Genomic DNA, 200,440 nt, shown 5'->3' with positions numbered 1-200,440 from the left:
GCATCCACCTCCCATCAACCGGATCGTACGCGCGGTTGGACGTGTGGTACAGGCCCGTTTCCGCATCGAACCGCATCCCGGCATAGCGGAAAGACGGCCCTGCCGCCCCGGCCTGCGCGCTGTTGCCATAGGCATCGTAGGTATAGGCCCCGCCCAGCTTGCCGTCGGGGCGCAGCCAGCCGATGACACTGCCTTGCCGGTTGGGCAGCAGGCGGATCAGGCCGCCGCTGGGGCTGTGGATGGCCACGACGGCACCGCCATTGCCCGAGGCGCGGATGGTGCGTTCTTTAGGGGTGTCAGTTCAGGCATCCCCAAACAACCAAAGGAAACACCCAACCCGAAACTCAAAACAGCCGCCTGAAAACCACACCAGAGGAAGCCACTGTCAGGGGATTACCGTATCTGTACAGGCATTGTCATGGCGCCAGAAGTCCGAAAGCCCAGCTAACTTCTAGAAGCTCGTCATTTTGGAATATGACGGAAAGAGAACACGAGATAATCAAAAAATGATAAATATAATTTTCTATTAGATATGTTTCGTCAAAAAATCTTCTATCCGGAATCTTATCGGGATAATATATTAGAACATATCCACCCATTCTGACATCTTCTCTCTTGAATCCAATATTTTCTAGTCTCCGACTCACCGTTTCTCTATTCATTGTTCTATATAATCCAAATTCCTCTCCCTCAGAGTTGCCCGAGTCGTGAAAAAAATACTGATATATAATGGTATCGTTATACAGTTTAAATGAAAATGCTGAAATACCTGTGAGACATAATATTAAGATAATTTTCAGTCTATTTTTCAACTCACCCCCCTGTCAAGCATACTTAACATGATTCACGTGCTATTTTGCTCCCGGTACACATAATTTTCTCCTTGGATGGAACACGATAAGCTTGCTCAGCTCCAGGCGTCGGCGCGCCCGGCGGCAACACCAAAGGCGGCTTTCCTGGAAGCGATTTCGTTGACTTATCATTTCCAATAGAATCTGAAGCAACTTTTACTGCTTCTGAATTGCTATTCGCCGCGCCAGGGGTAAGTTCAGGAAGATAGGAATAGGGTATGTTTCCGGGCCTGTCAGGGCTCCCCAAAGCCTTGCTAACAGATAACCCTGCCTCAATTGTTGCCTCATCGGAAGCATTGATCCGACAAATAGTAATACCATTTTTAGCTGCATCAAGGGGATCATTTAGTGCTCGCCACGCCGTGGCGTCAGCGATATCAGTTTCATTTCTGGTTCCCGTGAGGTCTACAAGCATACCTGAGCCTTTCCCAGGTCCAAAAGAGAAACGAGCAATTGGTTCAGCCCCGACTTCTGGAGCTACAACCACGAACATGTGACGCGCGTAGTCGGTAAACCCTAGGGGCCGAGCGACTATATATGCCTCAAGCCCCGTCGGATCGACCCCCATCACCGGCGAGTTCTTCACATAGGCGTACCGGTTGAGCCCATCCTTGATCCCAATCGGATCAAGCTGCATCCACCTCCCATCAACCGGATCGTAAGCCCGATTGGGCGTGTGGTACAGACCCGTTTCCACATCGAACCGCATCCCGGCATAGCGGAAAGCCGGTCCCGCCGCCCCGGCCTGGGGGGAGTTGCCATAGGCGTCATAGGTATAGGCCCCGCCCAGCTTGCCATCGGGGCGCAGCCAGCCGATGACGCTGCCCTGGCGGTTGGGCAGCAGGCGGATCAGCCCGGCGGTGGGGCTGTGGATGGCCACGACGGCACCGCCATTGCCCGAGGCGCGGATGGTGCGTTCTTTCGGGGTGTCAGTTCAGGCATCCCCAAACAACCAAAGGAAACACCCAACCCCAAACTCAAAACAGCCGCCTGAAAACCACACCAGAGGAGGCCACTGTCAGGGGATTACCGTATCTGTACAATTTATTTACTTGAATCACCTTTGCATTTTATATTGTTTTTTAAATCATTTTTTCTTCGAATAATTTCAGAATCTACGTGATATTTTACTCTTTCTTCTGGTGTTATTTTAGAATAATAAACCTCCAACCAATATAATGACCTCAAGCAATGGAACCTACCACCTCTCCTAAAATACAATCCAGACAATGCTCCCATTGCACTTATATTTCCATTCTCAGCCGCTATCTGCATCCAGTGTAGACGGATATCTGCACTTTTCATTGTTACAAGGGCATCCTCTGCTAGTGCCAGAGCTGCGTCTCCGTCGCCCAATGCAGCCTTTTCCGCCAACCCAGCAGCCATTTCTTGTGACAACGCAATACTGGCTGCTGGGGTCGTATAAATTACCCGCTGTTCTTGATTGCTGTTCGATAAAGAAACAACTGAGAAAGAAGTCATTATTATAAACAATGCTATTATTGGCACCCACCTTCTCTTGTACATACCTTCTCCTTTCTCGGAAGTCTGCTTCCTGTTTTGAAGTGGTCAAATTTGACGTTACCTGTCTTTGGATCAAAAGTTACATTTTTAATCTGTGGATCATTGGAATTAATGTTTCCATCTGACCCAAACTTCAGAATTGGCTCACTACTGCCAGTCGCAGGCTCGTTGCTATTGGAATGAAAATTAATCTTGTTACCACCTTTGTAGGGCAATGCATTATCATTTGGATTGTCGTCTACTGAAGACGGCAATACACCGTATCCTTGCGGGGAAATGACACTGACTTGCAGAGCAATGGCCAGATTTTTGGCAAACTCCTCCCGACCAGAAAGGCACGACAATAATATTACGGGTGTGCCTTTCTTGTAATTATTTTCATTCATTAGCTGCGCTAGTTTAACAGCCTCTTGAATCCAGACTTTGTTTGGAAGATTTCTATTATCAGCGACACCACCCTCATATCCATGGCCTGCAATCACGTAATACCCTTTGGCATTTGAATTCTCGCCCGCGAGGAACAAGGGATCTTGGGGGCTTAACAGATTGAGATCGGCCAACCCCGTCGCGTCCACGCCCATAACGGGCGAGTTCTTCACATGGGCATACCGGTTGAGCCCATCCTTGATCCCAATCGGATCGAGCTGCATCCACCTCCCGTCCTGGGGATCGTACGCGCGGTTGGGCGTGTGGTACAGACCCGTTTCCACATCAAACCGCATCCCGGCATACCGGAAAGCCGGTCCCGCCACCCCCGCCTGGCGGGAGTTGCCATAGGCGTCGTAGGTATTGGCCCCGCCCAGCTTGCCATCGGGGCGCAACCAGCCGATGACGCTGCCCTGCCGGTTGGGCAGCAGGCGGATCAGGCCGGCGGTGGGGCTGTGGATGGCTACGACGGCACCGCCAGCGCCGCTGGCGCGGATGGTGCGTTCCTTGAGCGTACCGTTGGGCTCATACGTGCCCCACTCGATCCCGTCCAGTTCCAGATAAAGCGTCGTGACGCCGTTCACCTGTTTCCAGGCGCGCCCACCCTCCGGGTAGTAACCATAGGTGGCCGCCGTGCCCGGTGCGTTGGCGCCGACCAGCATGTTGCGGGTGTCATAGCGCCAGGTGCGGCCCGCCGCCCCGGTGCGATTGCCGCGCGCGTCGTGGGTCTGGGTGACCCCGTCCACCTTGGTCAGGGCGTTGATGGGCGAGGCGCGGTCGTAGGCAATGGTCTTGGCCAGGGTGGCGGGCGGTTGCCAGAGGAAGGCGGCATTGTCCAACGCCTCATTGATCAGGCCGCCGGCATCGTCATAGGCGTAGCTGGCGGCCAGCGGCCCGCCGGACCAAGCGTGGTTCAGGCTCTTCGACTGCCCGGCAATGTCATAGCCATAGGCGCTGCTGGCGGCCCCGCGCGTGGTGGCCGTGCGGCGGCCCAGCAGGTCGTAGCTGTGGCGCGTCACGGCGTCGATGCCCAGATCCACCCCCGTCACCCGGTTCAACCCGTCATAGCGCCAGCCCACCGTGCCACCCGACCAGGTGGCCCCGGTGCGGTTGCCATCGGCGCCCCCGGATCAAGTCCGGGGCAGGCTCCCGTGAAACTCATCGCCACGGTCGGGGCGACGCCGGTCACGCCCGTGGTGGGACGCGGCAGGGTGATGCTGGCCGATTGCTTGCGACCGGCTGTGTCATAGACATGGGTGCGCACGGTGACGCTGCCCGCCCGCTCCGCCACCACCCGGCCCAGAATGTCCAGGCCATAGGCGGTGACCGGCAGACCGGGGCGGGTGATGCTGGTCGGGCGGTTCAGCGCGTCATAGGTTGTGGTGCTGACGGTGCCGTCACGCTGCGTAAAGCCCGTGCGGTTGTCGGACACGTCATAGCCATAGCTCTCAGACGCGCCATCGGCATAGGACAGGATCGACAGCCGCCCGACATCGTCATAGACCCAGTCGGTGCGGGACAGCAGCGTGTTAGCCGCTTATGGTGCTACATTGAACAGGGGTTGGGTGTATTTTGATGGAATCTGGACAAGGGTATACCAATAATGGTGAAAAATCTACTTTCCAGAAATCAACCTCATATATTTTTCCAGAGTTGTCAACATTAACGGATATATTTACTAATACGCCATCCGAATCAAAATAATCAGCATCTACAATACTCCCTCCTATTATTCTATTTTCGTCCCCTGAAAATAGAATACTTCCCATTCCTCCATCATTCATATCTCTCACCAATATATCATCTAGACCACCATCAATTAGATGAAGGCTTGAGCATTTTGAGAGCAACTCCTTCAGGAGTGCAATTTCAGAGCTGCGTAGACGTCTCAGCCCGTCATGGTCGTGGTGGGGTGATTCGACCGACATTGATTGTCCCATCCGGAAGTTTGAAGGCTCTGTAATCAAGCTTTGTTCCATCTAAATGGACGCTGCCTTTGTAAGGACCATCGGGTAATGACGCACCTGTCTTCGATAGCTGCTGGTTGATTGCTTCCTGCACCGTCTGCCGGTCGAAACCAGCCTTCTCAATATGTCGAAATGCATGAGAAGTTTGGTTCTCCACGGCGCCGAAGCGTACAGTGACACTTTCAGCAGCTTGAGTTATATCATCCGCAGCGCCTGCCAGCTTTCCAACCGTTGCCGTGCCAACTGCCCCCGCCGCAGCAAGCGTACCGGAGCCCGCGCCAGGGGCGACTCCTTCAGCAAGCTCAGCCAATGCCCGAGTAGTCGCAACAGGATTTGCCAGAGCTGCTGCGCCGACCTCGATCGCCACCGGAGCTGCAATAGCAGCAAAGGCACCAATCAGGATTGCATCATCGACCTTGGTCTCAGATTGCGCGACACCAACGCCAACCTGTCGCCCCGCCTCGGCAAGTTTGTCGTCCCGTGGTGTACCGCAGTAACAGGCCAACCCCGTCGGGTCTACCCCCATCACCGGCGAGTTCTACACATAGGCGTACCGGTTGAGCCCATCCTTGATGCCAATGGGATCAAGCTGCATCCACCTCCCATCAACCGGATCGTACGCGCGGTTGGGCGTGTGGTACAGACCCGTTTCCGCATCAAGCCGCATCCCGGCATAGCGGAAAGCAGGTCCCGCCGCCCCGGCCTGCGGGCTGTTTCCATAGGCATCAAAGGTATACGCCCCGCCCAGCTTGCCGTCGGGGCGCAGCCAGCCGATGACGCTGCCTTGCCGGTTGGGCAGCAGGCGGATCAGGCCGCCGGTGGGGCTGTGGATGGCCACCACCGCACCGCCCGTGCCCGAGGCGCGGATAGTGCGTTCCTTGAGCGTGCCGTTGGGCTCGTAGGTTCCCCACTCGATGCCGTCCAGTTCCAGATACAGCGTCGTGACGCCGTTCACCTGTTTCCAGGCGCGCCCACCCTCCGGGTAGTAGCCATAGGTCGCCGCCATGCCGGGGGCGTTGGCACCGACCAGCATATTGCGGCTGTCATAGCGCCAGGTGCGGCCCGCCGCCCCTGTGCGGTTGCCGCGCGCGTCGTGGGTCTGGGGGACCCCTTCCACCTTGGTCAGGGCGTTGATGGGGGAGGCGGGGTCGTAGGCAATGGTCTTGGCCAGGGTGGCGGGCGGTTGCCAGAGGAAGGCGGCATTGTCCAACGCCTCATTGATCAGGCCGCCGGCATCGTCCGCTGTCAGGTGATTGCCAGACGCGCCAGAACATCCACAAAGGCGCGCAAACCCACCAGCTAACTGCTGACTTTCCCCCCACCCTATGCTAATATGTTGGCCATCCCCTCCGCGTCCGCACGCCGCCTTTCGCAGCCGCGCGCTCCGAGATCAGGGGTGTTTTCTGTTGCGCCGTGTTTCACTTAACGGCCCGGGTTCAGCGGTCACCCCGCTGTCCATGAAACACCCCTGCGATTTCTGGTGCATGATGTTTCATCTCTGCCAGCCGTTCGGAGCCGCCGGGATCCGGGCTCCGAAATGCCCGGCCCCGAACAGGGTTGACGCCGGCTGAACCAATCCGTCCAATGGCCGCATCCCGCAGCCAGGATTGCCATCATGTTCACCCGCCCCACCGACCCGACCCAACATGCCCGCGCTGGTGCCGAGGCGTTGAAGCGGGGGGATTTTGCCGGGGCCAAGGCGGGGTTCGGGCAGGCGGTGGCCATGGGGGCGAACGACCTGGGCATTTGGCTGGGTCTGGCCTATGGCTGCCGCGGCGTGGGCGACGCGGCGGGCATGCTGGCGGCGTTGGACAAGGTGCTGGCGCTCGACCCGCGCAATCTGCGCGCCCTGATCCTGAAGGGGGACCATTTCGGCGGCCAGGGGGACCATAAGGCCGCCACCTCCTTCTATAACAATGCCCTGCGCGCGGCCCCGCCAGCGGCACAACTGCCGCCCGATCTGGTGGCGGACCTGCGGCGGGTGCAGGCAGCCACACAGGATTACGCCAAACGTTTTGAAGCCCATCTGCTGTCCAGCCTGGAACAGGCCGGGTTCGGGGCGGAAATGGGCGCGGGCCGGTTCGGTCGTTCCCTGGATATCCTGTTCGGCCGCCGCCAAGTCTATTACCAGCAACCGCAGGCCTATCTGTTTCCGGAGCTACCGCAGATACAGTTCTATGACCGCGCCGCCTTCCCCTGGCTGGAACGGTTGGAAGCACAGACCGACGCCATCCGCCAGGAACTGCTGGCCGTGATGCAAGGCCCGGACGCCTTTCAACCCTACCTGGAGGAAAGCCCCAACCGGGCGCAGGTCGACCGGTCGGGCCTGCGCGGCAACCGGAACTGGAGCGCCTTTTACCTGTGGAAAAACGGGGCGGCGCAGGAGGAGAATATCGCCCGCTGCCCCACCACGGTCGCCGCACTGGCCGGCATTCCCCTGACCGGTATCCGGGGCCGGGCACCGTCGGTCCTGTTCTCGTTGCTGAAACCGGGCACCCATATCCCGGCCCATACCGGCTTTGTGAATACCCGCCTGATCTGTCACCTGCCCCTGATTGTGCCTGGCCAATGCCGGTTCCGGGTGGGCAATGACAGGCGCGAATGGCGGGAGGGGCAGGCCTGGGTCTTCGATGATACGATCGAGCATGAAGCCTGGAATGACAGCGACCAGACCCGTGTGGTTCTGCTGTTCGATGTCTGGCGCCCCGAACTGACGCCGGCCGAGCGGGAGATGGTGGCGGCCATGCTGACCGCCATTGATGATTACGGGGCCGGGGCGGGGGATTGGGGCGCCTGAGGCCGGATGGCGGTGCTGGCGACACAAGCCGGTGATCTGTGCCGATCACCGGGATCAACCAAAGGAAGGTTCACCCATGTTGTTATATGATGACGCCATCGCCCCTACCCCGCGCCGGGTGCGGATGTTCCTGGCGGAAAAGGGGGTGGAGATCCCGCGGCAGATGGTGACCATCGGCAAGGGCGAACATCTGTTGCCGGACTACCGCGCCCGTGTACCCAGCGGCCGGGTACCGGCCCTGGCCTTGGAGGATGGTACGGTGATCTGCGAAAGTGTGGCCATCTGCCGCTATCTTGAGGAGCTTTACCCCGCCCCCAATCTGATGGGCAGTGATGCCAGGGAACGCGCGGTGATCGAGATGTGGCAGCGGCGCATCGAATTTGAGCTGCTGTTGCCATTTGCCGCCGTGTTCCGTCACACCCATCCCAAGATGGCAGCCCTGGAACAACAGGTCCCTGCCTATGCCGCGGTGCAGAAGCCGCAGGCGGAACAGCGTCTGGCCCTGCTGGACCGCGACCTGGGGATGACGCGGTTTGTCGCCGGTGACCGCTTTACCATCGCCGATATCACGGCCTTCACAACCCTGGCCTTTTTCCCCCGCCTGTGCGGTGTCGCCCTGGGCGATCATCTGCCCCATCTCAGCCGGTGGATGGCAGAAATTGCGTCTCGGCCCAGTGCCGGGGCCTGACCAACCCTATTCGGGTATGTCTATGGGACAGGTGCTTGAAATACGGCGATAATTCGCCATCACTAAAGGCATTTTCTTAACGACTTCCTGCTAGACATTGATAATCATCGCCTTTAGCTTGTCCCGATAGCAGGACATCGGGTGATCTTGAAGGGGGTTCGGGCATGGCATTCACGACGATCTGGCGGCGTTCGACGGCCCAATCGCGTATGCTGGTGACGGCCGTCGCCATGGCTGTCCTGGTCGCTGTCGCCACGCCGGCAACTGCCTTTGCCAAATATGCTTCCATCGTCATTGATGCCAAGACCGGGGAAGTCCTGCATGAGGCCAGCGCCGACACGCGCAATTTCCCGGCCAGCATGACCAAGATGATGACCCTGCATCTGGTTTTTGATGCACTGAATGCCGGCAAGATCCGCCTGAACCAGACATTGCCCGTGTCGCGCCATGCCTCCAACATGGAACCCAGCAAGCTGGGTTTGCGGCCCGGCGACAGCATCACCACTGAACAATGTATCCAGGCACTGGTGACCAAGTCGGCCAATGACTGCGCCGTGGTCCTAGCAGAGGCGCTGGGCGGGACGGAGCAGAATTTCGCCCGCATGATGACCGACCGTGCCCGCCAGTTGGGCATGAGCCGCACCACCTTCCGCAATGCATCCGGCTTGCCGAATGCCGGTCAATTATCGACCGCCCGCGATTTTGCGCGTCTGTCGCAAAGCCTGATTTATGATCACGCCAAGTATTACCACTATTTTGCCATTTCCTCCTTCACCTACAAAGGTGTGGTTCATCGCAGCCATAACCGCCTGATGGCCCGGTATGAGGGCATGGACGGGATGAAGACCGGGTATATCCGTGCCTCTGGTTTCAACCTCGCCTCCTCCGCTGTGCGGGATGGGCGCCGCCTGATCGGGATCGTCTTTGGCGGTCAAACGGGTACCTGGCGGGACAACCACATGGCCGATCTGTTGGACGACGCCTTCAACGGCCGGCGCGAGGCGCCGATGCTGGTGGCCAGTAACCAGTCGAAGCCCGCCAAGACTAAGCCGCGGGCCAAGCAGACGGCGCCGGAAACCATGGTTGCCGCCGTGTCGGACAGCATCATCGGCACCGCCAATGCCGCCCCCGCCGTGGCCAGTGTGCCGGCGTCGCGGGCCGGTGGCAAATGGGCCATTCAGGTCGGCGCCTTCAATGACAAGGCGCAAAGCCAGCGCGCCGTCAATCAGGCGACACAAAAGGCGGGCACCTTGTTGGACAGCGCCACGCCGCACCTGATGGAAGTTTCGACGGCTAAAGGCACGCTCTACCGCGCGCGTCTTACGGGGCTGGATGAGAAGACTGCCCGCCGTGCCTGCGCGCACCTGTCAAAATCGGGGCAGAATTGCCTCACCCTGCCTCCCGCCGGCCTCTGATCCGGCAGGCCCTTCCCGGACACATCACGGCCCGCCGCTGCCGGCGGGCCGCTTTCGTTTTCAAGGGGGCTGTGTCCACCTTGACGGCGGTGGGGGACTGTCATAGAGCAGGTTCATTAACCAATCTGCTAACCGGAACAGGCATGGGAACGCAGACAATTGCCATTGTCGAGGATGATCGTGACCTGCGGGAGATGCTGTCGGATTTCCTGGGCGGACAGGGGTTCATCATCCAGACGGCCCCGGATGGCGCCAGTTTCCGCACCCTGCTCACCGACGCCCGGCCTGATCTGGTGATCCTGGATATCGGCCTGCCGGATGATCATGGTTATCGTATCCTGGAATGGATGCGGCAGGGCGAAGGCGACATTCTCCCCACCATCATCATCACCGGCGCCAGCACCCCGCGTGACCGCAGCGCCGGCCTCGACCTGGGGGCCGACGATTATCTGTGCAAGCCGTTCGATCTGGGCGAATTGCTGTCGCGGGTGCGGGCTGTGCTGCGCCGGGCTGCCCCCCGCCCCCTGCCGCCATCATCTCCGGCTCCGGACGAGCTGCATATCCGTTTTGGCCCCTGGCTGCTGAAGCGGGATGACCGGGTTCTGCTGCATGAACCGGATGGCCGGCAGGTCGAGCTGACCGCGATGGAATTCGATCTTCTGTCGGTGATGGTGCAGCGGCCGCATCAGGTATTGAGCCGGGATGAGCTGCTGATGCTGGCCCATACCCGCAAGGCTGAACCATTTGATCGCGCCATTGATGTCCGGATCACACGCCTGCGCAAAAAGATCGAGATCAACCCCAATCATCCCGGCTATATCCGCACCATCCGGGGTACCGGTTACCTGTTCCACCCGGAAGGCGCGGTCTAGGGCCTGTCGCGGAAGGCTGTGCGTAATACTTGTTTTAACGGCTCCCACCCGACCAGTTGCTCGCACTCCGACAACGGAGCCCAACGGGCGTCCAGGGCATCGTCGCCGGGCACCGGATCGCCGGACACCCAGTCCGCCGTGACATCCACGATGGTGTAATGGAAACGCAGGGTGCCGTCGGCATCACGCACGATATTGTCTACGGCGGTCAATATGGACCGGGCGCGGGCGATGATGCCCGTCTCCTCCCGGACCTCCCGCTCTGCCGCCTCGAACAAGGTCTCCCCCAGTTCCTGCGACCCGCCAGGCAACGACCATTCGCCATATCCGGGCGGTTTGCCCCGGCGGATCAACAGCACCTGCCCGTCTTTCCAGACCAGACAACCGACACCGACACGGGGATGGGTGGGAGGATGATCGACCATGGTTAAATTTCTGTCTCTGAATTGACGAACGTCAAGGTCTCCGCTGGCGACATGATCCTATCCTGCGGTTCAGAACGGGCGAGAAGGCATGTGCGACATGGCAACCATCACCCTGATCCAGGGCCATCCTGATGCCGGTAACGGCCATCTGCTGGACCTGCTGGCCGATACATACCTCGATGGTGCCCTCTCCGGTGGGCATAGTGTGGAGATGCTGCGCCTCAACAGCCTGAACTTTCCCCTGATCCGTTCCAAGAAGGAATGGGAGGAAGGGCCGGTGCCACCCGATATCCAGGCAGCCCAGAGCGCCATGCTGACGGCCGACCATCTGGTCTTTCTGTTTCCGCTGTGGCTGGGTGACGTCCCGGCCCTGATGAAGGCCTTTCTGGAACAGGTGGCGCGGCCATCCTTTCTGCTGACCGACCCGGAAAAGGGCTTTGCCAGCGCCCGCCGTTTGGCGGGGTGCAGCACACGCAGCATTGTCACCATGGGCATGCCGGCCTTGATCTACCGGCTCTATTTCCTGTCGCACGGGGTGCGCAGCTTCAAACGCAATGTCCTGGGCTTTGCCGGCCTGGGGCCCAATGCCGACACGCTGATCGGTATGGTCGAGAACATGCCCACAAAGCGCCGCGACCGGCTGGTCAAGCGCATGGAATCGCTGGGAAAGGCCGGGGCGTAACGATAGAGCCAAAGACAGGGGCGGACGCCGTTGCCAGCGCCCGCCCGCACACGCCTTAATACATATGCTGGCCGCCATTGATGGACAGGGTCGAGCCAGTGATGAACCCGCCTTCGTCCGCCACCAGGAACAGCACGCCACGGGCGATTTCCGAGGCCTGGCCCAGGCGACCCACCGGCACCTTGGCGACGATCTTCTTCAGAACGTCGGCGGGCACGGCGCGGACCATGTCAGTGTCGATATAGCCGGGCGCGATGGCGTTGACCGTAATGCCCTTGGCGGCCCCTTCCTGCGCCAGGGCCTTGGTGAAGCCATGGATGCCCGACTTGGCGGCGGCATAGTTCACCTGACCATACTGACCAGCCTGCCCATTGATCGAACCGATATTGACGATACGACCAAAGTTGCGTTCACGCATGCCGTCGATCACGGCGCGGCAGGTGTTGAAGCAGCTTGTCAGATTGGTCTGAATGACGGCGTTCCACTGCTCAAAGCTCATGCGGTGCATGGTGCCGTCACGGGTGATACCGGCATTATTGACCAGCACATCGACGGGGCCAAGATCAGCCTCGATTTGTGCGACAGATGCCTTCACGGCCTCAAAGTCCGACACGTCGAACTTATAGGCCTTGATGCCGGTGCGTTCGGTGAATTCGGCGGCGGCCGCGTCATTGCCGGCGTAATTCGCGGCGACGATGTAGCCGGCATCCTTCAGCGCGACGGAAATCGCCTCACCAATGCCGCGCGTACCACCCGTCACCAATGCCACTCGTGCCATTTGTTTCCCCCGTTGTTGTGGCCTTCAGGCCTGCTGTAAATCACTGAACTTTAATACCAGCGGCGGGTTGCCGCCTTGATGTGCCTCAGAGGTCCGAACCCTGAAAGCCAACGGGGGTGCTTTTGGCACCCCCGCTTGAACCTCATCTCAGTCGCGTTCGACGCACAGTGCCACGCCCATGCCGCCGCCGATGCAGAGGGTCGCCAGACCCTTCTTGGCATCCCGTCGGACCATCTCATGCAGCAGCGTCACCAGCACGCGGGCACCCGACGCGCCGATCGGATGGCCCAGGGCGATGGCGCCGCCATTGACATTGACCTTGGCCGTGTCGAAGCCCAGGTCGCGGTTGACAGCAATGGCCTGTGCCGCGAAAGCCTCGTTCGCTTCGATCAGGTCCAACTGGTCGATGGACCAGCCAGCCTTGCGCAGCGCCTCACGGCTGGCCGGGATGGGGCCGGTGCCCATGATGGTGGGATCGACGCCGGCGGTCGCCCATGACGCGATGCGGGCCAGCGGGGCGACACCACGCTTGGCAGCATTGTCGGCGCGCATCAGCACCAGGGCGGCGGCCCCGTCATTAATGCCCGACGCATTACCGGCGGTCACGCTGCCGGTCTTGGAGAAAGCGGGACGCAGCTTGGCCAGCGTGTCGATGGTGGTGCCATGCTTGGGATATTCGTCAGTATCGACGATCACGTCACCCTTGCGGCCCGCCACCGTCACGGCAGCGATTTCATCCTTGAACCGGCCTTCCTTCTGGGCGGCCTCGGCCTTGTTCTGGGAGGCGGCAGCGAAAGCGTCCTGCTCCTCGCGCGTGATGCCGTACTTGGCGGCGACATTCTCTGCCGTCTGACCCATATGGTAATTGTTGAAGGCGTCCCAGAGGCCGTCCTTGATCATGGTATCGACCATGGACGTATCGCCCATCTTGGTGCCGCCACGCATATACAGGGCGTGGGGCGACAGGCTCATGCTTTCCTGACCGCCGGCCACCACGATGTCGGTGTCGCCCAGCAACAGCGACTGATAACCCAGCGCCACCGCGCGCAGGCCGGAACCGCAGATCTGGTTGATGGCATAGGCCGTACGACCTGCCGGGATGCCAGCGGCAATGGCGGCCTGACGGACCGGGTTCTGGCCCAGGCCAGCCGTCAGCACATGGCCCAGCACGACCTCGTTCACTTCCGCCGCGTCGGTCTTGGCGCGTTCCAGGGCGGCACGGATGGCCACTTCGCCCAGCTTGTGTGCGGGCACCGACCCGAGCGCGCCATTAAAGGCGCCGATCGGGGTGCGGGCTGCACCGGCAATTACCACTTCGACCATGGTTCCTCTCCTCACACGTGCGGGGTCCGGATCCGGCCCCAGCTTGTCGCCATCACCGGGCAAGATTAGGCGTAAGGCACCTGCCGGCGCAAGCGACGGGTCCGCGACAGCCCTGCCACAACCGCATTATTGCACTGCAACATGATCGGTGGACAGTCGGCTATCCCTGGGTTCGGGCAGCCGTCCGGGGCTGATACAGGGAAAGGTCAGGGTGAACATAGCCCCGCCCTGGGGTGCGGCCCCGACCCGCACGGTGCCGCCCATCCGCACCGTGACAATATTGTACAGAAGATGCAGCCCCAGGCCGGACCCGCCCAGCCCACGACGGGTGGTGAAGAAGGGTTCAAAAATACGGGACCACAGTTCTCGCGGGATACCGCGTCCATCGTCGCTGTAGGTGAGTTCGATGATCTCGTCGTCCAGCCGGCTGGCAACCAGCCGCAACCTGCCGCCGCGTTTCCCATCCGGGTAGGCATGGACCACGGAATTGATCACAAGATTGGTCACCACCTGCGCCATTGCCCCAGGATATCCGTCAATCCTGATCCCATCGGGGATGAAGATTTCCGTCATATGTCCGGCATGGCGGATGCGCGGTGCCAGACTGACCAGCACTTCGTTCACATAAGATCGAAGGTCAAAGGGGCGGCGCGCATCCGAAGACTGATCCACAGCCACTTCCTTGAAGGACTCGATCAAATCTGCGGCCCGGGTCGCATTTTTCTCGATCAGGTTCGCCAGTTCGTCGACCACCTTCAGATATTCATCAAAGGACGAACGCCGCATTTTTCCTTGTTCTGCCAAGGCCATGATGGTGGCGGTTTCGGCACGCAATTGAGAGGCCCCCGTCACCGCCAGGCCAACCGGTGTGTTCACCTCATGCGCGACCCCCGCAACCATGGAGCCCAGACTGGCCATTTTCTCCTGCAAGACCATCTGGGCCTGCGCTTGCTGGAGTTCGACCAGTGCTTTCTCTGCGGCGGCCTGTGCCTCTTCGGCACGCCGGCGGCCCTCGATCGCCGCATCATGGGCCTCGGCAAGCATGCGTCGCGTCCTGGTGCGCGCCGATTGCGCGGACAGGTTCGCCAGCACCAGCATCAGCAGCGCTGTCAGCAAAATGGCGAATCGGCTATGGATGTCATGCGGGGCCGTGCCGGCGTAAATCTGCCAACCATAGGTGCCGCAGATCACCGCAAGGAAGCCGGCAGAGAAATAAAGAATAGACCGGTTGCCCCCGAAATTCCCCGTGGTCGAAAGTGTTATGAGAAACAACGGCAACAGGGGGGAAGCAATCCCATCCGTCTGATGCAGCAGAAAGGCAACCAGACTGAGGCCGGCTAGATTGTTGGCAACGGTGGTCTGGTGGAAACAGCCGAACAGGCGCACCAGAACCAGGTTACCGCCCACCAGGACCCCATATGCGGCCCAGGCCAGACTGCCCGGCGCTAACGGGCCGTATTTAATGGCCCAGACACTGTAAAGGACCAGAATACCGGCCAGGATCAGCAGCGTGACACGGATGAAGGCGCGGCCACGCAGCAGGGCCTTTTCATCAAATCCACGCTGGCGCATGGGTGCGGGAAGGAACAGGTCCGTCACCTTCCGCAAGGCCCTTGCCGGCCATAACCGCCAGCTATCCGCGCCCATGCGCACACCCTCCAACCGTCGGTTCTCTCCAGGGAAGGCTGGCGGAATTCAAACAAAACCTCAATGGCTTAAGTGGTGTGCGACCAGAATTTCATGCAACCAAGATTATTGCGGTGCAAGATGACGTACCGGGTGGCTGTCGCGCAAATTGTCGACCCAACCGCCCACCCGCGGCGATACAAGATGGCGGCTGGTGGCGAAGGTGACCGGCATGAGCGCCGCATCAGCCAGCACAATATCCTCGGCCCGTTGCAGCGCCTGGGCGAAATCATCGCGGCTGACGGCCCTGTCCGCCGTCTCCATCGCGGCATCAAAGGCGGGGTTCTGGTAGCCGTTGCCATTGCGCTGTTCTCGACTACGCATGATTTCCAGATATTTCTCAGGAAAAACCCAGAACCATTCACGCAACAGCAGGTCCGGGTAGGAACCGTCGCGCATACGGCTCAACACAACTTTGGATTCCTGATTTTCCAGAACCGTCCGCACCCCCAGGACTGACTGCCACCGCGCCGCGATGGCCACAGCGATCTGCTTATTTGCCTCCCGCGTGGCATAGAGCAGGTTGACAGTCAGGGGTCGCTCCGGGCCATACCCAGCCTCTTTGAACAAGGTGCGGGCCAGGGCATCACGTGCTTCCTGGCTCCAGCCTGCTTGCGGCGGGATCGCCGGAACATAGTCGGGCAGGCCCAGCGGCACAAAGGTAAAGGCTGGTTCCCCATCACGCAGGACACGCCGGGCGATCCCCTCCCGGTCGATGGCCAGCGACAAGGCCAGCCGCAATGCCCTGTTGGATTTCCAGGGTTCGTTGCGCATGTTGGGCGCGATGAAGTTGATCCCGGCGCGGGGCGCCAGATGCAGGTCATCGGGCAGGTTCTCCCGTACCCACTCGATCTGACCGGAAGGCACGGTTTCCGTGATGTCCAGTTCGCCGGCCCGGAACCGGCGCAGTTCTGCCTGACTATCCTCCGTCGTATAAAACCGCACGGTCTCATAGGCAACGCTGGCGGCACTATGGAAATGCGGATTGCGGGCCACCGTCACATGGGACTGCGGCACCTGTTCGATCAGCATGTAGGCGCCGTTGGACACCAGATTGCCAGCGCGGGCAAAGCCAACGCCGTGCTTTTCCAGGCTGGGCCGGTGAACAGGGTATGTCGCGCGGTGATAAAGATAATCGGTAAAGTTGGGCTTTGGCGCCTTCAGGCGGACCTGGAAAACATGGTCATCAAGGGCCGTTACACCGAGCCGATCCGGCGGCAGCTTGCCCGCTGCGATTTCTTCGGCATTCAGGACAGGATAGAGAAAATCGGCAAATAGCGGCCGGGTGGCCGGGTCTACTGCCCGGCGCCAGGACCATACAAAATCCGCCGCTGTCACTGGCGTGCCATCCGACCAGCGCCCATCGGCGCGCAGGGTGAAGGTATAGGTCAGGCCATCATCGCTGACACTCCACCGCTCGGCCGCCCCTGGCACCATGCGGCCTGCGGCATCGGGGGTCAGCAACCCCTCGAACAGGGCGGTCAGGATACGGCTGTCGCCGGCCCCTACCGCCCGATGCGGGTCAAGGCTTTCACTGTCTGGTCCGTTGCCCACGCGCAGGACCGTCCCCGCCGCTGCCGGCAAGACACAGAACAGGCAGATCAGCAAAGTCAGAAGGCGGCGCAACATCGTCAGCCCCTGGTCCATACGGCAAATCCGGCGGGCAGAGTGGACGTTATGGGACACGATGTCGAGTGTGCGGCAGCAGGTGCCTGCGTTCCCTGACGTTGCCGGCAGTTCCACATGCTTTCATGGCATGGAATGGCCGGGGCCGCGCGTCCATGCCGGCCCTATCCTGTGATCTGATCGGGATGGACGCGGCGCCGCCTCACACCAGCGGCGGTATCTCCAACCGCCAGACATCGACCAGCGACACCCGGCCGCGCAGGGAAAAGGCACCAATCGGCGTCAATGGCATATCCACGGTGCACGTCCCGGCAGACCGGACCGTGTCATCACTGACCAGCACCACATAACACTCGTCACCCATCATCTCTCCGCCCAAGGCCTCCAGTCGGGCGGCGGTGTTCACGGTGTCACCGACGATGGTGTAATTGATACGGGTGGCAGCGCCGATATTGCCAACAATGACCGGACCGGAATGCACCCCGACCCGGAGGCAGACCGGTGGAAGGCCCCGGCCACGGGCCTCCTCCGCCTCTTCCGCCACCACCTGGGCGATGGCATGGGCGGCGCGCAGGGCGCGGGCAGCATGGTCAGGTTGGTCATCAGGAGCGCCCCAGAACGCCATCACCGCATCGCCGATAAACTTGTCCACCGTCCCGCCTTCGGCCTCAATACAGGCAGCGATACGGGTAAAGTGCCGGTTCAGCCAGTCCGCTGTATCCTGCGGCGACATTTTCTCAGCCATGGCGGAGAAGCCTTTGATGTCGGTGAACAGCACCGTCACCTCCCGCTCCTCTGACGGGATTTCAGCCTGAACCCCGTCGCGGCGGATCAGCCGCAGCACAAGGGATTTCGGCACATAGGTTTCAAACCAACGCAAGCCGCTGACCATGGCATTGAATGCGGCGGCGGCATCGGCCACTTCCCGGAACCGGCTGTCGGGCAGACGTGGCACATTCTGGAAATCCAGGTCCCGCAGGGCGACGGCAGCACCCGACAACAGCCGGATACGGCTACTGATCATCTTGCCCAACGCCATAGCAACCAGGACCGATACGACCAGAATGCAGAACCCCACCACCAGCAGATGCTGGAACCGCTCGATCTCGCGGTCCATATCCTCCTCGCGCATCACCGCGACCAGGGTGAACGGATGTTCGCCATAATCGGAGATGGAGCGCAGCAGATAGAAGTAGGAGACCCCCCCGACCTCTGCCTGGCGAAACTGCACATCACTGCGCCGTTCATGGACGCGGGTATCGACCTTTTTGCCCTCGTTCCATTTGGCCAGTTTTGTGCCAACCCCATCCGGCCCGACGACCGACCAGATGGCCGCCGCAACCGGGTCCCCCACCTCCGCCAGGGTCGGCAACGGGGGGCGGCCCGTGACCTTGGAAAAATCGAACTTGCGTTCAGCCAGGGCGGGATGGGCCAGGACGTAATGGTCATCAAACAGGATAAAGGCAGAAATATCGGCGCCATCACCCTTGCCAGCATCCCGCAGAAAGCGTGACAGGCCGTTGAAACCCACGACCGAGGCAACAGCGCCCAGAAACTTCCCATCCTTACGCAAGGGGCCCTGCACCGGCATCACGGTCGTATCGATCTCGTCCGCCCAGATGGGATCGAGCCAGTGCGGCGACCCGGTGCGCAACACATCGTCCAGGATTTTCCCGGTATCGGCCGGCTTATCCATGGAGAGGGCTGATTCCGAACTGCCGATACGGGCTGCTCCCAGCAGGCGGCCATCCTCGGCCCTGATAATGCCGACACCCGCGACCTGTGGCGTTGACGCCAGCGCCCCGCGCGTCAACGTCTCGATCCGGTCGACATCTTCAATGGATACCTCACCCATGGCCAGCAGGTTGGTCAGGTAATCGACCTGGTTGCGCGCTGGGTCCAGTTGTGCCCGTACCCGCGCCTCCACCATGTTCATGGCCAGTTCGGCCTTGTCCGCCAGCAGGTTGTAGGTATTCCGACCCGAGGTCTGAACACCCAGCCAGAAAACGCTGGCCACCGCCACCAGCATCAGGCCACCAAAACCCAGGGTCAGGACAAGCATGATGGGCAAACGCCAGCGGCCTTTGCTGGCCGTGGTTTGTTCGCAAGCGGGCAGTGTGAGAAGGGTCTTCATGGACGGCGACCCTACAGGACAGCGGGGGTGGCCGGCAAGAACCGGCCCCCCGCTACCCCTCGATAATGGTCTTCACCCAGATGCCGGGGCGCGGCTCCGTGCCGGGCGGGATGTTGTTCAGAACGCGGAACCGTTCCTCCGCGTAATCCTTCAGCGGGAAGGCAGCAACGAAGTCTGACACCGTCTGTCCTGGCTTCACCTGCACCACTTTGATGCGATAGGGCTTCAGCCCGGCTCTCTCCGCAGCGGTCAAGCGGCGGAACCCCTGCTGTGTCGATGACAGGAAGACGGCATCCAGCCGCCCTGCCTGTTCCAGTGGCGCCGTCAGCAGGAAGCGATAATAACGACCGGCATTGCCGGCAATGGCAACCAGCCGCGCATGGACGGGACCCTGGGGGCCTGCCAGACGGGTCACGGCCGTAGCCGCCGGTATGCCATCGATGCTCAGGCTGCGCAGATCGGCCAAGGCTGTACCCTTGGCCCAGACATTGCCGATATAGTCCGCCGCACTGAAGGCGCCCTGCGCTTGAGCGTCACTAAACACGATCTGCGACCCGGACGGCCCGAGACCGAGAACCGCTTCGTTGCTGTTCAACAGACGGAACCCGTCCGGCACCTCGAAGCGGATGCCCAGCCCGGTATGGGCAAAGACCCGGCCCCGCACAAACCCATGGTCCGGGCTGTCGCCATAGATCATGCCGTTGATGGCCTGCATATACTCGTCCTGCCGGATCAGATAGGGCGCACCCGGTGTCATGGATGCTGCTGCCGCCGCCCGTTCGGCCCGGTCGCCCGTCGGCGGATGGGTCTGGAGATAGCTGAACTGGTCCGCTTTGCCGGGCTGCCCGGCCAGCAGCGCTTCCAACTGCGCGTGCCGCCCCATGGAAGCCAGGAAGCCTGCCATCTCCCGTGGGTCATATCCGGCCGCCGTCATGTAGCGGATGCCCAGATTGTCAGCTTGCAGTTCCTGCCCGCGGGAGAAGCTGGCCAACGCCGCCTGCGCACCCTGCTGCGCCAATTGTCCTGCCCCCTGGCCCAGAAGAATGCCGGCAAGCACCGCCCCACCCTGCGCCAATACGCCACGCCCGTAACGATCAGCGGCATGCCGGGCGGTGACATGGCCGATTTCATGCCCCACCACACCGGCTAGTTCCGCCTCGCTGTTGGCCAACGCCATCAGGCCCCGGCTGACATAGACATAGCCCCCCGGCAAGGCGAAGGCGTTGACAATGGGACTGTCCAGAACCGTGAAGGTGTATCGTGTACCAGGGATTTCCGTCTTGGCGGCAAGCTGCTGGCCCAACCGGTCGACATAGGCCTGCAGGTTCACATTTTCATACCGCCCGCCAAATTCTTTCAGCATCGCCGGATGCTGCTGGGCGCCAATGGCCGCTTCCTGTTCCGGTGGCATCAGGGCCGTCATCTGACGGTCGCCGGTGACCGGGTTGGTCGAACAGGCCGCCAGAAACAGCGGCAGCACCAGAGGCAGCAGCATCTTGTGGGCGTGACGGGCCATGGGGGTCCCCCTCCCTTGCAACAATGGTAGCTGCTTTATGCCAAAGCCGGCCCAGGCAGCGGAAGTCATCCGGTCGGGATAGGCAGTGTGGACCGGGTTGTTTAGGCGCGGGCGCGGCTCAGCTCGACCGTCATGAACTCCAGACGTCGGGCCACATCGCGCAGCATGGGCAGCGCGATCCGGGGAAATTCCTCGATCAACCGGAAGAATGCATCCCGGCCAATGCGCAAGGTCGCGACATCCCCCACCGCAAAGGCCGTGGCCATGCGCGGTCGGTCACACAGGATGGACACTTCCCCGATGATACCACTGCCGGCGAACGTACCCAGGTCGATCAGTCCGGTCGGGGTGTCGATGATCATATCGACTCGGCCCTCCAGGATCACATAGGCGGCGTCGGACGGTTCATCCTGGCGGAACAGCGCCTCGCCATCCTTGAAGCAGGCCGTTTCGCTGGTGAAGGCCAGTAATTTTAATTGCGCCGTCTCAACATCCTTGAAAAGAGGCAGACGCCGCAGCGCCTCGACCTGCGCGGTCAGGTTGGCGACCATGATACCCTCCCTGCGGCGCCGATTTTGTGTCGGTGGCACCTTGTTGTCATAGTGGTGACGCAAGCGCCCCTCGCTGTCCAGCCCTCCACCGGTCCTGATGCCGCCTCCCCAATATCCGCACAGCATTCTATTCCGCGCACAACCCCTGCAGGCCGAACAGCAGGCGGCGCGCCTGCACGCGGCTGGTCGCTTGGCAGCAGAGGGGGAAAGGGTGTTGCTGGCCTGGGGCGGGCTGGCGCCGGCAACCATTCCGGACGGGGTGACCCTGTGGCTATTGCCTGTGGCGTGGGCGCGGGCGGAAAGCCCCGGCCTGATCTTGAACGCACAAGGGCAGCCGGTGGATCATGCCTGGAAGAAGCGGCGCGCCGCGGCCTTACTGGGCTTGTTTGCCAAGATGGCGCCGCACTTGATTGTGCTCGACATGGCGGCGCCCGGCTTTCGGTTTGAGCTGGAGCCCCTCACGGCAATCGCTCGGCGCCGGTCGCCGGCGCCGACCATAGAAACCATGACCTGACCAAAGGGCGTCCGCGCGGATCGGCAAACAGGGTTAGTGGCTCAAGACCTGACCCAGGAAGGCGCGGGTGCGGTCATTCTGCGGGGCGTCGAAAAACTGGTCCGGCGGGGCCACTTCCACGATCTCGCCCTTGTCCATGAAGACCACACGGTCGGCCATGCGGCGGGCAAAACCCATTTCGTGGGTGACAACCAGCATGGTCATGCCGGAGGCGGCCAGATCGCTCATCACATCCAGCACTTCCTTGACCATTTCCGGGTCGAGGGCGCTGGTCGGCTCATCGAACAGCATGATGGACGGGTCCATGCACAGCGCGCGGGCAATGGCCACACGCTGCTGCTGTCCGCCCGACAACTGGCCCGGATATTTCAGCGCCTGTTCTGGAATGCGCACCCGCTCCAGCAGCAGGCGGGCCTTCGCCTCCGCCTCGGCGCGCGGCTGCTTTTTTACCCACATGGGGGCCAGGATGCAGTTCTCCAGCACCGTCAGGTGCGGGAACAGGTTAAACTGCTGAAACACCATGCCGACATCGCGGCGGATGCTCTCCACATGGCGCACGTCATCATCCAGCGGCACGCCCTTCACGATAATGTCGCCGGCCTGATGTTCTTCCAGCCGGTTGATGCAGCGGATGGTGGTGGATTTGCCGGACCCGGACGGCCCGCAGATCACAATCCGCTCCCCCTTGGCAACCGACAGGTTGACGTCACGCAGCACATGGAAAGCGCCGTACCACTTATTGACGCCGCGCAGTTCGATGATGGCTTCGGTGGTCATTCAGAAAACTCCGTGTCGATATCGCGCGCGGCGTGGAGAATACGGTCGATGATGATCCCGGTAGGGACAGCGTGATAAATCAGTAGATAGGAATCGACAGGCAAGACACGGGCGTCATCGCTTAGTTCCAGCCGCCTGCGCCCCAATCCAGGAAAGGCGGCACAACGGGTTGCCGCCTGATGGATACGGGACAGCATCCGGTCGGCAGCAAGAGGACGGTCAGCCGCAATATGACACCAGATGTCCAGTGCATCCTCCTCTGCGAGGGCACTAAACTCATAACTCGCCATTAAGCCGCCTTCTTGCCTTGGCCAGCATCTCGTCAAGCGGAATGTGACCGACGGAGCCACTATCGCGCCCTGCCTGGATGTCACTGCGCAAGGCTTCCAGCTTTTCCTGCCTGCGACGGGCCGCCTCGTCACGCTCCATGTCTTTCAGCTTTTCAGCAGGCTGGGTCATTACGGCTCTCCCTGGCCAAAGGCAAACATCGGCATACAGCCTATCACCGCCGCCTCCCCTGCCCAAGGATGGTCTCCAGATACCGGCTGTAGCGGGACAGGGCGTAGCAGAACAGGACATAGATGACGCCCACGAACAGGTAGGCTTCCTTGTAGAAGCCGCGCCAGGCCGGATCGGTCAGGGCGGACTTGGCGGTGGACAGCAGGTCCAGAAGGCCGATGACAATCACCAGACTGGTATCCTTGAAGCTGGCGATGAAGGAATTAACCAGCGGCGGGATTACCAGGGACAGGGCCTGAGGCAGGATAATCAGACGCTGGCGCTGCCAATAGCCCAAGCCCAAGGCCTTGGCTGCCTCCACCTGTCCCTTGGGGATCGCCTGCAGGCCGGCGCGCACCACCTCCGCCACATAGGCGGCAGAGAACAGGCAGATCCCGATCAGGGCGCGCAGCACCTTGTCGATGGACACGCCCGCCGGCAGGAACAGCGGCAGCATGACCGACGCCATGAACAGGATGGAGATCAGCGGTACACCGCGCACCAGTTCAATATAGACCACCGACAGCCCACGCATGACGGGCAGGTCAGAGGTCCGGCCCAGCGCCAGCAGCACGCCCAGGGGGAAACTGGCCATCAACCCGACGATGGACAGGGCCAGTGTCAGCGGCAAACCGCCCCACAATTCTGTTGGCACATAATCCAGGCCCAGCACACCGCCGAACATCATCAGCGCCGAAAAGCCAATGCCCAAGGTCCAGATATAAAGCAGCGGCCTGCCCCAAAGGCGGCGATCCGCCGACAGGACCAGCGTACCGATCATCGACAGGATGGCCAGCGTCGGGCGCCAATGCTGATCATCGGGGAAGGTCCCGAACAGGATGAAACGCCACTTCTCCGCCAGGAACGCCCAGCAGGCGCCGCCGGCCTCCCGGCAGTCCGCCGCATCGCCGGTCCAACTGGCCTTGATCAGGGCCCACTCCACGATACCGGGAACGGCGCGGATCAGCAGCCAGACAATCAGCAGCGTCAGCAGCGTATTGTACCAGGTGGAAAACAGGTTGGCCCGCGCCCAGGCCAGTGGCCCCCGGTGGGGGCGGATGGGGGCGACGCGATCCTGGGTGGTTTCGGTCACGCTCATCTTACCGCTCCACCAGCGCCACACGGCTATTGTACCAGTTCATCAGGAAGGACAGGCTGAGGCTGATGACCAGATAGGCCGCCATGATCGCCAGCACCCCTTCCACCGCCTGCCCCGTCTGGTTGATGGTGGTGTTGGCGATGGACACAAAGTCGGGATAGCCGATCGCCACGGCCAGTGAACTGTTCTTGGTCAGATTCAGATATTGACTGGTGGTGGGCGGGATGATGACACGCAGCGCCTGCGGCAGGACCACCAGCCGCAGCAACTGCCCCCGTGTGAGCCCCAGCGCCGTCGCCGCCTCTGTCTGGCCCTTGGGTACAGCCAGGATACCCGACCGCACAATCTCGCCAATGAAGGCGGCAGTGTAGATGACCAAGCCGAACAGCAGGGCCGCGAATTCCGGCGACAGGGTCATGCCACCGCGGAAGTTGAAGCCCTGCAACACCGGCATGTCGATGGCCCCGCCCCCACTGGCCAGGAGGACCAGCAGCGGCAGGCCGATGATGAGACCCAACCCGATGGGCAGCATGGACAAGCGCTGGCCTGTCGCGGCCTGCCGCTTGGCGTTCCAGGCGGCGACGATCAGTGTCAAGATGACACCCAGCCCGAAAAAGGCCGCCACCCAGGCCCAGATCGGGTCATCGGCAGGGGCGGGCAGTTTCAGCCCGCGATTGGACAAGAACACGCCCGGCAACGGCGACAACGCCTGTCGCGGACCCGGCAGCCCTTCCGTCAGCAGCCCATACCACAGGAAAAGCTGCAAGAGCAGGGGGATGTTGCGGACCGTCTCCACGTAGAAGGCGGCGATCCGGGCGACCAGCCAGTTGGACGACAAGCGCGCCACGCCGAGGATCACCCCCAGAACGGTGGCCAGCAGGATACCCACCCCTGACACTTTCAACGTGTTCAGGATACCGACCAGAAAGGCCGTGGCATAATTGTCCTGAGGCCCGAACTCGACCAGGGTCTCTCCGATCTGGAACCCTGCCTCCCGGTCCAGAAAGCCGAAGCCCGACGCGATGGACAGCCGCGCTAGATTGTCCATCGTGTTGCCGACCAGATACCAGGCGACCAGCGCGACAACCAGGGCCACACCAAGCTGTGCCAGGACGGCCCGCACAACGGGATTATTGATGGACAGATGAAAGGCCGCTGCCCCCGGTGGGGGGGCGGCCTTGGTCACGGTTGCGTTGCTGTCGCGCATCGGAGTCAGGTTCCGGGCGTCAGGTCAGCGGATCGGCGGCGCATACATCAGCCCGCCATTGGTCCACAGCGCGTTCAGGCCGCGATCCAGTTTCAACGGGGTCTTCTTGCCGATATTTCGCTCGAAAATCTCGCCATAATTGCCCACGGCCTTGATGGCGCGATAGGCCCAGGCCTTGTCCAGACCCAGCCCCACACCGAGGTCGCCCTGCACACCCAGCAGGCGCTGCACCGATGGGTCTGTATCCTTCAGCTTGGCATCGACATTGGCCTGGGTGATCCCCTTCTCCTCCGCCTCAATCAGGGCGTAGATCGTCCAACTCACGATGTCGCGCCATTGATTGTCACCATGGCGGACCACGGGGGCCAGCGGCTCCTTCGACATCACTTCCGGCAGGATGATGAAATCATCGGGTTTGGTCGCAACCGAGGCGCGAACACCAGCCAAACCGGAAATGTCCGTGGTCAGCACATCGCAGCGACCAGCGAAGAAAGCGGCATTGACCTCGTCCAGCGCTTCGATCACCACCGGCTTGAAGGTCAGGTTGTGGGCGCGGAACCAGTCAGCGAGGTTCAGTTCCGTGGTGGTGCCCGGCTGTACGCAGATCGTGGCGCCATCCAGTTGTTTGGCGGACGTCACACCCAGGCTTTTCGGGACCATCAGCCCCTGGCCGTCATAGTAGACGACGGGTGCGAAATCCAACCCCTGCGCATCGCGGGTCAGCGACCAGGTGGTGTTGCGGACCAGCAGATCGATCTCACCCGATTGCAGTGCCGTCAGACGCTGCTGCGCCGACAGCGGGGTGTACCGGATCTTGCTAGTGTCGTTCAGGATGACGGCCGCAACAGCCTTGCAGATATCCACATCCAGGCCCGTCCATTTGCCCTGGCTGTCGGGGCTGGAAAAACCCGGAAGACCGGTATTCACGCCGCAGGTCAACTGTCCCTTGCTTTTGACCGCATCCAGGGTCGGGCCGGCCAGGGCCGGTGCGGCGGTGAAGGCAAGATACGCGGCGGCCAGGGCGACCGCACCCCCAAGGCGAAGGCTCATCGTCTTTCGTTCCCCTGTCTTACGGGAGCGGGATGTCCGTCCGCCGCCCCCTTTCATGTCAGGCAGTTAAGCATTCAATGCTGCACTGAAACAACCCCGTAGCGGGGACAATCGCGACAATTCTCGCTATTGCCGCAAGGATAGGCAGCTTGACTATAAAACGTCGCGCGCCAACTGCTCCAACTGGCCTTCCAGCTTTGCCGACAGGGCCTTGAACTGGGCCAGCTCGACCTCGTCCAGGCAGTTCAGCCAGCGCTCCTGCCACTCCAATGCGAGCGGGGCGATTCTCTCGTACAGCGCCCGGCCCTTGGGCGTGAAGGACAGGCGCAGCAGGCGCTGATCCGATGGGTGGGTATCACGCGACAGCAGCCCCGCTTCCACCAACGCGGTGACGGCCCGGCTGACCTTGGCCTTATCCATGGCCGAGCGGTCCACAATGTCGTTGGATGACAGCGGCTGCTCGCGACCCAGAATCGCCATCACGCGCCATTCCGGGATGGAAATGCCAAACTGCGCCTCATACCGGCGCGCCAGCTCGCGGCTCACGCGCTTGGCCAGGACGTTCAGGCGATAAGGCAGGAAATCATCAAGGTCGAGCATGTCGCAAGGGTGGCCTGCCGAAAGCGGACTTGCAAGCCCCTCATTGATCCCGCATATTCGTTTCATGTGAAACGATACGATTTGTAGCGGGAGATCAGCATGCGCCGATACATTTCCTTCCCCCGGATTGAGGGCACATCCTCGCGCCAGGCCCATGCCGACCTGCCGTCGGGCACCTATGAACGCGAACTGGGCCGTGAAGGTTTCTTCGGGCCCGCCACGCACATGTATCACCGCAACGCCCCTACCGGCTGGACCAGTTGGGAAGGTCCCTTGCGCCCGCGCGCCTTCGACCTGAACCAGTTGGTGGAAGGCATGTCGGCGGGTCCTTGGGGGGCGAAGGAGGTGCTGTTCAATGCCCATTGCCGCATGCGCATGTGGCGCTGTGACACGCCGATGGACCATCTGGCCCGCAATGGCGATGGCGACGATCTGATCTTCGTGCATGAGGGCGCGGGGGAGCTTTTCTGCGACTATGGTCACCTGACCATCACGGCGGGCGACTATGTCGTCCTGCCGCGCGGCACCATGTGGCGCCTGTCCCCCACCAAGCCGGTGACGGCCTTGCTGATCGAAGCGACGGGATCGATCTACCAGCTACCGGACCGCGGCCTGGTCGGTCCGCATGCCGTATTCGACCCCGCCATCCTGGACACACCCAGGATCAACGCGGCATTTCTGGACCAACAGGCGGATCACGGCCCCGGCGGGTTCTGGCGCGTGTTGGTGAAGCGGCGCGGCGCCATCAGCACCGTCACCTATCCGTTCAACCCGCTGGATGCCGTGGGCTGGAAGGGTGATCTGGCCCCGGTGCGCCTGAATGTGAAGGATGTGCGGCCGCTGATGAGCCACCGCTACCATCTGCCGCCCAGCGCCCACACCACCTTCGTCGCCAACCGCTTTGTGATCTGCACCTTTGCCCCCCGCCCGTTTGAAACGGATGAGGGTGCCATCAAAATCCCGTTCTTCCATAATAACGATGATTATGACGAGGTGCTGTTCTATCACGCTGGCGACTTCTTCAGCCGCGATAACATCAAGGCCGGCATGATGACCTTCCACCCGTCGGGCTTCACCCATGGGCCGCATCCCAAGGCGCTGGGCAAGATGCTGGTGCAGACCAAGCCGGCCACGGATGAATATGCCGTCATGGTCGATACCCGTGACGCGCTGGAGGTGGCGGACCTGCCCAACGGCGTGGAAAACCCCGTCTATGCCGATAGCTGGCGCGTGAAGCCGTAACCGCCTGCCAACACACGGATTTCCGTCCTGGAGTGTTCCCCCATGAAACTCGCTTCCCTGCAACAAGGCCGTGATGGCCGGTTGGTTGTCGTGTCGGATGACCTGTCGCGCTGTGTGCCTGTGCCGGATATCGCGCTGACCTTACAACAGGCGCTGGACCATTGGGACAGCGTGGCCCCCGCCCTGACCGCGGTTGCGGCCAAGCTGAACGCCAGTGAGATCGAGGGCCAGCCGTTTGACGAGGCCGACTGTGCCAGCCCCCTGCCACGCGCCTATCAATGGGCGGATGGGTCGGCCTATGTGAACCATGTCGAGCTGGTGCGGAAGGCCCGCAATGCCGAGATGCCGCCCAGCTTCTGGACCGATCCCCTGATGTACCAGGGCGGGTCCGACAGTTTTCTGTCGCCCCATGACCCGATCCTCATGGCGGACGAAGCCTATGGCATTGATCTGGAGGGCGAGGTTGCCGTCATCACCGGCGATGTGCCCATGGGGGTGACCCCGGACCAGGCCAGGGCCCATATCCGCTTGGTCATGCTGGTCAATGACGTATCGTTGCGCGGCCTGATCCCGAACGAGCTGGCCAAGGGTTTCGGCTTCTTCCAGTCCAAGCCCAGCAGCGCCTTCAGCCCCCTGGCCGTGACGCCCGACAGTCTGGGCGATGCCTGGGATGGCGGCAAGCTGCACTTGGCCCTGCTGTCCGCCATCAATGGGCAGCCTTTCGGCAAACCCAATGCCGGCATCGACATGACCTTCGACTTCCCCACCCTGATTGCGCATGCGGCCAAGACGCGGCCTCTCTCGGCGGGCACCATCATCGGCTCGGGCACCGTGTCCAACAAGGACCCTGATGGCGGTCCGGGCCGGCCTGTCGCGGAAGGTGGGTTGGGCTATAGCTGCATCGCCGAAATCCGCACCATCGAGACCATCCGCGACGGCAAGCCCAGCACCCCCTTCCTGCGCTTCGGCGACCGCGTACGGATCGAGATGAAGGACAAGGATGGGCGGTCCGTGTTCGGTGCCATCGATCAGCAGGTGGTAAAGTACGAGGCCTAAAGTCCCCGCAAGCCCCCGCTGGCCCGGATCACTTCACCGGTGATCCAGGCCGCGTCGGGACCGGCCAGCCAGGCGACAATTGCGGCAATGTCCTCGGGCTCGCCAATGCGGCCCAGCGCGGTGCGTTTGGTGATCTCCCCTTCCCGCGACCGGTCACCGGCCTTGAACCGGTCGGTGGCCGTCACGCCGGGGGCGACCGTGTTGATAGTGATGCCCAGCGGCCCCAACTCCTGCGCCAGGACACCGGTCATGGCATGCACGGCACCTTTGGAGGCGGCATAAACGGAACGGAGGCCCACGGGCATGTCGGTGATGACGCTGCCGATATTGATGATCCGCCCACCGGGCCGCATGGCCCGTGCCGCCTCGCGTGCCATCAGCAAGGGCGTGGCGGCGTTGACGGCCAGCACCTGGGCCAGTTCCAAGGCATTGATCTCCGCGATCGGCCCAAACCGGCCTGTGCCTGCATTGTTGACCAGGATGTGCGGCACGCCCAGCGATGCCGACACGGCAGCGAACAGGGCCACGGCCCCACCCCGGTCCGACAGGTCGGCCAGGTCCGCCTGGAAGGCCTGCGCCCGCACCCCATATTCGCGGCCACAGCGTTCGGCCAGATCTTCGGCCGATTGCCGGTGGGACCCGTAATGGACCGCCACATCTGCCCCGTGACGGGCCAGCCGTTCGGCAATGGCCGCACCGATGCCGCGGGAGGCGCCGGTGACCAATGCTATCCTGCCTTCCAACGGACGGGCCATCGCCCCCTCCATGCCTTCACAATCCCTGGCCGGTGATACCACGAAGATGCAGCTTCACACCTATTTCCGATCCTCCGCCGCTTATCGCGTCCGCATCGCCCTGGCGCTGAAAGGCATCGCCTGGGACCCGGCCTATGTTCATCTGCTGAAGGATGGCGGGCAGCAGAAGGCGGCCGCCTACCGCGCCGTCAACCCGCAGGGTTTGGTGCCAACATTGGTGGATGGCGACGCGGTGATCCCGCAATCGCTGGCCATCCTGGAATATCTGGAAGAACGGTACCCGATGCCTGCCCTGCTGCCCGCCGATCCGGCGGCGCGCGCCAGGGCGCGGTCCATGGCGCTGGCGATTGTCGCGGACCTGCATCCTCTGAACAATCTGCGTGTCCTGACTTATCTGCGCGGCCCTCTGGGTCAGGGGGAGGAGGCCGTGAAGGCCTGGATCGCGCATTGGACGACGGAGGGGTTCGCGGCCCTGGAACAGATGGTGGAAGGGCCGGATTTCTGCATCGGCGGTGCCGTCAGCGTCGCCGATCTGTGCCTGGTGCCGCAGATGTTTAACGCACGGCGATTCGGGGTTGACCTGACCCCCTATCCGAAGCTGGTGGCCATCGACGCCCATTGCCAGACGCTGGCCGCGTTTCAAAGCGCGGCACCGGGACAGCAGGGGGATGCGGAAGGATAAAGGCCCCCCACCGATGGATCGGAAGGGGGCTGTTGTTTCGGCCCAGCCGGTGCCTTACCGCACCGGCTCGTCCGACACTTTCACGGCCAACTTGCCGGTATTGCCACCTGTAAACAGCTTGTCGAAGCTGGTCAGGGTGTTCTCCAGACCCTGGTCCAGTTCCACCTTCCACTTGATCTGGCCGGCGGCCAGCCAGGGACCCATCTCAGCATACATTTCCGCCATGCGGGGGGCGTAGTCCAGCACGAGGAACCCCTCCATCCGCGCCCGGCGGCTGACCAGGACGGACAGGTTGCGGGGGCCCGGCCCCGGCTCGGTTGAGTTATACTGGCTAATGGCGCCGCAGAAGGGAATGCGGCCCCTGGTGTTCAGCAGGCTCAGCGCCACCTCGGTGATCTCGCCGCCGACATTCTCGAAATAGATGTCGATGCCGTCCGGTACGGCGTTCTTCAACGCCTTCTGCCAGCCCTTTTCCTTATAGTTGACGGCGGCGTCATAACCCAGTTCACCCGTCAGCCAATTGCACTTATCGGCGGACCCGGCAATACCGACAGCCCGGCAACCTTTCAGTTTGGCGATCTGCCCGACCAGCGAGCCGACGGCCCCGGCGGCAGCAGACACAACAACCGTCTCTCCGGCCTTGGGCTTGCCAATATCCAGCAGGCCGAAATAGGCGGTGGCCCCCGTCATGCCCAGCGGGCCCATATAGGCCAGCAACGGCAGGCCCGGAATGTTTGGTACGCGGCTGAAGGACGCGCCATCGGCCACAGTGTAGTCAGCCCAGCCGCCCATGCCCGTCACGATGTCACCAACCTTGAACTTGGCATGGTTGGACTGATCCACCACACCCAGTACCAGACCGCGCATCGTGGTGTTCAGCGGGACCGCCGGCAGGTAGCTGTCATATTGCATCCAGACGGCGTTGGTCGGGTCCAGCGACAGATAGACGGTCCGCACCCGGATCTGGCCCTCACCCGCATCGGGCGCCGGCGCCTCACGCAGGGACAGGACCTCGCTGAAATTCCCGCCCTTGGGACGGTCCAGCAGCAGCCAGTGACGGTTGATCGCGGTGGACATGAATGTTTCCCCTGAAATTTTATCGGATGGTTGGCCGACAGCATCGTTCAAACGCTTGTTCGACTCAAGTGCGTTTTCGTCCGACCGTTCGATAATTCTCCCCCGATGGTGGGTTGTTATCCCCCGCTCCTTGGCGCAACATTCTGCGACCCTGGAAACAATGATCAGCCCGCGCAGACGGGCCGGGCGGGCGGATGGCTTTTCTTTTACCGACCTTTGATGCCGCCGCAGAACAGCGTTTCGATGTCTGGCGCGCCGCCCGCCTTAATGACGCCTTGGCCGCGCCGGTGGCTACCGGCGCTGTGTCCCTCTTCAGCTTCCTGTTATGGGACTGGCTGCTCGATCCTTCACAGTTCCTGGCCTGTCTGATGATCCGCACCATCGGAACCTTCATCATGCTGGGCTGCGCCTGGACATTTCGGTACCGGCGTCTGACGCCCCGGGGTCTCCAGGCGGTGGGGATGATGGCCGTTTCGGCGGGAACCGTCACCATCGCCCTTACGCAGTTTCTTTTGCAGGATGGTTTCCTTTACGGTCCGGCCGGGCTGGCGCTGTTTCCCACTGTGTCAGCGGTGGTGGTGACACGCGCCCGGCAGGCACCGTTGGTCAACCTGCCGGGCCTCATCCTGGTTCTGGTCCTGTTGTGGGTGCAGGGTATTGATGGTTTCACCCGCTTTAATGTCATCATGTTTGTCGGAACCGGCATTTTTGCTTCCTTCATCCTGGCGTTGGCCCTGGAACATGCCGCCCGGTACAGTTTCCAGCTTGAACTGCAGCTGGAGGAACAAGCCCATATCGACCCGCTGACCGGCATTGCCAACCGACGCCGACTGGAACAGGAAGCCCTGGCCGAGGTGGAACGTGCCCGGCGTTTCAACCGGCCATTGTCGCTGGCAGTTCTCGATCTGGATCATTTCAAAAGCATCAATGACCGGCACGGCCACCCGTTCGGCGATAAGGTGCTGCGTGCGCTGGCCGATATCGGGCGGACCAGCCTGCGTCAGACAGACCTGTTCGCGCGGTTCGGCGGCGAAGAATTTGTTGTGCTGATGCCTGAAACAACAGCCGAGACGGCGGCACAGATTGCCGACAGGCTCCGCACCAAATTATCGTCCACGATGGTAACGGAGGGGGATGTATCGGTCGCCGTGACGGTCAGCGTGGGCGTCGCGACCTTCGGGTCAGGGACGGCAACCATGGAAGCCCTGATGGCCGAGGCCGACCGCGCGCTCTATGCCGCCAAGGATCAGGGGCGTGACCGTGTGGTGATCGGTCGCGGGGGCCTGGGTTAAGGACCTGTCTGGCTGTAGGCTGAATATTCACTGACCCAACCGGAGGATCGAACGATGGATTTCGCTACCGCCGATCTGGTCGATGCCCATGAAACCGTCATCGCCAGTTGCTCGACACAGTTCCGCAATCTGGGGGGGCAATCCCGCTTTGCCGGCCCCATCCGCACCGTCCGCTGTCACCGCGACAACGCGCTGTTGAAATCAATCCTGTCGACGCCGGGGGAAGGCGCCGTGCTGGTGGTGGATGGCGGCGGGTCGCTGGCATCGGCCCTGGTCGGCGATGTCATCGCCGGGCTGGCAGTCAAGAATGGCTGGGCCGGGATCATCGTGCATGGCGTGATCCGCGACAGCGTCGCCATATCCGCCCTGCCCCTTGGCCTGAAGGCTCTGGGCACCAATCCCCTGAAAAGTGCCAAGACCGGGGCGGGCGAGGCCGATATCACCGTTCATTTTGGTGACTGTACCTTCACCCCGGGCCAGTGGGTCTATAGTGACGAGGATGGCGTGGTGGTACTGCCCCACCGGATGTGATCGGGACAAGGATGGGCCACAGGGTGATGGCCAAATGATCAGACGGAGAGAATGATGAAGGCGGTGCTTCTGACGGGTTTTGGCGGTGTGGAGAAACTGGAACTGGCCACGGTGCCGACGCCTGTCGCCGGTCCCGGCCAGGTGCTGGTAAAAATCCACGCCGCCAGCGTCAACCCCGTGGATACCAAGATCCGCCGCAATGGCCCGGCAATCGCCCCTGACCTTCCAGCCATCCTGGGATGTGATATGGCCGGTACCGTGGAAGCCCTGGGGGATGGGGTAACAGGCTTCAGCCTGGGGCAGGCCGTTTATGGCTGCGTCGGCGGGGTCAAAGGCTTGCCCGGCACCTATGCCGACTATGTTGCGGCCGATGCGCGGCTGCTGGCGCCGGCGCCGGCGGGCTTGTCCCTGCACGATGCTGCTGCCCTGCCCCTGGTCACCCTTACCGCCTGGGAGGCACTGGTGGACCGGGCACGGGTACGGCCGGGGGAAAAGGTGCTGATCCATGGCGGCGCTGGCGGTGTCGGACATATCGCCATTCAGATCGCCAAGATGCAGGGCGCCCACGTCACCACCACCGTCTCTTCCGATGAAAAGGCCGATCTGGCCCGTTCCTTTGGCGCCGATGAGGTGGTGAACTACAAAACCGAGTCGGTTGAGGCTTATGTGGCACGTCTGACGGCGGGCCGCGGTTTCGATATTGTCCTGGACACGACCGGCGGCAGCGACATTGCCACCAGTTTTGCTGCCGCCCGTCTGAACGGGCAGGTGGTCACCATTGTAGCGGGCTATACCGCCGACCTGTCACCTATGCATGGCAAAGGGCTGAGCCTGCATGTGGTCTTCATGCTGCTTCCGATGCTCTACGATCATGGTTTTGCCATCGACCGTGCGCACCAGGGCCGGGTGCTGGCCGACCTGTCTGGCCGGCTCCGCCCCCTGGTCGATCCGACCCACTATACCCTGGCGGATGTTGCCGTCGCTCACACGCGGCTGGAAACCGGCAAGGCTGCGGGCAAGTTGGTGATTGATGTGGTGTGAGGCATTGTGTCCGACACAAACCCCTTACGGGTGCATTGAAACATTGCCTACGATCCGCCATTTTTGTGCGTGAACATTGTTTCGGCGGCGAAGGCTTCGGCTTTCGTTGGCGTGTAAGAATGCAGGGGCGGTGCGGCCGGCGGCACGCGATGGATGCCGGTGCAGAAAAGTGTCAAGGAGCGTCGGTCATGAAATTCACGTCCAAAACGACCATCCGGGGCCTGATCGCTGCCGGTGCGCTGTTGGGGCTTTCCGCCTGCGCCAATCCGCAGGCCGATCAGGCAGCCTATGCGCAGACGGCCTTTATCGGCATGCCAAAGCAGTTCCTGTTGACCTGCGCCGGTGTGCCGACGCGCAGCGCCACCGTCGATAATGTCGATTACTACACCTACACGTCTGAACGCTTGGTCACGACACCGGGAATCGGGCCGCGCTTTGGCGTCGGCTTTGGTCATTACCGTCCGTGGTCGCCCTGGTATGGATGGGGTGTTGGGTTCGATGATTTTCCTGAAACGGAAACCCGCGACTGTCAGGCCACTTTCACGCTGAAGGACGGTGTGGTCCAGCGCATTGTCTATAACAGCGCCACCGACGGACAGGCGGCCCGCCTGGGGCAGTGCTATCGCATCGTCGAAAACTGTCTGGCCATGGTGCCGCAGCAGCCGGGACAGCCGAAGTAAGCGTTCAACAAAAGGGCGGGGATCAACCCCGCCCTTTTTTGTGCATCACACCAGCTTCTTCTCCGGCGGCCCCCAATGGTGGCAGGCGACGCGGTGACCCGGTGCCTTCTCCTCCAGGACGGGCACATCGCTGGCGCAGATGTCCGTGGCCTTGGGGCAGCGGGTGCGGAAGACACAGCCCGATGGCGGCTTCATCGGGCTGGGCAGATCGCCGCCCAGAACGATGCGTTCCTTGTTCTTCTCGATATCCGGGTCCGGCACCGGCACGGCGGAGATCAGCGCCTGGGTATAGGGGTGCAGCGGCGCGGCATAGATGGCGTCGCGGGTTGCGATCTCCATCACTTTGCCCAGATACAGCACCATGACCCGGTGGCTGACATGGCGGACCACCGACAGGTCATGACTGATGAACAGCAGCGACAGGCCCATTTCCTGTTGCAGGTCCATCAGCAGATTGACGATCTGCGCCTGGATCGACACATCCAGCGCCGAAACAGGTTCGTCACAGACCACCATCTTGGGCTTCAAGATCATGGCGCGGGCGATGCCGATGCGCTGACACTGCCCACCGGAGAATTCGTGCGGGTAGCGATTGATCATCTGCGGCAGCAGCCCGACCTTGGCCATCATGTCGCGGACCAGCGCTTTGCGCTCGTCCTTCGACAATTTGGGACGGTAGACGGTCAGCGGCTCGGCAATAATGTCACCCACCGTCATGCGGGGGTTCAAGGATGCCAGCGGGTCCTGGAAGACGATCTGCATCTCCTCCCGCTTCTGGCGCACCACCTCGGCGCCGACACCCGTCAGTTCCGAACCCATGAACAGAACCTGGCCGTCCGTGGGCTTGATCAGTTGCAGGATGGCCCGGCCCAGGGTGGATTTGCCGCAGCCGCTTTCCCCGACGATCCCCAGCGTCTCGCCTTCGTTCAGGGTGAAGGAGACACCGTCCACGGCCTTCAGCGGCGTATACTTGCCGATCAGCAGACCACCGGTGCGGATGGGAAAATGGACCTTCAGGTCCGACACACGGAGCAGTTCCTTGGACATGGCATCAACTCCGCATGATCAGGCGACAACCAGCGACGGAGCCGCCGGGTCGGTAACAGGGTTCTGAAGGCTGACCAGATGGCAGGCCTTGGTGTGGCCGGGACCGACCTCGCGCAGCAGCGGCAGTTCCGTGGCGCAGCGGTCATGCACGAAGTCACAACGTTCCTGGAAAGGACAGGCTTTGGGCAGGCGCTGCAGGTTCGGCGGCTGGCCGGGAATGGCGTAGAGCTTTTCCGACCGCTCCTCCGTCAGGCGCGGCATGGAGGAAAGCAGGCCAGCGGCGTACGGGTGCGCCGGCTCATAGAAAATATCCCGAACCGTGCCGGTCTCCATGAACCGGCCGCCATACATGACCTGCACCTTGTCGCACAGCCCGGCCACGGTCCCCAGATCATGGGTGATCAGGACGATGGCGGCCTTGGTCACGCGCTTCAGATCGGCCATCAGGTCCAGGATCTGCGCCTGTACGGTCACGTCCAGCGCCGTTGTCGGCTCATCCGCGATCAGCAGTTCCGGCTCACACAGCAGCGCCATGGCGATCATGATGCGCTGGCGCATGCCGCCCGACAGTTCGTGCGGGTACTGGGCCAGACGGCGGGCCGCCTCCGGAATACGCACCAGGTTCAGCATGTCCAGCGCGCGCTTGACAGCTTGGGCCTCCGACATGCCCTTGTGCTGCACCAGCACCTCGGTCATCTGGCGACCGATGCGCAGATGCGGGGTCAGGCCGGTCATGCTGTCCTGAAAGATCATGGCGATCTTGTCGCCCCGGATCTTGTTCAGTTCCTTGACCGGCATGCCGACCAGTTCGGTGCCCCGGTACTTGGCCGATCCTAGGGTGCGGCCATTCCGGGCCAGCAGGCCCATAACCGACATGAAAAGCTGGCTCTTGCCCGATCCGCTTTCCCCGACGATGCCGACGCATTCGCCCTCATTCACGTCGAAACTGACGCCGTTGACGGCACTGACCTCGCCATCGGGTGTGGCGAAACGGACCGACAGGTCGCGGACTTCCAATACTGCGGTCATCTTGTCCGTTCCCTTAGCGGTCCTTCGGGTCCAGCGCGTCGCGCAGACCGTCACCGATGAAATTGAAGCAGAACAGGGTCACGGCCAGGAACACGGCCGGGAAAATCAGCATGTGCGGGGCATTTTCCATCTGGGCGGCCCCTTCGGAGATCAGCACGCCCCAGCTCGTCATCGGCTCCTGCACGCCCAATCCCAGGAAGGACAGGAAGCTTTCCACCAGGATCACCACCGGCACCAGCAAGGTCACGAACACGATGACGGGGCCGATAACGTTGGGGATGATATGGCGCAGGATGATGTTGGGCGTGGACACGCCCGCGGCGCGGGCCGCCTCGATATATTCCTTGCGCTTCACCGACAGGGTCTGGCCGCGCACGATACGCGCCATGGTCAGCCATTCGACACAGCCGATGGCGGCAAACACCAGAATGATGTGCCGGCCGAACACCACCACCAGGATGATGACGAAGAACATCAGCGGCATGGAGTACAGCACGTCGACAATGCGCATCATGATGCTGTCGATGCGCCCACCGAAATAGCCGGCGATGGCGCCATAGATCACCCCGATCACCAGGGCGACCAGCGTGGTGACAACACCGACAGCCAGCGACACCTTGGCGCCATAGAGTGTGCGGATGAACAGGTCACGGCCGTTGGCATCGGTGCCGAACCAGTGGCTGCCCTCCAGTTGCGGGCCAACGCCGATATAGTCCCAATAGACCTCGTCATAGGCATGGGGGCTGAGGAAATCCGCAAAGATCGCCATAAAGGTGATGATACCCAGCACGATCATGCTGGCTACCGCCATCTTGTTGGCAAACAGGCGACGGCGGGCATCCTGCCACAGGGACCGACCCTGCACATCCTCGCCCGCCTTTTCGATCAGCGCCGCACGCTTGGCGCTACCGGTGATGTCTTGAACCATGGGGGCTTCCAATCTCTCAGTCATACCGGACGCGCGGGTCCATGAGGCCATAGACCAGATCGACAACCAAGTTCATCAGCACGATCAGGCTGCCATAGGTGATGACGGTGCCCATCACCAGCGTGTAGTCGCGGTTGATCGCACCCTGCACAAAGTAACGCCCGATGCCGGGCAGGCCGAAAATCTGCTCAATCACCACCGACCCCGTCACCAGACCGGCGATGGCCGGTCCCAGATAGGAGACGACTGGCAGCAGGGCGGCCCGCAGCGTGTGGCGCGTGATGATCAGATGTTCGGGCAGGCCCTTGGCATGGGCAGTGCGCACAAAGTTGGAGCGCAGCACCTCCACCATGCCACCGCGCGTCAGCCGGCTGATAATGGCGATCTGCGGCAGGGCCAGCGCAATCACCGGCAGCACCAGATTGCGGAACGACCCATCCCCCAGACCCGCGACCGGCAATAAGCCCAGATAGATGCCGAACACCAGGGTCAGCAGCGGCGCCATCACGAAATTGGGGATGGTGATCCCCACCATGGCCACCCCCATGATCGAATAATCGGTCTTGGTGTTCTGGCGCATGGCGGCCAGGATGCCCAGCGTGCAGCCGATGATCACCGCCAGCGTGATGGCCGACAGGCCCAGCTTCAGCGACACGGGGAACCCCGTCCCGATCAGCTCGGAAACCGAGAAATCCTTATAGGTGAAAGAGGGGCCGAAATCGCCCTGCACCGCATTGGCAAGATAGATCAGGAACTGCTGCCACACGGGCTTGTCCAGATTATAGGCCGCCTTCAGGTTCGCCTCGATCTCCGGCGGCAGGACACGCTCGCTGTCGAACGGGCCTCCCGGTGCCGAATGCATCAGGAAGAATGACAAGGCGACGATCACCAGCAATGTCGGGATCGCTTCCAGCAGGCGCCGGACAGTGTAAGACAGCATCGACAGGGTCCCTCCATCGCGCCTCGGTTCCCGCATGGTATCTGCCATGCAACGAACGCATCCCGCGCGGACGGCATGACATCTCTGTGAAAAAAGCCTCCCTGTCAACCACGCCACATCAAAAGAGTGATTATTTCAAAACTGGCGGTACGGGCGGGAGATTTACCAATCTCCATGACCGGGTTGAGAAATTTTTGGGCGGTTTCGCCGCGTGCGATGCGGTGCGGTACATATCTCAGAGCATGCTGCATGTCAGGAACGCTGCGCTGTTTGACGACGGCGATGACCGCCATCACGGGGTTGCGCTTGAAGTCTGTCAGCCAGCCCGGCGGCGTCACCCGGCACGCGGTCATCGCACCTTTGAACCTGTCGATCACGGCGGCGGCCACCATCCTGGGCCTGACGCGCGCAGCCATATCAAAGGCTGCTGAACGAGCGCATGCCGAACAGTTACGACATCGCCCAGGCCCGATGTCGGGAAGCCGAGATCACAGTGGAACGCTATGCACCGATGGCCAGGGTTACGGGTGCGCCGGACGTCTAATTAAGATCGTTTCGCAACAAGCCGCAAATACAGCCTGATCTGTACAAAAATCGGGGGCTGATCCCTCCATCCTGCCCTTTCCCCGCACCGCAAAAAGCGCTAAACCACGCTCCGAAAAGCCATCCTGGCAGATCAACGGTCCCGGACGCTGGAGCCGGGGCGAGTAGGGTCTGCCATTTACCCCCGCGACCCCGTTGGAGGAGTCACCCCCCGATGTCCACGTTCACCGGCCAAGACAGCCTGAAGACCCGCCGCACGCTTTCCGTCGGCGGCAAGTCCGTTGATTATTTCAGCATTCCCGAAGCGGAGAAGGCCGGTCTGGGCGACGTATCGCGCCTGCCCTTCTCGATGAAGGTGCTGCTGGAAAACCTGCTGCGCTTTGAAGATGGGCGCACGGTGAGCGTGGACGACGTGAAGGCCGTCGCCCAGTGGCTGGTCGACAAACGTTCCGACCGCGAGATCGCCTATCGCCCGGCCCGCGTGCTGATGCAGGATTTCACCGGCGTTCCCGCCGTCTGCGATCTGGCCGCGATGCGCGAGGCGATGGTGGCGCTGGGTGGCGACCCGACCAAGATCAACCCGCTGACCCCCGTTGATCTGGTCATCGACCATTCGGTGATGGTGGACAGCTTTGGCACGCCCAAGGCCTTTGACGAGAATGTCGAGCTGGAATTCCAGCGCAACGGCGAGCGGTACGAGTTCCTGCGCTGGGGCCAGAAGGCGTTCAACAATTTCCGCGTGGTCCCGCCGGGCACCGGCATCTGCCATCAGGTGAACCTGGAATATCTGGCCCAGACCGTGTGGACGGATGTGGACCAGACCGGCGCCACCGTCGCCTATCCCGACACGCTGGTCGGCACCGACAGCCACACCACCATGGTCAACGGCATGGCCGTCCTGGGCTGGGGCGTGGGTGGGATCGAGGCGGAAGCCGCGATGCTGGGCCAGCCGATCTCGATGCTGATCCCGGAAGTGGTCGGCTTCAAGCTGACCGGCAAGCTGCGCGAGGGGGCGACCGCCACCGATCTGGTGCTGACCGTCACCCAGATGCTGCGCAAGAAGAAGGTGGTGGGCAAGTTTGTCGAGTTCTATGGCCCCGGCCTGGACGCGCTGACGCTCGCCGACCGTGCGACGATCGCCAACATGGCCCCGGAATATGGCGCCACCTGCGGCATTTTCCCGATCGACGCCGAGACCATCCGCTTCCTGCACTTCACGGGCCGCGACGCCGACCGCGTGGCGCTGGTGGAAGCATACGCCAAGGCCCAGGGCATGTGGCGCGATGCCTCCACGCCCGATCCGGTCTTCACCGATACGCTGGACCTGGATCTGGGTTCGGTGGAGCCGTCCCTGGCCGGGCCGAAGCGTCCGCAGGACCGGGTTTTGTTGTCCAACGTCACCAAGGAATTCGGCGAATTCCTGGCCACCGACGTGGGTGACCGCCCCGTCAGCCAGCCGACCGACGTGGCCGGTGCCGATTACAAGCTGGATCACGGCCATGTCGTGATCGCCGCCATCACGTCCTGCACCAACACCTCCAACCCGTCGGTGCTGTTTGCCGCCGGTCTGGTGGCCAAGAAGGCGGTGGAGCTGGGCCTGAAGACCAAGCCCTGGGTGAAGCCGTCGCTGGCCCCTGGGTCCCAGGTCGTGACCGACTATCTGAACGCCGCTGGCCTGACCCCGTATCTGGACCAGTTGGGCTTTAACCTGGTTGGCTATGGCTGCACCACCTGCATCGGCAATTCCGGCCCGCTGCCGGACCCGATTGCCGCCGCCGTGGATGCGGGCAAGCTGACGGTCGCGTCGGTCCTGTCCGGTAACCGCAATTTCGAAGGCCGCGTGTCGCCGCAGGTCCGCGCCAACTATCTGGCCTCCCCGCCGCTGGTCGTGGCCTATGCCCTGGCCGGTACGCTGCACCTGGATATCTCCAAGGACCCGATCGGCACCGGCAAGGATGGACAGCCCGTCTATCTGAAGGACATCTGGCCCACGAACAAGGAGATCGAGGACACGATCGCCCAGTTCCTGACCCGCGAAATGTTCGTCAGCCGCTATGCCAACGTGTTCTTAGGCCCGGAGCAGTGGCAGAAGATCAAGACCGTCGAAGGCATGACGTACAAGTGGGACGACAAGTCGACCTACGCCAAGCGTCCGCCGCTGTTTGACGGCATCACCATGACGCCGGGTTCTGTGTCCGATGTGAAGGGCGCCCGCGCGCTCGCCATCCTGGGTGACAGCATCACCACCGACCATATCTCGCCCGCTGGTAACATCAAGAAGACCAGCCCCGCCGGTGAATATCTGCTGGAAAACGGCGTGATCGTCGCTGACTTCAACAGCTACGGCGCCCGTCGTGGCAACCATGAAGTCATGATGCGCGGCACCTTCGCCAATATCCGCATCAAGAACGAGATGCTGGACGGTGTCGAAGGCGGCCTGACCAAGTATGTGCCGACCGGCGAAGTGATGCCGATCTATAACGCGTCGATGAAGTATCAGGCCGAGGGCACGCCGCTGGTGGTGTTCGCCGGTCAGGAATATGGCACCGGCTCCTCGCGTGACTGGGCCGCCAAGGGCACCCGCCTGCTGGGCGTCTCCGCCGTCATCGCCGAAAGCTTTGAGCGTATCCACCGCTCCAATCTGGTCGGCATGGGCATCCTGCCGCTTCAGTACCCGGCCGGTGTGAACCGCAAGACGCTGAAGCTGGACGGCACCGAGACCTTCGACATCGAAGGTGTGGAAGCCGGCCTGAAGCCGCGCATGGACCTGAAGCTGACCATCACCCGCGGCGACGGGTCGAAGGAAGTCGTCAACCTGCTCTGCCGTATCGATACGCTGGACGAGGTCGACTACTTCAAGAATGGCGGCATCCTGCAATACGTGCTGCGCAACCTCGCGGCCCCGGCGGCGGCGGAGTAAGGCTTGTTGCTACGCCCATCGCCGGGATGACCCGGCAGTGGGGTGGAATAAAGAAAAGGCCCGGTGGAGCGATCCGCCGGGCTTTTTTATTGGGCGATGGGGGCTGGTGTGCGCTCCGTTTCGGACATACGGCCGGAAATAGATATTCCCGATCACTGTCATTCAATAGCCGATCATGTGGTGCGACAGCCGCTCCGTGGAGCAAATTGCAATGAGCAGATCAATCATATTTTCAAAAAAGAGAACATACTTAATGTCTTACTAATTAAATGATTGTTGTAGGGGCGCATCGGGATGCTGATTATTTTGTACTTGTGTTGAAATTCATGGCACGGAAGAATTCAAAATCCTTCATCCATGCGGCGCCAACCGAGTTACAAACATCTGGGACCTTCCGGTTTGCACGCTGTTTACTAGGTTTCGACACTTCCTTGGTGACAACCACCCGGTCGGCTGTCACTAACGCATACGAGATAAGAAATGGATCCCGACCGACCATTTCCAATTCGCTATCGGTCAAATCCGGGGCATAGCCAATGGACAAGACTTTGTGGAGCAAGTCCTTGGATACTTGCTCATCCAATATCAATTTTTTCTTCGCCTCGGCTTCACATATCCAGTCTTTCAAAGGGCCGTTCGAAATCGCGATTTCATCGTGTATCTCAAACGGCATTTTTACATGTCCAGCATCGGCAACCTTTAAAAGCCAATCCCAGAACTGCGGCACGCGGTCGATGGGATAGTAATCTTCGTGGGCACGGATAAGCACGTTTGCGTCGAGAAGGTAGAGCAAGACTATCTCCTCGTCTCAATGAAGATAGCACCACGACCGGCCTCGAAGCGGCGCAGGAGAGGCTCGACCGCAGTGGGTTTGACACCGAGAACCTTTGCAGCCTTGGTGTGCGTGAGGAGGTTATCCCTTAGTGTCCTCTGGACGATACCTATCAGGGCATTACCAAGTTTGTGCTGTTTAATCACGTAGTAGGATGGGCCGCCTTCATTTTCCTTGGTCTTGGCCTTTTCTTGGGCCTTGTTTGCTCGCCATCTGGCCGCGTAATCCGCGCTTAGTTGGCGGTATGTTACGCTGCTGATCCATCCCATCCGATGAAAGCGGTACGCAACCATGGGTTCGCTGACGCTCCATGTGTCGGCGATTCGGCCGATCACACGGTGCGCACCTTCTTTCCCGCCGACGGCCAGTCCGCTCGGGCGTTCCGCCAACGCTGCGGATGGGAGAAGCACCTCGCTGGCGACATCATTGCAAAATTGCTCTATCCGCCCCTTAGGCGTTGGATCGGCATCATCTTCTGCGCTTCCACTGACGCCGCTCTGACCAATCCAGATGTGTGTCAGCTCGTGGATAAGTGTAAAGGCTCGTGCAGCCCTGGCGTCCTGGTCATTGATGACGATAAAGGGAGCGACTTCGTCGGCTAAGGCAAATCCACGGAAAACGGAATCAGTTAGAGCTGAATGGTGAGATCCCAGGTTACCGACAAGGAGGACGAAAACTCCGAGATGCTCACAGCGTGAGCGCAGGTCCTTGAACAGACTATCAGGTCCACCGGGGCGACCCTGTCCAGTCTCTGGCAGCCCCAGCGCATCATTGATTCTACGTGCGACCGAATGGACACCATCCGAGATACTCGCCGCCCCTACAAACTGTAGCCTGACCGCTTCATCCTCATCTTCTAGAAGGCTACGGACCATCTCCTGCCGGCCGCGAATATCACGCAGCAGAGCATCAAGGAGTGCATTCTCCCGATTGGAAATGCCAACCGAATGCGCGCGGAAATCCTCGCCACGCTCTCCTTTTGGGGGTGGAACGGCCATGTAAAACGTAATCAGCGGCCGACGGTACACAGCCGCGATTTTTACAAGCTGATTGCGAGTTGGACTTTTTACGCCAGTTTCGAATTCGATCAGCTTATCGCTGGCAGAGGCGGTCTCGGAAGGCAACAGACCGATCTTGTCGGCGGCATCGGCAATGCTTAGACCCGCGGACTCTCGTGCCCAGATGAGTATTTCAGGATTAATCCCTTCGCCGCGAGCCATTTTCCGTTCCCATTATCGCTATGCAGCACGACACTAATTTTCAACCGCCTTGTAAGACGCCTCCTGTCAGTCTACTTCCCATTATATCAAACGGGGAAGCATGCGGACAGAAGGCAATTGGATGGGGCGTGTCACAGATAAGATGGCTGGCGCGAGGCCCGTCATTTCAGATGGCTGTGTTTTCAGCCTTTACACCCCCGCGCCATAAACCCACCCGTCCGCTTCCGGCCCGAAATTGCCGTCGCCGGCGGCCGCGCGATTGCCCCTTAAAATCCGCTATTCCCACGCTTGTGACGGCTATGGCCCGCCTCTCTGCCCGCTTGTCGCCAGGTTAATCCGTGCGCCTTGCTCTACAAAGGCCGGAGGGCCCGACCAAACATGGCTGGCTTTGCCAGACCGGCGGATATATTCTTACCACGGTGCCATCGATATTCCGGAGGTATGAAATGGCGGCAACCGCCACCCTTTCGGCGAAGTTTCAGATATCCATCCCCAAGGCCGTTCGTGAGGAACAGCATTGGGAGGCCGGGCAGGAGTTCGTGTTCATTCCCAAGGGCAAGGGCGTTCTGGTGATGCCGGTGCCCGAGTTGGAGCAGCTTGCCGGCATCGCCAGAGGGGCCAGCAAGGAAGGCTATCGCGACCGGTCGGATCGTTATTGATGGCCGCGCCGATGCGGTTGGTCGATAGTTCGGCCTGGATCGAATGGCTGGTGGATAGTGACCTGGGCCGAAAGCTGGGGACGGCATTCCCGGACAAGGCCCACTGCATCGTCCCGACCATTGTGCAGCTTGAGCTGTCGAAGTGGCTGGTACGCGAACTGGGGGAAGATCAGGCCGATCAGGTGATTGCCTACACGCAGAAATGCGTGGTCGTGCCGCTGGATACCAGGATCGTGTTGCTGGCAGCGGAGATGCACCGACAGCACAGGCTGGCCACCGCCGACGCCGTGGTCTATGCCACTGCCCGCCAGCAAGGTGCGGAGTTGCTGACCTGTGATACGCATTTCAAAGGTCTGCCGGGCGTGGTCCTGTTTGCAAAGACAGCCTGAAGCCCGGCTGCGTCCGCCCCCTTCGGCAGACCGCCATCATTCCGCAGCCTTTACCTGCTATACTTCCCCCCTGCCCACCAAACTCCCCCTCTCCGTCTTCATCATCGCGCTGAACGCGGCCGACCGCATCGGCCCTGTGATCCTGGCCGTGCGCGACTGGGCGGACAAAGTGCTGGTGGTGGATAGCGGGCAGCAGCGACGGGACCCAGACGCGGGCCCGGTCGCTGGGTGCCACGATAATCCATAATGACTGGCCCGGCTATGGCCCACAGAAGCGCTTTGCCCCCCGGCACAATTACATCCGGCTTTATGATCGCCGCCATGGCCGTTTCGCCGACAGCGCCACGCATGACTGCGCCCGAACTGCTGACTTTACGGACGGGTTCTGCTACACTTTTCAGATCAATACCCGGCAGCCTTTTACCATTCGGAGTTGGCGGCTTTCGGAGTCCGAAAGGCGTGGGGGATGAAACACACCTCCATTATGTGTTGCATCCTGTTGCACGGATCGCGGGGCGATGCAGGCAGCCACGATCTGAACTCTCTGTCGGCGGGCGATACGCAGCCATATTTTTAAAAAAATGATGCTTTTTGTGTGCTGACTGCGCCCGATTATCGTCGCGCACCAAGGTCCCAGAGTTTTTTCAAAATAAATTTCGACGATTCCGTGTAACGGGCACTTCCACTTTCACGATGACGACTTACATAGCCTTATAACGGCTCCCCCACCCAACGGTTCATGATGTTAACGATTCTGCAAGCCTCGATTAAGGCCCGACTGGTCGGCGGGTTGATTGTCACCATCGTCCTGCTGGTTGGTATTGCCGGCATTGCCTTGTTGACCAAGCAACAATTGCGTCAACAGACATCCGACTATGTCGGCCTGGTCGCCGGCACCGACGATATCCAGGATATCGACTCCCGGATGTGGGCCATGCGCAACACGATCAATATCTGGCTGCGCACATTTGACCCGGCCATTCTGCCGCAGGTTGAACAACGTATCGCGGCGGTGGGGGCCGCAATTGATCAGATGGGGCGCAGCACCGACCCCGCCGTGGTGGCGGATCATGCCCGCATCGTTCAACTGTTCGCCGCGTACCGGCAGAACTGGACCAACGTGCAGGAATTTGTGGCCGAACGGACCAGCATTGTCGCCACATTGGACCGTACCGGTCCAGCGCTGCTGGCGGAAACCCAGGCCCTGGCGCGGGCCATGATGGCGGGCGGTAATGGCCGCGCGGCGACCGTGCTCAACCAGGCGGCCGACGATCTGCAACTGGGGCGGTTGACCGGGATGCGGTATCGCTCCACCAGTGCGGAAGCGGATATTCGCGCTGCGATGGAGGGGGTTGCGGCGGCGGTTGCCAAAATCACCGACATCCGGTCAGCCCTGCCTGAACCGTTCGGCCGTCGTTCTGCCGATCTGGTCGCGGGCATGAACACCTACCGCGATGGCTATCGCCGACTGGGGGAGATTCAGAGTTCGCGCAACACCGAGATGGTGGATTTTACCCGCAATGGTAACGCCATCACCGCGATCACAGAGGCCCAACGCGCCCGGTTCAGCACACAATCGGAAGAGGCTGAACGCTCCATTGCCAGCAGCATCAACCTGCTGTCCTGGATATTGATCGCGGTGGCGGCCGGCGGGGCCTTCCTGGTGACGCTGTTCAGTCTGCTGGTCGTGCGGTCGGTTTCGCGGACGGTGGGCGATGTCACCGGCAAGCTGGAAAGCCTGTCGGCCGGTGACACGGACATGACATTCCAGGAACTCCCGGGCAATGGCGATGTGGCCCGGCTCAACCGGTCCATGATCGGACTGCGCGCGTCCGTGGCCGAAGCCTACCGGCTGAAGCAGATGGCCGACGACATGCCGATCAATGTTATGCTTGCCGACCCGGCCACCGGCATCATCACCTATGCCAACAAAACCGCGCTGGAGACCTTGGACCGGATGCAAGCACACCTGCCGGTCAAGGCCGGTAGCGTGGTCGGTTCCGCGATTGACCTTTTCTACAAGGACCCGGCAACCCAGCGGTCGGTGATCGCGGATACGGCCCGCTTGCCGTGGACCACACGCCTGACGATCGGCCCGGACACCGTGTCCTTGCGGATCAACGCGGTCAATGATCGCAATGGCCGGTATGTGGCGGCGATGTTGAGCTGGTCGGTGATCACCCAGCAGGTCAGACTGGCCGATGATTTCGAGCGGAATGTGAAGCGTGTCGTGCAGGTTGTGGCCTCCTCTGCCACCAAGATGCAGACCGCGGCCGAAACAGTGTCGACGGCCGCCGATGACAGCGCACAGCAGACGGCGACCGTCGCGGCATCGGCGATGCAGGCATCGGCCAATGTGCAAACCGTGGCCAGCGCGGCGGAGGAGTTGGCGGCCTCCATCGCCGAAATCGGCCGCCAGGTGGAAACCAGTGCCCAGAAAGCATCGGCTGCCGTGGAACGGGCGCGGGCGACGGACGAGACGGTGAACGGTCTGGTCCTCGCCTCCCAGAAGATCGGCGCGGTGGTGGAGTTGATCACCAACATCGCCAACCAGACCAATCTGCTTGCCCTCAATGCCACGATCGAGGCGGCGCGGGCGGGTGAGGCCGGCAAGGGTTTTGCCGTTGTCGCCAACGAGGTCAAAAGCCTTGCCAACCAGACGGCCAAGGCAACCGGTGACATCGCGGCACAGGTCGACGCCATCCAGGCGATCAGCAACGATGCAGTCGAGGCCATCCGCGCCATCGGTCGCACCGTGGAAGATGTGAGTTCGATCTCTGCCCAGATTGCAGCGGCCGTTGAAGAGCAGAACGCCGCCACGGCAGAGATTGCCCGCAATGTTCAACAGGCGTCGGCTGGGACCAGTGACGTGACCATGGCCATTGACGGGGTGCAGAAAGCAACCTTCAGGACGGGGACAGCGTCCTCCCAGATGCTGGGGTCGGCGTCTGATCTCTCCGCCCAGGCTGAACGGCTGGGGAACGAGGTCGACCGGTTCCTGGCGACTGTTCGCGCGGCCTGACCCGCACGGGGCGGTCCGCCGGCGAAGGGGCGGGCCGCGTCACCCTGCGCATAATCCGGTTACCGACCACATCATTTACAGAACAACCCGTTGCCCGGCCAACAATTCCACACTTGATTCATGTCAATTACGATTGACGCTATGAGTGTCAGTCTCGATTGACAATCATTCGGGTGGGGGTTACGGCCATGCGTGTCCTGCTGTTGCATCCCAACTACCATTCGGGCGGGGCAGAAATTGCGGGCAACTGGCCGCCGGCCTGGGCGGCCTATCTGGCCGGTGCGTTGAAGCAGGCGGGCTTCACCGACGTCACCTTCATCGACGCCATGACCAACAATCTGAGCGATGATCAGGTGCGTGCCGTCCTGGCTGCCGAAAAGCCGGACCTGATCGGCGCCACCGCCATCACTCCGTCCATTTACAAGGCCGAACGGCTTCTGGAGATCGCCAAGGAGGTGCATCCCGGTGCGGTCACCGTTCTGGGCGGTATCCATGCCACCTTCATGTATCAGCAGGTCCTGACCGAGGCCCCCTGGATTGATGTGATCGTACGCGGTGAAGGAGAGGCCATCCTGGTCAATCTGTGCCGGACGATTGCGGAAGGCCGCTGGCCGACGGACCGCGCCACCATCAACGGTATCGCCTTCACCGATCGGGAAGCCGGCAAAATCGTCGCCACCCCATCAGAAGCGCCCATCGCTGATCTGGACACCATCAATCCGGACTGGGCGATTCTGGAATGGCCGAAATATCAGTACATTCCCATGGGTGTCCGGGTGGCCATTCCCAATATGGCACGCGGTTGCCCCTTCACGTGCAGCTTCTGCTCACAATGGAAATTCTGGCGCAATTACCGGGTCCGCGATCCGATCAAGGTGGTGGACGAAATCGAAACGCTGGTGCGTGACCATCAAGTCGGCTTCTTTATCCTGGCCGATGAGGAACCGACCATCCACCGCAAGAAATTCGTGGAATTCTGCGAAGAATTGGAACGACGCAAACTGCCGGTCCTGTGGGGCATCAATACCCGCGTCACCGACATTCTACGCGATGAGGCTCTGTTGCCGCTCTATCGCCGGGCCGGGCTGATCCATGTCTCCTTGGGCACGGAAGCCGCTGCGCAGTTGAAGCTGGAACGTTTCAACAAAGAAACCACCATCGCCCAGAACAAGAAAGCCATTGATCTGCTGCGCCGCAACGGCATCGTTGCCGAGGCACAGTTCATTGTCGGACTGGAGAACGAGACGGCAGAGACGCTGGAAGAAACCTATCGGATGGCGCTGGATTGGAATCCGGACATGGCCAACTGGGCCATGTATACGCCCTGGCCCTTTTCCGACCTGTTCAAGGAACTGGGCGACAAGGTCGAAATCTATGATTTCGAGAAATACAATTTCGTTACGCCGATCATCAAGCCGGAGGCGATGGAGCGGTCCGAACTGCTGGACCGGGTCATGAACAATTACCGGCGCTTCTATCTGCGCAAGACCTTCCTGCATTATCCGTGGATCAGGGACAAGACCAAGCGCCGCTACATGCTGGGATGCCTGAAGGCCTTCATGAAGAGCGGGTTTGAGCGGAAATTCTATGACCTTGGCCGTGTCGATTATTGGGGACCGCAATCAAAGGGCAAGGTCGATTTCAAGTTTGACCGTAACCGGGTGACGGTCGCCCTGCCGGAAGATGATGATTGGGAGGCGGCGGCCGACAAAGCGCGCAAGGCGCGCAAACGCAAAGCAGCGCGGGATGAGACCAGCGTTGCAATGGCCTGCGGCGGCGGCAAAGAACAACTGGCGGAGGACCATGTCGCACACGGCCATGATTGAGCGGAGGGTGCCGCTGTCAGCAACGGCGAAGATCGGCCCCAATGCCATCCTTCAACTTGTCGAAGCCGTCCGTACGGCGCATGGCGAGGGGGGGGTCACAGACCTGCTGAATGAGGCGGGGCTGGCGCCCTATCTGGACGCCTTGCGCGGTGTGATGGTGCCGGAACAGGAGGTCATCCGCCTGCACCATGCCGCCGTCCGGCGGTTTGGTCCGGCCGACGCGGCCCGACTGGCCCGTACTGCCGGCCGCCTGACGGGTGATTATCTTCTGGAGCGGCGTATCCCCGTTGCGGCGCAATGGCTGCTGAAGCGACTGCCGGCCAGGGTGGCCAGCCGGCTTCTGCTGTGGGCCGTGGCCAAACATGCCTGGACCTTTGCCGGGTCGGGGATTTTCGCCGTGGAGCAGGCTGCTCCCGCGATCATCACCATCCAGAACAGCCCTATGGGGCGTCACCGCTATGATGGGGTACCGGTTTGCGACTTCTATGTCGGTGCGTTTGAGCGATTGTACGAGGTGCTGATCCATCCGCAGGCACAAGCCCAAGAGACAGACTGCATTGCCGCCGGCGCACCCTTATGCCGGTTCCAGATCTACTGGTAATGGGTGCGCCTGTACAAACGCATCATCCGGACCTTGGCGGGGTGTCACATAGACGTGCTAACCTCTCTTCATGCCCGACAAACTTCCCCTTTCCGTCTTTATCATCGCCCTGAACGAGGCCGACCGGATCGGACCTGTCATCACGGCCGTCCGCGACTGGGTGGACGAGATAGTGGTGGTGGACAGCGGCAGCACCGATGGCACACAGGACGTGGCCCGTTCCCTGGGTGCCCACGTCATCCATCATGACTGGCCCGGCTATGGCCCGCAGAAGCGCTTTGCCGAGGAACAATGCCGACATGATTGGTTGCTGAATCTGGATGCGGATGAGGTACCGGCACCGGAACTGGAGGCAGCGATCCGTGCTCTGTTTGCAGACGGCCGAATGCCAGCCCATCAAGCCTATCGCATCCGCACGGTGATGGTTCTGCCGCATCAGCGGCGGCCCCACCGTTTTGCGCCGCGGCATAATTATATCCGCCTCTATGATCGCCGCCATGGCCGCTTCGCCAACAGCACCACCCATGACGCGGTGGAGATGCACAGTGGCTCTGTCAGGGCGCTGGCACCGATCATCATGCACTATTCCATCCGCAGCCATAGCGACCTGATCAACAAGCTGAACCGGTATTCCACCGCCCAGGCTGACGAGATTGTGTCGCGCGGCAAGGGGCGACGCTACGGCGCCCTGCGATCGGTGACCGAGTTCCCCATCAATCTGTTCCGTTACTTTTTCTTGAAAGGCTACTGGGTATTCGGTCTTTATGGCCTGGAACTGGCTGCCATCATTGCGTTTTTCCGATTTGCGCGCATCGCGAAGGTCAGAGAAATATTGCAGCGCACCTCTTGAAAGTCCGCACCAACGTGGTATATCAGCGCCATCCGGGCCCCTCTGGCAGCCAAGGCGTTGGCTGCGATGTCGGATAGAACCCTCGTCGCTGACGCAAGCACTCGGCTGATCTTTATGGAGGCACTCCGATGGAGTTTCTCGCTACGGTCATGCTTGAGCCGGTTCTGGGCAAGGCCCTCTGGCTCTGGCTGGTCTTTATCACAATTGTCATCGCCCTCCTGGTTTTTGACCTGGGCGTTCTGAACAAAGACGATCACGAAATCGGCGTGCGGGAGAGCCTTGTTCTCTCCGCCCTTTATATCGCCATTGCGGTGGCGTTTGGTGCCTGGGTCTGGTGGTATCTGGGCCCGACGCCGGGCATGCAGTATTTCACCGGCTTTGCGCTGGAAAAAGCGCTGGCCATGGATAACGTGTTCGTTATCTCGTTGATCTTCGGTTACTTCGCCATCCCCCGCTTGTACCAGCATCGGGTGCTGTTCTGGGGTATCCTGGGCGTGATTGTGCTGCGCGGCATCATGATCGGCCTCGGTGCCGCTTTGGTGACTGAGTTCGATTGGGTGCTGTACATCTTCGGCGGCTTCCTGATCCTGACTGGCGTGAAGATGCTGTTCATCGCGGACAAGGACGACAAGAAGCTGGACGACAATGCCATGGTCCGCTTCCTGCGCCGTCACATGCGCGTCACCAACGAACTGCATGGCAATGCGTTCTTTGTGAAGCAGCCCGATCCGAAGACCGGCAAGGTCGTGCGCTGGGCCACGCCACTGTTCCTGGCCTTGCTGATGGTTGAGTTTGCGGACGTCGTCTTCGCGGTAGACAGCGTGCCCGCCATCTTCGCCATCACGACGGACCCGTTCATTGTCTACACCAGCAACATCTTTGCTATCCTGGGTCTGCGCGCGCTGTACTTCGCGCTGGCCGCCATGGTCCACCGCTTCCACTATCTGAAATATGCGCTGGCTGTGGTGCTGGTGTTTATCGGCGGCAAGATCTTCTGGAACCAGATTTATGGCAAGCTGGACCCCGCCATCTCGCTGTCGGTGACCTTCGGTCTGCTGGCGGCAGGTGTGATCTACTCGCTGTACAAGACCCGCGGTCAATCGACCGAAAAGCAGGCCTGAACCTTTGGCTTGATCTGAAAGTAGATCGGGGCGGGTGTCAAAACCCGCCCCGTTTCTGTTTTACACCATCTCCGTCACCAGCTTCCCAAGCAGGACCGCAGCAAAGCTGCTCAGGTTGTCCGCAGTACGGACAAATGACCCCCGTCCAGCGATAACATTCTCGGCAAAGTATCCGTCCAACCAGTCATATTCGTTCAGAATGGCGAGGGCATTGACGGTCACATTGGCTCCGGCGGCATAGCCACGGGCCGAACGCGGATCAATGCCGGCATTGCTGAACCCGTTCGACACAATATCCAGGGTCCGTCTGTCGGTGCGGAAGGGCGCGGAGTCAAAAAGGGCAACGGCCTGAACGACCGCACTGCCCAGGGCCGTCGATCCGCCCATGAACACACCAGGGGCGGCATCAATGGTGGCCGCAAAATCCTCACAATCCTGGTCGGATTTCAGCACGCGCCACGGCACCAGTGTGGTCAACGTCTCCGGACCCGCAAATTGAACCAACATGACGGCGATGCCCTTGCTACCCGGACGGGAGACGGCTTGCGCGACGGCTCTGTGTCGGAAGGCGGCGGCATGGCCGCGGAGTTGAAAATCCAGCAGACCCCGGTCGATGCTGGCGGACGCATCAACGGCCATGACCAGGGCTGCCTCCACGGTCGGTTGGGCCGTGGAGGCCATGGCGGGGATGGCCGGCAGGGCTGCAAGACCCGCCATCAGGGAACGGCGTGTAACAGGTCTCATCTATGGGCTCAGGGCCTCCGCCCCCATCAACCATCTGCCCTTTGGTACAGGGCGTGACGCAATATCTTGATCATGACGGTGGGCAGTGCTTGCGCCTCCAACGCGTCCGGCGCCACCCACAGGAGATCTGCCCCGCCGCCAGCCCCGGCTGCCCGTCCGACCACCACCCTAATCTCGAACTCGAAATGGGTGAAAGTATGACGGACACTACCCGGCAGCAGTGTCCAATCGACGCCAGGCAACGGCGCATGTGAGCGTGCGGTGGCCAAGCTCGGCACCGGGCCCGCCTCCCACGGGGTCGTCGGAACCTCCATCATGCCACCCAGCAGCCCCTTTTCCGGCCGGCGGCGCAGGGCCACAAGCCCGCGAACATCGCTCAGGACAAAGGCCAGCGCCCGGCGCGTTGGCTTCGGGGCCTTGGCCGTCTTGGCGGGCAGATCTTCGGCGATCCCCTGCTTGCGGGCCTCACAGGCTGCTGTCCAAGGGCACAGAATGCAGCGCGGCTTGCGCGGAGCGCAAATGGTGGCCCCCAGGTCGAACAGAGCCTGGGTGTAATCGCCCGGCCGCCGGGCCGGCACCAACGCAGCGGCATGGGCGCGCAGAATGGGCTTTGATGCCGGCAACGGGTCAGTCACAGCACGCAGACGGGACATCACCCGCTCGACATTGCCATCCATGGCGGTGGCGGGCTTGTCAAAGGCGATGGCCAGGATGGCGGCTGCCGTATAGGCGCCAATGCCGGGCAGGGACAGCAGCCCTTCTTCGGTGTCCGGGAACCGCCCGCCATGCTGACTGGCCACGACGATGGCGCATTTATGTAGGTTGCGGGCCCGAGCATAGTAGCCAAGCCCCGCCCAGGCGCGCAGCACATCATCCAGATCGGCGGCGGCCAGATCCTTGACGGTTGGCCAGCGCCCCAGGAAGTTCTGGAAGTAAGGACCGACGGTGGCCACCGTCGTCTGCTGCAACATGATTTCCGACAACCAGACCCGGTAAGGGTCGGCCACTTCTCCCGGCGCAAAGCGCCACGGCAACACGCGCCGGTGTTGGTCGTACCAGCCCAGCAGCAGCCCGGGCAGGCCATCGGGCTGGTCAGCGGCTGCCTGATCTGCTTTGATACCGGCCTTCGGTGACAAACGGACAGCCATGAACAACCCCGGTGGTTTCGGCCCGCAACGCATTGGACGTACATTGAATGCCGTCGCCGGCAAGGCCCTTGGCAAGGACGGTATGGCCTTTGGCGCGCTTTTAACCGACTGGGCCGCCATCGTCGGCGGTCGTCTGGCTGAACAGACATCGCCCCAGAAACTGGCCTTCCCTGCCGGGCGGCGGGAGAATGCCGTGCTGCATGTGCGGGTGTCCAGCGCCGCGGCCCTGCTGGTCCAGCATGAAGAACCGCAGATCCTGGAACGGATCAATTCCTTCATGGGCTGGCGTGCCGTGGCGCGGCTGAAACTGGTGCATGCGGGGCCGGTTCTGCCGCAGAAGAACTACGCCATGAAACCCTTGAAGCGACTGGACCCTGTCAAGGAACGCGAACTGACAACTGCGGTCGCACCGATTGAAAATGACGAACTGCGCGCCGTTCTGGAACGGCTGGGCCGGGCGGTGGTGGGGTAACAAAATGCCCCGGCGACCTTGCGGCACCGGGGCATTTTCGCAGCCAAACCAACCTGTCGGACCGTTAAGCGGCCAGCGCGTCCTCTGCGTCCAGGACAGTGGCGACAGCGTGGATGACGGCAGCGATGCGAACCACATCCTGCACATTCTCCTTGGTGGCGCCCTTCTGGATCACTTCATGTTCGTGCGCGTCGATGCACATGCCGCAGCCATTCACGGCGCTGGCGGCCAGGGACCAAAGCTCAAAATCGACCTTGGAAGCGCCCGGATTGGCGATGATGTTCATGCGCAGGCGCGCCGGCATCTTGGAATATTCTTTATTATCGGCCAGATGCACGAAGCGGTAATAGATGTTGTTCATGCCCATGATGGCGCCGGCGGCCTTCGCGGCCGTCAGGTTCTGGGCATCCAGGTGGGCGCTGGCATCCGCCACGATGGCCTTTGTCACCTCGGCATTGCGGCTGGCATAGGCGGCGGCGATGGCAGTGCCCCAGGCCTGGAGCGGCGACAAGGAAGAGGTGGTCAGCACCGAGCCTAGGTTCAGCTTCAAATCCTTGGCATAATCGGGCAGGCGCGACTTCAGCGCGTCGATGGACATGGTTTCATCTCCGGTCGAGAGTGGACATGGCGTCGGGCGCGGCGCGGAAGGGCCGATGCGCGGGACGGTTGGTTATGTATTACTAACGATCAAAATTCTTGACCGTTAGTATCCGCGCCGACTGGCGCGGCGGCGGCCCATGCTGCCGAAACGTGAAATGCCGATGCGTCGGTATTTCAAGCCACTGGTGTAAGGTGCCGGCGCCCGTCAGCAGCGTGGGGGCCAGGACCAAGTCGGTCTTACGCCGAAATGGGGCCCCTTCGCCCGGGATTTGGGGGGAGGGCGAAGGGGAAAATGGGCGCCCCACAGGATCGGGGGGATCGGGACGCCCATCCGTCGGAGGTCAGCGATCGGGAGATCAGCCGACCTTCAGGACGTCCTCGCCCTTCTGCCAGTTGCAGGGGCACAGTTCGTCGGTCTGCAGAGCGTCCAGCGTACGCAGCACTTCCTGAACATTGCGACCGACCGACAGGTCATGAACGGAGGCGAAACGGATGATGCCTTCCGGATCGACAATGAAGGTGGCGCGCAGGGCCACGCCCTCGTTCTTGTCCAGAACACCAAGACCCGCGGACAGCTCACGCTTCACGTCGGCCAGCATCGGGAAGGGCAGATCCTTCAGATCGGCATGGTTCTGGCGCCAGGCCAGATGCACGAACTCGGTGTCGATCGACGCACCCAGAACCTGGGCGTCGCGGTCAGCGAAGTCACCGTTCAGCTTGCCGAAGGCAGCGATCTCGGTCGGGCACACAAAGGTGAAGTCCTTCGGCCAGAAGAAAACGACCAGCCACTTGCCCTTATAGGTGTCGTTATTGATCGTCGTGAAGGCGGACTTGATGTCCGTGGAGACGGTAGCCTTCAGGTCGAATGCGGGGAACTTATCGCCAACGGTCAGCATAGTGAGTAACTCCACTTTTTAGGTTGATTAATGGTGCGGTGCCATAAACAGACCCCTGCCGATACAGCTATCGGCCTGAGGCGTCACAGATATGTGGGTATCGCACCGCAAAATCCAATCGCATCTTCCGACTGCCGTCATAGGATGAACCAATGAACTCGGCGAACATCACTCTTCGGCAGTTGCGGTATCTGGTGGCCCTGGCTGACACGCTCCATTTCGGGCGTGCCGCGTCGGCATGCCATGTGTCGCAGCCTTCCTTGTCTGCGCAGATACAACAACTGGAAGAAATGCTAGGCGCAGCCCTGGTGGAGCGCACCAAACACCGCGTGCTGCTGACGCCTGCGGGCGAGGATGCGGTGGAACGGGCGCGGGTCATTCTGGGACAGGTGGACGATCTGTCGCAGGCCGTACGCGCCTCCGGCCTGCCCTTGTCGGGTACCCTGCGTCTGGGCGTCATCCCGACCAGCGGGCCTTATCTGCTGCCACGCGTGCTGCCGTCGCTGCGGGCCGCCTATCCAGAACTCAAGCTTTATCTGCGCGAAGACCTTACCGAACGGCTTTTGGAGCGACTGCGGGCCGGCGACCTGGATGCAGGGCTGCTGGCCTTGCCTGTCACAGAACCAGGGGTGGAGACGCTGCCGGTCTATAAAGAACCGTTCCTGGTCGCCATGCCACGCGGCCATCGACTGGATAACGCTGAGTCGGTGGAAGAGGGGGAGTTGAAGGAAGAAACCCTGCTTCTGCTTGAAGATGGGCATTGTTTCCGTGATCAGGCCCTGGATGTTTGTACGCTGTCTGGCGCAGCGGCAGGAGATGGCTTCGCAGCCACATCCTTGGCAACACTGGTAGAAATGGTGGCCGGCGGCTTGGGCCTGACCCTTCTGCCGGCGCTAGCAGCCCCATCACTGGCTGCCAATGATCAAATTGGGCTGCGACGTTTCGTAGAACCAGCACCGGCGCGCACCATGGCGCTGGTCTGGCGCCGGGGCAGCCCGCGCAGCGGCGATATCCGCCGACTGGCCGATATCATCACAAGGCACCTCCCCGATGGCGCGTCTCCTGTGCAGTAACCGCCTCTTGCCGTAGCGCCAGAGTACGCCCATTCTATGAACGAAACGTCCCCGGCGGTCGGGGCGGTCATCCGGGAAAAGACCTGTGACCTTTGATCGGTTGCTTGTCCTTTTGCTGAGCCTATCGTTCCTGCTGCTGGCACCGCCGGCGGCGGCGTTTGACCGTGTCCACGCACCGGTATCATCAGCCCTATCAGGACAGGCCGACCCCTGCCCATCACCGGCGCCCCTACCGCCTGCTGATGATACCGGGCTCTTCCTGCTGACAACCGTGCCGGAAGCACCGGCCCCCACCGGGACCGAAGACAGTAACGGCCAGGATGGCCTTTCCCTGCCGAAGTCCGCCACCCTGCCCGCCCTGCTGCTGGCTGGGATGGGCCCGTCATCGTTGGAAATGGTGGCCACCTGCCGGGGCCGCGCGTCCCCTTGGTCCACGGGCCCGCCCAGCGTCTGAGAGCACCGGAACCGGAACCGGGCTCAATCCAGTTGATTTTTGTTATCCGCCGAGAATCCATTCTATTCAAGAATGGAAACGATGAACTTTGCCTTCTCTCAAAGTAATCACTTTGCTCTTTATTTGACGAACTAAAAATAAAATTTGACATTTGCTTTTGCTTTACTCATGCTAATTGCGTCCTGTCATCATTCATGCAGGATCCAACTGCCAAGACTTCAAAACCCGCTCCTGCTCATCCAGGGGCGGGCTTTTTTCGTTATCCGTCGCCCGCAGTACATCTGCATGTTAAGAACGCCGCCGAATAAGGGGTGTGGGGGTAATCGCAAATGGAAATGTTTTTTGAAGTGTCGTTCTGGAACGCCTTATGGCAGGTGATCCTGATCGACATCGTACTGGCCGGCGACAATGCGATTGTTGTGGGGCTGGCAGCCGCGGGTGTCGCGGCGCACCACCGCGCAAAGGTTATCTTCTGGGGCATCGCTGCCGCGGTCGTGCTGCGCATCATTTTTGCGCTGCTGACAACACAACTCTTGGCTGTCGTCGGCCTGACGCTGGCAGGCGGTGTACTGCTGCTCTGGGTTTGCTGGAAAATGTGGCGGGAGATCCGCTCACACAATCAGGAAAATCTGGGCGCTGAAGTCGCGGACGAAGCAGTCAATCCCGGTGAAAGCAATCCCGGTGCTGAGGCTCTGCCGCCCGAAGGCACCAAAACTGTGCGCCAGGCAATTGTGCAGATCGTCATCGCCGACGTGTCGATGTCGCTGGACAATGTGCTGGCTGTGGCGGGCGCTGCGCACGAGCATCCGGAAGTGCTGATCCTGGGGCTGGCCCTGTCGGTAGCCTTCATGGGCGCCGCCGCGACGGCTATCGCCAAGCTGTTGGCGCGTTTCCACTGGATCGCTTATGTCGGCCTGGCCGTGATCTTCTATGTCGCGATCAAGATGATCATTGATGGCAGCGCGCAGGTGTTGCCCTACATGGCCCATCTGGCTGGTTGATCAAGCAGCACCGGCTTGGAAGAAGGCGCCACGGTCCAGCCGTCGGCGCCTTCTTTTTTTGACCAACCGCTGTTGGTCGTGGCCAATCCGGGGGAATTTTGTGTTCCAGCACCGGTCGGGCCACTGTCCGCCGGTCCTCCGCCGGCCAATGTCAGCGTGCAGTAGGTTGGTGTTATTCAGCCGCCAGCACACGCGGCAGTTTGAAGATCACATTTTCTGTGGCGGTGACGACTTCTTCCACTGTCACGGCGAACCGTTCGCGCAGCGCAATCAGCACCTCATCCACCAGCACCTCCGGTGCAGATGCCCCCGCCGTGATGCCAAGGGTACGGACTTTGGCCAAGCGATCCCAGTCGATCTGGGCGGCCCGCTGCACCAGCATGGCGCGGGTGCAGCCATGGGCACGTGCCACCTCCACCAATCGGACAGAGTTGGACGAATTTGGCGCCCCCAGCACCAGCAGCGCATCCGCGCGCGGGGCGATGGCCTTCACCGCCCCCTGGCGATTGGTGGTGGCATAGCAGATATCCTCCCGCTTCGGCCCCGCAATCGTGGGAAAACGGTCGCGTAGGGCATCGACGATGGTGCTGGTATCGTCCACCGACAAGGTGGTCTGGGTGGCGAAGGCCAGGTTGTCGGGATCATCGACCGTCAGGGTCGCTACATCCTCTACCGTCTCCACCAGTTTCACTGCGCCAGGCGGTAACTGGCCGATCGTGCCCACCACCTCTGGATGGCCGGCATGGCCGATCAGCAGGACCGTGCGCCCGGCCTCGTGATGATGCTCCGCCTCGCGATGCACCTTGGAGACGAGCGGACAGGTAGCATCCACATAGATCATGTTGCGGCGCTGCGCCTCGGCGGGGATCGCCTTGGGCACGCCATGGGCGGAGAAGACGACGGGCCGGTCATCCGGAACCTCGTCCAGTTCCTTGACGAACACCGCCCCCTTGGCCTCCAGGCTTTCCACCACAAAGCGGTTATGCACGATCTCATGCCGGACATAGACGGGGGCGCCGAATTTCTTCAGCGCCGTCTCTACGATCTGAATGGCACGGTCCACCCCGGCACAGAAGCCGCGGGGAGCGGCCAGCAGCACATGCAGCGGGGGAAGCGAGGAAACGGCATTATTCTCGGACATGATGATGGGAGTGTCCCTGTCGATACGTGTCAGCGTCGGGGCCCACGCTTGCGCGGCCGGATGCCCACCTATATTGTCGCAACCCGGCGTGTGGGAAGGTGCCATTCTTATGACATGGTCGCCGCCCATTCATGTCCCGGTAATGGAAGTGAACGGACATTTGATGACCAGCCCCATGATGACCACTCAGCCTGACCATAGCCCGGTTCCGGCCGCCAGGAAAGCCGCCCGCCGCATGACCCTGGCCGCGCTTGCCGGCATGGGTATGCTGACACTGGCCGGTTGCGCGGAAAATGACGCCATGGTGGCCGGTTGCCCCAACGTCGGCATTCTGCGCGATGCGGGCACCCTGCGCAGCGACCAGGGTGTCGCCATCCTGTCAGGTATCCTGGCCAATTGCGGCTATGATGACACGTCCGTCACCATCGCCGCTAATGTGGTGATTACGGGCCGCGCTAATGAGGGCGCCGCAGGTGGAACCATCCCCGTCACCTATTTCGTGGCCGTCACCGATCCGAACCGCAACATCATCTCCAAAAAGAGCTTCACCACCAGCGTGACGGTCGGTTCGCAAACGCAGGAGACCCTGACCCAGGTGATCCCTGTGCCAAAAACCATGGATGCCCGCTGGTTTGAGGTGCTGGTCGGGTTCCAGTTGACGCCCGAACAGGTGGCCGCCAACCGTAACGCCAACGAAGGCCGCTAGGCGCGGCGTTGGGTCACGTCGGCGCGGCATTGCCCTGCGTGACTTTGCATTGACAGCGACGCCGCAAAGCGTAGTTTGACGCCGATCAGCCGACGACCCCATGCGGGAGAGACTGGTTCCTGGTGACAGGGGCCAGCGCCGAAGGAGCAACCGCCCCCGGAAACTCTCAGGCAAAAGGACCGCGCAGGGTAGGCACATCTGGAAAGCAGGCGGGCTCAGGGACACCTGGGCCGACAGCCCACCGACGGAGTAAGTGGACGCCGAATGGCGCCGCGAATCTCTCAGGGGCCAGGACAGAGGGGGGCAACCGCCGCGGGGACGATCCCCGTGACGGGTGAAACCTGTCCTGATGGGAGTGCCCCGCCTTGGGTGACACCAGCCTGCTGCGTACGCCGCTTTATGATCTGCATGTGGCACGGGGCGCCAAGATGGTGCCGTTTGCCGGCTATGACATGCCGGTTCAGTATCCGCTGGGCGTGCTGAAGGAACATCTGCATACCCGTACCTGCGCCGGCCTGTTCGATGTGTCGCATATGGGGCAGGTCCGCCTGCGCGGTCCCAGCATTGATGCCACCATCCAGGCGCTGGAAGCGCTGGTGCCGGGCGATATCGCCGCCCTGGCGCCGGGCCGCATCCGCTACACCATGTTCACCAACGATACCGGCGGCATCCTGGATGATCTGATGGTCACGCGGTTTGAGGATCACCTCTATGTGGTGATCAATGCCGGCTGCAAGGCGGACGACCTGGCCCATCTGAAGGCCAAGCTGCCGGCCGATATCACCATCGACTATTTGGGCGATGATGCCGGCCTGCTGGCGCTGCAAGGCCCGGAAACGGCTGACATCCTGTCCCGCCTGCTGCCGGAAGCGGCGACGATGGGCTTCATGAGTGCGCGCACCGCAACCATCGACGGTATCCCGGTGCAGATCAGCCGGTCCGGCTATACTGGTGAGGATGGATACGAAATCAGCGTGGGTGCGGCGGATGCCGACAGGCTGGCCCGCCTGATCCTGGCCCAGGAGGGTGTGGAGGCGATTGGGCTGGGGGCGCGCGATTCGCTGCGTCTGGAAGCCGGCCTGTGCCTGTACGGCCACGATATCGACACCACCACCAACCCGGTAGAAGCGGCCCTGACCTGGACCATCTCCAAGCGCCGCAAGGCCGAGGGCGGGTTCCCCGGTGCGTCTGTGGTTCAGGCGCAACTGGCCAGCGGCCCTGCCCGCCGCCGCGTGGGCATCCTGCCCGAAGGCAAGGCCCCTGCCCGCGAACATACCGAAATCCAGGACCTATCCGGCAACCGCATCGGGGAGATCACCAGCGGCGGCTTTGGCCCCACCGCCGGCGGCCCCGTCGCCATGGGCTATGTCGATGCCGGTTCCGCCGCCGTCGGCACCCCGGTCCAACTGATTGTGCGCGGCAAGGCGCTGCCGGCCAAGGTGGCCGCGATGCCGTTTGCACCGCACCGTTATTTCAAGGGGTAAGGTTACACCCCCTTCGTCATCCCCGCGAAAGCGGGGACCCAGTGTAAGCGGCGTCTGCCGCGACATGACTCATATCGGCGCTAACCGCGCCTCTCGCTGGGTCCCCGCTTTCGCGGGGATGACAGTTGGAGGCGGTACAGAACACATCAAACCTTCAGGAACCCGACCCATGACCATCCGTTTCACCAAGGACCATGAGTGGATCAAGCTGGACGGCGGTGTCGCCACCGTCGGCATCACCGACTATGCCCAGAATGCCCTGGGTGACGTGGTGTTTGTCGAGGTGCCCGACGCTGGCAAGGTGCTGGAACAGGGCAAGGATGCCGCCGTGGTCGAATCGGTGAAGGCCGCTTCGGAGATTTATGCGCCCGTCGATGGCACTGTGCTGGAAGGCAATGCCGCCCTGGGTGATGACCCGTCGCTGGTCAACACCGCGCCGGAAGGCGACGGCTGGTTCTTCAAGATGTCGATCAAGGACATGGCGCAGTTCGAGGCGCTGATGGATGCCGACGCGTACAAGTCGTTTACCGAGGGGCTGTGATGCGTTACCTGCCGCTGACCGATGCCGACCGCTCGTCCATGCTGGCCACCATCGGGGTGGACAGCGTGGACGCCCTGTTCCGTGACGTGCCCGACCATGCCAAGCTGCCGGGCAAGATCGCCGGCCTGCCCGACCATATGGGCGAGCTGGCGGTAGAACGCCACCTGTCGCGTCTGGCCGCGAAGAATGTCACGGCCTCGTCCGTGCCGTTCTTTGTGGGGGCCGGCGCCTATAAGCACCATGTCCCCGCCTCGGTCGATCAGATGCTGTTGCGCGGTGAATTCCTGACCAGCTATACGCCGTATCAGCCGGAAGTGACGCAGGGCACGCTGCAGTACCTGTTTGAATTCCAGACACAGGTGGCGCTGCTGACCGGCATGGATGTGGCCAACGCCTCCATGTATGACGGCGCGACGGGCACGGCCGAGGCCGTGCTGATGGCGGCGCGCGTCAATAAGCGCAACAAGGTCATCCTGTCCGGCGGCCTGCACCCGCATTACCGCGAAGTGGTGGAAACCACCTGCGGCATCATGGGCATGGATATCCGCGCCCAGGCCCCGGATTGGAAGAACGCCGAGGATCTGTCGGCCCTGCTGGACGCTGAGACGTCCAGCGTCGTCGTTCAGACCCCGTCCCTGTTCGGCCATCTGCGTGACTTCACGGCCCTGTGCGATGCCGCCCACGCCAAGGGCGTGATGGTTATCGTGGTGGTAACGGAGGTTGTGTCGCTGGGCCTGCTCCCCTCCCCCGGCTCCATGGGTGCCGATATCGTCGTCTGCGAGGGACAGAGCATCGGCAACGGCCTGAATTTCGGCGGGCCCTATGTCGGCCTGTTCGCCACCCGCGACAAGTTTGTGCGCCAGATGCCGGGCCGCCTGTGCGGTCAGACCGTGGATGCCGATGGCAAGCGCGGTTTCGTGCTGACCCTGTCGACCCGCGAACAGCATATCCGCCGCGAAAAGGCGACGTCGAACATCTGCACCAATTCCGGCCTCTGCGCGCTGGCCTTCACCATCCACCTGTCGCTGCTGGGCGAACAGGGTCTGGTTGGCCTTGCCCGCATCAACCATGCCAATGCCGTGACCCTGGCTGACAAACTGTCGTCCATCAAGGGCGTCAGCGTCGTCAATGACGGGTTCTTCAACGAGTTCACGGTAAAGCTGCCCAAGAAGGCGGCCAAGGTTGTCTCCAAGCTGGCGGCCAACGACATCCTGGCCGGTGTGCCGGTCAGCCGCCTCTACCCGGATGTCGAAGGGCTGGAGGATCTGTTGCTGGTCGCCACGACGGAGATCAACAGCGTGGAAGATATGGACGCGCTGGTGCGCGGCCTGGAGGAGGTTCTCTGATGGCCATGAATAATCAGGGTCGCGACAGCACCCCCCATTCCGTTTCGGTCACCGGCGATCTCGTGACCTTTACTGGCAACAAGGCGTTGCAGCAGGAAGAGGCGCTGATCTTCGAACTGGATAATCCCGGTGCGGTCGGTGTGGACCTGCCCAAACCGGTGACCACTACGACCCGCCTGAGCGGCCTGTCACCGCGCGCTGGCGTCGGCCTGCCGCAACTGGCCGAGCCCGACGTGGTGCGCCACTACACGCGCCTGTCCCAGAAGAACTTTGCCATCGACACGACCATGTATCCGCTGGGCTCGTGCACGATGAAGCATAACCCGCGCCTGAACGAGAAGATGGCCCGTCTGCCGGGCTTTGGCGATATCCATCCAATGCAGCCGGTGGAAACCGTGCAGGGTGCGTTGGAACTGATTGATCAGTTGGCCTATTGGCTGAAGACGCTGACGGGCATGCCTGCCGTCGCCATGTCGCCCGGTGCTGGTGCCCATGGCGAACTATGCGGCCTGATGGCCATTCATGCCGCCTTGGACGCGCGGGGCGAAAGCAACCGCCGTCGTGTGCTGGTGCCCGAGTCGGCCCATGGAACCAACCCGGCCACCGCCGCCTTCTGTGGCTTCACCGTGGACACGATCCCGGCGGAAGAGAATGGCCGCGTCAGCGTGGAGGCCGTGAAGGCCAAGCTGGGTGATGATGTCGCCTGCATCATGCTGACCAATCCCAACACCTGTGGCCTGTTCGAACCGCAGATCAAGGAAATCGCCGACGCAGTCCATGCTGCCGGCGGCTATTTCTACTGTGACGGCGCCAACTACAACGCCATTGTTGGCCGGGTACGTCCTGCCGACCTGGGCGTGGACGCCATGCATATCAACCTGCACAAGACCTTCTCCACCCCGCATGGCGGTGGCGGTCCGGGTTCCGGCCCGGTGGTCCTGTCGGATGCCCTGGCCCCGTTCGCCCCCCTGCCCTTCGTGGTGCATGGCAAGGACGGGTTCGCCCTGGTCGAACATGCCAAGGATGCCGGCGACGCTCAGCCGTTCGGCCGCCTGAAGGGTTTCCATGGTCAGATGGGCATGTTCGTCCGCGCCCTGTCCTACATGCTCTCGCACGGGGCTGACGGGCTGCGCCAGGTGGCGTCTGACGCTGTCCTGAACGCGAACTACGTCCTGGCCAGCCTGAAGGATGTCATGTCAGCGTCGTTCGAGGGCCCGTGCATGCACGAAGCCCTGTTCGATGACCGCTTCTTGAAGGGGACGGGCGTTACGCCGCTGGACTTCGCCAAGGCGATGATCGACGAGGGTTACCACCCGATGACTATGTATTTCCCGCTGGTCGTCCATGGGGCCCTTCTGATTGAGCCGACAGAGACCGAGAGCAAGCGTACCCTGGATCAGTTCATTGGGACCATGCGTCATCTGGCGGAAAAGGCTAAAGCCGGTGATCTGGCCCATTTCCAGGCCGCGCCCCGCCTGACCCCGCGCAAACGCCTGGATGAGACCCAGGCCGCCCGCAAGCCGGTGCTGCGTTGGGTCAAGCCCGCTGGTTCAAACCCAGCGGAACTGGCGCAGGCAGCGGAGTAATCCTGTTACGCAAAGCGGCCGGCGGCGTTCCGCAAGGCAACCCGCCGGCCGCCTTTGCATCATCTTTATTTCACGCCGATGAAGTCATCGCGTGATTTGTGGCACTGGGCAGCGTATATTCCAACCCTATGCGCTTTACCTTGCCGCGCCTTATGCGCCCCTTGCCGGTTGTTATCGCGTGCCTGAGCCTTGTCGCTGGGACGTTTGAGACGCGCGCCCGTGAACTAACGGCAGCGGAACGGGAACGACCTATCATCATCGCCTCCGATCCCTGGTGCCCCTATGCCTGCGATCCCGACGCGGATGGGCGTGAGGGGTACATGGTCGACATGACTCGTGAGATATTTGAAGGGCTTGGGTTTAAGGTCGAGTATCGGGTTGTCAATTTCGCCACGATGAAACGCATGGCCAAGGATGGTAGCGCCACGGCCCTGCCTGGCGTTGCCTCGACCATGGATGGTGCGGCCCTGCTACCGGCCATTGCTCAAGGCAACTCTGCGAATGCGGTCGTCATGGCCCGTCCCCAGACCTTCACCTTTGCCAAGCCAGAGGATTTTGAGCGGTTCCGCGTAGGCGTAATCAAGGATTATGACTATGGCGGTACTCTACAGGAGTATGTTGACAAGAATATCAATAATCCGGACCGAATTGTTGTCCTGAGCGGGTTTGGTTATTCGCATCTGGTGCAGGGACTGCGTATGCTGTCGGCCGGCCGTATCGACATGCTGTTGGATGACCATAATGTCCTGCGCTGGCAGGTTCGACGAATGGGCATGCAACAGCAGATGGTGACCCACTCCTTGAAGGATGATGCCGACCTGTTTGTCGGCTTCTCCCAGAACGATCCACGTGCGCCAGAACTGGCCCGCATCATGGCGGAGGGAACCCGGCGCCTGCGGGAGAATGGCCGGCTTTCCGCCATCATGCGGCATTATGGGTTGGAGGAACAGGCGGCCCTGCTCAACAACTGAGCGGGACCGATTCTCATCGCCCGCAAGGCTGGTGAATGGCCTTCCCCTTGGGACACTGGCACACGCCATGGCTTTCGGGCAGAACAGCGTCTGGTCAGTATCCGGGATACTGACACGGTCGATACACCGGCCACTTTGACGGGAACCTGGCAGGTCAGGCACAAGGGCGATGCCCTCCTGATATGGACAAGATGATGAAAGCGGGCAACAGCACCTTTTCCGCCCTGGGCACCACGATCTTTGAGGTGATGTCGCGGCTGGCCGATCAGCATAAGGCCATCAATCTGGGCCAAGGCTTCCCCGATGGCAACGGCCCGCCCGACATTGTAGATGCCGCCGCCCGCTATCTGACTGACGGCTGGAACCAATATCCGCCCATGCCGGGCCTGCCCGCCCTGCGCCAGGCAGTGGCCGCCCACAATGCCCGTTTCTATGGGCTGGAGGTTGATTGGGCGACCGAGACGCTGGTGACCAGCGGGGCTACGGAGGCGCTGGCTGCCTGCCTGTTTGGCCTGCTGGAGCCCGGGGACGAGGTGGTTCTGTTCCAGCCGCTTTACGACAGTTACGCTCCCATTATCCGCCGGGCCGGGGCCATCCCCCGTTTCGTCAGCCTAAAGACCCCTGACTGGACCTTTACGGAGGCGGACCTGGAGACAGCGTTCAGTGACAGAACCAAGCTGGTCCTGATCAACAACCCCCAAAACCCGGCGGGGAAGGTGTGGACCCTGGACGAACTGACAATCTTGTCTCGCTTTGTCATCCGCCATGACATCACGGCCCTGTGCGATGAGGTCTATGAGCATCTGGTCTTTGACGGGCGCCGGCATATCCCGCTGATGACCTTGCCCGGCATGCGGGACCGCACATTGCGCATCGGGTCCGCAGGCAAGACCTTTTCGCTGACAGGCTGGAAGGTGGGCTACATTACCGGCTCCGCCCGCTTGCTATCCCCCATCATCAAGGCTCACCAGTTTCTGACCTTCACCACCCCGCCCAACCTGCAACAGGCGGTGGCCTTGGGCCTGGGCAAAGACGATGCTTATTTCAGGGATCTTTCCCGTGACATGGAGCGTCGACGTGATCTTCTGTCGGCGGGTTTACGCGCGGCCGGGCTGGTCGTCCTGCACTGTGCGGGGACGTACTTTCTGACCGTCGATCTGGCCGCCAGCGAGATCGCTACAGATGACCGCCGCTTCTGTCTGCAACTGACGGAACAGGTCGGCGTGGCCGCCATCCCGATCAGCGCTTTCTTTGAAACCGACGCCCCGACACACCTTGTCCGTTTCTGCTTCTGCAAGCGGGACGAAGTGCTGATGGAAGCGGTGCACCGTCTTAGTCGCGGGATGGCCGTCGGTTAAAGGCCCAGTACATCATCCATGGAATAGAGGCCCGGCGCCTTGCCCGCAGCCCAGACGGCCGCGCGAACAGCGCCGCGCGCGAAAATCGCGCGGCTGCCGGCCTTGTGCGAGAGTTCCAGGCGTTCCGCCTCTGTCGCGAAGATGACAGTATGGTCGCCTACCACATCGCCGCCGCGCAGGGTGGCGAAACCGATATCGCCAGGGGTTCGCGCGCCTGTATGCCCGTCGCGTACGGCATCCTTCACATCGGGGAGATGGACGCCACGGCCAGTGGCGGCGGCATGACCCAAGGCCAGCGCTGTGCCACTGGGCGCATCCACCTTATGCCGGTGATGCATCTCCACAATCTCGATATCCCAGTCCGGGCCCAGGGTCGCAGCCACCTTGCGCACCAACCCGGCCAGCAGGGTAACGCCCAGGCTAAAATTGGCAGCCACTACCAAGGGAGCCTTGGCCGCAGCCTCCGCCAGCCTGACATGGTCATCGGGGGACAGGCCGGTCGTGCCCACAATCAGGGCAGTCCCATGCTGAGCAGCCAGGGCGGCATGGGCAACCGTCGCTGCAGGGGCCGTGAAGTCGATCACTGCGTCGCTTCCCGCAAACAGGGCGACGGGATCATCGGTGACAACGACACCGATCGGATCGCCGCCGATCAGCGCGCCCAGGTCACGACCGATAGCTGCGGAACCGGGGCGTTCCGTCGCACCCGACAGCGTGGCTTCCTTGGTGCCCAGAACCTCACGGATCAGCATCTGACCCATGCGGCCGCTGCCGCCCACGATCCCGATACGCATCACTATCCCCTGCTGCTCAAATCGATTGGGCAGAACCGATAACATGCCGGGCGTCCGGGATCAGCCCCCGGAAAGACAATCCACCAGTGAGCGCAGGTTGAAGCGCATCAACTCACCATAAAGATCAGGCCCATCGGGGATGTTGGCCCCCTCGGGGTCCAGAATGCCGGTACGGGCCTTGGTCCCCTGGGCCAAGGTGCGGACCAGAGCCGGCTCAAACTGCGGCTCCGCGAAGATGCAGACGGCGCCAGCCTGATTAATGCGTGCGCGCAGGGCCTTCAGGCGGGCAGCACCCGGCGGCTGGTCAGGCGACACGGTGATCGCCCCGGCGGCGTTCAAGCCGTAATGGTCTTCGAGATAATGGTAAGCATCATGGAATACGATGAAGGGCCGATCCTTTACAGGTGCGAGAGCATCCCGCATTTCCGCATCCAGCCGGTCGATAGCCTGCTTCTGACGATCGGCGTTGGCCTGATAGAGGGCGGTTCGGGTAGGGTCCAGCGCCGACAACCGGGCGGCGATCAGATCAGTGATAGCCTTGGCGTTCAGCGGGTCCAGCCAGACATGGCCATCGGTGTCCAGTTCGGCGTCGGGCCTGCCTTCATGCGCATGGTCATGATCATGCGCCTCCCAAGCCCCACCCTTGCGCACCGGCAGCACCCGGACCGATGGTTCTCTCACCAAGGTCAGGACCTGGGCATCACGGCCAAGGGTCGACAGAGGCTTTCGCAGGAAATTCTCCACTCCCGGACCGGCCCAGACCACCAGTTCCGCCTCTGATAGAGCCTTGGCATCGGAGGGGCGCAGGGAAAACGCGTGCGGACTGGCAGCCCCACGCACCAACAGGTACGGTTCGCCCACGCCCAGCATCACGCCGGATGCCAGCGAATGCAGCGGCTTCACCGACACCACCACATCGGGGGGCGGTGCCGCAGCCAGGGCAGGCAGTACCAGAAAACCGGCCAGAAAGGTGGCAAGGGACAGAGAGCGGAACATGGACAGAAACCTGATACCGGGGAAGTGATCTGCAGATGTGTTATAATGTAACGTTTGTCAAGGCGACGGGCATGGCGTAAACCCTGCGGCAGGCGCAAGGCAGCCCAGCCAGCATGCGCCAGAGGAGCCGCCCTTTGACAGCCCCCCCTTTACTGGAAGCCCGGAATATCAGCCTGACGCGCGATGGTCGCACGATTCTTGACACCGTTTCCCTGTCGATCGGTCGTGGAGAGATCGTTACACTGATCGGGCCGAACGGGGCCGGAAAGACAAGCCTGGTCAAACTTTGTCTCGGGCTGGTGAAACCGACTGATGGCACAGTCACGCGCGCTCCCGGCTTGAAAATCGGCTACATGCCGCAGCGTCTTGCCGTGGATGTTACGCTGCCGATGCCGGTTTCACGTTTCCTGTCGTTGTGGTCGCGCGCCAGGCGGGCGGACATGCAGGTGGTCCTAGCGGAAGTGGGGGCAGCCCACGCCATCGACCGCGCCATCCAGACCCTGTCAGGCGGGGAACTACAACGGGTGCTTCTGGCGCGCGCCTTGTTGCGCCAACCGGATCTGCTGGTTCTGGATGAACCAGTCCAGGCGGTGGATGTGCATGGGCAGATCGAATTGTTTGAATTGATTGGTTCCATCCGCAATCGGCGCGGCTGTGGCGTTCTGCTGGTCAGCCATGATTTGCATCTGGTGATGGCGCGCACCGATACGGTGATCTGCCTCAACCGGCATGTCTGCTGCCATGGCAAGCCCGAAGATGTGTCACGCCATCCCGAATATGTCGCTCTGTTTGGCCGACATGCCGATGCTCTGGCCATTTATCACCATAGCCACGACCATTCCCATGCCGATGATGGCTGTGTGGTGCCGGCGGGCCACGAGCATACAGCCCATAGCGAGCATCAAGGCTGCGGCCATGATCACCACCATCTTCACGGCCATGACCAAGCGCATGGAGGGCACCGTCATGGATGATTTCCTGTTACGCGGCCTGCTGGCCGGGGTCGGGCTCGCGTTGGTCACGGGGCCGCTGGGATGCGTGATCGTCTGGCGGCGCATGGCCTATTTCGGCGATACATTGTCGCATTCGGCCTTGCTGGGCGTGGCTTTGGGTTTCCTGACGGGGATCGGTACCCAGACCGGCATCGTGCTGGTCTGCCTGACCATTGCCCTGGCCTTGACCCTGTTGCAGGAACAGCGGCGCCTGGGCAGCGATACGCTGCTGGGCATCATTTCGCATTCTACCCTCAGCCTGGGCATGATCGCTCTGGCGGTGCTGGGGTCGGTGCGGGTTGACCTGTTGTCCTATCTGTTCGGCGATATTCTGGCTGTGGGCGATGCCGATCTTTATGCCATCTGGGGCGGGGGGGCGCTGGTCCTGGCACTCCTGGGCTGGATCTGGCGACCGCTGCTGGCCCTGACAGTGGATGAGGATCTGGCGCGGGTCGAAGGGGTGCCGGTACGGCGCGTGCGGCTGGGCTTCACCTTGATGATCGCCATCATCATCGCACTGGCCATGAAGATCGTGGGCATCCTTCTGGTGACCGCTCTGCTGATCATTCCAGCCGCCGCCGCCCGCCGTTTTGCGAGGGCACCGGAGGCAATGGCGGTCATGGCCGCCTTGATCGGCGTAGGGGCGGTCGTGGCTGGACTTGGTGCGTCGTTACAAGTCGACATCCCAACCGGTCCGGCCATTGTCGCTGCCGCCGCCACCCTGTTCCTGATCAGCCAGACCGTGCCGGCGCGGGGTTAGGGGCCATCAGAAACCCCCGTCGCCCAGGCAGGGGCGACGGGGGCAGGCACTCTGGAGTGAGGAACTACACAAGGTTCGGGCTGCCGCCCCCGGTTCCGGGGCCGCCATTGAAGGGGCGGGCAGGCGGAACCGGACGACCGGGGGCGGACTTCCCTTGTATCGCTGGGCCGATGGTGGATGGGGCGTCCGGAGCCATCGGCGGTAACTGGTGCTTTGGGTGGGATGGGGCACCAGCCTGCGATATTGCTTTTACGCAACACGCAAACAATTCCTGTCGCGGAGTGCGGAAAAAATTTCTTCCTTATCAGCCACGGCGCATTCCAGCCCGCGACAGGCACTGGCCCCCCAGACCGTGGAAGGATCATGCTGGCGACGAAGCGGCTCCCGTCACCGCTGGACCTGCCAGGGCGTGATGCCCGAAGGTCTGGCACGGCCGGACGGGATCGACATAAGGATACGCAGGTGACCGTGACCGGTATGGTTCTTGCGGACCCCATGGTGGATGACGACACCCTATTGGCGCGGATTGCCAACGGGGACCGGGGTGCATTTACGCTGCTGGCAACCCGCCACAGCGCCCGTGCGCTATCCGTGGCCCAACGCGTTCTGAACAACGCAGCGGAAGCGGACGAAGTGGTGCAGGAGGCCTGGGTCAAGGTTTGGACCAAGGCCGGACAGTGGGAAGCGGGCGGTTCCGCGCGTTTTTCCACCTGGCTGCATCGTGTTGTCGTCAATCTGTGCATCGACCGTCGCCGCAAACAGGGGTTCGAGGCGTTAGAAGACGCCCCGGACGTGCCTGACCCGTCACCCGCTGCCGGCACACTGATTGCCCGGCGGCAGATGTCGGATACCATTGCGGCGGCTCTGGCCGAGTTGCCGGAGCGGCAAAGGGTGGCCATCGCCCTGTGCTATTATGAAGAAATGAGTGCCGCCGAGGCCGGGCGGTCACTGGACCTGTCAGTGCCGGCAGTGGAATCACTGTTGGCCCGTGCCCGCCGTGCCCTTCGGGGCCGGCTCACCGCCCTGGGGATTACGGGCGTTGGGGAGGATGAAGAATGAGGGAACCGACCAATGAGGCAGGCGGGAAGACGGCCATGGGGATGGCCGCCTTCCAGGCGCTGCTGGAACAATATGGGGCCGAACCCCGGCGATGGCCGGAGGATGTTCGGGCCGACGCCCAGTTGCTGCTCGCCAACTCGCCACAGGCACGGATGCAGCAGCAGCAGGCCGCGATGCTGGATGCCATGCTGGATCGGCTGGATCCGCCGCTGATCATGGATGAGCGCGTGGCCCGTGTCGTGGCCGGCGCCTTGCAGGACTTGCCGGTGCCGGGCTTGGCGCGGAGGCGTGACCCTTTCTTGCAGCGTGCGCTGGCAATGCTGCGAGGCTGGGGGCAGATCGTGCCGCGTGCAGCGGGATTGGCGGCCTGCACTGCCGCTGGCATTCTGGTCGGGGCCTTTACCCCCGTCACCGCCACAGGTGCCGGCAAGGGCGGCGAGGTTGCGGCAACCGCCGTGACTGCCGCCAGTGACCTGCCCAGCGCGCTGCTCACCCCGTCCGCCCTGGAAAGTCTGTTCCAATGAACCGCGACCGTTTGTTACAGACCGCGCTTCTGGCGTCGGTCGGCCTGAACCTGTTCCTTTTGGGCACCATGGTTCCGCGTTGGCTTGGCCCCAAATCGACGCATGGGGACAAGATGGTGATGATGGCACCGGACGGACCGGGCAGCCCCGGCGGACCGCTATTTGCCATGCATCGGATGATGGACGACCTGCCCGAGGCCGACGCAAAGATACTGAAGGAACATTTCGGCTCCGACATGGAAAAATTCATGGTCAAGGCCAGATCGTTCCGAGATCGAATTGATCGTCTGCGTGATCTGGTGCGTGCCGAGCCGTTTGATCCGGTCGCCTTGCGAGCCGAACTGGAAAGTGCTGCTGCCGAGCGCCAGTCGCTGGAGAAGGCACAGACCGACCGGATCATCGACGTGCTGGGCAAACTGTCGCCTGAGGCACGCCGCCGTCTGGCCGAGATGCGGCCACCGCGTCTGTTGATCAATGAGCGCCGGATGCATAGCGATCCGGACCTGCCGCCCCCACCACCGGGGGGCATTGCGCTCGACCCTGACCGAGCACCGATGGCAGCGCCGCCGCCGCCCTCGGGCGATGGCCGGTAAGCCGACGCCAGCGAAGGTTTGGCTGGATATCAGCCGACCTTCTTTTCGCTCAGATCATCGCCACTATTGGCGGCCTCTGGCGGCTCGTTGGTGACGACCGGTGCCACCACATCTTCTGCAAGGCTTTCGTCGGTTTGCGTGGCCAGCAGCAGTGGTTCAGGTTCGCCATCCGTTTCCAGCTCGACAGGGGGGGCAACGGGCGCGGCCAGCATGGCTGCGGGTACGTCTCCCTGCCGACGGCGAATGCCGCCTTCAAAACTGGCCCCGGGTGCAATTTCCAGCACGGTCTGCACGACATCGCCCTGAACGGTGGAGCCGTTAAGGATGAATACCTCTTCGGCGTTGATTTCGCCGCGAACCTGACCATGTACGCGAACGGTGGTGGCCAAGATATGGCCATTGACCGTGCCAGTAGCGCCGATGATCAGCTTCGTGCAGCGTATGTCGCCATCCACGATGCCTTCAACATGCACCTCCCCCGGCGTGTCAAGATTGCCCATCACCCGCATATCGCGGCTGACAATGGACGGCATCGGGCGATCGGCCCCGCCGTTGCCGGTGCCGCTGGCCGGGCGACCGGCGGGTTTGGTGCTGCTGTCGATCCGTTCCTTAACCTTCGCAAACATGCCGCCCCCTCTCCATGAAACGCAGCGGGTTCACCGGCTTGCCTTCCACCAACACCTCATAATGCAGGTGCGGGCCAGAACTGCGGCCACTATCGCCCAGCGTGCCAACCTGCCGGCCAGGGTCCAGCATTTCGCCTTCCTTAACCATGATTTTCTTCATGTGGGCGTATCGGGTGCGTACGCCGAGCCCGTGATCGATCTCCACCATATGACCGTATCCCTCGTCATAGGTGACTGCCGCCACACGACCGGCAGCGGGCAAAGTGACCGGTGACCCTTCCTTGGCCACCAGATCCAGGCCAGTATGGGCCGCCCATTGTTTGGTGAAAGGATCACGACGGCTGCCAAAGCCACTGGAGACATAGAAATTATCGACCGGCGGGGTCAGGGGCAGATAATTGGCCAGCGCGCGCAGCCTTGCCTGCCGATCCAGGCGCGACTCGAGCTGGTTCAAAGCGGCCTGCGCGGCGGCTGGCAAGCCGTGAGCCGGCAGTTCCGTCAGGCTGATCAGCGGACCGCCGACGCCCCGGGGGGGCTGGTCCATCGCACGCAACACCTTATCCAGATTAAGACCGGTATTCTTCAGTTCCCCTTCAATGGCTTCGATACGCAGTTCGGCATGTTCGGTTAGGCGTGTCAGCAGCGCGACCTGCCCCGCTGCAACCTCCTCCAGACGCCGATCGCTTTCTGCCTTGGCGGCAGCCATGTCATTGCGTTCGGCCCAAGCCATCTCCGCCTCCGCCCGCGCCCGCTGCGCCTGGGCCTGGGCTTCGGCCAGGGCCTTACCAAGCCCCTCCGTCGCGAGCGTCAGGGTGGGTTGCGGCGATGGGGCGGTTTCCGCCTCCTCCAGGGCCAGAGAAAGCGCAGTAATCGCGGATTGGGCGCGGCGGGAGGCCGCTTCCTGCCCGATATCGGTGATCAGTTGCAGCGATTCCTGGGCGGCACGCAGATGGCCTGCGCCCTCTTCCGGATTAACGCGCAGCGGTGCCAACTGGTTACGAATGGCCGCCAGAACCTGGCGTGGGGTTTTTGAGCCGTCTTTGTCAGCGTCGGACAAAACAGCCAGAGCCGCATCAATACGGGCGCGAGACTCCGCCTCCTCTGCGAGGGCGGAATCCAGGGCCTCACGGACCCGTTCCAGATCACCTGCTACGCGGGACAATTGTTCACGACTGTCGGCAAGCTGGGTGGCGAGATTGGCAGCCCCCTGATCCATGTGGGAAACACTGTCACGGCTGTCGCGCAGGGCGAAGGCGGTTACCATCCAGCCCGCCCCGGCGACAAGCATGCCGGACAAGGCCGCCACCGCTAAAAGCGCGGGGCGCAACCTTTGCCGCGGACCGATGGTCACCGACCGGATATTGTCATCATCATCAACGATGATGACCCGTTCGCTGCGCATGAAGAAGCCGAACACGCCGTTCCCCCGTCACAGTGCCCTTTTCGGCCGCCGGAACCGTGCCCCGGAGAACCGGGTATCGAGAGGCGGCTTGACTTGGCGGACATTACAGTCCGCAGGTCCGGCACTGGACGCCGGCCTTGAGAATTTAAGGGAAGCCCCCCTTTCGGGCAAGCCGGGAATCGCTAACGATGTACTTCCAACGGGTATGCAACCATTCAGGCGCAATGCGGCGCAGCCCTTGTGTTCCAGACGGTCTATTCCAGAGCTGCGCGCAGGGCGGCGGCGGCCCCCCAGGGCGAAAGCGGCAGGGCGGCCGCGAGAAGACCGGACAGTAACAGCAGATGTGGCCGGGCTGCCTGCCCCGTCAAAACCGAATCGACGGCGGCGGCGGCAAAGATCAACGCGGGAATATAGAGTGGCAGCACAAGTAAAGGCAGAAGAACACCGCCGCGCCTTGCGCCCAGTGTCAGGGCCGCACCGATCCCACCGATCAGGCTCAGCAGCGGCGTGGCCAGCAGCAATGTCGCCAGCAGGATCAGAAAGCCATCGGCCGGCAGGTTCAAAAACAGGGCCAACAGAGGGGCCGCAAGGATCAGCGGCACCCCTGTGACCAGCCAGTGGGCCAGAATTTTCGCCGCCGCAACCGCTTCCATCGGCAGGGCCGACAAGGACAGCAGTTCCAGCGACCCATCCTCATGATCGGCCTGAAAGAGCCGATCCAGCGAGAGCAGCGAAGCCAGCAGGGCCGCCACCAGAATGACACCGGGTGCGATCCGGGCCAGCACGCCCGGTTCCGGCCCGATGCCGAAGGGGAACATGATCACGCACAGGACAAAAAACAGCACCGCCATGGCAGCATCAGCGCCCTGACGCAGGGCCAGCCGCAAGTCACGGCGCAGCAGTCGCAGGAAACCGCTCATCCCTGGGCTCCCACCGCCTCATGCTCTCGTTCCTCCTGATCCGCGGTAGCCCCGAAATCGGCCAGGTTCAGGCTGACAGCCTCGGGAACGTTAAGGTCAGAATGGGTAGACAGGACGACCAGCCCACCGGCCCGGCGGTGAGCGGCGATCAGGACCGCCAGGCGATCAATCGAGTCGCGGTCCAGCGCCGTGGCCGGTTCATCCAGCAGCCAGAGCGGAGCCACAGCGGCTGGCGCCAGGGCCAATCGGGCCAGATTGACCCGTTTCTTCTGCCCCGCTGACAGGTACCGGCCGGGCATATCAGCCACATGGTCCATGGCCAAGGCGACCAGCGCCTGTTCGGCGCGCTCCTCGGGATCAGGCAGCCCATCCAGACCCGCCCAGACCGACAGATTCTCCAGCGCCGTCAGGGTAGGTTTCACTGCATCCTGATGGCCGGCATACCGCAGACGGGCACGGTGGGCATCCGGGTCCTGGGCAATGTCCTGCCCGTTCCATGTCAGCACCCCGGAAAAAGGCCGCGAAAGGCCAGCCAGCAGGCGCAGCAGACTGGACTTGCCGCTGCCATTGGGTCCGAGCAAGATCAAGGCACTACCGGGCGTTGCGCTAAAGTCCAGATCCGCAAACACCACCCGCTCTCCCCTCAGACAGGTCAGGCGGCGGGCGGCAAGGCCCTGTTCGGCTCGGCTGTTCTGGCCCTGGGTCACGGGAACGGCTCCTGGCTGGCTTGGGCGCGGGTGCCGGCCAAAATGCCAGAAAGCACAGGCGGAAAGATAGATATTCCAGACAAAGAAACGGCCACCGCGGGGGCTGGTGCGGTGGCCGTGAAATGGTGCCGATCCGGGGCAGGACCAGCATGTGCGGGCGGACAATCCATAATGGGGCCTGGAAATGTCCGCCGAGACGGGGTGTCTCAAGTCGTCTCGGCGTTCCCAGATGCACGATGGAAGTCCCGCATGACCAAAGTCCGACCTGAAAGTGGCGAAAATGTGATTTGTGCTGGGGGTATCGGACCTATGCGCATTTTCACGAACCGGAAACAAAAAACCACTTTCGCCGTCGAGGCTTCGGCCCTATACAGCCGCACATCGCAGCGCACGTGCCTATGGCCCCCACACCCGCCCGATGGTCCTTTTCAAGACTGGGCGGAGCCGTCGACCCGGTGGGGTTATGCAACGACGTAACGCGTATCCTCGTCCGTCCCTTAAACAAGGCGGCGAATTGGAGGCTACGATGGTTGTTGTTGTGTTCGGGGTGCCGGTTGCGCTCCCCGTGTCTTTTGATGGTTCCGGTCGGGTGTCGGATATCGGCGCGTCGATTCTTCCTGGCGTCATGACCAGTATCTGACCCGCCTGGGCCGGCTGCGTTTCGCGGCACGCTTGGGCGGAACCGGGTCTTTCTGAGACCCGGCACATGCCATTTCACCCCCTGATATCCCCCGCTTCATGCCGCCTCGGAGTCCATGATGACCGAGAAGATTGCCCGATTCTTCGCTGAACAGACCCCCGCCACGCCCTGCCTGGTCGTGGACCTGGATGTGGTTGCCGACAATTACAACAAACTGGCCACCGCCATGCCTGACAGCCGAATCTTCTATGCTGTAAAGGCAAACCCGGCCCCCGCCATCTTGCGCCTGTTGGTGGAAAACGGCTCCTGCTTTGATACGGCTTCTGTCCCGGAGATCCAGTATTGCCTGGATGCTGGCGCCACGCCTGACCGTATCTCCTTTGGCAATACAATCAAGAAGGCCGGCGACATCCGCACGGCTCACCAATTGGGTATCGATCTTTTCGCTTTCGACAGCATCGAAGAGTTGGAGAAGATCGCCGAGCATGCGCCAGGGGCCCGCGTCTTCTGCCGCATTCTGACATCGGGCGAAGGCGCTGACTGGCCGTTGTCGCGCAAGTTCGGGTGCGAGCCAGACATGGCCCGTGATCTGCTGATCCAGGCGTCGAAGATGGATGTCCGCCCCTATGGCGTGTCTTTTCACGTCGGCAGCCAACAGCGCGACCTGAAGCAGTGGGACATCGCACTGGCCACCGCTGCCGGCATCTTCAAGGCCTGTGAGGAACAGGGCGTCATGCTGTCCATGGTGAACATGGGCGGCGGGTTCCCGACCCGCTACCTGAAGGATGTGCCGACCAGCCAAGCCTATGGCGAAGCCATTAATGACAGTCTGCGCCGCCATTTCGGCAATCGCCTGCCGGAAACGATCATCGAACCGGGCCGCGGCATGGTCGGCAATGCCGGCATCATCCAATCCGAAGTGGTGCTGATCTCGCGCAAGTCGGCCAATGACGACAAGCGCTGGGTCTATCTGGATATCGGCAAGTTCGGTGGCCTGGCGGAAACCATGGACGAAGCCATCCAGTACCCGATCCAGACCGAGCGTGACGGGCCTGCGGAAGCAGTTATACTGGCCGGACCCACCTGTGACAGTGCCGATGTGCTGTATGAAAAGGCGGAATACCGCCTGCCAACCTCGCTGAAGATTGGTGATAAGGTCACGATCATGGCGACCGGCGCCTATACCACCACCTATTCCGCGGTGAATTTTAACGGCTTCTCGCCGTTGCAAGCCTATTACATCTGATCCTGACCTGGCGCTGACCGCTTGGGGAATGCACAAGCCGCCCTGCAAAGGCGCGGCTTGTGTCATTTTCAGGGCGAACTGGCCACTTTTTGTGCACCATTAAGGTCACTGCGTATTTTTTTTGCAACAGTGTCCGGGAATGTTGCACAGCAGCATGTGCGGCTTCTAGGCGATCCGGTTGGAAACTCCCATAATAGGCGGGAAAGCCCGAGTAACACACCTTTGGCACCAGAATTGCTGAAGGGTGCGGGGACCCAACCATAAATGCCTCATAAGGAGTGGTTCATGCGTTTCTCCAAGTTCGTCGCCTCCACCGCGATTGCTCTCGCCATGCTGGGTGGTGCTGCCGCCGCGCAGGCTGAAGACGCCTCGTTCAGCTTCTCTGGTACGGCTGCCATCACCAGCGACTATGTGTTCCGCGGCTATAGCCAGACCGACAGCGACCCTGCCTTCCAGGCCGGCCTGACCGCCAGCCATGAGAGCGGTTTCTTCGTGTCCGCCTGGGGCTCGAACGTCGATCTGGGCTCTGACGCCGATATCGAGGTCGACCTGATCGCCGGCTACACCAACAGCGTCGATAACCTGACCTACACGGTTGGCGCTTACTACTACACCTATCCGGGTGCCGATGGCTCCGCCGAGTTCGATTATTTCGAGGCTGGCCTGGATCTCGCCTATGCCATCGACAAGGTCACGCTGACCGGTAAGCTCTACTACTCGCCGGAATTCTTCGGCGCTGCTGGTGGTGACGCCTGGTACTTCGCGGGCGGCACCTCGGTTGCTGTCACCGAGACCGTGTCCGTCTATGGCGCCATCGGCTTCAACGAGCTGGATAACGGCACCGATTACCAGGACTACCAGGGCGGTATCGCCGTGAAGTTCGATCCGTTTGTCCTGGATCTGAAGTACACCGACACCGACGTGAAGGGCGCTGGCCCGCTGGGTGACAGCCGCTTCGTGGCGACCCTGACCTACGCGTTCTGATAAGGTGGGGTGGGTTCGTCCCGCCCCTTCCGATCCAAGTGGTCCAGGCACGACCGGCCCCCTCAGCAGGGCCGGTCGTTGCTTTTCTGAGCTTTTTTGTCCCCCCCTTGCCTGGAACGCCCGTTGGTACCAAAATAAGGGGTAGGGAGATCAGTCACCATGTCCATCGGCAGCATCAGTACGGCCCTGTCCGGCGCCTTGGCACAGACACAGCGTCTGGCCGGTAGCGCCAACAATGTGGCGAACCAGCGCAGCACCGGTGCAATCCCGGCAGCCGATGGAACGGTGCAGCCCGACCAGACCCAGGCCTATCAGCCACAGAGTTTTTCCCAGACGGCCGTGGGTGGCCCGAATGGTCAGGGACAGGGCACCCGCGTGGTGGCGCGGCCGGTCACCCCTGCCTACATTCCTGAATACCAGCCTGACAGCACTGATGCGAATACCGATGGGTTGATCGCAGCGCCGAACGTTGATCCGGCGGCAGAACGTCTGGATCAGATTTCGTCACTCCGGGCCTTCCAGGCCAACCTGGCCCTGATCCGCACCCAGGATGAAATCGAACGCAGCGCCATCAATAGTCTGGCCTGATCTCCCGGCGGCGCGGCACACTTGCCGACTGCCCATCGGGAAGGCAAGATGCGTGCCATGAAAGTGCCATGGCTCCGGCCGATGCTGGCGTTCTGTGCCCATGCAACAACAACAGGACCCTATCATGCTGCGCCGTTCGCTGCTGTCCCTTGCCCTGGCCATACCGCTGCTGGCCTCCCTGCCGAGCGCGGCACAGTCGATTGTGGATTTTTCCAGTCGGGAACCCATCATACTGGATGTGGCCAGTATTGAGGTCGAAAGCACCTATGCAGCCCCGATGGCTCCACCCAATATTGACCATGAACTGCCATTGACGCCGTCTGACGCCGTGCGTATCTGGGCCACCTCGCGCCTGAAGGCTGGCGGTCCCCAGGGTCGGGCCCGTGTGATCATTAAGGATGCCTCGGTCAAGGAGATCGAACTGGACCGCACGACAGGCATCAAAGGCTGGTTCACCAAAGACCAGTCACAGAAATATGAGGGGAAGTTCCAGGTCGAGATCGTGGTTGATGGCACCTCCCGCGGGTTTACCGGCAGTGTGTCGGCCGCTGTCGCTCGCTCCACCACCGTCGCAGAGGATGTCACTTTGGCGCAGCGGGAAAAGACCATGACCGACTTGGTCCGCGATCTGGCCACCGATCTGGACGTGGAACTGGACAAGTCAATCCGGACCAACATGTTCCCGGTGATCGTGATTCAGTGAGGGGGATCAGGGCGTGGCCGTTTCCCGCCACGCCTCCACGCGGTTGCGTCCGCCATGTTTGGCGGCATACAGCGCCTGATCGGCACGGTCGACCAGGGCGTCGACGCTGATCTCCCCCATCACCTCCGCCGCGCCAAAGCTGGCCGTGACATGTAGCACCTGCCCATCGGCCAGTTGCACTGGGGTCGCCGCCAGATCGGCGCGCAGCCGGTCCAGCACCACCAGTGCCTCGGCCAGGTGGGTTTCCTTCAGCAGGATCAGGATTTCCTCGCCCCCCATGCGGAAGGCCTCATCAATCGCCCGGATACCGCGCGTCAGACATCCGGCCGCTGCCACCAGGACCCGATCACCCGCCTCATGCCCATAGGTGTCGTTCACCGACTTGAACTTATCCAGGTCACAGAGCGCCACGCAGAAGGGCTGCCCCGTGCGGGCAAACCGCGCCAGTTCGCGTGACACCTCGTCCGCCAGACCGGTACGGTTGCGCAGGCCCGTTAACGGGTCAATGCCGCTGCCTGCCACCGACAGGGCGCGTTCGATGCGCCGACATTGCTGAATGAACTCATCAAACTTATCCAGCACAGCCTGGTAGGTGGCGTAATCCGGCGCATCGCCCTCTGCCGCGCGCATCAGGGTCAGACGGCCCATCCGGTGCAACTGATCGTGCAGTTGCACCAGCCGGTCAAAGGCCGGTTGGTGGGCCATGCTGCCATGTTTCACCCGCCCGGCCCACGCTGCGAAACCCTTCGGCTCCGGGGCGGCATCTGGCCCTGACAGGCCGCTGTCGCGCGTGAACAGGGCCGCCTTGTGCCATTGCGTCAACCAGCGCAGATGTTCATCCACCACGCCGGACAGGCCGGCCACGATGGCGGATACGCCGCTGCCACTGGCGGGCATGCTCATTCACTGTCCCCCGGCTGCCACACCCATTTGCGCCGCGCCTCGGCCAGGGTGCCGGTGATGATGGCCGCACGGATATCGCGCATCAGGCGGTTCATGGTGTGGACATTGTGCAGGGTCAGCAACTGCATGCCCAGCATCTCCTCCGCCTTCAGCAGATGGTGGATATAGCCACGGCTGGCGGTACGGCAAGCGTAACAGTCGCAGTCGGGATCGATGGGGGTGTCATCATCCTTGAACCGCGCATTGCGCATGTTCAACCGCTCGCCCTTGGCACCGGGGGCAAGAGCCCAGCCATGGCGGGCGATTCGCGTCGGGCTGACACAGTCGAACGTGTCGATGCCCAGCGCCACGCCCTCGAAAATATCGACAATGCCGCCAATGCCCAGAAGATGCACAGGCCGGGTGGGATGCACATGCGCCATGGCCATGCCCACAACCTCATGCATCTGCTCGCGCGTGGCCCCCAGGCAACCGCCGACGGCGGTGGCGAAGAAATCTTGGGACCCCACAATCTCCGCACTCTCCTTGCGCAGGTCTGGATAGACCCCGCCCTGGACAATGCCATACATGGCCTGGGGAAGGCCGTTGGCCGAGATGCCGCCAAATTCCTTGAACGCGGTCAGCGACCGGTCGCCCCAGCGGTGGGACATTTTCATCGACCGGGCGGTATATTTCCGGTCCACATGGAACGGCGTGCATTCATCCAACTGCACCACGAAATCCGGGCCCAGCTTGCGCTGAATATCGATGGACTTTTCCGGCGTCAGGAACAGCTTTTCCCCGTTGGTGTAGGACCGGAAGGTCGCCCCCTCTTCGGTGATCTTCAACAGGGTCTTTTCCCGCGTTGTCGTGCGCCGCCCCTTCACCTCATCGGCCACCGACCCATGGCCCATGGCAAAGATCTGATACCCGCCGCTATCGGTCAGCATCGGCCCGTGCCAGTTCATCATCTTATGCAGGCCCCCCAGCTTGGCCACCAGATCGGCCCCCGGCTGGATCATCAGATGATAGGTATTGGCCAGGATGATGTCGGTCTTCTCCTCCCGCATCTGCTCCGTCGTCAGCCCCTTAATGGCCGCCTTGGTGCCGCAGAAAATGAAGTTCGGCGTCTGGATGGAACCATGCGGCGTGGACAGCGTGCCAATGCGCGCCTTGCTGCCCGCCGGATCGCGATGCGTGATGTCGAAGGAAAAACCGGGGTAGGAGATGGCCATGGTGTGAAGACAGACTTTCAGGGAAGGGGGTGCTCAGGCGCACAGCGCCGCTCGCCTACCGGTATTGGCGAAAACGGCGCTTTTGTACAGAAGTGGTGAGGAATGGCAGGGCGGATTAGGGTGGGGTGGGGGTGCTGGGGGATGAGGTGGCGCGGAAGCGGGCGAGTTCGGCTTGCATCCAGGAAAGCCAACGCCCAGCCTTGCTGCTTGGGTAGGCCTTGGCCTGGGGGGTGGTCAAACTGATCGCCCGCTCGGTTAGGCCGATGGCCCCGGCCCCGTCACCATGTTCAAAGGTCTGCCGTGCAAGAAGCGTCAGACTAACGGCCAGGTTTGGATTGAAGAGACCGGGATTCTCGGCCGCCAACATCTCTCTGATCTCGACAGCTCTGCTGATGGCGTTCAGCGCCCCGTTCTCGTCGCCCATATCGGCTAGACGAAGGGACAGGTTGCTTAGGCTCATGGCCAAGGCGTCATTGAAACGGCTTGGATTCTCTGCGGTTAGCGCTTCATAAATAGCGACGGCCCGGCGGACTGCGTCCACTGCCCCCTTCGCGTCTTCCGCATCGGATAGGTCAATGGCTAAGTTATTCAAGCCCCTTGCCAAGTCTGGATTGAAGCGACTGGGGTTTTCGGCGGCAAGTGTCTCATAAATCGCGACGGCCCGGCGGCAGGCCTCCAACGCCCCCTTAGCGTTATCCGCACTGGTCAAGTGGACGGAAAGGTTGTTCAGGCACAGTGCCAAGTCTGGATTGAAACGACTGGGGTTATCGGCGACCAGCGTGTCATAAATCGCGATGGCCCGGTGGATGGCATCCAGCGCCCCCTCTGTCTCGCCCGCATCGGACAGGTGAACGGACAGGATGTTTAAGCTCTTTGCCAAGTCTGGATTGAAGCGACTGGGGTTCTCGGCGGCCAGCGTCTCATAAATCGCGACTGCTCGGCGGATGGCATCCAGCCCTGCATTGATGTCTCCGATGTCAGCGAACCGGTTCGATAATTGGTGCCAGCCATCCGCTACGGCTGCGTTGAAACGTGCCGGCGACTGTGCGGCAAGGTGGAGCCGACGTTTAACACCTTCTTTCGCTGTTTCGACGGCATGTGCTCGTATTTGCTCCGGGTAGCCCCCCAGGCTGCATGAAAGAAAAATGTCGTAAATTTCCTTTAGAGCGTCGTCGACGCCGCCCCAATCTGTTCCTTGCTTATCAATCCGCTGATGGATTTGATCAATGCACCAAAGCACTTTCTCCATCAGGTCATGATCGCCCGATGACTTGGCATTCTCCGCGGTGAAATGCAAAAGCTCAACCAGGACATCCTGATATGCATCTGGTGACCTTGCGGCCTCAGTCTCTTGCCAAGCCCCATTGATATTGCCGGCTGCAATATGTTGGCGGATTCTCTCAGCAGTCTCAGTGGGGGCATCTACCGCCTTATGAGTCTGGCAATCCTTTAGCTGTTGCAACCGCCGTGAGTAATCATCAATTAGCGATGTGATGGTGTTCTCATAGGTGCCGACGACGTTGGATGGTTTGACGATCTCTTGGGCGCGTTCCATCCAGAACTGGACCGGATCAAGCATCCAGTTGGGCAGACTGATGGTCAGTTGTTGCATAAGGGCACGGAAGAAATCATCCGCGTCCCACCCTCCCATGAAGTAACGGGGCTTTCGGGTCTTGTCATGGCCACTCAACAGGGTTTGGGTCGCCTTTGACTGGCTTTCCAGGCTGGTGCTTTTGGTCACCCAGAAAATGGGTTTGTCCGGATACCGTTTCACGGCCTCGCCCAGATGGCGCATCACCGCCTCTTCCCCACCGGCATAGCCCACAACGACAAGGGCGGTGGAATCGCGCAGTAACTCCGCGATCATCTGTTTCAGATCGTCGCGATCAGTGGTGCCGGTGAGGTCAGCAGCCTTGTTGAATTGTGAATAGGCATGGCGCGAACCGTGGAGATGCACCAGTTGCGGATGCGGTGACTTGCCGCGAATCCGATTGATGGTGTCCAGACTGTCGGAGACGGCTGGGATCGTACCGCAGCGGACAATGCCGTCCAGAATCAGCGTATCGAAATTCGTTGTCAGGACCGTATGAACGTACCGTTCATGCACCAACTGGCCCAGGCAGATATGCGCCCAATTGATCTGGTTTCGCCCGAACTCCAATGCCTTGCTGATAACTTCGTTCTGCTGGCTCTGGTCACTGAACAATTGCTCAAAGATATGGCTGTAACCGCTTGCCAGACTGGTGGCGCGGTCCAGGAGCGCTTTATTCTTCAGGAATTTAAGTGCTTCCTCGAAGATAGCCTCGTTCTTCGACAGGTCTGGCGACAGTTCAAATCGCGTCCGCATGTCTGCAGGGGCCAGTTTCTCGGCCATCATGGCGCAGGCGATGCCGGCAACTTCCCAACCAAGGGGAACGCCGGCGGACCGTGAACAGCCGGCACCGATCAGGAACAGGGCACCCCCGCGATGGGTCGGGTCGCGTGGCATGAAACCGCTGGCCATGGCCATGGCGACTCGACGCAGCATGTCACCACGGCTTGTATCTATACTGCCGCTCTCAATGCTGCTGCGGCTTTCACTGCCAGCACTGATCGACCGGAATTCGCCACCGCCGCCGACATCATCCACCGCTTATCCCCCCCAACCTGACAACAAATCCTATGTCAGGTCAGGGGGCTGCTTCAATCTTCTGGGTGAAATTCTGGTTCTTCCATCAACCTTTCACCACCGCCCCATCCACCCGCCGCACCATGCGCCGGGACAGGTACATGAAGGGCGTGTCCAGGATGGACAGCGCCACCCGCATGCCATAGGTGCCCAGGATATAGGTGTAGAGCAGCGCCTCCCAACCGACCGGATCGGGGGCGAAGACGACCCAGGCCAGGACGGAGAAGATGACGTTATCGACCAGGGACGACAGCATGGTGCTGCCATTATTACGCAGCCAGAGATGGCGGTCGCCGGTGGCACCGCGGATGCGCTGATAGACCCAGACATCGAACAACTGGCTGGTCAGGTAGGCCGTCATGCCGGCCGCGAACAGGGCGGGGGCGGGGGTAAAGATGGCGGCGATATGGTCCTGCATCGGCAGGGCCCACGCCATGTCGGCACCCGCCTGTTCTGCCGTCATCGGGCGATAGCCGAGCGTGATGATCATGAACAGGGTGAACAGAAGATAGGCCGCAAAGGACAGGAACACCGCCTTGCGGGCCGCATCGCGCCCGTAATGTTCGGTCAATATATCGGTGGCCAGATATGTTGATCCGAACAGGACCGTGCCCATGGCCACCGGATGGTCATAAAAACTGAACTGCACTGCCTTCAAGACTTCCACATTCGCCGCGATCACGGCGGTGGCGATGTAGAGATAAAGGCCCGGCGCCCCGAACAGCCGCACCAGGAGCAAGATCGTGCCAAAGCAGAACAGCGCCTGACACAGCAGCAGCGCCTCTGGCGGCACCGCATTCAGAAAGGCGATCAGGTCGGCGGGGGACAGCGACATGGGCGGAGCAGCCTGAACATGAGCGGGTTGGTGCCGTCAGCCAAACCGCCGGATGGCGGCGCCCGGCCCCTGAAAGAACCAGAAAACCCCTAAAACGGCAGCAGCCCCGCGAAACGACCCGACCGGGTGTCTCGCGGGGCCGACGATACCGTCAGCAGCGAACCTGGAACCGACAGACGCCGATCAGGCGGCGGTCTTAGCGGCCAGGACCTTCTGGATCTGCTTCTTCACCTTGCGGGCATCGGTGTCCAGCTTGGCATCAGCGATATCCAGCAGAGCGGCGTCCAGGCCACCCTTGTGTTCGATGGTGCGGATGCCGTTGGTCGACAGGCGCAGACGGACCATGCGGCCCAGCGCGTCGGACATCAGCGAGGTTTCCTGCAGGTTCGGCAGGAAGCGCCGGCGGGACTTGTTGTTGGCGTGGGAGACGTTGTTACCGGTCTGCACACCCTTGCCGGTCACGGCGCACTTGCGGGACATGGAAGCACCTATTCTCTTGCTGCTGGCGGCCACGGAACCAGAACCGGGGCGCACCTAAGACGAAAAAAACCTTGCCGGTCAGGGTCTCCCCCAACCAACGAAGCCGCGTTGATAAACGAGGGGGAAAGCAGAGTCAAGCCCATGGGCGGGGGCGGCGGCTGGCATTTCCGCCATGCAGCAGCAGGGGACACCCCTTTCACCGAGCCTGCTTTCCCTATAGAATAAATCAAACTCTTTCAGTCTGGATGGCATCGTCATGGTCGATACCCGCATGAACCCCTCTTCCGCCGGTCCCACCGGTCTGGGTGGCAGCGTGATTGAGGGTGGTGGCCGGCGTGGCGTGATGGCGGTAACCGGCCCCGGCGGTCGCCCCATCCCCATGGGACGACCCGGCAATCGCTGGCCCAATGCCAAGGAACTGGCGGCTTTGATTGTGGATGGCATGCTGCGCCTGCCGGCCCGTTACCGCCGCGGCATGTACCTGGACGTTTTGACGTAAAGTTAACACCTTGCCCCGTCTGGCCCTTTACCAGCCCGACATTCCCCAGAATGCCGGAACCCTGATGCGTCTTGGCGCCTGCACCGGCGTCGGGCTGGATATCATCGAACCCTGCGGCTTTATCCTTGATGACAAGCGCATGAAGCGCTCTGTCATGGATTATGCCGACCATGCCGATGTCACCCGGCATGTCAGTTGGGCGGCGTTCCAGGCACAACGGCGCGGACGTCTGGTCCTGCTGACCACGCGGGCCGCCGTGCCATATACACAGGTGACCTATCGGCCAGACGATGTCCTGCTGTTGGGCCGGGAAAGTGCGGGCGTGCCCGATGATGTGCATGACGCCGCCGACCTGCGCGTGCTGATCCCGATGCGGCCGGGCACGCGGTCGCTGAACGTCGCCATCGCGGCGGCGATGGTGCTGGGCGAGGTGTTAAGGCAGGTTGACACTGCGGACGCCCAAACAATCATTTCCAGCGCGGGCGGGAACGGTTAAACCGTTTAGACCCCTACTGCCTCTGTCACCTGGACCCGCCCATGCCGACACCCCTGCCGCCGCCCGACATCCTGGCCGACCGTCAAGCCCAAGCGAAAGCGTGGTTTGGAAGCCTGCGTGACCAGATCTGTGCCGCATTTGAACGGCTGGAAGATGAATTGGCCAGTGGCCCGCATGCCGGCCGGCCCGCCGGGCGATTCGAGCGTAAGGCGTGGGACCGCCCCAACCATGATGGCGGTGACGGCGGTGGCGGCGTCATGAGCGTCATGAAGGGCCGTGTGTTCGAGAAGGTGGGGGTGAATGTCTCCACCGTCCATGGCACTTTCTCTCCAGAATTCCGCGCCTCTATCCCCGGCGCCGGTGGCGACGGACATTTTTGGGCCAGCGGCATTTCCCTGGTCGCCCATATGCAAAGCCCGCTGGTGCCGGCTGTGCATATGAATACCCGGATGCTGGTAACCAGCCAGAGTTGGTTTGGCGGTGGGGCCGACCTGACACCCATGTTCCTGGACGGGGTGGAAACGGAAGAGGACAAGGCCGATTTCCATGCCGCCCTGAAGGGGGCCTGCGATGCGCATGGCGATGGTTACTATGCCAAGTATAAGGAATGGTGCGACCGCTACTTCTTCCTGCCGCACCGGAACGAGCCGCGTGGCGTGGGCGGCATTTTCTATGATCAACTGGACACCGGCAACTGGGCGGATGACTTTGCCTTCACCCGCGCGGTAGGGCAGGCGTTCCTGGATGTCTATCCGCGCATCGTGGCGCGACGCATGCACGCGGTCTGGAACGACGCCCAGCGCGACCACCAACTGGTCCGCCGGGGCCGCTATGTCGAATTCAACCTGCTGCATGACCGCGGCACCCTGTTCGGGCTGAAAACCGGCGGTAATATCGAGGCGATCCTGATGTCCATGCCACCGGAAGTGAAGTGGCCGTAAACCCATGGACATGATGCTGGAACAACGGGTGATCGCCGGTCACCCCATCTTTCTGGTCCGTCATGGCCAGACCGAATGGAATGTTGCTGCCCGCTGCCAGGGGCAGTTGGACAGTGACTTGACCGAACGGGGCCGTGCCCAGGCCGACCAGGTGGGCGTTATCCTGAAACGGCTCATGGCGGATATCCCTGAGTGGCGCGACAAGGTGCGACTGGTGTCCAGCCCATTGGGCCGCACGCAGGAGACGACGCGCATCATCAACCGCCATCTGGACCTGCCCGTCACGTTGGACGCGCGCCTTGCCGAGGTGTCGTTCGGCGATTGGGAGGGCATGACGCGGGCGGAGATCGAGGCGGCCAACCCCTGGCTGGCTGACCATGGCCCCCATGGCTGGCAGTTCCATGCCCCCAATGGGGAGCGGTACGCGGGCGTGCGCGACCGGTTGCTGGCTTTTGTGGCCGAGGTGGACCGCCCGACAATCGCCATCTCACACGGGATGAGCGGGCGTATCCTGCGCGCCCATTATGCCGGTCTGGACCAGGAAACCGCCTGCCGTCTGCCCGTGCCGCAGGACCGTGTGTTCCGCCTGTCGCGGGCGGGGGTCGAAGAGGTGGCCTAGGGGTTAAAACCCCGCTACCCGCCGACCTGCCCCGTTCAACCTTTGATGGACAGAAACCGGGTCGGGTTCTGATCAAGCGGTGCCTTGGTCCAGCCGATGACGCGTGGGTTGACCAAACGGCGGCGGGTATTGTGCATGATGGGGATCAAGGGGTTGTCGGCCTGATACAGCGCTTCTGCCCGACCCAACAGGGCAAGGCGCTCTGCCGGGTCCAGGCTGGCATTGGCCTTGTCCAGCAGCGCATCATACTCCTTGTTCTGATAGGCCGGATAATTCTGCTGGGCCACGTCGCTGCGCAGCAGCTTCAAAAAGTTGATCGGGTCCGGGAAATCCCCGATCCAGCCGTAATAAAGCGTGTCCTTGTAGGTCTTCTGATTGCCGATGGAGGAGACGACGCGGAACTCCTGATTATTCATCACGACGTCCACGCCCAGCTTCTGTTTCCACATGGCGGCAACCGCGATCATCACACGCTTGTTGTTCTCATTCTGGGTCAGCAGAATTTCAACAGGCGGCAGGGGTTTGCCTCCGGGTCCGTATCCCGCCTCCACCAGCAATTTTTTAGCCTGTTCATCGCGCTGTGTCTGGGTCAGGGCTGCCCAGGCAGGCAGCGGTGGCTCATACCCCGCCACCTTGCCGGGTGGGGTGAAACTATAGGCCGGGCGCAGATCACCATTCAGGACCTTGTTCACAATGATGTCGCGGTCGATGGCCATCGACAGGGCCTGACGCAGCTTTGGGGATGATTTCCACGGTTCGCGCGTCAGGTTGAAAGCCATGAAGAAGGTGGAATAGGTGGGCGTGGGCATGTAGTCCGCAGCCGCTTCCTGGCGCGCCCAGGCCACCGCCGTGACCGGCAGGGTATAGGTCGCATCCAGTTCTCCGGCGCGGTAGCGCTTCAACTCGGTATCCACATTCTCCGTCACAATATGCATGACGGTGTCGATCTTCACATTGGCTGCATCTCGGAAATGCGGGTTCTTCACCAGCTTCAGATGCGTCTGCGGCACCATCTCGGCCAGCATATAGGCCCCATTGCCTACCTGACCGGGTGTGGCCCCCTCCTTTACCGGTGACATGGACTGGTGTGCCACCTGACCCAGGAAATAGGCGGCAGGTTCGGCGAGCTTAACGCGGAACATCAACTCACCCACCGCCTCCACACCCAGTTCGGTCGGCGGCTTGGTGCCAGCGGTCACTTCCTTGCCATTGACAATGGGCCAGACATAATAGGCGTAGGGAGACGCCTGCTGTGGACTGGCCAGCCGGCGCCAGGCATAGACGAAATCCTTCGCTGTCACCTTCGACCCGTCCGACCAGCGGCCATCTGGGCGCAGGCTGAACGTGTAGGTCCTGCCATCGGGGCTGATCTCCCAACTGGCCGCCGCACCGGCAATGGGTTTGCCGTCCGGCCCCGGCGTCAGCAAACCTTCATACAAATCATAAATAACGATGGATTCCGGATGAAGGTCAGCCTTGCCGGGATCAATTGTGCCAGGAGCGGACCCGATTCCGCGCCGGAACACAGTTTCCCCCCACGCGGTGACCGGGGCGACCAGAGGCAGCAGAACCAGGGAGGACAGCAGCAGCGAACGGGCCAGACGGCGCATGGGCTTGTTTTTCCCTCATGTGCAAGGATTGGCCGCCACGCTATGCCCGATAGGCGTTGTCCGCAAGGTCCTGTGCGCCAGCATTGCATGTTCTCAAATCGCCCCTCTATGCTGTGATTGTTAACAATTCCTTTCCTGGGGGCAGGGGTAAGCAATGTTTGACTGGATCTATGACCCAAATGCCTGGGCCAGTCTGGCGACCTTGACGGCGCTGGAGATTGTGCTGGGCATTGATAACATCATCTTCATTTCCATCATGGCCAACCGTCTGCCGGAGGCGCAGCGGGCCAAGGCGCGGCAGATCGGTCTGGCACTGGCGCTGATCATGCGTCTGGGGCTGCTGGCTTCCATCGCCTGGATCGTGTCGTTGACAGAACCGTTATTCACGGTCTTCGATCTGGCGATTTCGGCCCGCGACCTGATCCTGTTGGGCGGTGGCCTGTTCTTGCTCTACAAGGGCACACAGGAAATTCACCATACAATGGAGGGCCAGCATGAGGAGACGGGAAGCTCCCGTGCGGTCGCCACGTTCGGTGGGGTCATCGCCCAGATCATGGTGCTGGACATCGTCTTCTCGCTGGACAGCGTCATCACCGCTGTCGGCATGGCCACCGACCTGTCGGTCATGGTCACCGCCGTCATCATCGCGGTCGCGGTGATGCTGTTCGCCGCCGGCCCGACATCGAAGTTCGTGCAGGACCACCCGACGGTAAAGATGCTGGCGCTGGCCTTCCTGATCCTGGTGGGCGTGGCCCTGATCGCCGACGGGCTGCATTTCCACATTCCCAAGGCCTATCTCTACTTTGCCATCGCCTTCTCGATCGGCGTGGAAAGCCTGAACCTGATCGCCGCCAAGCGCCGCAAGGCCAAGGCCGCCAGCAGTGGCGGGCATTGACGGAACAGGTTTTTGTGACCCAATTGAGGGGGGCGGCTGGCAACGGCCGCCCCCTTCTGATTTCCCTGCACCGGAAGCGCTCATGACCCGCCTGACTCTGCGCCTGGATTTCGCCAATGGCAGCCAGATCGGCCCCGGCAAAATCCGGCTTCTGGAAGCCATCGCGGCCACGGGGTCCATCGCGGCGGCCGGCCGATCCATGGGAATGTCCTACCGCCGTGCCTGGCTGCTGGTCGATCAGATCAACCGCGCCTTCACCCAACCCGCCGTCACGGGCCAGACCGGCGGCAGCGGTGGCGGCGGCACCGCGCTGACCGATTGGGGCCGCGAACTGGTGGCACTGTATCGTGAGGTGGAGACAGAAAGCCGCGCCACCAATGCAGCCGCCCTGGCGCGGCTGGAGGGGATGCTGGGGACCGGGCCGATCCAGATCGATGAGGTCTGAACACCCGGTGCCGTTGATCGCCTTGCCGCCGCCATCATCATCCCCTATCGTCGGCGCAAACATTCCCTTGGTGGAGATCACATCCGTGAGCGGTTCTGACTTTTCCCGTCGCCACCTCCTGGCCGCCGGTGCCGCCCTGTCCCTGGCCCCTGCCCTGCCCGCGCTGGGTCAGGCAGCCCCTGTTATTGATGTAAAGGCCGCCACGGCGGACATCGTCTATGGCAATCCAAACGCCAAAGTGACGGTGGTTGAATATGCCTCACTTGCTTGCTCGCATTGCGCGCATTTTGAGAAGGAGATGTTCCCCACCTTCAAGAAGGAATTCATTGATACAGGCGAAGTGAAGTTCATCTTCCGCGATTACCCGATGAACGGGCCGGGCCTGCGCGCCCATATGCTGATGCGCTGTGCCGGCGGGGCAAAGACCCAGGCGCTGAAGACCGCCATTTTCAACAGCCAGTCCACCTGGTTGAACCAGAACTTCCTGGCCAATCTGGCCAATATCGGGAAGCTGGCCGGCGTGTCGCAGGCGCAGTTTGACGCCTGCATGGCAACCAAGCCGCTGGAAGATTTCATCATCAAAAGCCAGTACACGGCCCAGCAGGAACATCAGGTCAATTCCACGCCGACCTTCATTGTGAATGGCGAATATGTCATCGCCGGCGCGTACCTGGATCAGTTGACCGACGCCGTGGTCAAGGCTGGCGCTAAGCGCAAGGCCTCGTAAAGTCTGTCATCGACAGATATGAAAGGGGTGGTGCATAAGCGCCACCCCTTTGTCATTTGCCCCGACCTATCCGGCTACAGAGCCCGCCCCGTGCAATTCACGAAACTCCGTCTTTCCGGTTTCAAATCCTTCGTCGATCAGACAGAGCTGCTGATCGAACCGGGGATGACGGGTGTTGTCGGCCCCAATGGTTGCGGCAAGTCCAACCTGCTGGAAGCCTTGCGCTGGGCCATGGGCGAAACCTCGGCCAAGCGTATGCGCGGCGAGGATATGGACGACGTCATCTTTGGTGGCACCGCGACCCGGCCCGCCCGCAACATCTGCGAGGTGACCATGGTGTTGGGCAACAAGGCCCGCACCGCCCCCCCGCCCTTTACAGACGCCGAGGAGCTGGAGATTACCCGCCGGCTGGAACGCGGGTCGGGGTCGGACTACCGTATCAATGGCAAACTGGTCCGCGCCCGCGATGTGCAGATTCTGTTCGCCGACCATTCATCGGGGGCGAACAGCCCCTCGATGGTCAGCCAAGGCCGCGTCGGCGCCCTGATCAATGCCAAGCCCGCAGACCGAAGGCAATTGCTGGAGGAAGCGGCAGGCATTTCCGGTCTGCATGCGCGCCGGCACGAGGCGGAACTGCGCCTGCGCGCGGCGGAAACCAACCTGACCCGGCTGGAGGATGTCCTGGCTGCGATGGATGGGCAGTTACAGGGCCTGCGTAAACAGGCCCGGCAAGCCCAGCGCTACCGGCAGGTGCAGGACCATATCCGCCGGGCCGAGGCGCAATTGCTGCATCAACGCTGGGCGGAGGCCAACCGCCTGCTGGACCGCGCCCGTGACGGCCACGCCACCGCCGATCAAGCCGTCCGTGATCAGATGCTGGCCGTCGGCAGCACCGTCACGGCCCGCGATCAGGCAGCAGAAGCCCTGCCCGCCCTACGGCAGGAGGATGCCGCCGCCGGTGCCGCGTTGCAGCGCCTGCTGGTCGCGCGCGAGCAACTGGATGCCGAGGAGGCCCGCGTCAAGGAGGCCCATGGCGCCATGCAGCGCCGGCTGGCGCAACTGGCCACCGACCTTGCTCGTGAACGCGCGCTGGCCGCTGATGCCGACAATGCCGCCGCCCGTCTGGCCGAGGAACGGGCCAGTCTGCTGGATGCGCAGGCCGAGGAGGCGATGGAGCTGGAGGCGGCAGAAGAAGCACTGCTGACCGCCCGCGACGCGATGGAGGCGGCGGAACGTGACCTGTCCCGCGTCTTGGAACAGGCCGCATCCGAAGAGGCGGCCCGTACCGCCACCGCCAACCGGCTGCGCGACGCACAGGCCCGCCTGTCCACCCTGGAAAAGCGTCTATCGGAACAGGCCGCCCAACTGACAGCATTAGACGCGACCATCGGCGACGACGACGCCCTGCAGGTGGCGGCCGAGGCGCTGATCCTGGCCGAGCAACGGCTGGATCTGGCGCGCGAGGCCGCCGAGCAGGCGGAGATGGCCAAGCAAGAGGCCGACAGCGCCCTGGAACAGGCGCGCAGCGATGGGCAGGCCACCATCGCCGAGGCGCGCAGCATCCTTTCGCAAGCGGAGGCACGCGAGACCCAGTTGCGCGCCGAACGCGACGGGTTGCGGGCGCTGCTGAACCTGGAAGAAGAGGACCTGTTCCCGCCGCTGATCGATGCGGTGGCGGTTGCTGCTGGGTATGAGCAGGCGCTGGCCGCTGCGCTGGGTGATGATCTGACAGCACCGCTGGACGAGGCGGCGGCCCGGCATTGGCGCGCCCTGCCGCCGCTGGATGCCACGACCCCTCTGCCAGCAGGGGTGGAACCGCTGTCGACGCAGGTGAAGGCCCCGGCGGAAATGGCCCGTTGCCTGTCGCATATAGGACTGGTACCCGACGCCGCCACCGCCCGGCGGCTGGCCCCCACATTGGCAGCGGGGCAAATCCTGGTCAGCCGCGATGGCGGGGCCTGGCGCTGGGACGGGCTGACCACCACGCCCGGTGCCCCCACGGCAGCAGCCATCCGCCTGACCCAGCGCAACCGTCTAGCAGAGATCGAGCTGGCACTGGACCGTGCCGATGCCGACCTGTCTGCCGCCCGCCGCGCCCATGCCGAGGCCAGCGAAGCCGCCGACGCTGCCGTCCTGTCGGCACGGCGCGCGCAGGAGGCAACCCAGGCGGGTGACCGACAGGCCCGCGACGCCGTACGCCACGCCTTCACCGCCGTTGATCAGGCGCGCCACGCCCAATCCCGGTTGATCAGCGAAGCCGCCGCCGCCCGGTCGAAACGCGACGCCCTGGCCCAGGCGCTGGAGGTCCTGACCAGCGACAAGGCAGAGGCCGCATATCTTGTTGCCGATGCCCAGGCAGCGCTGGATGCGCTTCCCGACCCGACCCTGTCGCGCATGGCGGTGGCCGATGCCCGTGGCCTGCTGGCCGAACAGCGGGGGCACCTGTCGGGCACGCAAGGGGCCGTAGACCGGGTGAAGCGCGATGCCGAACAACGCCGCCGCCGCCTGTCCAGCCTGGAAGCCGAACAACTGTCCTGGAAGGCCCGTGTCGAGGGGGCGGCCAGCCGCCTGTCCGAACTGACCGAACGGGCGGAGGAAGGGCAGGCGGAACTGGAAGCGTTGACCGAACGGCCCCTGGAGATTGCGGCGGAGCGGGAGACCCTGCGCGGTCATATCGCCACTGCTGAACGCCGCCGCCGCCAGACGGGCGACGCCCTGGCCGAAGCGGAGACGGCGCTGTCCCAGGCCGAGCAGGCTGTGCGCAAGGCCGAAAGTGCGCTGGCCGATGCGCGTGAGGCCCGCGCCCATGCTGAGGCTGCCGTCGCCCAATCCCTGAACGCCCTGGCGGGTCTGGTGGAACGGATACGGGAAAAGCTGGATTGCGAACCGGGCGAGGTGCTGGCCGCCGCCGGTATTGACCCGGACGATGAAATGCCCCCGCCTTCACAACTTGAACAGCGCCTGTCGCGCCTGCTGGAGGACCGGGAACGCATCGGCCCCGTTAACCTGCGGGCAGAGGTCGAACTGGCGGAGATGGAGGCAGAGACCGCCAAGCTGACAACCGAGCGTGATGATCTGACGGCTGCCATCGCGCGCCTGCGCCAGGGCATCGGCGCCATCAACCGCGAGGCGCGGGAAAAGCTGCTGGCCAGTTTCGATCTCGTCGACGGACATTTTCAACGCCTGTTCACCAAGCTGTTCGGCGGTGGAGTCGCGCATCTGAAACTGACTGAATCGGATGATCCGCTGGATGCGGGCCTGGAGATTTATGCCAGCCCGCCCGGCAAGAAGCTGCAGGTCCTGTCGCTGCTATCGGGTGGGGAACAAGCGCTGACGGCGCTGTCGCTATTGTTCGCGGTGTTCTTGTGCAATCCCGCCCCCATCTGTGTGCTGGACGAGGTCGACGCACCGCTGGACGAGGCCAATGTCGGTCGTTTCTGCGATATGGTGGAGGAAATGGCGGCCAGCGGGGCTACCCGTTTCCTGATCGTCACCCACCACCGCCTGACCATGGCCCGCATGCACAGGCTGTTCGGCGTGACCATGATGGAACGCGGCGTCAGTCAGTTGGTCAGCGTCGACCTGGAAAAGGCGGCGGAGATGGTGGACGCCTGATTCTGCCTGCCCCTTCTGACAGGGACGAACTACAATTCCTGATGGTAAGAAAGCTCTATGGATCAAGCCACCGATGCGGGGTATCGTCCGTCTCGGGGGCACACGGGTCCCCAAGACGGAGGGGATAGAACATGCGAGCCGCCCGTATGGTCTGGATCGTTTTGCTCCTGGCGACAACGCCGGCCCACGCAGCCGATCCACGTGCAGCAGAGATCATGGAAGCGTTCGAGAAGCTGTGTATCGAACCGAAGATGGGTCAGGCGGGTGACCTGGATGAAAGCCGCTATACAATCAGGGCCGCTCAGGCGCTGGTTCCCCACCTGATGCCAGAAAAGGCAAGTATCTTTAAAAATTTCCGAATAGTTATCGCCAACAATACGAATGCCAATATGTTTGTTTTCGAGGATGAACGTCGCAACTGTGTCATCCAGGTTCAGGAGGCAGACGAGGCGGATATTCAGGATGCCTTTGCCTCTATTCTAGCTGCGTTCCGAGCGCGCGACCAGGTACAGGAAATCGACAGCGTCCAGCAAACGATTCCGCGGGCGGGCCGGTTGCTCACAGCAAAAATGTGGATGTTCGGTACCCAGAAAGGCCAGATGACATTGGGGATCATCACGTCTCCGACGCAAGTGGGACATTTCCAGCATCACCTGAACTTTGGTCCTGCTGAATGATGGGTGCTGCTGGTTGATGCTGCCATTATTGTCAGGTCTTAAATTTCGATGCCGGACATGTTTGAATTGCCCCTGCGATCATGTCGCATGCGATGCAATATGATGGCCGACGATTTGTCATCAAGGTGCCGCCATGTCCGATGCTCCCGCCCTCAAACTGGGCGATTTCATCTGCTTCTCGCTCTATTCCGCCAGCCACGCCTTTACACGGGTCTATAAGCCGCTGCTGGAGCGACTGGGCCTCACCTATCCCCAATATCTGGTCATGGTGCTGCTGTGGGAGAAGGATGGCCAGACGGTGGGCCAGATCGGGGAGCAGCTTTTCCTGGAAAGCAGCACCTTAACCCCGCTGCTGAAGCGACTGGAGGCGGCAGGCCATCTGCGGCGCGAACGCAACCCCGCCGATGAACGCCAGGTCCTGATCGGTTTGACCGATAGCGGCCGCAGCCTGAAAGACCAGACCACCGACTTTTTCGATCACCTGATGGACGCCGTCGGCATGGGGGTGGAGGACCTGATAGAACTGCGCAACAATATCCAGACGTTGCGGGCCAATCTCAACAGGTTTGCGGGCTGAGCGGGCACCGCGTGGCCCGCTGTGCCTCCCCCGATCGGCGAACCAGATCGGCAATATCGAGCAGTTGTTTCGACAGCGGGCTGGATTTACGCCAGACCATGCCGATGGTACGTGACGGTTCCGGGTCCTTGAATCGGGCAATGGACACGTCGGCGGATTTGGTTTCCACCGCCACGGCCATTTCGGGGATCAGGGTGACGCCGATACCAGCCCCGACCATCTGAACCAGGGTCGACAGCGACGATCCATCCAGCAGTTCGCGCGGCAGGGCGGTATTCATGTTGCAGAAGGACAGGGCCTGATCGCGGAAACAATGCCCCTCCTCAAGCAGCAGCAGGCGCATTTCACGCAGCGCCTCTGGCCCCGGAACGGGTTTTCCGTGCTCTTCGGCTGGACGCACCAGGACAAAATTTTCTTCAAACAGAGCCACCTCGGTCAGGGATGGCTCCGACACCGGCAAGGCCACCACCGCCGTATCCAACCGCCCTTCCAGCAATTCATGCAGCAGCTTGGGTGTCACCGTTTCCCGCACATGGATATCCAGGTCGGCATTCATGCGGGTCAGGTCACCGATGATGGAAGGTAACAGATAGGGCGCCACCGTTGGGATTACCCCGATACGCAGGCGCCCCGCCAATTGATCCCGGGCCGCGCGGGCCAGATCACCCAACTCGTCGACCGACCGGAGAATATCGCGCACACGCGCAGCGAATTCCTCCCCGAACCCGGTCAGCCAAATCTGGCGCGGGCCGCGTTCAAACAGCGGTGCGCCCAGCCCTTCCTCCAACTCCTTGATCTGCATCGACAGGGCCGGCTGGGAGATGGCGCAATCATCTGCCGCGCGCCCGAAATGGCCCAGCCGCGCCAACGCATCAAAATAGCGAAGCTGCTTCAGCGTCAGGTTTGTCATAAGTCCGCCTTATTAGTGCAATCAGAAAATCCGACTTAATCTTATCACGCAAGTTTGCTAAATGTTATCCCGCGAGGATGAGGAGCCCCCATGTCCCTACCGCGACGCGTCACATCGCCCCGATGGATCGCGGGTTCCGGGTTACCGGAACGGAAGGGGGCCCTGTGTGCCGGTCCGGCGGCAGATGCCGTGGCCGGTGGTTTTGATCACCGATATCGAAGTCTGACGTCCTGACGGGCGCGACGTCGCCTGTCTGCGACGAACCATTTCGTGCCTGACCCCCTCAATCGATCCATGACAGGAGATAAGTATGGACGGGAATAATTCGGGGAGCGCCGGTAAGTGCCCTGTGCTGCATGGGATTCGTCCCAACGCCACCTTTGGCGGCCGGTCTAACCGTGACTGGTGGCCGAACCAGCTTAACCTGAAGATTCTGCACCAGAACACGGCCCTGTCTGATCCGTTCGGCGGCCGCTTTAGCTACGCTGAAGCCTTCAAGGGCCTGGACTATGCCGCGCTCAAGGCTGATCTGACAGCGTTGATGACCGACAGCCAGGATTGGTGGCCTGCCGATTATGGACATTATGGCCCGCTGTTCATCCGCATGGCCTGGCACAGCGCCGGTACCTACCGTACGTCGGACGGTCGCGGCGGTGCCGGTTCCGGTACACAGCGTTTCGCGCCGCTGAATTCCTGGCCCGACAATGGCAATCTGGATAAGGCGCGCCGCCTGCTGTGGCCGATCAAGCAAAAATACGGCAAGGCCATTTCCTGGGCGGATCTGATGATCCTCGCCGGTAATGTCGCGCTTGAATCCATGGGCTTCAAGACCTTCGGCTTCGGTGGCGGCCGCGCCGATGTGTGGGAGCCGGAAGAGGATATCTATTGGGGCAAGGAAGACACCTGGCTGGGTGACAAGCGTTACAGCGGGGACCGCGATCTGGAAAACCCGCTGGCCGCGGTGCAGATGGGCCTGATTTATGTGAATCCGGAAGGCCCGAACGGCAAGCCGGACCCCATGGCATCGGCCCGCGATATCCGCGAAACCTTTGCCCGCATGGCCATGAATGACGAGGAAACCGTCGCTCTGGTGGCCGGCGGCCATACATTTGGCAAGGCGCATGGTGCCGGCGACACCGCCCATGTCGGACCTGAACCGGAGGGCGCACCGATCGAAGCCATGGGTTTGGGCTGGCTGAACAGCCTGGGCACCGGCAAGGGCGTGCACACCATCACCAGCGGTATCGAGGGCGCCTGGACCCCCACCCCAACGCAGTGGGACAATTCCTATTTCGACACGCTGCTGGGCTATGACGAATGGGAACTGACCAAGAGCCCGGCTGGCGCGCACCAGTGGAAGCCCAAGGACCCGGCCGCCGCCACCACCGTGCCCGACGCCCATGACCCGACCCGCCGTCATGCCCCCATGATGACGACTGCCGACATGGCCCTGCGCACCGATCCGGCCTATCTGGAGGTTTCCAAGCGCTTCAGGGCCAATCCGGCGGAATTTGCCGATGCGTTCGCGCGGGCCTGGTTCAAGCTGACCCACCGCGACTCCGGCCCGAAGACCCTGTATCTGGGGCCGGAAGTGCCGGCGGAAGATCTGATCTGGCAGGACCCGATCCCCGCCATCGATCACCCTCTGGTCGATGCCGCCGACATCGCCACCCTGAAGTCCAGCATCCTGGCCTCCGGCCTGTCGGTGCCGGAATTGGTGGGGGCTGCGTGGGCCTCGGCCTCAACCTTCCGCGGGTCGGACAAGCGGGGCGGCGCCAATGGTGCCCGTGTCCGTCTGGCGCCGCAGAAGGACTGGGTGGTGAACCAGCCGGCGCAACTGGCCAAGGTTCTGGGCGTGCTGGAAGGTATCCAAAGCGGATTCAACGGCACGGCGTCCGGTGGCAAGAAAGTATCGCTTGCCGACCTGATCGTGTTGGGCGGCGTTGCGGCCATTGAAAAGGCGGCCAAGGATGCCGGGCACACAGTGACCGTGCCCTTCACGCCGGGTCGCATGGATGCCAGCCAGGATCAGACGGATGCCGAAAGCTTCGCGGTGCTGGAACCGGTGGCCGATGGTTTCCGCAACTACCTGAAGACCGAATATTCGGTGCCGGCGGAAGAGATGTTGGTCGACAAAGCCCAGCTTCTCACCCTGACGGCTCCGGAAATGACGGTGCTGGTCGGCGGCATGCGAGCGCTGAACGCCAATACCGGCGGGGCACAGCATGGGGTGTTCACCAAGCGTCCCGGCGTGCTGTCCAACGATTTCTTCGTCAACCTGCTGGATGCCAGCACAGTCTGGAACGCCACCGACGGCAGCCAGGGTGTGTATGAAGGCCGCGACCGCACCAATGGCTCCATCAAATGGACCGCCACCCGCGTCGATCTGGTCTTCGGCTCTAACTCGCAACTGCGGGCCCTGGCCGAAGTTTATGGCAGCAGCGATGGCGAGGCGAAGTTCGTCAACGACTTCGTCGCCGCCTGGGCCAAGGTGATGAACGCCGACCGCTTTGATGTGAAGTAACGACGGTCGGGGTTGAGGGATGATGGCGGCCTCGGGTGACCGGGGCCGCCATTTGTCTTTAAGGGCGGAACGAAGCGGTAATCGGACCGTCCCCGAAGTCCCGGTTGACCCGCATGGCAAGCCACGCTTTTGCCAACCTTCCCGGCTGAATGCCCCGTCCGGCAAGGCTTTTGATCGCGAGAACCGCGCCGGCCCCCTGCGCTTGGCCCCTCGAAACGCAACCTCTGTTGCGTGGCCGCAAGGTCATCCCGGCATAGGCCGGGATGGTAAGCAAACCCAACAAAGACCCCCCTTACGCTGCCAGCAGTCGCTCCACCGTGTCGCTGGTCTGGTCATTCAGGCGGAATTGCAGGCGCAGGCGGTCGCCATCCTGTTGGATCACGCGGCTGGGCAGCGTGTGGCCTGCCACGTGCAGATCAATCTCCGTCCCTGGCGCCAGGGCGACACCGGTGAGGGCGCAGCCGCCAAGGCCGATATCGGTCAGGGTAACCTCAAACCGGTCCAGCTTTCCACGTGCACCACGGGCTGTCAGTTCTCCGCGCAGCGAACAGGGACGGCGTTCAAATTGCCGGCGCTCTCCGGCCTTCTGCATGGCGGACAGGAACTCCTCCACATCAGCCCGCAGCCGTTCAGATTGCTGTGACAGATCACCGGCGGCAGCCAGCAATTGAGTGGAGGCGACTTTGGTGAATTCGGCACTCTCGCGCACCGTGCCAAGGCTTTCCGTGACTTCCCGTGTACGGTCGGCAGCTTCGGTTACGTTGCGAGCGATCTCATCGGTCGCGGCACCCTGTTCGGCGACGGCCGATGCGATGGCGCCGGAATTGCCGTCCACCTCTCCGATGATGCGGGCGATGGTGGAGATGATACCCACCGCGTGCCCCGCCGCCCCCTTCACGGCATTGACCTTGTCCTGGATTTCCTCGGTGGCCTTGGCTGTCTGACTGGCCAGATTCTTCACCTCTGACGCCACGACGGCGAAGCCCTTGCCCGCCTCGCCGGCCCGCGCCGCCTCAATCGTCGCATTCAGCGCCAGAAGGTTGGTCTGGGCCGCGATGGCATGGATGAAGTCGACCACCGCCCCCACACCATCCACCACATTGGCCAGTTCATCGACCACACCGCGCGCCTTGTCCGCCTCGGCCACTGCTTCTTTGGTGGTCAGAGAGGTGCGTTCGATCTGTGAGCCGATTTCCGCGCTGGAGGCCGCCAGTTCTTCCGTCGCGGCCGCCACTGTCTGGGCATTCTGCGTGGCACGATTGGCGCTCTGCCCGGCCACGTTGGTGCGGCTTGTGGTCTCATCCGCCTGGTGCGACAGGTTGCGGGCTGTTGCTTCCAACTCCGTCGAGGCGCTGGCTAAGGTCCGCAACTGACCACTGACGGCCATCTGAAAGTCACGCACCAGTTCTTCCAGTGCCGCCTGACGGCGGGCGCGGGCCTCCTGCTCCCGCTGCTGGGCTTCTTCCAGTTCACGATTGCGCAGGGCATTGGCCTTGAACACAGCCATGGCGCGGGCCAGGGCACCCACCTCATCCTTCTGATCGGCAAACGCGACAGCCACCGTCAGGTCACCATTGGCCAGTTTTCCCATCGACTGGGTCAACTGCGCCAAGGGCGCGATGATGAAACGCAGAACCACAAACAGGACGGACCCCGCAGCAATGGCAAACAGGAGGGCCGTGACAGCCAACGTCACGATCTGTTCCTGGTGGAACCGGCCGATACGGGCCTCCAGCAGGCGCGACAAATCGGCAGAGCCGGCGGCATAAAGCGCATCAATACGGCTGAGCGCCGTGTTCGTCGCGGCCATGTCCAAGGCCTGGCTCTCTGCCTGGGTCAGCAATGTCTTGAAGATAGCCTGCAGGTCGGCATCGGGTTTGGTCAACGCTTTGGCCACACTGCCATCGACGCTGGCATCAATGGCGGCCTTGACCGAATTACCCGACCCATCAGCCACCGCTTTCAGCCCCCCCAGGGAAACATAGAGCGCCACCCGCTCCTCGGCATCGACGGACCCGTCATCATAGAGTTTGTGGGTCAGGCTATACATGGCGCTGGCTTGATCCAGCAGGTCCGGCAATTTGATCAGCACAAGGTCCATGACATAGTAACTGTCCAGATCGGGGTCGAGAATCAGATTGGATTTATCTCCCACCCTCGTGATCAGGGACCGCAGGGCAGCCCTTGCTGCCCCCGTCGCCTGCCCGACTGACAAGGCTGCTAGCGTATCCTTGACCTGGGCCTCTGCTTCCATGCCCTCGCCAAACTGGCTGTCCAGGCTGCGCACCTTATCCGCCAGCGCCTTGCCATCCACCGCGGCCCCAGCAATCTCCGCCTTGGCCAGTGTCATCTGCACCTGGGCCAACCCGCGCAGGTAAAGTGTCCCTTGTTGTTCCTTCTCAGCAAAACTGACGGCCTCTCCCTGTTTGGCGATCAACGCCCAGAGCAGGAACACCACTGGTACCATGAACAACAGGGACGCAAGACCCAGCTTCGGGGTAATTCGCAGATCACGCAGCATCGTCGGGGCTCTCCGGATTGGCACGGATAAGGAATGCGGACGCGTCGGTGGCAACCCCTTGAAGCGGGGCTTATTTGCGCTGAGTCTAACTGGGAATGCGGTAGCCCGAAATAAGTGAATTGCCTGCTATACTTTGGATACTCCTTTCCGGACGGGGTTTGCGGTCCGGCTGTGGGCTGTCTCAAACTTTGAAGCAGTTCTCTCGGTGCCATTTTAAGAAAACAGGATGCGGACGGTCGCTGGGACGCAGCGGCGGAAGCGCCCGGCCAGAGCGGTTTATGAACGTCTCCACGCTCTCCCGGTCGTTCACATGGCGGGAGACCCTTATCGCCAGATCATCTTCCAGGGTGATCAGGCCGCGGTCGAACATCCAATGAGCCGTACCGGACAGGGCGAGGCCATTATTAACAATGTCGGGCCCGTCACGCTCCACAGGTCGGATATGCGCGGCCTCCACCTCGGCCCGGCCACCGCCATTGATCAGCTTCATGCCTGAGATGACACAGCGTTCATCATAGGCGCGCAGCACGATGCGCCGGAAAGCCTGTTTGCGAACTGCGCGGGATGTCAGGAACGACAACCGTTCGCGGGGCTGTTCAACGATAAACGGCGCTTGGCCGTCAGCAAAGCCGGGTAAAGAGGTGGCATCGTCCAGGCGCGGCATGATGGCTTCACCCTCTTCCAGGCCCCGCTCCAGAATGCGGTTGAAATCGCTGGCAGAGATGGGGCGGACAGCGGACTGGGCGCGGCCTGAAAGTTTACCTTCATCGTTCAGCAACCCTCTTTCGACCGGGGCCCTTCCATCCCGAAACGGCACGGGATTGATGAATTGCAGATAGGAGCCGGGTTCAATGATGGCCAGATACATGTCTGGCACCGTCGGATCGGCAATCACCTGCTGCACACGGGCAACAGCAAAATAACCGCGCGAGTGCCGGACTTTGCCGGGCTCGAGATAGACGATCCAATCGCCAATGCAGGGCTCAACCCGGCCCAAATACTGCCGAGGGAACTGATACCACTCTGCCGGGCTGTCATCGTAAATGGAATCGGATCGATGCAGGAAAACCCCAAAAGCCATTCCGCTCCCGCTATGAAAAGTCAGGACAGTCTCCGCCCCGAACACATCATAGTGGCATCATGTTGTCGCAAAAGCCAAGGGACCGATCAGGCCGGCGAAGCGCATTTTCCGTTGGGAAAATGGCGGAGGGGATGAGATTCGAACTCACGATACGCTTTTGACGTATACCCGCTTTCCAGGCGAGCGCCTTCAACCACTCGGCCACCCCTCCGCACTGGATGGGCGCGGAACATAATGACGTCGTTCCGATCCCGCAAGCCTTTTAATCGTCTTTATTTGGACATGGCGGACCAGCGTTGGGCCAACAGGTCGGCCAGTGCACTGTCACTCAGCGCTTCCAGGCCCAGCAGCGCCTGATAGGGGTCACCGGGCAGGGCCAGTAGCTGGGCAAAGGCTGGTTCAGTCTTGATGCCGGCCTGTTTCAGCCCACGGACGGCTGGGCGCAGCGCCGGGGCCAGGGCCAGCAAACGGGCTTCCACCATCATGTGACGCCAGCCCATCTGCCGGGCGACGGGTAACGCCTGGACAAAGATCTCCACCGGCACATCACCCAACCGGAACCGTGCAACCAGGGCCGGGCCGTCGGTCACCCGCACTGAACGGCACGCATAACCCGCCTCACCGCCGAAGGCAGCCTCCAGGACCGGCCCCACGGCCAGGGGGTCGTCTGCCTGGACAAGTATGTCGAGATCAGAACCGGAAACCGCCAGGTCGATGGGGAATGTACCGGCCAGACCGGTTTCATACATCGACAGCCGGTCAAACGGCCGGTGGTGGATCAGCAGATCAAAGGCGCGACGCTGATCGGCGCTACCGCGCGCCAGCAGGGACCAGTCGCGAAAATCCGACAGATTCTCAGCCATGGGTCGCCGGTTTGATCCGTGTCCCGAAAATGGCGGTACCAACCCGCACAAAGGTAGCCCCCTGGGCTACTGCCTGTTCGTAGTCCCCACTCATCCCCATCGACACTTCTGCCAGCCCATGCCGTTTGGCCAAGTCACAGAGCAGGGCAAAATGCGGCGTCGGGTCCTGGTCAGCGGGTGGGATACACATGAGACCATCAATGGACAGCCCATGCACAGCCCGGCATTCTTCCAGAAAGGCGGGCAGGTCGGAGGGGGGGATGCCGGCCTTTTGCGGTTCCGCCCCCACATTCACCTCCACGAACAGTCGGGGCAGACGCCCGCGTTTGCGCCCTTCCTCGGCAAGGGCGGCAGCCAGTCTCGGCCGATCCAGGGTCTGGATCACATCAAACAGGGCTACCGCTTCCTTCACCTTGTTGGTCTGCAACGGGCCGATCAGATGCAGTTCGATGTCGGGATAGCGTTCACGGGCCGCCGGGAACTTGGCCTTGGCCTCCTGGACCCGGTTTTCACCGAACAGGCGGTGGCCGGCGGCCAGGGCGGCATCCATCTTCTCGACCGGTTGGACCTTAGACACAGCGATCAGGCGGGCAGCACCGGGCGGGCGGCCCGCCGCCGCCGCGGCTTTATTGATACGGGCCTTGATCTCGGCCAGGTTGGCAGCCACATCGTTGACGGGGTCGGTCATGGTCTTTGCCCTGGATTGAGAATCGGCATTGGTCGGGGGCGCGGGCCATCGGCCTTGTTTTCGCCCTCAGCAGCACGTAAAGCCGTTCCTGTCCGCCCCGTCAATCCCGTGGTCCAGTACCACCCCGTCCGATGGATGTGATCTTGGTCCGCCTCCTGCCCTGCCTGTCAGCCGCTGCCGCCCTGCTGGTCGCCCTGCCCGCCACCGCTGACACGGTCGCATTCGACTGGCGCGGCGTCGGTCACGGGGCCATCGTGCGGTCGGGCGACGGGCATGACCTGTATGGTACCTACGCCATAACCGGTGAGGGCACCCTGACAACCGACAGCGGTCTAGGCCTGTCGCTGACCACCACGCTGGGGGCGGGTGATTACCAGAAAAGCCTGGACCGACCCGGCCGAAACGACCCGCTGACCGCCAACGAGATTTTCCTGACTGTCAACTCAGCCTGGGGCCGCCTGCGCATCGGGGATGAGGATGGGGCCGCCAAACGCGCCACCGACATGCTGCCATTGCTGGCCGGTGGACAAATGGACGGTCTGTGGACAGACATCGCGCCGACAGCCCCGCCCATCGACCATCTGGGCCGCGACAGCGATGACGCCACCAAGATTCTGTATGAAACACCGCGCGTGATGGGCCTGCGCCTGGGCATCTCCTACGCGCCCAAACGCGACAGCTTGGTGGAGAATATCGCGCAACAGACACCGGGTGCGCTCGACCGCGACCTATGGGAAGCCGGCCTGAACTATCAGGGCGACTGGCAGGCTTTGTCCTACGAACTGGCCGCCGGCTACGTGACAGCCGAGAGCCGCAACCCATTGCTGGGTGATACGGAAAGCCTGAAACTGGCCGGCCTGCTGTTCTATGGCGGATTTTCTGGCGGCGTGGTCTATGTCGAGGATGGCGACAGCGGGCGGCTGAAAGGGGATGAGGCCACCAGTACAACCATGATGGCCTCCTATGAAAACGGCCCCTATGGCGCCGCCCTGTGGTGGCAGGGCGTCGATCTGGATATGAGCCGTGATTACAACGCCTATGGCACCGGCCTGTCCTGGCGGGTTCTGGGTGAAACCAGCCTGAGCCTGGATGCCGTGCGATATGAGGGCGGGCGGCGCGGCTGGACTGGCATGCTGGGGGTTGAAGCGCGGTTCTAACCGCTGGTCAGCAGTCCCAGGGCCAGCACAGCCATGGTGACGGCGACCACCCCGTCAAGCACACGCCAGGTTAGCGGCCGGGCAAACAGGGGACGCAGCAGGCGGGCACCATGGCCGAGGGCTAGGAAAAAGCTGAATGAAGCCGCAATAGCCCCAGCCGCGAACAGCGGGCGCCCCTCCCCTTGGCTCGCCGCGACCGACCCGATTAACAGGACCGTGTCCAAATAGACATGCGGGTTCAGCCAGGTGAGCGCCAGACAGGTGGCGAGCGTGGCCGCCAGCCCTGGCGCCCCCCCGGCGGCCGGCGACAGGGTACCACCGGCGCGCAGGGCAGCACGCAGGGCGCGGGCGGCATAGAGCAGCAGGAAGGCAGCACCGGCATATCGCATCCAGGGCACAATGGCCGGCAGGGCAGTCTGTACCTGCGCCAGCCCCTCCACCCCCACGACAATCAGCACCGCATCGGAAACGGCGCAGGTCAGTGTGACAAGCCAGACATGGTCGCCCCGCAAGCCCTGACGCAGAACGAAGGCATTCTGGGCCCCGATGGCAACGATCAGACTAAGACCCAGCAGATATCCGGACAGAAAAGGAGCAAGCATGGCAGCGGACCCAGACGGCAGGAACAGGCATCCCCGCCTACCATCCCGGCCGGATTTAGCGTAGGTAATGTTCCTAACCCCGATTAAGAAATGCTGAATCCATGCTGGACTATGCCTTGTTGGAGGCGCTGGCCGCCGTCATCCGCTCCGGGGGGTTCGACCGCGCAGCACGCCAGTTGAACCTGACACCCTCTGCCATCTCTCAGCGGGTGAAGTTGCTGGAGGAACGCATAGGCACGGCCTTGGTGGTGCGGGGGCAGCCCTGTACCGCCACACCGGCAGGCCTGCGCTTGTGCCAGCATGTTGAACAGGTGGCCCTGCTGGAAAGCGAGCTGCCGGCTGGCATTCCCGGTCTGCTGCCGTCGGTGGGGCCGGTCCCGCTGCGTATCGCGGTCAATGCCGACAGTCTGGCGACCTGGTTCATCGCCGCCATGGCGGCCCTGCCTCACTGCCTGTTCGATCTTGTGCTGGATGACCAGGACCACAGCGCCGACTGGCTGCGCCGCGGAGAGGTGGTAGCAGCGGTGACGGCGGGGGGCCGCGGCGTGCCGGGATGCGACCTCCATCCACTGGGCGTGCTGCGCTATGTTGCCACGGCCAGCCCAGATTTCGTGCACCGGCATTTTGCTGATGGCGTGGATGTCGCCGCCCTGTCCCGCGCGCCCTGCCTGACCTTCAACGCCAAGGACGGGTTGCAGGCGGCATGGTTGCGCCGGGCCTTGGGCGATGCGGCACCGGTGCCTGCCCCGCCCACCCATTGGCTGCCCTCCTCCCAGGCCTTTGTCGATGCCGCACTGGCGGGTGTTGGCTGGGGTATGAATCCACTGCTGTTGGCTGCCCCACATCTGGCTGCGGGGCGACTGGTGGCGCTGCTGCCGGGCACGGAACTGGATGTGCCGCTGGTCTGGCAGTGCAGCCGGCTGGCCAGCGCCACCCTGGGCGACGTGACCCGGGCGGTGCGGCGGGCGGCGGCCGAACTTTTGCGGCCGGCCGGGCGGGAACCGGGTCTATAGACCCTTGCGCCATCCCCTGTTTCCAGCCACCCTGATCACACTGTCATGGGCGATGCATCTAGGTTGCGATGAGCGACGCTTTCACCCTGGACCCTGTGCAAAGGCGCGAAGATGTGCGCCACCCACGCTTGCGACTACTCTATGATGCCTGGGCCGCTGCCATTGTGCCGGGCCGTGACCTGCCGGATATCGACCGGCTGCTGCCCGCCGCGCAGGCGGTGGTAGGCGATGATCTCTGGTGCCTGGACATTGCCGTATGCGGCGGGCGGATGGACTTTATTGGCCGCCATTTCGGTCGCAGCACCATTGCCAATTACGGGATGGACCCCACCGGACGCCCCATCAGCGACTTTGCGCGCCAGCCGGTATTTGCCCGCGTCATGCGGGTGCTGGGCTCCGTGGCGTCAAGCGGCCAGCCACAGCGTTTCACGGCTGAACAGTCGGTAATGTCGGACGGGCGATTGCTGGAAGTGGAGGCTTTGGCCCTGCCCGTGGCTGGCATGGATGGCGGCTTGTCGGGTGTGCTGGGCGCCACCACCGCGCGTCCCGGCTGACCCCGGTCACTGCTGGCACGCCGGTTGCTTACCTCAAGGCAAAGCCACCGCCGAACCGGACGTGAACATCATGACGCGCGCCACCCCCCGCCATCCCACCGCTCCGCGCAAAACCCTGCTGCCCCTGTTGGCCACGGCACTGTGCCTGGGGCTGGCGGGCTGTTCGGGCCGCCCTGTGGCCGTCTCGGTGCCCATGAAGCCACAGCCCGTCCTGCAATCGGCGGGTCAATGGCAGGTGGTGGCGGACGATGTGGCCTCGGCAATTTCCGCCCATCTGGAATTCCAGATGGGCAGGAAGGTGCCGGTTCAGGTCTATATGATGCGCAAGGACCACACATTATTCGCCGATGCCTTCCTGTCGGCGGTCACCACCCGGCTGGTACAGCAGGGGCATCTTGTCTCGGTCGATAGCCGCCCGGATGTGGTGGCGGTGGGCATTGATGTGCTGACGGTGAAAAGCAGTGGCCCGCGTATGGCCGCCGATCCATTCCCCGGCCCGTTGACCCTGCTGGCGGCGGGTGTGGGGTTAGCCTCTAAGCTGTCGGGCGGTGATCTGCCCAAATTCCCTTGGGGCATCTCGGCCGGCGTGGCCGCCGTAGGCCTGGAGGCCCTGCGCTCCAAGCCCCTTGAGACCGATACGGAAATGGTGCTGACCGTGTCGGTGGCACGGGAAGGTTACTATACCTTCCGCACCAGCGCCGTGTACTACGTCAACAGCGACGATCTTTGGCATTATGATGGTGAACCGGGCCTGGGCACGCGGCGCAACATCAACCTGAATGCCGTGCCTCAAGGGGCAGTGATGTATGACCTGGCCGGCAAGCCTTACGTGGTGAAGTGATCCTCTTCTCTTACCGCCGCTCCTTCACGGTGAGCAACAAAGCGGTCCCCAGCAGGAACAGGACAATCACGGTGGCCATGCCCGCACGCTGCGTGCCAAGGGCCGTGACCGCAAGCCCATAGGCCAACGGACCCAGCACACCGACGGCCCGCCCGGCCAGGGCATAGATGCCAAAGAATTCGGTCTCCAGCCCCGGTGGGGATAGCCGAGCCATCATCGATCGGGCCGCCGCCTGGGCTGGGCCATAGAAAATACCCAGCCCCATGCCCAGCAGCAGAAGCCATTGCTGATCGGGTGTGAAATCCAATGGCAGCGACAGGGTCGGCGCCCAGGCCCAGGCTGGTGTCCCCACCAAGACCATCGAGGTGCCGGTGATGATCAGGCCGATCAGGCTGACGATCAGGGTCGGCTTAGCTCCGATCCGGTCATCAGCCCAGGCAAAGCCGATGGCTCCCAGGCCGGCGGCCACATTCAACACGATGGCAAAGATGATCAACTGCTCCTCCACCATGCCGAAGACGATGCCGGCATAAATGCCGCCAAAGGCCGTAATGGTGTTGATCCCGTCGCGCCAGAGCGCGCTGGCAATCAGAAAGCGCAGCGTGTTGGCATGACGGGGCATAGCGCGCAGAGTGGTGATCAGACTGGCCCAGCCGTCGCGCACGGCGCCTGACACCGTCACGCCCGCCTCCGCCACCCGGTCGGGTGTCAGCAGGAACAGCGGGACGGCAAACAGCCCATACCATAAGGCCACAAGCAATGCCGTGGCCCGAACCGGTTCCGATTCTTCCTTGCTCAACAAGCCGAAAAGCGGGGCATCGGCCTGCAGAAGCACGACCAGACACAAGATCAGGCTGACCAGCCCGCCCAGATAGCCAAGGCCCCAGCCCCAGCCAGAGACACGGCCCAGATGGCTGCGCGGCGTCGTGATCGGCAGCAGCGCATTATAGAATACATTCGAAAGCTCGAACGCTGCCGCCGCCACACCCACCAGGATCAGGGCGGGCAGGGCAAAGGCCGGGTCGGGCTTGATCAGCCAGAGCAGGGCCGATCCCGCCACGGCGATGAAGGTGCAACTGGCCAGCCAAGGCTTGATTCGCCCGCCCCGGTCGGCAATGGCACCCAGCACCGGCGACAGCAGGGCAATCACCAGTCCCGACAGGCCCAGCATGAAGGCCCAGTCCGCCGATCCCTGGTCAGCGTCGGCCGACACGCCCTTGGTGAAATAGACCGAGAAGACAAAGGTCAGGATGATCGTGTTGAAGGCCGACATGGCCCAGTCATACAGGCACCAGCCGGCGATGGCCGGGGGCTTCAGGCCGGGGGCCGTCATGATCTCAGGCAACCGTGTAACGAGCGCGAGCCCCGCGCTCCAGGGCCGCAGCGGTCAGTCGGTCCACCTCCAGCCCATGGCGCAGCATCTCCAGCAGGCGCAATTCCTCCTGCGTTGCCGTCCGGTCGGCGGCGACCACTTCACAGGCCAGGATGTAAGCGGTTTCGCGCAGCGACTTGGGCAAAGACCGCTTGATCATCTCGATGGCGGCATCAAGACCGTCGGGGTCGCCCAGCAGCTCGGTGCATTCCTGCGCCACCTGGGCCAGCTTCTGGGTGTCGAAATCGGCGAAGACCGGCAGAAACCGGATATTCTCCCCCATCGCATGCAGTTCCGCGTCGGTCATGTTGCCATCCGATGCCGAGGTCAGCACCATGGCATAGATCAAGGCGCGGTGATGGTCGATCATCCTGTTCTCCCGTTGGAAATCCACTGGTGATGCCAGTAGGGTGTAAGCCTGCGCTGGCGTCAAGCACGGGGCGTTTCTCCGCAGGTCAACCGCGCCATCCGATCGCGATCCGCGACAGGGGATGGCCACGATGTTTCCCTCAACGGATGAGCGCCAGGGAAATCGGGGCACAGGCAATGATGGATCATCGGTCAAGATCCCATGCACCTGGTAAGAACCAGACCGGCTAAAGTGTGATCGCTTCCTTCACCGCTCACCCTCAACCATCGGCAGCGGCAGACGGGGCACCTGTTCCAACGGGGGCAGTTCAGGAAGTTCGCCGCCCGACGTTGCCTTCAGTTCCTTGAACCGCCGGGCTGTGACCATGACACGCGTCTCCAGCGAGGCGACGGCGGCATTGTAGCTGTTGACAGCCCCGCCCAGCCCCTTGCCCACCTTGATCATATGGTCGGCCATACTCGACAGCCGTTCGTGCAGTTCGCGACCCAACTGACTGATGGCCTGGGCATTACGGGCAAGGGATTCCTGCCGCCAGCCATAAGACACCGCGCGCAACAGGGCGATCAGGGTGGTAGGCGTGGCCGGGATCACCGACTGGTCGATCCCCGCTTCGATCAGGCCGGGGTCCTGCTCCAGGGCGGCGGAGAAAAAATTCTCCCCCGGCAGGAACAGGACGACGAATTCAGGGGCTGGATCGAACTGCGCCCAGTACCGTTTTTCGCCCAGCGCCTTCATATGGTCTCGGATATGCCGCGCATGGCGGGTCAGATGCGCCAACCGCGCCTCGTCATCTGCCGCATGGGTGGCGTCCAGGAATGCCTCCAGCGGCGCTTTGGCATCGACCACAATGCTTTTACCCCCCGGCAGTCGGACAATCAGGTCAGGGCGCAGGCGGTTGCCGTCGGTACTGTTGACGCTGGCCTGTTCATGGAAATCGCAATGGTCCAGCATGCCGGCCATTTCCACCACCCGCTTCAACTGGATCTCGCCCCACCGGCCGCGCGTGGCCGGACTCCGCAGTGCTTTGACCAGATTGCCGGTTTCGGCGCGCAACTGCCCTTGGCTTTCCATCAGATGTGCCACCTGGGTTTTCAGTTCTGTATAGGCGCCGATGCGCGCCTGTTCGATGCCGGCAACCGCCTCCCCGAACTTGGCCAGATGGTCGCGGATGGGGGTAACCAAGGCGTCGATGGCGGCCCCACGTTTTTCCAAGTCGCCCTTCGCAACCTCCCCGAACTTCTCAAACTGCGCCTGCGCCAGGGTCAGAAATTCACGGTTATTGGCCGACAACGCATCCGCCGACAGAGCCTTAAACGCATCGGCCAGCCGCACCTGTGCCTGATCCAGCAGGGCCAGCTTGTCCGCATGGGTCCGGCGTTCATGGTCCAGGGCCGTGCGCGCTTCCGCCAATGCGGTCTGCAATTCCGCCTGTTCATCCCGGGCGACCGCCAGCGCCTCCTCCAATCGCGGCAGGCGCGCCGCCTCCGCCACTGCGGCCGCCCGCCACGCCGATTCGGCCGTCAATTGCCGGCGCAGGTCCGCCAGTAACGCGTCGCGCTGCGCCAGTTCGCCGCGTAACTCCCCGATATGAAGACGGTCTCGCTCCCGGTCGGCTAGCAGGGCCGTGCGCTCGGCGCGTAGGGTCGCCGTCCCCTGGCGCTGCCAGAGAAACGCGATCAAGGCACCCGCCAGGGCGCCGGCCAGCAACGAAATCAGGTCGAGCGGCACGGGCAGCAGCCTCCGTCAAAGGGTCCATGACGGAAGATAGCCTACCCGCAAAATGAGAACAAGTCAGGAACAATCGCCCTTACAGAGCCACGCCCAGTTCTTTGCCCACGGTGAAAATGTCTTTGTCCCCGCGTCCGCACAGATTCATCACCAGCAGCGTATCCTTGGACAGCGTCGGGGCAATACGTTGTACGGCGGCCAGGGCGTGGCTGGGTTCCAGGGCGGGCAGGATGCCCTCCGTCCGGGCCAGCAACTGGAACGCATCCAGCGCCTCCTTGTCGGTGGCGCTGACATAATCCACGCGCCCCACCTCATGCAGCCAGGAATGTTCCGGGCCGATGCCGGGATAATCCAGACCGGCGGAGATGGAATGGCCTTCCAGGATCTGGCCATCATCATCTTGAAGCAGATAGGTGCGGTTGCCATGCAGCACGCCGGGGCGTCCGCCCTTCAGGCTGGCTGCGTGGCCATTGGGCACGTCCAAACCATGGCCACCGGCTTCCACGGCCACCATGCGGACCGTCGGCTCGTCCAGGAAATCGTGGAAAAGGCCGATGGCGTTGGACCCGCCACCGATACAGGCAACCAGCATGTCGGGCAGGCGGCCTTCGGCCTCCATCATCTGTTCACGGGTTTCACGCCCGATAATGGACTGGAAATCACGGACCATGGCCGGATAGGGGTGCGGGCCGGCAGCAGTACCGATGATGTAGAAGGTATCTTCCACATTCGTCACCCAGTCGCGCAGCGCGTCATTCATCGCGTCCTTCAAGGTGCCGGCCCCGCTGGTCACGGCACGCACCTCGGCGCCCAGCAGCTTCATGCGGAACACGTTAGGCGCCTGGCGCGCAATGTCGGTCGCCCCCATATAGACAACGCAGGGCAGGCCCATCAGGGCACAGACGGTGGCCGTGGCCACACCATGCTGACCAGCGCCCGTCTCGGCGATGATGCGCTTCTTGCCCATGCGCTTGGCCAGCAGGATCTGGCCCATGCAATTATTGATCTTGTGCGCGCCAGTATGGTTCAACTCGTCGCGCTTAAAGTAAATCTTGGCCCCGCCCAGCTCCTCCGTCAGGCGCTTGGCGAAATAAAGCGGGCTGGGCCGGCCCACATAATGCTTGAGCTGATGGGCCAGTTCGGCGTGGAATTCCGGATCGGCCTTGGCCTCCTCATACGCCCTTTCCACTTCCAGGATCAGCGGCATCAGCGTTTCGGCGACGAAACGTCCCCCGAAAATGCCAAAATGGCCATGTTCGTCGGGACCGTTACGATAGCTGTTCAGGGGCTTGTTCATGACGCTGCCTGGATGACGAAAGATGTCGGGGGAAACTAGACCGCCCGGCCGGCTTTTCCAAGCCCGCGACGCGGCACGCCACGTCATGGCGCAACCGCGATTTCGCTGGCAACAAAGTTACGCCGTCAGCAATGGACCGGAGGTCACCAGCACCTCCCGCCCCGCAATGCAGAGCAGAATATCGTTCGGCCCGGCATAACGTGACTGGGTCCGTGACCAGACCAGACCATCGGCGGTGGCGTGGCAGGCATGGCGGTCTCCGCTGGCGGGGTCCAGGATGGTGGCGACATGGTCGCCGGCCCGCACACGGGTGCCAAGGTCGACATGGTAAAGCGCGACACCACCCACCGGCGCGCGGACACGGTCCACCCCAGCCAACGGCGTGGCCAGATCTGCCCGGTCGGGCATGACGGGGACCGGGGCGTCGATGATGCCACGCCAGCAGAGATGATCGACCAGGGCAGCAGCATCAGCAGCGGCCAGCCCATCCGCCACATCCGCCTCACCTCGCAATTCCACGGTCACGGCAGAACAGCCGACGGGGATGGGCATGTCTGGCCCGCCATGGCGCGCGCGCAGGCGGTCCCAGGGCGTTGAACAAACCTCGTCAAACGGCTCACCACCGGATTGGTCGGCCAGGAAGACAGCCTTCGCATCCAGTCGGGCGGCCAAGTCGGCAACACCCAAGGGCCAACAGGCCGGCGTTGTATACAGGTGCATGACTGCCTCGCTGTCGCAATGCAGATCCAGCACATGATCAGCATCGATGGCATGGGTCAGCAGCAGCTTTCGCAGTGCGTCCACCTCCGTCCTGGGCTGCAGGGAGGCGGCGGCACTGGCCAAAGCCCGCTGGATCACCCGACGATTGGTATCGGCATCGCACCCCAGATCACCGGGATGCAAACAATCCGCGACCCTGTCCCCCAGATCGGCGAAGGCCCGGTTGAAATTCACCCCGCTGGCCAGATCAAAGCGACCGACATGCCCGCCCAGCAACACCTGATCCAGCCCGATGGGATTGGCCATGGGCACCAGAACCACCTGCCCCTTGATCCGTCCCTCGCCGTCCAGACGGATGAGATGGTCAAGCAGATGCCAGGCTACCACCATGCCTGGTAATTCGCCGGCATGCAGTCCGGCCTGGATATAGGCCTTGGGGCCCTGACCTGTGCCAAAATGGTGGATGGCCAGGCGCCGTGCGGTACCAGGGCGGCCGTGGGGCAGGGTGATAATGTCGGTCTGGTGCGTCATGATGGGCATGTTTGACGCCGCCTCTACCCCCTTGTCCAGCGCCTTCACGATGGCACAATAGCAAAATTGCATAATTGATACAGAGGTCGCGCCATGCGGGTGGATCGGCTCACGGAGGGGCGGCTTTGGGCCTTGGCCCTGTCCGTGCTGGCCTATGGCGCGGCCTCTGCGCCCGCGCCGCCGGGCATCCGGCCGCAGGAATTGCTGGTCTTCGCCGGAATTGCTGTGTTCGTGGGGATCACCGGCCCCTGGCGTTTCTTTGCTGGGCTGGAAGTCGCACGCGCACCGGCTCCCCTGGCCGCGGGATCAGCCATCCTGGTCTGGCTGCTGTGGCAGGGTTTTGTCCGCGGCCTGTGGAATGGCTGGGGGCTGACTGACATGATGCGCGACATCGTACCCATGCTGTTCCTGGCCCTGCCCCTGCTGCTGGCGCCGATCCTGGGCCGGCTGACGACTGATCAGGCCGACCGGTTGGCCGACGCAGCGGCAGCAGCCGGTGTCCTGTTTACCGTGCGTTGGTGGTATGACACCGGCATGGCGCTGTCGGCGGTTGGCACATCCGCCCTGGGCGAAGGACGCTACTATCTGCTGAACAGCGCGCTGGTCCCATTTGCATCGGTCTGGTTGGGGTTGCGGTCGATGCGTTGGCTTCTGGCATCGCAACCGACCGCTGCCGAACGGGTTCAGGCACTGCTGGCGGCGGCGGGATGTCTCTGTTGCCTGCTGGCCCAGGCGGCGACCCTGCACCGGGCGGGACTGCTATTGTCGCTATTGGCCTTGGGGCTGGGCATGGGGCGTTGGCTTTGGCGACGGCCGGCCCTGTTTCTTACCCTGTTCCTGCTGGCTTCGGCTTCTCTGATCGGGGTGGGCGCGCGGGTGGCCGGGGTGGCTGCGCTGCTGGCAGACAAGACAGAAAGTGTAGGCCTGAACAACCGCGTTGATGAGTTACTGGCCGTGCTGGAGCAGGTGGGTCGCCACCCGGTATCTTTCCTGATCGGCGATGGCTGGGGCGCCCTGGTGCCCAATCCTGCCGTCGGCTGGTGGCGCGTTTCCTACACTCACAGTGCGGCCAGCTACTTCTTGCTGAAGTTGGGAGCGCTGGGTCTGGCACTGATCTTGTGTTTGGCCGGACTGCTGGCGGGAGTGCTGGCAAGGGCGGCGCGGGACATGCCCATGCTGCTGTTGGCGGCAAGCCCTTCCCTGCTGCTCGGTGCCTTCCTACATACAAGTTTCAAGTATCTCTGCTTCTCGCTTCTCCTCTCTTTAGTGACAGGGCGGGCCTATATGAGTCTTTACCGGCGATAACAACTGAGTCATTCTCCTTTTCGGAGAACACAAGTGCAGGCAGGCCTGGCCGATGCCCGACAGCTTCGCCCCCAGGCTGGATAGGCAGAGACCCGAAATGGGTGAACTGCTGCGCGCCTTGGCCGCTCAATGGCAACGATTGCTGCTTTGTACCCTGGCGGGACTGACGATGACCGTCCTGTCGCTGCATCTGGTGACGCCCCGATACACGGTCAGCATGGTTGTGGGACCACCAGGGCGAAGCGGCCCGGCGGCCATGGGTCCGCGTGCACCGGCACTGTCGCCGGCCGCTGGTCGCGGCATTGCGGAACAGGGATCAGCAGAAGAGGTGGTGTCTGATTTTGCCCGTTATCTGGCCCTGCTGACGTCTGTGCCGGTCGCTGAGCGGCTCAGTGCTGATACGGCGGTGATGCGCGGTCTGTTTGAAGATGCATGGGATCCGGAAGCTGGAGATTGGCGCCCCCCACTAGGAATCGGGTCCTGGACGGTCCGGTCACTGCGGTGGCTCGCTGGATATCCCGGCTGGGCTCCGCCTGATGCGGTGGATCTGTCGCGGCTACTGAAGAAGGAACTGGCAGTCGAGGCGGTTAATGAAGGACCGCTGCGCCGCCTGGTATTCCGGCATGAGAAGCGGAGCTTTGCGCTGCTGCTGCTTACCCGGCTGCATGCAGCCACAGAGGCGCATCTGCGGTCGGAGGCGGGTCGCCGCCTGAAAGCGGAGATGGTCCATGTCAATGACCGCCTGTCCGGCATATCCAATCTGGACCGGTCGCGGCAATTGACCGGCATGGTGGCAGAACAGGAGGAAACACTGATGATGCTGGAGGTCGGGCTCCCCTACGCCGCCGACCTGCTGGAGCCACCGGCAGCGCCAGCGCTGGCCGACTGGCCCAACCCCGTGCCGCTGATCCCGGCCGGTGCCCTGGCCGGATTCGGGCTGGGGCTGTTCGTGCTGGCGGCGCGGCATGGGTATCGGCGGGGGATATGATGGGCAGCGCCATCCCGGTCAGTGTGATTGTCATGACCCGTAACGAAGTCGCCAACATCGCCCGTTGTCTGGCGCCACTGTCGGCCTTTGCGCAGGTACTGGTGGTCGACAGCGACAGCCACGATGGAACCGCCACCATCGCTGCGGCACGCGGGGCCGAGGTGGTGAACTTTCACTGGAACGGGGCTTATCCAAAGAAGAAACAATGGTGCCTGTCACACCCGTCCCTGCGCCATGACTGGGTGCTTTTTGTTGACGCGGACGAATGTATCACTCCCCAACTGGTTGCAGAGATTGACGATTTGATGCGGTCGGGACCCAGTCACAATGCCTATTGGGTGAATAGTCGGCCGGTCTGGCTTGGCCGGCTGCTGCGTCACGGCACCCCGTACCGGAAGATCGCCCTGCTGCACCGACGTCGGTCGCGCTTTCCCATTTGCCCGGATCTGCATGTGTCGAGAATGTGGGAGGTGGAGGGGCATTACCAGCCGATGGTTGAGGGCCAGACCGGGCGTCTGTCCGCTACCCTGATACATGCCGACGCCAAACCGCTGGCTGACTGGTTTGACCGCCACAATCGCTACTCGGATTGGGAAGCGGCCTTGGCCAATGATGGCGGTGCTTCGGCCTTGCTGGCCGGTGAACGGGGCCTGCGCCGCGTGGCAAAACAGGTGCTGGCGCGGCTGCCGGGGCGGCCACTCCTGGCTTTCCTGCACGCTTATCTCTGGCATTTGGGCTTCTTGGATGGCAAGGCCGGTTTGCACCACGCCCTGTCACGGGCCTTCTACTACTGGTCGATCGACCTGAAACGCGACTGGCTGGCCGCAAGAATGACGGCCAGCCAGACCGAAACAACCGGCACTTTGCTGTCGGATACCCGTGATCACACGGCCTTCGTGCTGTCTTCCGGATCGCCGGCCAGCGTCTTCACCAACTCAAACGTACGACGGCGCACTGATTCTTCCGGGATCCGGTAATAGGCGCGCACCAGTTCCAGCGTCTCGCGCCGGGCCATGGATTCAAATTCCTGTGTCTCGCTGGGCTGGTCTTCAGGGACCAGTGTTGATTCCGGCGCCGGCAGATCGTCAAAGAAGAACGTCACCGGCACGCCCATGACCTGCGACAGGTTGAACAGGCGGCTGGCGCTGATGCGGTTGGCGCCACGTTCATATTTCTGCAGCTGCTGGAAGGTGATCCCCACCGCCTCACCCAACGTTTCCTGGCTAAGGCCCAGCAGGGTGCGGCGCAGTCGCAGGCGTTGACCGACATGAATGTCAATCGGGTTCGGACCCTCGCCCCGCTTGGACAGGGAATAGGCCTGGGCGAGCCCCACCTTCGGCGGATTTCTCTTTTCAAGCATTACTGGACTCCTTAAGCACCGGTTATTGCCACTACATATAGAGAAGCATGACAGCGCCTCCAATACGGATGGTTGTAGCGGGCTGCGACCATTTCCGTTCTGGAAAGGTTAATGCCCGTGTTCGTTATGGAAACGCTTAGTGCTTGATTTTGTTATGTAAATGGCATGTTAACAGAATTTGGGGGATTAATCCCGATGCAAATGCGGATTAAAATCGCCAAAAGGCATACCCACTTGGGCATAAGTTTCGAGCCACACCTGCGACAATTTGTAGCAACATGATCACCCCTGCCTTAGGGGCGGACATACGCAGAAGCCGGCGACGAACCTGATACTGCTCGCGGCGGCCCAACGCTGCCAGACGCCGCGACAGGCCGCCGGGAGCAAAGCGCGCCACGACGCGGTTAACTTGCACGATCCGGCTGGCACGGGACAGAACGTCCAGGGTGAAGGCATAGTCCCCGGCGATCCGGTACCCCTGATCCAAGCGCAACCCCGACAGCAGTCCCCGACGGTAGAACAAGGCACAGTGATGGGCTGGCATCCCATAAAAGGCCCAGCGCCAATGCCGCGCCCGCTTTCGCCGCATATGCCCGTCTCCAGGGTCTTCCAGACTGTCGCCATAAAGCAGGTCTGGCGCCTCGGACAGCACCGGCATCAAGTCGGAAAGGACGTCGCCATCCGCCAGACAATCGCCAGCATTCAAGAACAACACATACTGCCCGCTGGCCCTGACCAGAGCCCGGTCCATCCCGGCAAAGGGCCCGCCATCAGGCATGCTGCTCAGCCAGTCGGGCACAGGTCCCGGTGGCGACAGGGCGGACAGCGTGGATGCCTCAGACCCACCGTCGGCCACCAGCCATTCAAAATCCTGCCAGGACTGGACCGCCAGACTATCGCGGGTTGCAACCAGCCCGGCGGGATCATCACGCACCACGGTGATGATGGTCAGGGTTCGCGCCTGCACGGTTTACTCCGATATGGCCGCGATGGCGGCGGCGCTGAAGGCGATCTGGCTGAGGATCGTGGTGATGCTCTGGGTCAGGGGCAGCCATTCAAACGGTTCCGCATCGCGCGGCACCACAATCATGGAACCGGGCAGCACTGCGGCCACGTCATGGTCCAACCATCCGCTCTCCAGGGGTTGCGCCGCGCCATTGGGCTGGATGACAAAGATACGGTCATCATCGGCAAAGCGGGTCAGGCCACCTGCCTCGCGCAGGTAATCCATCGTCTCTTTCTCAGGATCGAACAGCAGCGATGCCGGGGCCAGCACCTCACCTGACACGGTAACGGTCAGGGGGCGCTTGGGGATATGTACCCGGTCCCCCGGCTGCAACGGGATATCCAGTTCTGGCCGCTCGCCCAGCACCTCGGGGTTGGCCTCCACTGTAATGCGGCCGAGCGCGGTCGCGCCGCGCAGGTCGGCGGCCAAAGCCCGGACCAGTTCCACCCGCGCCGGGTCTGGCGGGTTCTTGCCACCCAGCATCTGCGATAATTGCCGGTCCAGTTCGCGGGCATTGCGGCGCAACCCCTCCTCCTCGGCCAGACGAGCGCTTTCCCGGGTGAAGATCACCCCAGCCGGGTACGCTTCCCCCGTCAGTCCACCGGCCCGGCGCAGCAGCATGGACAGGGTTTCTCCCGGCGCAATGTCATAGATGCCGGGCTCTGCCACCTCGCCGGCCAGCAACACGCCACGGCGTTCCTGCGGCCGCTGGCGCAGGGCCACCCGCAAGGCAGCACCTGGCGGGATCATATCCACAGCCGCCACTCCGCCCGTAATCTCCCGCGGGACCACAGCACGAGAATCGCCGTCGCCCTCCCCGCGCGGTCCTGGCGGTGGGGGAAGCAGTTCCAGGCGCGAGGGGTCACCCTCGGGCTTCACCCCGCCCGCCGCGCGCAGCAGCAGCGGCAGGGGTAACGGCCCTGCCACCGGATATTCCCCCGGACGCACCACCCCGCCGCGCAGGGCCACCATCCGCTCCGACAGCAGAGCCCGCAGCGCGGGGTCCAACGGGTCCACCGGGTCCAGTTTATCCCCCTCAACGGCCATGACTTCGTCATGCCGGAACAGAGTGACCCGATCCCCATCGCGCAGGCGCAGGTCGAACCGACCCTCCACCACCTCTGCCGGGGCAAACAGACTGGGCCGGCGGCCAGACGCGGCGGAATCGGCCCGTTCCAGCAGTCCCGCCAACCCATAGGCATCGGGCAGCGGGGCCCCCGCACCCGACAGCAGGGCGCGCAGGCTCAACCCTTCTTCCCCCACGGAACGCAGACCGGGCTGCCGCACCGGACCCGACAGCAGAACCCCATCGCCCACGGCATCCGCGACCTGCCCGGGCGCGACATTGCCCTTGCCCGCAAAATTGCCGCCGGCCATTGGCGCCAAGGCCGACAGGGCCATGGGTCCAGCCAGCGGATAAGGACCGGGCCGCAGCACACCGCGCCGCATGAACACCGATTGGTGCAGCAAGAACGGCAGCAGATCGCCGTCCACCCCCTGGAACAGCGGTGGACAGGGCAGCGGCGGCCCTTCCACCCCACTGGATGCCCGCGCCAAGGGTCCGGCGGCCAGCACACCGTCAGGATCAGCCGACAGGGCTGCTGCCAGCGATGCCAACCCGGCACATTCCGCCAAATGCAGTGGATCGGGTGGTTGTTGCGAAAGCAGGGCCAGCACCGAACGGCTGCGCAGGAACCCGATATCGGCCGCCGACAGAACCACCAACCGGTCACCGTCGCGCGCCGGTTCCGCCTCTCGCCCTGCCAGCAGCGCCGACAGATCCAGCGCCCGCATCTGCGGCGCCCCGCCTGCCGCCGTCCGACGCAACAGCACAGCCATGGGAAGCCAGGCGTCCGGCAACAACATATCGCGATCCACCAGATCGGCCAGCCGCATCCCTTCGGCCAGGACCCGCCCTCCCGGTTCAGCCACGGCTCCCCACAGGCTGACACTGCCCACCCGCGCCCCACCATCAGGCGCATGGATCAGCAGGTCGCCATCGCGCAGGGTAACCGGCGATCCGGCACTGACCGGCAGCGGCTTTTCCAGCCCTTCGGGCGACAGGCGTAAAAGACTGGACCGGTCCCGCCCCGGCCGCAGCGCCCCACCGGCCAAGGTCAGAAGATCGGCTGTATCGTCTGGTCCCGTACCCGACACCGGGCCTGGCGGCAACTCATAGATGCCGGGCCGTTTCACCGATCCCGCCACTGCCACGGTCGGCCCCAGCGGCGGCACGATCAGCCGCACTCCATCCGACAAGAGGTCGGCCGCTGCCCCCTCGCCCCGGGTCAGCAGATCATACAGATCGAGCCCGGCCCCCTCACCCCCCGGCCTGACAAGCCGGATGCTGCGGAGCGAACCATCCGGCAGCACCCCACCCGCCGCAATCAGGGCATCCAGTGGCGTGGCAAACGCTGGCAGCGACACACGGCCCGGCCGTGCCACCTGGCCCAGAACCAGAACCCCGACCCGCCGCATGGACAGGAGCGAGAGAAAGGCTTGGGTCTGCACATGGCTGGCAGCTACCGCCGCCTCCAGTTCGGCCCGCACCTCGCCCAAAGGCCGGCCGGCCGCCTGAATGGGGCGCAGATCATCGATCAGCAGCAACCCGTCGGCGCCGATCCGGTGCCGGCTTGTGCGCGCCGCCTGTCCGCGCAGCAGCAGCGACAGTTCATCCCCCGGCCCCAGCCGGTAATCATCGCCGACCGCGCCCAGCGCCGGCCCCTCCGCCACGCCCGCGCCATCGAAAAGATCGCGGCCGAACAGGCGCAGTTCCTGCCCGGCCCGGTCGCTGAACATTCTCTCGACACGCCCTAGGGGCGCCCCCGGCGGATCGGCTATCGCCGCACGCGGGAGGAAAAGGACCAACAGCAGCGCAAGGAGGCGGGCAATGTAAATCATGAGTCCTAAAAGCTGTAGGACTTGTAATTTACACTTGTATTAGGTTTTTGAAAACAGCTTCAACCGTGGCGCCGGCTGCCATCCAGTGTCAGGATCGGACCATACAGGCTCGGTCTCCGGTCGCGGAATACACCCCATCCGGCCCGGATACGGGCGATGGCCTCCAGATCGAATTCCTGGACCAGCACAGTCTCAGACACGCGATCGGCCTCGACCAGCTTCGCCCCCTTGGCATCAGTGATGAAACTGGATCCATAGAAGGTGATGCTGCCCGTCTCGAGCGTCTCCTTGCCGATGCGGTTGCTGGCAATCACGGGCATCAGGTTGGCGCCGCTATGCCCCTGCATGACACGCTGCCAGTGGTCGCGGCTGTCCAGCGTGTCGTCCTGCGGTTCCGACCCGATGGCCGTTGGATAGAACAGCAGTTCCGCCCCCTGCAGCGCCATGACACGCGCTGCTTCCGGAAACCACTGGTCCCAGCAGATGGCGGTGCCGATGCGGGCATAACGGGTCTGATAGGTCTGGAACCCGGTGTCGCCCGGACTGAAATAGAATTTCTCCTGATAACCCGGTCCGTCTGGAATATGGCTTTTCCGATAAAGGCCCAGGACCGATCCATCCGCATCAATGGTGACCAGGGAATTATAATGCGCCGTATTGGCTTTTTCGAAAAAAGACAGCGGCAGCACGACCGACAATTCACGGGCCAGCGCCTGGAAATGCTGGATCAGCCGGTTATTCTCCACCGGTGATGCCAGCTCAAAATATTCCGGCTTCTGGTCCTGGCAGAAATAGGGCGCTTCAAACAGTTCCTGGATCAGGATGATCTGCGCACCCTGACCATGAGCCCGGCGGATCAACGCCTCAGCCTTGGCAATATTGGCCTCACGGTCCCAACTGCACGCAAATTGCGTGGCGGCAACAGTCACCTTGCGCATCTTTTCCATCCTTCTGTGCGTTTGCGTGGCAGCATAGCCAAGTTTCAGCCGCCGGTCACATGACCCTTGTGCGCGTCCTCAGCACCAGGGCCAGGAAAAACGGCGCGCCCAGTAAGGCCGTCACCACCCCCAGCTTCAACTCCGGTCCCGGACCGCCCAGGCGCAGGGCCGTATCGGCCGCCAGTAACAAGGCCGCCCCGCCCAGCGCCGACAGGGGTAACAGGCGGGACGGCTGGGCCCCGGCCAGCGGGCGCAGCAGATGCGGGACGATAAGACCGATGAAACCAATGGCGCCCGCGACTGACACCGCCGCCCCCACCGACAGGGCGGTCCCCAGAATGACCAGGGTGCCGGTGCGGCGCGGGCTGAACCCCATGGACTGTGCCGTCCCCTCGCCCAGTGACAGCGCATCCAGACCGCGCCCCGACAGAAGCAGCAGCAAGGCCCCCACCGCCATGAAGGGAGCCGCCACGCCAACATGGTTCATCGACCGGTCGGCCAGCGACCCCAGCATCCAGAACACGATTTCCGTTAAGGCGAACGGATTGGGCGACAACGACAATGTCAAGGAAGTCAGAGCCCCGGCGAGGCTGCTGATCGCCACCCCGGCCAGGATCAGGGTCAGAACCGATGCCTGCCGCCCGGCCAGCAGGTAAAGCAGCGTGACGGCGATCAGCGCCCCCGCCATGCCGCCGATGGGCAGGGCCAGCGGGAACACGAGGCTGGCCCCGGAGTAAAATGCGATGACCGCCCCAAGGCCGGCACTGGCAGAAACACCGATGACGCCAGGCTCTGCCAACGGGTTGCGCAGCAATCCCTGCAAGGCCGCTCCCGAAAGGCCGAGCACGGCCCCGATACCGAGACCTAACAGGGCACGCGGCAGCCGGATCTGGGCAAAGATCACGCCGGCCGTCCCGTCGCCGCCGGTCCACCATTCCCTGACAGCCAATGGCAGCGACACCGCAGCGGGACCTACGGCCAGGGAGGTGACAAAGAACAGGATCAGGACCAGCCCCAGAAGCCAGGGTACCGTGCGCCGCATCAATTCCCCCTTGCTGCCAACAGCCGGTCACGGGCCTGCGCCAACAGGGCCACCGCTTCCGCCGTAAACGGTCCACCACAGGTCCACAGCTTGCCCGGCACGCTGGGCCGTGCCTGGCTCGGCACCGCCCGACTCAATGCCGGATGGGCCAGCATTTGCCCGTTCAGCGATGGATGCCCACCTTCACTGGTATTGGCAATCAGCAGATCCGGCGGATCGCCCGCGACCATCTCCACCGGCAGATAGCCGTAGCCGGAAAGACCCTTTTCGCCGGCATAATTGACCAGCCCTGCCGCTCGCATCACCGCATCCGTCAGGGTACCGGTCCCGGCGGTAAAGGCACCGGGCGCCAGCGACAGGACGCGCAGGCGGCCGGCCTTTCCCGCCGGGGCCAGTGCCGAAGCCAACGTGGCATCCATCTCGGCAATGATGTCCTCGCCCCGCCCCGGTACCTCCAGAGCGGCAGCGACCTGTCGGATCTGGGCGCGGATTCCCTCAAAATCCTGGACAAGCCCGACCTCCAGCACCGGCACGCCCCGCGCGCGCAGCAGCGCGATCGTAGGGCGGGTGGTGAAGGTTCCGGCCAGCACCAGATCAGGCGCCAGCGGCAGCACCTCCTCTGCCATACCCTGTACCAGCGGCACATCCCCCACCCGCGCTGCCAGTGCCGATAGACCGGGATCAGCAGCCAGGAAGGACAAGGCGGCGATGCGCTCCCGCGGCAACAGGGCCAGGGCCAGTTGGTCAGTACAGAGGTTCAACGACACGACCCGCACCGGCCCCGCTTTCGCCGCAATCGGCATCAGCATCGCCATGCTGGCGACACAGATCAGACCGAAGACGAAAAAGCTGGCGGCCCCCCACCTTTGGCGGGGATTGGCGGCGGGCTTGGTTGGCACGATGCTATCCTTGGACCCAGATCGCCGATCAACCGGCGCGCGCGACTTTATAGGGCATAGTGCAGTCGCGACGGAACGGGCAAGGGCGGGGAGAGACGTCGATGATGCAACGGCGGCCACGGATTGGGATCACAGGCAGTGCCGGCACGGGCAAGACCCGTCTGGCGACCGCACTCTCCACCATGCTGAACCTTCCAGTCCGCTCAGAACGGATGCGCGAAAGGCTGGCCGCTGGTTTCGACCCGCACAGCCTGTCGCGTGACGGACACCGCCTTATGCTGACCAACGATGCTGATGATCTGGCCCTTGATCTGGCCCGTGACAGGGATGGGTTGATCACTGACCGCACGCCGCTGGACATGGCTGCCTTCTGGCTGATCAACGGCTTTGGTGTGGATGATATTCCTGCAACGGAGGCACTGCTGGACCGCGCCGTCTGCGCCATGGCTGATTACGATCTGGTGGTGCTGATGCCCTGGGGCGAACACCCTATTCTCTCCGACGGCATCCGGTCCGCCAATCCCTGGATGCAGCTACACTTCCAGACCGTGGTGGAAGGCCTGTGCCGGCGTTTCGTAGCCCCGGAAAGGTTGATGACCCTGACTGGTCGGCAGCCGGTGATGATTGTCGCCGAACTGATACGCGAACGGGTGTCCTAACACGCGCGGCCGCGCCTTGCATCCTCACGCGAAATCATCATCCTCGTCCGGGGCTGGCAAGGTGGCGCCGATGGTAACCGCGTCGGTCAGATTGGCGCCCCTGATATTGGCTTCCAGCAGGTTGGCCCCTGTCAGGTCGGCCGCGCGCAAGTCGGCACCCGCCAGGTTGACACCGCGCATGGCGGCGCGGGTCAGGCTGGCCTGAACCATGATGGTGTTGGACAGGTTGGCAGGCCATTTACGGCCCGTGCCACGACCATTCGGTCCCTTGATCTCGACCGACCCAATCTTGGCATTGTCCAATTTAGCACCGGACAAGTTGCTGCCCCGCAGGTTGGCCCCATCCAGTGTTGCCCCGGTCAGGTCAGCGAAATTCAGCGCAGCGCCCGACAGGTCAGCCATCACGAACAGGCAATCGCGCAGCTTGGCACCAGAGAAATTGACACCCTTCAGATTGGCGCCGCCCAGATTGGCGCCAATCAGGTCGATATGCGACAGGTCCTGGCCTTCCAGGTCTGCGCGCTCGCCCTTGTCGCCATTGCTGGTGATCCAGGCCTGATGTTGCGACAGGATACGCTGGATGGAGGCGGAGAAGGTTTCCGCCGACCGGCTGAAATTGGCCCCCAGCATGTCAACATTGGACAGGTCCACCCCTTCCAGGTTGGCCCCTTGCAGGTCGGCATTGCGCAGATTGGCCCCGGCCAGCACGGCCCCCGCCAGGTTGGTATCGCGTAGCTTGGCGCCCATCAAATTGGCGCTGTGCAGATTGACGCCGCGCATATCACAGCCGGCGAAATTCGCACTTTTCATCACAGACCGGGCCATGTTGCATCCGGCCATCTGTGCGCCAGAACAATCCGCCCCGACCAGTGAGCATTCCGACAGATCGGCCCCGGCCAGATTGGCGTTGGACAGGGTGGCATCATCCATGTCGGCGCCACGCAGGTCGGATGGTTCCATCTTCACATTGCTGGGCGCCCGCCGGTCCAGCAGCGCCCCACCACGCAGATCCGCTCCCCGCAGGATGGCGCATTTCAACCTGGCCCCGCGCAGATGTGCCCCCCGCATGTCGGCGTTGGTCAGGTTGGCATTGACCAGAATGGCCCGCGTCAGCCGCGCCGCGAACAGGTCCGCTGCCGTCAGGTTTGCACCGGTAAAATCACAATCCGACAGGTTGGCACCCGACAGTTTGGAATTCTGCAGATTGGCGCCGGAGAAATTGTGACCTTGCAGGTCAGCCAGGGCCATCATGGCGCGGGCACCACCCGTCAGCCGCTTCAGCCAGCGTTCATGCTTGTCAATGACGGCGAGCAGCTCGTGCGGTGTCATGATGGAGGGTGACCGTTGGCAACAAGATGAACTTTTCTTGAACGTGCCACAGGCCGGGGCATTTGTGTTAGATGGTTTCTTGACATTCCTTCAGTAAACACCGCCGAGGTCAGTTCCGTGGACGAAAAATCCAGCGCCTTGCCCACCCGCCATATCGTCACCGCCTACGACGAGCAGCTCAATGTCATGCACAATCTGGTGCGGGAGATGGGACGGCTGGCGGCGGAACAGATCGGCAATGCCGTGGCTGCCATTGCTGATCGTGACACCGACCTTGCTGCCCAGGTGATGGAGCGCGATGGGCGGATCGACGCCCTGGAACAGCAGGTGGAGGGGCAGGTGGTGCGCCTGCTGGCGTTGCGCCATCCCAAGGCCAACGACCTGCGTGTGGTCATCGCCGGCCTGCGCATTGCCAACAATCTGGAGCGAATCGGCGATTTCGCCGCCAATGTTGCGAAACGTTCGATGACCTTGCACTCGCAGCCGGAAGTGGCCCTGGCCCGATCCATGCTCCCCATCGGACAGGCTGTAGCCGGTATGCTGGGTGATGTGATGCGCGCCTATGACACCAATGATGCCGACGCGGCCTTGGCTGTTCGCCGCAAGGATGCGGATGTGGACCGTGCCTACACCGCGCTGTTCCGGGAATTGCTGACCTATATGATGGAAAGCCCGGCCCGCATTACCGCCTGCACCCATCTGCTGTTTGCAGCCAAGAACCTGGAACGTATCGGCGACCATGCCACCAACATCGCGGAAACCCTGTGTTTCCGGGTAAGCGGTCAACCGCTGGATGAAGAACGGGCCAAGGGTGACGATACCGCGACCATGACGGTGATGCCGGACTGAACCAACGCTCTGGTTCTGCCGACGGCTTTCTGTTAACGTCACCATCAGGTCGGCAGATCACCCAGGCGTCGCCAGCCCGTTCGCGGGCCGCTAAACCTGCCATGATAATTTTTCGACGGTCACAGCCCAAGGGGGCGTGCCGCGTCGGCAAGATGGCGACCACCGGCGGTCCGTAAACGGATCAAGGCATGTCCCGCGGGATGTCGATCCATGTCGAGAGAACTCTTGTCCTTTCAGGCCGCAGATATCAGTGCGCTTGCCAAATCCTTGAAATCACAACTGGATACCCATACGGGACCGCCCGGCCATGTCAGCTTGCTGAACATGCTGGCCCGTGGCGCCGGTTACCGCAATTTCCAGCATTTCCGCGCCCAGGCGGCGGCCCTGGACCGGCTGGAAAATCCCGACCCAGCCCCGGCCCCTCGGCCAGAGGTTGATTTTGCCCGCATCCGCCGTCTGCTGCGCCATTTCGATGAGCAAGGGCGCCTGATCCGCTGGCCCAACAAGTATAACGAGCAGGCCACCTGCCTCTGGGTGCTGTGGTCACGCCTGCCGGCCCGCGAAATCCTGACCGAACAGGGGGTCAGCCGTTTGCTGGACAAGATGCACAGCTTCCGCGATTTCGCCCTGCTGCGGCGGGAAATGGTGGAGCAGGGGCTGGTCAGCCGCACCCAGGATTGCCGCGATTACCGCCGTATCGAACGACAGCCTCCACCCGACGCCCTTGCCCTGATCCGCTATCTGGGGCCACGGCTGTTGAAGGCAGCTTAAAACGAAAAGGGCGGCCCGGATGAGCCGCCCTTCCACCGTCAACCCAGCCCTTTCTCCACAAACGCCGCCATGCGGCGTGCAAAGGACAGCGGGTCGGGCAGCGTCTCGCCTTCCAGGATGCGGGCCTGATCAAGCAGCAGCCAGGCCGCATCCTCCAGCGAGGTCGCCGCCCCGTCCTGCGTGGCCTTTTCGGCCAGCCGGCGGATCAGCGGGTGGCCAGGATTGATCTCCAGCACGCGCTTGGACGCGGCATCCGCCCCCAACTGCCCGTGCTGCTTCAGCAAGCGTTGGAGGTGGATATCCATGTCGCCCTCATCGGCCACCAGACAGACAGCACTGTCGGTCAGGCGCTCGGAACGGCGGACATCCTTGACCTGCTCCCCCAGCGTCAGCTTCAACAGGGCGGTCAGCGATGACAGGTCGCCATCCGACGCCTTGTCCTTTGTCTCATCCTCTGGCTTTTCCTCGCCTTTGATCTTGGAAAGGTCGGCCCCGCCGCGCGTGACCGACTTGAATTGCTTGCCCTCGGTTTCGCGCACCGATCCGACCCAGAATTCATCCACCGGATCGGTCAGCAGCAGCACCTCCACGCCCTTGGCGCGGAAACCCTCGACCTGGGGACTCTTCTCCACGGCCGATTTCTCATCGCCCGTGATGTAATAGATGGCGTCCTGGCCTTCCTTCATGCGGGAGATATAGGTCGCCAGACTGACCAGCTCGCCCTTGCTTTCCGTCGTGCGGAAGCGCAGCAGCTTCAGCAGGTCGTCGCGGTGGGCGTAATCCTCATACAGCCCTTCCTTCAGGACAGCGCCGAACGCGTCCCAGAAGCGGGCATAATCGGCGGCCTGTTCCGGATCGGCGGCCTTCTTGTTCAGGTCACCCAGCACGCGCTTCACGATCCCGGCCTTCAGCTTGGTCAGGACCGGGTTGTTCTGCAGCATCTCGCGGCTGACATTCAGCGGCAGGTCTTCACTATCCACCACACCCTTCAGGAAGCGCAGATAGGGTGGCACAAGCCCTTCCGCCTCATCGGTGATGAAGACGCGGCGGACATACAGCTTCACATGATGGGCGCGGCGCGGATCGAACAGGTCGAAGGGCCGCTGCTGCGGCACGAACAGCAGGCCCGTATATTCGATCACCCCTTCCGCCCGCCAATGCAGGGTCAGCCACGGCTCGTCAAAGGCGTGGCCGACATGGTGATAGAATTCCTTATACTGCTCTTCGGTGATGTCCGACTTGGACCGGGTCCATAGCGCGTTGGCCGCGTTTACACTGTCTGTCGTATCGGCGCCCAGCAGGATGGGCACGGCGATGTGGTCGGAATAGGTCTTGATGACATGGCGCAGGCGGTGTTCCGCCAGGAACTCCGTCTCCGCCTCGCGGATATGCATGATGATGCGGGTGCCGCGGGCCGGGGCATTCTCATCCTCGGCCACGGTAAAGCTGCCCTGACCGTCGCTGACCCAGCGCCAGCCGGCGGCCTCGCCTGCCTTGCGGCTGAACACTTCGACCTTCTCCGCCACCATGAAGGCGGAATAGAAGCCAACGCCGAACTGCCCGATCAGGCTGACATCCTTTTTGCTGTCGCCCGACAGATTCTTGACAAAGGCCGACGTTCCCGACCGGGCAATCGTGCCCAGATTCTCCACCAGATCCTGGCGGTTCATGCCGATGCCATTATCGACCAGTGTCAGGGTCTTGGCATCCTTATCGGCGACGATTCGGATCTTGAAGTCGCGGTCATCCCCCAGCAGCGACCCGTCGGTCAGGGCGGCATAACGCAGCCGGTCGCACGCGTCCGACGCGTTGGAGATCAGTTCCCGCAGGAAGACTTCCTTCTCCGAGTAGAGGCTGTGCGCCACGATATCCAGCAGGCGGCTGACCTCGGCCTGGAAACTGAGCCGTTCCTCGCTCATCTCTCTCACCTTGTTCTGCGATGTACATCCAATGAGGGTGGCGTTAACGCCGATGCTGGATATGGGACAGGCGACCGCAGAGCGCAAGCGGGGTTTCAGGCCAGCAGATCCCGCACACTGGCCGCCAGGGCGCGCGCGGCTGCCGATGTCGTGAGATTAGGGGTCCGCGCCAACATGACAATCTGTGACGGCGGCAGCGGCGGCACGCCGGTGGATGCCGGCACCACGGCCAGGCCGCCGCCTATGATATTGCCCAGCGGCGCCACGCCAAGGCCGGCGCGCACCGCCGCCACCAGCGCCAGACAGCTTCCGCCTGTGAATGTCTCTCGCCAGGGAATGCCGGCCTGTTCAAGTAACCGGATCGCCACCGCCCGGACGGAACAGGGAGGGGGCAGCAGCACAAGAGGCAGAGGGCCGTCAGACCAGGACCAGCCGGGCGGCACCCGCCATTGCAACGCATCGGTGCCCAGTATCTCTCCCCCTTCCGCCCCATGCTCCCGCCGGACGATGGCAAGATCAATCAGGCCACCCTCAAACCGATCCCGGATGTCGGCCGACTGGCCCAGATGGACAGCCATCGTCGCATGCGGCGGCAACGCCATCCGCACCCGCTTCAGCGTCAGGTCAAAATGGGCACCCAGTGCATGGTCGCTGAAGCCGATTGTGATGTGGGAGGGCACGATATCGACTGCGGCAATCGCCGCGTCATGCGCCGCCAGCAAGGTCCGCGCATGATCCAGGAAGGCGGCGCCAGCCTCGGTCAGGCGCACAAGACGGGGGCTGCGATCCAGCAGCCGTTTTCCCAGCACACCCTCCAGTGATTTGATCCGCTGGCTGACGACGGGCTGAACGGTGCCGGCCGCCTGTGCCGCACGGGTGAGGTTGCCATACTCTGCGACCAGGGCAAACAAACGGACGGATTCAAGATCAAGCATTATATGAGATCGCTATCGTAGCTATAGATAATCATAGCGTTCACGAATGAATATCAAAAGGGCAGAAAGGGGCACCCCCCCCTCACAGGAGACGTGTGATGCCCATGATTAATGTGCGCTATGTAACGCCCGAACCACGCCCCGAACTGCGCGCCCAGATCGCGGGATTGGCTGCCCGACTTGGGGCTGAAAAGCTTGGTAAGGACCCTGGCGTGACGGCAGTGCTGGTGGAGGCGGCGGACCCGGAGGGCTGGTTCATCGCCGGCAAAAGGCCCACCAACGACGGGCTGTCGGCCTTTTGGTTGGATATCAAGGTGACGGCGGGCACCAACACCAAAGCGGAAACGACCGCGTTCGTGCAGGCAGCCTATCAGGGAATGGCTGCCCTCCTGGGGCCGCTTCACGCGGAATGCTATGTTTATGTCCACGAGACCAATGGCGATGCCTATGGATATGGTGGTCGAACACAAAATGGCCGGTGGGCAGCCGTACATCCGGGCTGATGACGGGCTAGACGGAACAGGCAATGGGAGAAAATGGCGCGCCCGAAAGGATTCGAACCTCTGACCCCCAGATTCGTAGTCTGGTGCTCTATCCAGCTGAGCTACGGGCGCATCGCCATGATCGACCGGACTGGATGGTTCGGAATGGCGCGCCCGAAAGGATTCGAACCTCTGACCCCCAGATTCGTAGTCTGGTGCTCTATCCAGCTGAGCTACGGGCGCATCGCCATGATCGACCGGACTGGATGGTTCGGAATGGCGCGCCCGAAAGGATTCGAACCTCTGACCCCCAGATTCGTAGTCTGGTGCTCTATCCAGCTGAGCTACGGGCGCATCGCCATGATCGACCGGACTGGATGGTTCGGAATGGCGCGCCCGAAAGGATTCGAACCTCTGACCCCCAGATTCGTAGTCTGGTGCTCTATCCAGCTGAGCTACGGGCGCGCATTTTCCGATCTTCGGTACCCGGTAAAGGGTGCCGTCCGGTGAGGTGGCGCTTGTATCCGATGCGGATGGGGATTGCAACGGGATTTTGCGGGGCTTGTGCGCAACGCCGATCCGACGTGATTGCCGTCGGCCCCGGCATGGGATATTCCTGCGCCAAACCCATGATAGCAGGCCCGCCTTGACCAACAAGATCCAGAACCCCGATAAGAACTTCCCCGTCACCTGGGAAGAGTTGCACCGCAATGCCAAGGCCCTGGCCTGGCGGCTGGCCGATCACACCCAGTGGAAGGGTATCATCGCCATCACGCGCGGCGGTCTCGTTCCGGCGGCCATCATCGCGCGCGAACTGGATATCCGGGTCGTCGAGACCATTTCGGTCAAAAGCTATGATCACCAGACGCAGGGTGAAATCAAGGTGCTGAAAGCCGCCGACGCCGTCACCGATGGCGGCAAGGACTGGCTGCTGATCGACGATCTGGTCGATACGGGTAAAACGGCCGCCTATGTGCGCAAGCTGCTGCCCAACGCCCATTTTGCCACGCTCTATGCCAAACCGGCGGGTCGCCCCCTGGTCGATACCTTCATCACTGAGGTCAGCCAGGATACCTGGATTTACTTCCCCTGGGACCTGCTGCCTGTGAGCTATCTCCAGATCGAGCGCTGACCGGTTCGATCATCCGGACACGGCTTTCAGATGATCAATGACGGGAACGGGACAAGCCCGCAGGGGCAGTTCCGTTCCCGCCAGCGACAGGGTCGCTGCCAGGCCCAACAAGGCGGCTGCCAGGTCTCGCTGCCGGGCGGATGCAATCAGATGGGACAACAGCCACGCGGCCGACACGCGGGCACGGGGCCCGCGTTGCAGTACCGCGACCAGCGTCAGCAGGGCACGTTCGTCGGTGGACAGGGCCGACCGGCAGCCATTTCCAATATCGGGCCGACCGGTCGGATATTGATGCAGTAGTTCCAGGGCCTCTTCCCAGGCGATCAGGGCATCCTGCCAACCGCCCGGCAGCATGCGGCGGAATTCCATCTCCACCTGGTCCCAGCGGAACCTTCCATGGCGCCAGCGCCGCGCTGACCAGAGCAGAAGCTGTTCCCCGCGCGTCAGGGTAAAGACCGTTCCCCCTTGCTGAAGATCGGTCAGATATCGCACCCGTTCCGCATGGTCGATGCCTCCCGTTCGGCTGTCTCTAACACCTGTTCCGGCCGCCAGATCGGGCCACCACAGCGCCATATCATTCATCGCCGCCTCCAGACTTGCTTGACCATCAATGTCTCAAACCTATTGCGAATCACTCGCAATTGCAAGCGGCGATCCTGTGCGGAAATGAAAAAGGGGCGCCCATTGGACGCCCCTTCATCGCTGTCAGATTTTTCGTGATCTTAGAGGCTGCGCACGTCGGTCAGGTGGCCCTTGATGGCAGCGGCAGCGGCCATGGCGGGGCTGACCAGATGGGTGCGGCCACCGGGGCCCTGGCGGCTTTCGAAATTGCGGTTCGACGTGCTGGCGCAGCGTTCGCCGGGCTTCAGCTTGTCGTCATTCATGGCCAGGCACATGGAACAACCGGGCTCACGCCAGTCAAAGCCGGCCTCGGTGAAGATCGTGTGCAGGCCTTCTTCCTCGGCCTGCTTCTTCACCAGTCCCGAACCGGGAACAACCATGGCATAGACACCGTCGGCCACCTTGCGGCCCTTGGCCACGCTGGCGGCGGCGCGCAAATCTTCGATACGGCTGTTGGTGCAAGAACCGATGAACACCTTCTGCACCGGCACTTCCGACAGCGGCGTGCCCGGCGTCAGGCCCATATAGGCCAGCGAGCGTTCCACGGCCTTGGCCTTGTGCGGGTCCTTGAAATCGGCCGGGCTGGGCACATTGGCGGTAATGGGCGCCACGTCTTCCGGGCTGGTGCCCCAGGTGACCAGCGGCACGATATCGGCGGCGTTCAGTTCCACGACCTTGTCATAGACCGCGCCCTCATCGCTGGGCAGCGACTTCCAGTATTCGACTGCCCGGTCGAAATCCGCACCCTGCGGGGCACGGTTGCGGCCCCGCAGATAATCGAAGGTCTTTTCATCGGGGGCGATCAGGCCGGCGCGGGCACCGGCCTCGATGGCCATGTTGCAGACCGTCATGCGGCCTTCCATGGACAGATCGCGGAAAGCCTTGCCCGCATATTCGATGACATAGCCGGTACCGCCAGCCGTGCCCAGCTTGCCGATCACGGCCAGCGTCAGGTCCTTCGCCGTGACACCCGGCGGCAGGTCGCCATCGACCTTCACCAGCATGTTCTTGGACTTCTTGATCAGCAGGGTTTGCGTGGCCAGCACATGCTCCACGTCGGACGTGCCGATGCCAAAGGCCAGCGCGCCAAAGGCGCCATGGGTCGCCGTGTGGCTGTCACCGCAGACGATGGTCATGCCCGGCTGGGTCACGCCCTGCTCCGGCCCGACCACATGCACAATGCCCTGGCGGATATCGCTCATGTCGAAATACTCGACACCGAATTCCTTGGCATTGATGGCCAGTTGCTCCACCTGGATGCGGCTTTCCTCATTCTTGATGCCGGCCAGGCGGTCCTTGCTGGTCGGCACATTATGGTCGGCCACGGCCAGGGTCTTCTTGGGCTGACGCAGCTTGCGCCCGGCGATACGCAGACCTTCAAAGGCCTGCGGGCTCGTCACCTCATGCACCAGATGCAGATCGATATACAGCACGGCGGTGCCGTCCTCCTGACGATGGACGGTATGGCTGTCGAAGATCTTGTCATAGAGGGTGCGGGCCATGGTCACTCACCTGGGGGTCAAGGATCGAACCGCAAAGACGGGGGTGGCTTTACGGTCACATTGTTACGTGGGGCGGAGCATAGCGGCACGACCCGACCACGGCAAGCGCGTGCCGCCCCCTGGCCGGGTGCCTGGATGCAACGCAGCGTTCAAGGCGGCGCATGATTGGTAGGATTAGTACCAGTTTGGCGTCGGTCACCCAAGCGGCAGCCGCGCCTCCGGCGTTGGCGGGTCCAGGTCTTCATACAGGGCCTGTGCCTCCGGGGCTGGCCCCCGCCGGGCCGCCAAGGCTTTGACCTTGATGACCCGCACATAGGCACCCAGCGGGAAGGTCAGCACATCGCCCACCTTCACCACCTGGCTGGCCTTGGTCACTGGCGCGCCGCCGATACGCAGGCTGCCCGACCCGGCCAGCTTGGCCGCCTGACTGCGGGTCTTCAAAAAGCGGGCATACCAGAGCCACTTATCTAACCGCAGACGGCCCTTGGCCATTTCGGCGGCATCGGCGGGATCAAGGGTGGTGATGTCCTGGTCGGCCATAAGTTTACCCGTTCAGGGCGCGGACCAGGAAGGGCAGGCTTTCATCCATCCGGTAATCGACCGACGAATGGTCATCGAGGAATTCCTCATAACGGTGCCGGACACCCAACTGATCCAGGCGACGGTGCAAGCGGCGGGCACCGTACACAAGATTATACTGGTCGCGGTCCCCGCAATCGATGAACAGACCCTTCAGACCGCGCAAGGCGTCAGCGTGCTGTTCCACCATGCGCGCGGGGTCCCATGCCAGCCAGTTGGCCCAGCGTTCCTCAATCACCTCGCACGTGTCGGGCGTGACAGGCAGGCGGATGCCCAGATACTGGCTGGGGTCGGGGTCATAGGTGGCGGCCATGCACAGGATCATCAGAACATGGGTATCCTTACCATCGACTTTGCGGGCCGTCTCAAACGCATTCATGAACCGCTCGATGGAACCGCCATGGCGGTCCAGTGAGCGCAGCACGCCCGGCATGTCGGGCAGATAGCACAGCTCAAACCCCATATCACCCGAATGGCAGGCCGCCGCCGCCCAGATGTCGGACCGCAGAAACGCGTGCGCCAGCGCACCATAGCCCCCGCTGCTTTTCCCGAAGATCGCCCGCCGACCGGTGCCACCACAACCGAACCGGCCTTCAACAAAGGGCACCATTTCGTCACACAGGAAATCCATCCAACGGCCCAGCGCGGCAGAATTGATATATTGATTACCACCCAGGCGCGTGAAGCAATCCGGGAAGGCCACAACCGCCGGCGCCATGGCGCCACTGTCGATCAGCCGGTCCAGCCGTTCGGGCAGATTCTCGCCAAAGTTCTTCCAGTTGGTATGGGCAGGACCGCCCGCCGTATAGCCGACAATATCGACCAGCAGCGGCAGGTCGTGCCCATCATGGCCCGCCGGCACATAGACATGCACCTCCCGCAACGGGCTGTCGCCCATCAGATTGCCGCGCAGCATCTGGCTGTCCAGCGTCAGGCGGTGGATTGTGCCCTGGGCGGCGGTTTGGGAACGGCGCATGTTTTCTGTCCGGCTGTTGGTCGCTTCTGAAGGCGACTGTGCCCGGACGAATGGATGGTTACAAGCCCTCGACGGGTGGCGGCGGGTTGGTGCCGGGGGCAAAGCCTGTCTGTCCCGCCCTGGTCCGCCATTCATGCAGGGCCCAGACGACACTGGGAAAGGCCAGCTCATCCCAGGGAATGTCCTTCCAGTCAAACAGCGCAACCTCCAGGCTTTCCGTCCCGGCCGCAAGGGTGGGACCGGCAAGCGTTGCGCGGTAGATCATCTGCACCTGGGAAATACGGGGGATGTTGTAAATGGCCAGCAGGGCGTCGATGGCGATGTGGGCGCCTGCCTCCTCCATCGCCTCGCGTGCCGCTCCCTGCTCCGTCGTCTCGTTCAGTTCCATGTAGCCGGCGGGCAAGGTCCAGAAACCCCTGCGCGGCGGAATGGCCCGGCGGCACAGCAGGAACCGGCCCAGATTGTCGGTCACGACAGCGCCGACCACAATTTTCGGGTTCTCATAGGCGATATAGGAACAGTCCGGACAGACCAGCCGTTCCCGATCTTCCCCCGGTGGCACGGTGCGCACCCGCGGGCCGATGCTGGGGGGTGGCGGTGACAGGGCGGCGGGATCGACGGGGGGCATGCTCATTGCGCAACCATGCCGTCAAAGCCCCCGCCAGGGCAAGCACAGGCAGCACAGCTCCCGGCCCGCCGAGAACTGCTCAGGCGCTGAAGACACGTTCCACCCGCCTGCGCTCTCTCATGGGCCTTCGACCAGCCAGGGCCAGCGCGCACGGTAGCTGTCGATCTTGATCCGATATTGGGCCGGATTGTTGGTGCGCAGATTGGGGGACAGGGTCCCGGCAGCCAACTCTTCCAGCCCATAGGGCGCCACCACCTCGCCGGCCGCCGACAGGCCGACACAGGTGCAGCGGACCAGAAAGCCGGCGATACTGTCCCGGCTGCTGTTAAGCGGGGCGATCACCTTGCCGAATCGCTGCGGATACCAGAGATGGACGCGCGCCTGATTGCGCACCTCCACCTCCACCCCCAGATCGGCAAAAAGACCGGTGGCCCGCCGGATGACCGCATCCTCGGCCTCCCAACGGGTGTCCGGGTCATAATAGAACAGGTCGTAATCCTTCACGCCCCAACCAGGCGCCCGCCCGTCCCGCGCATTCCACACGGCCTGATAAAGACACCCCGCCACCAGATAGGCCTGCTCCAGTCCCAGGGCGGGCAGGCGATCCAGGATGGCGGCGTTGATGGGGTTGGTAAGGGCGAGGGCACGGAAGGTGTCAGGGGTCATCGACCGCTCATTCAGCGGCGGCGGGGACAAGGATCAGGCGGGCGATCACGTCCGGCATGGTGGAGGCATGCTGGATATCATACACGACCGGTTGCCCATCAACGCCGTAATCGACCATGACATCTCCGGCTTGTCCATGATGCGGCGGATATCAATCGGGTGCAGATCGGGACGCCGGGTCAACACATCAAACGCGAAGTAGCACGTTCGCCAGAAAGGCGTCGGGGGAAACCAGCCGGGCTCTGTCTCAGCGGACAAGGCCGGCTGGCATCCCCCGTCTGACCCCTTACTCCAGCCCCTCAAACAGCGCCGTGGACAGGTAGCGCTCGGCGAAGCTGGGCAGGACCACAACGATCAGCTTGCCCTTATTCTCGGCCCGCGCTCCCACCTCGAACGCGGCAGCCAGGGCGGCACCCGACGAGATACCGACCGCCAGCCCCTCGGTCTTGGCGGCATCACGCGACAATTCGAAGGCCCGCACGTTGGAAATGCGCAGGACCTCGTCGATCAGGTCTTTGTTCAGGATGTCGGGCACAAAGCCGGCACCAATGCCCTGGATCTTGTGCGGGCCGGGCAGGCCGCCGGACAGGACGGGGCTGTCCTCCGGCTCCACGGCCACCACCTTGAAGCCGGGCTTGCGCTCCTTCAGGACCTGGGCCACGCCGGTCAGCGTGCCGCCCGTGCCCACGCCGGAAATCAGGATGTCGGCCTTGCCCGCCGTGTCATTCCAGATTTCTTCCGCTGTCGTGGCGCGGTGGATGGCCGGGTTGGCCGGGTTCTTGAACTGTTGCAGGACATAGGCACCGGGGGTGCTGGCCAGCAGCTCCTCGGCCTTGGCGATGGCGCCCTTCATGCCCTGCGGGGCCGGGGTCAGGACCAGTTCCGCTCCCAACAGCTTCAGCATCTTGCGCCGCTCGATCGACATGCTTTCCGGCATGGTCAGGATCAGACGATAGCCCTTGGCCGCCGCAACAAAGGCCAGCGCGATGCCGGTATTGCCCGAGGTGGGTTCGATCAGGACAGTACGGTCGGGGGAGATTTTGCCCTCGGCCTCTGCCGCCTCAATCAGGGCCTTGCCGATACGGTCCTTGACGCTGGACAGCGGGTTGAAGAATTCCAGCTTGGCGACGACATCGGCCACAACGCCATGCTTGGCCGCCAGCCGGTTCAGCCGTACCAGCGGCGTGGCGCCGATCGTGTCCAGGATGCTGTCATAGATCTTGCCACGGAATTCAGGGCTGGCGGACATTTCACATCTCCATTGTGGTATTTATCGGAAATACCGGGTCAATGTTGTGTATATAGGCAGGCAGGGGCGAAGTCAAAGAGGTGATACCAACACGCACGACGTTCATCCGGGTTGGTTGGCGCATTGAGCGCCCGCAAGCCCAGGATCGCGTAAGCCATGACGGTGGATGCCGCCGACCCGCGCCTGTGGGAGTCCTAAATGCTGAAATCAAGCTTTGAGGCCGCCTCGCTGGCCACGCCGGCCTGATGGGCGCGGACACACAGGTCTTCGATACTTGTCTGTTCCAGGCGTGCCATCACCTCGTCTTGCAGCTCCGCCCAGAGCGGGCGGACCACTTGGCGGCCCAGTTCAGCGCCCACTTCTTCCTCAATCGGATCTGTGGCCTGTTCCAGGGCACGGACCACCCGCACGATCTCCGCCACCGTGATGCGGCGGCGTTCCTTGGCAAGACGGTAGCCGCCCTTTGGCCCGCGCACACCGGCCAGGACGCCGGCCCGCACCAGGGCTTGCAGCACCTGTTCAAGGTAGCGTTTGGGGATGCCCTGGCGCTGCGTGATCTCCGCCGACTGCACCGGGGCGGAACCGGCATTATAGGCGATGTCCAGCACCGTCTCGATGGCGAACATCAGTTTTTTGGATATACGCAGCATGCCCGTCCCTCACCCTTTCGCGGCCGTGTTCTTTACGCCGGTGGAACCGAACCCCCCGGTTCCCCGCTCTGTTTCGTCCAGATTGTCGACCTCCGCCCACACGGCCCGTTCATGCCGGGCAATCACCATTTGGGCGATGCGCATACCGCGTTCGACGGTGAAGGGTTGGTCGCCATGATTGATCACAATCACCCCGATCTCGCCCCGATAATCAGCGTCGATGGTGCCAGGGCTATTGACCAGACTGATGCCATTCTTCAGCGCCAGCCCTGACCGCGGCCTGATCTGTGCTTCAAATCCTGCCGGCAGGGCGATGGCGATGCCGGTGGGGATCAGTTTGCGCTGCCCCGGCGCCAGTGTCACCGATTCCGCCAGGGCAGCCAGCAGGTCCATGCCGGCGGACAGAGCCGTGGCATAGGCTGGCAGGGCCAGATCAGCGCCATGCGGCAAACGGCGAATGGAAATGCTGATTTCCGACATTATTTATTTCTTTCCGGTTTCGAAATGATTGCTGATGGCGTCCGCCAGCCGGCGCGCCACCTCGGTCTTGGCCAGGTTTTCCCAGGCTTCCTCTGTGCCATCGGCGCGGATGACATACACTGAATTGCGATCACCCCCAAAGGTACCAGTGGCCGGGGACACATCATTGGCCACGATCCAATCGCACCCCTTACGCAGCCGCTTGGCCCGGGCATAAGCCACGATGTCATTCGTTTCGGCAGCAAAACCAATAACCAGGGCCGGGCGATCCGGGCTGGGGGCCGACAGGCTGGCCAGAATGTCGGGATTTTCGCTCAGGGCCAGGGTCGGCGGCCCGCCACCATCTTTTTTGAGCTTTTGGCCCGCCGCCTCCACGCGCCAATCGGCGACGGCAGCGGCGGCGACAAAGATGTCGGCTGGAAGGGCGGCGCGGCAGGCAGCCAGCATTTCGGCCGCTGTCTCCACCGCCACGACATCGACCCCCGGCGGGTCCGGCAGGCGCACAGGGCCGCTGACCAGCGTCACACGGGCACCCAGCGCCGCCAGGGAAGCTGCGACAGCGTGGCCCTGCTTGCCACTGGACCGGTTGGCGATGTAGCGGACAGGGTCAATCGGCTCATATGTGGGCCCGCTGGTCACCAAGGCGTGGCGGCTGGCCAGCGGCTTGGGGGCCTCACGCGCCGCGAACCAGCCGGCCAGATGGTCGGCGATGGCCAATGGTTCCGCCATGCGGCCCGGCCCGTATTCGCCACAGGCCATGGCCCCTTCATCCGGGCCAATGATGCCGACACCGCGCGAAGCCAGAAGGGCCAGATTGGCCTGCGTCGCCGGATGCTCGAACATCCGCACATTCATGGCCGGCGCCACCAGCACGGGCTTATCCGTGGCCAGCAATACGGTGGTGGCCAGATCATCGGCCAGACCATGGGCCATGCGCGCCAGGATATGGGCGGTCGCCGGCGCGACCAGCACCACATCGGCTGACCGGGACAATTGGATATGGCCCATGGCCGATTCGTCGGTCAACGACCAAAGGTCCCGATAGACTGTATCTTCTGACACGGCCTGCAAAGTTAGGGGCGTCACGAACTGCGCACCGCCATCGGTTAGAACCACGCGCACCGACGCCCCGCGTTCACGCAGCCGTCTGACCAGATCAGGGGTCTTGAAGGCAGCAATCCCCCCCGCAACGATCAATAGAACGCGGCGACCAATAAGCGATTGCACAGATGATGGCACGGTGGGCAAGGGCGATATCCCCTCGGCACGGGAATGCCGGACAGATTGTTTACCGGTAAATCAATCCAATCAGCAACCGGAATGAACGCGGGTCGTGCTGTGAAATCAGGGATATGCTCAATCCTGTTCGGATGCAAGCGGCCCGCCATGCACGGGCACGGGGGGCTGAATGCCCCAGACGCCGGGCAGCGCGACAGATTGTCCAGAAGCGCGCGCTTCCCAACCGTTAGCGGGACATGTATATCGAACATCCGCGACCGGGGATGCCTCCGGCCGCTCCGTTCGTGTTGGCCTTTCCAGCCCTCTGCACATCGCCCGCCGCACCGCTTCCTGCGATGCGCACTGTGACGCAGTAGATGGGGGTGGACAGTCTGACGGACAAGCCCAATTCAGCCCGGGTAACCGGGTCTATGTCGTTGTTTCAGTAAAAGGCGCTGGCCCGACGGGGGCCACGCCATTCGCCGAGGAGATGAGAGGTATGGCGGACACCATGCATGCGGGCGACGGCCAGACCCGCCGCGACTTCATCTATCTGGCTGGCGCCGCCATGGGCGGTGTTGGTGCCGCTGCTGCTTTGTGGCCCTTCATCCACAGCCTGAACCCGGCCGCTGACACGCTGGCGCTGGCGACCATCGAGGTCGATCTGGCCCCGATCCAGCCAGGTCAGGCCATCAAGGCCATGTGGCGCGGCAAGCCGGTGTTCATCCGCAACCGCACCCAGGAAGAGATCGACACCGCCCGCGCCGTACCCACGGCCGAGCTGATCGATCCGCAGCCGGACCAGGCCCGTGTCAAGGAAGGCAAGGATAACTGGCTCGTGCTGGTCGGCGTCTGCACCCATTTGGGATGCATTCCGCTGGGCACCTCCTCGGGCGAATCGAAGGGTGATTTCGGCGGGTGGTTCTGCCCCTGCCACGGGTCGCACTACGACACGTCGGGCCGCATCCGTAAGGGCCCCGCACCCTTGAACCTGCCGGTGCCGGAATATGCGTTCCTGACCGACACCCGCGTCAAGATCGGCTAAAGACAGATCCAGTCAGGGAGTGCCAGATGGCTCACGCCCCACAGTCCAATTTCGAGAACCCGGTGGTGAACTGGATCGACCAGCGCCTGCCGATCTTCACGATGATGAACAAGGAGTACGGGTCCTTCCCGACTCCGCGTAACTTCAATTATTTCTGGAACTTCGGCGCCCTCGCCATGTTCGTGCTGGTGACGATGATCGTTTCCGGCATCTTCCTGGCGATGCATTACACCAACAACACCGCCATGGCCTTTGACAGCGTCGAACGCATCATGCGTGACGTGAACTGGGGCTGGATGATCCGGTATATCCATGCCAATGGCGCGTCGATGTTCTTCATCGTCGTCTACATCCATATCTTCCGCGGCATCTATTACGGCTCTTACAAGGCCCCGCGTGAACTGATCTGGATCTTCGGCGTTATCATCCTGCTGCTGATGATGGGCACGGCCTTCATGGGTTATGTGCTGCCCTGGGGCCAGATGTCCTTCTGGGGCGCCACCGTGATCACGAACCTGTTTTCAGCCATCCCAGTGGTGGGTGAAAGCATTGTGACCCTGCTGTGGGGTGGCTTCTCGGTCGACAACCCGACCTTGAACCGCTTCTTTGCGCTGCATTATCTGCTGCCGTTCGTGCTGCTGGCCGTTGTGGTCCTGCATGTGGCCGCTTTGCATATTGCCGGGTCGAACAACCCGCTGGGGATTGAGCCCAAGGGGCCGCAGGACACGCTGCCGTTCCACCCCTACTACACCACGAAGGACATTTTCGGCCTGACGATCTTCCTGATCTTCTTTGCCTCCTTCGTGTTCTTTGCGCCCAACATGCTGGGTCATCCGGACAATTACATTCCGGCAGATCCGCTGGTGACCCCGGCCCATATCGTGCCGGAATGGTATTTCCTGCCCTTCTACGCGATCCTGCGTTCGATCACCTTCTCCATCGGCCTGCCGTTTACTGACGTCGTGCTGATCGATGCGAAGCTGGGCGGTGTTCTGGCCATGTTCGGTTCCATCGCGATCCTGTTCGTCCTGCCCTGGCTGGACAACTCGCCGGTCCGTTCGGCCCGTTTCCGTCCGATCTTCCGCTGGTGGGTGCTGCTCTGCTTGGTACCGTCCTTCTTCATGCTGGGTTATGCCGGTGGGAAGCCTGCTGAGCAGCCTTATGTGCTGATCGGTCAGTTGGGCACGGTGATGTATTTCGCCTTCTTCCTGTTGCTGCCGATCATCGGCCGGATCGAAAAGCCGTTGCCGCTGCCAGCCAGCATCGCCAATCCGGTTCTCGGCGGCAACGCCGCCACCGCCAAGTGATGGAGAAGGCCTGATGCGTCGTCTTCGTACCCTCCTCGCCGCAGGCGCCATGACCATTGCTGGCCTGACCAGCACGGCCCTGGCCGCCGGCAATGCCCCGGTTCCGCCGGCCCAGACCTGGGCCCATGGTGGGGTGAACAGCTTCCTGTCCTTCTTCAAGGGCTATGATTACGCGTCCGTGCAGCGCGGCTTCCAGGTCTACAAGGAAGTCTGCTCCTCCTGCCACGCGATGCACCTGCTGTCCTACCGTAACCTTCTGGACGTCGGCTTCACCGAAGCCGAAGTGAAGGCCATTGCGGCGGCACAGGAAATCACGGCCGGCCCCAACGACCAGGGTGAAATGTTCACCCGGCCTGGTCTGCCGGCCGACCGGTTCAAGAGCCCGTTCCCCAACGCCCAGGCCGCAGCCGCTGCTAATGGTGGCAAGGCACCGCCGGACCTGTCCCTGATCGTGAAGGCACGCGCCCATCACGAAGATTACATCTACGCCCTGCTGACCGGTTACACCGACGCCCCCGAGGGTTTCGAACTGTCGCCGGGCAGCAACTACAACAAGTACTTCCCTGGCAATGCCATCGCTATGGCGCAGCCGATCTATGAAAACGGCGTCACCTACACCGATGGCACACCGGCGACCATCGAACAGCAGGCCAAGGACGTGACCAACTTCATGGCCTGGGCGGCTGAGCCCAAGCTGGAAGAGCGTCGCCGCGTTGGCATCATGGTTATCCTGTTCCTGGTGTTCTTCGCGGGTATCATGTATGCCGCGAAGCGTCGCCTGTGGTCGGAAGTCCACTGAGGCAAGACCGGGTCCCGGTAGAATGAAAGGGCCGCACCGGCAACGGTGCGGCCCTTTTCGTATCAGGAGCCATGGCTCCTGATATAAGCATTTCCCCTCAAGTGCCGGGCGCCGCCGCCGACAGCTTGGCACGCGCGGACACCTGCCGGCGGCCAAGTGGTCGCCGGCCTCCAAGGAGCATGTTCCCTACCCCTTGGTATCAGATCAAGACGAGTACCAATGCCATGAACGAAGCCGACCTGCTTTCCCGCCTGCTTTACCGTGACGGACTGATGCTTGTTCTGGACAAGCCGGCCGGCATTGCTGTGCATGCGGGACCGGATACGACCAGGGGAAAGGGTGACAATCTGGAGCGGCATTTCGATGGGTTGCGTTTCGGCTTCCCCAAGCCGCCATCGCTTGCCCACCGGTTGGACCGTGATACGTCAGGCTGTCTGATCCTGGGCCGGCACCCCAAGGCGCTGCGCCGCCTGGGTATCCTGTTTCAGGAAGGCAAGGTGGCCAAGACCTACTGGGCCATTGTTCTGGGACACCCGGCCGACAATAGCGGCAAGGTCGATGCTGGCCTGACCAAGGTCAGTGACGCACGGCGCGGCTGGCGCATGGTGATCGACAAGGAAAACGGACAGGCTTCCGTCACGCTCTGGCGCGTCCGCGGGCGCGGCGAACTGCCCGGTGTCGGGCCGGTCACCTTTATGGAACTGAACCCGAAAACCGGCCGCACGCATCAGATCCGGGTGCATATGCAGCATCTGGGACATCCGCTGCTGGGGGACCCGATCTATCTGCCGGCGGGCGCGGCGGGCAAGCTGGGGGAGATGCTGCACCTGCATTCCCGCGCCGTTACGGTGCCCATTCAGGCAACCAAACCCCCTGTGACCGTAACCGCCCCTGTCCCGCCCCACATGCGGGCCGCCCTGTCGGCCTGTGGCTGGAACGGGTTGGAAGGGGAAGCGGTGTCGATCGGCGGCTGACGTCCAGCCAAAAAAAGGGCACCCGGCCTGGCCAAGTGCCCCTTTTCACTCAACCGGCGGCGATGTTCAGGCGCTGGTATTCACATGGGCACCGACATCACCCTTGGCGACGCCGACAATGGCCTCACGCAGCAAGCGGCCATGGATCGTGTACCCGGCCTGCAGCACCTGGACGACGGTGCCGGCAGGCTTACCGGTATTCTCGATCTCCATCATGATCTGATGAAAATTAGGATCGGCCGGCGCGCCCAGCGCCTCGACTTTGGCGATACCGGCGCGCTCAAAGGCTGCGGCCAGTTGCCGTTCGGTCGCCTCGACACCGGTCAGCAAGTTGCCGACGGCCTGATTTTCCGCCCGTACATCCTCACCCACCGCCTCGACGGCGCGGCGCAGATTGTCAGCAACGGGGAGCAATTCCTTGGCAAACTTGGCCACGGCATATTTGGCGGTATCCTCGCGCTCACGCTCGGCCCGGCGGCGGACATTTTCGGTCTCGGCCAGGGTGCGCAGCAGTTGGTCCTTCAAGGACGCGACCTCCGCCTCCAACTGGGCGACTCGGGGCCCCTCGGCACCGGGCTCCGTCGTGCCGGTATGGGGGGCGGCCTCGGCGTTGGGGTCGCTTTCGTGGGTGTTGATCGTGTCGGTCATTGCGGAACTTGCCCTTGGGATCATACAGGGATGGAAATGGCCCTCTGGTTTAGGCGGGATTAAGCCGCCTGTCGAGATGCCGCGACCCAGAAATAGGGTGGCATCCCCCCTTACCGCAAGAGCAGCTCACCCCATCAACCTGCCGATCAGCTTTGCCGTATAGTCGACCATCGGGATGATACGGGCATAGTTGATGCGGGTCGGGCCAATCACGCCGATGGCACCGACAATCTGCTCCTTGGCGTTGGCATAGGGGCTGACAATCATCGAACAGCCGGCATGGGAGAAAAGATCATTCTCCGCCCCGATGAAGATCTGCACCCCTTCCGCCTTGCCCGTCGCGTCCAGCATGCGCAACATCTGTTCGCGGGTTTCCAGCGCCTCAAACAGGTTGCGGATACGCTCCAGATCGGAAATGGCGGTGACATCCTCCAGCAGCTTGGCCTGCCCGCGCACGATCAGGTAGCCTTGTGTACCCCGTGCCCCGGACCAGGTGGCCAGCCCCGTCTGCACCACCTTCTGGGTCAGCGTATCCAGTTGCGTGCGCTGATCCTCCAGCTCTTTTTGGATGAAGGCCCGCGCCTCCGCCAGGGTGCGTCCAACGACACGGGCGTTCAGATAATTACTGGCCATTTGCAGGGCGGATGGTGGCAGGCCGGTCGGTACCTCCACCACCCGGTTCTCCACCAACCCATCCTCGGTGACCAGCACAACCAGCGCCCGGCCCGGTGACAGGCTGACAAACTCAATATGTTTCAAAGGGCGGTCCGTCTTGGGCGCCAGCACCAGCCCGGCGCAGGATGACAGACCGGACAACAGGTTTGTGGCCTCCTCCAGCACCTCCGGCACCGACCGGCCGCGCGCCGAACAGGTGGCCTCGATATCCTCCCGCTCCCGCTCGGTCAGGTCGCCAACCTCCAGCAGGCCGTTGACAAACATGCGCAGCCCGGCATCGGTGGGGATGCGCCCGGCGGATGTGTGGGGGGCAACCAGCAGACCCAGCTCCTCCAGATCCGCCATGACATTACGAATGGTGGCTGGCGACAGGGTGGCCGTCAGTCGCCGCGACAGGGTACGCGACCCCACCGGCTCCCCCGTCTGCACATAGGCTTCCACAATATGGCGGAAAATCTCCCGCGACCGCTGGTTCAGCTCACAGATCATACTTTCGCACCGGTCCCTTGCCGTTGCATTCATTGAAAAGTTTAGTAGGCGACACCAGTCAAATCAATGGAGGGCGAACCATAGCATGGCTGGACGCAAGCGCGCCTGCATTGCTATGACGGGGGCAGGATATCCCAAGAACACGGAAGACATCATGACCCGCCCCTCCGGCCGCCTGGCCGATCAACTCCGCTCCGTCAGCCTGGAGACGAATTTCTCCCGCCATGCCGAGGGGTCGTGCCTGGTGAAGTTCGGTGACACCCATGTGCTCTGCACTGCCAGCGTGGACGAAAAGGTGCCCCCCTTCCTGCGCGGCAAGGGCCAGGGCTGGGTGACGGCTGAATATGGCATGCTGCCGCGTTCCACCCATTCCCGCACCGACCGCGAGGCCGCCAAGGGCAAACAATCGGGCCGCACCCAGGAAATCCAGCGCCTGATCGGCCGCTCTTTGCGCGCTGTTACCGATCTGAAGGCCATGGGCGAGGTGCAGATCAAGGTCGATTGCGACGTGATCCAGGCCGATGGCGGCACCCGCACCGCCAGCATCACCGGCGCCTATGTCGCCCTGCATCTGGCGTTTCAGCATCTGGTGCGCGCAGGCACCCTGTCCACCATCCCCCTGATCGATCAGGTCGCCGCCATTTCCTGCGGCATCTATAATGGCGTTCCCGTCCTGGACCTGGATTATCCGGAAGACAGCAATGCCGGTGCGGATGCCAATTTCGTACTGACCGGCCGCGGCGGTATCGTGGAAATCCAGGGCACGGCCGAGGACAAGCCGTTTGATGAGAGCGAATTCATGGCCCTGATGGCGCTGGCCCGCAAGGGCATCGGCGAACTGACGGCGCTGCAGCGTCAGGCGCTGGGGCTGTAAAGGGGCTGATGCCAGTCAACAGGTACTGCGGCAATGCCGCAGTAAGGTTCGCTTTGCCATGGGTGCCAACACGCCTGGGCCTGTCCCGCCCTAAATTCGCGGAACGCTTCGGCCTGGATGCCCGCACGGTCCAGGATTGGGAACAGGGCCGTCGCCGTTCGGATAAGGCTGCGCAACCCTATCTGAAGGTTATCGCCAGCCATCCCGACATGGTCGCGGGGGCGCTGGCGACGTAAAAGAGCACTCATTGTCTTGGCCCCGGTTGCAGGGCTATCACATGCCTATTGTTTCGTCCCCGGAGCCCCCATGACCCACCCCCGCCTCTTCACCGGTGACACGCTGGTGATCGCCACGCACAACAAGGGCAAGGTGCCGGAGATTGCGGCACTGCTGAAAGACCATGTCGCCAACTTCCCCAGCGCCGGCGAACTGGGGCTGGCGGAACCGGAGGAGACGGAGACGACCTATATCGGCAATGCCATGCTGAAGGCGCGGGCCGCTGCCATCGCCTCGGGCCTGCCGGCGCTGGCCGATGACAGTGGCCTGTCGGTGGACGGGCTGGGCGGCGATCCCGGCGTCTATTCCGCGCGCTGGGCAGGGCCAACCAAGGATTTCAGCATCGCCATGGAGAAGGTTCGGCTGGCGCTGGAAGCATCCCCAGACCGCAAGGGCGACCGTGCCGCCTTCATCTGCACCCTGGCGCTGGCCTGGCCCGATGGGCATGTAGAGGCGGTGGAGGGCCGGTTCGAAGGGCGCCTGACCTTCCCGGCACGCGGCATACGGGGCTTTGGCTATGATCCGATTTTCATCCCCGACGGTCATGACATCACCTGCGGAGAGATGGACCCGGACCTCAAACATGCCATCAGCCATCGTGCCGATGCGTTTGCAAAGTTGAAGGCGCTTTGCTTTCAAACGGGGTGAAAAAGACTCGGATTGATTAGAATGTTCTGGTATTGTTCCCATCATCCCGCTGGCTGTGGCGGGGCATGATCTGGGGGAAACAATGATCGGATATGTAACGCTGGGGACCAACGATCTGGCGCGGGCCGCTGCGTTCTATGATGCCCTTGCCAAGGAACTGGGCACAGGCCGGATGATGGAGTTCCCGACGGGCATTGCCTGGGGTACGCCCGGTGGTGGCGCTGGTATCGGGCTGATAAAGCCGTTTGACGGCAACCCGGCCAGTGTCGGCAATGGCGTGATGGTGGCCTTGGAAGCAAAGGACAAGGAACAGGTCCACCGCCTGTACGATATCGCCCTGTCATTGGGCGGCACCTGCGAAGGCCCGCCGGGCCCGCGCGGCGACAATTTCTATGCCGCCTATTTCCGGGATCCGGATGGCAACAAACTGAACGCTTTCTTGATGACCGGGCCGCTCTGAGGCGCCGGGAACACGGTGATTATGCATGATGATCGGGGGACATTGTCCCCCGATCATCCGCTGTATCATTGCCAATCCTTGACACCGTACCGCGCAAGCAAACTGGCCAATTGGCCGGTCTTGCGCAGTTCGACCAGTTTGGCATCGATCAGCTTTACATAGGTGGCGCTGTTCGGGTCCTTGGGCGAAAAACCGATGGACACCGACGCATGCTCGCCCAGAGCATGATAGTTGAACAGGTTACGGTATCCCTTTGATTCCAGAAGATAATCGACAACATTGCTGTCCTCGACAATGGCATCCAGTTTGCCGTCAATCAGCATATTGACAAGATCTTCGGTCACATTATCACCGGTGACCTGCACCATATTGGGCGAACCCTTATGGGCATCGATGAAGGCGTTCACTGCCGTGCTGTAGAAATAGTCCTGGATCGACCCGAAGCGCAGGGTCTTGAGCGACTCCAGGTTGGTGATCTTGAAATCCTTGGTCTCTTTGCCCTTGCGGATCACCAGGGTGGGGCGCGACATGCCTAACGGCAAGCTGGCATAGACAAGATCCGGCGCCTCATCGCGCGTGGCACCCACAGCAGCCGAAATCGTTCCGGCGGCTGCCCCAGCCAGGGCCTCTGTCCATGGCATCAACTGGTAATCAACCTTATGACCAGCGGGTTCCAGGGCGGCCTTCGCGATCTCGATCAGGTAGCCGGGACGGTCACCTGGCTCGCAGTTATAAGGACACCAGCTATCCGCCCGCAGCGTTACCTGCGCTGCGACAGACCCGACGGTCAACCCGACCATCGACAGGGCCAGCAGACCGACTGCCGCGCCATATCCCACCAACCGCCGCATCAGAATTCTCCCGTTTCCTGCCTGTAAACCAGGCACGGTTGGTAGGCGGCCGGGCGCAGACTGTCAATCAAACGCCACCTGACCGAAAGGATTGGCCATTCCTGGATAAAACTTCGCGTTCTCGACCCGCCATCCACTGGACAGGTCCCCCCCCGCGCCCCACCCTTACCTGCACCGGCCGGCGGGACCGGCAGCCCATGAAGGGCTTGCCATGTTAACGAACCATCGGGGAGGAAGGACGCGCCATATGCATTGGGTACATCTATCCGTCTGCATGTCCCTTGATGGGCATATCGACAGTGATTGCGGTAGACGGCTGATCTTGTCGAGCGAGGAGGATTGCCATGACATGCATGCAATTCGTGCCGATTGTGATGCCATTCTGGTCGGGGCGGCCACTGTCCGGCGGGACAAGCCACGCCTGACCGTGCGATATCCCGAACTGGTGGCGGCGCGGCGGACACGTGGCCTGCCCGAACAGCCCAGCAAGGTGGTGGTGACCTCTTCTGGCGATCTTGATCCCGATAGCGCTTTTTTCCAGCAGGGCGGGCCCGTGATTGTCCTGTGTGACGAAGCAGCCCTGGCCGTCACGCGGGCCCGGCTGGGCCCAGTTGCAACGGTGGTCGGGATGGTCGCGAGCGACGGTGTTGCAGGTATCCTCACCCAATTGTCGGGCTTGGGCATTCAGCGATTGATGGTTGAGGGGGGGTGTCAGATATTGACACAGTTCCTGTCCGCCGGTGCGTTCCACCGGTTACGCATCGCCGTGGCCCCCTTCCTGTTGGGGCGGGCAGCGGCACCGCGTCTGGCGGGACCGGCATTCTACCCCCACGGCCCCGATAACCGTCTGCGGATATTGTCAACTCGAACGCTGGGCAACATTGCGGTGATCGACATGGAAAATCCCGATCCCCAAGTCTAGCGCGATGGGACCGCACGTGGACCTTGATCAGTTGCCGCCGAACGTATCGCGCAAGCGGGGGGCACTCTCAATCTGCTCGCGGACGGGCGAACGGTCATTCGGGGCACTCATCGTCCCGCCGGACGCGAAAATCTGATCGCCGCGTGGCTGCGCCGCAGGCGGCTTGCCGAACATCGCGTGCAGGCGCTGATATTCTTTCTGGTGATACTCCTGGTCTTCCTGAAAGCCCGGTTCGCCATTGCGCGGGGCCGTCACGATCACCTCGTCCATGACCTCCGGCTGTGGTTTGGCTTGCTGGGCCACCACAGGACCGGCTAGCGCCAGGAAAAGCAGGGTCAGGGCAGGAAAGCGCATGTAGGCAGACATGGCGGGCCTCGTCATCGGACATCCGACTATAGCATATTTGGGAAACAGGCATCTCTGTTCCCACCTGACCTGAAGATGTGGCGATGGCGCTCGCCGGCCAGCGCCTTTCACTCCCATCCGCCCAGCAGGGGGCGCATGCGCAGGCTCTCCTTGTTCCGGACGCGGACCTTGCCATGCACATGATCGGGCATGGCGTCCCGCGGCCCCCCAACACGCACGGGCCGTTCGGCAAACCGGCCCAGGCTGATCATGCGGTCATAGGTGACAATGGCGGCGGCCACTGAAACATTGACGCAGAACTTGGTGGGGATCTTCACCACATGGTCGCAACGGGCCAGCATAGGCTCCGACAGGTTGCCGCGCTCCGGTCCGAACACATAGGCGGCGCGCAGCGGGTGACGGAAGCTGGGCAGTTCGGCGGCATCATCGGTCAGTTCGCACCCGACCAGTTGGCATCCCGCCGGCAGTGCCATCTCTGCAATCGACTTCCAGCCATAATAGGGAACATGGTCCACGCCACCCGACGTGTCGGTGACACGCAACTCATCCATGTCAACCACGGCGTTCACGGAAAACACAAAGCTGGCACCGAACGCATGGCCTGTCCGCATGATGGTGCCCAGATTGCCGGACTTGCTGATGCCTTCGGCGCCGAGGGCGAAATAACCGCGCATGATGACCTGATGATGGGAAGGGGATTGCCGCGACTCCTTGCATGGAAAGGGCCGTCGGGGCAAGGTGCCTGCCCCCATCCCTCGCCTGCGCACCGGTCATGCCCGATCCCAATCCGCCCCATATCCACGGTCCCGGCTGCGGCCATCACCATTCCGACACCACAGGCGGCGTGGCCGTGCGCCTGCCCGATGACAGCACCAACCCGATCTTGATCCAGGTGACGCGCGGCGGGCTGGTGGAAAGCATCCATCGCGGCCGGGCGGTGGTGGTGGGGGCCGACGGCCACGTGCTGGCCAGTTTCGGCGATGTAAAGGCCATCACCTTCCCCCGTTCCGCCAACAAGGCGTTGCAGGCCTTGCCCCTGGTCGAAACCGGGGCCGCCGATGCCTTCGGTCTGGGGTCGGAGGAACTGGCGCTCGCCTGTTCCAGCCATGATGGCGAACCGATGCATACCAGCCGGGTGGCGGCCTGGCTGTCGCGCATCGGGCTGACGCCGGACCATCTGGAATGCGGCAGCCACGCCCCCTATTCGGTGCCCACCTGGGAGGCGATGCTGCGCCGGGGGGAAGAGCCGACGACGCTGCACAATAACTGCTCGGGCAAACATGCCGGCATGGTCACCACCGCCCTGCACCGGAGAGAGGCCATCCGTGGCTATGTGAATTATCAGCACCGGGTGCAGCAGCGCATCCTGGGCGTCATGGAACAGGTGACGGCGCAAGATCTGACAGGCGCCCCTTGGGGTATTGATGGTTGTTCCATCCCCACCATCGGCCTGCCTTTGGAGGCGCTGGCCTTCGGCATGGCCCGTCTGGCCGATCCGCAGGACCTGCCCTCGGCGCGGGCCGACGCGGCCCAGCGCCTGCTGGCCGCCTGGGGCGCGCACCCGGAACTGGTCAGCGGGACCGAAGGCTTCGACACTTTGTTCATGCAGACCCTGAGCAGCCGCATCCTGTCCAAGGCAGGGGCAGAGGGTGTCAGCGTCGGCATCCTTCCCGATGAAGGCATCGCCATCGCGGTGAAGATCGATGACGGCGCCAAACGTGCCGCCGGCCCCGCCATGGCCGCCGTCCTGCGCCGGTTGGGGATGTTGAGCGATGCCGACTGGACAGCGCTACAGCCCCTGGTCAATCCCGCCCTGCGCAACCGCGCGGGCGTGAAGGTCGGGGCGGTGGAGGCGGGGTTCTGACCCCGCCCCCGTCACAACTCACTTCCACCCGGCCCGGTCCATGATCTTCAGCGCCTCGGCATTGTTCTGGCCATAGACGCTGGCATTCAGGCTGTCGCGCTTGAAGTCACCCCAGGCGGCCACAATCGGATGGGACGGGATACCGGCCACCACCGGGAATTCATAATTGGCCTCGGCGAAGATCTTCTGCGCTTCCGGCTTGGCCAGGAATTCCAGGAACTTCACGGCATTATCGCGGTTGGGGGCATATTTCACGACGCCGGCACCGGAAATATTCACATGTGCGCCCCGGTCCTTCTGGTTGGGGAAGAACAGTCCGACCTTCTGTGCCGTGGCCTGATCCGCCGGATTGCTGGAATTCAGCATACGGGCCAGATAGTAGGTGTTGGAGATCGCCACATCCCCCTCACCCGCCGCTACGGCCTTGATCTGGTCTGTGTCACCGCCCTGGGGCTTGCGCGCAAAATTGGCGGCAATCCCCTTGGCCCAGGCTTCGGTCTTTGCAGCGCCATGGGCGGCCAGGATGGAACCGGTCAGCGACTGGCTATAGACATTGGTGGAGGATCGGACCAGCAGGCGGCCCTTCCATTTCGGATCGGCCAGATCCTCATAGGTGGACAGGTCTGACGGCTTCACGCTGTCCTTGTTGTAGATGATGACGCGGGCACGCGCCGACAGGCCGAACCAATAGCCATCCTTCTGGCGATATTCCGCCGGCACCGCCTTTTCCAGCAGCGCACTCTTCACCGGCTGCAGCACGTCCGCATCCTGGGCGCGCCACAGGCGACCGGCATCAACAGCCAGCAGCACATCAGCCGGGCTGTTGCGCCCTTCGGCCTTCAGACGCTCGATCAACTCGTCATCCTTGCCCTCGATGACATTGACCTGGATGCCCGTCTCCTTCTCGAACGCGGCATAGATCAACTTGTCGGCGTCATAGTGCCGCGATGAATAAATGTTCACTTCCTTGGCCCCAGCCGCCAGGGCCGGTAGCGACAACAGTGCGACACCCAATCCTGCCGCCGCCACATGGCGTGTCATGGTGCGAAGAAGGGTGCGGCGGGCGAACATCTTCATTTCCTGCTCCTGCTGGCGGGGTCGCATGCCATGGCGGCCCAATGGTTGACCGATATGTCGGCCCGCCTCCCCTGCCTGTCAAGATGCCATTGAGACCTATTCGCAAAATGGCTCTTCGTGCGAATCATCCCTCGCCGCCACACCACCGTATGTCTTTGATAGCATTGCAAAAATCTCACCGCGACAGCTTGCCGCGCCTCCGTGGAAACTATACTCTGCAATTGCAATCAACCGGGGGGATGAATTGACGAGCCTGCCATTAAGCGATGATTCCACGATACCCAGCGTGGACGGTACGCCACCCGGCGACGGTGGCATCCAGATCGATATCAACCGCGGCTCCCTGATCGGGCTGCTGCTGCTGAACACTTTTCTGACCGTCATCACACTGGGCATCTACCGGTTCTGGGCCCGCACCAAGGTGCGTCAGCGCCTCTGGTCGGCGGTCACCCTGCGCGATGATCGGTTCGCCTATACGGGCACCGGCAAGGAACTGTTCATCGGTTTCCTAGTGGCGCTGGTGGCATTGCTGCCATTTGGCCTGATTGTGTCGGTTGTGAATGCCATGATCCCGCCCACGGCATTCGGCCAGCGTTTTGCCTTCCAGATGGCAGTGGCGCTGGGGGCCGGCCTCCTGGGCCTGATGGCCATGTATTTCGCCCGCCGCTATCTGCTGACCCGTACCCGCTGGCGCGGCATCCATGGCGGTCAGGATCGGGAACTGCGCCGGTTCATGGTGAAGCATCTCAATGGCTATCTGCTGGTGCTGGTATCATTCGGCCTGTTGCAGCCGAAGATCGATGCCCGCCTCTATAATTACCGGACGGGCATCAGCTGGTTCGGCACCGAACGTTTCCGGGCCAGCGCGACCAGCGCCGGCCTCTGGTCGGTCTATCTGCCCAGCTGGCTGTTGTTCCTTGTCGGCTATATCGCCTTGATCGTGGGGTTCCTGCCCTTCATGACCTGGTCGGCGGCGGCACAGGAGGCCCAGGTGACCGGTATTCATCCCGGCCCCATGCCGACATTCGAACCAACCATCTGGATCGTCGTCGCCATCCTGATCACCCTGGGTACGGCAGGTTTTTTCCTCTATGCGGTGCGCCGCTCCATCGCCTTCCTGGGGGCCACGCAGTTGGGCGACATGCTGTTCGACCTGCCACTGCGCACCCGTCAGCTATTGTATATTCCCCTCGTGGGCACCGTGATCTATGTGGTGACGCTGCTGCTGATGGTGGGGGCGGGTGCGTTGCTTATCTGGGCGATGGGGCCGAAAAGTACCGTCATCTTCTTGCTGCCGCTGGTCCTGATGGTGGTCTTCCTCTCGTTGAACAGCCTGATCTCCGTGGCCTGGACCCAGGTGGAGGTGTTGCGTCAGATCGGCCGCCACCTGCGGCTACGCAATATGGCCGTGCTGGATGACCTGTTGAACCGGGGTCAGCCGGCACCGACCCGGGGTGAAGGGCTGGCCGATGCCATCGGCGATATCGGCATCGGCGCGTGACCGGCATGCAGGCATCCTATGAAGACCGTCAGACGGGCCGCGCCATCCCGGTCCGTCTGACCTTTCTGGAACAATGGCTGGTGATCGACCGGGAGGATGGGCGGGAGCTTGACCGCTGGTCCTGGCGTGACGTGGCGCCCATCCCCGGCGATTTTCCCGACGGGCGCCTGCGGGTGGGGCTGGCCGCCGATGCGCATGCCGTCCTGGTACTAGACGATCCCGACGCCCTGCTGCGCTGCGCCCATGCCACCGGTATGCCGCAGCCGGCACAGCAGCAGCATCGGGTCCGGCGTGAACTGCCCCTGGCCGTCTGGCTGGTGGGGGCCGTGCTGTCGGTTCTCCTGCTGGTGGAATTCGTGATCCCGGCCATGGCCGGCATGCTGGCCCCGATGGTGCCGACCTCCTGGCAGGCGCGCATCGGGGACCAGGTACAGACTCTGGCCACCGCCCTGCTGACCCGAAAGGGCGGCAATGACCGGTGCGACGCGCCCGACGGGGTTGCCGCCCTGAAAAAGCTGGCGGACCGCCTTCCACCCGTGGCCGGCACCACACGGCTGCATATCATCGACAGCGACCTGCCCAACGCCTTCGCCCTGCCGGGCGGCCATGTCAGCGTTACGACCGCGCTGATGGACCGGGCCGATGGGCCGGAAGCCATCCTGGGCGTGCTGGCCCATGAAATGGGGCACCTGCATCATGGCCATTCCATGGAACGGGTGATGCGTTACGGCCTCAGCTCGGCGCTGATTTCCATGGTGGTGGGCGACATTGGCGGCGGCGCATTGGCCGTCGGGGTCAGCCAGATGGTCGAATCGGAATTCAGCCAGGATCAGGAACGTCAGGCCGACGCCTACGCCATTGACGCCCTGGCCCAGGCCCGTGTCTCGCCCCTGCCGCTCGCCCGCCTGTTTGAAACGATCCGGACAGAGCATCCGGAGGCGGATGGCACGCTGGCCGAATGGATGGGCAGCCACCCGACCCTGTCGGAACGCATCGCTACCCTGCAACGGGCCGGCGGCGGACAGACGGCGGGCGCCGTTCTGGAAGCAGCGGAATGGCAGGCTCTGAAAAACATCTGCCAGACGGCGGCGGCCGACTGACCGGTCACGGCACCGGGGCGGGGACGGGGACGGTCGTCTCTGGCTCCGCCGCGGGTGCCCGTTCAGCACAGGCATCGCCGATGGCCTGATAGGCGCCGGTACTGCCGGCCAGACTGAACGTGTCGGTGGTGCGGCTGCCGCGCAGGCTGGTGCCCCGCACCACCAGGGTGGAGGACAGCGGCAGCGCCTGGGCAATGGCGCGGTCCGTATTCTCATCGCGCGCCCAGGCCTGTTCATCTTTGCTGAACAGCTTGAAGCTCTGTTTGCCCACCTGCACTGTCACCTCTGCATGGTCGGCGAACGGATATCCAGCGATAAAATTCACCACGTCAAAACTGCGTTCGGCGGGGCGGTGGGTGATCATCAAAAACACATCGCCCCGCCGGGTGAAGTCGCCTTCCATTTTTTTGGGCCGCGACACCATCCAGCAGACAGGCCCCGACGCCTCATCCAGGCGAAAAGCATTCCAGTCACGGAACACGCCGATGAGGCGTGGTTCCGCTGCGGCCAGACTATCCGGGGCCGCCAGCAGCAACAGCGGCAACATCATTGCGCCCATCCGGGATTTCCGCCGTGACCGTTCGTTCATAGGCCGTTATTGCCGCCCGAAAATTGACTGTCGACCCCGTTTACCGGAAAGGATGGCACAAACGAAGGGCGAAAATGCGATGCGCCCACCGAAACCCCTTCCCTTCCATGTGAAATTCGCCCATCTCCCGCGCTTGACCGCCGGTGCCCGCCCGGTCAAAAGTCGCGGTCCAAACTTTTCCATCGCCTATCAGGGGAATAGCCATGTCTTCGGCCGAAGTGCCCGTTTCCAGCGCCCAGGTTGCCATTACGCTGCCCGACGGCAGTGTGCGGACCTATGCGCAGGGCACTACTGGGGCCGATGTGGCCGCCTCCATCGCCAAGTCGCTCGCCAAGGCCGCCCTGGCCGTGAAGATCGACGGCGTTGTCCGTGATTTGGCCCTGCCGCTGCAGGCCGATTGCAATCTGGCCATCATCACCGACAAGAACGAGGCCGACGCGCTGGAACTGATCCGGCATGACGCTGCCCACATTATGGCCGAGGCCGTGCAGGAACTGTATCCCGGCACGCAGGTGACCATCGGCCCGGCCATCGCGACCGGCTTTTACTATGATTTTGCCCGCGACACGCCGTTCACGCCCGACGATCTGGTCAAGATCGAAAAGCGCATGCACGAAATCGTGGACGAGAACCGGCCCTTCACGCGTGAAGAATGGGACCGGACTGAAGCGATTGAGCATTTCAAGTCAATCGGTGAGAAGTACAAGGCCCAGATCATTGAGGATCTGCCGGCATCCGAGACGATCACCATCTATCGTCAGGGTAAATGGTACGACCTGTGCCGGGGCCCGCATCTGCCCACCACAGGCCGGGTCGGTCACGCCTTCAAACTGATGAAGGTGGCTGGTGCCTATTGGCGTGGCGATGCCAAGAACGCGATGTTGCAGCGTATCTATGGCACGGCCTGGCGCACCGAAAAGGAACTGGCCGACCATCTGCATCAGATCGAAGAAGCCGAGAAGCGCGACCATCGCAAGCTGGGCCGCGAAATGGACCTGTTCCATGTGCAGGAAGAGGCGACAGGCTCGGTCTTCTGGCACCCCAAGGGCTGGGCTTTGTACCGGTCGCTGGAGAATTATATCCGCGCCAAACTGGTCACCGCTGGCTATGTCGAGGTGCGTACGCCGCAGCTCTATGATTCGAGCCTGTTTAAGGCTTCAGGTCACTGGGACCTGTATGGCGACAACATGTTTAAGGTCCGCGAGTCCGTGGCCGAGGACGGGACGGAGAAGTATCTGGGCGTGAAGCCCATGAACTGCCCCGCCCATGTGCAGATTTTCCGCCAGGGACTAAAGTCCTATCGTGACCTGCCACTGCGCATGGCCGAGTTCGGCAATTGCCACCGCAACGAACCGTCGGGTGCCCTGCATGGTATCCTGCGCGTGCGCAATTTCACCCAGGACGACGCCCATATCTTCTGCACCGAAGATCAGGTGGGCAGCGAGGCGAAGGAATATTTCGCTTTGCAGTTGGGCGTCTATAAGGACCTGGGCTTTGACAAGATCGCTGTCAAGCTGGCGCTGCGCCCCGATAACCGTCTGGGTGACGATGCCACCTGGGACAAGGCGGAAGAAAGCCTGCGCGTGGCGCTGCGTGCCAATGGACTGGCGTTCGAGGAGCTGCCTGGCGAAGGCGCCTTCTATGGCCCGAAGGTGGAGTTCCACCTCACGGACGCCATCGGCCGTTCCTGGCAGTGCGGCACCCTGCAGCTGGATTTCCAGCTACCGGAACGCCTCGATGCCTCCTATATCGGCCAGGATGGCGCCAAGCACCGCCCCGTTATGCTGCACCGGGCCATTCTGGGCAGCCTGGAGCGGTTCATCGGTATGATGATTGAACATTATGCCGGCAAGTTCCCGCTCTGGCTGGCGCCGACCCAGGTCACCGTGGCCACCATCGTGTCCGATGCCGACGCCTACGCCGAACAGGTGGCGGCCAAGTTGCGCCGGGCCGGTCTGCGGGTTGATCTGGACACCCGTAATGAGAAGATCAACCTGAAGGTCCGCGAACATTCGCTTCAAAAGGTACCGGTCATGCTGGTGGTCGGCGCGCGCGAAGCGGAGCAAGGCACCGTGGCCGTGCGTCGTCTTGGCTCCAATGCGCAGGAAATCCTTGCCCTTGACGCCGCCATTGCTAATCTATCGGCAGAGGCGCGTCCGCCCGCGGATGCGCCCTCAACCGATTCCGCCTTCTAAGTACCCCACAACAAGCGTAACGGACGCGCCGCCCGCCCTTCGGCACTGAAAGATGCCTGCCGGGCGGCCGTCCCAGGAAAACAGGAGAAGTTTCCATAGCCAGGCCTACAACCCAGGACCGTGAACCGCAACGCGACGGTCCCCGCATCAACCGCGAAATCAATGTGCGCTCCGTCCGTCTGGTCGATGCCAATGGCGAGATGGTCGGTGTCGTCAGCCTGCGCGACGCCCTGTACGCCGCGGAAGAGGCCGGGCTTGACCTTGTCGAGGTCAGCCCCAACGCCGATCCGCCCGTCTGCAAGATCCTCGACTATGGCAAGTACAAGTACGAGGCGCAGAAAAAGGCCAATGAGGCTCGCAAGAAGCAGAAGATCATCGAGGTCAAGGAAATCAAGCTCCGTCCGAACATCGACGAGCATGATTATGAGATCAAGATGAAGGCCATGCGCCGCTTCCTGGAAGAAGGCGACAAGGTCAAGGTCACCATGCGCTTCCGCGGCCGCGAAATGGCCCACCAGGATATTGGCATGGCCGTTCTGGTGAGGGTCCGCGAGGCGCTGGACGATCTGGGCAAGGTCGAACAGATGCCGAAGCTGGAAGGTAAGCAGATGATCATGGTGCTGGCGCCGCGCTGACCGGCTGCCGACACGCTGATCCCGGAAAAGGCCGCACGCCTCGATCAAGGGTGCGGCCTTTTTTGTTGGGTTCAGTTGCAGTCGTTTATGGCTTTCGGCATCGGTTACCCCGTTGCCGTCTTCTTTTCCGCCCAGCGCACGCCCTGGGTGATAACGAAGGTCATGGCCAGATAGAGAGCGCCGGCGATGACAAACATCTCCACCGGCTGAAAACTGCGTGAAGCAATGGTGCGGGCGGCGCCGGTCAGTTCGACCAGGGTGATGGCACTGGCCAGGGATGTTGCCTGCACCATCTGGATCATCTCGTTGCCATAGGCCGGCAGGATGGTGCGCAGGGCCTGCGGCAACACGATACGGCGGTAGAGCAGTGGGCGCGACATGCCCAGGGCGCGGGCCGCCTCGATCTGGCCGAAGGGGATGGCCTGGATGCCACCGCGCAGGATCTCCCCCGTATAGGCCGCCGTATTCAGGGTCAGCGCGATGATGGCGCACCAATAGGCTTCCCGCAGCACCGGCCACAGAAAACTTTCCCGGATGCTTTCGAACTGTCCCAGTCCGTAATAGATCAGGAAAATCTGCACCAGCAGCGGCGTGGACCGGAACAGGAAGACATAAGCGCCCGTTATCCCCGAAATGACGCGGTTGGATGACAACCGCCCAAAGGCCACCGCAAGGGCCAGCGCAAACCCCAGCAGCAGCGACAGCACCACCAGTTGTACCGTCACAAAGGCACCGGCGAACAGGGTGGGGAGCGCAGACAGGATCATCTCTACATTCATGTCCGCCCCCTCAATTGCTCACGGCGCGGCGCACGCCGCGATCGGCCCGCCGCGACAGGGCGCGGAACAGGGCCTCCGAACAGGTGGTCATGACCATGTAGAGAATGGCCGCTGTCACATAGAACAGGAAGGGCTGGCGCGTGGACTGCATACCCAGATAGGCCTGCCGCATCAGCTCCGCCAACGAAACGACAGAGACCAGGGTCGTGTCCTTCAAGGTCATCTGCCAGACATTGCCAAGGCCGGGCAGCGCGTAGCGCAGGGCCTGCGGCACCAGGATACGACGCAGGATCAGCAACCGCCCCATGCCAAGGGCTCGCGCCGCCTCCAATTGCCCTTTCGGCACGGCGCGTACGGCGCCCCGGATCACCTCCGTCGCATAAGCCCCGGATACAATACCGACAGCGGCCACACCGACGGCAAAGGCCGACAGTTCCACCCGCCCGCCATAACCGAACAGGGTCGCCACCCAGGTGACCAGTCCCGACCCGCCGAAAAACAGCAGCCAGATGACCAGCAGGGCCGGCACGCCACGTACCACGGTCGTGTAGAGGGCAGCCAGCCAGCGCAACGGGGCCGGTCCCGACAGCTTGGCCGCCGCCGCCCCCGATCCGAGGAACAGCCCGACCAGATAGGCGGAGACGGCAACCAGCAGGGTCATCACCGCCCCGCTGGCAATTTCGTCGCCCCAGCCTTCGCTGCCGAAACGGAGTAGATCAAGCATAGGCGCGTTCCGGTCGCGGTTCAGCGGTTGCAGGTATCGACAAAGTCGGCAGCGAACTGGTCCCAACGGCGATTATTCAGCACCCAATGTGACCCGGCCAGCCCACGGGACCGCGCCTCATCCCGGTTCTGGTAGGCGTGCTCCATGGCCTCGACCAGCTCATCAACATCACTTTCGCCCCAATAACGGGCATTGCCAGACGGGTCCGGGACCGGCTGCTGCCGGGACAGGACATAGGTCCGGTCATCCCCGATCAGGTCCAGATGGCCGGTATTGGCCGACAGGACCACCGGCAGGCCGCAGGCCATGGCCTCCATCGCCACCAGATTGGTGCCCGGCTCGCACCGGTTGGGGAAGACTGCCAGATCACAGTCACGCAGCAGTGGGGCCAGATTCTCACGGGAAATGAAACCGATATTCAGGCACGCCGTCTCTGGCAGGTCATTGGCGTGCATCCATCCGGCAACGTCGACATCCGACCCGTCCGGCAACAGCTGCAGTGGCGCCAGGCCCAACGGGCTGGAATGCATGCTGAGCGCCGTCGCCGGCCAGAAATTGCCCCAGGCCGTGACCAGCAAGGCGTCGGCGTGGCGCTGCTGAAAAGCGCGAAACGCCGCCAGTACGATGTCCTGACCCTTGCGGAATTCGATCTTGCCCCCGGAAAAGATCACAAACCGGTCGCCAAACCGGTCGGATCGGGGTCCGGGCGACACTTCTGTGGGGTCGACACCCTGGAAGACGCAGTCCGATGCGATGCCGAAATCGGCCAGCACCTGCTGGTTGAAGCGGGAATGGATGACGACCCGGTTGTAGGAACGGGCATCTGCCTGTGCCTGTGCCGACAGGTTGGTTTCAGTGAACGCGCCGACACCAACATTACGCGCGCCGAACATGGGCTGTGCCGCCAGACCCGGCTGCATCTGCCCGCCCAGCGCGTACAGCACCGTCGCCGCTTCAATATGCAAGCGCTGACCTTGCGCCCGGGCCTGCTCGATATAGGCGCCCAGACGTTGCGCCGGCAGTTCCAGAGGCTGGATCAACGCCTGTGTCTGTGGCCGCATGGTCCCAAGGTCGGGTGGAGTGATCAGCATGGGGGCCCCACCTGTCCGCAGCAGGTGCAGACAGGTATGGACACCGACCAGCCCCCACCCGTGCAGTTCGGTCAGGCGCCAGTTCAGGACAAAAGGACGGTAGGGCTGGTCGGTCACGAAACACACTCCCCGGCAACAGGGCCAGCATCAGGGCATGGAACTGTCGAAACCGAACCACTGCACCGACAGGTTCTTCATGGTGCCGTCGGCCTTCATGTCGGCGATGGCCTTGTCCAGCGCGGCCAGCAGTTCCGGGCGACCCTTGGCGATGGCAATACCCTGCCCCCGCCCGAAAAGACCACCGTCAAAACCGGGGCCGAAATAACTGAAATCCTTGCCTTCCGGTCGCTGCAGGAACGCGTTCCAGGTAATGGCATCTGCCAGCCCGACTTCCACCCGGCCTGTTTGCAGGTCCAGCGCCAGATTCTCCTGCGTCTCATAACGGCGGATATCGACAACATCGGCCAGATAGGTATCGGCGAAATTGGCATGGATAGTGCTCGTCTGCACCCCCAGGACCTTGCCCTTCAACAGACCCTTGATCTTGTCCAGGGCGGCCTGTTCGTCCGGGCTGATCTCGGTCAGGTCGATCCTTTCAATCCCATAATCCGCCTCTTGCAACGGGTTGGCATTGGTGGACACCAGATAAGCGGGCGTTGTGGTGTACCCTTTGGAGAAATCGACTGCGGCCAGCCGCTCCTCGGTGATGGACATGCCGGCGACGATGGCATCGAAGCGTCCGGCCTGCAGGGCCGGGATCATCCCGTCCCACGCCTGGGCGATGAACTGGCATTCGGTGCCCATGCGCTTGCAAACATCCTTCATCATGTCGATCTCAAACCCGATCAGGTTACCGGAGGCATCGACCATGTTGTAAGGGGGATAGGCACCTTCGGTGGCAACCCGCAGCGGGTTAGGGATACCGCCGGGCGCCGGGGCCGCCTGTTTGGCCTCCTCCTTGCCACAGCCGGAGAGCGCCATCACACTGGCCAGAGCCAGCGCCGCCATCAGCTTCTTCATCAACTCTACTCCCCCAGAAGGTCGGATCATGGCCGGGTTCCCGGCTCGTCGATTGTGTATGGATAAAAAACTCAGCGCTGCGCATCGCGGGACAGGAACTGGCGGCACCGTTCAGACTTTGGATTGCCAAACAGGTCCGCCGGCGTTCCCTGTTCCTCGATACGGCCCTGATGCAGGAACACCACCTTGTGCGAAACCTCCCGCGCAAATGCCATTTCGTGGGTGACAATCAGCATGGTCGCCCCTTCTGTGGCCAGATCGCGAATGACTTTCAGCACCTCCCCCACCAATTCCGGGTCCAGGGCGCTGGTCGGCTCATCGAACAGCATGACCTTGGGTTCCATGGCCAACATGCGGGCGATGGCCGCCCGCTGCTGCTGGCCGCCCGACATCTGCGCCGGATAGGCATCCCGCTTGGCTGACAGGCCAACCTTGGCCAATAAGGCCTCGGCTTTGGCGATGGCCTGATCCTTGGGCTGCTTCAGGACATGGACCGGCGCTTCGATGATGTTTTCCAGCACCGTCATATGGGTCCAGAGATTGAAACTCTGAAACACCATGCCGCAGCGCTGTCGGATGCGCTCCACCTGGCGTCCGTCGGCAGGCATCATGCCATGGCGGCCCCGCTTCATGGCGATCTGTTCGCCACCAATACGGACAATGCCGTCGTCGGGGATTTCCAGCAGATTGATACAGCGCAGCAGGGTGCTTTTACCGGATCCGGACGAACCGATCAGGGCTACCACCTCGCCTTCCGCCGCATTCAGCGATACGCCTTTCAGGACCTCATTGTCGCCGAAACGCTTATGCAGCGCCTCCACCTCGACGGCAGGCACGGAACCGGAAACGATGGGGACAGGCGACATCGGCATCCATTAAGGGCAGATCAAGGATTTCATGCCAAGCTACCCCGCCAAGGCATGGCGGCGAAAGGGGAAATCCTGGCTTTCGTCCCGTAATCGATTTGGGCGGGGCCGCTGGCGCGCAGCCATGCTATCTATTGCACTTCCCGTGCGCAGACTGACCAGAAACGACCCCCTGATGAGCCAAGGCATCCAGCCCAGCCCGAATCGCAGCACGCATTTTTTGTTCGAACACAAGGTGTTCACCGTTGATGGCTGCCGGTTTGTCTGGTCCAAATCCAGCGATGAACCGGTCATGCGCTTCATGCTGGGCAAGGTCCAGGCAGAGGTGGCGCTGGACAAGATTTGCAATGAATTCAAGATCGACCCGAAAAGTTTCGATGGGCAATTGATCGACATGGTGGCCAAGGGACTGAAATATGTCCGCGAAATCCGCCCCGGCGACACGATTCCCAATGAACTGATCGACGGTTCCGCCTCCTGGCGCGTCGATGAGCGCCACTTTATGATCGCCAAGGGCCGCCTGACAGTACAGATGGTTACCTGGCTGACCGGTGGGGAGACGGTGGTCTCCAGCCCCGAACAGTTGGAACAGGTGCTGGAAGACCCGGTCACCAAGGGCCGCGTGCGGGAGGCGTTCAAGATGATCGCCAACAAGCTCTCCCTGACCGGCAATGCCGAAGAACAAGTGGAGACGCGCATCGACGCGCTGGCCAAGGAACTCTCCTATATTGAGGCGTTGCGCGAACGCTCCTCCAAGCTGGGGAAGGTTCGCGTCGGGTTGGAAGAAGCCTCGCGCATCTACAAGAACGAACGCAATCTGAAGGAAGAGATTGTGCGCATGCAGACCCTGTCGCTGCCGCCGATCACAGACCTGGAACAGCGATTCGCTCAGGTGGATGCGCAGACCGGTGAGATCCTGTCTATGCTGGCCAAGTTCGACAAAAACATCTCCTATATTCGCGAGATGCGCGACGATCTGCACCAGACGCTGCTGCCCTGGGATGAGGTACTGGAGGATTGGGAAGGCAACGCCGCCGAGAAGAGTCAGGCTTTCGAGGCCGTGCTGAAAAAAACATATCAGTTTCTGGCGCGAAATTATTCACAGGCTAAACATTGGCGCTTGGCGGCACGCCGCGCACCATAGGCTGGCGGGCGCCTGTTCGGCGCCCCTTCCATTCCGGCGATAATCCTCTACACTCGTGTTAATAAGGGGTGAATGGTCATGCATCTGATGCATGACGGGGGATGGTTGATGGCGCAGGCCCAAAGGCTGATCTTGGCGAACCTGTTCGTGGCCTTGGCCTGTGCGGCAGCGGGCTGGCTGGGTTTGCAGGTGACGGTCGGGGAAGCGGCAGTACCCCTGGTCTGGCCCCCCGCCGGCATTGCCTTTGCCGCCCTGTGGCTTCGCGGCCCTTCGATGCTGCCGGGTATCTTTATCGGCGCCGCCGGTTTTAGCCTGATTTCCGCAGGAAACCCTGTCTTTTCCCTGCTCATCGGGCTCGGTACTTGCCTGCCGGCTTTCGTGGCTTGCACATGGCTGCACCACACACGGCCCGACCAGCCCCTGCTCGACGGTCCGGGAGGGTTGGTGGCTTTTCTCGCCATTCCCGTGCTGGCGGGCCCGATTTTAAGTGCGACGGTCGGTACGGTGGCGACCGTCGCAGGCGGTGACAATCTAGAGGCGGCAACAGCCAGTATCTGGATCAGTCGGTGGGTCGGGGATGCCATGGGTATCCTGCTCCTGGCGCCACCGCTGGTATTGGTCACGGCACCGGGGGCCACGTCACTGCTGCGCCGACGCTGGGTCACGGCCCTCGGGCTGGTGGTCGGGGGTGCGGCGCTCTTGACCATGATCGCCCTGCTGGAGCCGTTATGGATGCGCGAAGGTGGGCGCTTTGCCCTATTCTGTCTGATTCTGACTGCCGGGTTGCGCCTGGGTCTTCTGGGTACTTCGCTTTATACCCTGTTGGTGGCGGCGGGCCTGACGGTGATGACGGCACATGGGCAGGGGCCTTTCGCCGCCGCTGACTATCAAACCAGCTTTGCCAGTCTGCTGGCGGCGCTGTCGATCCTGTCGGTGGCGGGGCTGGCCATTGCCACGGTGATGGCTACGCTGCGTCGGGTGATGTTGGCCGAACGGGAGGCGCGGCACCAGGCAGAACAGGCCCTGGCCCGCCTTTGCCAAACCCAGAACAATCTGGTGCAAGCAGAAAAGATGGCGTCATTGGGCCGGCTTGTCGCCGGTATCGCGCATGAGGTCAACACACCTGTCGGTACCGCCCTGGCCGCCGCCACCCGGCTGGCCAATGACACGCGCAGCATCGAACAGGCACTGGCCACCGGCACTTTACGCCGCGAGCAGATGAATGAATATATCGACGCCACCTCCTTGGCGGCGCGCATCCTGCAATCCAACATGGAACGCGCGTCCCGCCTGATCGAAAGCTTCAAGCATGTGGCCGTCGACCGGACGCGTCAGGATCGCCGTCGTTTCGATCTGGCCGGCTATCTGGAAGAGGTGGTGATTTCCCTGCGGCCACAGACCCGCAAGACACCGCATGCGATCGCCCTGACCGGCGCCACCCGCCTGTCGGTGGACACCTATCCCGATGCCGTGGCGCAACTGGTAACCAATCTGCTGGTGAATGCCGTCACCCATGCCTTTCCCGAAGACCAGCCGGGGCGGGTGGAGTTGGATCTGCGCGCCGATCCGACGGGCTGGATCGAACTGCGAGTGCGTGACAATGGCAAAGGCATGACCCGCGAACAGCTCGAACATATGTTCGAGCCATTTTTTACCACAGGCCGGGAAAAGGGCGGCAGCGGCCTTGGTCTTTATCTGGCCTATAGCCAGGTCACCCAGAAGCTGGGCGGCACCTTGATCGTGGAAAGCAGCATGCCCAACCGGGGGACCTGCTTCCTGGCCCGCTTCCCCGCTGTGGCCCCGCCTCTGTCGGAAACTGGCGAAATCAGACCCGATCCGCCGGCTCCCATTGATCTGGCCGCCAAACGCCGCAGCGCCTGACGGCCAGACGGCACCTCACTGCATCAGGAATTCGCGGACTTTAACGATCGTCGTGGCCGGGTCTTCTTCCTGGGGCATGTGGCCCAGGCCGGGGAAACTGACCAGACGGGTGTTGGGCATGGCCGCCTGGAACTTCGCCGGTGTGGTGGTGAAGGGCACCAGCCAGTCCTTCTCACCCCAGACCAGCAGGGTCGGCGCCTGGATCGTGCGCAGGGTCTCTGTCGGGTCCTGGATCATATAGGCCGACGCGCGCAGCAACCGCGCCTTTCGCACCCCGGGTGACAGCCATGATTGATAATAGGTGTCCAGCATCTGGTCGCTGAACCGAGTCGGATCACCATAGAGCGGCCCGATCATGGCCCGCACTGCATCGCGCTTCAAAGAGTAGGGCATCAGCTTCAAGGCGGCGGGCAACTCAACCTTCTGGCCAAACCCGATCCCGGGCAGCGGGAACCCGCCCGGCGAGACGAGCACCAGCTTTTCCACTCTGTCCGGATTGGCCGCTGCGAAGTGCCAGGCGATCTGCCCGCCCAGGGAACTGCCGATCAGGGTGGCTTTCCCAATTTTCAGCGTGTCCAACAGATCCTTTAAGTGCAGGGCATCACGTTCCGGACCATAGCTGCCCGTCGGGTCCGGCCCTGTCAGACCATGGCCTGACAGATCATACCGGATGACGCGATGATCCTTGGACAGGTCGGCGGCCCAGCCATCCCAACTCTGCAACATGGCGGCATTGCCATGGATCATCACAACCACGGGCGCCGCCTCTGGACCTTCTTGCCGCACATGGAACCGCAGGCCCGAGGCTTCGACAAAATCACCGGGCCCTCGGGCAAATCTTGTCTGCGCCTCGGCCTGCGATAGATCGGGCGTCCACGCCCACCACACGGCACCGCCGACGCTGACCGCCACCAGCAACAGGACAGCCAGCAGGATTTTTCCCAACAGGCGCATCGTGATCCCCCCCAGAATTTGGTTATGTCGGAAAAAGGATGGGCAATGAAGCGGCTATCGGCAAGTCAAATGAAAACCGAATCAAGGTTCATTTTGATGCCTGCCCTTGACGGGGGCGACGGCTTGGCGCAAAGCCTGCCGCATTGCCCGCAGCCACCGGATGAAGCCCATGTCCCGCCCCGTCATCGCCATTGATGGACCCGCCGCGTCCGGCAAGGGCACCTTGGCCCGTAAGGTAGCAGAGGCCATGGGATATGCATTGCTGGATACCGGTGCGCTCTATCGCGGGGTGGCCCTGACCATGATCCGCGCGGGTGCCGATCTGGGCGACGCTGATGCGGCAACCGCAACGGCCCGGTCCCTGACGGCGACCGATATTGACCGGCTGACCCATGACCCTGACCTGCGGCTGGATACCACCGCGTCCGGTGCTTCCCGCGTCTCTGCCGTGCCCGGTGTGCGACAGGCCCTGCTGGATTTCCAGCGCGCTTTCGCCGCCAACCCGCCGGATGGCCGTCCGGGCGCTGTGCTGGACGGGCGTGACATCGGCACGGTGATTTGCCCTGATGCTGCCGTGAAACTGTTCGTGACGGCCAGCGTGGACGTACGGGCAAAGCGTCGTTTTGCGGAATTGCAAGGTCGCGGAGAAAAGCCTGACTTTGCCGATGTTCTGGCCGACATGCGGGCCCGCGACGACCGTGACACCAAACGCGCCGTCGCCCCCCTGGTCCCCGCCGTCGACGCCGTGATCATCGACAATTCGGACATGTCGCCACAACAGGTGCTGGACACTGCCCTGGCGGTGGTTCGGGAAAAGCTTCCCGCCTGACGCCGAATTGGGCGCGCAAGCCGGGGCGGTAAGTACCGACACCCCACGTCTGGGGGGCGATACCATATGACACCCATGCGCGGTGCGCTGCGGAAACGCAGGTCTTTGATTGACTCTAGCGGTTGCGGGGGCGGCCCATCGCGGCTATAAGACCCGCCTGTCCCGAAGGACATGAAGGATCGTGACGCGAGCGGACGACCGCCAGGAAAACCTGGGGGGCGTCGTTGCCCGCGTTTTTGCTTGTAAACGTCCTCGCCGGTGCGATGCATCCGGTGCCGCCATGGCCTTCGCCGGTACCTGTCAGGCATCCCGCCTGACTTTGCCGGTTTCTTCGGGATGGACCTGTCCGGGTGACTGGACAGGCAATCTGTACCAAGTCGTCGGGCGTGGTGTCCGGCGCGGCGGTGGCAAGGCTTTTCGACCGGCTCGGGCGTGCCGGACACGAAGGGTGGCGCCAGCGTTGGTTTCAACCCGAAACAGTCTGCCCATTGGAGTTTACATGGCACAGGTTTCCGCCGCGAAGGAAAGCTTCGCCGCTCTGCTTGAAGAGTCCTTCGGTTCCTCCGACAGCCTGGAAGGCACCGTCGTTAAGGGCCGCATCCTCAGCATCGACAATGACCAGGTCCTGATCGATGTCGGCCTGAAGTCCGAGGGCCGCGTTGCCCTGAAGGAATTCGCCGTTCCCGGTCAGCCGATCGAGCTGAAGGTCGGTGATACCGTCGAAGTTTACCTGGAGCGCATGGAAGACAAGAACGGCGAAGCCGTCCTGTCGCGTGAAAAGGCCAAGCGCGAGGAAGCCTGGACCCTGCTGGAAAAGTCCTTCACGGACCAGTCCCGCGTCACCGGCATCATCTTCGGCCGCGTCAAGGGTGGCTTCACTGTCGATCTCAATGGCGCCGTGGCCTTCCTGCCGGGCAGCCAGGTCGATATCCGTCCGGTGCGCGATATCACCCCGCTGATGGGCACGCCGCAGCCCTTCCAGATCCTGAAGATGGACCGCTCGCGCGGCAACATCGTTGTCTCCCGCCGCGCCGTGCTGGAAGAAAGCCGTGCGGAAGCCCGCTCCGAACTGGTCGCCTCCCTCAAGGAAGGCCAGATCCTGCAGGGTGTGGTCAAGAACATCACCGATTACGGTGCGTTCGTTGATCTGGGTGGCGTTGACGGTCTGCTGCACGTCACCGACATCGCCTGGCGCCGCATCAACCACCCGTCGGAAGCCCTGCAGATCGGCCAGACCGTCACGGTCCAGGTCATCCGCTTCAACTCCGAGACCCAGCGCATCAGCCTCGGCATGAAGCAGCTTGAGGCCGATCCGTGGGAAGGCGTGGAAGCCAAGTACCCGCCGCAGGCCAAGTTCAAGGGCCGCGTCACCAACATCACCGACTACGGCGCCTTTGTGGAGCTGGAGCCCGGTATCGAAGGTCTGGTGCACGTCTCCGAGATGAGCTGGACCAAGAAGAACGTCCATCCGGGCAAGATCGTTTCCACCTCGCAGGAAGTGGAAGTGATGGTGCTGGACGTGGATCCGGTGAAGCGCCGTATCTCCCTGGGTCTGAAGCAGACCATGCAGAACCCCTGGGAAGCCTTCGTCGAGAAGTTCCCGGGCGGCACCGAGCTGGAAGGCGAAGTCAAGAACATCACCGAATTCGGTCTGTTCGTGGGTCTGCCGGGCGATATCGACGGTATGGTGCACCTGTCCGATCTGGACTGGAACACCCCCGGCGAGCAGGCGATCCAGGAATACAAGAAGGGCGATCAGGTCAAGGTCAAGGTCCTGGACGTTGACGTTGAGAAGGAACGCATCTCTCTGGGCATCAAGCAGTTGGCTTCCGATCCGTTCGAAAGCGCCGCTGCTGGTATCAAGAAGGGCGAGGTCGTCACCTGCACCGTGACCCAGATCACCGAAGGTGGCATCGAGGTCGAAGTGGGCGAAGGCTTCACCGGCTTCATCCGCAAGTCCGACCTGTCGCGTGAACGTTCCGAGCAGCGCCCCGACCGCTTCGCTGTTGGCGAGAAGGTTGATGCCAAGGTCACGCAGGTTGATCGCGGTTCCCGCAAGATCGGCCTGTCGATCAAGGCCAAGGAAGTCGAGGAAGAGAAGTCCGCGATGGCCGAGTTCGGTTCGTCCGACTCGGGCGCTTCGCTGGGCGACATCCTGGGTGCGGCCCTGAAGCGCAAGCAGCAGAACGACTGATCTGGTTCAGGTCAGCGCCTGTGATGTGCGTTGATTAAGCGAAGGCCGTCGGGGCAACCCGGCGGCCTTTTGCTTTGGGGGCCGCCGTGCGGTCTTGTCATCGAAGCTGCACTTGACCCGGACGCCCTGCATCGGCTTGATGCGGCAGACCAATCCCCTGCCCCGGAGCATGCATTCATGGCGACCGCCGTCTCTCCGCTCGCCCCCGCCTCCTTCCCGTCACTGCCGCCCGTGGCGGGCGTGCGTCTGGCCGGCCACCGGGCCGGCATCCGCTACAAGACGCCGCGTAATGATGTGATGGTGGCGGTCCTGGACGCGGGGTCCAGTGTGGCCGCCGTGCTGACCCGCTCTCTGACCGCGTCGGCCCCCGTCCATCGCTGTCGCGCCCATCTTGCCGGTGGGGCCGTGCGGGCCTTGGTGGTGAATGCCGGGAATTCCAATGCCTTCACCGGCAAGGCGGGGGAAGCGTTCGTGGATGCGACCATCGACGCGACCGTCTCGCTGTTGGGCTGCAAACCGACCGAGATTTTTCCCGCGTCGACCGGCGTTATCGGGCAGCCGATGCCCGCCGACCTGATCGCCAAGTCGCTGCCGGAAGCCTTCGGCAAGCTGGCCCCGGCGGAAGGCGAGGCCTGGGAAGTGGCGGCCCGCGCCATCATGACCACCGACACATTCCCCAAGGGTGCCTCGGCTACGGCCACCATTGATGGCGTCACTGTGACCGTCGCCGGCTTCGCCAAGGGCAGCGGCATGATTGCACCCGACATGGCAACCATGCTGGCCTATGTCTTCACCGACGCCAATATCGCCCCGGCACCGCTGCAGACCGCCCTGTCCGCCGCCACGGACCGCAGCTTTAATGCCATCACGGTCGATGGCGACACCTCCACCTCCGACACGCTGGTCCTCTGCGCCACCCGCAAGGCGGACCATGCTGCCATTGAGGATGCTGGCGATCCGCGTCTGGTTGCCTTTGCCACGGCCTTGGACGCTGTCTGCCTGGACCTGGCCAAGCAGATCGTGCGTGACGGTGAAGGGGCGACCAAGTTTGTGGAAGTGCGCGTCACGGGCGCTGAAAGCGACGCCGCCGCCAAGCGCATCGCCCTGACTATTGCCAATTCCCCGCTGGTGAAGACCGCCGTGGCCGGTGAGGATGCCAATTGGGGCCGTATCGTGGCCGCTGTGGGCCGGGCCGGTGAACGCGCAGACCGTGACCTGCTGGTCATCTCCGCCGGTGGCGTGCAGATCTGCGCCAATGGGATGGAGGTGCCCGGTTACGACGAGGCGCCGGTGGCCGCCCATATGAAGGGCCAGGAAATCCTGTTCGAGGTCGATATCGGCCTGGGGTCTGGCAAGGCCACGGTCTGGACCTGTGACCTGACCCACGGCTATATCGACATTAATGGCAGTTACCGGTCGTGAGCGGCGGTGACACGCCCTGCTGGCAGGAACCGGTCCGTCAAGGGCCGGTCCGCACCGTCCTGGTCGCCGCGGTCGCCCTGGTCGATGCCGATGGCCGCGTCCTGCTGGCCCAGCGTCCGCCGGGTAAGTCCATGGCGGGCCTGTGGGAATTCCCCGGTGGCAAGGTCGATGCGGGCGAGACGCCGGAAGCGGCCCTCGTGCGGGAACTGAAGGAGGAGTTGGGGATCGATACGGCCGAAAGCTGCCTTGCTCCCCTGACCTTCGCCAGCCACCTCTATGATGATTTCCACCTGCTGATGCCGCTTTATGTCGTTCGTGTCTGGAAGGGCACGCCCACGCCGATGGAGGGGCAGCAATTGGCCTGGGTGAAACCCGTGCGCATGGTCGATTACCCCATGCCGCCCGCCGATATTCCGCTGATCCCGATCCTGCGCGATTTGCTTTAACAGCGGCGGCGCAGACTGTCAGTCAGGCCGGTATGGGCGCGCGCAGGGCCCGAATTTCGGCGATGATGAAGCCGATCACGACCAGTGCCTGACCCAGCAGGAAGCCTGTGCCCAGCATATTCGGTTGGATAATGCTGCTGAAGGCCAGGATCACACTGGCGAGTGTCCACCCGATATTGCCCACAATAATAAAGGCTACCATCCCGTAGGGCGACGGCCGTATGCGCCAGGTAATGAAAATCAACAGTGCCACCGGAAACAATAGGGCCCCAGCCCACCATAACAGAGGCTCCGGGATTGCTGTAATCGCGGCGATGGTTCCCGCCAGCGCGACCAGCAACAGGCCCATCGCCGCACAGGTCACGGCATCCAGCAGCAGCACACGTGACAATGGGGGATGTGGGTTGGTCTGGGCTTGCATGTGACGTCCTTTCGTTTCATTGGCGGTTTTGTGCAGTGTGATGCCGCAAAGTCCGCCGAAATGGGCGCCAGGTCGATTACGTCACAGGTAATGCGGTATCGGGGGTCAGCGCAGCAGCTCCGCGCGCGTTGGTTCATCCGCGGGGTAGAAACATTCTAGGGTCAGTTCGGACAGGGTGATGTCTGTCGCAGTGCCAAAAACCGTGGTGGTGGAGAGAAAGGACAAGGCGTTGCCGCTCTGTGGGCTGCGGATGCGCAAGGGAATGGCGATACCCAATGTGACTTCCGGCGGGCGTAGCAGGATCGGGCCGGCGATGGCCCGCAATTCGGCATAAAGCGTCTGAAGGTCCGCATCGCCGGAAATGTCAGCCTCCCGCCGCAATCGCCCCAACAGATGGTGTCGCCATTCCGGCAGGTTCAGGATCCAGGGGGCCAGACCGTCGGGCGACAGGCTCAGTCGCAGGACATTAACGGGCGGCGACAGTGGTTGGGAGAGCATCTGAGCCAGCATAAGGTGCAGGGACTGGTTGGCTGTGACCAGGTTCCAGTGCCGGTCCACTGCCAACGCCGGGAACGGTTCGTGCCCCGCCAGAATGGCATCGATGGTTGACCGGGCTTGCACCATCGCCGGGGCGTCAAGCCCCTGCGCTTGATATAGTGGCGCATAGCCTGCCGCCAGCAGCAGCCGATTCTGCTCCCGTGGCGGCAGGTTTAACGCTTCGGCCAGCTTCAACAGCAGGGCCCGGCTTGGGACCGATCGACCGCATTCAACGAAGCTGAGGTGCCGCGTCGATATCTCGGCCTCACCCGCCAGCGCCATCTGACTGACGTGCCGGCGGGCGCGCCAGTCGCGTAAAAGGGCACCGACGCTTGCATTCGCAGCCTTTACCATCGACCCCCGTCACCTACTCGAACCGGTGCGGCACAAAGCGGGAAGTGTCGCGGGTAACGGCAGACACATCCTCGCGGATGCCGATGCCGCGACAGACATCACCAATCATCCAGGACCCGATCACCGCATGATGGTCGCGCATCACACCGCGCGCATCCGGCGCGCGGGCCGTCACCACGGGCGACCAGGCCTGATAGACATACCCTTCTTCACCATAGGGGCCGGCAACGTCCAGATCGCGCGTCGTGGGGCGGCCATCGGCCCCCATGGTCACAACGCTGATATTCGCCCCCTCACGGCCCAGTAAGGGTTTGGCCACCACCTTGGACCCAGGGCCAAAGGCACGGCGGTCGAAATGCGCTTCCACCAGATAGGGGTGGTGGGGATACATCTCCCACAGGACAGCCAGCAACCCTTTGTTGGACAGCAGCATTTTCCAGGCGGGTTCAACCACCCGCACCGCATCACGCCGCGTCAGGTCCAGCAGGTTGGTGCCGAAATCATCGGCGACCAGCCATTCCCAGGGCGTCAACTTGAACAGGCACTTGATCTCTTGCTCTTCCAGATCGGTAAAATAACCGCGTGTCTGGCGGGCCAGATGGTCCTGCTCCACGGTCCAGCCAATATCCGACAGGGCGATGCTCTTGGTCGCCAGGCCGGCCTCGATGGCCGTATCCTGGAGATAACGCAGCGTGCCCTCATCCTCGGTATGCGGCATGGCGCAGGTCAGGTGCAGGGCACGGCCCGCCTCCCACACACCCCGCCGATCACGGTCATCGGCCAGTAACCGGTCGGCACGCAGCAGCGCCTGCCATTGCGCAACCAGCCCCTCATGGATGGAGTTGAACTGGTCCCCGTCGGGGAACACCTCCTCCAGCCACGCCCATTGCGCCACGGCGGCCTCGTACAGACCGGTTGGCGTATCAGCGTTAAATTCCAACAGCTTCGGCATGCCATCGCCATAATCGCCGCCGCCATAGGCGAGATCGAACCGGCCATAGAGGGAGAATTCGCGGCCCTGACGCTGACGCTCCCACGACGCTTCGATGGCCGGTACGGCATGGGCCGGAATGTTCAGCAGCGGGTAGAGTTTTTCATCAACGATCCGCTTGGCCGCCGCCAGGCACATCTTGTGCAGTTCGACCGATGCATCATCCAGCAGATCGATCTCCGCCTCACTGAACACCCAGCAGGCGCTTTCATCCCAATAAAGCCCCGTCGGATCGGAGTCGGTCGGGATTGTGTGGAAATCGAATCCCAATGCCTCCATGCGGGCTTTCCAATCGGGACGCGGGCGCAGTGACTGGCGATGCATGATTTTATCCGGTCTGCTGGTCGCAGGAAGGAGCAGGGAGAAGGGCCAAGCCCGGACGTGGGCAGGGCAGCATTAGCTGCCACCGCCCCCGAACTTGGCCGACGATTTGCCAAATCCGCCCCGGTTGGTGCTTTTGGTGACGGTGCCCACCTGGCCCGATTTGCCCCGCATCTCGGTTTTCATGCTGTAGCCGGTTTTGCCCGCGCTGAAACTGTCACGGCTGACCGGGGCGCGGCCCAATGTACCCCGGCCGCTATGCATGAAACCGTCGCGGTCAATAAAGATCGGGCGCGGATAGTAATATCCACCACGGCCGCCGATGTACCCGCCGCCATAACTTTGCGATGGCGGCTGGAGGGCCTTGGCCAGCATGAAACCCATCAGGGCCGGGACAAAGACACTGCTCATGCTGCCATCGGGTTGGGCCAGGACCAGGGGTTGGCAGGCGCCATTGCCCATGGTCGCCTCACAGGCGGCGGCACTGTCAAAACGCGGTGTGGTTTGCAGGTGCAGTTGTTTGGCCTGTTCAAAGGCACTGCTGCATTCCTGCGGGCCGAACTCCACCTGGCACGCCTCCACCGTCGGGAAGATACGGGCTTCTGTCTCCTGTACCTCCTCGCCGCCACAGCCTGACAGCATCAGGGCCGCCGCCCCCCCGACAAGCAGGGTGGAGACATGGGCGGAACGGCGGCGTTTGCGCTGTTGGTCGGTCATGGCGGCCCAGATGGCGATGGTGGCGGGGAACGGTTACGGTCAGAGGGCGTGGGCTCTATTTGCTCCACTTATCGGTGATGGCCAGCGGTGCTGCCTGTTGCGACGGGCTTTTCAGGCGGGCCAGACGTTCGTGCACCGACAGGGCCGGGCCACCGCCCTTGCCCACGGCGGCCAGGGCCGCCTGAATGTCGGCATCGCCCATATCGTCAGACGATTTGCGGCTCAGATCACCCAGGGCCTGGGCCTTCATGCGGGCGGCTTCGGCATTGGCGCGGGCCTCGTTGGCGCGGCGCGTCATGGCGTCAATCGCGGTGTTCAGCTTCGAGCCGCCATCATCGCGCAGGCCGGCCACCTGGGCGGCGCGGTTGGCGCGCTCGCGCTCGCGCTCTTCCTGGATACTGGCACGCTGCATGTCACGCTCGGCCTTGGCGAGAGCAGACTTGGCCTCGGTCAGGGCGCTGGCCTTCTCGCGATAGGCAACCTCTGCTTCGGCCACCAGCGCCTCGGCCTCGTCGGCCTCGCGCTGCTCGATGGCGACCTCGCTCTCCAATTCTTCCAATTGGGCCAGTAGCTTGGCAAGGCTGGCTTCCAGGCTGGCCTTACGCTCACCCTCGGCGGTCGCCAGCAGGCTGTTCAGATGTTCGGCGGCGGCCAGACGGCGGTCATAATTCTCCCGTGCCTCCACGGCCTCCTTGCGCTCGCGCTGCATTTCAGCGCGCAGATTGGTCAAGAGCTTTCCGGCCTTGTCGAGATCGGCCTCCATGACCCGCAACTGGGCGACGGACGCGCTCTTGGGATCCATGGCGACCAGGGCATCCACCACCTGGCGGCCAACCTTCTCACCCTTTACACCCAGCAGCGTGCGGAAAAACTGCATCATCTGGCAAGACTCCTGAAATCCAAACAGAACGGCCCCGCTGGACAGGACCGGGCGGGTTAACCATAGATAGGGAGGCGGCGATCAGACCGAAAGCGCCCCGGCATTCAAAATTCCCATGGCGATGGACAGCGTGCCCAGCGTGACGCCATAGCCCAGCTTGTCCGCCTCAATCCCCTGCCGGAAACCGGGCAGCAGGAAACAGACCGCCGCGAACACCAACAACTGACAGACTAGCGCCACCCCGCCCCACATCAGCAGTTCCACCACCGAGTAGGTGCCAGAGGCCACCGATGACAGGGCGATGGCCATGCCGATGGCGGTGCCGCCCATGCTGGTCGCCGCGGCTGAATTGCCCTGCCGGATCAACGTCCATTCGCGATAGGGCGTGATCAGCGTATAGGCCAGCAGCGCCACAGCCAGCAGCGCCACACAGGCCCCAACAAAGGTCAGATAAAGTGGCAGGGTTTCGAACATCGATCCATTGCTCCTTGTCCGGGCTGGCGGGGAACCGGCCGCGCATTTCCCGGCACGCTACGGGAGCGTGCACGAAATTGCAAAAAATGTTTGGATGACAGGCGGTGCGTGCAAGGGGTCAGAGAACCAATTTTGCTTCCAACCGCCGCGCCAGTTCGTCGAAATCTTCACGGCATTTCTGGCGGATGGCTTGGATGGACCGGGCGGCTTCGATACCCAGGCGCTGGCGGCCACCGCCTGGACCGTCGGCTGCCTTTGCAAGGGCTGCTACGGGTGCGAAATGCCGTTCCTTTACCGATATTTCCGTTCGGATGTCCTGCCAAGTAACACCATCGGGTAGCATCTCCTTTGGCAAACCGGCCAGTAGCCACGTCTCCAATTCCTCATGGGCCAAGCCGCCCAGGAAGCTCACTCTATCTCCGAACTCCTCCCCCACCTGACGGCAGAGATGATCAATTTTTGCTGCCCGATTCAGATCGCCATCCCTGTCCATGCATAGGATGAAATGGTCTATGCCCCAGCTATACTCGCGGACAGCCTGTCTAATTGTTTCTATCCGCATGGCAATGGTCCGGCCACCTCGCACGGGGTAGATCTCTACCGTTCCCTGGCGTTTTGCGTTTTGTTTCAGCAGCGCCTGGAAAAGCGGCTTCAGAATATATTGGTCGTTAGTGTGGTCTTCCGGAATGATCAGGAGGTTCATTCGGCAGCCTGCTTTCCGTCCATCATGGACAGGGCGCGTTCAAACCAGCCTGTCGCATGCAGGTGCCCTAACCCAGGTTGCTGACGCAGTTCCTCAATATTGGGGAATTCCAGTACAGGCTTGATGATGGCGTCCGACCGGCCGGGCGGGCGATAGACGATGGAGGTGGATTTCAGCGTCTCATCGCTCAGCAGCGACAGCAGTTCGGGTGAATGGGTCGTGGTCACAACCTGAATGCCGCTTTTCGCTGTCTGCCGTTCCAGCATGTCGATCAGCAGATGCAGACGCGCCGGATGGATGCCGCTCTCAATCTCCTCAAAGAAATACAGCTTGGCCGGGTTCGGCCCCAACAGGGCTGCCAGCAACGCCAGGAACCGCAAGGTACCATCCGACGCACTGACCGCCGAAATCTCCGCCCCGTCGCTTTCGACGAGGTAGAGTTGCACGAAGCCGTTGAGGTCGGTGCGAAACTTGAAGTCCACCACATCCATGGGCGTCAACGCCCGGACCCACTCCATCAGGGTTTCTTTGCGCGCCGGATCGGCGCAGATGGCCTGCAGGACGGTGGGCAGGTTCTCACCGTGGTCGCCGAGGACCTTTTGGCCAGGGGGAGAGGCTAACTTGGCAGCGTTGGGGTCGATCTCGTGGAAGCGTATACGTTCTAAGTTATGCGTGACTTCAAAGTTTTTGAGATCTGAGTTTGGCAATGGAGAGAGAGTTGAAAAATCCCAATAATTATTTGAAGATAACTCAAATATAGATTTTCCATTCTCACTTAAAGACTCGTAAGCAAAGCGAAATCTTCCATCAATATTGTATATCTCAGACCTGTAGTCGTAATGATTGGCATTGTCGGTGAAATTTAAGTTTATTAAGAAATCGGCTCTGTTGGATTGGATGCGTGCAATTTCATACATTGCTCCGCGCATACGCTCCCATTCTAGCTGCCCGCCACTTCCAAACTTTCCCCCAATAATCTCTGACAGCGAATACCCGCGCCCAATCCCATGCAGAAACCGGAACGCATCGCGGATGTTGCTCTTGCCACTGGCATTCGTGCCCAGAATCACCGTGAATGCACCCAGCTTCAGCTCGGCATCTGCGAAGTTCTTGAAGTTCTGCAGGCGCAGGCGGGTGATCACGGGTGGGTTCCTTTGGTCACGGTCCGGCCTTAAGATACCAGAGCCAGCAACGCCGTACCAACCCACAAGAAAATGGAAGTAGCGCGGATTACGCTTCGCTAATCCGCGCTACGATCTCCTTCATCAGGCTCCAACAGGTCCCTTTCCACAAACCGCCCGGCATCTGCGTCGGCAATGGATGCCAGGATACGCAGCGCATTTGCGGGCGAACTCAGCAGGTACAGGGTCTCCTGGATGCTGCGCCATTCGCTTTCGGCGATCACCATCATGGGTTCCGCGTTGCGGCGCATAACGCGCAGCGGGATGCGATTAGCCGTCACCGTGTCAAGGCAACAGGCCATGTTCCGTCGAAAATGCGTTGCACTGACCTGGGACATCTTGACCTCCATCAGAGCATTATAGTGCATTCGTCCGTTCCCCCCACCCCACAACGAAAAAGGCCGCCGGGTTGCCCCGACGGCCTGTTCCTTCACTCAACCATCATCCCGAAAGCCGGGAAGCACCATCAGGCATCAGCCCTCGGCGGCTTCGGCCTTCTTGGACAGGTCTTCGCCGGTCACCTGATCGACGACCTTCATCGACAGCTTGACCTTGCCGCGATCGTCGAAGCCCAGGACCTTGACCTTGACCGCATCGCCCTGCTTCACCACGTCGGTGACCTTGGCCACGCGCTCGTTCTTCAGTTCGGAAATGTGGACCAGACCATCACGGCTGCCCAGGAAGTTCACGAAGGCGCCGAAATCCATGACCTTGACGACCTTGCCGTCATAGACTTCGCCCACTTCCGGCTCGGCCACGATGCCCTTGATCCACTTGATGGCGGCGTCGGAGCACTTGCTGTCGACCGCCGACACCTTGACGGTGCCATCATCCTCGATATCGATCTTGGCGCCGGTCTGTTCCACGATCTCGCGGATGACCTTGCCGCCCGACCCGATAACGTCGCGGATCTTTTCCTTGGGGATGTTGATGACGGTGATGCGCGGGGCATTGCCCGACACTTCGCCGCGCGCGGTGTTCAGCGCCTTGTTCATCTCACCCAGGATGTGGATGCGGCCCTTCTGAGCCTGGGCCAGGGCGACCTTCATGATCTCTTCCGTGATGGAAGTGATCTTGATGTCCATCTGCAGGGCAGTAACGCCCGCTTCGGTGCCGGCCACCTTGAAGTCCATGTCACCCAGATGATCTTCGTCACCCAGGATGTCGGACAGAACGGCGAACTTGTCGCCTTCCTTGATCAGGCCCATGGCAATGCCGGCGATGGGGCGGGCCAGGGGGGCACCGGCATCCATCAGCGACAGGGACGTGCCGCAGACCGTGGCCATGGAAGAGGAACCGTTGGATTCCGTGATCTCCGACACGACACGCAGCGTGTAGGGGAAATCTTCCTTGGACGGCAGCAGCGGGTGGATGGCGCGCCAGGCCAGCTTGCCATGGCCGATCTCACGACGGCCCGGGCTGCCCATGCGGCCGGCTTCACCCACGCTGTAGGGGGGGAAGTTGTAATGCAGCATGAAGCTTTCGCGGTATTCGCCTTCCAGCGCGTCGATGATCTGCTCATCCTGGTTGGTGCCCAGGGTGGCAACCACCAGCGCCTGCGTCTCACCGCGGGTGAACAGGGCCGACCCATGGGCGCGGGGCAGGATGCCCACTTCGGCCACGATCTGGCGGATATCCACGGTGGAGCGGCCGTCGATGCGCTTGCCGGTCTCCAGGACCGCGCCGCGCAGCACGTCGGCTTCCACTTCCTTGAACATTTCGGAAATGGCCTCAGGCGCGAATTCGTCCTTCAGCGCAGCCTTGGCCTTGTCCTTGGCGGCACCCACGGCGGCGTACCGGTCCTGCTTGACCAGGATCGAGTAAGCGGCCTTCACGTCATCGCCGGCCACTTCCAGGATACGGGCCTTCACAGCGGCTTTGTCAAAGGCCGGCGGGGCGATGTCGCGGGGTTCCTTGGCGCAATCCTCGGCCAGGCTGATGATCAGGTCGATCACCGGCTGGAACTGGGCATGGCCAAACATGACCGCCCCCAGCATCACCTCTTCCGAAAGCTCCTTGGCCTCGGACTCGACCATCAGCACGCCTTCCTGCGTACCGGCAACGACCAGATCCAGGGTGGCGTTTTCCATCTGGTCGGCGGTCGGGTTCAAGATGAACTGACCATTTTCATAACCGACACGGGCCGCACCGATGGGGCCCAGGAAGGGCAGGCCGGAAATGGTCAGGGCGGCGGACGCCCCGATCATGGCGACGATGTCGGGATCATTCTCAAGGTCATGGCTCAGCACCGTGCAGACGACCTGGGTCTCGCAGCGGTAACCATCGACGAACAGCGGACGGATCGGACGGTCGATCAGGCGGCTGACCAGCACTTCCTTTTCGGTCGGACGGCCTTCACGCTTGAAGAAGCCGCCGGGGATCTTGCCCGCGGCGAAGGCCTTTTCCTGGTAATTCACCGTCAGCGGGAAAAAATCCACGCCCGGCTTCGGCGACTTGGCGCCGACGGCGGTGGCCAGCACCACCGTGTCGCCATAGCTCACCATGACGGCGCCATCGGCCTGACGGGCGATCTTGCCGGTCTCAATGACCAGCTTGCGACCGCCCCATTCCATTTCCTTGCGGAACACCTTGAACATCGTATCGATCCTTCCATCCGAAACCCGCAACACCCCGGATTGGGCGGCCGGGCCGGGGCCCGTTCGGACGGCCCCGCCTGTTTCTTGCCCCTTCAGGATAGTCTTTTCGCGCGGCCGGCATGGCGCGCATGGGAAAACGGCCAGCCGGAAGGGGTCCCGGCTGGCCGTCCACACCTCAACTCTGACGCGGTCCCCGACAGTAGCGGCCGCCCTGGTACCCGCCGCCGACACACCATCCCCCACCGCCGGAGCGGGACTGGATTGGGGTGTGTGCGGTGGGCTGTCTGTTCACGTCGAACATCACCTTGGGGTTCAGGCTGACTGTCGGTTCCGCCCCACGCCTTAGCGACGCAGGCCCAGGCGCTGGATCAGGCTGTCGTAACGAGCCTTGTCCTTGGCCTTGGTGTAATCCAGCAGACGGCGGCGCTGACCGACCATCACCAGCAGACCACGACGCGAATGGAAATCCTTCGAGTGGGTCTTCAGGTGTTCGGTCAGGTTGTTGATGCGCTCGGTCAGGATGGCGACCTGCACTTCCGGCGAACCGGTATCGCCTTCCTTGGTCTTGTACTCTTCGATCAGCGCAGTCTTGCGCTCAGCCGTGATCGACATCGGATGTCTCCAGTTTTAGATGATTGCGGGTCAGCGCACCCGGCACCACAGACGGCACCCTATCGACCGGGTTCCGGCAAGCCGGAACGGGTACGCGCCCACACGTAGGGGGGCCGGGCCGGGATGTCGTCCAGCACGGTCCCGCACGGGCGGGCGTCGATATGGGTCGGTAGATGCGCCAAACCCTGGCCCCGGTCAAGCGGAATCCATGGATTTCCGCGCCTGTGCGGGCATGGCTGCATCCTCGTATAAGGGATCATCGGCCCGCAACCGTTGGCCGGCGATGGGCGCAACATCAAATTGCCCCGGATCGGTCACGATCACGGACAGAATGTCATCCGTTCTCCGCTGGTAGCCAGGGGATACTGGTCACGGGCACCCCTTCTTCGCGCAGGGCCTCGGCTTGCTGGGGCGAGGTTTCGCCATAGATGGCGCGGCTTTCTACCTCGCCATAATGGATTTTGCGGGCTTCTTCAGCAAAGCGGTCACCCACGTAATCAGCGTTCTTTTCCACCTGTCTGCGCAGGTCCCGCAATTGGCGCAGGATCTCGGCCTGCGCTTCCTTCACTGCATCGGGCACCGCCGTCGGTGCCGGTGCCGGCTCTGTCACGGAGGGGACGGCCGCAACCGCCTCCTTCTCCCGCGAACGCCCGCCCTTTGCGATAGCCGGAGCCATCGGCGCCTTCGTCACCTTGGCGTCCCCGCAGACCGGGCATGTGATGGCATGCGCCGCCACCTGCGCATCATAGGCGGCACCGTTGCGGAACCAGCCCTCGAACCGGTGGTCCAGGCTGCATTTCAGATCGAACAGGATCATGGCATGATAGATGGTCGGAGAGATGACAGATACATGGCCCGTCCTTGCCCGGCGGGCAAGCCTGTTACAGGTCCGGGGTGCCATGCCGCACCCTTGGGCGCACGAACAACAGCCTCCATACCAAAGCTGACCGAACGCCAATCACCGGGACAGGGATCGGGTGTGGGGTCGGCAATGAGGGGGCGGCGCTCGGGCGTTCCAATACCCCCGCTTTTCCCATAGCATGACCTTCATGATCCGCGATTTGCCCTTTGCCCCGCCCTCTCCCTGGATTACCCGTTTTGCCCCGCTGCTGCGTGCCGGGGCCCGGCTGCTCGACGTGGCCTGTGGCAGTGGCCGGCATCTGCGCCATTTCCATGGCCGGGGACTGGCCGTCACGGGTGTGGATATCGACCTGCGCGGCGTGGCCGATCTGGCGGGACTGTCTGGCGTCACCCTACTTCAGGCCGATCTGGAGGGACCGGACGGCTGGCCTGCCGCACTCACCGGTTTTGACGGCATCATTGTCACCAACTACCTGCACCGCCCGCTATTGCCGTCCCTGATCGCCGCGCTGAAACCGGGCGGGCTGCTGCTGTACGAGACCTTCGCCAATGGCAATCAGCGCCATGGCCGCCCCTCCAGCCCGGCCTTCCTGTTGCGGGAGGGTGAATTGCTGCGTCTGGCAGCACAACAGGGGCTGCAGGTGATTGCCTTTGAGCAAGGCGAGGTATCCAGTCCCAAGGCCGCCATCGTGCAGCGTCTGGCGGCCGTACGGCCGATAGGCCCCAGCCCCGACCTGGACGGCGATCCCGAACCGATGCCCTTGCCGCCGGCCTCATCGTCAGCCGTGACGGTCACGGAAAACTGCGGCCCCCAGCGACCGTGTCCTGACCATGCTCCGGCAGGTGCCGCTGTCGCCCTTGCCCGCCTCTTCGCCCGCTGCCGGGTCATAAATCATCAGCAGATACCGGGCCACAAAGGCACCGCCGGGGGGCTGGCGTTCCAGGGGCAGAACCAGGCGCCGCACCAGAATACGTGTCCCGTCTGCGTAAATTACCTCATCCAGACAGGAAAGCGGCCGAAAACTGCCGGCACAGAACGCATAGGCCGGGATCAGGTCGGCAACATAGCTGGCCGGCATCAATGCCGACAGGGTCATGCCCACAGGATCAACACCCAGCCCGGCCACAACGGCCGATCCGGCTTTGATGATCCGGGCGTCACGGATAGACCCGCTGGAGACATCCAACAGCACCCCACACTGACCCGACGCCGTGGCAATACTACTTGCCATCGCCCGCGACAGCGGCACGGCCTCATCCTGCTGCGCGATGCAAAGCCAGTTGGCCAAGGCCGAATGCTGGGTATCGTCGGTCAGATCGTCTAAGCGGAAAACATCATGCATGCGCGCCAGTCCCTCCTTCGGCCGCAACTTAGTACAGGCCGCAACGTCTGGCAGCAGCAGGACGGGGAACCGAAAGGATAGGGTTACGGTTGCAGCGCCCGCAAACGCTGACTTCTTTCCCAGATCATGGTATACTTGTTTTATAAACGCCCTCAATGCGCCTGCCATTCGGAGGCGTTGCCCAGTCCGCTCTGAAACATATCTGGTTTTTCTGTTTCATACTGTTGCGTGGGCGGACCATTTCGGGGGAAAGGGCCCCTACGCTCTGAAACAGAGCAGATTTTGTGTTTCACAAGGTTGCGTCGGCTGAGCGCATTCGGAGAGGCACGGCATGCCCCTCCGATCTGATCAGTCATAGCGGGTACCGGGGGCGTCTGCCCCCAACCAGCAAACACAATCCCCCATTCAGTCAGGGGCAAGAAAAGAGAAATCAGAACATCATTTCCAGAACACGGTCGCGGGGTTGATGGCCGTCAACAAAGGTCTTGATATTGACGATCACCTTTTCCCCCATGTCGATACGGCCTTCCAAGGTAGCCGATGCCATGTGCGGCAGCAGAACAACATTGTCCAGTTTCAACAATTTGGGATCAATATTGGGTTCGTCCTCATACACATCCAGGCCAGCAGCCCCGATCTCACGCCGTTGCAGCATTCTTGCCAGCGTCGCTTCGTCCACCACCTGGCCGCGGCTGATATTGACCAGGATCGCCGTGGATTTCAGCAGCGCCAGACGTCGGGCATTCAGCAGGTGATAGGTTGCCGGCGTGCGCGGGCAGGTGATGGCGACGATATCCATCCGCGCCAGCATCTGGTCCAGGCTCTCCCAATAGGCAGCATCCAGTTCCGCCTCCACCTCGGGGTGGACGGGTTTGCGGTTATGGTAATGGATCGACAAGCCGAAGGCCTTGGCTCGCCGGGCCAGAGCCTGACCGATGCGACCCATGCCGATAATGCCCAGGCGTTTGCCTGCCAGTCGGGAGCCGAGCATGACTGTGGGCGCCCAGCCGGTCCATTGCCCGGATCTGACCAGCCTCTCGCCTTCTGACAGGCGCCGCGCCGTGGCCAGGATCAGGGCCATGGTCATATCGGCCGTATCTTCGGTCAACACGCCCGGCGTGTTGGTGACCAGAATGGATTTTGCGCGCGCCACGCGCAGGTCGATATGGTCGACGCCATTGCCAAAATTGGCGATCAGTTTCAACTGAGGCCCGGCCTGGTTCAGCAGGGCCTCATCGATCACATCCGTGACGGTCGGCACCAGGATGTCGGCAGTCCTGACCGCCTCTTCCAGTTCGGCCCGGCTCATCGGATGATCGTCCAGATTAAGACGGGTGTTGAACAGTTCCATCATCCTGGTTTCAATGACATCCGGCAGCTTGCGCGTGACGATGACCAGGGGCTTCCGGCGTTCCACCATGTGCGTTGATCCTCCCAGGGGCTGGCTGCCATAGCAGTACAAGTGCTGGCGGTGCTTGTCCATGATGGCGGGTGGCCGGCGAATGGTCGCTCATGCTTGACCCGGATATCCGGGGTACGGCACAAAGGGTTGTTAACGATTGGGCGCCCCGATCATCGGGCTGCCATGTGCGAGGCTGTGTGTTGCTGCAAACCGGGACGAAGACGCGGGGCGGGGCGGTGGTGGCGGGCGGAACCCGTACGCTGTTGGCCTGTGTGCTGGGCTGTCTGCTGACCGCCGGCCCGGCCTTGGCTCCCGCCCGGGCGCAGGAAACCGATCCACGCTCCGACATGATTGTGCGCAGCGGCCTACCGGTGCCGCGTTTTGTGTCGTTGCGGTCCGGAGAGGTGAATGTCCGTACCGGTCCCGGCCGTTCCTATCCGATCGAATGGGTGTTTGTCCGGCCCGGCATGCCGGTAGAAATCACGGCCGAATTCGATACTTGGCGGCGCATTCGTGATGTGGAGGGTACGCAGGGCTGGGTGCATCAGTCCATGCTGTCCGGCCGCCGCGCCCTGGTCATCACCGGCGAGTTGCGAACCATCCGCGAACGGCCCAGCGCATCGGCGGCTGCCGTGGCGCAGGCCGAACCGGGGGTGATGGGTCGACTTGTCTCCTGCAAGGGGCCCTGGTGCGAGGTGGAAATCCAGGGCTACCATGGCTGGCTGGAGCGAGACGATTTCTGGGGCATCTACCCCAGCGAAGAGGTCGAAGACTGACCCCAACTAACCGGAACCCGGGCCAAAGGGCAGCGGCACGACCATAAGGCCACCGGTCATCGTTGATAACCGGTGGCATAAAGACACTTGCTTTGGATCAGAAGCTGGCGCGGGCAGTCAGCTTGACGATGTGGGTGCTCAGGTTGCGGGCGCCGCCGCCTTTTGAATTGACCCACAGATAACGGTATCCGGGAGCGACTGTCAGCCCATCATAGATGACCATGTTCAGCCCGGCCTCGGCAAAGGCGGCACCATGGGTGCCTTCATTGATGACCAGCAGGTCGCTGCTGTTATCCAGACCGGCCAGCCCACCGCCCACGCCCAGATAAGGCTGGTAGATTTCGGTAACCGGAACATCGTAGTAGGCACCGGCCAGGGCCGTCCACACAGTCAGATCACCCTTGGCCTGAAACCCAGCGCCCGGCGTGACGACCGACGTACCGCGATCCACATCGGCCAGACGGCCAAAGCCACCTTCGACTTCGACGCGGATATTATCGAACCGATAACCGGCCGCCAGGGAGCCGTTGAATTTCCGGTCGGCATCACCCTTCAGCAGCGTCCAAAGCAGGCCTTGGTCATAGTTGGTGCCCATATAGGCGCCAACGGAAGAGGCGACATAAGGGCCTTCTGCGGCGCGGGCCGCACCGGCAGCAGTCAAAAACATGGCGGCGACCGCCAGCAGATAGTTGGTCTTCACGAATTTCATTCCCTGCAGGTTTCACATGATCGCCCCTGCGGCACAGATAGGCCTTTCGCTGCAACTGCGAAAGGGGTCGTGATGACAGATGTGGGGCGCGATTTTGCGGGGTTCGATCCGACATGGCATGTCATTAAATGGTCACAGGATGCAAAAAGGGCGATTGATTAAAATCACCGATAATTTCCTGATAATCCCAATATGAATAGAATATAAAAATAATCGCATTGTTACATTTTTTCGCTCGCACCTTGTGTTGGTTGCGATGCACAAAAATAAAGGCTCCTTGGATTGATTTCAGTGATGGAAATGGCGTAGCTTTTTACTGAGAAAAGCAAAAGCATGTTGCCATGCGATATGGAAATCAGGAGACCGCTGATGACTTCCACGCCCCGTACCGCTGTGGCCGTTGCCACCTTGCTGCTGACCGCCCTGACGGTTTCGGCTATGCCTGCATTGGCCGGCTGCGCCATCAATGAAGCCCCGTCTGTGCCCGACGGGGCTTCTGCTGGCGCAGCAGAGATGAACCGGGCGCAGGAAGCCGTTAAGGCCTACATTGTGGAAACGCAGGAATTCCTGATCTGCCTGGAGGGGGAGGCAAAGGGCAATTTTACGCCGGAAATGACTGCGCGGTACAATGAGGCCACCAACCGCATGAGCAATCTGGCCATGCAGTTGAATGCCCAACTCCGCAGCTTCAAAAGCCGCGGCTGATAACCGGCATTTACAGTCCGGAATCTGTCTCCGGCACGGGGGCGGCCGCCGGGCTGGCAGCGCTGGGGTTGAGTGTGGCTTCCCCACCCACCGCAACGGCCAGACGGTTGCTGGCACTTTCCAGCCGCGCCTCCAGTTCGAACAGGGCAACATCTTTGGGCAGGCCCGGCGGGATCGGCGGCAGGAATTCGATGGTGATCAGGCCGGGACGCTTGATGAAGGTCTTGCGCCCCCAGAAGACGCCGGAATTGAGGGCCATTGGCACCAGCGGCACGCCCAGGTCTTCATAAAGGACGGCAATGCCGACCTTGTAGGGTCTGTATTCGCCAACGGCGACGCGGGTTCCTTGGGGGAAAATCACAATCTCCCGGCCCATCGCCTTCATGGCGCGGGCCCCCCGGACCAGCGAGGCGATAGCGGCCCCGCGCTTGCCCCGCTTGACCGGGATCATCTGGGCCTTCCAGGCAAACCATCCCCAGAGCGGGATATAGATCAGCTCATGCTTCAGCACGATCGCCGGATCGCGGAACATGAGATGCAGCTTCATGGTCTCCCACATCGACTGGTGTTTGGCCCCCACCAGATAAGCCCCCTCCTTCGGTAGGTTCTCGATGCCCTTCACCTCATAGCGCAGGCCGATGATCGTTCGCTCCAGCAGGGTCAGGGTGCGCATGTAGAAGCGGATCATGGCCAACATGACCGGCCGCGGCATGACCAGTGTCCAGGCAATCAAGAAGCAATAAACCGCCGTCCAGGAGAAAAAGACGAGATTAAACAGCAGCGAACGGAGGAAAGTCATGCGCGTCTGGTCCGGGATGGTCGGCCTGCGGGGGGCTGCACTTAACCGCAAGGGCGCCACCCTGTCCAGGGCGGCTGGTGCTTACGGGGCGGGATGCGGTACCGTCAGGGCGGCACGCGTCACCGCCAACAGATATTTGTTATACTCGCCGATAATCAATTCGGCAGTGCCGGGCCAGTTCCACCAGGAATCCAGCCGTACCTTGTGCGGCGTTACCGGATGCGGCACCAGGGTGATGCCCGGCAGGGCGCGGCGGAACTCGACCAGGCTGCGCGGCATGTGGTAATTGGCGGTGACCAGACGCAGACTGGTAAACCCCTCTTCCGCTATCCAGCGGGCGGTCTCCACTGCGTTGCCTTCGGTATCGTCAGCGTCATAACCCAGCCTTACACAGCATTCCAAATCGTTGCCCGACTTGGATGACATGGCCAGCAGTTCCCGCACCTCTACCCCGCGATAGACGCCACTGATGAAGAGTTTACGGCCCTTGCGGGCGCGCAGCAGGTCGAACCCGACGGACAAGCGTTCGCTGCCACCGGTCAACACAACAATACCGTCGGTGGTGATCCCGTCATCGGGAGCCTGTCGCGGCAACGACGCCGCAAAAAGGAACAGGCCCAGCGCCCAGACAGCCAGCAGCAACGATGCCAGCAGGATCAGGCGCCGCAACTGCCGGGAAGCGATATGCCAACTCACGGCAACCGGCCCAGCGCACGCATGACGGTCAGGCGGGCCGTAAGTGCCGCCAGCAAGGCCGCCACCGCAGGGACAACAGGCAACCAGGCCCAATCTCGCAGCGACAGGGCCATATCGGGCAGTAGCGAGGCCCCCAGACCGCGCCCCGCCTGCTCCAGCCCGAACAGGGTGGCTACTGCCAGCAGGAAACCGACACCCCCACCCAGCAGCGACTGGCGCAGCATATGGCGTTGGAACTGCCCGGCCACATACCCATCGGTTGCACCCATGACATGCAGCAGTTCTACCTCCTGCCGATGGACAGCGAATCCGGCAGAGGCCGCAAAAATGATCGAGACAACGCCCGCACCGCCGATCAAGGCAATGATTGCCACTGCCACCACCTGGACCGACCGGGCCAGCCGACGCAGATCTCCCAGCCAGCGGGCCGGGTCCTCCACCGTCACATGCGGGGCAGCCCGCGTCAGTTGTTCGGCCAGACCGGCAATGTCAGCCCCGTCAGCCAGCCGCACGTCAATCAGGACGGGCAGCGGCAGTTCCGTCAGCAGGGCACCATCGCCCAGCCAGGGTTCCACCAGCGCTCGCGCATCGCCATCCGACAGCCGCCGGGCATCAGCGACAAAGGCACTGGCTGACAATGTATCCATGACTTTGCGGACACGTTCGTCCAGTTCACGGGCATTGGCGGTGCCGGTGGGTGCCACCTGTACCGTCATGCCGGCCGACAGTTCGCTGTCCCAGCGCCGTGCCAGGTCAGAAAGGATCAAAGACACAGCCAGGGCCAGGGCGGCCAGATAGACCATCAAAGCGATGATCCAGGGCAGGAAACGGCCCGTGGCGTCCTGGCTCAGCGGTATGTCGAAATGGGCGCGGCGCCTCATCATCCCCGATCCGGTTCTGCGCGGCCGGCGAACCGGCGGCTTGACGGCAAACAGGAATGGCATGCGGCAGCGCGCACGTAAAGTCACCTGACCCATCCGACGGAGGTATCATCCCTAGCACCCCCATCCTTGCGCTGAACCCATGCGCCCGCCTATAAGATATTGCGGCAGCGTGGTCTTGGTCACCAATGCTGCCCAATCGGTCCACCCGCATCCCGGCGCCCCTTCACGATGATCCTGTCCTGCCCGTCCTGTACGAAACGCTTCATGCTCGACGGGCGTCTGCTGGGTGAGGGCCGTAAGGTGAAGTGCGGCCAATGCGGCCATGTCTGGTTCGCCGAACCCAGCATGGCCTTGGCACCGCCGCCGCCCCCCCGTGCCGCCGCTGTTCAACGCCAAGCCGCTCCGGCACGGGCACCCCTGGCCAGCGTCGAACGCCCTGGTGCCAGCGTCAGCGGTCGGCCTGCGGCCCGCAACGCAGTATCACCGCCGCCGCCGCCTCCCCCACCGCCGGCGCCGTTGAACGAACCGCGTGCCACGCTGTTCGACGATCCACCGGCTGACGATCTGGCCGGATTCGGTGATGTCGGCTCGGCCAGCGGGGATGATGTCTTCGACAGTAAGCGTTTCGACAATGATGCGGACGACATGGGCCTGTCGCGGCCCTTCCGTCCGCGCCCGGTGCCCAAGGGCAGCAACCTGCCTGCCATTCCTGGTCAATCCAAGGCCCGCCGCGCGGCCATGATGGCCTGGGCGGCATTGGCGTTGGTGGTCGGCGGGATTGGTACCGGCCTCTATTACGGCAAGGACCCGATCATCCAGACTTGGCCCGCCGCGTTCCCCCTGTATGAAATGGTGGGGTTGGCCGAATTGCCTGGTACCGGCCTGTCGGAACCGGGTGATGCCAAGACCACCAAGGTTGAAATCCGGGACATCGAAGGCATCAATATGCTGTTCGTGACCGGGGAAATTGCCAACATGTCCGACCGTCAGCGGGACGTGCCCGATATCCAGGCCGTGGCCCTGGGTGAGGATGGCAAGGAGCTTTACGCATGGCGGATTGTGCCGCCGGTGCGCCGCCTGTTCCCCAACCAGTCGACAAAATTCGAGTCGCGTGTACCGGAACGGGAAGGGACACAGGCCAAGAATATCAGCTTCCGCTACGTCGCACCGGAATTGCCATCCGCCCATTGACGTGGTTGGATTAAACCAGCGCCGCTAACCGTGCCCGTTGCGCCGCACCATGTTGCAGAAATGTGACGCGGACCGCAAATGACGGAAGACACTGGCATTCTCGGCTGGCGATGAACTGGCTTTCGCGTATTGTCCGCCGTGCCGTAAGGTGTCGCGGGTAACCGCCACCCCACCGGGATGGAACCCTGGACGTGTCTCGCCGATCCGGGGATGATCATCTACAGCCGGCGTGCCAGGCACAGCCGGCTTTTCTTTTGCCTTTTCTTACCATGCGTGCAGGGGATGGCCGTGTTATCCTGCCGTCCATGTACAGTGATGTCCTTGATCTTCGCGAATTCTATCGCAGCAGCACGGGCCAAGTCGTCCGGCGTCTGATCCGTCGCCGCATCCGGGAGCTATGGCCCGACCTGCGGGGTCAGCGGGTCTTGGGTATCGGCTATGCCACACCTTATCTGACGATGTTTCAGGAGGAGGCAGAGCGGGTGATGGCGGTTATGCCAGCCAGTCAGGGCGTGATTGCCTGGCCCTCGGATGGACCAGGCCAGGTGACCCTGGCGGATGAGGCGGACTTACCGTTTCCGGACATGTCAATCGACCGGATATTGCTGGTCCATGGGCTTGAATGTACTGAGGAATTGCGCCCGTTGATGCGGGAGATATGGCGGGTCATGGCCGGTGGCGGGCGGTTGATCACGGTGGTTCCCAACCGCCGCGGCATCTGGGCACGGTCGGACAGCACACCCTTCGGCCTGGGGAGTCCCTTTTCGCCAGGGCAGTTACGCAGCACCCTGAAGGCCAACATGTTTGTACCGGAACGGGAGGATTGTGCCCTGTTCCTGCCACCGACGCGGCTGCGTTTCCTTCTGGCCAGCGCGCCAGCGGTGGAGGAGGTGGGCCATCGCTGCTTCCGCGCATTCGCTGGCGTGCATATGGTGGAAGCGTCAAAGCAGATCTATGCCAATGCTGCGCGCGCCAAGGTCCGGGAACGGCAGCGGATGCTTGCCCCGCAAGCCCGTCCTGTCTTCGGCCGGCTGGCGGCGGAGCGGGAACAGGCCGCACCGACAGAAGCGGATGTGCCCGCGCAACTGAAATCGGCCTCCTCGTGACGTCGGCGATCCCGGCGGCCAGAGGGGGAAACCGGTGCTGGGCCAGCCTCCCCCAAAGCGTCACGGCATGTCGCGGTGATCATCACAGATCATGGCACGTCAGTCGCCGCCAAACTCAATCCCGATAAGCCAAGGCTACCGGGATCTGTCATCAGCCCTTCACCAGGGTCAGTTTTGGCCGTGTCGGGGGCGGGTGGTAACCCGGTAATGCAGCGATCTGTCCGGCGATGACATTGGCAAAGTCGCCAATTCCGGGCCAACTGGTGACCTTGCCCATCAGCTTTTTGCCACGGAACACGAAAAACACGGGAATGCCATGCAGGCTGAAACGATTGGCCATTTCCATGTCGTCATAGACATTATCGTGCAGCCAGCGCACCTCCGGCCACAGAAAGCGCGGGGGCGCCGATAGAATGGCGTGTTTGGCAATGTCGCAATTAGGGCAGTCGCGCCCCCACAGAAATAGGATCGTCAGCGGCGGGGCGTCGGCCTCCGCCAGGACGGCGTCCAGTTCGCCGCTCGTCACCTCCCGCATGGGGAAGCGGTTAAAGAAATCCGGGGGTGTGCCGGGATTGGCCGGATTGCCTGGGTTGGACATCGGGTTTCCTCCGCCATTCTTATCGTGGGGCCCGCCAACAGACAGTCAGTTTATGCGCCGACGCGGTGCATCCGCATCATTGCAATTCGGCCAATCTTTCCGCCTCTTCCTGGGCGATCAGCGCGTCGATGACTTCATCCATCTCGCCGGCCATGAACCTTTCGATCTTACCATAAAGCGTCAGATTGATGCGATGGTCGGTGATGCGCCCTTGGGGAAAATTATAGGTACGGATACGTTCAGACCGGTCGCCCGACCCCACCTGGCTCTTGCGATCCGCGGCACGGGCATCGGCCAGCCGTTGGCGCTCTGCTTCATAAAGCCGGGCACGCAGCACCTTTAGTGCCTTGGCCTTGTTCTTGTGTTGGCTCTTCTCGTCCTGCTGGCTAACCACGATGCCGGTGGGCAGGTGGGTGATGCGAACAGCGCTGTCGGTAGTGTTGACCGACTGTCCGCCTGGCCCCGATGAACGGAACACATCAATGCGCAGGTCTCGCTCATCAATGTGGATATCCACCTCTTCGGCTTCTGGCAAAACGGCGACGGTGGCAGCGGACGTATGGATGCGCCCCTGGGTTTCCGTGGCCGGCACCCGCTGTACCCGGTGAACACCCGATTCGAATTTCAGGCGGCGGAACACGCTGCGTCCGGTGATGGTGGCACTGGCTTCCTTATAGCCGCCGATGCCAGTCTCGCTGACATCCATGGTCTCAAACCGCCAGCCCTGGGAAGTGGCATAGCGCTTGTACATCTCGAACAGTTCCGCCGCGAACAGGGCCGCCTCATCCCCACCTGTTCCAGCGCGAACTTCCAGGATAGCGTTACGTTCGTCCGCCTCGTCCTTGGGCAGCAGAGCAAGGAGGATGCGGCGTTCGATCTCCGGTAGCCGGCGCCTGGCTTCCAGCAGCTCATCAGCTGCCAGGGCACCCATCTCCCCATCCTCGCCCGCGGCCATAACCTCCAGATCGGCCATGTCGGCATGGGCCCGACGCATTTCGGTGATGGCCGCGGCGACCGGCTCCAGTTCGGCATATTCCTGGCTGGCTTTGACAAAAGCGTCGCCAGCCAGCGCACCCGAGGCCAGCCCATCGCGCAACTCATCAAACCGCAGCATCACTTTAGCGAGCGGTTCGCCAAATCTCGTTTCAAAATCCGACAAAGCAAAGGCTCATATGATGAACGCCAGACGCGGTGGATATAGGCGATCCTGGCGCTGCGGTCACCCGCCAAATAAAAAAACCCCGCCCGGTTTCCCGGACGGGGTTAGCAGGCTGTACTGCCCGACGGAACTGTGAACCCCGCTATCCGGGGAATGGCGTTACTTGGCGGCGATGGTGACGGTGACGGTATCGGCATAGTCGCCAGCGATATACTGATCGGAAGCGGCAACAGAAACCTTCAGGTCGGACTTCTTGTTGAACTGCGCGGTAGCGCGGTCAACCACAGCCTGGCTTGTCAGCGCGCCAGAGAAGCCATCATAGGCAACCGTATAGTTGATGGTGAAGTTGCCGGACTTCAGCTTGCCGGCATTGGCCG

Annotated in this window: 201 protein-coding genes, 5 tRNA genes, 1 pseudogene and 1 riboswitch; of the genes and pseudogenes, 90 read left to right on the top strand and 117 right to left on the bottom strand. The window is 62.4% G+C overall.

Annotated elements, in window-relative coordinates; all coding sequences use genetic code 11:
* The 8 genes from CHU95_RS04925 to CHU95_RS04895 form a co-directional block, all read right to left on the bottom strand.
* On the bottom strand, positions 1-247 hold a 247-nt coding region (locus tag CHU95_RS04925), incomplete at its 3' end, for an RHS repeat-associated core domain-containing protein (RefSeq protein ID WP_207762378.1).
* 587 nt (positions 248-834) lie between these two features.
* Complete coding sequence (locus CHU95_RS04920) at positions 835-1,731, bottom strand: RHS repeat-associated core domain-containing protein (RefSeq protein WP_165772018.1); 897 nt, start codon at positions 1,729-1,731, stop codon at positions 835-837.
* Between the two features lie 164 nt (positions 1,732-1,895).
* Entirely contained in the window at positions 1,896-2,333 is a 438-nt protein-coding gene (locus CHU95_RS22035) for a hypothetical protein (protein ID WP_133065432.1), read from the bottom strand.
* 17 nt (positions 2,334-2,350) lie between these two features.
* On the bottom strand, positions 2,351-3,841 hold the full coding sequence (locus tag CHU95_RS04915; RefSeq protein WP_133065431.1) for an RHS repeat-associated core domain-containing protein: 1,491 nt from the start codon (positions 3,839-3,841) through the stop codon (positions 2,351-2,353).
* A 14-nt stretch (positions 3,842-3,855) separates the two neighbouring features.
* Positions 3,856-4,233, bottom strand: coding sequence for a hypothetical protein (locus tag CHU95_RS04910; protein ID WP_165772017.1), 378 nt, complete (start codon positions 4,231-4,233; stop codon positions 3,856-3,858).
* Between the two features lie 97 nt (positions 4,234-4,330).
* Complete coding sequence (locus CHU95_RS22680; protein ID WP_207762377.1) at positions 4,331-4,729, bottom strand: DUF6984 family protein; 399 nt, start codon at positions 4,727-4,729, stop codon at positions 4,331-4,333.
* Positions 4,698-5,294, bottom strand: coding sequence for a hypothetical protein (locus tag CHU95_RS22030; RefSeq protein WP_165772016.1), 597 nt, complete (start codon positions 5,292-5,294; stop codon positions 4,698-4,700). The genes CHU95_RS22680 and CHU95_RS22030 overlap by 32 nt, the downstream gene beginning before the upstream one ends.
* A gap of 12 nt (positions 5,295-5,306) precedes the next feature.
* Positions 5,307-5,978, bottom strand: coding sequence for an RHS repeat-associated core domain-containing protein (locus CHU95_RS04895; protein WP_101749362.1), 672 nt, complete (start codon positions 5,976-5,978; stop codon positions 5,307-5,309).
* Positions 5,979-6,383: 405 nt separating this feature from the next.
* Here CHU95_RS04895 and CHU95_RS04890 point away from each other — a divergent pair, with 405 nt between their 5' ends.
* The 4 genes from CHU95_RS04890 to CHU95_RS04875 all read left to right on the top strand — a co-directional run bounded on the left by CHU95_RS04890 (position 6,384) and on the right by CHU95_RS04875 (position 10,540).
* Complete coding sequence (locus CHU95_RS04890; protein ID WP_094454266.1) at positions 6,384-7,565, top strand: aspartyl/asparaginyl beta-hydroxylase domain-containing protein; 1,182 nt, start codon at positions 6,384-6,386, stop codon at positions 7,563-7,565.
* Positions 7,566-7,641: 76 nt separating this feature from the next.
* Entirely contained in the window at positions 7,642-8,253 is a 612-nt protein-coding gene (locus tag CHU95_RS04885; RefSeq protein ID WP_094454264.1) for a glutathione S-transferase family protein, read from the top strand.
* A 164-nt stretch (positions 8,254-8,417) separates the two neighbouring features.
* Positions 8,418-9,668 (top strand): D-alanyl-D-alanine carboxypeptidase, encoded by a 1,251-nt coding sequence (locus tag CHU95_RS04880; protein ID WP_094454262.1) that lies wholly within the window; start codon positions 8,418-8,420, stop codon positions 9,666-9,668.
* 143 nt (positions 9,669-9,811) lie between these two features.
* Complete coding sequence (locus CHU95_RS04875) at positions 9,812-10,540, top strand: response regulator (protein ID WP_094454260.1); 729 nt, start codon at positions 9,812-9,814, stop codon at positions 10,538-10,540.
* Here CHU95_RS04875 and CHU95_RS04870 read toward each other — a convergent pair.
* On the bottom strand, positions 10,537-10,965 hold the full coding sequence (locus tag CHU95_RS04870; protein WP_094454258.1) for an NUDIX hydrolase: 429 nt from the start codon (positions 10,963-10,965) through the stop codon (positions 10,537-10,539). The genes CHU95_RS04875 and CHU95_RS04870 overlap by 4 nt on opposite strands.
* A gap of 97 nt (positions 10,966-11,062) precedes the next feature.
* Here CHU95_RS04870 and CHU95_RS04865 point away from each other — a divergent pair, with 97 nt between their 5' ends.
* Positions 11,063-11,647 carry an NAD(P)H-dependent oxidoreductase gene (locus CHU95_RS04865; RefSeq protein WP_094454256.1) on the top strand — a complete coding sequence of 195 codons (585 nt, stop codon included), beginning with the start codon at positions 11,063-11,065 and terminating at the stop codon, positions 11,645-11,647.
* A gap of 55 nt (positions 11,648-11,702) precedes the next feature.
* On the opposite strand, the gene phbB is transcribed toward CHU95_RS04865, so the two are convergent.
* From phbB to CHU95_RS22325, 7 genes are all read right to left on the bottom strand, one after another.
* Positions 11,703-12,425, bottom strand: a complete 723-nt coding sequence (gene phbB / locus CHU95_RS04860; protein WP_094454254.1) for an acetoacetyl-CoA reductase — start codon at positions 12,423-12,425, stop codon at positions 11,703-11,705.
* 147 nt (positions 12,426-12,572) lie between these two features.
* Complete coding sequence (locus CHU95_RS04855) at positions 12,573-13,748, bottom strand: acetyl-CoA C-acetyltransferase (RefSeq protein ID WP_094454252.1); 1,176 nt, start codon at positions 13,746-13,748, stop codon at positions 12,573-12,575.
* 126 nt (positions 13,749-13,874) lie between these two features.
* On the bottom strand, positions 13,875-15,395 hold the full coding sequence (locus tag CHU95_RS04850) for a sensor histidine kinase (protein ID WP_094454250.1): 1,521 nt from the start codon (positions 15,393-15,395) through the stop codon (positions 13,875-13,877).
* 105 nt (positions 15,396-15,500) lie between these two features.
* Entirely contained in the window at positions 15,501-17,063 is a 1,563-nt protein-coding gene (locus tag CHU95_RS04845) for a peptide ABC transporter substrate-binding protein (protein WP_165772015.1), read from the bottom strand.
* 199 nt (positions 17,064-17,262) lie between these two features.
* Complete coding sequence (locus CHU95_RS04840) at positions 17,263-19,194, bottom strand: adenylate/guanylate cyclase domain-containing protein (RefSeq protein ID WP_094454246.1); 1,932 nt, start codon at positions 19,192-19,194, stop codon at positions 17,263-17,265.
* Positions 19,195-19,246: 52 nt separating this feature from the next.
* On the bottom strand, positions 19,247-20,710 hold the full coding sequence (locus CHU95_RS04835; protein ID WP_165772014.1) for a M48 family metalloprotease: 1,464 nt from the start codon (positions 20,708-20,710) through the stop codon (positions 19,247-19,249).
* Between the two features lie 101 nt (positions 20,711-20,811).
* Positions 20,812-21,261, bottom strand: coding sequence for a cyclic nucleotide-binding domain-containing protein (locus CHU95_RS22325; RefSeq protein ID WP_165772013.1), 450 nt, complete (start codon positions 21,259-21,261; stop codon positions 20,812-20,814).
* A gap of 97 nt (positions 21,262-21,358) precedes the next feature.
* Between CHU95_RS22325 and CHU95_RS04825 the strand changes: the two genes are divergently transcribed.
* The gene (locus CHU95_RS04825) at positions 21,359-21,775 is read left to right on the top strand and encodes a hypothetical protein (protein ID WP_165772012.1); all 417 of its coding nucleotides are present in this window, start codon (positions 21,359-21,361) and stop codon (positions 21,773-21,775) included.
* A 33-nt stretch (positions 21,776-21,808) separates the two neighbouring features.
* On the opposite strand, the gene CHU95_RS04820 is transcribed toward CHU95_RS04825, so the two are convergent.
* From CHU95_RS04820 to CHU95_RS04790, 7 genes are all read right to left on the bottom strand, one after another.
* Complete coding sequence (locus tag CHU95_RS04820; RefSeq protein ID WP_094454238.1) at positions 21,809-22,552, bottom strand: amino acid ABC transporter ATP-binding protein; 744 nt, start codon at positions 22,550-22,552, stop codon at positions 21,809-21,811.
* On the bottom strand, positions 22,549-22,842 hold the full coding sequence (locus CHU95_RS04815) for a type II toxin-antitoxin system RelE/ParE family toxin (RefSeq protein ID WP_094454236.1): 294 nt from the start codon (positions 22,840-22,842) through the stop codon (positions 22,549-22,551). The genes CHU95_RS04820 and CHU95_RS04815 overlap by 4 nt, the downstream gene beginning before the upstream one ends.
* Positions 22,829-23,011, bottom strand: a complete 183-nt coding sequence (locus CHU95_RS04810; RefSeq protein ID WP_094454234.1) for a hypothetical protein — start codon at positions 23,009-23,011, stop codon at positions 22,829-22,831. The genes CHU95_RS04815 and CHU95_RS04810 overlap by 14 nt, the downstream gene beginning before the upstream one ends.
* Before the next feature lie 43 nt (positions 23,012-23,054).
* A complete protein-coding gene (locus CHU95_RS04805) occupies positions 23,055-24,149 on the bottom strand; it encodes an amino acid ABC transporter permease (RefSeq protein WP_094454232.1) in 1,095 nt (364 codons plus the stop codon).
* 1 nt (position 24,150) lies between these two features.
* Positions 24,151-25,356: an amino acid ABC transporter permease gene (locus tag CHU95_RS04800; protein WP_094454230.1), complete on the bottom strand. Its 1,206-nt coding sequence runs from the start codon at positions 25,354-25,356 to the stop codon at positions 24,151-24,153.
* A gap of 24 nt (positions 25,357-25,380) precedes the next feature.
* On the bottom strand, positions 25,381-26,406 hold the full coding sequence (locus CHU95_RS04795) for an amino acid ABC transporter substrate-binding protein (RefSeq protein ID WP_094454228.1): 1,026 nt from the start codon (positions 26,404-26,406) through the stop codon (positions 25,381-25,383).
* A 153-nt stretch (positions 26,407-26,559) separates the two neighbouring features.
* Positions 26,560-27,006: a MarR family winged helix-turn-helix transcriptional regulator gene (locus CHU95_RS04790; RefSeq protein WP_094454226.1), complete on the bottom strand. Its 447-nt coding sequence runs from the start codon at positions 27,004-27,006 to the stop codon at positions 26,560-26,562.
* A 99-nt stretch (positions 27,007-27,105) separates the two neighbouring features.
* Here CHU95_RS04790 and CHU95_RS04785 point away from each other — a divergent pair, with 99 nt between their 5' ends.
* Together CHU95_RS04785 and CHU95_RS04780 are read left to right on the top strand one after the other, a co-directional pair.
* A complete protein-coding gene (locus tag CHU95_RS04785; RefSeq protein ID WP_094454224.1) occupies positions 27,106-28,248 on the top strand; it encodes a homogentisate 1,2-dioxygenase in 1,143 nt (380 codons plus the stop codon).
* Between the two features lie 42 nt (positions 28,249-28,290).
* Entirely contained in the window at positions 28,291-29,304 is a 1,014-nt protein-coding gene (locus CHU95_RS04780; RefSeq protein ID WP_094454222.1) for a fumarylacetoacetate hydrolase family protein, read from the top strand.
* Here CHU95_RS04780 and CHU95_RS04775 read toward each other — a convergent pair.
* The gene (locus CHU95_RS04775; protein WP_165772010.1) at positions 29,301-30,059 is read right to left on the bottom strand and encodes an SDR family oxidoreductase; all 759 of its coding nucleotides are present in this window, start codon (positions 30,057-30,059) and stop codon (positions 29,301-29,303) included. The two genes, CHU95_RS04780 and CHU95_RS04775, sit on opposite strands and share 4 nt — an antisense overlap.
* Here CHU95_RS04775 and maiA point away from each other — a divergent pair.
* On the top strand, positions 30,022-30,741 hold the full coding sequence (maiA, locus tag CHU95_RS04770; RefSeq protein WP_342744698.1) for a maleylacetoacetate isomerase: 720 nt from the start codon (positions 30,022-30,024) through the stop codon (positions 30,739-30,741). The genes CHU95_RS04775 and maiA overlap by 38 nt on opposite strands.
* Positions 30,742-30,795: 54 nt before the next feature.
* On the opposite strand, the gene CHU95_RS04765 is transcribed toward maiA, so the two are convergent.
* Positions 30,796-31,818, bottom strand: a complete 1,023-nt coding sequence (locus CHU95_RS04765) for an NADP-dependent oxidoreductase (protein ID WP_094454218.1) — start codon at positions 31,816-31,818, stop codon at positions 30,796-30,798.
* A 194-nt stretch (positions 31,819-32,012) separates the two neighbouring features.
* Between CHU95_RS04765 and CHU95_RS04760 the strand changes: the two genes are divergently transcribed.
* The 4 genes from CHU95_RS04760 (at position 32,013) to CHU95_RS04745 (ending at position 35,362) form a co-directional block, all read left to right on the top strand.
* Positions 32,013-33,110, top strand: a complete 1,098-nt coding sequence (locus tag CHU95_RS04760; protein WP_094454216.1) for a GGDEF domain-containing protein — start codon at positions 32,013-32,015, stop codon at positions 33,108-33,110.
* 54 nt (positions 33,111-33,164) lie between these two features.
* Positions 33,165-33,641: a ribonuclease E activity regulator RraA gene (gene rraA / locus CHU95_RS04755; protein ID WP_094454214.1), complete on the top strand. Its 477-nt coding sequence runs from the start codon at positions 33,165-33,167 to the stop codon at positions 33,639-33,641.
* 51 nt (positions 33,642-33,692) lie between these two features.
* On the top strand, positions 33,693-34,682 hold the full coding sequence (locus CHU95_RS04750) for a zinc-dependent alcohol dehydrogenase family protein (protein ID WP_207762376.1): 990 nt from the start codon (positions 33,693-33,695) through the stop codon (positions 34,680-34,682).
* Between the two features lie 188 nt (positions 34,683-34,870).
* Positions 34,871-35,362 carry a hypothetical protein gene (locus CHU95_RS04745; protein WP_094454212.1) on the top strand — a complete coding sequence of 164 codons (492 nt, stop codon included), beginning with the start codon at positions 34,871-34,873 and terminating at the stop codon, positions 35,360-35,362.
* Positions 35,363-35,407: 45 nt separating this feature from the next.
* On the opposite strand, the gene CHU95_RS04740 is transcribed toward CHU95_RS04745, so the two are convergent.
* The 5 genes from CHU95_RS04740 to CHU95_RS22025 are packed head-to-tail and all read right to left on the bottom strand — an operon-like array spanning position 35,408 to position 39,683.
* Entirely contained in the window at positions 35,408-36,409 is a 1,002-nt protein-coding gene (locus tag CHU95_RS04740; RefSeq protein WP_094454210.1) for an ABC transporter ATP-binding protein, read from the bottom strand.
* Positions 36,410-36,427: 18 nt separating this feature from the next.
* The gene (locus tag CHU95_RS04735) at positions 36,428-37,438 is read right to left on the bottom strand and encodes an ABC transporter ATP-binding protein (protein ID WP_094454208.1); all 1,011 of its coding nucleotides are present in this window, start codon (positions 37,436-37,438) and stop codon (positions 36,428-36,430) included.
* A gap of 13 nt (positions 37,439-37,451) precedes the next feature.
* Positions 37,452-38,366 carry an ABC transporter permease subunit gene (locus tag CHU95_RS04730; protein WP_094454206.1) on the bottom strand — a complete coding sequence of 305 codons (915 nt, stop codon included), beginning with the start codon at positions 38,364-38,366 and terminating at the stop codon, positions 37,452-37,454.
* 16 nt (positions 38,367-38,382) lie between these two features.
* Positions 38,383-39,354: an oligopeptide ABC transporter permease OppB gene (gene oppB / locus CHU95_RS04725; RefSeq protein ID WP_281255148.1), complete on the bottom strand. Its 972-nt coding sequence runs from the start codon at positions 39,352-39,354 to the stop codon at positions 38,383-38,385.
* Between the two features lie 56 nt (positions 39,355-39,410).
* Positions 39,411-39,683 (bottom strand): hypothetical protein, encoded by a 273-nt coding sequence (locus CHU95_RS22025; protein WP_165771997.1) that lies wholly within the window; start codon positions 39,681-39,683, stop codon positions 39,411-39,413.
* A 380-nt stretch (positions 39,684-40,063) separates the two neighbouring features.
* Here CHU95_RS22025 and acnA point away from each other — a divergent pair, with 380 nt between their 5' ends.
* Positions 40,064-42,769, top strand: a complete 2,706-nt coding sequence (gene acnA, locus CHU95_RS04715) for an aconitate hydratase AcnA (RefSeq protein ID WP_094454202.1) — start codon at positions 40,064-40,066, stop codon at positions 42,767-42,769.
* Between the two features lie 301 nt (positions 42,770-43,070).
* Here acnA and CHU95_RS04710 read toward each other — a convergent pair whose 3' ends face one another.
* Positions 43,071-43,562 (bottom strand): DUF4411 family protein, encoded by a 492-nt coding sequence (locus CHU95_RS04710; RefSeq protein WP_094454200.1) that lies wholly within the window; start codon positions 43,560-43,562, stop codon positions 43,071-43,073.
* 2 nt (positions 43,563-43,564) lie between these two features.
* Positions 43,565-44,821, bottom strand: a complete 1,257-nt coding sequence (locus CHU95_RS04705) for an XRE family transcriptional regulator (protein ID WP_094454198.1) — start codon at positions 44,819-44,821, stop codon at positions 43,565-43,567.
* 446 nt (positions 44,822-45,267) lie between these two features.
* Here CHU95_RS04705 and CHU95_RS04700 point away from each other — a divergent pair, with 446 nt between their 5' ends.
* From CHU95_RS04700 to CHU95_RS04665, 8 genes are all read left to right on the top strand, one after another.
* A complete protein-coding gene (locus CHU95_RS04700; protein WP_094454196.1) occupies positions 45,268-45,480 on the top strand; it encodes an AbrB/MazE/SpoVT family DNA-binding domain-containing protein in 213 nt (70 codons plus the stop codon).
* Positions 45,480-45,869, top strand: a complete 390-nt coding sequence (locus CHU95_RS04695) for a type II toxin-antitoxin system VapC family toxin (RefSeq protein WP_094454195.1) — start codon at positions 45,480-45,482, stop codon at positions 45,867-45,869. Before CHU95_RS04700 ends, CHU95_RS04695 begins: the two co-directional genes overlap by 1 nt.
* Entirely contained in the window at positions 45,853-46,116 is a 264-nt protein-coding gene (locus CHU95_RS04690) for a hypothetical protein (protein WP_207762375.1), read from the top strand. The genes CHU95_RS04695 and CHU95_RS04690 overlap by 17 nt, the downstream gene beginning before the upstream one ends.
* 492 nt (positions 46,117-46,608) lie before the next feature.
* Entirely contained in the window at positions 46,609-48,891 is a 2,283-nt protein-coding gene (locus tag CHU95_RS04685; protein ID WP_245837870.1) for a methyl-accepting chemotaxis protein, read from the top strand.
* A gap of 188 nt (positions 48,892-49,079) precedes the next feature.
* A complete protein-coding gene (bchE, locus tag CHU95_RS04680; protein WP_094454194.1) occupies positions 49,080-50,717 on the top strand; it encodes a magnesium-protoporphyrin IX monomethyl ester anaerobic oxidative cyclase in 1,638 nt (545 codons plus the stop codon).
* Complete coding sequence (bchJ, locus tag CHU95_RS04675; protein ID WP_207762374.1) at positions 50,695-51,318, top strand: bacteriochlorophyll 4-vinyl reductase; 624 nt, start codon at positions 50,695-50,697, stop codon at positions 51,316-51,318. Before bchE ends, bchJ begins: the two co-directional genes overlap by 23 nt.
* Before the next feature lie 70 nt (positions 51,319-51,388).
* Positions 51,389-52,168 carry a glycosyltransferase family 2 protein gene (locus tag CHU95_RS04670; protein WP_094454193.1) on the top strand — a complete coding sequence of 260 codons (780 nt, stop codon included), beginning with the start codon at positions 51,389-51,391 and terminating at the stop codon, positions 52,166-52,168.
* Between the two features lie 128 nt (positions 52,169-52,296).
* Positions 52,297-53,289 carry a TerC family protein gene (locus CHU95_RS04665; protein WP_094454192.1) on the top strand — a complete coding sequence of 331 codons (993 nt, stop codon included), beginning with the start codon at positions 52,297-52,299 and terminating at the stop codon, positions 53,287-53,289.
* A gap of 60 nt (positions 53,290-53,349) precedes the next feature.
* On the opposite strand, the gene CHU95_RS04660 is transcribed toward CHU95_RS04665, so the two are convergent.
* Together CHU95_RS04660 and mutY are read right to left on the bottom strand one after the other, a co-directional pair.
* Positions 53,350-54,033 (bottom strand): DUF1194 domain-containing protein, encoded by a 684-nt coding sequence (locus CHU95_RS04660; protein ID WP_094454191.1) that lies wholly within the window; start codon positions 54,031-54,033, stop codon positions 53,350-53,352.
* A gap of 26 nt (positions 54,034-54,059) precedes the next feature.
* Positions 54,060-55,181 (bottom strand): A/G-specific adenine glycosylase, encoded by a 1,122-nt coding sequence (gene mutY, locus CHU95_RS04655; RefSeq protein ID WP_094454189.1) that lies wholly within the window; start codon positions 55,179-55,181, stop codon positions 54,060-54,062.
* Between mutY and CHU95_RS04650 the strand changes: the two genes are divergently transcribed.
* A complete protein-coding gene (locus tag CHU95_RS04650; protein ID WP_094454187.1) occupies positions 55,180-55,653 on the top strand; it encodes a DUF721 domain-containing protein in 474 nt (157 codons plus the stop codon). The two genes, mutY and CHU95_RS04650, sit on opposite strands and share 2 nt — an antisense overlap.
* Before the next feature lie 64 nt (positions 55,654-55,717).
* Here CHU95_RS04650 and ahpD read toward each other — a convergent pair whose 3' ends face one another.
* Positions 55,718-56,251, bottom strand: a complete 534-nt coding sequence (gene ahpD / locus CHU95_RS04645) for an alkylhydroperoxidase, AhpD family (protein WP_094454185.1) — start codon at positions 56,249-56,251, stop codon at positions 55,718-55,720.
* 358 nt (positions 56,252-56,609) lie between these two features.
* Positions 56,610-57,149 (bottom strand): peroxiredoxin, encoded by a 540-nt coding sequence (locus CHU95_RS04640; RefSeq protein ID WP_094454183.1) that lies wholly within the window; start codon positions 57,147-57,149, stop codon positions 56,610-56,612.
* A 152-nt stretch (positions 57,150-57,301) separates the two neighbouring features.
* Here CHU95_RS04640 and CHU95_RS04635 point away from each other — a divergent pair, with 152 nt between their 5' ends.
* From CHU95_RS04635 to CHU95_RS04625, 3 genes are all read left to right on the top strand, one after another.
* Positions 57,302-58,222 carry a LysR substrate-binding domain-containing protein gene (locus tag CHU95_RS04635; RefSeq protein WP_207762373.1) on the top strand — a complete coding sequence of 307 codons (921 nt, stop codon included), beginning with the start codon at positions 57,302-57,304 and terminating at the stop codon, positions 58,220-58,222.
* A gap of 85 nt (positions 58,223-58,307) precedes the next feature.
* Positions 58,308-58,676, top strand: coding sequence for a hypothetical protein (locus CHU95_RS04630; RefSeq protein WP_094454181.1), 369 nt, complete (start codon positions 58,308-58,310; stop codon positions 58,674-58,676).
* Between the two features lie 329 nt (positions 58,677-59,005).
* A complete protein-coding gene (locus CHU95_RS04625) occupies positions 59,006-59,677 on the top strand; it encodes a TerC family protein (protein ID WP_207762372.1) in 672 nt (223 codons plus the stop codon).
* A 172-nt stretch (positions 59,678-59,849) separates the two neighbouring features.
* Here CHU95_RS04625 and ispH read toward each other — a convergent pair whose 3' ends face one another.
* Positions 59,850-60,818, bottom strand: coding sequence for a 4-hydroxy-3-methylbut-2-enyl diphosphate reductase (ispH, locus tag CHU95_RS04620; RefSeq protein ID WP_094454179.1), 969 nt, complete (start codon positions 60,816-60,818; stop codon positions 59,850-59,852).
* Between the two features lie 163 nt (positions 60,819-60,981).
* Between ispH and CHU95_RS04615 the strand changes: the two genes are divergently transcribed.
* The 7 genes from CHU95_RS04615 to CHU95_RS04585 all read left to right on the top strand — a co-directional run bounded on the left by CHU95_RS04615 (position 60,982) and on the right by CHU95_RS04585 (position 68,810).
* Entirely contained in the window at positions 60,982-61,524 is a 543-nt protein-coding gene (locus CHU95_RS04615) for a hypothetical protein (protein WP_133065427.1), read from the top strand.
* Between the two features lie 93 nt (positions 61,525-61,617).
* Positions 61,618-61,716: riboswitch (glycine riboswitch) on the top strand.
* A gap of 173 nt (positions 61,717-61,889) precedes the next feature.
* Positions 61,890-63,008 carry a glycine cleavage system aminomethyltransferase GcvT gene (gene gcvT, locus CHU95_RS04610; protein ID WP_094454175.1) on the top strand — a complete coding sequence of 373 codons (1,119 nt, stop codon included), beginning with the start codon at positions 61,890-61,892 and terminating at the stop codon, positions 63,006-63,008.
* Positions 63,009-63,177: 169 nt separating this feature from the next.
* Positions 63,178-63,549, top strand: a complete 372-nt coding sequence (gene gcvH / locus CHU95_RS04605) for a glycine cleavage system protein GcvH (RefSeq protein WP_094454173.1) — start codon at positions 63,178-63,180, stop codon at positions 63,547-63,549.
* Positions 63,549-64,895, top strand: coding sequence for an aminomethyl-transferring glycine dehydrogenase subunit GcvPA (gcvPA, locus tag CHU95_RS04600; RefSeq protein WP_094454171.1), 1,347 nt, complete (start codon positions 63,549-63,551; stop codon positions 64,893-64,895). The genes gcvH and gcvPA overlap by 1 nt, the downstream gene beginning before the upstream one ends.
* Positions 64,896-64,900: 5 nt before the next feature.
* Positions 64,901-66,481, top strand: a complete 1,581-nt coding sequence (gcvPB, locus tag CHU95_RS04595; protein ID WP_245837879.1) for an aminomethyl-transferring glycine dehydrogenase subunit GcvPB — start codon at positions 64,901-64,903, stop codon at positions 66,479-66,481.
* A 128-nt stretch (positions 66,482-66,609) separates the two neighbouring features.
* A complete protein-coding gene (locus tag CHU95_RS04590; RefSeq protein WP_094454167.1) occupies positions 66,610-67,452 on the top strand; it encodes a substrate-binding periplasmic protein in 843 nt (280 codons plus the stop codon).
* A 194-nt stretch (positions 67,453-67,646) separates the two neighbouring features.
* Positions 67,647-68,810: an aminotransferase gene (locus CHU95_RS04585; protein WP_094454312.1), complete on the top strand. Its 1,164-nt coding sequence runs from the start codon at positions 67,647-67,649 to the stop codon at positions 68,808-68,810.
* On the opposite strand, the gene dapB is transcribed toward CHU95_RS04585, so the two are convergent.
* Both dapB and CHU95_RS04575 read right to left on the bottom strand, forming a co-directional pair.
* Entirely contained in the window at positions 68,807-69,604 is a 798-nt protein-coding gene (gene dapB / locus CHU95_RS04580; RefSeq protein ID WP_094454165.1) for a 4-hydroxy-tetrahydrodipicolinate reductase, read from the bottom strand. The genes CHU95_RS04585 and dapB overlap by 4 nt on opposite strands.
* A 60-nt stretch (positions 69,605-69,664) precedes the next feature.
* Positions 69,665-70,600: a zinc ABC transporter substrate-binding protein gene (locus CHU95_RS04575; protein ID WP_094454163.1), complete on the bottom strand. Its 936-nt coding sequence runs from the start codon at positions 70,598-70,600 to the stop codon at positions 69,665-69,667.
* Between the two features lie 134 nt (positions 70,601-70,734).
* On the opposite strand from CHU95_RS04575, the gene znuC reads away from it, so the two are divergent.
* From znuC to CHU95_RS04550, 5 genes are all read left to right on the top strand, one after another.
* Positions 70,735-71,574 carry a zinc ABC transporter ATP-binding protein ZnuC gene (gene znuC / locus CHU95_RS04570; RefSeq protein WP_245837869.1) on the top strand — a complete coding sequence of 280 codons (840 nt, stop codon included), beginning with the start codon at positions 70,735-70,737 and terminating at the stop codon, positions 71,572-71,574.
* A complete protein-coding gene (locus CHU95_RS04565; RefSeq protein ID WP_245837867.1) occupies positions 71,516-72,352 on the top strand; it encodes an iron chelate uptake ABC transporter family permease subunit in 837 nt (278 codons plus the stop codon). Before znuC ends, CHU95_RS04565 begins: the two co-directional genes overlap by 59 nt.
* 363 nt (positions 72,353-72,715) lie before the next feature.
* Positions 72,716-73,411 (top strand): RNA polymerase sigma factor, encoded by a 696-nt coding sequence (locus CHU95_RS04560; protein ID WP_245837865.1) that lies wholly within the window; start codon positions 72,716-72,718, stop codon positions 73,409-73,411.
* Positions 73,408-73,935: a hypothetical protein gene (locus CHU95_RS04555; RefSeq protein ID WP_094454159.1), complete on the top strand. Its 528-nt coding sequence runs from the start codon at positions 73,408-73,410 to the stop codon at positions 73,933-73,935. Before CHU95_RS04560 ends, CHU95_RS04555 begins: the two co-directional genes overlap by 4 nt.
* Complete coding sequence (locus CHU95_RS04550) at positions 73,932-74,528, top strand: periplasmic heavy metal sensor (RefSeq protein WP_094454157.1); 597 nt, start codon at positions 73,932-73,934, stop codon at positions 74,526-74,528. The genes CHU95_RS04555 and CHU95_RS04550 overlap by 4 nt, the downstream gene beginning before the upstream one ends.
* 29 nt (positions 74,529-74,557) lie before the next feature.
* Here the strand turns inward: CHU95_RS04550 and CHU95_RS04545 are convergent, their stop codons facing one another.
* The 4 genes from CHU95_RS04545 to ccmA form a co-directional block, all read right to left on the bottom strand.
* Positions 74,558-75,154 carry a bactofilin family protein gene (locus CHU95_RS04545; RefSeq protein ID WP_094454155.1) on the bottom strand — a complete coding sequence of 199 codons (597 nt, stop codon included), beginning with the start codon at positions 75,152-75,154 and terminating at the stop codon, positions 74,558-74,560.
* Entirely contained in the window at positions 75,138-76,571 is a 1,434-nt protein-coding gene (locus CHU95_RS04540; RefSeq protein WP_094454153.1) for a M23 family metallopeptidase, read from the bottom strand. The genes CHU95_RS04545 and CHU95_RS04540 overlap by 17 nt, the downstream gene beginning before the upstream one ends.
* Before the next feature lie 239 nt (positions 76,572-76,810).
* Entirely contained in the window at positions 76,811-77,476 is a 666-nt protein-coding gene (gene ccmB, locus CHU95_RS04535; RefSeq protein WP_094454151.1) for a heme exporter protein CcmB, read from the bottom strand.
* The gene (gene ccmA / locus CHU95_RS04530; protein WP_094454149.1) at positions 77,473-78,183 is read right to left on the bottom strand and encodes a heme ABC exporter ATP-binding protein CcmA; all 711 of its coding nucleotides are present in this window, start codon (positions 78,181-78,183) and stop codon (positions 77,473-77,475) included. The genes ccmB and ccmA overlap by 4 nt, the downstream gene beginning before the upstream one ends.
* 758 nt (positions 78,184-78,941) lie before the next feature.
* Here ccmA and CHU95_RS04525 point away from each other — a divergent pair.
* The 4 genes from CHU95_RS04525 to CHU95_RS04510 all read left to right on the top strand — a co-directional run bounded on the left by CHU95_RS04525 (position 78,942) and on the right by CHU95_RS04510 (position 82,344).
* On the top strand, positions 78,942-80,069 hold the full coding sequence (locus tag CHU95_RS04525) for a type III PLP-dependent enzyme (RefSeq protein WP_094454306.1): 1,128 nt from the start codon (positions 78,942-78,944) through the stop codon (positions 80,067-80,069).
* Between the two features lie 285 nt (positions 80,070-80,354).
* Entirely contained in the window at positions 80,355-81,053 is a 699-nt protein-coding gene (locus CHU95_RS04520; protein ID WP_165772007.1) for a TorF family putative porin, read from the top strand.
* A 159-nt stretch (positions 81,054-81,212) separates the two neighbouring features.
* Positions 81,213-81,641: a flagellar basal body rod protein FlgC gene (locus CHU95_RS04515; protein WP_094454145.1), complete on the top strand. Its 429-nt coding sequence runs from the start codon at positions 81,213-81,215 to the stop codon at positions 81,639-81,641.
* 124 nt (positions 81,642-81,765) lie between these two features.
* Positions 81,766-82,344, top strand: a complete 579-nt coding sequence (locus tag CHU95_RS04510) for a hypothetical protein (RefSeq protein ID WP_133065425.1) — start codon at positions 81,766-81,768, stop codon at positions 82,342-82,344.
* 6 nt (positions 82,345-82,350) lie between these two features.
* Here the strand turns inward: CHU95_RS04510 and CHU95_RS04505 are convergent, their stop codons facing one another.
* The 5 genes from CHU95_RS04505 to rpmB form a co-directional block, all read right to left on the bottom strand.
* The gene (locus CHU95_RS04505; protein WP_094454141.1) at positions 82,351-83,247 is read right to left on the bottom strand and encodes a diguanylate cyclase; all 897 of its coding nucleotides are present in this window, start codon (positions 83,245-83,247) and stop codon (positions 82,351-82,353) included.
* Positions 83,244-84,461, bottom strand: a complete 1,218-nt coding sequence (gene tgt, locus CHU95_RS04500) for a tRNA guanosine(34) transglycosylase Tgt (RefSeq protein WP_094454139.1) — start codon at positions 84,459-84,461, stop codon at positions 83,244-83,246. The genes CHU95_RS04505 and tgt overlap by 4 nt, the downstream gene beginning before the upstream one ends.
* A gap of 115 nt (positions 84,462-84,576) precedes the next feature.
* Positions 84,577-86,970, bottom strand: a complete 2,394-nt coding sequence (locus CHU95_RS04495) for a tetratricopeptide repeat protein (protein ID WP_165772006.1) — start codon at positions 86,968-86,970, stop codon at positions 84,577-84,579.
* Positions 86,971-87,175: 205 nt separating this feature from the next.
* Positions 87,176-87,964: a queuosine precursor transporter gene (locus CHU95_RS04490; protein WP_094454135.1), complete on the bottom strand. Its 789-nt coding sequence runs from the start codon at positions 87,962-87,964 to the stop codon at positions 87,176-87,178.
* A gap of 183 nt (positions 87,965-88,147) precedes the next feature.
* Positions 88,148-88,444: a 50S ribosomal protein L28 gene (gene rpmB, locus CHU95_RS04485; RefSeq protein ID WP_094454134.1), complete on the bottom strand. Its 297-nt coding sequence runs from the start codon at positions 88,442-88,444 to the stop codon at positions 88,148-88,150.
* 256 nt (positions 88,445-88,700) lie between these two features.
* Here rpmB and CHU95_RS04480 point away from each other — a divergent pair, with 256 nt between their 5' ends.
* Genes CHU95_RS04480 through CHU95_RS04465 form a run of 4 tightly spaced genes read left to right on the top strand, consistent with a single transcriptional unit; the run spans position 88,701 to position 90,999 of the window.
* Positions 88,701-88,943 (top strand): hypothetical protein, encoded by a 243-nt coding sequence (locus CHU95_RS04480; protein ID WP_245837863.1) that lies wholly within the window; start codon positions 88,701-88,703, stop codon positions 88,941-88,943.
* Positions 88,944-88,953: 10 nt separating this feature from the next.
* On the top strand, positions 88,954-89,439 hold the full coding sequence (locus tag CHU95_RS04475; protein WP_094454132.1) for a tRNA (cytidine(34)-2'-O)-methyltransferase: 486 nt from the start codon (positions 88,954-88,956) through the stop codon (positions 89,437-89,439).
* Positions 89,440-89,480: 41 nt separating this feature from the next.
* A complete protein-coding gene (gene hemF / locus CHU95_RS04470; protein ID WP_094454130.1) occupies positions 89,481-90,380 on the top strand; it encodes an oxygen-dependent coproporphyrinogen oxidase in 900 nt (299 codons plus the stop codon).
* Positions 90,381-90,384: 4 nt separating this feature from the next.
* A complete protein-coding gene (locus CHU95_RS04465; protein WP_094454128.1) occupies positions 90,385-90,999 on the top strand; it encodes a histidine phosphatase family protein in 615 nt (204 codons plus the stop codon).
* A 35-nt stretch (positions 91,000-91,034) separates the two neighbouring features.
* Here the strand turns inward: CHU95_RS04465 and CHU95_RS04460 are convergent, their stop codons facing one another.
* Positions 91,035-92,609 (bottom strand): peptide ABC transporter substrate-binding protein, encoded by a 1,575-nt coding sequence (locus CHU95_RS04460; protein ID WP_094454126.1) that lies wholly within the window; start codon positions 92,607-92,609, stop codon positions 91,035-91,037.
* A gap of 154 nt (positions 92,610-92,763) precedes the next feature.
* On the opposite strand from CHU95_RS04460, the gene CHU95_RS04455 reads away from it, so the two are divergent.
* The 6 genes from CHU95_RS04455 to CHU95_RS04430 all read left to right on the top strand — a co-directional run bounded on the left by CHU95_RS04455 (position 92,764) and on the right by CHU95_RS04430 (position 99,545).
* Positions 92,764-93,504 carry a TerC family protein gene (locus CHU95_RS04455; protein WP_094454124.1) on the top strand — a complete coding sequence of 247 codons (741 nt, stop codon included), beginning with the start codon at positions 92,764-92,766 and terminating at the stop codon, positions 93,502-93,504.
* Between the two features lie 82 nt (positions 93,505-93,586).
* The gene (locus tag CHU95_RS04450) at positions 93,587-93,949 is read left to right on the top strand and encodes a winged helix-turn-helix domain-containing protein (protein WP_094454122.1); all 363 of its coding nucleotides are present in this window, start codon (positions 93,587-93,589) and stop codon (positions 93,947-93,949) included.
* Between the two features lie 85 nt (positions 93,950-94,034).
* Positions 94,035-94,676: a DsbA family protein gene (locus CHU95_RS04445; RefSeq protein WP_165772005.1), complete on the top strand. Its 642-nt coding sequence runs from the start codon at positions 94,035-94,037 to the stop codon at positions 94,674-94,676.
* Positions 94,677-94,766: 90 nt separating this feature from the next.
* Positions 94,767-98,291, top strand: coding sequence for a chromosome segregation protein SMC (gene smc / locus CHU95_RS04440; RefSeq protein ID WP_094454302.1), 3,525 nt, complete (start codon positions 94,767-94,769; stop codon positions 98,289-98,291).
* A gap of 131 nt (positions 98,292-98,422) precedes the next feature.
* Positions 98,423-98,968: a hypothetical protein gene (locus tag CHU95_RS04435; protein WP_094454118.1), complete on the top strand. Its 546-nt coding sequence runs from the start codon at positions 98,423-98,425 to the stop codon at positions 98,966-98,968.
* Between the two features lie 133 nt (positions 98,969-99,101).
* The gene (locus CHU95_RS04430) at positions 99,102-99,545 is read left to right on the top strand and encodes a MarR family winged helix-turn-helix transcriptional regulator (RefSeq protein WP_094454116.1); all 444 of its coding nucleotides are present in this window, start codon (positions 99,102-99,104) and stop codon (positions 99,543-99,545) included.
* On the opposite strand, the gene CHU95_RS04425 is transcribed toward CHU95_RS04430, so the two are convergent.
* Positions 99,526-100,455, bottom strand: coding sequence for a hydrogen peroxide-inducible genes activator (locus CHU95_RS04425; RefSeq protein ID WP_094454114.1), 930 nt, complete (start codon positions 100,453-100,455; stop codon positions 99,526-99,528). The genes CHU95_RS04430 and CHU95_RS04425 overlap by 20 nt on opposite strands.
* 310 nt (positions 100,456-100,765) lie before the next feature.
* Between CHU95_RS04425 and katG the strand changes: the two genes are divergently transcribed.
* Entirely contained in the window at positions 100,766-102,979 is a 2,214-nt protein-coding gene (gene katG / locus CHU95_RS04420) for a catalase/peroxidase HPI (RefSeq protein WP_094454112.1), read from the top strand.
* Positions 102,980-103,271: 292 nt separating this feature from the next.
* On the opposite strand, the gene CHU95_RS04415 is transcribed toward katG, so the two are convergent.
* From CHU95_RS04415 to CHU95_RS04395, 5 genes are all read right to left on the bottom strand, one after another.
* Positions 103,272-105,500, bottom strand: coding sequence for a methyl-accepting chemotaxis protein (locus CHU95_RS04415; RefSeq protein ID WP_094454110.1), 2,229 nt, complete (start codon positions 105,498-105,500; stop codon positions 103,272-103,274).
* A gap of 181 nt (positions 105,501-105,681) precedes the next feature.
* The gene (locus CHU95_RS04410) at positions 105,682-106,581 is read right to left on the bottom strand and encodes an HNH endonuclease (RefSeq protein WP_094454108.1); all 900 of its coding nucleotides are present in this window, start codon (positions 106,579-106,581) and stop codon (positions 105,682-105,684) included.
* Positions 106,582-106,701: 120 nt separating this feature from the next.
* A tRNA-Ser gene (locus CHU95_RS04405) sits at positions 106,702-106,792 on the bottom strand.
* Between the two features lie 61 nt (positions 106,793-106,853).
* Positions 106,854-107,444 carry a DUF4269 domain-containing protein gene (locus CHU95_RS04400; RefSeq protein WP_094454106.1) on the bottom strand — a complete coding sequence of 197 codons (591 nt, stop codon included), beginning with the start codon at positions 107,442-107,444 and terminating at the stop codon, positions 106,854-106,856.
* Positions 107,437-108,132, bottom strand: a complete 696-nt coding sequence (locus CHU95_RS04395; RefSeq protein ID WP_094454104.1) for a YggS family pyridoxal phosphate-dependent enzyme — start codon at positions 108,130-108,132, stop codon at positions 107,437-107,439. Before CHU95_RS04395 ends, CHU95_RS04400 begins: the two co-directional genes overlap by 8 nt.
* A 143-nt stretch (positions 108,133-108,275) precedes the next feature.
* Here CHU95_RS04395 and CHU95_RS04390 point away from each other — a divergent pair, with 143 nt between their 5' ends.
* Positions 108,276-109,289 (top strand): porin, encoded by a 1,014-nt coding sequence (locus CHU95_RS04390; protein WP_165772004.1) that lies wholly within the window; start codon positions 108,276-108,278, stop codon positions 109,287-109,289.
* On the opposite strand, the gene CHU95_RS04385 is transcribed toward CHU95_RS04390, so the two are convergent.
* Positions 109,286-109,891, bottom strand: a complete 606-nt coding sequence (locus CHU95_RS04385; protein WP_094454100.1) for a LysE/ArgO family amino acid transporter — start codon at positions 109,889-109,891, stop codon at positions 109,286-109,288. The two genes, CHU95_RS04390 and CHU95_RS04385, sit on opposite strands and share 4 nt — an antisense overlap.
* Before the next feature lie 101 nt (positions 109,892-109,992).
* Here CHU95_RS04385 and CHU95_RS04380 point away from each other — a divergent pair, with 101 nt between their 5' ends.
* The 3 genes from CHU95_RS04380 (at position 109,993) to CHU95_RS04370 (ending at position 112,299) form a co-directional block, all read left to right on the top strand.
* Positions 109,993-110,904 carry a LysR family transcriptional regulator ArgP gene (locus tag CHU95_RS04380; RefSeq protein WP_094454098.1) on the top strand — a complete coding sequence of 304 codons (912 nt, stop codon included), beginning with the start codon at positions 109,993-109,995 and terminating at the stop codon, positions 110,902-110,904.
* 68 nt (positions 110,905-110,972) lie between these two features.
* Complete coding sequence (locus CHU95_RS04375) at positions 110,973-111,458, top strand: PAS domain-containing protein (protein WP_094454096.1); 486 nt, start codon at positions 110,973-110,975, stop codon at positions 111,456-111,458.
* A 70-nt stretch (positions 111,459-111,528) separates the two neighbouring features.
* Positions 111,529-112,299 (top strand): hypothetical protein, encoded by a 771-nt coding sequence (locus tag CHU95_RS04370; protein ID WP_094454095.1) that lies wholly within the window; start codon positions 111,529-111,531, stop codon positions 112,297-112,299.
* Positions 112,300-112,309: 10 nt separating this feature from the next.
* On the opposite strand, the gene CHU95_RS04365 is transcribed toward CHU95_RS04370, so the two are convergent.
* The 5 genes from CHU95_RS04365 to CHU95_RS04345 form a co-directional block, all read right to left on the bottom strand.
* Positions 112,310-113,632, bottom strand: a complete 1,323-nt coding sequence (locus CHU95_RS04365) for an MFS transporter (RefSeq protein ID WP_094454300.1) — start codon at positions 113,630-113,632, stop codon at positions 112,310-112,312.
* Positions 113,633-113,636: 4 nt separating this feature from the next.
* Complete coding sequence (locus tag CHU95_RS04360) at positions 113,637-114,041, bottom strand: tellurite resistance TerB family protein (RefSeq protein WP_094454093.1); 405 nt, start codon at positions 114,039-114,041, stop codon at positions 113,637-113,639.
* A 246-nt stretch (positions 114,042-114,287) separates the two neighbouring features.
* Positions 114,288-115,769 (bottom strand): DNA recombination protein RmuC, encoded by a 1,482-nt coding sequence (locus tag CHU95_RS04355; protein ID WP_245837861.1) that lies wholly within the window; start codon positions 115,767-115,769, stop codon positions 114,288-114,290.
* Between the two features lie 79 nt (positions 115,770-115,848).
* The gene (gene trpB / locus CHU95_RS04350; protein ID WP_094454089.1) at positions 115,849-117,066 is read right to left on the bottom strand and encodes a tryptophan synthase subunit beta; all 1,218 of its coding nucleotides are present in this window, start codon (positions 117,064-117,066) and stop codon (positions 115,849-115,851) included.
* A 117-nt stretch (positions 117,067-117,183) separates the two neighbouring features.
* Complete coding sequence (locus CHU95_RS04345; RefSeq protein WP_094454087.1) at positions 117,184-118,389, bottom strand: succinylglutamate desuccinylase/aspartoacylase family protein; 1,206 nt, start codon at positions 118,387-118,389, stop codon at positions 117,184-117,186.
* A gap of 21 nt (positions 118,390-118,410) precedes the next feature.
* Between CHU95_RS04345 and CHU95_RS04340 the strand changes: the two genes are divergently transcribed.
* From CHU95_RS04340 to CHU95_RS04330, 3 genes are all read left to right on the top strand, one after another.
* Positions 118,411-119,622 carry a hypothetical protein gene (locus tag CHU95_RS04340; RefSeq protein WP_094454085.1) on the top strand — a complete coding sequence of 404 codons (1,212 nt, stop codon included), beginning with the start codon at positions 118,411-118,413 and terminating at the stop codon, positions 119,620-119,622.
* A 97-nt stretch (positions 119,623-119,719) separates the two neighbouring features.
* Positions 119,720-120,610 (top strand): GumC domain-containing protein, encoded by an 891-nt coding sequence (locus CHU95_RS04335; protein WP_094454083.1) that lies wholly within the window; start codon positions 119,720-119,722, stop codon positions 120,608-120,610.
* Positions 120,607-121,587, top strand: a complete 981-nt coding sequence (locus CHU95_RS04330) for a glycosyltransferase family 2 protein (protein ID WP_207762371.1) — start codon at positions 120,607-120,609, stop codon at positions 121,585-121,587. Before CHU95_RS04335 ends, CHU95_RS04330 begins: the two co-directional genes overlap by 4 nt.
* On the opposite strand, the gene CHU95_RS04325 is transcribed toward CHU95_RS04330, so the two are convergent.
* The 6 genes from CHU95_RS04325 to CHU95_RS04300 form a co-directional block, all read right to left on the bottom strand.
* A complete protein-coding gene (locus CHU95_RS04325) occupies positions 121,494-121,970 on the bottom strand; it encodes a helix-turn-helix domain-containing protein (protein ID WP_094454079.1) in 477 nt (158 codons plus the stop codon). The two genes, CHU95_RS04330 and CHU95_RS04325, sit on opposite strands and share 94 nt — an antisense overlap.
* A 208-nt stretch (positions 121,971-122,178) precedes the next feature.
* Entirely contained in the window at positions 122,179-122,937 is a 759-nt protein-coding gene (locus CHU95_RS04320) for a glycosyltransferase (RefSeq protein ID WP_094454077.1), read from the bottom strand.
* A gap of 3 nt (positions 122,938-122,940) precedes the next feature.
* The gene (locus CHU95_RS04315; protein WP_165772003.1) at positions 122,941-125,775 is read right to left on the bottom strand and encodes an SLBB domain-containing protein; all 2,835 of its coding nucleotides are present in this window, start codon (positions 125,773-125,775) and stop codon (positions 122,941-122,943) included.
* Between the two features lie 161 nt (positions 125,776-125,936).
* Positions 125,937-126,815, bottom strand: coding sequence for an N-carbamoylputrescine amidase (gene aguB, locus CHU95_RS04310; protein WP_094454298.1), 879 nt, complete (start codon positions 126,813-126,815; stop codon positions 125,937-125,939).
* A gap of 55 nt (positions 126,816-126,870) precedes the next feature.
* The gene (locus tag CHU95_RS04305) at positions 126,871-127,857 is read right to left on the bottom strand and encodes a FecCD family ABC transporter permease (RefSeq protein WP_094454073.1); all 987 of its coding nucleotides are present in this window, start codon (positions 127,855-127,857) and stop codon (positions 126,871-126,873) included.
* The gene (locus CHU95_RS04300) at positions 127,857-128,756 is read right to left on the bottom strand and encodes an ABC transporter substrate-binding protein (RefSeq protein WP_094454071.1); all 900 of its coding nucleotides are present in this window, start codon (positions 128,754-128,756) and stop codon (positions 127,857-127,859) included. Before CHU95_RS04300 ends, CHU95_RS04305 begins: the two co-directional genes overlap by 1 nt.
* 101 nt (positions 128,757-128,857) lie before the next feature.
* Between CHU95_RS04300 and CHU95_RS04295 the strand changes: the two genes are divergently transcribed.
* Positions 128,858-129,415, top strand: a complete 558-nt coding sequence (locus CHU95_RS04295; protein ID WP_094454069.1) for an AAA family ATPase — start codon at positions 128,858-128,860, stop codon at positions 129,413-129,415.
* A 24-nt stretch (positions 129,416-129,439) separates the two neighbouring features.
* Here CHU95_RS04295 and CHU95_RS04290 read toward each other — a convergent pair whose 3' ends face one another.
* A complete protein-coding gene (locus CHU95_RS04290; RefSeq protein ID WP_094454067.1) occupies positions 129,440-130,744 on the bottom strand; it encodes a pentapeptide repeat-containing protein in 1,305 nt (434 codons plus the stop codon).
* Positions 130,745-130,861: 117 nt separating this feature from the next.
* On the opposite strand from CHU95_RS04290, the gene phoU reads away from it, so the two are divergent.
* Together phoU and CHU95_RS04280 are read left to right on the top strand one after the other, a co-directional pair.
* Positions 130,862-131,593, top strand: coding sequence for a phosphate signaling complex protein PhoU (gene phoU / locus CHU95_RS04285; RefSeq protein WP_245837859.1), 732 nt, complete (start codon positions 130,862-130,864; stop codon positions 131,591-131,593).
* Positions 131,594-131,803: 210 nt separating this feature from the next.
* Positions 131,804-132,364, top strand: coding sequence for a DUF2087 domain-containing protein (locus tag CHU95_RS04280; RefSeq protein WP_094454065.1), 561 nt, complete (start codon positions 131,804-131,806; stop codon positions 132,362-132,364).
* 38 nt (positions 132,365-132,402) lie between these two features.
* Here CHU95_RS04280 and htpG read toward each other — a convergent pair whose 3' ends face one another.
* Positions 132,403-134,283 (bottom strand): molecular chaperone HtpG, encoded by a 1,881-nt coding sequence (gene htpG / locus CHU95_RS04275; RefSeq protein WP_094454063.1) that lies wholly within the window; start codon positions 134,281-134,283, stop codon positions 132,403-132,405.
* Between the two features lie 95 nt (positions 134,284-134,378).
* Positions 134,379-135,218 carry a LysR family transcriptional regulator gene (locus CHU95_RS04270; protein WP_094454061.1) on the bottom strand — a complete coding sequence of 280 codons (840 nt, stop codon included), beginning with the start codon at positions 135,216-135,218 and terminating at the stop codon, positions 134,379-134,381.
* A 98-nt stretch (positions 135,219-135,316) separates the two neighbouring features.
* Between CHU95_RS04270 and CHU95_RS04265 the strand changes: the two genes are divergently transcribed.
* Positions 135,317-135,721, top strand: coding sequence for a tautomerase family protein (locus CHU95_RS04265; protein WP_094454059.1), 405 nt, complete (start codon positions 135,317-135,319; stop codon positions 135,719-135,721).
* Between the two features lie 34 nt (positions 135,722-135,755).
* On the opposite strand, the gene CHU95_RS04260 is transcribed toward CHU95_RS04265, so the two are convergent.
* The 4 genes from CHU95_RS04260 to CHU95_RS04245 all read right to left on the bottom strand — a co-directional run bounded on the left by CHU95_RS04260 (position 135,756) and on the right by CHU95_RS04245 (position 136,165).
* A tRNA-Arg gene (locus tag CHU95_RS04260) sits at positions 135,756-135,832 on the bottom strand.
* A 34-nt stretch (positions 135,833-135,866) separates the two neighbouring features.
* Positions 135,867-135,943: transfer RNA gene (locus CHU95_RS04255), tRNA-Arg, on the bottom strand.
* Between the two features lie 34 nt (positions 135,944-135,977).
* Positions 135,978-136,054, bottom strand: a tRNA-Arg gene (locus CHU95_RS04250).
* 34 nt (positions 136,055-136,088) lie between these two features.
* Positions 136,089-136,165, bottom strand: a tRNA-Arg gene (locus CHU95_RS04245).
* A gap of 181 nt (positions 136,166-136,346) precedes the next feature.
* Between CHU95_RS04245 and gpt the strand changes: the two genes are divergently transcribed.
* The gene (gene gpt / locus CHU95_RS04240; protein ID WP_094454057.1) at positions 136,347-136,832 is read left to right on the top strand and encodes a xanthine phosphoribosyltransferase; all 486 of its coding nucleotides are present in this window, start codon (positions 136,347-136,349) and stop codon (positions 136,830-136,832) included.
* Positions 136,833-136,841: 9 nt separating this feature from the next.
* Here the strand turns inward: gpt and CHU95_RS04235 are convergent, their stop codons facing one another.
* The 10 genes from CHU95_RS04235 to coaBC form a co-directional block, all read right to left on the bottom strand.
* Positions 136,842-137,414 carry a hypothetical protein gene (locus CHU95_RS04235; protein WP_094454055.1) on the bottom strand — a complete coding sequence of 191 codons (573 nt, stop codon included), beginning with the start codon at positions 137,412-137,414 and terminating at the stop codon, positions 136,842-136,844.
* 140 nt (positions 137,415-137,554) lie between these two features.
* Entirely contained in the window at positions 137,555-138,961 is a 1,407-nt protein-coding gene (leuC, locus tag CHU95_RS04230; RefSeq protein WP_094454053.1) for a 3-isopropylmalate dehydratase large subunit, read from the bottom strand.
* A 189-nt stretch (positions 138,962-139,150) separates the two neighbouring features.
* Positions 139,151-139,495, bottom strand: a complete 345-nt coding sequence (locus CHU95_RS04225; protein WP_094454051.1) for an RNA-binding S4 domain-containing protein — start codon at positions 139,493-139,495, stop codon at positions 139,151-139,153.
* A gap of 4 nt (positions 139,496-139,499) precedes the next feature.
* Positions 139,500-140,510 carry an alpha/beta hydrolase gene (locus CHU95_RS04220; protein WP_094454049.1) on the bottom strand — a complete coding sequence of 337 codons (1,011 nt, stop codon included), beginning with the start codon at positions 140,508-140,510 and terminating at the stop codon, positions 139,500-139,502.
* Between the two features lie 58 nt (positions 140,511-140,568).
* Positions 140,569-141,144 (bottom strand): NUDIX hydrolase, encoded by a 576-nt coding sequence (locus CHU95_RS04215; protein WP_165772002.1) that lies wholly within the window; start codon positions 141,142-141,144, stop codon positions 140,569-140,571.
* Between the two features lie 111 nt (positions 141,145-141,255).
* Complete coding sequence (locus CHU95_RS04210) at positions 141,256-141,804, bottom strand: nucleotidyltransferase family protein (protein ID WP_094454047.1); 549 nt, start codon at positions 141,802-141,804, stop codon at positions 141,256-141,258.
* Positions 141,805-142,090: 286 nt separating this feature from the next.
* A complete protein-coding gene (gene cysK, locus CHU95_RS04205; protein ID WP_094454045.1) occupies positions 142,091-143,053 on the bottom strand; it encodes a cysteine synthase A in 963 nt (320 codons plus the stop codon).
* A 194-nt stretch (positions 143,054-143,247) separates the two neighbouring features.
* Positions 143,248-143,703 (bottom strand): RrF2 family transcriptional regulator, encoded by a 456-nt coding sequence (locus CHU95_RS04200; protein WP_054166884.1) that lies wholly within the window; start codon positions 143,701-143,703, stop codon positions 143,248-143,250.
* A 9-nt stretch (positions 143,704-143,712) separates the two neighbouring features.
* A complete protein-coding gene (gene dut, locus CHU95_RS04195) occupies positions 143,713-144,183 on the bottom strand; it encodes a dUTP diphosphatase (RefSeq protein WP_094454043.1) in 471 nt (156 codons plus the stop codon).
* 3 nt (positions 144,184-144,186) lie between these two features.
* Entirely contained in the window at positions 144,187-145,431 is a 1,245-nt protein-coding gene (coaBC, locus tag CHU95_RS04190; RefSeq protein ID WP_245837857.1) for a bifunctional phosphopantothenoylcysteine decarboxylase/phosphopantothenate--cysteine ligase CoaBC, read from the bottom strand.
* 469 nt (positions 145,432-145,900) lie between these two features.
* Here coaBC and petA point away from each other — a divergent pair, with 469 nt between their 5' ends.
* The 4 genes from petA to CHU95_RS04170 all read left to right on the top strand — a co-directional run bounded on the left by petA (position 145,901) and on the right by CHU95_RS04170 (position 149,526).
* Complete coding sequence (petA, locus tag CHU95_RS04185; protein ID WP_094454040.1) at positions 145,901-146,446, top strand: ubiquinol-cytochrome c reductase iron-sulfur subunit; 546 nt, start codon at positions 145,901-145,903, stop codon at positions 146,444-146,446.
* A 26-nt stretch (positions 146,447-146,472) separates the two neighbouring features.
* Positions 146,473-147,753: a cytochrome b gene (locus tag CHU95_RS04180; protein ID WP_094454038.1), complete on the top strand. Its 1,281-nt coding sequence runs from the start codon at positions 146,473-146,475 to the stop codon at positions 147,751-147,753.
* Between the two features lie 13 nt (positions 147,754-147,766).
* Positions 147,767-148,552: a cytochrome c1 gene (locus tag CHU95_RS04175; RefSeq protein WP_094454036.1), complete on the top strand. Its 786-nt coding sequence runs from the start codon at positions 147,767-147,769 to the stop codon at positions 148,550-148,552.
* Positions 148,553-148,731: 179 nt separating this feature from the next.
* A complete protein-coding gene (locus tag CHU95_RS04170) occupies positions 148,732-149,526 on the top strand; it encodes an RluA family pseudouridine synthase (protein WP_245837855.1) in 795 nt (264 codons plus the stop codon).
* A gap of 66 nt (positions 149,527-149,592) precedes the next feature.
* Here the strand turns inward: CHU95_RS04170 and grpE are convergent, their stop codons facing one another.
* Positions 149,593-150,174: a nucleotide exchange factor GrpE gene (grpE, locus tag CHU95_RS04165; protein WP_094454032.1), complete on the bottom strand. Its 582-nt coding sequence runs from the start codon at positions 150,172-150,174 to the stop codon at positions 149,593-149,595.
* A gap of 126 nt (positions 150,175-150,300) precedes the next feature.
* A complete protein-coding gene (hrcA, locus tag CHU95_RS04160) occupies positions 150,301-151,338 on the bottom strand; it encodes a heat-inducible transcriptional repressor HrcA (RefSeq protein WP_094454030.1) in 1,038 nt (345 codons plus the stop codon).
* Positions 151,339-151,492: 154 nt separating this feature from the next.
* On the opposite strand from hrcA, the gene rph reads away from it, so the two are divergent.
* The 4 genes from rph to CHU95_RS04140 all read left to right on the top strand — a co-directional run bounded on the left by rph (position 151,493) and on the right by CHU95_RS04140 (position 153,596).
* Positions 151,493-152,212, top strand: coding sequence for a ribonuclease PH (gene rph / locus CHU95_RS04155; protein WP_094454290.1), 720 nt, complete (start codon positions 151,493-151,495; stop codon positions 152,210-152,212).
* Positions 152,213-152,220: 8 nt separating this feature from the next.
* Positions 152,221-152,448, top strand: coding sequence for a helix-turn-helix domain-containing protein (locus tag CHU95_RS04150; RefSeq protein WP_133065423.1), 228 nt, complete (start codon positions 152,221-152,223; stop codon positions 152,446-152,448).
* A 70-nt stretch (positions 152,449-152,518) separates the two neighbouring features.
* Positions 152,519-153,136, top strand: coding sequence for an RdgB/HAM1 family non-canonical purine NTP pyrophosphatase (gene rdgB / locus CHU95_RS04145; RefSeq protein ID WP_094454026.1), 618 nt, complete (start codon positions 152,519-152,521; stop codon positions 153,134-153,136).
* A gap of 82 nt (positions 153,137-153,218) precedes the next feature.
* Complete coding sequence (locus CHU95_RS04140; protein ID WP_094454024.1) at positions 153,219-153,596, top strand: VOC family protein; 378 nt, start codon at positions 153,219-153,221, stop codon at positions 153,594-153,596.
* A 65-nt stretch (positions 153,597-153,661) separates the two neighbouring features.
* Here the strand turns inward: CHU95_RS04140 and CHU95_RS04135 are convergent, their stop codons facing one another.
* Complete coding sequence (locus CHU95_RS04135; RefSeq protein WP_094454022.1) at positions 153,662-154,447, bottom strand: substrate-binding periplasmic protein; 786 nt, start codon at positions 154,445-154,447, stop codon at positions 153,662-153,664.
* A gap of 211 nt (positions 154,448-154,658) precedes the next feature.
* Between CHU95_RS04135 and CHU95_RS04130 the strand changes: the two genes are divergently transcribed.
* Positions 154,659-155,369: a RibD family protein gene (locus CHU95_RS04130; protein WP_094454020.1), complete on the top strand. Its 711-nt coding sequence runs from the start codon at positions 154,659-154,661 to the stop codon at positions 155,367-155,369.
* 27 nt (positions 155,370-155,396) lie between these two features.
* Here the strand turns inward: CHU95_RS04130 and CHU95_RS04125 are convergent, their stop codons facing one another.
* The gene (locus CHU95_RS04125; RefSeq protein ID WP_094454018.1) at positions 155,397-155,735 is read right to left on the bottom strand and encodes a hypothetical protein; all 339 of its coding nucleotides are present in this window, start codon (positions 155,733-155,735) and stop codon (positions 155,397-155,399) included.
* A gap of 107 nt (positions 155,736-155,842) precedes the next feature.
* On the bottom strand, positions 155,843-156,409 hold the full coding sequence (locus CHU95_RS04120) for a TrmH family RNA methyltransferase (RefSeq protein ID WP_094454288.1): 567 nt from the start codon (positions 156,407-156,409) through the stop codon (positions 155,843-155,845).
* 98 nt (positions 156,410-156,507) lie between these two features.
* Between CHU95_RS04120 and CHU95_RS04115 the strand changes: the two genes are divergently transcribed.
* Positions 156,508-157,599, top strand: coding sequence for an asparaginase (locus CHU95_RS04115; RefSeq protein WP_094454016.1), 1,092 nt, complete (start codon positions 156,508-156,510; stop codon positions 157,597-157,599).
* Between the two features lie 18 nt (positions 157,600-157,617).
* Here CHU95_RS04115 and CHU95_RS04110 read toward each other — a convergent pair whose 3' ends face one another.
* Entirely contained in the window at positions 157,618-158,676 is a 1,059-nt protein-coding gene (locus CHU95_RS04110; RefSeq protein ID WP_342744696.1) for a Fe(3+) ABC transporter substrate-binding protein, read from the bottom strand.
* Positions 158,677-158,920: 244 nt separating this feature from the next.
* On the opposite strand from CHU95_RS04110, the gene CHU95_RS04105 reads away from it, so the two are divergent.
* Together CHU95_RS04105 and CHU95_RS04100 are read left to right on the top strand one after the other, a co-directional pair.
* Positions 158,921-160,177 carry a DUF898 family protein gene (locus tag CHU95_RS04105; RefSeq protein WP_165772000.1) on the top strand — a complete coding sequence of 419 codons (1,257 nt, stop codon included), beginning with the start codon at positions 158,921-158,923 and terminating at the stop codon, positions 160,175-160,177.
* 5 nt (positions 160,178-160,182) lie between these two features.
* The gene (locus CHU95_RS04100; RefSeq protein ID WP_245837873.1) at positions 160,183-161,277 is read left to right on the top strand and encodes a M48 family metallopeptidase; all 1,095 of its coding nucleotides are present in this window, start codon (positions 160,183-160,185) and stop codon (positions 161,275-161,277) included.
* Positions 161,278-161,281: 4 nt separating this feature from the next.
* Here the strand turns inward: CHU95_RS04100 and CHU95_RS04095 are convergent, their stop codons facing one another.
* Positions 161,282-161,827, bottom strand: a complete 546-nt coding sequence (locus CHU95_RS04095; RefSeq protein ID WP_207762369.1) for an invasion associated locus B family protein — start codon at positions 161,825-161,827, stop codon at positions 161,282-161,284.
* A 242-nt stretch (positions 161,828-162,069) separates the two neighbouring features.
* Here CHU95_RS04095 and thrS point away from each other — a divergent pair, with 242 nt between their 5' ends.
* Together thrS and infC are read left to right on the top strand one after the other, a co-directional pair.
* Positions 162,070-164,061 (top strand): threonine--tRNA ligase, encoded by a 1,992-nt coding sequence (thrS, locus tag CHU95_RS04090; protein WP_094454010.1) that lies wholly within the window; start codon positions 162,070-162,072, stop codon positions 164,059-164,061.
* Positions 164,062-164,156: 95 nt separating this feature from the next.
* The gene (gene infC, locus CHU95_RS04085; protein WP_094454008.1) at positions 164,157-164,696 is read left to right on the top strand and encodes a translation initiation factor IF-3; all 540 of its coding nucleotides are present in this window, start codon (positions 164,157-164,159) and stop codon (positions 164,694-164,696) included.
* Positions 164,697-164,800: 104 nt separating this feature from the next.
* On the opposite strand, the gene CHU95_RS04080 is transcribed toward infC, so the two are convergent.
* The 5 genes from CHU95_RS04080 to CHU95_RS04060 are packed head-to-tail and all read right to left on the bottom strand — an operon-like array spanning position 164,801 to position 169,182.
* Entirely contained in the window at positions 164,801-165,475 is a 675-nt protein-coding gene (locus tag CHU95_RS04080) for an ABC transporter permease (RefSeq protein ID WP_094454006.1), read from the bottom strand.
* 10 nt (positions 165,476-165,485) lie between these two features.
* Positions 165,486-166,199: an ABC transporter permease gene (locus tag CHU95_RS04075; protein ID WP_094454004.1), complete on the bottom strand. Its 714-nt coding sequence runs from the start codon at positions 166,197-166,199 to the stop codon at positions 165,486-165,488.
* A 20-nt stretch (positions 166,200-166,219) separates the two neighbouring features.
* A complete protein-coding gene (locus tag CHU95_RS04070; RefSeq protein ID WP_133065422.1) occupies positions 166,220-167,407 on the bottom strand; it encodes a glycosyltransferase family 4 protein in 1,188 nt (395 codons plus the stop codon).
* Between the two features lie 30 nt (positions 167,408-167,437).
* Complete coding sequence (locus CHU95_RS04065) at positions 167,438-168,340, bottom strand: transporter substrate-binding domain-containing protein (protein WP_094454000.1); 903 nt, start codon at positions 168,338-168,340, stop codon at positions 167,438-167,440.
* A gap of 41 nt (positions 168,341-168,381) precedes the next feature.
* Positions 168,382-169,182: an ABC transporter ATP-binding protein gene (locus CHU95_RS04060; RefSeq protein WP_425435945.1), complete on the bottom strand. Its 801-nt coding sequence runs from the start codon at positions 169,180-169,182 to the stop codon at positions 168,382-168,384.
* Positions 169,183-169,351: 169 nt separating this feature from the next.
* Between CHU95_RS04060 and CHU95_RS04055 the strand changes: the two genes are divergently transcribed.
* Positions 169,352-170,320 carry a hypothetical protein gene (locus tag CHU95_RS04055; protein ID WP_245837853.1) on the top strand — a complete coding sequence of 323 codons (969 nt, stop codon included), beginning with the start codon at positions 169,352-169,354 and terminating at the stop codon, positions 170,318-170,320.
* A gap of 72 nt (positions 170,321-170,392) precedes the next feature.
* Entirely contained in the window at positions 170,393-172,201 is a 1,809-nt protein-coding gene (locus CHU95_RS04050; protein ID WP_094453996.1) for an ATP-binding protein, read from the top strand.
* Positions 172,202-172,216: 15 nt separating this feature from the next.
* On the opposite strand, the gene CHU95_RS04045 is transcribed toward CHU95_RS04050, so the two are convergent.
* Positions 172,217-173,155 (bottom strand): alpha/beta fold hydrolase, encoded by a 939-nt coding sequence (locus CHU95_RS04045; RefSeq protein ID WP_094453994.1) that lies wholly within the window; start codon positions 173,153-173,155, stop codon positions 172,217-172,219.
* A gap of 169 nt (positions 173,156-173,324) precedes the next feature.
* On the opposite strand from CHU95_RS04045, the gene cmk reads away from it, so the two are divergent.
* From cmk to CHU95_RS04025, 4 genes are all read left to right on the top strand, one after another.
* A complete protein-coding gene (cmk, locus tag CHU95_RS04040; RefSeq protein ID WP_094453992.1) occupies positions 173,325-173,984 on the top strand; it encodes a (d)CMP kinase in 660 nt (219 codons plus the stop codon).
* 499 nt (positions 173,985-174,483) lie between these two features.
* Positions 174,484-176,178, top strand: coding sequence for a 30S ribosomal protein S1 (gene rpsA / locus CHU95_RS04035; protein ID WP_094453990.1), 1,695 nt, complete (start codon positions 174,484-174,486; stop codon positions 176,176-176,178).
* A 177-nt stretch (positions 176,179-176,355) separates the two neighbouring features.
* On the top strand, positions 176,356-177,600 hold the full coding sequence (gene argJ, locus CHU95_RS04030) for a bifunctional glutamate N-acetyltransferase/amino-acid acetyltransferase ArgJ (protein WP_094453988.1): 1,245 nt from the start codon (positions 176,356-176,358) through the stop codon (positions 177,598-177,600).
* Positions 177,597-178,046, top strand: a complete 450-nt coding sequence (locus CHU95_RS04025) for a (deoxy)nucleoside triphosphate pyrophosphohydrolase (RefSeq protein WP_094453986.1) — start codon at positions 177,597-177,599, stop codon at positions 178,044-178,046. The genes argJ and CHU95_RS04025 overlap by 4 nt, the downstream gene beginning before the upstream one ends.
* A 22-nt stretch (positions 178,047-178,068) precedes the next feature.
* Here the strand turns inward: CHU95_RS04025 and CHU95_RS04020 are convergent, their stop codons facing one another.
* The 12 genes from CHU95_RS04020 to CHU95_RS03965 form a co-directional block, all read right to left on the bottom strand.
* Positions 178,069-178,467, bottom strand: a complete 399-nt coding sequence (locus CHU95_RS04020) for a hypothetical protein (protein WP_094453984.1) — start codon at positions 178,465-178,467, stop codon at positions 178,069-178,071.
* A 105-nt stretch (positions 178,468-178,572) separates the two neighbouring features.
* Positions 178,573-179,358 carry an MmyB family transcriptional regulator gene (locus CHU95_RS04015; protein WP_094453982.1) on the bottom strand — a complete coding sequence of 262 codons (786 nt, stop codon included), beginning with the start codon at positions 179,356-179,358 and terminating at the stop codon, positions 178,573-178,575.
* A gap of 13 nt (positions 179,359-179,371) precedes the next feature.
* Complete coding sequence (locus CHU95_RS04010) at positions 179,372-180,673, bottom strand: glutathionylspermidine synthase family protein (protein WP_094453980.1); 1,302 nt, start codon at positions 180,671-180,673, stop codon at positions 179,372-179,374.
* 72 nt (positions 180,674-180,745) lie between these two features.
* Entirely contained in the window at positions 180,746-181,387 is a 642-nt protein-coding gene (locus CHU95_RS04005) for a DUF1190 domain-containing protein (RefSeq protein ID WP_094453978.1), read from the bottom strand.
* A 55-nt stretch (positions 181,388-181,442) separates the two neighbouring features.
* A complete protein-coding gene (locus CHU95_RS04000; protein ID WP_094453976.1) occupies positions 181,443-182,267 on the bottom strand; it encodes a hypothetical protein in 825 nt (274 codons plus the stop codon).
* Positions 182,268-182,348: 81 nt separating this feature from the next.
* A complete protein-coding gene (locus CHU95_RS03995; protein ID WP_094453974.1) occupies positions 182,349-182,741 on the bottom strand; it encodes a DUF350 domain-containing protein in 393 nt (130 codons plus the stop codon).
* Positions 182,742-182,859: 118 nt separating this feature from the next.
* Positions 182,860-183,444, bottom strand: a complete 585-nt coding sequence (locus tag CHU95_RS03990; protein WP_094453972.1) for a hypothetical protein — start codon at positions 183,442-183,444, stop codon at positions 182,860-182,862.
* Positions 183,441-184,586, bottom strand: a complete 1,146-nt coding sequence (locus CHU95_RS03985; RefSeq protein WP_094453970.1) for an AAA family ATPase — start codon at positions 184,584-184,586, stop codon at positions 183,441-183,443. Before CHU95_RS03985 ends, CHU95_RS03990 begins: the two co-directional genes overlap by 4 nt.
* 98 nt (positions 184,587-184,684) lie before the next feature.
* Positions 184,685-184,993, bottom strand: coding sequence for a type II toxin-antitoxin system Phd/YefM family antitoxin (locus CHU95_RS03980; RefSeq protein ID WP_207762368.1), 309 nt, complete (start codon positions 184,991-184,993; stop codon positions 184,685-184,687).
* Between the two features lie 105 nt (positions 184,994-185,098).
* Positions 185,099-187,222 carry a polyribonucleotide nucleotidyltransferase gene (gene pnp, locus CHU95_RS03975; RefSeq protein ID WP_094453968.1) on the bottom strand — a complete coding sequence of 708 codons (2,124 nt, stop codon included), beginning with the start codon at positions 187,220-187,222 and terminating at the stop codon, positions 185,099-185,101.
* Between the two features lie 342 nt (positions 187,223-187,564).
* Entirely contained in the window at positions 187,565-187,834 is a 270-nt protein-coding gene (rpsO, locus tag CHU95_RS03970; RefSeq protein WP_094453966.1) for a 30S ribosomal protein S15, read from the bottom strand.
* A 334-nt stretch (positions 187,835-188,168) separates the two neighbouring features.
* Complete coding sequence (locus tag CHU95_RS03965) at positions 188,169-188,735, bottom strand: DUF1178 family protein (protein WP_342744695.1); 567 nt, start codon at positions 188,733-188,735, stop codon at positions 188,169-188,171.
* 148 nt (positions 188,736-188,883) lie between these two features.
* Here CHU95_RS03965 and CHU95_RS03960 point away from each other — a divergent pair, with 148 nt between their 5' ends.
* On the top strand, positions 188,884-190,020 hold the full coding sequence (locus tag CHU95_RS03960) for a class I SAM-dependent methyltransferase (protein WP_094453962.1): 1,137 nt from the start codon (positions 188,884-188,886) through the stop codon (positions 190,018-190,020).
* A gap of 448 nt (positions 190,021-190,468) precedes the next feature.
* On the opposite strand, the gene CHU95_RS03955 is transcribed toward CHU95_RS03960, so the two are convergent.
* Positions 190,469-191,458: a 2-hydroxyacid dehydrogenase gene (locus tag CHU95_RS03955; protein ID WP_207762367.1), complete on the bottom strand. Its 990-nt coding sequence runs from the start codon at positions 191,456-191,458 to the stop codon at positions 190,469-190,471.
* A gap of 179 nt (positions 191,459-191,637) precedes the next feature.
* Between CHU95_RS03955 and CHU95_RS03950 the strand changes: the two genes are divergently transcribed.
* On the top strand, positions 191,638-192,216 hold the full coding sequence (locus tag CHU95_RS03950) for an SH3 domain-containing protein (RefSeq protein WP_245837851.1): 579 nt from the start codon (positions 191,638-191,640) through the stop codon (positions 192,214-192,216).
* Positions 192,217-192,313: 97 nt separating this feature from the next.
* Here the strand turns inward: CHU95_RS03950 and CHU95_RS03945 are convergent, their stop codons facing one another.
* Positions 192,314-192,916 (bottom strand): outer membrane beta-barrel protein, encoded by a 603-nt coding sequence (locus CHU95_RS03945; protein ID WP_165771999.1) that lies wholly within the window; start codon positions 192,914-192,916, stop codon positions 192,314-192,316.
* Positions 192,917-193,294: 378 nt separating this feature from the next.
* Between CHU95_RS03945 and CHU95_RS03940 the strand changes: the two genes are divergently transcribed.
* Positions 193,295-193,630 carry a hypothetical protein gene (locus tag CHU95_RS03940; protein WP_094453958.1) on the top strand — a complete coding sequence of 112 codons (336 nt, stop codon included), beginning with the start codon at positions 193,295-193,297 and terminating at the stop codon, positions 193,628-193,630.
* Between the two features lie 10 nt (positions 193,631-193,640).
* Here the strand turns inward: CHU95_RS03940 and CHU95_RS03935 are convergent, their stop codons facing one another.
* From CHU95_RS03935 to CHU95_RS03925, 3 genes are all read right to left on the bottom strand, one after another.
* Positions 193,641-194,429 carry a lysophospholipid acyltransferase family protein gene (locus CHU95_RS03935; protein ID WP_094453956.1) on the bottom strand — a complete coding sequence of 263 codons (789 nt, stop codon included), beginning with the start codon at positions 194,427-194,429 and terminating at the stop codon, positions 193,641-193,643.
* An 81-nt stretch (positions 194,430-194,510) separates the two neighbouring features.
* Positions 194,511-195,125, bottom strand: coding sequence for a YdcF family protein (locus CHU95_RS03930; protein WP_094453954.1), 615 nt, complete (start codon positions 195,123-195,125; stop codon positions 194,511-194,513).
* On the bottom strand, positions 195,122-196,009 hold the full coding sequence (locus CHU95_RS03925) for a cell division protein FtsX (RefSeq protein ID WP_094454276.1): 888 nt from the start codon (positions 196,007-196,009) through the stop codon (positions 195,122-195,124). The genes CHU95_RS03930 and CHU95_RS03925 overlap by 4 nt, the downstream gene beginning before the upstream one ends.
* Before the next feature lie 228 nt (positions 196,010-196,237).
* Here CHU95_RS03925 and CHU95_RS03920 point away from each other — a divergent pair, with 228 nt between their 5' ends.
* Both CHU95_RS03920 and CHU95_RS03915 read left to right on the top strand, forming a co-directional pair.
* Positions 196,238-197,200, top strand: coding sequence for a zinc-ribbon domain-containing protein (locus tag CHU95_RS03920; protein WP_094453952.1), 963 nt, complete (start codon positions 196,238-196,240; stop codon positions 197,198-197,200).
* Between the two features lie 305 nt (positions 197,201-197,505).
* The gene (locus CHU95_RS03915) at positions 197,506-198,306 is read left to right on the top strand and encodes a class I SAM-dependent methyltransferase (RefSeq protein ID WP_094453950.1); all 801 of its coding nucleotides are present in this window, start codon (positions 197,506-197,508) and stop codon (positions 198,304-198,306) included.
* 151 nt (positions 198,307-198,457) lie between these two features.
* Here the strand turns inward: CHU95_RS03915 and CHU95_RS03910 are convergent, their stop codons facing one another.
* From CHU95_RS03910 to CHU95_RS22320, 3 genes and pseudogenes are all read right to left on the bottom strand, one after another.
* On the bottom strand, positions 198,458-198,904 hold the full coding sequence (locus CHU95_RS03910; RefSeq protein ID WP_094453948.1) for a YbbN family protein: 447 nt from the start codon (positions 198,902-198,904) through the stop codon (positions 198,458-198,460).
* A gap of 76 nt (positions 198,905-198,980) precedes the next feature.
* A complete protein-coding gene (gene prfA, locus CHU95_RS03905; protein WP_094453946.1) occupies positions 198,981-200,063 on the bottom strand; it encodes a peptide chain release factor 1 in 1,083 nt (360 codons plus the stop codon).
* A gap of 159 nt (positions 200,064-200,222) precedes the next feature.
* Positions 200,223-200,440 (bottom strand): annotated as a pseudogene (locus tag CHU95_RS22320) (hypothetical protein); the annotation flags it as partial.

It is taken from the genome of Niveispirillum lacus, assembly GCF_002251795.1.
GTDB lineage: Bacteria > Pseudomonadota > Alphaproteobacteria > Azospirillales > Azospirillaceae > Niveispirillum > Niveispirillum lacus.
Note: the sequence above shows the minus strand (reverse complement) of the source record. Positions and strands in the feature narration are given on the sequence as shown.

Bases quoted from the DNA above. Each gene is read 5' to 3' on its own strand.
- CHU95_RS22035 (WP_133065432.1), bottom strand. From the start codon at position 2,333: ATGACTTCTTTCTCAGTTGTTTCTTTATCGAACAGCAATCAAGAACAG.
- CHU95_RS22680 (WP_207762377.1), bottom strand. From the start codon at position 4,729: ATGTCGGTCGAATCACCCCACCACGACCATGACGGGCTGAGACGTCTA.
- CHU95_RS22030 (WP_165772016.1), bottom strand. From the start codon at position 5,294: ATGGGGGTAGACCCGACGGGGTTGGCCTGTTACTGCGGTACACCACGG.
- CHU95_RS04890 (WP_094454266.1), top strand. From the start codon at position 6,384: ATGTTCACCCGCCCCACCGACCCGACCCAACATGCCCGCGCTGGTGCC.
- CHU95_RS04885 (WP_094454264.1), top strand. From the start codon at position 7,642: ATGTTGTTATATGATGACGCCATCGCCCCTACCCCGCGCCGGGTGCGG.
- CHU95_RS04880 (WP_094454262.1), top strand. From the start codon at position 8,418: ATGGCATTCACGACGATCTGGCGGCGTTCGACGGCCCAATCGCGTATG.
- CHU95_RS04875 (WP_094454260.1), top strand. From the start codon at position 9,812: ATGGGAACGCAGACAATTGCCATTGTCGAGGATGATCGTGACCTGCGG.
- CHU95_RS04870 (WP_094454258.1), bottom strand. From the start codon at position 10,965: ATGGTCGATCATCCTCCCACCCATCCCCGTGTCGGTGTCGGTTGTCTG.
- CHU95_RS04865 (WP_094454256.1), top strand. From the start codon at position 11,063: ATGGCAACCATCACCCTGATCCAGGGCCATCCTGATGCCGGTAACGGC.
- phbB (WP_094454254.1), bottom strand. From the start codon at position 12,425: ATGGCACGAGTGGCATTGGTGACGGGTGGTACGCGCGGCATTGGTGAG.
- CHU95_RS04855 (WP_094454252.1), bottom strand. From the start codon at position 13,748: ATGGTCGAAGTGGTAATTGCCGGTGCAGCCCGCACCCCGATCGGCGCC.
- CHU95_RS04850 (WP_094454250.1), bottom strand. From the start codon at position 15,395: ATGGGCGCGGATAGCTGGCGGTTATGGCCGGCAAGGGCCTTGCGGAAG.
- CHU95_RS04845 (WP_165772015.1), bottom strand. From the start codon at position 17,063: ATGTTGCGCCGCCTTCTGACTTTGCTGATCTGCCTGTTCTGTGTCTTG.
- CHU95_RS04840 (WP_094454246.1), bottom strand. From the start codon at position 19,194: ATGAAGACCCTTCTCACACTGCCCGCTTGCGAACAAACCACGGCCAGC.
- CHU95_RS04835 (WP_165772014.1), bottom strand. From the start codon at position 20,710: ATGGCCCGTCACGCCCACAAGATGCTGCTGCCTCTGGTGCTGCCGCTG.
- CHU95_RS22325 (WP_165772013.1), bottom strand. From the start codon at position 21,261: ATGGTCGCCAACCTGACCGCGCAGGTCGAGGCGCTGCGGCGTCTGCCT.
- CHU95_RS04825 (WP_165772012.1), top strand. From the start codon at position 21,359: ATGCCGCCTCCCCAATATCCGCACAGCATTCTATTCCGCGCACAACCC.
- CHU95_RS04820 (WP_094454238.1), bottom strand. From the start codon at position 22,552: ATGACCACCGAAGCCATCATCGAACTGCGCGGCGTCAATAAGTGGTAC.
- CHU95_RS04815 (WP_094454236.1), bottom strand. From the start codon at position 22,842: ATGGCGAGTTATGAGTTTAGTGCCCTCGCAGAGGAGGATGCACTGGAC.
- CHU95_RS04810 (WP_094454234.1), bottom strand. From the start codon at position 23,011: ATGACCCAGCCTGCTGAAAAGCTGAAAGACATGGAGCGTGACGAGGCG.
- CHU95_RS04805 (WP_094454232.1), bottom strand. From the start codon at position 24,149: ATGAGCGTGACCGAAACCACCCAGGATCGCGTCGCCCCCATCCGCCCC.
- CHU95_RS04800 (WP_094454230.1), bottom strand. From the start codon at position 25,356: ATGCGCGACAGCAACGCAACCGTGACCAAGGCCGCCCCCCCACCGGGG.
- CHU95_RS04795 (WP_094454228.1), bottom strand. From the start codon at position 26,406: ATGAGCCTTCGCCTTGGGGGTGCGGTCGCCCTGGCCGCCGCGTATCTT.
- CHU95_RS04790 (WP_094454226.1), bottom strand. From the start codon at position 27,006: ATGCTCGACCTTGATGATTTCCTGCCTTATCGCCTGAACGTCCTGGCC.
- CHU95_RS04785 (WP_094454224.1), top strand. From the start codon at position 27,106: ATGCGCCGATACATTTCCTTCCCCCGGATTGAGGGCACATCCTCGCGC.
- CHU95_RS04780 (WP_094454222.1), top strand. From the start codon at position 28,291: ATGAAACTCGCTTCCCTGCAACAAGGCCGTGATGGCCGGTTGGTTGTC.
- CHU95_RS04775 (WP_165772010.1), bottom strand. From the start codon at position 30,059: ATGGCCCGTCCGTTGGAAGGCAGGATAGCATTGGTCACCGGCGCCTCC.
- CHU95_RS04765 (WP_094454218.1), bottom strand. From the start codon at position 31,818: ATGTCCACCGCGATCAACCGTCACTGGCTGCTGCTGGACCGTCCCAAG.
- CHU95_RS04760 (WP_094454216.1), top strand. From the start codon at position 32,013: ATGGCTTTTCTTTTACCGACCTTTGATGCCGCCGCAGAACAGCGTTTC.
- rraA (WP_094454214.1), top strand. From the start codon at position 33,165: ATGGATTTCGCTACCGCCGATCTGGTCGATGCCCATGAAACCGTCATC.
- CHU95_RS04750 (WP_207762376.1), top strand. From the start codon at position 33,693: ATGATGAAGGCGGTGCTTCTGACGGGTTTTGGCGGTGTGGAGAAACTG.
- CHU95_RS04745 (WP_094454212.1), top strand. From the start codon at position 34,871: ATGAAATTCACGTCCAAAACGACCATCCGGGGCCTGATCGCTGCCGGT.
- CHU95_RS04740 (WP_094454210.1), bottom strand. From the start codon at position 36,409: ATGTCCAAGGAACTGCTCCGTGTGTCGGACCTGAAGGTCCATTTTCCC.
- CHU95_RS04735 (WP_094454208.1), bottom strand. From the start codon at position 37,438: ATGACCGCAGTATTGGAAGTCCGCGACCTGTCGGTCCGTTTCGCCACA.
- CHU95_RS04730 (WP_094454206.1), bottom strand. From the start codon at position 38,366: ATGGTTCAAGACATCACCGGTAGCGCCAAGCGTGCGGCGCTGATCGAA.
- oppB (WP_281255148.1), bottom strand. From the start codon at position 39,354: ATGGCAGATACCATGCGGGAACCGAGGCGCGATGGAGGGACCCTGTCG.
- acnA (WP_094454202.1), top strand. From the start codon at position 40,064: ATGTCCACGTTCACCGGCCAAGACAGCCTGAAGACCCGCCGCACGCTT.
- CHU95_RS04705 (WP_094454198.1), bottom strand. From the start codon at position 44,821: ATGGCTCGCGGCGAAGGGATTAATCCTGAAATACTCATCTGGGCACGA.
- CHU95_RS04700 (WP_094454196.1), top strand. From the start codon at position 45,268: ATGGCGGCAACCGCCACCCTTTCGGCGAAGTTTCAGATATCCATCCCC.
- CHU95_RS04695 (WP_094454195.1), top strand. From the start codon at position 45,480: ATGGCCGCGCCGATGCGGTTGGTCGATAGTTCGGCCTGGATCGAATGG.
- CHU95_RS04685 (WP_245837870.1), top strand. From the start codon at position 46,609: ATGATGTTAACGATTCTGCAAGCCTCGATTAAGGCCCGACTGGTCGGC.
- bchE (WP_094454194.1), top strand. From the start codon at position 49,080: ATGCGTGTCCTGCTGTTGCATCCCAACTACCATTCGGGCGGGGCAGAA.
- bchJ (WP_207762374.1), top strand. From the start codon at position 50,695: ATGTCGCACACGGCCATGATTGAGCGGAGGGTGCCGCTGTCAGCAACG.
- CHU95_RS04670 (WP_094454193.1), top strand. From the start codon at position 51,389: ATGCCCGACAAACTTCCCCTTTCCGTCTTTATCATCGCCCTGAACGAG.
- CHU95_RS04665 (WP_094454192.1), top strand. From the start codon at position 52,297: ATGGAGTTTCTCGCTACGGTCATGCTTGAGCCGGTTCTGGGCAAGGCC.
- CHU95_RS04660 (WP_094454191.1), bottom strand. From the start codon at position 54,033: ATGAGACCTGTTACACGCCGTTCCCTGATGGCGGGTCTTGCAGCCCTG.
- CHU95_RS04650 (WP_094454187.1), top strand. From the start codon at position 55,180: ATGAACAACCCCGGTGGTTTCGGCCCGCAACGCATTGGACGTACATTG.
- mutY (WP_094454189.1), bottom strand. From the start codon at position 55,181: ATGGCTGTCCGTTTGTCACCGAAGGCCGGTATCAAAGCAGATCAGGCA.
- ahpD (WP_094454185.1), bottom strand. From the start codon at position 56,251: ATGTCCATCGACGCGCTGAAGTCGCGCCTGCCCGATTATGCCAAGGAT.
- CHU95_RS04640 (WP_094454183.1), bottom strand. From the start codon at position 57,149: ATGCTGACCGTTGGCGATAAGTTCCCCGCATTCGACCTGAAGGCTACC.
- CHU95_RS04635 (WP_207762373.1), top strand. From the start codon at position 57,302: ATGAACTCGGCGAACATCACTCTTCGGCAGTTGCGGTATCTGGTGGCC.
- CHU95_RS04625 (WP_207762372.1), top strand. From the start codon at position 59,006: ATGGAAATGTTTTTTGAAGTGTCGTTCTGGAACGCCTTATGGCAGGTG.
- ispH (WP_094454179.1), bottom strand. From the start codon at position 60,818: ATGTCCGAGAATAATGCCGTTTCCTCGCTTCCCCCGCTGCATGTGCTG.
- CHU95_RS04615 (WP_133065427.1), top strand. From the start codon at position 60,982: ATGACCAGCCCCATGATGACCACTCAGCCTGACCATAGCCCGGTTCCG.
- gcvH (WP_094454173.1), top strand. From the start codon at position 63,178: ATGACCATCCGTTTCACCAAGGACCATGAGTGGATCAAGCTGGACGGC.
- gcvPA (WP_094454171.1), top strand. From the start codon at position 63,549: ATGCGTTACCTGCCGCTGACCGATGCCGACCGCTCGTCCATGCTGGCC.
- gcvPB (WP_245837879.1), top strand. From the start codon at position 64,901: ATGAATAATCAGGGTCGCGACAGCACCCCCCATTCCGTTTCGGTCACC.
- CHU95_RS04590 (WP_094454167.1), top strand. From the start codon at position 66,610: ATGCGCTTTACCTTGCCGCGCCTTATGCGCCCCTTGCCGGTTGTTATC.
- CHU95_RS04585 (WP_094454312.1), top strand. From the start codon at position 67,647: ATGAAAGCGGGCAACAGCACCTTTTCCGCCCTGGGCACCACGATCTTT.
- dapB (WP_094454165.1), bottom strand. From the start codon at position 69,604: ATGCGTATCGGGATCGTGGGCGGCAGCGGCCGCATGGGTCAGATGCTG.
- CHU95_RS04575 (WP_094454163.1), bottom strand. From the start codon at position 70,600: ATGTTCCGCTCTCTGTCCCTTGCCACCTTTCTGGCCGGTTTTCTGGTA.
- CHU95_RS04565 (WP_245837867.1), top strand. From the start codon at position 71,516: ATGATCACCACCATCTTCACGGCCATGACCAAGCGCATGGAGGGCACC.
- CHU95_RS04560 (WP_245837865.1), top strand. From the start codon at position 72,716: ATGCTGGCGACGAAGCGGCTCCCGTCACCGCTGGACCTGCCAGGGCGT.
- CHU95_RS04555 (WP_094454159.1), top strand. From the start codon at position 73,408: ATGAGGGAACCGACCAATGAGGCAGGCGGGAAGACGGCCATGGGGATG.
- CHU95_RS04550 (WP_094454157.1), top strand. From the start codon at position 73,932: ATGAACCGCGACCGTTTGTTACAGACCGCGCTTCTGGCGTCGGTCGGC.
- CHU95_RS04545 (WP_094454155.1), bottom strand. From the start codon at position 75,154: ATGTTTGCGAAGGTTAAGGAACGGATCGACAGCAGCACCAAACCCGCC.
- ccmB (WP_094454151.1), bottom strand. From the start codon at position 77,476: ATGAGCGGTTTCCTGCGACTGCTGCGCCGTGACTTGCGGCTGGCCCTG.
- CHU95_RS04525 (WP_094454306.1), top strand. From the start codon at position 78,942: ATGACCGAGAAGATTGCCCGATTCTTCGCTGAACAGACCCCCGCCACG.
- CHU95_RS04520 (WP_165772007.1), top strand. From the start codon at position 80,355: ATGCGTTTCTCCAAGTTCGTCGCCTCCACCGCGATTGCTCTCGCCATG.
- CHU95_RS04515 (WP_094454145.1), top strand. From the start codon at position 81,213: ATGTCCATCGGCAGCATCAGTACGGCCCTGTCCGGCGCCTTGGCACAG.
- CHU95_RS04510 (WP_133065425.1), top strand. From the start codon at position 81,766: ATGCTGCGCCGTTCGCTGCTGTCCCTTGCCCTGGCCATACCGCTGCTG.
- CHU95_RS04505 (WP_094454141.1), bottom strand. From the start codon at position 83,247: ATGAGCATGCCCGCCAGTGGCAGCGGCGTATCCGCCATCGTGGCCGGC.
- tgt (WP_094454139.1), bottom strand. From the start codon at position 84,461: ATGGCCATCTCCTACCCCGGTTTTTCCTTCGACATCACGCATCGCGAT.
- CHU95_RS04495 (WP_165772006.1), bottom strand. From the start codon at position 86,970: ATGGCCATGGCCAGCGGTTTCATGCCACGCGACCCGACCCATCGCGGG.
- CHU95_RS04490 (WP_094454135.1), bottom strand. From the start codon at position 87,964: ATGTCGCTGTCCCCCGCCGACCTGATCGCCTTTCTGAATGCGGTGCCG.
- rpmB (WP_094454134.1), bottom strand. From the start codon at position 88,444: ATGTCCCGCAAGTGCGCCGTGACCGGCAAGGGTGTGCAGACCGGTAAC.
- CHU95_RS04480 (WP_245837863.1), top strand. From the start codon at position 88,701: ATGGTCGATACCCGCATGAACCCCTCTTCCGCCGGTCCCACCGGTCTG.
- hemF (WP_094454130.1), top strand. From the start codon at position 89,481: ATGCCGACACCCCTGCCGCCGCCCGACATCCTGGCCGACCGTCAAGCC.
- CHU95_RS04465 (WP_094454128.1), top strand. From the start codon at position 90,385: ATGGACATGATGCTGGAACAACGGGTGATCGCCGGTCACCCCATCTTT.
- CHU95_RS04460 (WP_094454126.1), bottom strand. From the start codon at position 92,609: ATGCGCCGTCTGGCCCGTTCGCTGCTGCTGTCCTCCCTGGTTCTGCTG.
- CHU95_RS04455 (WP_094454124.1), top strand. From the start codon at position 92,764: ATGTTTGACTGGATCTATGACCCAAATGCCTGGGCCAGTCTGGCGACC.
- CHU95_RS04450 (WP_094454122.1), top strand. From the start codon at position 93,587: ATGACCCGCCTGACTCTGCGCCTGGATTTCGCCAATGGCAGCCAGATC.
- CHU95_RS04435 (WP_094454118.1), top strand. From the start codon at position 98,423: ATGCGAGCCGCCCGTATGGTCTGGATCGTTTTGCTCCTGGCGACAACG.
- CHU95_RS04430 (WP_094454116.1), top strand. From the start codon at position 99,102: ATGTCCGATGCTCCCGCCCTCAAACTGGGCGATTTCATCTGCTTCTCG.
- CHU95_RS04425 (WP_094454114.1), bottom strand. From the start codon at position 100,455: ATGACAAACCTGACGCTGAAGCAGCTTCGCTATTTTGATGCGTTGGCG.
- katG (WP_094454112.1), top strand. From the start codon at position 100,766: ATGGACGGGAATAATTCGGGGAGCGCCGGTAAGTGCCCTGTGCTGCAT.
- CHU95_RS04415 (WP_094454110.1), bottom strand. From the start codon at position 105,500: ATGCTGCGTGATCTGCGAATTACCCCGAAGCTGGGTCTTGCGTCCCTG.
- CHU95_RS04410 (WP_094454108.1), bottom strand. From the start codon at position 106,581: ATGGCTTTTGGGGTTTTCCTGCATCGATCCGATTCCATTTACGATGAC.
- CHU95_RS04400 (WP_094454106.1), bottom strand. From the start codon at position 107,444: ATGGCTGAGAATCTGTCGGATTTTCGCGACTGGTCCCTGCTGGCGCGC.
- CHU95_RS04395 (WP_094454104.1), bottom strand. From the start codon at position 108,132: ATGACCGACCCCGTCAACGATGTGGCTGCCAACCTGGCCGAGATCAAG.
- CHU95_RS04385 (WP_094454100.1), bottom strand. From the start codon at position 109,891: ATGCTTGCTCCTTTTCTGTCCGGATATCTGCTGGGTCTTAGTCTGATC.
- CHU95_RS04380 (WP_094454098.1), top strand. From the start codon at position 109,993: ATGCTGGACTATGCCTTGTTGGAGGCGCTGGCCGCCGTCATCCGCTCC.
- CHU95_RS04375 (WP_094454096.1), top strand. From the start codon at position 110,973: ATGAGCGACGCTTTCACCCTGGACCCTGTGCAAAGGCGCGAAGATGTG.
- CHU95_RS04370 (WP_094454095.1), top strand. From the start codon at position 111,529: ATGACGCGCGCCACCCCCCGCCATCCCACCGCTCCGCGCAAAACCCTG.
- CHU95_RS04365 (WP_094454300.1), bottom strand. From the start codon at position 113,632: ATGACGGCCCCCGGCCTGAAGCCCCCGGCCATCGCCGGCTGGTGCCTG.
- CHU95_RS04360 (WP_094454093.1), bottom strand. From the start codon at position 114,041: ATGATCGACCATCACCGCGCCTTGATCTATGCCATGGTGCTGACCTCG.
- trpB (WP_094454089.1), bottom strand. From the start codon at position 117,066: ATGAACAAGCCCCTGAACAGCTATCGTAACGGTCCCGACGAACATGGC.
- CHU95_RS04345 (WP_094454087.1), bottom strand. From the start codon at position 118,389: ATGCAATTTTGCTATTGTGCCATCGTGAAGGCGCTGGACAAGGGGGTA.
- CHU95_RS04340 (WP_094454085.1), top strand. From the start codon at position 118,411: ATGCGGGTGGATCGGCTCACGGAGGGGCGGCTTTGGGCCTTGGCCCTG.
- CHU95_RS04335 (WP_094454083.1), top strand. From the start codon at position 119,720: ATGGGTGAACTGCTGCGCGCCTTGGCCGCTCAATGGCAACGATTGCTG.
- CHU95_RS04330 (WP_207762371.1), top strand. From the start codon at position 120,607: ATGATGGGCAGCGCCATCCCGGTCAGTGTGATTGTCATGACCCGTAAC.
- CHU95_RS04325 (WP_094454079.1), bottom strand. From the start codon at position 121,970: ATGCTTGAAAAGAGAAATCCGCCGAAGGTGGGGCTCGCCCAGGCCTAT.
- CHU95_RS04315 (WP_165772003.1), bottom strand. From the start codon at position 125,775: ATGTTCAGCGACCGGGCCGGGCAGGAACTGCGCCTGTTCGGCCGCGAT.
- aguB (WP_094454298.1), bottom strand. From the start codon at position 126,815: ATGCGCAAGGTGACTGTTGCCGCCACGCAATTTGCGTGCAGTTGGGAC.
- CHU95_RS04305 (WP_094454073.1), bottom strand. From the start codon at position 127,857: ATGCGGCGCACGGTACCCTGGCTTCTGGGGCTGGTCCTGATCCTGTTC.
- CHU95_RS04295 (WP_094454069.1), top strand. From the start codon at position 128,858: ATGATGCAACGGCGGCCACGGATTGGGATCACAGGCAGTGCCGGCACG.
- CHU95_RS04290 (WP_094454067.1), bottom strand. From the start codon at position 130,744: ATGACACCGCACGAGCTGCTCGCCGTCATTGACAAGCATGAACGCTGG.
- CHU95_RS04280 (WP_094454065.1), top strand. From the start codon at position 131,804: ATGTCGAGAGAACTCTTGTCCTTTCAGGCCGCAGATATCAGTGCGCTT.
- htpG (WP_094454063.1), bottom strand. From the start codon at position 134,283: ATGAGCGAGGAACGGCTCAGTTTCCAGGCCGAGGTCAGCCGCCTGCTG.
- CHU95_RS04270 (WP_094454061.1), bottom strand. From the start codon at position 135,218: ATGCTTGATCTTGAATCCGTCCGTTTGTTTGCCCTGGTCGCAGAGTAT.
- CHU95_RS04265 (WP_094454059.1), top strand. From the start codon at position 135,317: ATGCCCATGATTAATGTGCGCTATGTAACGCCCGAACCACGCCCCGAA.
- CHU95_RS04235 (WP_094454055.1), bottom strand. From the start codon at position 137,414: ATGAATGATATGGCGCTGTGGTGGCCCGATCTGGCGGCCGGAACAGGT.
- CHU95_RS04225 (WP_094454051.1), bottom strand. From the start codon at position 139,495: ATGGCCGACCAGGACATCACCACCCTTGATCCCGCCGATGCCGCCGAA.
- CHU95_RS04220 (WP_094454049.1), bottom strand. From the start codon at position 140,510: ATGCGCCGTTCCCAAACCGCCGCCCAGGGCACAATCCACCGCCTGACG.
- CHU95_RS04215 (WP_165772002.1), bottom strand. From the start codon at position 141,144: ATGAGCATGCCCCCCGTCGATCCCGCCGCCCTGTCACCGCCACCCCCC.
- CHU95_RS04210 (WP_094454047.1), bottom strand. From the start codon at position 141,804: ATGACCCCTGACACCTTCCGTGCCCTCGCCCTTACCAACCCCATCAAC.
- cysK (WP_094454045.1), bottom strand. From the start codon at position 143,053: ATGTCCGCCAGCCCTGAATTCCGTGGCAAGATCTATGACAGCATCCTG.
- CHU95_RS04200 (WP_054166884.1), bottom strand. From the start codon at position 143,703: ATGCTGCGTATATCCAAAAAACTGATGTTCGCCATCGAGACGGTGCTG.
- dut (WP_094454043.1), bottom strand. From the start codon at position 144,183: ATGTCGGAAATCAGCATTTCCATTCGCCGTTTGCCGCATGGCGCTGAT.
- petA (WP_094454040.1), top strand. From the start codon at position 145,901: ATGGCGGACACCATGCATGCGGGCGACGGCCAGACCCGCCGCGACTTC.
- CHU95_RS04180 (WP_094454038.1), top strand. From the start codon at position 146,473: ATGGCTCACGCCCCACAGTCCAATTTCGAGAACCCGGTGGTGAACTGG.
- CHU95_RS04175 (WP_094454036.1), top strand. From the start codon at position 147,767: ATGCGTCGTCTTCGTACCCTCCTCGCCGCAGGCGCCATGACCATTGCT.
- CHU95_RS04170 (WP_245837855.1), top strand. From the start codon at position 148,732: ATGTTCCCTACCCCTTGGTATCAGATCAAGACGAGTACCAATGCCATG.
- grpE (WP_094454032.1), bottom strand. From the start codon at position 150,174: ATGACCGACACGATCAACACCCACGAAAGCGACCCCAACGCCGAGGCC.
- hrcA (WP_094454030.1), bottom strand. From the start codon at position 151,338: ATGATCTGTGAGCTGAACCAGCGGTCGCGGGAGATTTTCCGCCATATT.
- rph (WP_094454290.1), top strand. From the start codon at position 151,493: ATGACCCGCCCCTCCGGCCGCCTGGCCGATCAACTCCGCTCCGTCAGC.
- CHU95_RS04150 (WP_133065423.1), top strand. From the start codon at position 152,221: ATGCCAGTCAACAGGTACTGCGGCAATGCCGCAGTAAGGTTCGCTTTG.
- rdgB (WP_094454026.1), top strand. From the start codon at position 152,519: ATGACCCACCCCCGCCTCTTCACCGGTGACACGCTGGTGATCGCCACG.
- CHU95_RS04140 (WP_094454024.1), top strand. From the start codon at position 153,219: ATGATCGGATATGTAACGCTGGGGACCAACGATCTGGCGCGGGCCGCT.
- CHU95_RS04135 (WP_094454022.1), bottom strand. From the start codon at position 154,447: ATGCGGCGGTTGGTGGGATATGGCGCGGCAGTCGGTCTGCTGGCCCTG.
- CHU95_RS04130 (WP_094454020.1), top strand. From the start codon at position 154,659: ATGTTAACGAACCATCGGGGAGGAAGGACGCGCCATATGCATTGGGTA.
- CHU95_RS04125 (WP_094454018.1), bottom strand. From the start codon at position 155,735: ATGTCTGCCTACATGCGCTTTCCTGCCCTGACCCTGCTTTTCCTGGCG.
- CHU95_RS04120 (WP_094454288.1), bottom strand. From the start codon at position 156,409: ATGCGCGGTTATTTCGCCCTCGGCGCCGAAGGCATCAGCAAGTCCGGC.
- CHU95_RS04115 (WP_094454016.1), top strand. From the start codon at position 156,508: ATGCCCGATCCCAATCCGCCCCATATCCACGGTCCCGGCTGCGGCCAT.
- CHU95_RS04110 (WP_342744696.1), bottom strand. From the start codon at position 158,676: ATGAAGATGTTCGCCCGCCGCACCCTTCTTCGCACCATGACACGCCAT.
- CHU95_RS04100 (WP_245837873.1), top strand. From the start codon at position 160,183: ATGCAGGCATCCTATGAAGACCGTCAGACGGGCCGCGCCATCCCGGTC.
- CHU95_RS04095 (WP_207762369.1), bottom strand. From the start codon at position 161,827: ATGATGTTGCCGCTGTTGCTGCTGGCGGCCCCGGATAGTCTGGCCGCA.
- thrS (WP_094454010.1), top strand. From the start codon at position 162,070: ATGTCTTCGGCCGAAGTGCCCGTTTCCAGCGCCCAGGTTGCCATTACG.
- CHU95_RS04080 (WP_094454006.1), bottom strand. From the start codon at position 165,475: ATGAATGTAGAGATGATCCTGTCTGCGCTCCCCACCCTGTTCGCCGGT.
- CHU95_RS04075 (WP_094454004.1), bottom strand. From the start codon at position 166,199: ATGCTTGATCTACTCCGTTTCGGCAGCGAAGGCTGGGGCGACGAAATT.
- CHU95_RS04065 (WP_094454000.1), bottom strand. From the start codon at position 168,340: ATGATCCGACCTTCTGGGGGAGTAGAGTTGATGAAGAAGCTGATGGCG.
- CHU95_RS04060 (WP_425435945.1), bottom strand. From the start codon at position 169,182: ATGCCGATGTCGCCTGTCCCCATCGTTTCCGGTTCCGTGCCTGCCGTC.
- CHU95_RS04055 (WP_245837853.1), top strand. From the start codon at position 169,352: ATGAGCCAAGGCATCCAGCCCAGCCCGAATCGCAGCACGCATTTTTTG.
- CHU95_RS04050 (WP_094453996.1), top strand. From the start codon at position 170,393: ATGGTCATGCATCTGATGCATGACGGGGGATGGTTGATGGCGCAGGCC.
- CHU95_RS04045 (WP_094453994.1), bottom strand. From the start codon at position 173,155: ATGCGCCTGTTGGGAAAAATCCTGCTGGCTGTCCTGTTGCTGGTGGCG.
- cmk (WP_094453992.1), top strand. From the start codon at position 173,325: ATGTCCCGCCCCGTCATCGCCATTGATGGACCCGCCGCGTCCGGCAAG.
- rpsA (WP_094453990.1), top strand. From the start codon at position 174,484: ATGGCACAGGTTTCCGCCGCGAAGGAAAGCTTCGCCGCTCTGCTTGAA.
- argJ (WP_094453988.1), top strand. From the start codon at position 176,356: ATGGCGACCGCCGTCTCTCCGCTCGCCCCCGCCTCCTTCCCGTCACTG.
- CHU95_RS04020 (WP_094453984.1), bottom strand. From the start codon at position 178,467: ATGCAAGCCCAGACCAACCCACATCCCCCATTGTCACGTGTGCTGCTG.
- CHU95_RS04015 (WP_094453982.1), bottom strand. From the start codon at position 179,358: ATGGTAAAGGCTGCGAATGCAAGCGTCGGTGCCCTTTTACGCGACTGG.
- CHU95_RS04010 (WP_094453980.1), bottom strand. From the start codon at position 180,673: ATGCATCGCCAGTCACTGCGCCCGCGTCCCGATTGGAAAGCCCGCATG.
- CHU95_RS04005 (WP_094453978.1), bottom strand. From the start codon at position 181,387: ATGACCGACCAACAGCGCAAACGCCGCCGTTCCGCCCATGTCTCCACC.
- CHU95_RS04000 (WP_094453976.1), bottom strand. From the start codon at position 182,267: ATGATGCAGTTTTTCCGCACGCTGCTGGGTGTAAAGGGTGAGAAGGTT.
- CHU95_RS03995 (WP_094453974.1), bottom strand. From the start codon at position 182,741: ATGTTCGAAACCCTGCCACTTTATCTGACCTTTGTTGGGGCCTGTGTG.
- CHU95_RS03990 (WP_094453972.1), bottom strand. From the start codon at position 183,444: ATGAACCTCCTGATCATTCCGGAAGACCACACTAACGACCAATATATT.
- CHU95_RS03980 (WP_207762368.1), bottom strand. From the start codon at position 184,993: ATGCACTATAATGCTCTGATGGAGGTCAAGATGTCCCAGGTCAGTGCA.
- pnp (WP_094453968.1), bottom strand. From the start codon at position 187,222: ATGTTCAAGGTGTTCCGCAAGGAAATGGAATGGGGCGGTCGCAAGCTG.
- rpsO (WP_094453966.1), bottom strand. From the start codon at position 187,834: ATGTCGATCACGGCTGAGCGCAAGACTGCGCTGATCGAAGAGTACAAG.
- CHU95_RS03965 (WP_342744695.1), bottom strand. From the start codon at position 188,735: ATGGCACCCCGGACCTGTAACAGGCTTGCCCGCCGGGCAAGGACGGGC.
- CHU95_RS03960 (WP_094453962.1), top strand. From the start codon at position 188,884: ATGATCCGCGATTTGCCCTTTGCCCCGCCCTCTCCCTGGATTACCCGT.
- CHU95_RS03955 (WP_207762367.1), bottom strand. From the start codon at position 191,458: ATGGTGGAACGCCGGAAGCCCCTGGTCATCGTCACGCGCAAGCTGCCG.
- CHU95_RS03940 (WP_094453958.1), top strand. From the start codon at position 193,295: ATGACTTCCACGCCCCGTACCGCTGTGGCCGTTGCCACCTTGCTGCTG.
- CHU95_RS03935 (WP_094453956.1), bottom strand. From the start codon at position 194,429: ATGACTTTCCTCCGTTCGCTGCTGTTTAATCTCGTCTTTTTCTCCTGG.
- CHU95_RS03925 (WP_094454276.1), bottom strand. From the start codon at position 196,009: ATGATGAGGCGCCGCGCCCATTTCGACATACCGCTGAGCCAGGACGCC.
- CHU95_RS03920 (WP_094453952.1), top strand. From the start codon at position 196,238: ATGATCCTGTCCTGCCCGTCCTGTACGAAACGCTTCATGCTCGACGGG.
- CHU95_RS03915 (WP_094453950.1), top strand. From the start codon at position 197,506: ATGTACAGTGATGTCCTTGATCTTCGCGAATTCTATCGCAGCAGCACG.
- CHU95_RS03910 (WP_094453948.1), bottom strand. From the start codon at position 198,904: ATGTCCAACCCAGGCAATCCGGCCAATCCCGGCACACCCCCGGATTTC.